The organism is Thalassospira xiamenensis M-5 = DSM 17429, from assembly GCF_000300235.2.
Classification (GTDB): Bacteria; Pseudomonadota; Alphaproteobacteria; order Rhodospirillales; family Thalassospiraceae; genus Thalassospira; species Thalassospira xiamenensis.
Map to the genome: position 1 here is coordinate 1,826,823 of NZ_CP004388.1, position 230,686 is coordinate 2,057,508.

The 230,686-nt window shown below is 53.6% G+C and carries 208 protein-coding genes, 4 tRNA genes and 1 riboswitch (2 of these 213 only partly in view); of the genes, 132 read left to right on the top strand and 80 right to left on the bottom strand.

Features of this window, described 5'->3' with window-relative positions; all coding sequences use genetic code 11:
* Together TH3_RS08620 and TH3_RS08625 are read right to left on the bottom strand one after the other, a co-directional pair.
* Positions 1-377, bottom strand: the beginning of a protein-coding gene (locus TH3_RS08620) for a sensor domain-containing phosphodiesterase (protein ID WP_233421857.1). The gene continues 1,441 nt to the left of window position 1, outside the view; 377 of the gene's 1,818 nt are visible here — the first part of the coding sequence; its start codon is at positions 375-377; its stop codon lies off the left edge, out of view.
* A 240-nt stretch (positions 378-617) separates the two neighbouring features.
* Positions 618-1,304: a GGDEF domain-containing protein gene (locus TH3_RS08625; RefSeq protein ID WP_007089990.1), complete on the bottom strand. Its 687-nt coding sequence runs from the start codon at positions 1,302-1,304 to the stop codon at positions 618-620.
* A 149-nt stretch (positions 1,305-1,453) separates the two neighbouring features.
* On the opposite strand from TH3_RS08625, the gene TH3_RS08630 reads away from it, so the two are divergent.
* The gene (locus TH3_RS08630; RefSeq protein ID WP_007089989.1) at positions 1,454-1,765 is read left to right on the top strand and encodes a DUF5818 domain-containing protein; all 312 of its coding nucleotides are present in this window, start codon (positions 1,454-1,456) and stop codon (positions 1,763-1,765) included.
* A gap of 39 nt (positions 1,766-1,804) precedes the next feature.
* Here the strand turns inward: TH3_RS08630 and TH3_RS22365 are convergent, their stop codons facing one another.
* The 3 genes from TH3_RS22365 to TH3_RS08650 form a co-directional block, all read right to left on the bottom strand.
* A complete protein-coding gene (locus TH3_RS22365) occupies positions 1,805-2,431 on the bottom strand; it encodes an SPOR domain-containing protein (protein ID WP_167710564.1) in 627 nt (208 codons plus the stop codon).
* Between the two features lie 156 nt (positions 2,432-2,587).
* Positions 2,588-4,849, bottom strand: a complete 2,262-nt coding sequence (locus TH3_RS08640; protein ID WP_007089987.1) for a Lon protease family protein — start codon at positions 4,847-4,849, stop codon at positions 2,588-2,590.
* Positions 4,850-5,186: 337 nt separating this feature from the next.
* A complete protein-coding gene (locus TH3_RS08650) occupies positions 5,187-6,629 on the bottom strand; it encodes an aminotransferase-like domain-containing protein (RefSeq protein WP_007089986.1) in 1,443 nt (480 codons plus the stop codon).
* A 139-nt stretch (positions 6,630-6,768) separates the two neighbouring features.
* Between TH3_RS08650 and TH3_RS08655 the strand changes: the two genes are divergently transcribed.
* From TH3_RS08655 to TH3_RS08700, 10 genes are all read left to right on the top strand, one after another.
* Positions 6,769-6,993 carry a DUF1127 domain-containing protein gene (locus tag TH3_RS08655; protein WP_076519542.1) on the top strand — a complete coding sequence of 75 codons (225 nt, stop codon included), beginning with the start codon at positions 6,769-6,771 and terminating at the stop codon, positions 6,991-6,993.
* Between the two features lie 115 nt (positions 6,994-7,108).
* Positions 7,109-8,077, top strand: coding sequence for a threonine dehydratase (locus tag TH3_RS08660; RefSeq protein ID WP_007089984.1), 969 nt, complete (start codon positions 7,109-7,111; stop codon positions 8,075-8,077).
* Positions 8,074-9,507: a pyridoxal phosphate-dependent decarboxylase family protein gene (locus TH3_RS08665; RefSeq protein WP_007089983.1), complete on the top strand. Its 1,434-nt coding sequence runs from the start codon at positions 8,074-8,076 to the stop codon at positions 9,505-9,507. Before TH3_RS08660 ends, TH3_RS08665 begins: the two co-directional genes overlap by 4 nt.
* Positions 9,508-9,553: 46 nt before the next feature.
* Positions 9,554-10,381 carry a PhzF family phenazine biosynthesis protein gene (locus TH3_RS08670; protein WP_007089982.1) on the top strand — a complete coding sequence of 276 codons (828 nt, stop codon included), beginning with the start codon at positions 9,554-9,556 and terminating at the stop codon, positions 10,379-10,381.
* A gap of 279 nt (positions 10,382-10,660) precedes the next feature.
* Complete coding sequence (locus TH3_RS08675; RefSeq protein ID WP_007089981.1) at positions 10,661-12,532, top strand: SLC13 family permease; 1,872 nt, start codon at positions 10,661-10,663, stop codon at positions 12,530-12,532.
* A gap of 161 nt (positions 12,533-12,693) precedes the next feature.
* Positions 12,694-13,899 carry a phosphoserine transaminase gene (locus tag TH3_RS08680; RefSeq protein ID WP_007089980.1) on the top strand — a complete coding sequence of 402 codons (1,206 nt, stop codon included), beginning with the start codon at positions 12,694-12,696 and terminating at the stop codon, positions 13,897-13,899.
* 143 nt (positions 13,900-14,042) lie between these two features.
* The gene (locus tag TH3_RS08685; protein WP_007089979.1) at positions 14,043-15,209 is read left to right on the top strand and encodes an ATP phosphoribosyltransferase regulatory subunit; all 1,167 of its coding nucleotides are present in this window, start codon (positions 14,043-14,045) and stop codon (positions 15,207-15,209) included.
* A 36-nt stretch (positions 15,210-15,245) separates the two neighbouring features.
* Positions 15,246-16,541: an adenylosuccinate synthase gene (locus TH3_RS08690; RefSeq protein ID WP_007089978.1), complete on the top strand. Its 1,296-nt coding sequence runs from the start codon at positions 15,246-15,248 to the stop codon at positions 16,539-16,541.
* Positions 16,542-16,767: 226 nt separating this feature from the next.
* A complete protein-coding gene (locus TH3_RS08695; protein ID WP_007089977.1) occupies positions 16,768-18,894 on the top strand; it encodes a protein kinase family protein in 2,127 nt (708 codons plus the stop codon).
* Positions 18,895-18,903: 9 nt separating this feature from the next.
* Positions 18,904-19,380, top strand: a complete 477-nt coding sequence (locus TH3_RS08700) for a hypothetical protein (protein ID WP_007089976.1) — start codon at positions 18,904-18,906, stop codon at positions 19,378-19,380.
* 98 nt (positions 19,381-19,478) lie between these two features.
* Here TH3_RS08700 and rpoH read toward each other — a convergent pair whose 3' ends face one another.
* Positions 19,479-20,345, bottom strand: a complete 867-nt coding sequence (gene rpoH, locus TH3_RS08705) for an RNA polymerase sigma factor RpoH (RefSeq protein WP_007089975.1) — start codon at positions 20,343-20,345, stop codon at positions 19,479-19,481.
* Positions 20,346-20,456: 111 nt separating this feature from the next.
* A complete protein-coding gene (locus tag TH3_RS08710) occupies positions 20,457-21,458 on the bottom strand; it encodes an RluA family pseudouridine synthase (RefSeq protein ID WP_007089974.1) in 1,002 nt (333 codons plus the stop codon).
* Between the two features lie 207 nt (positions 21,459-21,665).
* Here TH3_RS08710 and TH3_RS08715 point away from each other — a divergent pair, with 207 nt between their 5' ends.
* Both TH3_RS08715 and TH3_RS08720 read left to right on the top strand, forming a co-directional pair.
* On the top strand, positions 21,666-22,031 hold the full coding sequence (locus TH3_RS08715) for a hypothetical protein (RefSeq protein ID WP_007089973.1): 366 nt from the start codon (positions 21,666-21,668) through the stop codon (positions 22,029-22,031).
* Between the two features lie 26 nt (positions 22,032-22,057).
* Positions 22,058-22,510 (top strand): M67 family metallopeptidase, encoded by a 453-nt coding sequence (locus TH3_RS08720; RefSeq protein ID WP_007089972.1) that lies wholly within the window; start codon positions 22,058-22,060, stop codon positions 22,508-22,510.
* Here TH3_RS08720 and TH3_RS08725 read toward each other — a convergent pair whose 3' ends face one another.
* Together TH3_RS08725 and TH3_RS08730 are read right to left on the bottom strand one after the other, a co-directional pair.
* Positions 22,511-23,704 (bottom strand): glycosyltransferase, encoded by a 1,194-nt coding sequence (locus tag TH3_RS08725; protein WP_007089971.1) that lies wholly within the window; start codon positions 23,702-23,704, stop codon positions 22,511-22,513.
* Positions 23,701-24,201, bottom strand: coding sequence for a MarR family winged helix-turn-helix transcriptional regulator (locus tag TH3_RS08730; RefSeq protein WP_007089970.1), 501 nt, complete (start codon positions 24,199-24,201; stop codon positions 23,701-23,703). The genes TH3_RS08725 and TH3_RS08730 overlap by 4 nt, the downstream gene beginning before the upstream one ends.
* A gap of 455 nt (positions 24,202-24,656) precedes the next feature.
* Between TH3_RS08730 and TH3_RS08735 the strand changes: the two genes are divergently transcribed.
* The 15 genes from TH3_RS08735 to rfbC all read left to right on the top strand — a co-directional run bounded on the left by TH3_RS08735 (position 24,657) and on the right by rfbC (position 43,249).
* A complete protein-coding gene (locus TH3_RS08735; RefSeq protein WP_233421858.1) occupies positions 24,657-26,318 on the top strand; it encodes a type I secretion system permease/ATPase in 1,662 nt (553 codons plus the stop codon).
* On the top strand, positions 26,315-27,697 hold the full coding sequence (locus TH3_RS08740; protein ID WP_007089968.1) for an HlyD family type I secretion periplasmic adaptor subunit: 1,383 nt from the start codon (positions 26,315-26,317) through the stop codon (positions 27,695-27,697). Before TH3_RS08735 ends, TH3_RS08740 begins: the two co-directional genes overlap by 4 nt.
* Positions 27,698-28,030: 333 nt before the next feature.
* Positions 28,031-28,825: a calcium-binding protein gene (locus TH3_RS08745; protein WP_007089967.1), complete on the top strand. Its 795-nt coding sequence runs from the start codon at positions 28,031-28,033 to the stop codon at positions 28,823-28,825.
* 69 nt (positions 28,826-28,894) lie between these two features.
* On the top strand, positions 28,895-31,147 hold the full coding sequence (locus TH3_RS08750) for a glycosyltransferase (RefSeq protein ID WP_007089966.1): 2,253 nt from the start codon (positions 28,895-28,897) through the stop codon (positions 31,145-31,147).
* Positions 31,144-31,989 (top strand): class I SAM-dependent methyltransferase, encoded by an 846-nt coding sequence (locus TH3_RS08755; RefSeq protein ID WP_007089965.1) that lies wholly within the window; start codon positions 31,144-31,146, stop codon positions 31,987-31,989. Before TH3_RS08750 ends, TH3_RS08755 begins: the two co-directional genes overlap by 4 nt.
* Positions 31,986-33,248, top strand: a complete 1,263-nt coding sequence (locus tag TH3_RS08760; RefSeq protein WP_007089964.1) for a glycosyltransferase family 4 protein — start codon at positions 31,986-31,988, stop codon at positions 33,246-33,248. Before TH3_RS08755 ends, TH3_RS08760 begins: the two co-directional genes overlap by 4 nt.
* A 21-nt stretch (positions 33,249-33,269) precedes the next feature.
* A complete protein-coding gene (locus TH3_RS08765; protein ID WP_007089963.1) occupies positions 33,270-34,052 on the top strand; it encodes a hypothetical protein in 783 nt (260 codons plus the stop codon).
* An 11-nt stretch (positions 34,053-34,063) separates the two neighbouring features.
* A complete protein-coding gene (locus tag TH3_RS23060) occupies positions 34,064-34,219 on the top strand; it encodes a hypothetical protein (protein WP_156962649.1) in 156 nt (51 codons plus the stop codon).
* On the top strand, positions 34,212-36,404 hold the full coding sequence (locus tag TH3_RS08770; protein WP_007089962.1) for a glycosyltransferase family 2 protein: 2,193 nt from the start codon (positions 34,212-34,214) through the stop codon (positions 36,402-36,404). The genes TH3_RS23060 and TH3_RS08770 overlap by 8 nt, the downstream gene beginning before the upstream one ends.
* A complete protein-coding gene (locus TH3_RS08775) occupies positions 36,391-37,713 on the top strand; it encodes a glycosyltransferase family 4 protein (protein ID WP_007089961.1) in 1,323 nt (440 codons plus the stop codon). The genes TH3_RS08770 and TH3_RS08775 overlap by 14 nt, the downstream gene beginning before the upstream one ends.
* Positions 37,714-37,749: 36 nt before the next feature.
* On the top strand, positions 37,750-38,940 hold the full coding sequence (locus TH3_RS08780) for a polysaccharide pyruvyl transferase family protein (RefSeq protein ID WP_007089960.1): 1,191 nt from the start codon (positions 37,750-37,752) through the stop codon (positions 38,938-38,940).
* A gap of 101 nt (positions 38,941-39,041) precedes the next feature.
* Positions 39,042-40,040 (top strand): UDP-glucose 4-epimerase GalE, encoded by a 999-nt coding sequence (galE, locus tag TH3_RS08785; protein WP_007089959.1) that lies wholly within the window; start codon positions 39,042-39,044, stop codon positions 40,038-40,040.
* 145 nt (positions 40,041-40,185) lie between these two features.
* A complete protein-coding gene (locus TH3_RS08790) occupies positions 40,186-41,340 on the top strand; it encodes a polysaccharide pyruvyl transferase family protein (protein WP_007089958.1) in 1,155 nt (384 codons plus the stop codon).
* Positions 41,341-41,422: 82 nt separating this feature from the next.
* Positions 41,423-42,613: a hypothetical protein gene (locus TH3_RS08795; protein WP_007089957.1), complete on the top strand. Its 1,191-nt coding sequence runs from the start codon at positions 41,423-41,425 to the stop codon at positions 42,611-42,613.
* A 12-nt stretch (positions 42,614-42,625) separates the two neighbouring features.
* Entirely contained in the window at positions 42,626-43,249 is a 624-nt protein-coding gene (gene rfbC, locus TH3_RS08800) for a dTDP-4-dehydrorhamnose 3,5-epimerase (RefSeq protein WP_007089956.1), read from the top strand.
* On the opposite strand, the gene TH3_RS22370 is transcribed toward rfbC, so the two are convergent.
* From TH3_RS22370 to proV, 6 genes are all read right to left on the bottom strand, one after another.
* A complete protein-coding gene (locus tag TH3_RS22370; RefSeq protein WP_139328162.1) occupies positions 43,228-44,298 on the bottom strand; it encodes an HD-GYP domain-containing protein in 1,071 nt (356 codons plus the stop codon). The genes rfbC and TH3_RS22370 overlap by 22 nt on opposite strands.
* 158 nt (positions 44,299-44,456) lie before the next feature.
* Positions 44,457-45,476 carry a quaternary amine ABC transporter ATP-binding protein gene (locus TH3_RS08810; protein WP_007089954.1) on the bottom strand — a complete coding sequence of 340 codons (1,020 nt, stop codon included), beginning with the start codon at positions 45,474-45,476 and terminating at the stop codon, positions 44,457-44,459.
* Complete coding sequence (locus TH3_RS08815; RefSeq protein WP_007089953.1) at positions 45,473-46,339, bottom strand: ABC transporter permease; 867 nt, start codon at positions 46,337-46,339, stop codon at positions 45,473-45,475. The genes TH3_RS08810 and TH3_RS08815 overlap by 4 nt, the downstream gene beginning before the upstream one ends.
* 205 nt (positions 46,340-46,544) lie before the next feature.
* The gene (gene proX / locus TH3_RS08820; protein ID WP_007089952.1) at positions 46,545-47,561 is read right to left on the bottom strand and encodes a glycine betaine/L-proline ABC transporter substrate-binding protein ProX; all 1,017 of its coding nucleotides are present in this window, start codon (positions 47,559-47,561) and stop codon (positions 46,545-46,547) included.
* A 63-nt stretch (positions 47,562-47,624) separates the two neighbouring features.
* Positions 47,625-48,731, bottom strand: a complete 1,107-nt coding sequence (proW, locus tag TH3_RS08825) for a glycine betaine/L-proline ABC transporter permease ProW (RefSeq protein WP_007089951.1) — start codon at positions 48,729-48,731, stop codon at positions 47,625-47,627.
* Positions 48,724-49,929 (bottom strand): glycine betaine/L-proline ABC transporter ATP-binding protein ProV, encoded by a 1,206-nt coding sequence (gene proV, locus TH3_RS08830; protein WP_007089950.1) that lies wholly within the window; start codon positions 49,927-49,929, stop codon positions 48,724-48,726. The genes proW and proV overlap by 8 nt, the downstream gene beginning before the upstream one ends.
* 239 nt (positions 49,930-50,168) lie before the next feature.
* On the opposite strand from proV, the gene TH3_RS08835 reads away from it, so the two are divergent.
* A complete protein-coding gene (locus TH3_RS08835; protein WP_007089949.1) occupies positions 50,169-50,663 on the top strand; it encodes a MarR family winged helix-turn-helix transcriptional regulator in 495 nt (164 codons plus the stop codon).
* Between the two features lie 135 nt (positions 50,664-50,798).
* Here the strand turns inward: TH3_RS08835 and TH3_RS08840 are convergent, their stop codons facing one another.
* Positions 50,799-51,803 carry an ABC transporter substrate-binding protein gene (locus TH3_RS08840; RefSeq protein ID WP_233421859.1) on the bottom strand — a complete coding sequence of 335 codons (1,005 nt, stop codon included), beginning with the start codon at positions 51,801-51,803 and terminating at the stop codon, positions 50,799-50,801.
* 384 nt (positions 51,804-52,187) lie between these two features.
* Here TH3_RS08840 and TH3_RS08845 point away from each other — a divergent pair, with 384 nt between their 5' ends.
* The 17 genes from TH3_RS08845 (at position 52,188) to TH3_RS08925 (ending at position 73,236) form a co-directional block, all read left to right on the top strand.
* The gene (locus TH3_RS08845) at positions 52,188-53,021 is read left to right on the top strand and encodes a 3'-5' exonuclease (RefSeq protein ID WP_007089946.1); all 834 of its coding nucleotides are present in this window, start codon (positions 52,188-52,190) and stop codon (positions 53,019-53,021) included.
* A 159-nt stretch (positions 53,022-53,180) separates the two neighbouring features.
* Positions 53,181-54,197: a Fe(3+) ABC transporter substrate-binding protein gene (locus tag TH3_RS08850; protein WP_007089945.1), complete on the top strand. Its 1,017-nt coding sequence runs from the start codon at positions 53,181-53,183 to the stop codon at positions 54,195-54,197.
* Between the two features lie 227 nt (positions 54,198-54,424).
* The gene (locus TH3_RS08855) at positions 54,425-55,447 is read left to right on the top strand and encodes a Fe(3+) ABC transporter substrate-binding protein (protein WP_007089944.1); all 1,023 of its coding nucleotides are present in this window, start codon (positions 54,425-54,427) and stop codon (positions 55,445-55,447) included.
* A gap of 12 nt (positions 55,448-55,459) precedes the next feature.
* Positions 55,460-57,229 carry an ABC transporter permease gene (locus tag TH3_RS08860; RefSeq protein WP_007089943.1) on the top strand — a complete coding sequence of 590 codons (1,770 nt, stop codon included), beginning with the start codon at positions 55,460-55,462 and terminating at the stop codon, positions 57,227-57,229.
* A gap of 63 nt (positions 57,230-57,292) precedes the next feature.
* The gene (locus TH3_RS08865) at positions 57,293-58,597 is read left to right on the top strand and encodes a molybdopterin molybdotransferase MoeA (protein WP_007089942.1); all 1,305 of its coding nucleotides are present in this window, start codon (positions 57,293-57,295) and stop codon (positions 58,595-58,597) included.
* Between the two features lie 77 nt (positions 58,598-58,674).
* Positions 58,675-60,255 (top strand): MBL fold metallo-hydrolase, encoded by a 1,581-nt coding sequence (locus TH3_RS08870; RefSeq protein WP_007089941.1) that lies wholly within the window; start codon positions 58,675-58,677, stop codon positions 60,253-60,255.
* Positions 60,256-60,381: 126 nt separating this feature from the next.
* Entirely contained in the window at positions 60,382-61,584 is a 1,203-nt protein-coding gene (locus tag TH3_RS08875; RefSeq protein WP_007089940.1) for a glycosyltransferase family protein, read from the top strand.
* A gap of 21 nt (positions 61,585-61,605) precedes the next feature.
* Positions 61,606-62,874 (top strand): glycosyltransferase family 4 protein, encoded by a 1,269-nt coding sequence (locus tag TH3_RS08880; RefSeq protein ID WP_007089939.1) that lies wholly within the window; start codon positions 61,606-61,608, stop codon positions 62,872-62,874.
* Between the two features lie 13 nt (positions 62,875-62,887).
* The gene (locus tag TH3_RS08885; RefSeq protein ID WP_007089938.1) at positions 62,888-64,036 is read left to right on the top strand and encodes a glycosyltransferase family 4 protein; all 1,149 of its coding nucleotides are present in this window, start codon (positions 62,888-62,890) and stop codon (positions 64,034-64,036) included.
* Positions 64,033-64,638 (top strand): histidine phosphatase family protein, encoded by a 606-nt coding sequence (locus TH3_RS08890; protein ID WP_007089937.1) that lies wholly within the window; start codon positions 64,033-64,035, stop codon positions 64,636-64,638. Before TH3_RS08885 ends, TH3_RS08890 begins: the two co-directional genes overlap by 4 nt.
* Positions 64,635-65,762 carry a glycosyltransferase family protein gene (locus TH3_RS08895; protein ID WP_007089936.1) on the top strand — a complete coding sequence of 376 codons (1,128 nt, stop codon included), beginning with the start codon at positions 64,635-64,637 and terminating at the stop codon, positions 65,760-65,762. Before TH3_RS08890 ends, TH3_RS08895 begins: the two co-directional genes overlap by 4 nt.
* Complete coding sequence (locus TH3_RS08900) at positions 65,759-66,517, top strand: polysaccharide deacetylase family protein (RefSeq protein ID WP_007089935.1); 759 nt, start codon at positions 65,759-65,761, stop codon at positions 66,515-66,517. The genes TH3_RS08895 and TH3_RS08900 overlap by 4 nt, the downstream gene beginning before the upstream one ends.
* Positions 66,508-67,122, top strand: a complete 615-nt coding sequence (locus tag TH3_RS08905; RefSeq protein WP_007089934.1) for a hypothetical protein — start codon at positions 66,508-66,510, stop codon at positions 67,120-67,122. The genes TH3_RS08900 and TH3_RS08905 overlap by 10 nt, the downstream gene beginning before the upstream one ends.
* Entirely contained in the window at positions 67,119-69,047 is a 1,929-nt protein-coding gene (locus TH3_RS08910; protein ID WP_007089933.1) for an ABC transporter ATP-binding protein, read from the top strand. The genes TH3_RS08905 and TH3_RS08910 overlap by 4 nt, the downstream gene beginning before the upstream one ends.
* Entirely contained in the window at positions 69,044-70,993 is a 1,950-nt protein-coding gene (locus tag TH3_RS08915; protein ID WP_007089932.1) for an ABC transporter substrate-binding protein, read from the top strand. The genes TH3_RS08910 and TH3_RS08915 overlap by 4 nt, the downstream gene beginning before the upstream one ends.
* 78 nt (positions 70,994-71,071) lie before the next feature.
* Positions 71,072-72,070 (top strand): ABC transporter permease, encoded by a 999-nt coding sequence (locus TH3_RS08920; protein ID WP_007089931.1) that lies wholly within the window; start codon positions 71,072-71,074, stop codon positions 72,068-72,070.
* The gene (locus TH3_RS08925) at positions 72,067-73,236 is read left to right on the top strand and encodes an ABC transporter permease (RefSeq protein WP_007089930.1); all 1,170 of its coding nucleotides are present in this window, start codon (positions 72,067-72,069) and stop codon (positions 73,234-73,236) included. Before TH3_RS08920 ends, TH3_RS08925 begins: the two co-directional genes overlap by 4 nt.
* A gap of 37 nt (positions 73,237-73,273) precedes the next feature.
* Here the strand turns inward: TH3_RS08925 and TH3_RS08930 are convergent, their stop codons facing one another.
* The 5 genes from TH3_RS08930 to dusA form a co-directional block, all read right to left on the bottom strand.
* Positions 73,274-74,455 carry an MFS transporter gene (locus TH3_RS08930; protein ID WP_007089929.1) on the bottom strand — a complete coding sequence of 394 codons (1,182 nt, stop codon included), beginning with the start codon at positions 74,453-74,455 and terminating at the stop codon, positions 73,274-73,276.
* A gap of 118 nt (positions 74,456-74,573) precedes the next feature.
* Positions 74,574-75,431, bottom strand: a complete 858-nt coding sequence (locus TH3_RS08935; RefSeq protein ID WP_007089928.1) for a class I SAM-dependent methyltransferase — start codon at positions 75,429-75,431, stop codon at positions 74,574-74,576.
* A 25-nt stretch (positions 75,432-75,456) separates the two neighbouring features.
* Positions 75,457-76,653, bottom strand: a complete 1,197-nt coding sequence (locus TH3_RS08940; protein WP_007089927.1) for a 3-phenylpropionate MFS transporter — start codon at positions 76,651-76,653, stop codon at positions 75,457-75,459.
* On the bottom strand, positions 76,650-78,683 hold the full coding sequence (gene mnmC, locus TH3_RS08945) for a bifunctional tRNA (5-methylaminomethyl-2-thiouridine)(34)-methyltransferase MnmC2/FAD-dependent 5-carboxymethylaminomethyl-2-thiouridine(34) oxidoreductase MnmC1 (protein ID WP_007089926.1): 2,034 nt from the start codon (positions 78,681-78,683) through the stop codon (positions 76,650-76,652). Before mnmC ends, TH3_RS08940 begins: the two co-directional genes overlap by 4 nt.
* Positions 78,680-79,675, bottom strand: a complete 996-nt coding sequence (dusA, locus tag TH3_RS08950) for a tRNA dihydrouridine(20/20a) synthase DusA (protein ID WP_007089925.1) — start codon at positions 79,673-79,675, stop codon at positions 78,680-78,682. Before dusA ends, mnmC begins: the two co-directional genes overlap by 4 nt.
* Positions 79,676-79,819: 144 nt before the next feature.
* Here dusA and TH3_RS08955 point away from each other — a divergent pair, with 144 nt between their 5' ends.
* Entirely contained in the window at positions 79,820-80,173 is a 354-nt protein-coding gene (locus TH3_RS08955) for an ArsC/Spx/MgsR family protein (protein WP_007089924.1), read from the top strand.
* Positions 80,170-80,865 carry an HAD family hydrolase gene (locus TH3_RS08960; protein WP_233421860.1) on the top strand — a complete coding sequence of 232 codons (696 nt, stop codon included), beginning with the start codon at positions 80,170-80,172 and terminating at the stop codon, positions 80,863-80,865. The genes TH3_RS08955 and TH3_RS08960 overlap by 4 nt, the downstream gene beginning before the upstream one ends.
* A gap of 57 nt (positions 80,866-80,922) precedes the next feature.
* Here TH3_RS08960 and ggt read toward each other — a convergent pair whose 3' ends face one another.
* Positions 80,923-82,698: a gamma-glutamyltransferase gene (gene ggt / locus TH3_RS08965; protein WP_082242532.1), complete on the bottom strand. Its 1,776-nt coding sequence runs from the start codon at positions 82,696-82,698 to the stop codon at positions 80,923-80,925.
* Between the two features lie 120 nt (positions 82,699-82,818).
* Complete coding sequence (locus TH3_RS08970; RefSeq protein WP_007089921.1) at positions 82,819-83,685, bottom strand: alpha/beta hydrolase; 867 nt, start codon at positions 83,683-83,685, stop codon at positions 82,819-82,821.
* Between the two features lie 252 nt (positions 83,686-83,937).
* Here TH3_RS08970 and TH3_RS08975 point away from each other — a divergent pair, with 252 nt between their 5' ends.
* The gene (locus TH3_RS08975; RefSeq protein WP_007089920.1) at positions 83,938-84,618 is read left to right on the top strand and encodes a Crp/Fnr family transcriptional regulator; all 681 of its coding nucleotides are present in this window, start codon (positions 83,938-83,940) and stop codon (positions 84,616-84,618) included.
* Between the two features lie 273 nt (positions 84,619-84,891).
* Complete coding sequence (locus TH3_RS08980) at positions 84,892-85,269, top strand: DUF423 domain-containing protein (RefSeq protein WP_007089919.1); 378 nt, start codon at positions 84,892-84,894, stop codon at positions 85,267-85,269.
* A gap of 106 nt (positions 85,270-85,375) precedes the next feature.
* Here the strand turns inward: TH3_RS08980 and rpmG are convergent, their stop codons facing one another.
* The 3 genes from rpmG to TH3_RS08995 form a co-directional block, all read right to left on the bottom strand.
* Positions 85,376-85,543, bottom strand: a complete 168-nt coding sequence (gene rpmG, locus TH3_RS08985) for a 50S ribosomal protein L33 (protein ID WP_007089918.1) — start codon at positions 85,541-85,543, stop codon at positions 85,376-85,378.
* A 94-nt stretch (positions 85,544-85,637) separates the two neighbouring features.
* Positions 85,638-87,254, bottom strand: coding sequence for a S41 family peptidase (locus TH3_RS08990; protein ID WP_233421861.1), 1,617 nt, complete (start codon positions 87,252-87,254; stop codon positions 85,638-85,640).
* A 74-nt stretch (positions 87,255-87,328) separates the two neighbouring features.
* Entirely contained in the window at positions 87,329-87,766 is a 438-nt protein-coding gene (locus tag TH3_RS08995) for a DUF983 domain-containing protein (protein ID WP_007089916.1), read from the bottom strand.
* A gap of 137 nt (positions 87,767-87,903) precedes the next feature.
* On the opposite strand from TH3_RS08995, the gene TH3_RS09000 reads away from it, so the two are divergent.
* On the top strand, positions 87,904-88,686 hold the full coding sequence (locus tag TH3_RS09000; RefSeq protein WP_007089915.1) for an Hpt domain-containing protein: 783 nt from the start codon (positions 87,904-87,906) through the stop codon (positions 88,684-88,686).
* A 54-nt stretch (positions 88,687-88,740) separates the two neighbouring features.
* On the opposite strand, the gene rnr is transcribed toward TH3_RS09000, so the two are convergent.
* The 7 genes from rnr to TH3_RS09035 all read right to left on the bottom strand — a co-directional run bounded on the left by rnr (position 88,741) and on the right by TH3_RS09035 (position 99,377).
* Complete coding sequence (rnr, locus tag TH3_RS09005) at positions 88,741-91,170, bottom strand: ribonuclease R (protein ID WP_040059800.1); 2,430 nt, start codon at positions 91,168-91,170, stop codon at positions 88,741-88,743.
* Between the two features lie 48 nt (positions 91,171-91,218).
* Positions 91,219-93,870: a type I DNA topoisomerase gene (gene topA / locus TH3_RS09010; RefSeq protein WP_007089913.1), complete on the bottom strand. Its 2,652-nt coding sequence runs from the start codon at positions 93,868-93,870 to the stop codon at positions 91,219-91,221.
* A 166-nt stretch (positions 93,871-94,036) separates the two neighbouring features.
* Entirely contained in the window at positions 94,037-95,350 is a 1,314-nt protein-coding gene (dprA, locus tag TH3_RS09015; RefSeq protein WP_233421862.1) for a DNA-processing protein DprA, read from the bottom strand.
* Between the two features lie 19 nt (positions 95,351-95,369).
* A complete protein-coding gene (plsY, locus tag TH3_RS09020; RefSeq protein ID WP_007089911.1) occupies positions 95,370-96,017 on the bottom strand; it encodes a glycerol-3-phosphate 1-O-acyltransferase PlsY in 648 nt (215 codons plus the stop codon).
* Positions 96,018-96,019: 2 nt separating this feature from the next.
* Positions 96,020-97,357, bottom strand: coding sequence for a dihydroorotase (locus tag TH3_RS09025; RefSeq protein ID WP_007089910.1), 1,338 nt, complete (start codon positions 97,355-97,357; stop codon positions 96,020-96,022).
* Positions 97,354-98,313 (bottom strand): aspartate carbamoyltransferase catalytic subunit, encoded by a 960-nt coding sequence (locus TH3_RS09030; RefSeq protein WP_110252313.1) that lies wholly within the window; start codon positions 98,311-98,313, stop codon positions 97,354-97,356. Before TH3_RS09030 ends, TH3_RS09025 begins: the two co-directional genes overlap by 4 nt.
* Positions 98,314-98,453: 140 nt before the next feature.
* Positions 98,454-99,377, bottom strand: coding sequence for an AEC family transporter (locus TH3_RS09035; RefSeq protein ID WP_007089908.1), 924 nt, complete (start codon positions 99,375-99,377; stop codon positions 98,454-98,456).
* Between the two features lie 255 nt (positions 99,378-99,632).
* On the opposite strand from TH3_RS09035, the gene TH3_RS09040 reads away from it, so the two are divergent.
* Entirely contained in the window at positions 99,633-100,460 is an 828-nt protein-coding gene (locus TH3_RS09040; RefSeq protein ID WP_007089907.1) for a VOC family protein, read from the top strand.
* Positions 100,461-100,516: 56 nt separating this feature from the next.
* Here the strand turns inward: TH3_RS09040 and ruvX are convergent, their stop codons facing one another.
* Positions 100,517-101,047 carry a Holliday junction resolvase RuvX gene (ruvX, locus tag TH3_RS09045; RefSeq protein ID WP_007089906.1) on the bottom strand — a complete coding sequence of 177 codons (531 nt, stop codon included), beginning with the start codon at positions 101,045-101,047 and terminating at the stop codon, positions 100,517-100,519.
* A gap of 282 nt (positions 101,048-101,329) precedes the next feature.
* On the opposite strand from ruvX, the gene gatC reads away from it, so the two are divergent.
* The 3 genes from gatC to gatB are packed head-to-tail and all read left to right on the top strand — an operon-like array spanning position 101,330 to position 104,556.
* Positions 101,330-101,620, top strand: coding sequence for an Asp-tRNA(Asn)/Glu-tRNA(Gln) amidotransferase subunit GatC (gatC, locus tag TH3_RS09050; RefSeq protein ID WP_007089905.1), 291 nt, complete (start codon positions 101,330-101,332; stop codon positions 101,618-101,620).
* A complete protein-coding gene (gatA, locus tag TH3_RS09055) occupies positions 101,620-103,098 on the top strand; it encodes an Asp-tRNA(Asn)/Glu-tRNA(Gln) amidotransferase subunit GatA (protein ID WP_007089904.1) in 1,479 nt (492 codons plus the stop codon). The genes gatC and gatA overlap by 1 nt, the downstream gene beginning before the upstream one ends.
* Before the next feature lie 3 nt (positions 103,099-103,101).
* Positions 103,102-104,556, top strand: a complete 1,455-nt coding sequence (gene gatB / locus TH3_RS09060; protein WP_007089903.1) for an Asp-tRNA(Asn)/Glu-tRNA(Gln) amidotransferase subunit GatB — start codon at positions 103,102-103,104, stop codon at positions 104,554-104,556.
* Between the two features lie 176 nt (positions 104,557-104,732).
* Here the strand turns inward: gatB and TH3_RS09065 are convergent, their stop codons facing one another.
* Complete coding sequence (locus tag TH3_RS09065) at positions 104,733-105,167, bottom strand: helix-turn-helix domain-containing protein (protein WP_007089902.1); 435 nt, start codon at positions 105,165-105,167, stop codon at positions 104,733-104,735.
* Between the two features lie 653 nt (positions 105,168-105,820).
* Between TH3_RS09065 and TH3_RS09070 the strand changes: the two genes are divergently transcribed.
* Positions 105,821-107,485: a methyl-accepting chemotaxis protein gene (locus tag TH3_RS09070; protein WP_007089901.1), complete on the top strand. Its 1,665-nt coding sequence runs from the start codon at positions 105,821-105,823 to the stop codon at positions 107,483-107,485.
* 202 nt (positions 107,486-107,687) lie between these two features.
* On the opposite strand, the gene TH3_RS09075 is transcribed toward TH3_RS09070, so the two are convergent.
* Entirely contained in the window at positions 107,688-108,446 is a 759-nt protein-coding gene (locus TH3_RS09075) for an AraC family transcriptional regulator (RefSeq protein WP_007089900.1), read from the bottom strand.
* Between the two features lie 135 nt (positions 108,447-108,581).
* On the opposite strand from TH3_RS09075, the gene TH3_RS09080 reads away from it, so the two are divergent.
* The gene (locus tag TH3_RS09080) at positions 108,582-109,787 is read left to right on the top strand and encodes an MFS transporter (RefSeq protein ID WP_007089899.1); all 1,206 of its coding nucleotides are present in this window, start codon (positions 108,582-108,584) and stop codon (positions 109,785-109,787) included.
* A 66-nt stretch (positions 109,788-109,853) separates the two neighbouring features.
* Here TH3_RS09080 and TH3_RS09085 read toward each other — a convergent pair whose 3' ends face one another.
* On the bottom strand, positions 109,854-110,054 hold the full coding sequence (locus tag TH3_RS09085) for a heavy-metal-associated domain-containing protein (protein WP_007089898.1): 201 nt from the start codon (positions 110,052-110,054) through the stop codon (positions 109,854-109,856).
* A gap of 70 nt (positions 110,055-110,124) precedes the next feature.
* Positions 110,125-110,805: a type 1 glutamine amidotransferase domain-containing protein gene (locus tag TH3_RS09090; protein WP_007089897.1), complete on the bottom strand. Its 681-nt coding sequence runs from the start codon at positions 110,803-110,805 to the stop codon at positions 110,125-110,127.
* Between the two features lie 110 nt (positions 110,806-110,915).
* Here TH3_RS09090 and TH3_RS09095 point away from each other — a divergent pair, with 110 nt between their 5' ends.
* Positions 110,916-111,827, top strand: coding sequence for a LysR family transcriptional regulator (locus TH3_RS09095; protein ID WP_007089896.1), 912 nt, complete (start codon positions 110,916-110,918; stop codon positions 111,825-111,827).
* Between the two features lie 78 nt (positions 111,828-111,905).
* Entirely contained in the window at positions 111,906-112,484 is a 579-nt protein-coding gene (locus tag TH3_RS09100) for a thymidine kinase (protein ID WP_007089895.1), read from the top strand.
* A 60-nt stretch (positions 112,485-112,544) separates the two neighbouring features.
* Here the strand turns inward: TH3_RS09100 and lysE are convergent, their stop codons facing one another.
* Complete coding sequence (gene lysE, locus TH3_RS09105) at positions 112,545-113,171, bottom strand: L-lysine exporter (RefSeq protein WP_007089894.1); 627 nt, start codon at positions 113,169-113,171, stop codon at positions 112,545-112,547.
* 283 nt (positions 113,172-113,454) lie between these two features.
* Between lysE and TH3_RS09110 the strand changes: the two genes are divergently transcribed.
* The 7 genes from TH3_RS09110 to TH3_RS09140 all read left to right on the top strand — a co-directional run bounded on the left by TH3_RS09110 (position 113,455) and on the right by TH3_RS09140 (position 122,416).
* The gene (locus TH3_RS09110) at positions 113,455-114,354 is read left to right on the top strand and encodes a LysR family transcriptional regulator ArgP (protein WP_007089893.1); all 900 of its coding nucleotides are present in this window, start codon (positions 113,455-113,457) and stop codon (positions 114,352-114,354) included.
* 151 nt (positions 114,355-114,505) lie between these two features.
* Complete coding sequence (locus TH3_RS09115) at positions 114,506-115,792, top strand: paraquat-inducible protein A (protein ID WP_007089892.1); 1,287 nt, start codon at positions 114,506-114,508, stop codon at positions 115,790-115,792.
* A complete protein-coding gene (locus tag TH3_RS09120; protein WP_007089891.1) occupies positions 115,789-117,474 on the top strand; it encodes a PqiB family protein in 1,686 nt (561 codons plus the stop codon). Before TH3_RS09115 ends, TH3_RS09120 begins: the two co-directional genes overlap by 4 nt.
* 14 nt (positions 117,475-117,488) lie before the next feature.
* Positions 117,489-118,091, top strand: coding sequence for a PqiC family protein (locus TH3_RS22375; RefSeq protein ID WP_167710565.1), 603 nt, complete (start codon positions 117,489-117,491; stop codon positions 118,089-118,091).
* A gap of 203 nt (positions 118,092-118,294) precedes the next feature.
* Positions 118,295-119,983: a hypothetical protein gene (locus TH3_RS09130; RefSeq protein WP_007089889.1), complete on the top strand. Its 1,689-nt coding sequence runs from the start codon at positions 118,295-118,297 to the stop codon at positions 119,981-119,983.
* A 164-nt stretch (positions 119,984-120,147) separates the two neighbouring features.
* Entirely contained in the window at positions 120,148-121,188 is a 1,041-nt protein-coding gene (locus TH3_RS09135) for a GlxA family transcriptional regulator (protein ID WP_007089888.1), read from the top strand.
* 52 nt (positions 121,189-121,240) lie between these two features.
* Positions 121,241-122,416: an MFS transporter gene (locus TH3_RS09140; protein WP_007089887.1), complete on the top strand. Its 1,176-nt coding sequence runs from the start codon at positions 121,241-121,243 to the stop codon at positions 122,414-122,416.
* Positions 122,417-122,562: 146 nt separating this feature from the next.
* Here TH3_RS09140 and TH3_RS09145 read toward each other — a convergent pair whose 3' ends face one another.
* The gene (locus TH3_RS09145; protein ID WP_007089886.1) at positions 122,563-122,784 is read right to left on the bottom strand and encodes a hypothetical protein; all 222 of its coding nucleotides are present in this window, start codon (positions 122,782-122,784) and stop codon (positions 122,563-122,565) included.
* 287 nt (positions 122,785-123,071) lie between these two features.
* Here TH3_RS09145 and TH3_RS09150 point away from each other — a divergent pair.
* Positions 123,072-123,164 (top strand) — tRNA-Ser (locus TH3_RS09150).
* Positions 123,165-123,313: 149 nt separating this feature from the next.
* Positions 123,314-123,793 (top strand): hypothetical protein, encoded by a 480-nt coding sequence (locus TH3_RS09155; protein WP_174441858.1) that lies wholly within the window; start codon positions 123,314-123,316, stop codon positions 123,791-123,793.
* 81 nt (positions 123,794-123,874) lie between these two features.
* On the opposite strand, the gene TH3_RS09160 is transcribed toward TH3_RS09155, so the two are convergent.
* Both TH3_RS09160 and TH3_RS09165 read right to left on the bottom strand, forming a co-directional pair.
* The gene (locus TH3_RS09160; RefSeq protein ID WP_007089884.1) at positions 123,875-124,117 is read right to left on the bottom strand and encodes an Lrp/AsnC ligand binding domain-containing protein; all 243 of its coding nucleotides are present in this window, start codon (positions 124,115-124,117) and stop codon (positions 123,875-123,877) included.
* Positions 124,118-124,214: 97 nt separating this feature from the next.
* Positions 124,215-125,090 (bottom strand): MurR/RpiR family transcriptional regulator, encoded by an 876-nt coding sequence (locus TH3_RS09165; RefSeq protein WP_037987587.1) that lies wholly within the window; start codon positions 125,088-125,090, stop codon positions 124,215-124,217.
* 508 nt (positions 125,091-125,598) lie between these two features.
* Here TH3_RS09165 and TH3_RS09170 point away from each other — a divergent pair.
* The 7 genes from TH3_RS09170 (at position 125,599) to TH3_RS09200 (ending at position 133,868) form a co-directional block, all read left to right on the top strand.
* Positions 125,599-126,108 (top strand): TRAP transporter small permease subunit, encoded by a 510-nt coding sequence (locus tag TH3_RS09170; RefSeq protein ID WP_007089882.1) that lies wholly within the window; start codon positions 125,599-125,601, stop codon positions 126,106-126,108.
* A complete protein-coding gene (locus TH3_RS09175; RefSeq protein ID WP_007089881.1) occupies positions 126,105-127,430 on the top strand; it encodes a TRAP transporter large permease in 1,326 nt (441 codons plus the stop codon). Before TH3_RS09170 ends, TH3_RS09175 begins: the two co-directional genes overlap by 4 nt.
* 169 nt (positions 127,431-127,599) lie before the next feature.
* Entirely contained in the window at positions 127,600-128,652 is a 1,053-nt protein-coding gene (locus tag TH3_RS09180) for a TRAP transporter substrate-binding protein (protein WP_007089880.1), read from the top strand.
* Between the two features lie 256 nt (positions 128,653-128,908).
* Positions 128,909-130,276, top strand: coding sequence for a glutamine synthetase family protein (locus tag TH3_RS09185; protein ID WP_007089879.1), 1,368 nt, complete (start codon positions 128,909-128,911; stop codon positions 130,274-130,276).
* A 96-nt stretch (positions 130,277-130,372) separates the two neighbouring features.
* On the top strand, positions 130,373-131,764 hold the full coding sequence (locus TH3_RS09190; protein WP_007089878.1) for an aldehyde dehydrogenase family protein: 1,392 nt from the start codon (positions 130,373-130,375) through the stop codon (positions 131,762-131,764).
* A 30-nt stretch (positions 131,765-131,794) separates the two neighbouring features.
* A complete protein-coding gene (locus TH3_RS09195) occupies positions 131,795-132,964 on the top strand; it encodes an iron-containing alcohol dehydrogenase (RefSeq protein WP_007089877.1) in 1,170 nt (389 codons plus the stop codon).
* Between the two features lie 46 nt (positions 132,965-133,010).
* Complete coding sequence (locus tag TH3_RS09200; RefSeq protein ID WP_007089876.1) at positions 133,011-133,868, top strand: type 1 glutamine amidotransferase; 858 nt, start codon at positions 133,011-133,013, stop codon at positions 133,866-133,868.
* On the opposite strand, the gene TH3_RS09205 is transcribed toward TH3_RS09200, so the two are convergent.
* Positions 133,865-134,815, bottom strand: coding sequence for a carbohydrate kinase family protein (locus TH3_RS09205; protein WP_007089875.1), 951 nt, complete (start codon positions 134,813-134,815; stop codon positions 133,865-133,867). The two genes, TH3_RS09200 and TH3_RS09205, sit on opposite strands and share 4 nt — an antisense overlap.
* A 146-nt stretch (positions 134,816-134,961) precedes the next feature.
* Positions 134,962-136,557, bottom strand: coding sequence for a bifunctional metallophosphatase/5'-nucleotidase (locus TH3_RS09210; RefSeq protein WP_007089874.1), 1,596 nt, complete (start codon positions 136,555-136,557; stop codon positions 134,962-134,964).
* Positions 136,558-137,158: 601 nt separating this feature from the next.
* Here TH3_RS09210 and TH3_RS09225 point away from each other — a divergent pair.
* The 9 genes from TH3_RS09225 to deoA all read left to right on the top strand — a co-directional run bounded on the left by TH3_RS09225 (position 137,159) and on the right by deoA (position 145,108).
* Positions 137,159-138,154, top strand: coding sequence for a BMP family lipoprotein (locus TH3_RS09225; RefSeq protein WP_007089872.1), 996 nt, complete (start codon positions 137,159-137,161; stop codon positions 138,152-138,154).
* A 49-nt stretch (positions 138,155-138,203) separates the two neighbouring features.
* Complete coding sequence (locus tag TH3_RS09230) at positions 138,204-139,778, top strand: ABC transporter ATP-binding protein (RefSeq protein ID WP_007089871.1); 1,575 nt, start codon at positions 138,204-138,206, stop codon at positions 139,776-139,778.
* Positions 139,775-140,893: an ABC transporter permease gene (locus TH3_RS09235; RefSeq protein ID WP_007089870.1), complete on the top strand. Its 1,119-nt coding sequence runs from the start codon at positions 139,775-139,777 to the stop codon at positions 140,891-140,893. Before TH3_RS09230 ends, TH3_RS09235 begins: the two co-directional genes overlap by 4 nt.
* Complete coding sequence (locus TH3_RS09240; protein ID WP_007089869.1) at positions 140,893-141,864, top strand: ABC transporter permease; 972 nt, start codon at positions 140,893-140,895, stop codon at positions 141,862-141,864. Before TH3_RS09235 ends, TH3_RS09240 begins: the two co-directional genes overlap by 1 nt.
* Before the next feature lie 51 nt (positions 141,865-141,915).
* Positions 141,916-142,143: a hypothetical protein gene (locus TH3_RS23310; RefSeq protein WP_007089868.1), complete on the top strand. Its 228-nt coding sequence runs from the start codon at positions 141,916-141,918 to the stop codon at positions 142,141-142,143.
* Entirely contained in the window at positions 142,077-142,346 is a 270-nt protein-coding gene (locus tag TH3_RS23315; RefSeq protein ID WP_233421883.1) for a BMP family ABC transporter substrate-binding protein, read from the top strand. Before TH3_RS23310 ends, TH3_RS23315 begins: the two co-directional genes overlap by 67 nt.
* Positions 142,347-142,486: 140 nt before the next feature.
* Positions 142,487-142,906, top strand: coding sequence for a cytidine deaminase (gene cdd, locus TH3_RS09250; RefSeq protein WP_007089866.1), 420 nt, complete (start codon positions 142,487-142,489; stop codon positions 142,904-142,906).
* Positions 142,903-143,709 carry a purine-nucleoside phosphorylase gene (locus TH3_RS09255; protein WP_007089865.1) on the top strand — a complete coding sequence of 269 codons (807 nt, stop codon included), beginning with the start codon at positions 142,903-142,905 and terminating at the stop codon, positions 143,707-143,709. The genes cdd and TH3_RS09255 overlap by 4 nt, the downstream gene beginning before the upstream one ends.
* Before the next feature lie 58 nt (positions 143,710-143,767).
* Positions 143,768-145,108 (top strand): thymidine phosphorylase, encoded by a 1,341-nt coding sequence (deoA, locus tag TH3_RS09260; protein WP_007089864.1) that lies wholly within the window; start codon positions 143,768-143,770, stop codon positions 145,106-145,108.
* Between the two features lie 71 nt (positions 145,109-145,179).
* Here deoA and TH3_RS09265 read toward each other — a convergent pair whose 3' ends face one another.
* On the bottom strand, positions 145,180-146,811 hold the full coding sequence (locus tag TH3_RS09265; RefSeq protein ID WP_052268363.1) for a GMC family oxidoreductase: 1,632 nt from the start codon (positions 146,809-146,811) through the stop codon (positions 145,180-145,182).
* A 293-nt stretch (positions 146,812-147,104) separates the two neighbouring features.
* Here TH3_RS09265 and TH3_RS09270 point away from each other — a divergent pair, with 293 nt between their 5' ends.
* Together TH3_RS09270 and TH3_RS09275 are read left to right on the top strand one after the other, a co-directional pair.
* Positions 147,105-148,664 (top strand): SLC13 family permease, encoded by a 1,560-nt coding sequence (locus tag TH3_RS09270; RefSeq protein WP_007089862.1) that lies wholly within the window; start codon positions 147,105-147,107, stop codon positions 148,662-148,664.
* A 106-nt stretch (positions 148,665-148,770) separates the two neighbouring features.
* The gene (locus TH3_RS09275) at positions 148,771-149,535 is read left to right on the top strand and encodes a DeoR/GlpR family DNA-binding transcription regulator (protein ID WP_007089861.1); all 765 of its coding nucleotides are present in this window, start codon (positions 148,771-148,773) and stop codon (positions 149,533-149,535) included.
* 20 nt (positions 149,536-149,555) lie between these two features.
* Here the strand turns inward: TH3_RS09275 and TH3_RS09280 are convergent, their stop codons facing one another.
* The 7 genes from TH3_RS09280 to TH3_RS09310 form a co-directional block, all read right to left on the bottom strand.
* On the bottom strand, positions 149,556-150,380 hold the full coding sequence (locus TH3_RS09280) for an ABC transporter ATP-binding protein (RefSeq protein WP_076519539.1): 825 nt from the start codon (positions 150,378-150,380) through the stop codon (positions 149,556-149,558).
* Between the two features lie 192 nt (positions 150,381-150,572).
* A protein-coding gene (locus TH3_RS09285; protein WP_420855226.1) for an IS1182 family transposase occupies positions 150,573-151,941 on the bottom strand; the annotation gives its coding sequence in 2 pieces (ribosomal slippage) (positions 150,573-151,151 and positions 151,153-151,941; 1,368 coding nt in all).
* Positions 151,942-152,058: 117 nt separating this feature from the next.
* Positions 152,059-152,847 (bottom strand): amino acid ABC transporter ATP-binding protein, encoded by a 789-nt coding sequence (locus tag TH3_RS09290; RefSeq protein ID WP_037987528.1) that lies wholly within the window; start codon positions 152,845-152,847, stop codon positions 152,059-152,061.
* An 18-nt stretch (positions 152,848-152,865) separates the two neighbouring features.
* Positions 152,866-153,969 carry an amino acid ABC transporter permease gene (locus tag TH3_RS09295; protein WP_007092144.1) on the bottom strand — a complete coding sequence of 368 codons (1,104 nt, stop codon included), beginning with the start codon at positions 153,967-153,969 and terminating at the stop codon, positions 152,866-152,868.
* Position 153,970: 1 nt separating this feature from the next.
* Positions 153,971-155,167, bottom strand: a complete 1,197-nt coding sequence (locus TH3_RS09300) for an amino acid ABC transporter permease (protein WP_007092145.1) — start codon at positions 155,165-155,167, stop codon at positions 153,971-153,973.
* A 115-nt stretch (positions 155,168-155,282) separates the two neighbouring features.
* On the bottom strand, positions 155,283-156,302 hold the full coding sequence (locus TH3_RS09305) for an amino acid ABC transporter substrate-binding protein (protein WP_007092146.1): 1,020 nt from the start codon (positions 156,300-156,302) through the stop codon (positions 155,283-155,285).
* 533 nt (positions 156,303-156,835) lie between these two features.
* Positions 156,836-158,788 (bottom strand): acetoacetate--CoA ligase, encoded by a 1,953-nt coding sequence (locus tag TH3_RS09310; RefSeq protein ID WP_007092147.1) that lies wholly within the window; start codon positions 158,786-158,788, stop codon positions 156,836-156,838.
* A 426-nt stretch (positions 158,789-159,214) separates the two neighbouring features.
* Here TH3_RS09310 and moaB point away from each other — a divergent pair, with 426 nt between their 5' ends.
* The 5 genes from moaB to TH3_RS09335 all read left to right on the top strand — a co-directional run bounded on the left by moaB (position 159,215) and on the right by TH3_RS09335 (position 163,728).
* Positions 159,215-159,745: a molybdenum cofactor biosynthesis protein B gene (gene moaB, locus TH3_RS09315; RefSeq protein ID WP_007092148.1), complete on the top strand. Its 531-nt coding sequence runs from the start codon at positions 159,215-159,217 to the stop codon at positions 159,743-159,745.
* Between the two features lie 50 nt (positions 159,746-159,795).
* The gene (locus TH3_RS09320; RefSeq protein ID WP_007092149.1) at positions 159,796-160,566 is read left to right on the top strand and encodes a sulfite exporter TauE/SafE family protein; all 771 of its coding nucleotides are present in this window, start codon (positions 159,796-159,798) and stop codon (positions 160,564-160,566) included.
* 248 nt (positions 160,567-160,814) lie between these two features.
* On the top strand, positions 160,815-161,876 hold the full coding sequence (locus TH3_RS09325) for a methyl-accepting chemotaxis protein (protein WP_007092150.1): 1,062 nt from the start codon (positions 160,815-160,817) through the stop codon (positions 161,874-161,876).
* A gap of 212 nt (positions 161,877-162,088) precedes the next feature.
* Positions 162,089-162,895 carry a hypothetical protein gene (locus tag TH3_RS09330; RefSeq protein WP_007092151.1) on the top strand — a complete coding sequence of 269 codons (807 nt, stop codon included), beginning with the start codon at positions 162,089-162,091 and terminating at the stop codon, positions 162,893-162,895.
* 71 nt (positions 162,896-162,966) lie between these two features.
* Positions 162,967-163,728: an IclR family transcriptional regulator gene (locus tag TH3_RS09335; protein ID WP_007092152.1), complete on the top strand. Its 762-nt coding sequence runs from the start codon at positions 162,967-162,969 to the stop codon at positions 163,726-163,728.
* Between the two features lie 57 nt (positions 163,729-163,785).
* On the opposite strand, the gene msrA is transcribed toward TH3_RS09335, so the two are convergent.
* From msrA to thrS, 6 genes are all read right to left on the bottom strand, one after another.
* The gene (gene msrA, locus TH3_RS09340; RefSeq protein ID WP_007092153.1) at positions 163,786-164,430 is read right to left on the bottom strand and encodes a peptide-methionine (S)-S-oxide reductase MsrA; all 645 of its coding nucleotides are present in this window, start codon (positions 164,428-164,430) and stop codon (positions 163,786-163,788) included.
* A gap of 1 nt (position 164,431) precedes the next feature.
* Positions 164,432-164,764 carry a hypothetical protein gene (locus TH3_RS22845; RefSeq protein ID WP_139328151.1) on the bottom strand — a complete coding sequence of 111 codons (333 nt, stop codon included), beginning with the start codon at positions 164,762-164,764 and terminating at the stop codon, positions 164,432-164,434.
* A gap of 215 nt (positions 164,765-164,979) precedes the next feature.
* Positions 164,980-166,308, bottom strand: a complete 1,329-nt coding sequence (locus TH3_RS09350) for an SPOR domain-containing protein (protein ID WP_007092155.1) — start codon at positions 166,306-166,308, stop codon at positions 164,980-164,982.
* Positions 166,309-166,475: 167 nt separating this feature from the next.
* Positions 166,476-166,799 (bottom strand): hypothetical protein, encoded by a 324-nt coding sequence (locus TH3_RS09355; RefSeq protein WP_233421863.1) that lies wholly within the window; start codon positions 166,797-166,799, stop codon positions 166,476-166,478.
* Positions 166,800-166,976: 177 nt separating this feature from the next.
* Positions 166,977-167,438 (bottom strand): tetratricopeptide repeat protein, encoded by a 462-nt coding sequence (locus TH3_RS09360; protein ID WP_007092157.1) that lies wholly within the window; start codon positions 167,436-167,438, stop codon positions 166,977-166,979.
* A 261-nt stretch (positions 167,439-167,699) separates the two neighbouring features.
* The gene (thrS, locus tag TH3_RS09365) at positions 167,700-169,637 is read right to left on the bottom strand and encodes a threonine--tRNA ligase (protein ID WP_007092158.1); all 1,938 of its coding nucleotides are present in this window, start codon (positions 169,635-169,637) and stop codon (positions 167,700-167,702) included.
* Between the two features lie 386 nt (positions 169,638-170,023).
* Between thrS and TH3_RS09370 the strand changes: the two genes are divergently transcribed.
* Positions 170,024-171,211, top strand: a complete 1,188-nt coding sequence (locus TH3_RS09370) for an MFS transporter (RefSeq protein WP_007092159.1) — start codon at positions 170,024-170,026, stop codon at positions 171,209-171,211.
* A gap of 37 nt (positions 171,212-171,248) precedes the next feature.
* Here the strand turns inward: TH3_RS09370 and TH3_RS09375 are convergent, their stop codons facing one another.
* Positions 171,249-171,926 carry a DUF599 domain-containing protein gene (locus tag TH3_RS09375; RefSeq protein ID WP_007092160.1) on the bottom strand — a complete coding sequence of 226 codons (678 nt, stop codon included), beginning with the start codon at positions 171,924-171,926 and terminating at the stop codon, positions 171,249-171,251.
* A 216-nt stretch (positions 171,927-172,142) separates the two neighbouring features.
* On the opposite strand from TH3_RS09375, the gene TH3_RS09380 reads away from it, so the two are divergent.
* From TH3_RS09380 to TH3_RS09390, 3 genes are all read left to right on the top strand, one after another.
* Positions 172,143-172,628 (top strand): hypothetical protein, encoded by a 486-nt coding sequence (locus tag TH3_RS09380; protein WP_007092161.1) that lies wholly within the window; start codon positions 172,143-172,145, stop codon positions 172,626-172,628.
* Between the two features lie 88 nt (positions 172,629-172,716).
* Positions 172,717-173,511: a peptidoglycan DD-metalloendopeptidase family protein gene (locus TH3_RS09385; protein WP_007092162.1), complete on the top strand. Its 795-nt coding sequence runs from the start codon at positions 172,717-172,719 to the stop codon at positions 173,509-173,511.
* Positions 173,511-173,861: a DUF1491 family protein gene (locus TH3_RS09390; protein ID WP_007092163.1), complete on the top strand. Its 351-nt coding sequence runs from the start codon at positions 173,511-173,513 to the stop codon at positions 173,859-173,861. Before TH3_RS09385 ends, TH3_RS09390 begins: the two co-directional genes overlap by 1 nt.
* Before the next feature lie 79 nt (positions 173,862-173,940).
* On the opposite strand, the gene TH3_RS09395 is transcribed toward TH3_RS09390, so the two are convergent.
* Positions 173,941-174,261, bottom strand: coding sequence for a peptidylprolyl isomerase (locus tag TH3_RS09395; protein WP_007092164.1), 321 nt, complete (start codon positions 174,259-174,261; stop codon positions 173,941-173,943).
* A gap of 197 nt (positions 174,262-174,458) precedes the next feature.
* Between TH3_RS09395 and yaaA the strand changes: the two genes are divergently transcribed.
* Entirely contained in the window at positions 174,459-175,232 is a 774-nt protein-coding gene (gene yaaA, locus TH3_RS09400) for a peroxide stress protein YaaA (RefSeq protein ID WP_007092165.1), read from the top strand.
* Between the two features lie 21 nt (positions 175,233-175,253).
* The gene (locus TH3_RS09405; protein WP_007092166.1) at positions 175,254-176,318 is read left to right on the top strand and encodes a glycosyl transferase family protein; all 1,065 of its coding nucleotides are present in this window, start codon (positions 175,254-175,256) and stop codon (positions 176,316-176,318) included.
* A 71-nt stretch (positions 176,319-176,389) separates the two neighbouring features.
* Here TH3_RS09405 and TH3_RS09410 read toward each other — a convergent pair whose 3' ends face one another.
* The 8 genes from TH3_RS09410 to TH3_RS09445 all read right to left on the bottom strand — a co-directional run bounded on the left by TH3_RS09410 (position 176,390) and on the right by TH3_RS09445 (position 183,995).
* Positions 176,390-176,932 carry a DUF924 family protein gene (locus TH3_RS09410; protein ID WP_007092167.1) on the bottom strand — a complete coding sequence of 181 codons (543 nt, stop codon included), beginning with the start codon at positions 176,930-176,932 and terminating at the stop codon, positions 176,390-176,392.
* Positions 176,933-176,993: 61 nt separating this feature from the next.
* The gene (locus TH3_RS09415) at positions 176,994-177,653 is read right to left on the bottom strand and encodes an energy-coupling factor ABC transporter ATP-binding protein (protein ID WP_007092168.1); all 660 of its coding nucleotides are present in this window, start codon (positions 177,651-177,653) and stop codon (positions 176,994-176,996) included.
* Positions 177,635-178,411: a cobalt ECF transporter T component CbiQ gene (cbiQ, locus tag TH3_RS09420; RefSeq protein WP_007092169.1), complete on the bottom strand. Its 777-nt coding sequence runs from the start codon at positions 178,409-178,411 to the stop codon at positions 177,635-177,637. Before cbiQ ends, TH3_RS09415 begins: the two co-directional genes overlap by 19 nt.
* Positions 178,408-179,076, bottom strand: coding sequence for a hypothetical protein (locus TH3_RS09425; protein ID WP_007092170.1), 669 nt, complete (start codon positions 179,074-179,076; stop codon positions 178,408-178,410). The genes cbiQ and TH3_RS09425 overlap by 4 nt, the downstream gene beginning before the upstream one ends.
* 3 nt (positions 179,077-179,079) lie before the next feature.
* Positions 179,080-179,703: a cobalt transporter CbiM gene (cbiM, locus tag TH3_RS09430; protein ID WP_007092171.1), complete on the bottom strand. Its 624-nt coding sequence runs from the start codon at positions 179,701-179,703 to the stop codon at positions 179,080-179,082.
* A 207-nt stretch (positions 179,704-179,910) separates the two neighbouring features.
* On the bottom strand, positions 179,911-180,696 hold the full coding sequence (locus TH3_RS09435; protein ID WP_007092172.1) for a DUF4198 domain-containing protein: 786 nt from the start codon (positions 180,694-180,696) through the stop codon (positions 179,911-179,913).
* A 166-nt stretch (positions 180,697-180,862) separates the two neighbouring features.
* Positions 180,863-183,436, bottom strand: coding sequence for a protein translocase subunit SecD (gene secD / locus TH3_RS09440; RefSeq protein ID WP_007092173.1), 2,574 nt, complete (start codon positions 183,434-183,436; stop codon positions 180,863-180,865).
* Between the two features lie 115 nt (positions 183,437-183,551).
* Entirely contained in the window at positions 183,552-183,995 is a 444-nt protein-coding gene (locus TH3_RS09445; protein ID WP_007092174.1) for a hypothetical protein, read from the bottom strand.
* Positions 183,996-184,103: 108 nt separating this feature from the next.
* On the opposite strand from TH3_RS09445, the gene TH3_RS09450 reads away from it, so the two are divergent.
* Both TH3_RS09450 and TH3_RS09455 read left to right on the top strand, forming a co-directional pair.
* Positions 184,104-185,660, top strand: a complete 1,557-nt coding sequence (locus tag TH3_RS09450) for a right-handed parallel beta-helix repeat-containing protein (RefSeq protein ID WP_139328149.1) — start codon at positions 184,104-184,106, stop codon at positions 185,658-185,660.
* Positions 185,661-185,732: 72 nt separating this feature from the next.
* A complete protein-coding gene (locus TH3_RS09455) occupies positions 185,733-186,170 on the top strand; it encodes a MerR family transcriptional regulator (RefSeq protein WP_007092176.1) in 438 nt (145 codons plus the stop codon).
* An 83-nt stretch (positions 186,171-186,253) separates the two neighbouring features.
* Here TH3_RS09455 and TH3_RS09460 read toward each other — a convergent pair whose 3' ends face one another.
* The 6 genes from TH3_RS09460 to TH3_RS09485 all read right to left on the bottom strand — a co-directional run bounded on the left by TH3_RS09460 (position 186,254) and on the right by TH3_RS09485 (position 191,013).
* Positions 186,254-188,944 carry a bifunctional acetate--CoA ligase family protein/GNAT family N-acetyltransferase gene (locus TH3_RS09460; RefSeq protein ID WP_007092177.1) on the bottom strand — a complete coding sequence of 897 codons (2,691 nt, stop codon included), beginning with the start codon at positions 188,942-188,944 and terminating at the stop codon, positions 186,254-186,256.
* A gap of 241 nt (positions 188,945-189,185) precedes the next feature.
* Positions 189,186-189,503 carry a hypothetical protein gene (locus tag TH3_RS09465; protein WP_007092178.1) on the bottom strand — a complete coding sequence of 106 codons (318 nt, stop codon included), beginning with the start codon at positions 189,501-189,503 and terminating at the stop codon, positions 189,186-189,188.
* A gap of 82 nt (positions 189,504-189,585) precedes the next feature.
* Positions 189,586-189,661 (bottom strand) — tRNA-Asn (locus tag TH3_RS09470).
* Positions 189,662-189,830: 169 nt separating this feature from the next.
* Positions 189,831-190,754, bottom strand: a complete 924-nt coding sequence (locus tag TH3_RS09475; RefSeq protein WP_007092572.1) for an aldo/keto reductase — start codon at positions 190,752-190,754, stop codon at positions 189,831-189,833.
* A gap of 105 nt (positions 190,755-190,859) precedes the next feature.
* Positions 190,860-190,935 (bottom strand) — tRNA-Asn (locus tag TH3_RS09480).
* A 4-nt stretch (positions 190,936-190,939) separates the two neighbouring features.
* A tRNA-Cys gene (locus TH3_RS09485) sits at positions 190,940-191,013 on the bottom strand.
* 294 nt (positions 191,014-191,307) lie between these two features.
* Here TH3_RS09485 and TH3_RS09490 point away from each other — a divergent pair.
* The 10 genes from TH3_RS09490 (at position 191,308) to ribB (ending at position 202,861) form a co-directional block, all read left to right on the top strand.
* Entirely contained in the window at positions 191,308-191,961 is a 654-nt protein-coding gene (locus TH3_RS09490) for a protein-L-isoaspartate O-methyltransferase family protein (protein ID WP_007089653.1), read from the top strand.
* A gap of 103 nt (positions 191,962-192,064) precedes the next feature.
* A complete protein-coding gene (locus TH3_RS09495) occupies positions 192,065-192,388 on the top strand; it encodes a rhodanese-like domain-containing protein (RefSeq protein WP_007089652.1) in 324 nt (107 codons plus the stop codon).
* 142 nt (positions 192,389-192,530) lie between these two features.
* Complete coding sequence (locus tag TH3_RS09500) at positions 192,531-193,883, top strand: TolC family outer membrane protein (RefSeq protein WP_007089651.1); 1,353 nt, start codon at positions 192,531-192,533, stop codon at positions 193,881-193,883.
* 112 nt (positions 193,884-193,995) lie between these two features.
* A complete protein-coding gene (locus TH3_RS09505; protein WP_007089650.1) occupies positions 193,996-194,604 on the top strand; it encodes a DUF2497 domain-containing protein in 609 nt (202 codons plus the stop codon).
* 89 nt (positions 194,605-194,693) lie between these two features.
* Positions 194,694-197,360 (top strand): valine--tRNA ligase, encoded by a 2,667-nt coding sequence (locus TH3_RS09510; protein WP_007089649.1) that lies wholly within the window; start codon positions 194,694-194,696, stop codon positions 197,358-197,360.
* Between the two features lie 187 nt (positions 197,361-197,547).
* Positions 197,548-198,945, top strand: coding sequence for an aminodeoxychorismate synthase component I (gene pabB / locus TH3_RS09515; RefSeq protein WP_007089648.1), 1,398 nt, complete (start codon positions 197,548-197,550; stop codon positions 198,943-198,945).
* Positions 198,946-198,999: 54 nt separating this feature from the next.
* Positions 199,000-199,593, top strand: coding sequence for an anthranilate synthase component II (locus TH3_RS09520; protein ID WP_007089647.1), 594 nt, complete (start codon positions 199,000-199,002; stop codon positions 199,591-199,593).
* Positions 199,590-200,456, top strand: coding sequence for an aminotransferase class IV (locus tag TH3_RS09525; protein ID WP_007089646.1), 867 nt, complete (start codon positions 199,590-199,592; stop codon positions 200,454-200,456). The genes TH3_RS09520 and TH3_RS09525 overlap by 4 nt, the downstream gene beginning before the upstream one ends.
* Positions 200,457-200,513: 57 nt before the next feature.
* Positions 200,514-201,791, top strand: a complete 1,278-nt coding sequence (locus TH3_RS09530; protein ID WP_007089645.1) for an EAL domain-containing protein — start codon at positions 200,514-200,516, stop codon at positions 201,789-201,791.
* A 131-nt stretch (positions 201,792-201,922) separates the two neighbouring features.
* Positions 201,923-202,073, top strand: a riboswitch (FMN riboswitch).
* A gap of 119 nt (positions 202,074-202,192) precedes the next feature.
* Entirely contained in the window at positions 202,193-202,861 is a 669-nt protein-coding gene (ribB, locus tag TH3_RS09540) for a 3,4-dihydroxy-2-butanone-4-phosphate synthase (RefSeq protein ID WP_007089643.1), read from the top strand.
* Between the two features lie 202 nt (positions 202,862-203,063).
* Here the strand turns inward: ribB and xth are convergent, their stop codons facing one another.
* Positions 203,064-203,891 carry an exodeoxyribonuclease III gene (gene xth / locus TH3_RS09545; protein ID WP_007089642.1) on the bottom strand — a complete coding sequence of 276 codons (828 nt, stop codon included), beginning with the start codon at positions 203,889-203,891 and terminating at the stop codon, positions 203,064-203,066.
* Positions 203,892-203,967: 76 nt separating this feature from the next.
* A complete protein-coding gene (gene erpA / locus TH3_RS09550; RefSeq protein WP_007089641.1) occupies positions 203,968-204,309 on the bottom strand; it encodes an iron-sulfur cluster insertion protein ErpA in 342 nt (113 codons plus the stop codon).
* Between the two features lie 268 nt (positions 204,310-204,577).
* Here erpA and argS point away from each other — a divergent pair, with 268 nt between their 5' ends.
* The 14 genes from argS (at position 204,578) to TH3_RS09620 (ending at position 217,621) form a co-directional block, all read left to right on the top strand.
* Complete coding sequence (gene argS, locus TH3_RS09555; RefSeq protein WP_007089640.1) at positions 204,578-206,329, top strand: arginine--tRNA ligase; 1,752 nt, start codon at positions 204,578-204,580, stop codon at positions 206,327-206,329.
* A gap of 5 nt (positions 206,330-206,334) precedes the next feature.
* Positions 206,335-207,180: an SPOR domain-containing protein gene (locus TH3_RS09560; protein ID WP_007089639.1), complete on the top strand. Its 846-nt coding sequence runs from the start codon at positions 206,335-206,337 to the stop codon at positions 207,178-207,180.
* Positions 207,167-208,234 carry a beta-N-acetylhexosaminidase gene (nagZ, locus tag TH3_RS09565; RefSeq protein WP_007089638.1) on the top strand — a complete coding sequence of 356 codons (1,068 nt, stop codon included), beginning with the start codon at positions 207,167-207,169 and terminating at the stop codon, positions 208,232-208,234. Before TH3_RS09560 ends, nagZ begins: the two co-directional genes overlap by 14 nt.
* Positions 208,235-208,248: 14 nt before the next feature.
* Positions 208,249-208,932, top strand: coding sequence for a site-2 protease family protein (locus TH3_RS09570; RefSeq protein WP_007089637.1), 684 nt, complete (start codon positions 208,249-208,251; stop codon positions 208,930-208,932).
* Between the two features lie 26 nt (positions 208,933-208,958).
* The gene (locus TH3_RS09575) at positions 208,959-209,867 is read left to right on the top strand and encodes a segregation and condensation protein A (RefSeq protein WP_007089636.1); all 909 of its coding nucleotides are present in this window, start codon (positions 208,959-208,961) and stop codon (positions 209,865-209,867) included.
* Entirely contained in the window at positions 209,857-210,627 is a 771-nt protein-coding gene (gene scpB / locus TH3_RS09580; protein ID WP_007089635.1) for an SMC-Scp complex subunit ScpB, read from the top strand. The genes TH3_RS09575 and scpB overlap by 11 nt, the downstream gene beginning before the upstream one ends.
* A gap of 135 nt (positions 210,628-210,762) precedes the next feature.
* Positions 210,763-211,806 (top strand): ABC transporter ATP-binding protein, encoded by a 1,044-nt coding sequence (locus TH3_RS09585; protein WP_007089634.1) that lies wholly within the window; start codon positions 210,763-210,765, stop codon positions 211,804-211,806.
* A gap of 165 nt (positions 211,807-211,971) precedes the next feature.
* Positions 211,972-212,202 (top strand): twin-arginine translocase TatA/TatE family subunit, encoded by a 231-nt coding sequence (gene tatA / locus TH3_RS09590; RefSeq protein ID WP_007089633.1) that lies wholly within the window; start codon positions 211,972-211,974, stop codon positions 212,200-212,202.
* Between the two features lie 35 nt (positions 212,203-212,237).
* Positions 212,238-212,651 carry a Sec-independent protein translocase protein TatB gene (gene tatB, locus TH3_RS09595; RefSeq protein WP_007089632.1) on the top strand — a complete coding sequence of 138 codons (414 nt, stop codon included), beginning with the start codon at positions 212,238-212,240 and terminating at the stop codon, positions 212,649-212,651.
* Positions 212,652-212,653: 2 nt separating this feature from the next.
* A complete protein-coding gene (gene tatC, locus TH3_RS09600) occupies positions 212,654-213,652 on the top strand; it encodes a twin-arginine translocase subunit TatC (protein ID WP_338057536.1) in 999 nt (332 codons plus the stop codon).
* Between the two features lie 112 nt (positions 213,653-213,764).
* Positions 213,765-215,042, top strand: coding sequence for a serine--tRNA ligase (gene serS / locus TH3_RS09605; protein ID WP_007089630.1), 1,278 nt, complete (start codon positions 213,765-213,767; stop codon positions 215,040-215,042).
* A 9-nt stretch (positions 215,043-215,051) separates the two neighbouring features.
* Complete coding sequence (surE, locus tag TH3_RS09610; protein ID WP_007089629.1) at positions 215,052-215,819, top strand: 5'/3'-nucleotidase SurE; 768 nt, start codon at positions 215,052-215,054, stop codon at positions 215,817-215,819.
* Positions 215,816-216,469, top strand: coding sequence for a protein-L-isoaspartate(D-aspartate) O-methyltransferase (locus TH3_RS09615; protein WP_007089628.1), 654 nt, complete (start codon positions 215,816-215,818; stop codon positions 216,467-216,469). The genes surE and TH3_RS09615 overlap by 4 nt, the downstream gene beginning before the upstream one ends.
* A gap of 57 nt (positions 216,470-216,526) precedes the next feature.
* Positions 216,527-217,621 carry a peptidoglycan DD-metalloendopeptidase family protein gene (locus TH3_RS09620; RefSeq protein WP_233421865.1) on the top strand — a complete coding sequence of 365 codons (1,095 nt, stop codon included), beginning with the start codon at positions 216,527-216,529 and terminating at the stop codon, positions 217,619-217,621.
* A 59-nt stretch (positions 217,622-217,680) separates the two neighbouring features.
* Here TH3_RS09620 and TH3_RS09625 read toward each other — a convergent pair whose 3' ends face one another.
* On the bottom strand, positions 217,681-218,544 hold the full coding sequence (locus TH3_RS09625) for an ATP-binding protein (RefSeq protein ID WP_007089626.1): 864 nt from the start codon (positions 218,542-218,544) through the stop codon (positions 217,681-217,683).
* Positions 218,545-218,780: 236 nt separating this feature from the next.
* Here TH3_RS09625 and yajC point away from each other — a divergent pair, with 236 nt between their 5' ends.
* The 5 genes from yajC to TH3_RS09650 all read left to right on the top strand — a co-directional run bounded on the left by yajC (position 218,781) and on the right by TH3_RS09650 (position 223,294).
* Positions 218,781-219,158, top strand: a complete 378-nt coding sequence (gene yajC, locus TH3_RS09630) for a preprotein translocase subunit YajC (protein WP_007089625.1) — start codon at positions 218,781-218,783, stop codon at positions 219,156-219,158.
* A 135-nt stretch (positions 219,159-219,293) separates the two neighbouring features.
* Entirely contained in the window at positions 219,294-220,868 is a 1,575-nt protein-coding gene (secD, locus tag TH3_RS09635; protein ID WP_007089624.1) for a protein translocase subunit SecD, read from the top strand.
* A gap of 19 nt (positions 220,869-220,887) precedes the next feature.
* Positions 220,888-221,817 carry a protein translocase subunit SecF gene (gene secF / locus TH3_RS09640; protein ID WP_007089623.1) on the top strand — a complete coding sequence of 310 codons (930 nt, stop codon included), beginning with the start codon at positions 220,888-220,890 and terminating at the stop codon, positions 221,815-221,817.
* Positions 221,818-221,963: 146 nt separating this feature from the next.
* On the top strand, positions 221,964-222,863 hold the full coding sequence (locus tag TH3_RS09645) for a DMT family transporter (protein WP_037992529.1): 900 nt from the start codon (positions 221,964-221,966) through the stop codon (positions 222,861-222,863).
* Between the two features lie 50 nt (positions 222,864-222,913).
* Positions 222,914-223,294, top strand: coding sequence for an Mth938-like domain-containing protein (locus tag TH3_RS09650; protein ID WP_007089621.1), 381 nt, complete (start codon positions 222,914-222,916; stop codon positions 223,292-223,294).
* 6 nt (positions 223,295-223,300) lie between these two features.
* Here TH3_RS09650 and TH3_RS09655 read toward each other — a convergent pair whose 3' ends face one another.
* Positions 223,301-224,659 carry an NAD(P)-binding protein gene (locus tag TH3_RS09655; protein WP_007089620.1) on the bottom strand — a complete coding sequence of 453 codons (1,359 nt, stop codon included), beginning with the start codon at positions 224,657-224,659 and terminating at the stop codon, positions 223,301-223,303.
* A 111-nt stretch (positions 224,660-224,770) separates the two neighbouring features.
* Here TH3_RS09655 and TH3_RS09660 point away from each other — a divergent pair, with 111 nt between their 5' ends.
* From TH3_RS09660 to TH3_RS09670, 3 genes are all read left to right on the top strand, one after another.
* Positions 224,771-225,949, top strand: a complete 1,179-nt coding sequence (locus TH3_RS09660) for a mechanosensitive ion channel family protein (RefSeq protein ID WP_007089619.1) — start codon at positions 224,771-224,773, stop codon at positions 225,947-225,949.
* A gap of 6 nt (positions 225,950-225,955) precedes the next feature.
* Positions 225,956-226,801 carry a phytoene/squalene synthase family protein gene (locus TH3_RS09665; protein WP_007089618.1) on the top strand — a complete coding sequence of 282 codons (846 nt, stop codon included), beginning with the start codon at positions 225,956-225,958 and terminating at the stop codon, positions 226,799-226,801.
* 133 nt (positions 226,802-226,934) lie between these two features.
* Complete coding sequence (locus TH3_RS09670) at positions 226,935-227,501, top strand: hypothetical protein (RefSeq protein ID WP_007089617.1); 567 nt, start codon at positions 226,935-226,937, stop codon at positions 227,499-227,501.
* A 37-nt stretch (positions 227,502-227,538) separates the two neighbouring features.
* Here TH3_RS09670 and trmFO read toward each other — a convergent pair whose 3' ends face one another.
* On the bottom strand, positions 227,539-228,885 hold the full coding sequence (gene trmFO / locus TH3_RS09675; protein WP_007089616.1) for a methylenetetrahydrofolate--tRNA-(uracil(54)-C(5))-methyltransferase (FADH(2)-oxidizing) TrmFO: 1,347 nt from the start codon (positions 228,883-228,885) through the stop codon (positions 227,539-227,541).
* A gap of 186 nt (positions 228,886-229,071) precedes the next feature.
* On the opposite strand from trmFO, the gene TH3_RS09680 reads away from it, so the two are divergent.
* Positions 229,072-230,052, top strand: a complete 981-nt coding sequence (locus TH3_RS09680; protein WP_139328148.1) for a hypothetical protein — start codon at positions 229,072-229,074, stop codon at positions 230,050-230,052.
* Positions 230,053-230,074: 22 nt separating this feature from the next.
* Here TH3_RS09680 and uvrA read toward each other — a convergent pair whose 3' ends face one another.
* Positions 230,075-230,686, bottom strand: partial view of an excinuclease ABC subunit UvrA gene (gene uvrA, locus TH3_RS09685; RefSeq protein WP_007089614.1) — the end only. 2,217 nt of this gene lie beyond the right edge of the window; only the last 612 of its 2,829 coding nucleotides appear in the window; its start codon lies off the right edge, out of view; it ends in the stop codon at positions 230,075-230,077.

Sequence of the window (230,686 nt, forward strand, 5' to 3'; positions counted from 1 at the left end):
GCGCGATGGCGGGCCGCAATAAAATAACGACCGATCGGTTCGGAAATCATATAGCCGCTAAGTGACAGGGGAACCGGATTGCCAAGGGCAATTCCATCATCCTCGATCAACTGAAAATCAAGATCGAGTTCTTCAAGCCGTTTGATCCCGGAACTGGCATGAAGATAGGCCCGTAACAGCGGTCGTTCCGATTTTATGACCAGCTTATCAAGTGCCTCGCCGATCAATCGTTCCGGCAGGCAGCCCAAAAGACTTTCGGTCGCACCGGCCACAAACAGGATGTATCCGTTCTCGTCGACTTCAAGCAGCATGTCCGCCCAGCAGAACGCCATGGCAGCCAGTAGGTCCCTGTCGTTTGTTTCTGCTGAATTGCTCATATTGTCTGTCATACGAGAACCATCACAAGCCTGCCCCCCAAAAGCTTCGGATGAGTTCCGAAGTCGTTTTCCCTGTTCTTCTTAAATAGCGATCTTAAGGGGTAATATGAAGGAAAAGGACTTAATAAACAAAAAAAAGCCGGTGGATACCGGGCATTGTGATTACACAGGGCTGGTTTGTGTCACGTGACGCAGACGGGAACCGTATTTCAAACGACAATACTGACATCGCAGTCACTGTCAGGCGGCGTTGTGGCTGCTTTCGGAATGGGGGCGTTTTGCGTGTTTGTTGGCATACATTGCGTCATCTGCCTGCTGCAAAAGCTGTGTGATATCGCTTTTGCCATTATAGACGGTAAAGCCGAAGCTGGCTCGGATCGGAAGGGCTGCTCCCTGCCAAATTAGCGGGAAGCGCGATGTTGCTTTTTCAAGGTCACTTATCCGACGTTCTGCGACTTCGGGAATGCTGCCGACCAGCAGTATGGCAAATTCGTCACCACCAAAGCGGGCGACAAAATCATCAGCGCGTGTATGTGTGCGAAGGTTTTGGCCGAAATGGCGCAGGATGGCATCGCCAGCGGCATGGCCATGGTGATCATTGATCAATTTGAAGCCGTCAAGATCGGCAATGACCAGAATGCCGTTTTCCGGGTGACGGGCGGCACGTGCCATGGTTTCGCGAACACGACGCAGGAAACCGCGACGGTTATAAAGACCGGTCAATTCGTCGGTTTCGACCATTTGTTCAAGCTGTCGGATGCGGTTCTGCTGCTGGTCGAGACGGTTTTGCATGTCGCGTGCAAGGTCAACAAGTGTCGCAAATGCATCCGTGCTTTCGGCTTCAACTGTGGCACGGGTGTTAACATCCGTTCGCGGTTGAAACTCGTCAGCCAGTTTTTTCAGAAGCTCTAGATGCGAGTTGTTCATCTTTGATCTTGTTATCAATGACAATGCAAACTGAAACGCGTAAAACGTTTGACAGTATCCTTTTTAAAGTCCAGTGCGTTACAACATCATTAACGAAGAACGTAAGGTTTTGTGACGGCAGGAAACCGCACGAGCACAGGAGAACGATAATGAAAACCGGAATTGGCGCCGTGTCTGGCAAGTTTGCTGCGATCCTGGCTGCGGGAATGTTGATGTCGGCATGTTCGGCATTTCAGAAAGAAAACATGACCCTGACCGGGGAAATTACCGATAATGGCCGGGAATGCGTCACGTTTCGTGCGGATGACGGAACCCTTTATGCGCTGGCAAACAAGGCAAGCAATTTCCGTCCTGGTGACAAGGTTCGGGTGACCGGCCATGGTGCGTTGATGACGACCTGCACCGAGGCCGAAACCCTGATCGTTGACAAGATTGTATTGCTGGGCGGTGATGCCAAATAGGACGGTTTCCGGTCGCATTCACGCAACGTGAATGCGACTTTATTGATTATGCGTTGCAAAGCAATCCGTGCCGTCAGCCAAAAGCTGGCGGCATTGTTTTTCAGCGCTGGCAATATCAGCAAACCCACCAAGGCGCAGCCGATGAAACGTTCCCTTGGTTCCGAGGTCTGCGGTTGAAAGGTCGCGGGGGTGGGACTGTGCCAGATCGGGATACCGGATCATGAAACTTGCCCAATAGGTTTGGGCACTGATCGTGTCGCGAAACGCACCAAGCTGGATCGCAAATGCGCCGTCGGTTCCGGCGGGGGAGACACTTGTCGCTGTCGATGTTGATGCCTGTGACGCACCGGTTTCCGGAATTAAAGGCGATACTGTCACATGCTGTGTGTTCGCGGATGCAGATGCAGATTTTGGCTGGGCGATGAGTGCTGGCGCAGGTTTTTCCATGATTGTGCGTTTTGCGCCTGCTGCTCGCGATGGCGCGCGTTTGATACCCTGTTTTTCCATTCGATATTGCTCGGCAAGGCTGGGCCGATCTGTGTCTTCAAGTAAAACGGGGTCGGTTCGTATGGTGCCGGGCAGAAGGCTGAAAGGTTGATTGACCGGCGACGGGCTGCTGGTGTGAACGGGTAGATCGGTCGGTATGGCGTCCAGACCGGATTTCATTTCTTTGCTTGCGGGATGTGCTGTCTCGATATTTTGCGCCGTAACCTGACCCGGGCCCATGGTCAGAAAAAGACCGGCGGCAATGCATCCTGTCACGATACTGGCCAGTTTGGATCCGTATCGAACGCGAACAGGGGATGTCGCCGCCGGTATCATTTATTGTTCCGACCATGCCGGGAAGGCGTGGCGTTCGCGCAGGATGCGGTCATTCTGGCGCAGCCGTTCCATTGCCTTGCCATAAACGCTGTCGGCGGTGTACTGGCCTTCGGGATGATCGCCACATGGCTTGCCGCTGAGCAATTCGATGGCGTCATTGATGTGTTCCACCGTCCAGATGTTGAACTTGCCCTGACGAATTGCCTGAACAACTTCCTCGCGCAGAACAACATTTTCCGCATTGGCCAGCGGGATGATCACACCCTGATCGCCGGTAAAGCCCTGATCGGCACAAATGCGATAAAATCCTTCGATCTTGTGCGAAATGCCCCCGACTGGCTGTGCCTGCCCGAACTGGTTCATTGATCCTGTTACACCGATATTCTGGCGCATCGGGATGTTGGAAATTGACGAAATGATCGCGCAAAGTTCGGCCATGGATGCCGAATCACCTTCTATCCCGCCATAGTTCTGTTCGAACGTCACGTTACAGGCAAAGGATAGGGGGAATTCCTGTGCAAAGCGGGATTTAAGGAACCCTTCGATTGTCATGACCGATTTCTGCTGCAATGGGCCAGACATATCGACCATGCGTTCGATGTTCAAAACGCCGAGGCTGCCGACATAGGAGCGTGCGGATACGCGTGCGGGCAAACCAAATGCGTGATCGCCATAATCGAGAACGGTCAGCGCGTTAACCTGCCCGACAACCGCACCATAGCTGTCGATCAGGATTTCGCGACGCTGAACCCGTTCATGGGACCGGTCTTCAAGTCGGCTGTTGCGATGACGGCGTTCTTCGATGGCGCGTCTGACATCGGCCGCCCGGATGCTGCTACGTTTGTCGGTCTTGGCCAGTGCGCCGGCTTCGATGGCTACATCTTCGACCCGCTCGATCTGTGCGGTCAGTTTGTCACGTTCCCCGGCCCAGCGGGCCGCCTGACCCAGTAATTGGCGGATGGCCCCGTTATCAAGCGGGATGCCGGTACGTGACAATGCAGAATCACGCAGTAATCCGGTATAGATCGAAATGTTACGACCTGCGGCGGGCATGTCGGCATCGATGTCGGCCTTCACCCGGAAATGGTTGCGAAAATCAACATCCAGCGAGAAGAAAGTATAGTAATATTTCGGTGCGCCGACGATCACGACCTTGACGTCAAGCGGGATGGGGCGCGGTTCCGGTGCACCGGCAGTTGGCGGGCCGGATTTATGGGTTTCCTCGATCCGGATTTCGCCATCACGAAGGGCTGCTTTCAGGAACGCCCAGCTGTCTTCGTGTTCGACCAGCGATTCCGCGCGTAAAACCAGAACGCCGCCATTGGCGCGATGCAGGGCACCTGGCTTGATCAGGCTGAAATGCGGGTGCATGCCACCTGCTACCGGGCGGTACTGGATTTGGCCAAACAGGTTATCATAGCTTGGGCTTGGTTCCAGAACGACATCAGGATGCTTGTCGCGCGAATGGTCGATCAGAAGATTGACCGCATAACGGTCATCGACGGTTTCGGGCATTTTGCCATCGCCGCTGTCGATGGCGGGCTGGTCGCTGGCTTCTTCGAACGCGTCGATATTATCAAGAATGTCTTTTTCAAGCGCTTCGAACCACGCCTTCATTCCCGGTGCAGTGAATTTGTCGCGGATTTTGCGAATGCGCGGCTTCAGAACGACCTTTGCGGCCCCGCGGCGAAGCGCATCAAGCGTGTCGGAAATCTGTTCTTCAAGATCGCGGGTCGAAAGCAGCGTCTTGCGGGCTTCTTCGGCGACTTCTTCAAATGCATCTTCGGCTTCGGCGCGGCGCTCTTTGGGGATTTCGTCAAGCGAAACGGGCTCGCCTTCCTCGTTCAGGGCGACGATCATCACGCCTTTTTCGTTTTCCTGAACATCCAGACCGCGTTCGCGGGCATATTCGCGCAAGGCGTCGAATTTTTCGCGCAGTTGTGCACGCGCTTCTTCCGTCTGGGTCTGGGTTTCGGTCAGGTGGGCTGGCGCGTTGAATGCGGATGCAAATGCCTCGCGCAGGTGCGATACCAGCGTTTCCATCGCATCGGCCAGTTTGCGGCCTTCACCAGCGGGAAGGGCATAAGGGCGCGGGCGATTGGTGCGGGAAAAGTTGTTCAGATATACCCAGTCCTGCGGTGCTGGGCGTTCTTCCATCGACTTTTTTAGATATTCGAGGGTTGCGGTCATACGACCAGCGCGATCAAGGCCCAGAACAAAGATGTTGAAGCCCGGCTCGGACATTGAAAGACCGAACTTCAATGCCTCTGCTGCTCGGTAATGCGATGAAAAAGCAAAAATTTCAGGAGACTGGTCTTTGTGTGGGCTGCGAATCCGGAAGTGGGGGAAGCCACAATCATCAGCGTCGAGGCGGGAAACTGGCATTTGCTGTCTTTCTGCTGCCCAAGAAGGATGTGATCAGGCAAGGACGCCGATCACGAAATCTTATCTTGGAAGCAACGCGATAGGACGGTCAAGAGCAGCTTGTCGATTTTGCGATATGGGCGTCCCGGGAATTGATGATGCGATGGTGTAATGCCTCGTGCAGCTATTATCAAACCGCAACCAAAAGGCGTTTCAGTCATGGACAAAAAACGGTTTACATCACGACCGTATTGCCAAACTCGCTGGTTTGCAGCAGGCGTTCGACAATCTGAACGCCGTGACGCAGACGTTCGGTCGATTTTTCGGCCCCGAAACAAAGCCTTAGCCCGCGTTGTGGATGCCCGACCGAAAACTGCTGTGCCGCGGTCAGAAGCACACCGTTATTGGCCGCATTCATGACCAGTTCACCCGGATCGATATGGTCGGGCAGATCAAGCCAGATATGATAGTTGGTCGGATGAAACCGGACATTGTAGCCCTTTAGCGTGCCCAGAATGATCGAAAGCCGTCTTGCGGCTTCTTCACGGTGCCAGGCTTCATATCGTTTGAGGCTGCCATCTTCGATCAGGCGTGAAACAAGTTCCAGATTGATGGCCGATACCATCCAGCAGGTTGATCGAATGGCGCTTGCGAGTTTGGCGATCATTTCGCTTGGGGCGTGGATATAACCGACGCGAAGACCGCCGCCGATGCTTTTTGAGACCCCGTCCAGATAGATGCTGCGTTCCGGCGCAAAGCATGAGAGCGGCGGTGGCGCATCGGGATTGAGGAAGTGATAGATGCCATCCTCGATCAAAAGCAGATCATATTTGCGCAGAATTTCAGCGATTTCCATGCGTCGCTGTTGGCTCATGGTGCAGCACAGCGGATTGTGCAGGGTTGGCATCAAATAAATGGCGCGCGGGCTTTGTGTCCGGCAAAGGGTTTCAAGAACATCCGGAATGATGCCTTCGTCGTCCATGGCAACACCACGCAGACGGAATTGCAGCAGATTTGCAAGGCTGCGCAGGTTCGGATAGGTCAATTCCTCGCACAGGACCAGATCGCCTGGTCGTACGGTTGCCAGCAATGAAACCGTCATTCCGTGCTGAACGCCTGCGGTTGGCAGAACACGTTCCGGATTGTCATCCAGTCCGAGTGCACCGGCCATTGAGGCAAGGGCGCGCCGGTGGCCCGGCATGCCATATTCCGACTTGTAGGTGATCATGTCATCCAGAGGGGTACATTTGGCGACATCAATCAGGACATTGCGAATATGGTCTTCGCGCGGGGGGAGGGGGCAATTCATGCGGAAATTGACCGGCCCGATATCCTCGTCATCATCATTTGCCGTTTCGCGGGCCATTTTCCCGATATTGTTACTGAAGTGTCCCGGTGCGGGAACCGTCGCCGCCATATCCAGTTCGCTTTGCAAACTGCCCAGCACATATGTGCCGCGTCCGACTTCGCCAGCAACAAGCCCCAGTCTTTCCGCCTCGCGGTAGGACCGCGTAATCGTACCGACTGTAACGCCCAGGTGATAGGCAAGGTCGCGATGAGTGGGAAGACGGTCGCCGGGTTTGAGTGACCCGTCATCAACCGCGCTGCGGATGGCGTGTGCGATCTGTCGATAAACAGGGCCGCTGCCGCCTTCGATGTTTGGAAGCCATATTGTCATGGTGACAATGTTTAAATTGACACAATGTCAATGTCAATGACAAAACAAAATCGGTACAATTAATCGACAGGAGGAAGTGATGGTAAATTGTAACGATACAATCCGGGTTTCCGAACTCAATATCAAAGGAAACGTACAGATGAACACCAAAGGCGCTGTCAAGGCGACTGACTGGCGTTCTGCTGTTGCCGGCATCGCTGTCTTCGTCGTCGAATATCTTCGCGCCTGGCAGGAACACGCACGCGACCGCAGAATGTTGGAAAAGCTTGATGATCACCTTCTGAAGGATATCGGAATGACGCGATCCGATCTGGATCACGAATTGTCAAAGCCGTTTTGGACAGGGTTCCCCCCGCGCAACTAGATTATGTTGCGCCGAACGGAGGTTCACGCTCCCTCGTGCCTCCGTTCGAACCCTGTCTGAATTGTCCCGATGAATATCATTCGATTGTACTGATGAACTATCCGAAAGGGTGACAATGTCGCTGTTTACCGAAAAGGAGCTTCGCGAAGCTGCGTCTTATGTCCACCAATATGTGGCTCCGACGCCGACAATACGCTGGCCGTTGCTGGATCGGGCGACTGGATTGTCCCTGTATGTGAAGCATGAAAACCATACCCGCCTTGGTGCGTTCAAAATTCGTGGCGGGCTGACATTTTGTCGTTATCTGAAAAATTCCATCGGAGTATCGCGGGGCATCATAAGTGCCACGCGTGGCAATCATGGCCAAAGTCTGGCACATGCCGCCAGTCAGTCGGGCCTTTCGGCAACCATTATTGTTCCGCGCGGCAACTCGGTTGAAAAGAACGCAGCGATGCGGGCTTGGGGTGCCGAGGTCATCGAGCATGGCGACGATTTTCAGGATGCTGCGGAATATGCAGGCCAATATGCCGCTGCCGAAGATTTGGTGATGGTGCCGCCTTTTCACCCGGAACTGGTGCGCGGCGTTGCATCATACGGGCTGGAACTGTTTGATGCGGTCAGAAAGCTTGACCGGATTTACGTGCCGATTGGTATGGGGTCAGGGATTTGTTCGTTGATTACAGTGCGCGATGCTCTGGGCCTTGATACCGACATTATCGGTGTTGTCGCGACGGGGGCAGATGCCGTGCTGCAATCCTTCCGGGCGGGCAAGGTGATTACAACACCAACCGCGAATACGTTTGCAGATGGCGTTGCCTGTCGCAGTCCTGATCCGGCAGCGTTCGCAATCATCAAAGACGGCGCGTCAGATATTGTTGCGGTAAGCGATGATCAAATCCGCGATGCCATGCGCCTTTATTTCAGTTCCTGCCACACCCTTGCCGAGGGTGCGGGGGCGGTATCACTTGCCGCGGCGATTGCAGATCACGAACGCAATATCGGCAAGAAGACAGCTGTCATTCTGAGTGGTTCCAATATCGACCGGACCGACTATGCCCGTATCCTGAACGGAGATACCCAATGAGCCGCCCGTTAAATCGTGCCGGCAGCAGCCCCACTGCGACGACGGCGCGTCATCTGATGTTTGATGATCTTGAACAGCTTGACCAGATACTGGCCGCAACCAGCGATATGGCACGCGACTTTGTTCAGGGTGCTGACGACATGGATGTGACCTGCCGCGACTTTTCTGCCTTTGATCCCTCGCGCCCGATGCCGGGGCAGGGTCGCGGTACGCTTGATGCGCTGCGGGCAGCGAAGGAAGAAATTCTGCCGCTGCTCGCCGCATCAATCGGTCCCCGTTATCTTGGTTTTGTGACCGGCGGCACGACACCGGCCGCCCTTGCCGGTGATTGGTTGACAGGCGCAATCGATCAGAACGCAACCGGCCCGGAGGGCAGCGTTACGGCAGCAGTCGAAGAACAGGTGATCAACTGGATTTGCGAGATGGCCGGGCTACCCCGCAGGCGTTTTGATGGTGTACTGACAACGGGTGCGACGGTATCGAACCTTTTGGGGCTTGTTGCCGGGCGCCAATGGTGCGGTCAGCAGATCGGCGTTGATGTTGACGCCGACGGGGCGGGTGTGCTGCCAGGTTTTGAAATATTTGCCGCAAGCCCGCATGCCAGCATGATCAAGGATTTGTCGGTTACCGGGATTGGTCGCAATAGCTTTACCAAGGTTGCAACCCGACCGGGGACCGAGGAAACCGATATCACCGATCTTAAAAACCGCCTTGCGGCAAGTACGGCCAAGGCCAAGCTGGTTATCGCGTCTGCGGGCACGGTGAATGCGACTGATTTCGATGATCTGATCGCGATTGCCGATTTGTGTGCGGCTTATGGGGCGTGGCTGCATGTTGATGCGGCGTTTGGCATGTTTGCCGCCCTTGATGATCGGCGCGCCCATCTGCTAGCAGGACTTGATCGGGCAGACTCTATCACCTCAGATGGTCATAAATGGCTGAATGTTCCGTATGATTGCGGGATTTTCCTGACCCGGCATATCAGTGTGCTTGAAACCTGCTGCCGGGCGTTTGCGCCGTATTTGCAGACGGATGCGGTTGGAAATATGTATATCAATCGCGGGGTGGAAAATTCCCGCCGGTTCCGGGCTTTGCCGCTTTGGCTGGCGATGGTCGCCTATGGACGTGACGGTTTTGTCGGGATTGTTCGGGCGAACTGCGATCAGGCAGTTGATCTGGCGCAATGGGTGCGTGGTCATGACCGGCTTGAATTGCTGGCCGATCCCAAACTTAACGTGATCATGTTTACCGGCCCGGGCAGCGATGATGATAATCGTGGCTTGCTGTCGCGTATCAATGCGACTGGAAAACTGTTCATGACGCCAACGATCTATGGTGGACGGTTCGGGTTCCGTGCGGCGTTCAGCAACTGGCGCATGCGTGATCACGATTTGCAAATCGTCAAGGATGCGATTGACAGTGTACTGTAAAGGCGCTGTTTTCCAAGTATCAAAGACCATTCAGGATAAAAGACGAATGAAAACGCTTCCGATTTACCAGATTGATGCTTTTACCAACCGGATGTTTGCCGGTAATCCGGCGGCAGTCGTGCCACTTGATGGCTGGTTGCCCGAGGTGGTCATGCAAAATATTGCGATGGAAAACAATCTGTCGGAAACGGCTTTCGTGGTGAAGCTTGATCCGGCAAAGAATGACGGGGCTGATTTTCATATCCGATGGTTCACACCAACGGTCGAAGTGCCGCTTTGTGGTCACGCGACGCTGGCGAGTGCGTTTGTCATTTTCAATATGCTGGGTTTTGACGGTGATTTAATACGATTGCAAAGTGCCAGCGGCATTCTGACCGCGCGGCGCGATGGTGATGCGATTGTACTTAATTTCCCCAAGCAATCGATTGCTCCTGATGATGTTCCGGCGCATGTTCTTGCCTCCATATCCGACGCAGCCCCGCGGGGGACTTTCCGTGTTACCAGCCGGGATACCGATTTTGTCGTGGTTTATGACGATGCATCGGTGGTGCGGAACATGAAACCGGATATGTCGGCATTAGGGAAACTTGCCGAACGCGGCGTAATCGTTACCGCACCAGGTGATCAGCCGGGCATTGATATGGTATCGCGGTATTTCCTGCCCGCCCTTGGTATCGATGAAGACCCTGTAACCGGCTATATGCATTGTGTTGTTGCGCCATATTGGGCGGAACATAGCGGTAAATCCAATGTTGTCGGGTATCAGGCGTCCAAGCGTGGCGGGATCGTTGATTGTACGATTGATGGGGAACGCGTCCATCTGAAGGGCAATGCGCTTTTGTATCTTAAGGGTGAGATTTATCTGCCTGATTGACGTCGGACAGACTGTCGAAAAGCGATCGTTGCAATGGCGGGCAGGGCACAACACTGTCCGCCATTTTTATGGCAAAATACCGGGTTTTGGTGATCTGGCAGGGTTGCGCGGTCTAACCACTATCGCGCAAGGCCGCGATCCGACGTTTGATTTTTATTGACCTCTTGCGGGGGCTTTCGTCTAAGTAAGGGCAAAATACGACTTCCGGGGAATGGACGGGCGTTTTGAATAGCCTGCCACAACCCCGTATAAAAGCGCTGTTGCAGGGGAAGATAGATCGTGATCGATAGTGTTGTCGCCAGTTCTGCGACGCCATTGCAGATGTGGGTGGTTCTGGCGCTGGTCGCCGGATCGCTGGTCCTGTATGGGCTGGAGCGCATATCGCTTGAGCTGACCAGCATGGCGCTGATTGCCACTTTGCTGCTGTTCTTCAATTTCTTCCCGTTGCCCGATGCCGATGGCAACAACCTGCTTGATGCGGGCGCGCTGATGTCTGGGTTTGCCAACCCGGCCTTGCTGACTGTGCTTTCATTGTTGGTCGTCGGGCAGGGCATGGTGCTGACCGGCGGGGTCAGTTATATCGCTGGTCTGATTACCGAACATGGCGGCAAGAATGCCTCGATGGCGATTTTTGTCGGATTGTTTGTCGTGATGCTGATGTCGGCATTCCTGAACAACACCCCGGTCGTTGTTATCTTCATACCAATCATTCAGGCGCTGTCGGAGCGTATTCAGCGTTCGCCCAGTGCATTGATGATCCCGTTGTCTTACGTCGCTATTCTGGGCGGGATGACGACCCTGATCGGGTCTTCGACCAACCTTCTGGTATCAAGCTCGTTGATCGAACTTGGCATGCCTGCACTCGAGTTTTTTGAATTTACGGTGATTGGCAGTGTGCTGGCGCTGGTGGGCTTTGTCTATGTGCTGTTCGTCGCGCCCCGCCTTTTGCCCGCGCTGGCATCGATGCGCAGCAAGCTTGCCAACCCCGATAGCAGTGGCAAACAATTCATCGCCCAGATCACCGTCGGCCCGGCGTCTCAGATGATCGGTACCCGTCCTGTGGCCGGGTTCTTTAAAGACCTGCCCAATATTACGATCCAGATGATTGTTCGGCGTGAACATGCCGATCTGCCGCCGTTTGACGAAGACATGGAAATTCAGGCAGGTGACGTTCTTGTCGTTGCAGCCACGCGCAAGGCCCTGACCGAGGCGCTGCAAAAAGATCCGGGCCTTCTGCATGCGGAAGCCGCGGCCGTCCATGAAGGCGGTGAAGAAATCCCACAAAAATCGACCCAGCTTCTGGCCGAGGTCATGCTGCCGCCAGGATCGCGTCTGATCGGTTTTAACCTTGAACAGATCGGTTTCCGCTATCAGTACAAATGCCTTGTCCTTGGCATTCAGCGCCGTTCGCGCATGATCCGCACGCAGATGACCGAAATCCGCCTTGAAGCCGGTGACGTTCTTCTGGTGCAGGGGCGGTCCGAGGATGTTGAAGCCCTTCGTACCATTCGTGATGTGGTTCTGCTGGAATGGTCGACACGTACCTTGCCGCGCCCGTTCCATGCCCGTCGTGCCGCGGCCATTTTCCTTGGTGTGATTGCTGTGGCGGCGACCGGTCTGGTGCCGATCATGGTTTCGAGCTTTATCGGTGCGGCACTGATGATTGCGTCGGGTGCGCTTAACCTGCGTCAGGCATCGCGCGCGATTGATCGGAAGATCGTGCTGCTGGTGGCGGCGGCATTGGCGTTGGGTAATGCGTTGCAACTGACCGGCGGGGCGGAATTTGTGGCCGATCAGTTGCTTGCGGCAACGCGCGGGGCACCGGCACCGGTGATTTTGTCGCTGTTTTTCCTGATCGTGGCGGTGTTTACCAATGTTCTGTCGAACAATGCCTGTGCTGTTCTGTTCACGCCAATCGGGATCGGCATGGCCCAGAATCTTGGGGTTGAGCCGCATATCTTTGCCATTGCGGTGGTGATGGCGGCGAACTGTTCATTTGCATCGCCGGTGGGGTATCAGACCAACCTTCTGGTGATGGGGCCGGGGCATTACCGATTTGTCGATTTCCTGCGCGCCGGCACGCCGTTGATCATCATTCTGTGGCTGGCATTCAGTCTGTTTGCGCCGTGGTATTACGACATCCCGTTCTGATTCTTGTTTTGGATGCGAGGTTAGCTGATCTGTCATGCAAATGCGGGCAGTTATAATGCGCCAAAGGCGTTTGACTTTTGGGTGTACCGCAATAGGATCGGGCTCCGATTTTGACGCAGAATAGTGCGCCTGCACCGTTCGATTATCTCAGGAATATGCCGATGGCCCAGAATGCCAATGTAACCGCCAATTCCACTGATGCCTTTGCCAAACCAAACCAGCGCCCCGCAAGCCCGAATTTTTCGTCGGGCCCGTGCAAAAAACGTCCGGGCTGGTCGGCAGATGCGCTTGATACCCGTGTTCTTGGCCGTTCACATCGTTCCAAATTCGGCAAGGAACGCATGGAAGAGGTCATTGATCGTTCGCGTGCGATCCTGAACCTGCCTGATGATTATCTGCTTGGGGTTGTTCCGGCGTCCGATACCGGTGCGGTGGAAATGGCGCTGTGGTCACTTTTGGGGCCACGCGGCGTTGATATGCTGGCATGGGAAAGCTTCGGGTCGCTTTGGGTAACGGATGTTTTAAAACAGCTAAACCTGCCTGATGTTCGGGTCATGGAAGCCGATTATGGCAAGCTGCCCGATCTTGGTGCCGTTGATTTCGACCACGACGTTGTTTTCACATGGAATGGAACGACGGCTGGTGTGCGGGTGCCGAATGGCGACTGGATCGCATCGGACCGCAAGGGTTTGACAGTTTGCGATGCTACCTCGGCGATTTTTGCCATGGAACTGCCTTGGGACAAGCTCGACGTTGTAACCTATAGCTGGCAGAAAGTTCTGGGTGGCGAGGGTGGTCATGGCATCATTATTCTGAGCCCGCGTGCCGTTGAACGCCTTGAAAGCCATAATCCCGCATGGCCGATGCCGAAAATCTTCCGCATGACCAAGGGTGGCAAGCTGATCGATGGCATTTTCCGTGGGGAAACGATCAATACCCCGTCGATGCTGGTGGTTGAGGATGCCATTGACGCCCTGAAATGGGCCGAAGATATCGGCGGTCTTGACGGTTTGCTGAAACGCACCCGTCAGAATCGCGCCTATCTTGATGAATGGCTTGCCAAAAGTGACTGGGCGGCTGATTTGTCGGAAAAGCCGGAAACGGCGTCCAATACATCAATGTGCATCAAGATTGTCGATCCATGGGCATTGTCATTGCCATCAGAAAAACAGGCAGCATTGCCCAAACGCATTTCGCAGATTCTTGAAGCCGAAGAAATCGCGATGGACATCAATGGCTATCGCGATGCGCCTCCGGGCTTGCGGATTTGGGGTGGTGCGACTGTGGAACCAAGTGATGTCAAAGCGTTGCTGCCATGGCTTGATTGGGCATATGCGACGGTCAAAGCTGAAATTCAGGCTGGCTGATCAGCATTTCGTAAGTATTATTTGCGTCTTCGGGGGTTTTCCCGTTGCCCTGTCCGGAACAAAGCGTTAGTAACCGCTACCGGATATATAGATCAGGCACGACCTGAACCGATTTTGCGCGCCTTGTCCGGAAAGCACACATAATGACCGAACTTGCCAGGAAAGCTCTTTTGCCCGCCGGCCTTCAGGATGTTCTGCCTGGAATCGCCGCACGGGAAGCTGACATCCGTGAAAAGCTGATGAGCAGTTTCGCACATGCGGGCTACGACCGGGTCAAGACGCCGCTGGTCGAATTCGAAGAGAGCCTTCTGGAGGGTGCCGCGCCGGAACTAGCCACCCAGACTTTCCGCCTGATGGATCCAGTATCGCACCGGATGATGGGTGTTCGTTCCGACATGACCCCGCAGGTCGGTCGTATCGCGGCAACCCGCCTTGGCGATGCGCCGCGTCCGTTGCGTCTTTCCTATTCCGGTGATGTTTTGCGGATCAAGGGTACACAGTTGCGCCCGGAACGTCAGTTTGCCCAGGTCGGGGCGGAGTTGATTGGTGTGTCCAGTGCCGCAGCAGATACCGAGATCGTGTTGCTTGCGCTTGAGGCGTTGGAACATGTCGGTTTGCCGGATGTTTCCGTTGATCTGAATTTGCCGACCCTGCCGGTCCGTCTGTTTGATGCCTTTGGTGTTGCAGCCGATGATCGTGAAACGCTGATCGCGGCCCTTGAACATCGCGATGTAGCAGCGGTCAAAGCTGTTAGTGGAAATGTGACCGATGTGCTGGTGGCCCTGCTTGAAGCCGCCGGTCCGGCGCAGGCAGCATTGCCGAAGCTTAAAAAGCTTGAACTGCCGTTAGGCGGATCTGAGGAATTGCATCGTCTGATCGAAGTTGCCGAACGTATTCTGGCATCCGATCTTGATGCGGCCTTGACCATTGATCCGGTTGAAATGGCTGGTTTCCGGTATCAGACCGGTGTCAGCTTTACCCTGTTTGCCAAACATGTTCGCGGTGAATTGGGTCGTGGCGGTCGTTATCGTGCGGGTGGTTCGGGCGGCGAGGCCGCAACCGGCATGTCGCTTTTCATGGATACGATTTTGCGCGGCCTTGCCGATGTAAAGCCGGTTGAACGGGTTTATTTGCCGTTAGGCACGCCGCAGCGCGAAGCGCGCCAATTGCGCAAAGACGGCCATTATACTGTGGCGGCACTTGAAGGTGCCGCCGAAGCCAAAACAGAAGATGCGGCGCGCAAGGAAGCACGCCGCATGGGATGCAGTTTCATTTATCTTGGCGGCCAGATCGTGCCGCTGGGTGCGTAACCCAGAACCATTTCTTATCGCGCAAGGAGTTTTGCGATGACCAATGTTGCCGTGATCGGTTCCCAATGGGGGGACGAGGGGAAAGGCAAGATCGTCGACTGGCTGTCCGAACGGGCAGACGTCGTTGTGCGTTTCCAGGGCGGTCATAACGCCGGTCATACTTTGGTGATCGACGGAACGACCTATAAGCTTAGCCTTCTGCCGTCGGGCATTGTTCGCAAGAACAAGTTGTCGGTTATTGGTAATGGCGTTGTCGTTGATCCGTGGGCGCTTCTGACCGAGATTGACCGCCTTAAGGGGCAGGGCGTTGAAATCACGCCGGAAAACCTGCGCGTTGCAGAAAATGCCTGTCTTATTCTGCCGCTGCACGGCAATCTGGACAAGGCACGCGAAGCCGCGGCAACCGGCAACAACAAGATCGGTACCACCGGTCGCGGGATCGGCCCGGCATATGAAGACCGCGTTGGTCGCCGTGCGATCCGCGTTGGTGATCTGGCCGATGTCGAGCTTCTTGAAGCCAAGGTCGAAAACCTTCTGACCCATCATAATGCGCTTTTGCGCGGTCTGGGCCAGCCGGAAGTCGACGGTGCGGAACTGCTTGCGCAGCTTAAGGAAATCGCACCGAAAATCCTGCCGTTCTCGGACACAGTCTGGAAATCGCTTAACCAGTTCAAGGAAGCCGGTCAGCGTATTCTGTTCGAAGGTGCGCAAGGCACGATGCTGGACATCGACCACGGTACGTATCCGTTTGTGACCTCGTCCAATACGGTTTCGGGACAGGCTGCAGCCGGTTCTGGTATGGGCCCGTCGGGGGTCGGTTATGTTCTGGGGATTACCAAGGCATACACCACACGTGTCGGCGAAGGCCCGTTCCCGTCCGAACTGTTTGACGCGGACGGCGAACGTCTTGGTGAACGCGGTCATGAATTTGGTGTTGTTACCGGGCGTAAACGTCGTTGTGGCTGGTTTGATGCGGCTCTTGTCCGTCAGTCGGTCAAGGTTAACGGCATTACCGGTATTGCATTGACCAAGCTTGATGTTCTTGACGGTTTCAAGGAAATCAAGATCTGCACCGGCTATGACATTGATGGCAAAATCTATGACCATCTTCCCGCCAACCAGCGTCTTCAGGCCAAAGCCAAACCGGTTTATGAAATCATTGAAGGCTGGTCTGAAACCACGATGGGCGCGCGCAGCTGGGCTGATCTTCCGGCGGCGGCGATCAAATATGTCCGCCGGATCGAAGAACTGATCGAGGCACCGGTTGCGTTGCTGTCTACCAGTCCGGAACGTGATGACACCATTCTGGTTCATGACCCGTTCAGTGCATGATCCCGTGCATGAATGAAAATGCAAAAAGCCACCGGTTTTTCCGGTGGCTTTTTCCGTTTAAGACTAATGATTTGGCAGATCATACCCTTATGCCCCTCTTGGATAACGGCTTGCTCCGTTTTGCTATCGGCAGTATCGTTTCGGCAGATCAGAGGACGGGCTGAAACTGCTTTCCAGGTAGGGAAGGGCAGGGCACGGATCCTCCAACAAAGAAAAACCGGGGCTCATGGCACAAGAAGCGGAAATGCAGAAACAGGATGTTTCCGACGGCGCTGACGAACAGGCTGCCGCAGCGGATAATAAAGATACCATGCCTTCCCCTGCAGGTTTGGGCGGCGAGGACCCAACTGCGTTGGGTAGTGGTGGACGGAGTATCGAGGTTGGTAATTTCCGGGTGTTTTCAGATCTGCGGCTTCCGGAATACGATATGGGAAATTGCAAGGCCTACGCTGCGGATAACCTGCGCCGTGAAGAAGGTGGCGCCTTTGCTCTTGTAACTGATCCAGCAATACCGACGCGCTACGATCTAATGCGCTTTTTGACCGGTGTCCATATCGGCGGGCAGATTGATCTTCTTGATCACGAAATTGCGCCTTGGCCACCGTTTGACCAAAAAACCATGATGCTTTTCTATGAAAAGCCTGCAGGCGGACGTGTGCTTGTACCGGGTGAAAAACAAAAAAAGATAGATGAGCATGATTTCTCAAAGATTGTAATTGAGCCCCTGCTGAATGTGCTGCAGGCGGTAGCAGAAAAGGGGCTAACCCATCGTAATATTCGCGCGGACAATCTGTTCTTTGAAGGCCCAATGGCAGAGAAAGTCGTTGTTGGGGATTGTTGCTCTGCTCCTGGAGGGTTCAACCAGCCTTTAGTCTACGAAACTATATCGCGTATGACAGCTGATCCAGCTGGACGCGGTTTGGGGTCGGTATTGGATGACTTGTATGCGCTGGGCATGACAATTGCGGCTCTTGGTATCGGGCACACACCGCTCGAAAAGCTGCGTGAGCAGGACATTATTGATGTCAAACTGTCCAAAGGTTCTTTCCAAGCTATTGTAATGAATGAAAAACTGCCTCTGGTGTTGATTGAACCCGTGCGCGGTCTTTTGTGTGATGATCCCGAAGAGCGTTGGGGGTTTTCCGAATTGCATGCTTGGCTTGACGGCAGGCGGGCCAAGCCAGTGCAATCCAACACCGAACGTCGGGCTGCACGCTCCCAAAATATTTCGGGAAAAGATTATTATACCGCGCGGTCGTTGGCGCAGGGGATTGCAAAAAACTGGATTAATGCACTCGCCCCACTAAAAGATGGAGCCGTTGAAACTTGGTTGCGACGTGGGCTGTCAGATAACGACAGGGCCAAGCATATGGCTGAGGCAGCCCGGCAATTGCAATGGGCGGGAGCAGACAAGAGGGCTGCCGAAGATATCCTAGTCGCTAAATCCATCATTATTCTTGATCCGACCGGAGCTATTCGTTTCAAGGGGTTCTCTGCGATGGTTGACGGGTTGGGGACTATGTTGTCTTACGACGTACAGCACGGGCGCGGGCCTCAACGGTTTGCTGATGTGGTAACGCGGGATATCCCTGCTTTCTGGTTCGGGCGACAAGTCGGATATAACCCGGAAGTCCAAAAATTGCAGCAGGCATATAAGAACCTTAGATACTATGTGCAGCAGCAAAGTGCGGGGTATGGCTATGAGCGCTGCCTTTATGCGATGGTTCGTAACCAGCATTGCCTTAGCCCGATGATAGAAAAGAGTTATGTCGTTAACATAGAGCAGCTTTTACCCGCACTGGAAAAAGCTTCGGAATCGTTACCTGATGATGCATGGCCAATTGATCGGCATATTGCAGCTTTTATTGCAACCCGCCTTGATGACGATGTTGAACCCCAACTTCTGGCGTTGCAAAATCCGTCAGATGAAGTCGAATACAGTCGCGCAATCATTAGCATGCTGGCACTTGTGCAATGGCGGCATGGGCCTGATAATCTGCAAAATCTGTCGCACTGGGTGGCCCGGTTGATGGAACCCGCGGTCAAGGTGTTTCACAGCAAGGCACGTCGGGAACGTGTTGAACACGAAATTCCGAAACTGGCCAAGCGCGGCAATCTTGTCGAACTTTACAATCTGATCAATGACGAACAGGAACGCCGGAAGGATCAGACCGAATTCATCACCGCGGTCGAGGAATATTCCGAAGCAGAAAGCGAGGTTTTTGACCTTGAATCATCAGGCCCCGCACGACTTGAACTGGCAGAAAAAGTTGGCCAGCAGGCAGCAGCCTTTGCGTCGACCATGATTGCGCTACTGACGGTTTCGGCGCTATTTCTGATGCATATGTGGTAGGGGACAGGAATGGCGAGACAATCAGGCGGCCGTAAAAAGAAAAGCGCATTTTCCGGTTTGTCGGTGGTGGCTTCTGCCGTGCTTTTGTTCATGGTTGCGCTACCGACATTCATTACCCTGGCGGTTGGGCTGTTACCATCAATGGTGGCGTTCATGTTTGACCGCAGTCAGGGGCGCACCATGTCGCGCTGCATTTTTGGTCTGAATTTTTCAGGGGTTGCGCCCTATATCATGGAAATCTGGCAGCAGGGCGGGCAGACGGCCAGTGTGGCAACTCAGGAAATTTTCCAACCCGTTGCCCTGTCGATCATGTATGGCTCGGCCGGTCTTGGATGGCTTTTGTATCTGGCGATGCCACCGATTGTCGCCAATGTGCTTAATCTTTCGGCCCAGCGCCGTGTTTCTGAATTGCGTAAAAGGCAGCGTGGTTTGATCAAAACCTGGGGCGACAGCCTGATCAAGGAAATCGACCGTTCAGGCAGTTAATCCGCAACCTAATCTCAAACCATCGACCAATAAAAAAAGCGGCGGACAATTTGTCCGCCGCAGTCATGTTGGTTGGTTAACGAGGGTAAGCAAGGCACTCACATCGGCAGATCGGTGTGGATCGATTTGCGTACTTTTTCAAAGGCCCGAACTTCAATCTGACGAATGCGTTCGCGCGATATTCCGTATGCAACGCTGAGATTTTCAAGCGTTACAGGTGAATCGAGCAGGCGGCGCTGGGTCAGGATGTCACGTTCACGTGCATTCAGGTGTGACATCGCACTTTTCAGCAGATTCATGCGCTGGACAAATTCCTCGCGCTTGCCATACAGGGTTTCCTGATCTTCATCTTCGCTTTCGATCCAGTCGACCCATTCACCGTCACCATCAATACGCACTGGCGCATTCAATGAGTGATCCGGCCCAGCGAGACGACGGTTCATCATGATCACGTCATCTTCGGTGACGTTAAGTTTTGTGGCGATGAATTCGACCTGTTCCGGTCGCAGATCGCCTTCGTCAATCGCCTGCATCTGGCTTTTGAGTTTCCGAAGATTGAAGAAAAGTTTTTTCTGGGCGGCAGTGGTACCCATTTTCACCAGCGACCAGGAATGCAGGATATATTCCTGAATTGCGGCGCGGATCCACCACATCGCATAAGTCGCAAGGCGGAAACCTTTGTCCGGGTCAAAGCGCTTGACCGATTGAAGCAGGCCTACATTACCTTCGGAGATCAGTTCGTTTATCGGAAGTCCATAACCGCGATAGCTCATGGCTATCTTGGCAACCAGCCGCAAATGACTTGTAATCAGCTTTTCTGCGGCAGTTGCATCATCATTGTCACGGAATTCACATGCAAACGTCGTTTCCTGTTCAGGTGTAAGCATGGGGTAACGGCGGATGCGCTGCAAATAGACTGTCAGACCATCTTGGGAGATGATTGGAAGTGCATTTCCCTGTTTCATTGAAGCCTCCCGTTGCGCTTCGTATAAAGTGCGGTTTATCCCCTAGCACTTATTGAAAGGTATACGGGAGTATTAGGTGTCGTCAATAAAAATTAGACCAAAAAGGTTAGGTCAAACTATCCCAATGGGTAGGTCTAGGCAGGTGATGAGTTCCTGTAGGTCTTCCGGGAGGGGGGCTTTGGTGAGGACGTAATTCCCTGTTTTTGGGTGTAAAAATCCCAGTGTTCTGGCATGTAGCGCCTGTTTTTCAAAGCCCGTCAGGACCTCGTGCACATGCTTGCTGAACTTCTGGGTAAGTTTGCTTCTACCGTAAACTGGATCACATATAAGTGAGTGACCAAGATGGGTCATGTGAACGCGAATTTGATGTGTTCTGCCAGTCAAAAGCCTGCATTCAACAAGAGATGCCAACGAGTCGTCGCGTTTTGCCAAAACCTTGTAACGCGTAAGGGCCGGTTTTCCCCCATTTCGAAGTACCGCCATCTTCTTTCTATTGCGCGGGCTTCGGCCGATATTTCCCTCTATGACGCCTTCGATTTGGCGCGGGACACCCCAAACAACGGCGATATAAGCGCGTTCGATATTTTCCTTATCCTCGGAAAACAGGGTCGAAAGTGCCCGATGGGTTGCATCGTTCTTCGCGACCACCATTGCCCCACTGGTGTCTTTGTCGAGCCGGTGCACGATACCCGGGCGCTTCACGCCGCCGATCCCCGACAGGCTGTCACCACAATGGGCCAGCAAAGCATTGACCAATGTACCGCTTTCATTGCCCGCAGCAGGATGAACAACCATCCCGGCGGGTTTATTGATCACCAGCAGATCGTCGTCTTCATAAAGGATATCGAGCGCGATTTTTTCGGCGATTGGGTCGGCCGCCACTGCGGGTGGGATTTCAAGCGCAAAGCGGTCGCCACTTTTTACCTTGTATGACATCTTGGCGATCGGCGTGTCATTCAGCAGCAGATGTCCGTTCTCAATCAGGCTTTTGATGCGCGAACGGGATTGCTCGGGCCATGCGGTTGCCAGAACCTTGTCGAGCCGCGCTCCCTCGTCAGCGGGAGAGGCAATATATTCAAGATGTTCGGTGTTCAAGCCGCTTTCCATATTCATATCTGCTGCTATTCTGGCCTGCTATGACCGTCACTGTCCGTTAAAGGGCGGTTTTAATCGCTTACTGATGAAATGCAATCCCGCTTTGCAAACTTGCAATTGGCTTCTCTTGTCGCTATGGCCTTCAATATCGTCCTGTCAGGCCTGTTGTGATCTTAGCGTGACGCAAGACAGGGGCATTCTATCAACTTATCAATCGGAAATGTGATGCGCGTTATCAAGATTCTGGTCGCTTTTATGGGAGTGCTGATCGTTGCGGGCGTCGCACTTGTGGTTTATGGCCTGTCGCGTCAGGAAGATGGCAGCGTTGCATCCGATGGGCCTGAGCTATCCGCGCCGATTGCGGGGCAGTTTGAGACGCCAACAGATACAGGCCCACGATCCGCAACACAGATCGCACCGTTCGGAACGATCAATGTTGATTTGGCACCGGGGGAGACCTTGGTTGATTTTTCCCGTCAGGGAACAGAGGCAACTCTTCGTCTTGAGGGACGCCAAGGAAGCCGTCTGGTGATTGTTTCTTTGCGTGACGGCGCTATTCTTGGGCAGATTTTACTGGTGGAGCCGCAATAAGCACCGCTTGAACTGATGGTGGTTTGATGATCGACGCGGGTAAAATCATAAAACTGCGGACAGGTTTGCTGGCAGAGATTTCAGATATCGCAGCTGCGGCATGGCCGGAGGAATGCTGTGGTCTATTGATTGCCGACGCGGAAAGTCCCGAAGTTATTCTGCGTTTTGTTGCAGCACGCAATGCCGCCATCGATCGCCAAAAAACATTCGAAATTGATCCGCACGTTCTGATTGCGACGCATCGATCGGTTCGGCAACGCGGAGAGGCGATTATCGGATGCTATCATTCACATCCGAATGGCGATTGCCAGCCATCGAAAACCGATTTGTCCCGCGCCGAAGAAGCCGGTTTTCTGTGGCTGATTTTCGCCACCGGCAAAAACGGCGTTGATGAATGGAAGCTATATCGCCGGATGCCGGAACGTGCCGATGACACAGCACCGCGTTATTTCAAAACTTGTGAGATCGTCGAGCCCTGATCATTGCTTTGCCATGCGTTCGATCAGGCCAGTCTGCTTTGCAAGTGATTGTTGAAGCGCGAAGTTTTGCGTGATTGTCCGGCGCGCCAGCTGGCGTATTTCGCGAAGCCGGTCAGGATTGGCCAATGCTTCGGCCATTGTGCTGGCAAGCTGGTCTTCATTCCAGAAGCCACACATTAATCCATTCCTGCCATGACGAATGATATCGCGGCAGGGGCCCGTGTCCGATGCGATCACCGGCGTTCCGCATGCCATGGCTTCAAGTACCGACCATGACAAAACAAACGGATATGTCAGATAGACATGGGCCGAACTGATCTGAAACAGACGGATCAGCTGATCGTGGGGGATTTGCCCTAGAAAGACGATGCGAGAGGGATCCATACCGGTTTCAGCCATCATCGCATCACGCCATTTCTGGCCGTCGGCGCGCGGCGTTCCATAACTGACGCCATCCCCCCCGGCGATGACAAAGGTTACATCGGGGTTGTGCCGGGCCAGCTTGGCAGCGGCACGCATGAATTGTGGAAAGCCGCGATAGGGTTCGAGATCGCGTGCAACATAGGTCACTATCGGATCGCCATGTCGCAGCACACGACCGTCGGGCAGGCGAAGCAGTGCCTTGTCGTCCGGACGGCAACGATGGATATCGATGCCATCGTGGCAAATACCGATCTTGTTATGGAAGCTTTGCGGAAAGGCGGCTTTCTGCCATGCCGTGGGGCTGATCCCGGTGTCTATTGCTTCCAGACTTGAAAGCTGTGCAATGTTGCGCAGCCGAAGTTGTGTGCGTTTGGCCAAGGTCACCGTTTCTGTCGGGTCAAAGCCGACATCGCGACCTTCGGCGTGGTAAAAATGTTCGCAATAGCCAACCAGTGGTGTTTTGCGCAGGACATCGCGCGCAAACATCATGCTGCCCCAGCCGATATGCCCGTAAACGATGTCGGGTGGGCCTTCCTGTGCGACGAGTGAATCAAGTGTTGTCGCCGCATGCATGCCGATCTGCTGGTGATATTGTGGAAATGGGGTCGCAGGCGGTGGCGGAGTTGCCCGCTGACGCAGGACGCGAATGCCGGGAAGCTGTACGTTCATTGCTTCGCAAAGGAAGGAAACCTGCCATCCGGCATTTGCCAGATGACAGGCCAGGTGAACAAATTGTCCCGGTCCATGGCGGTGGACAAAGACAATTTTCATCGGCGACTGCGAAGCTCGTGTGTCATAACGCCACTTGTGACGGGGACACCGCCATACCGAAGGGTCTGTGTCCAGAATTCCTCCAGGCGACGCAAAGTTCGAAGTGCCGTTTCCATTTCCTGCTGGTCCTGCAGGTCATTGGTCAGTGCGTTGTGATATTCTTCGTGAAATTCATGCAGGGATTCACAAAGTTCGTGCCCCTTGCGCGTCAGTTTTATTCTGGCAGACCGTCGGTCACGGGCCATGACATGTCGTTCGACATAGCCCGATTCAGCCAGCTGTTTCAGATTATAGGATGCATTCGATCCCATATAGTGGCCGCGATCCAATAGATCACGTACCGACAGTTCATCGTCGCCGATGGTAAACAGCAACGCGACTTGTGCGGGGCTGATGTCATCTTTGCCGAGTCGAATAAGATCTACACGAAGCAGATCAGCAAAACGCCGATAAATACGCTCGACGGTATTTGCAAGTTCAAGATGAGTGACGGTCATGTTGTTTGATCCGTTATCTGGTCCCAAGCGAGAGTTGATGCCATGGCCTTTCGACCAAGGCAGGCCTTTCGTGTGGGGAAGATAACAGGACGTTGCTCTTGAACGATTTTTCCGCACGCCCAATTCTTCCCTCAGTTTGCTCGTAATTTCGAAGTAATTTCAAAGTATTTTTATTTTAAAATTACTTCGTATTCTTCTGTTTTTACATTGTCAGATCATGAACATGAGATCGACATATTTGATTTTATTGTAGATCATCATGACATCGCAACTATGTGATTAGATTGCGGAAAAACTATGACTTTTGGCTGATTGGATGAAAATCAATGCATTTTGGTCGTAAAAACACGCCAAAAACCGCAGAAAGCAAAGCTGTCAGACCATCTCTGGATGCAAAATCGGTTATCCGCGAGGCGAGATTCACTTTTGTACGCGGTCTTGGATGGGCCGGGGTCTTGAGTGGCTTTATCAATGTTCTGCAACTGACCGTGCCGCTTTTCATGCTTCAGGTGCATGATCGCGTGATTAACAGTCAAAGTACCGATACGCTTAAATTGCTGCTCGCAATTGCGATTGGTGCCATCATTCTATACGGCATTCTTGATTTCATTCGGGCCCTTATCTTTCAGGAAATGGCCAAATCATTGTTGCGTCGCCTGAACTTGCCGGCCATTTCGGCGGCAATGAGCGTGGCGCTTGAAAAAGGATCGATACAGGGCACGCAGGTTCTGCGCGATTTGTCGGATTTGCGCAATTTTATCAATGGCAATACCATCAGTGCGCCACTCGAAGCGATCTGGTCGCCGATTTTCCTTGGTGTGATGTTTGCCCTTCATCCGTTTTACGGTATTGCGGGGCTTGTGGCGGTGCTGGTCCTGATCGGGCTTAGTCTGTTGGGTGATTTGCTTGTGCGACAGATCACCAAGGAAGGCACCGATGCCAATCTGCGTAATATCGGCGATATCGGGTCAACCGTATCAAATGCCGAGGCGATTGAGGCAATGGGCATGTTACCTGCACTTGCCATGCGCTGGCGCCAATCGCAGGTCCATGCCAGTGAGTTGCTTGATATCGGGAATGTCCGAAGTAAAGGCATGTATTCTGTCACGCGCTCGGCCCGTTTCGGCATGCAGATTTGCGTGCTGGCGATGGGGGCGTATCTGGTTATTCTGGGGGAAACAACACCTGGGGCGATGATTGGCGGTACGATTATCATGGGCCGTCTTCTGTTGCCGTTTGATAATGTTACGCGCGACTGGCGGGCGTGGGTTTCTGCTCTTTCGTCATGGAAACGCATCCGGAATATCCTTGAGGAGCGTCAGTCGGAGCGCGAAATCGAACCGACACCGCGTTCCGAAGGGCCGCTTGTTGTCGATAATCTTGTATATGCGGTCCCCGGCTCGAACGTGCCGGTTCTTCGCGGGGTGAGCTTCGATCTTAACCCGGGCGAAATTCTGGGCGTGGTCGGGCCGTCGGCTGCTGGTAAATCGACCCTGTCGCGTCTGCTGGTCGGATCGGCGAAACCGACTGCTGGCGGCGTATTTCTTGACGGGCATAGCACCTATCTTTGGGAGCGCGGTTCGTTTGGCAACATGGTCGGTTATCTGCCGCAATCCGTTTCGCTTCTGAACGGCACCATCCGTGAAAACATTGGTCGCATGCGTGAAGCCAATCCGCGCAAGGTGATTGATGCGGCCCGCGCAGCCGGGGTGCATGAAATGATCGGCCGACTGCCACTTGGTTACGATACGCCGATCGGGGCGGGGCGACATACCCTGTCTGGTGGACAGCAGCAACGCATTGCACTTGCCCGTGCTCTTTATGGCTGGCCACGTCTTCTGGTGCTTGATGAACCCAACGCCAACCTTGATGCTGAAGGTGAAGCATCACTGATCCGGGCGGTCCGTCAGGCAGCAGAAGGTGGGGCAATGGTTGTTCTGATCGCACACCGGCAAAGCATCATGCAATACGCCCACAAGCTGCTTGTCATGCAGGAAGGGCGGGTCAAACAGTTTGGTGAACGCACCAATGTGATCCGGGCGATGACGCAGGATGATAACGACATCAAAAACCTGCCCCCGGTTAAGCGCAATCAGCAAAGCGGGGGGGCAGCATGAACCGAGTGATCAATGTCGACAACCGTGGCGAGGTCATGATTCCCGAAGACCCGCAACCAGCATGGTATCAGGTCCTTGACGAAGAGCGCACCGCGTCGCGTCAAAGCCTGCGAAAGCCGATCATGGCGGGAATCATCGTTATTGCCGTCGGGTTTGGCGGCTTCTTTTCCTGGGCTTTTACGGCCGAACTCGACAGTGCTGCAGTGGCATCGGGCTCTATCATTGTTGATTCCCGCAAAAAGGTTGTGAACCATTTCGAAGGCGGCATTTTGAAGAAGCTGCTGGTTGAAGAAGGTGATCGCGTCAAGGCGGGGCAAACATTGATGTTGCTGGATGGAACACGCAGTGAGTCCGAGTTGGGCCAGCTGCGCGGTGAACGATATGGGCTTATCGCCAAGCTTGCCCGACTTCGCGCGGAGCAAAGTGGCCGTGGTGAAATCGATTTTCCCGAGCAAATACTGAATGCGGAGCAGGATTATGTGGCCGATATCTTGCTGGATGAAAAGCGATTGTTCGGCAAGCGCAATGAGGTTTACGATGCCAAGCGAAATGCCCAAGCCAAGCAAATAGAACAATTTGATGCCGAGGCGCGCGCACTGGAATCCCAGATAAATGCCCGCACCCGTCAGGAAAAGCTTGTTGCCGAGCAGCTCAAGGGCATCAGGCAGCTTGCGGAAAAGGGCTTCGCGACGCGTACCCAGTTGGTCGAGATAGAAAACAACTGGTCTGACCTTGTCGGGGATATGGGCGAGTTCAAGGCCCAAAAAGCCGCCGCCGAACAGCAAAAGGCTGAGGCCGAAATCAATCTTGCCTCGATTGAAATGGAATGGCAAAGCGATATCGCGACAGAAATCCAGGAAGCGCAACTGGCACTGAATGATGTGACCCAGCGTATCCGCGCCAGCGAGGATGTTCTGAACCGGCGCGAAGTCAAGGCACCGCAGGACGGTATTGTTGCCAATATTCAGATTCGCACGCCGGGTGGCGTGATCAGTCCGGCGGAACCCATCATGGATATCATCCCGGAAAACGAGCCGCTTCTGATCGAAGCCATGATCAACCGTCAGGACATTGATTCGGTTCATGTCGGATCAAAAGCCCAAATCAAGCTTACGGCATATAGTCAGCGCCGGTTGGCACCGCTTGACGGCGAAGTCCGCTATGTTGCCGCCGACCAGACGGTCGATGAAAAACGCGATTCTTCCTATTACATCGTTCGGGCCGCAATTAACCCCGATGCATTGGCAAAACGCGATGATATCGAAATTCGACCGGGTATGCCGGCCGACATTCTGATCCTGAAATCCCCCAGAAGGGCGATCGACTATCTGATTGATCCGATCACTGAAAGCATGAGCAGGGCCTTCCGCGAGGACTGATTTTTGCTGATGCTGCGGGTGCGAAGGCCACGGGCTGAAAGGTCTGCGGCCTTTTTCTTTGAATTATTGTTCAAAAGTAAAACTAAATAAAAATCAAAAAAACAACAAATACTTATTAAATAAATCTAGAAGTATAATGTGATTATTGCCTTAATCCATAATATTGACACAATAAAAACACGAGAATATCTTCCTAAGATAAAAGAAAAGAATATAGGGTTGCTGTGTGGCCGATCTCAGGGTGGCCTCTAGCTGCCTTGAGGGAACGGCCAGCCTCTCGTGAGGGGATAACCCCCGCGATGTCAATAATGTTGGGACACGAAGGAGGATACCATGGCAACTCTCGAAGGCGGCGCCTTTGATGATGCGCTTCTAGGGTCTCGTTTCAGCGACGTGATTTTCGGACGTGGCGGTGACGATACAATCTTCGGACAAGGTGATGACGATGTTCTGTTCGGTGAAGAGGGCGATGACGTTCTGTTCGGCGGCGCAGGAAACGATGTCGCGATTGGTGGCGAAGGTGACGATATCCTGTTCGGTGGATCGGGTGACGATGTGCTGATGGGGGATTCCGGCAGCGACCTGTTGATAGGTGGCTCTGGCGAAGACGTACTGTCAGGTGGTGCCGGTGACGACACCCTGCTTGGCGGTTCGGACAATGATGTCCTTGATGGTGGCGCAGGCGATGATCTTATGGTCGGCGGTGGCGGCGATGACATCATGCTGGGCGGTGCAGGCGACGATCAGTTGCTGGGCGGTTCTGGGGACGATGTTCTCCAGGGTGGCGATGGCAATGACGTCCTGCTTGGCGGCTCCGGGGACGATGTCCTTGACGGTGGTGCCGGGGACGACCTGCTGGTCGGTGGCTCGGGTAGCGATACCTTTGTCTTCACCGGTGGCGGCGGCAACGACGTCGTGCTCGACTTCACGGTTGGTGAAGACATGCTTTCCATTAGCAGCAACATCAATGATACCGGCATTGAAAGTGCCGATGATATTGCCGCGCGTGCATCGCAGGTTGGCGCCAATACTGTTATCGACCTTGGCAATGGGGATTCCATCACCCTCAACAATGTCGATGCAGAAGACGTCCAGGACAATCCGGATAGCTTCTTCAGCGTCCAGTAATCCGAATGTTGGCGTCCGCAACTTATGTTGCGGGCGTCACCCCGTTCTTCTTGTGAAGTGAAAATCGCCATGCTTGAATTTGCCTCGTCCGATGCTGTGCGGACGACCGGTGACGCGCCGGACGTTTGCCTGCTTAACCCGGAAACATTGCTTCTGATCTGGGATATGCCGACCCGCTTGTGGGCGGTGCCCAAACTTGAAACTACCGAAGGCAAGGCAATCTCGCCGCAAGCCACACTGCGTTTGCCGCTTAATGGTGGCGGCACGCGACTTCTGCGCCTGATCCGTCGGCCCAAGGACGAACCGGTTTCGTTCCTGGCAGAAGCAGGGACTCTTGGCCGCAAAGATGAAATCACCATTGATCCGGAAGGTGATTTTGAATTTGCCAATGCGAGCATGCTGCTTGAAGACGTGACGCCATCGGGACGCTTGTCTCTTATGTCTGCGCTGCTTGGTGCGTGGGCAAGCATGTTTCGTACCCGCCGAAGCAAAAGTTACACCGCATTTCTCAATAAACTGGTTTCCGAAATTGTCGATACGCCACAGCGCGCCAAAGCGGTCGCAAAACTCTCAGATCAGCAGATACTGATCTCGGCCGGGCTGCCGGTGGCGTTTGGTGACATCGAAGCTGTTTATATCGTGTCCTCGTTCGGATTCCGCCGTCTGGCTGTTCCGCCACATGAAAGCAGCGAGGGGCCCCAAGGCAAAAAACAGACCTACATGATCGCTGATCGCGACGGCACTGAGAACGGTGCCTATCTCGTCGTGACCGGCGGACGCGCGCTGGCCATTCGCCATCTGGCGGCGACGCCAGTTTTGCCCTCGTTGTCGCGATGGTGGCTGGCGCGCGGCAAATCCGATGCCGATCTGCGTGAATATATCATTGGCGCAATGGCGCGTGGCGATACCAAGGCCAGAAAGGCCGCGCTTGAATTCCAGCTACGCTGTCCGCTTTCAAGCCAGCGGGTTACGGGTGGCGGTGGCTTGCCCAGTGGTGAGGTCGACCTTGCCGTAACTACTGCGCGTGGCACCCTGATTGGCGGCTGGTATCGTGATCCGGCTGAAATGATCGCCAGCATCGATATTCTTGACAGCAAAGGCACAGCCCATCCATTCGGCGATGGTTTTTATCGTTATGCCGGGAATGTCATGGATGACGACCGAACGGTTTCGGCCACCGGGTTTGTCGGGTTTTATCGTGACATTCAAAGCCAGGTACCGATCCTTCAACCACGCAGTTTGATGCGACTGACCTCGGGCAGTCGTCATCTGATGGTGCCAACCGCCCAGCCGATTGACCCGGCAGAGGCGCGGGCACGCATCCTGCGTGCGGTCCCACCGCAGCACCTGACTGACGAGATCATTGAAAACTGTCTGGCTCCGGTCATTGGTGATTTGCAGCAGAAATTGCTTGCTGCTGCCAAAACGGATCGAACTATCGAGTTTGGTGAGCAGCTTAAAGAGCCCGCTGTTTCGATTGTTGTGCCGCTGTATCGGGTGCTCGATTTCCTGCGTGCTCAGGTTGGTGCCTTTGCCTGTGACCCTTGGATTTCACGGTATTGCGAAGTGATTTACGTTCTGGATTCTCCGGAACAGGCAGAAGAGTGCGAACATCTGCTGCGTGGGTTGCATCTGCTTTATGACATGCCGATGCGTCTGGTGGTCATGACCCGAAATGGGGGATATGCACGGGCCTGCAATTCAGGTGCCGAACAGGCTCGGTCAGACCTGATCGCGATGCTGAATTCGGATGTCATTCCCTATCAGGTTGGCTGGCTGGAATTGATGGCCTCAAAAATGGGCGGTCCGCAGGATGTCGCCGCGGTCGGGCCAAAGCTTTTGTTCGAAGATGGTTCGTTACAGCATGCCGGAATGTATTTTGCCCGCAATGAACGCGGACAATGGCTGAACCATCATTTCTATAAAGGGCTGCCCGATCAGTTCCGTGACGCCAATGTTGAACGATCCGTTCCCGGGATCACCGGGGCCTGCATGCTGTTGCATCGTGGCACGTTCAATGATGTCGGTGGCTTTACCGAAGATTACGTGATCGGCGATTACGAGGACAGTGACCTTTGCCTCAAAATCCGCAAGGCCGATTTCGATATCAAATATGTACCTGACGCCAGCCTTTATCATTTCGAGCGAAAGTCGATCTCGACCCACACCGATTACATGCTTGGTGTGGCGACGCAATACAACGCCTGGCTTCATGCCTCGCGCTGGTCAGACATGCTCGAAGATTTCCACAAAAACGATGTTCCACAGAACCGGCCGCAAAACCGTGTTTCAGATAAAGATGATCAAGGAGAAGCGGCATGAGCCAGGTTCTGGCATTTTCCAACCATGATGAACCGGTGCTCGACGCCAAAAGCGAACAGCATCTGGACTGGCTTTGCGAGCAGATCATCGCCAATCGTTTTCTGCCGGTACCGCCCGAAGAAGCCGTTTTTGTCGGCGATGGCGACTATCGTGCCATCGGTGCCGAATTTCTGGGGCATTTTGTCCGTCGGGCGGGCCTTATGCCTGACCATGATGTGCTTGATATCGGGTGCGGCATAGGGCGGATGGCGGTGCCACTGACCCAGTATCTTGATGCGTCCAATGCGATCTACGAAGGCATTGACCCGGTTGCAAACGGGATTGAATGGTGCAAGCGCACGATTTCACCCGCTTATCCAAATTTTGGTTTCCAGACGCAGGACGTCAAAAACGCGCTGTATAATCCCGAAGGATCCATCGGCGGGCGTGGCATGCGGTTGCCTTTTCAGGATGGTGCATTCGATTTCACCGCAATGATCTCGGTGGCAACCCACTTGCCGCCTGAAGAAATCGAAACCTATTGCGCCGAGGTGTTCCGCGTGCTGCGCCCGGGCGGGAAGCTGTTTCTGACGGCCTTTATCATTCGTGATCCTCAGGAACTTTCATATCCCGGCTGCGACCCGCGTTTAACCAGTCTTGAGAGACTTGAAAACCAGCCGTGCTGGCATCTTAAGGGTGAAAACCCGATGGCGGCTGTTGGCTTTGATGATGGTTTCATCGACGGCGCGATGAGTGCCGCCGGATTTACCCTGAAATCCAAAAGTTTCGGAACCTGGCACGGTGATCAGGCCGATCATTACCAGGACTTCCTGATTGCAGAAAAACCGCGGAGGAACGCATGAACCCACGCATCATGGTTCTGGCTCATAATCATCCCGATTTGCATCCTGGCGGCACCGAGATTTTCGCCCACGATCTGTTTAATGCCTATAAGCGGGCAGGGTGCGAAGCCATTTTCATTGGCGCGACCAACGATATCCATCGTGAACGTCGCCCGGGCACCAGCTTTCAGGCGATCAATGATGCCGGTGATGAAATGCTGTTCTGGGCCGGGCATTTTGACCGGTTCAACATGTCGCAGACAGATCTGTATGCCGTCGCGCCGAATTTTACCGAGCTACTGAAAACCTGGGATCCGGATGTGGTGCATATCCATCATCTGGTTCTTTGGGGGATCGAGTTGCCGATGCTGATCCGCCGTGTTCTGCCGCATTGCCAGATAGTGATGACCTTGCATGACTACTATGCGATTTGCCCGAATGACGGGTTGATGATCCATCGAGGCACCCGTCAGCGTTATCTGGAAGCGGACCGGATTGGCAAACGTTGCGGTCTTGATGGCATTGCGCCGGAACGGTTTTCAATGCGGACGGTCAATCTGCGCAATCATCTTCGCGTTGTTGATCGCTTTCTGTCTCCAAGCGCGTTCCTGCGTGATCGCTATGTCGATTGGGGAATTGACCCGGCAAAGATAGAGGTCATGCACAACGGTCGCCCGTCCGTACCGGCCGCACCCAAACGCGATATGGGGGCCGGGATGCCAAATGTGTTTGGTTATTTCGGCAATCTGAACCCATGGAAGGGGGCGGATGTTCTGCTTGAAGCCAGTCAGAAACTGGCAGCCGATGATGTCGATTTTGAATTGCGTATTCACGGCGGGGCACCGTTCCAGACGGTTGCCTTTAATGAAAAGATTGATGGTCTTTTTGATGCAACCGGTTCGAAAGTTCACCGTATGGGGGCCTATGAACGGGCCGATATTCCCGAACTTATGGCACGTGTCGACTGGATCGTTGTGCCATCAATCTGGTGGGAAAATGCTCCGCTGGTCATTCAGGAAGCGTTCCAGCATGGCCGCCCCGTCATCACAAGCGGCATCGGCGGCATGGCTGAAATGGTCCGCGATGGTCATGACGGCATTCACGTGCGCGCCGATGATCCGGCCGATCTTGCCCGTGTGATGAAGGACTGTGCCACCAATCCGAAACTCTGGAAGAAGCTGTCGGGGCATGTGCGTCCGCCAGCCGGTATCGATGATGTCGCGCAAAAGCACCTTGTGCTGTTTCGCAAGATGATCCGTCCCGATTTCGTCGCGGCCTGACACAGATAAAAGGAGGCATTCATGGCGATTGCCCAGAAAGACCTATCAGAGACATCTGCAAAGCCCGTTGCCAATGATGCGGCAAAAAACGATGCCGAGCAGGCGATCCCGACAATCGAGGGACGCGTTGATGCGATTGACCGTCAACGGTTGTTTGGCTGGGTCTGGTGCCCGGAACGCCCGGATGCGCGCATCGAAGTTATCGTTCGTCTGAACGGGCATACCTTGTTGCGTATGAAGGCCGAAAACGAGCGTGTCGACCTGCGCCGTAATGGCATAGGCGACGGTGCCCACGCATTCGAGGTGGAGCTCCCCGAAGCCGCCTTGGCAAGTGTTGAAAATGTTAGCGTTTTCGCGATTGCGCCTGAAACCGGCGATCAGATCGAGTTGCGCATTCCGTCGCAAAGCGAACAGCAGGCGCAATCGGCCGTCAACGCGCCGCTTTCGAAAATTCTGGACCGGCTTGATCGTTTGCTGGCGGCTCAGCACATTTTGCAAAATGGTCAGCGTGAAGCCGCCAAGCGCCTTGTTGATGCATCCAAGCGCATGGATGAACTGGCGTCTGCCGATGACGGGATCGAGGCCGGTGTGAAGCTTGTTCGTACCGGGCAGGACGAACTGACCCGTCGTGTTGAGGAACTGGAAGTTTTCCTGGTTCGCTTCGACAAGTCACTTGGCGGATTTGACGAACGTCTTTCCGTATTGACCGAGCGGCATCGCAACGATCTGAAAACGCCGCTTTTGGTGCTGTCCTGCCTGATTGGTGTGACGGTCGGACTTTCCATCGGCGCAATGGTTTGGTGAGGCAGGGCGTCATGACAAAGGCCACCAATCATAGCGAATTGCTCGAAAGTAGCGGCAGCGCGGATTTTTCGGCGCCGTCATTTGTAATGACGGTGCCGTTCGGTCTGGCTGAACTGTTTTTCAATTCACAATCACAAGAAATGACAAGGAGGGCAGGGCATGACTGAACCGTCTGGAATGCCGCTGGACGGCAGGACCGTTGTGGCCGCTTTGGTCGATGACGGGCTTGCGCTTATGGCGGGTGTCGGTGCTGCGATGCCCGCGACAATCGATGTATTCCTGAACGGTCAAGCTGATGCCAAGGTTCAGGCATCAATCATCAGCTGGCGTCGTGCCGATGGCCCACCCGAGGCTGCTTTTGGTTTTGTCGCACTTCTGCCGATGCAGAATGTATCGCAACGCCGATTGAAAACGGCCCTGTTCAAGGCACCGGGACAGCCCGGAGAATATCGGATTGAAAGCCGCTCGCAGGGACTTGAATCCATTCTATCTGCCGTGGCCGAGCAATCCGGGTCGGCATTCGCGACCGTGATTGACGGCGTTATCGAAGCGCTTCTGGCTGGCAACCCGAACAAGAAGCGTCTGCGCACTGTGGCTGCCCTTGTCCGGATTGCTGCACGAAGCAACGGCTTTATCGAAGTTCTGGGTGGTCTGGAAGAAGGCGATATTTACATTCAGGGCTGGTCGAGCAATTTCCCGACCGGCCGCACCCGCGTGATCGCGATAGACGAAGGCCCGGTTCTTGCCGAACTGACCAGTGCTGAATTTCAACGCGATGATCTTGGTGAACATGCATCGGGCGTTACCGGGCTTATGGCTGGCGACACCAGGATCAATCCGAGCAAGTTGCAGCGCGTTTATTTCCGTGGTCGTGATGGCTGGTTCTCGATCGAGGTTTATCAGCAGCGCGTGCTGGTTGCCTTGCAAGACGTGCCTGCACATATCCGTTCTGTTCTGGATCGGGTAAAGGCGCCCGATAACATCCTTGCGCAAATCCGGATGGCAGCCCATCGCTTCGATGGTCGCGATACTGTTTCCGAACTGGATCGTCCGGTGCGGATCGGGATCGACTTTTCGCTGGTGATAGAAGGCAGTGGCATTCTGGTATCGGGCTGGATGCTTGACCCGGATCGCGCGGTTGAAACCGTCATGTTGCGCGTTGGCGGTGAAGCGGTTCGGATTGATGATCGCTGGACCCGGCAGTCACGGCCCGACGTTACCAATGCATTTCTGAACGATCCGATGTTTTCGGGGCTTAACCCGGCACGCAACAGCCATGGTTTTCTGGTGTTCTGTCCGCTGGAAGATACACCGTCATCCGATCAGCCGGTTTATCTGGAACTGGCCATATCCGACGCGTTCCCGGCCTATTGCCCGCTAAATCCTACCCGTGCGTCGGCGCGACAGGCCTTGTCGCGGGTTCTGCCGTCCCTTGATCCGCGTTCGGTTACGGCATCAAACAGCATCGAACGACAGTTTGGGCCGATGTTGCAGAACATGACGGCGCAAAACCCGTTTGCCATCGATACCCATGATATCGGCAATTTCGATGAAGACGCGCCAGTTGCCCTGATCGTTGGTGTTGACGACACGATTAGCGATATCGGTGTGACTATTGCCTTGCTTGGCCTTGATGAGGTCACGCGCCATCTGCCGATTGTGATTGCAGGCCCCGCCGAAAGTTTTGATCAGGTCGGCAGCGACATGATGAGGCTGGCGGCCTTTTACAAACTTAATGTCCGCATCGTTTTTGCCGAGGGCGTCGAGGATTTCTGCGATGCGCTTGAGGTTGGCGTTGCTGCAACGAATTCCGAAACAATCGCGTTGGTGTCAGCACACATCCTGCCGCATGACACAGGCTGGTTCGAGCCATTGCTGGCGGCTTATCGCAAACGCGGCAGCAAATGCGTCGTCTGTCCGACGATCCTGTTTGAAGATGATTCCGTCCGTTGGGCAGGCACCTGGATCGAGGGCGATGTTGACGGGCAGTATTTGTCGGATCGTTATGTCGGTTATCCGCGTGCCGTTCTGGCCGACGCCGAACCGACAGAAGTCAGTGCCGGAACCCCGGAATGCTGCGTCATGCCGCGCAAGGCATTCGAAGACATAAACGGTTTTACCCGTGGCTATATTGGCCCGTCGGAAAAGGGGCTCGACCTTGCGCTGAAACTGCGCATGGGCGGAACGGCGTCATGGTGGATTCCGGAAATCGAAGTCCTGGGGAGCGAACAATCGATAACAAGCGCCCCCGCCTGGGAGGAACTTTCGCATCGTCTTGACCGCTGGGCGTTTGATCGCCGCTGGTCATTGGTCGTCTCAAATTTGCGGAGCCACAATCATGCCGTCGACTGACCTGCGTGTCCTCATCATTTCTCACGGACATCCCAGCATGTCGCTGGGCGGGGCCGAAGTGGCCTCCTACAACCTGCATAAAGGCTTGAACGAACTGGACGGGGTGGAAAGCTTCTATCTGGCCCGTGTCGGTCATCCGGTGCCGCGTCACGGTGCGTCTGCACTGATGAGCTTGCGCCAGAAAGATAACGAAATCCTGTATCATGCAGAAAACTATGATCATTTTCTGCTGTCGAACGGGAATACTGACGAAATTGATCGCGATCTGTTGCGCTTTGTGCGCGATTATGAGCCGGATGTTGTGCATTTTCACCACTATCTCGGCCTCGGTTTGGAAACGATCTATGCGATCCGCGAAGCCCTGCCGGATGCGGCGATCTTCTTTACCTTCCACGAATTCCTGACGATCTGTCACAACCATGGACAGATGGTAAAAAGCGGCGGGACGAAGCTTTGCAACCGGGCAAGCCCCATCGAATGTAACGGCTGTTTCCAGAACATCTCGCCGGCATCCTTCCTGCGTCGTGAACGGTTCATCAAGGCGATGCTTAATCTGGCCGATCATTATGTGTCGCCCAGCGATTTTTTGGCGGACCGGTTTGTCGACTGGGGATTGGATCGTGACAAGATGTCGGTGATCGAAAACGGTCTGGACGTCAAGGAGGCGGCAAATACCCGGGCACTTTCCAAGGCGCAACCACGCCGGTCGCGTTTCGCGTTCTTTGGTCAACTGACCATGTTCAAGGGTGCTGATATCCTGCTTGATGCGGTGGGCCGTGTGCCTGATGACATCTGGGGGGATGATGCCCGGATGATGATCTTTGGTGGCAACCTTGAACGACAACCCATTGAATATCAGGAAAAAGTTCACGACCTGATCGAAAAGGCCGGTGAACGTGTCCGGTTCTATGGCGCTTATCAGAACAGCGAAATGCCCAAACTGATGGAGCTTGCCGACTGGACGATCATTCCGTCGATCTGGTGGGAAAATTCACCGATCGTCATTCAGGAAGCCTTCTTCCATGGGCGTCCGATGATCTGTTCCAACATCGGTGGCATGGCCGAAAAAATTACTGATGGCGTCAATGGTCTGCATTTCCGTGTCGGCAGTGCCGAAGACCTTGCCGACCGTCTTGTTGATGCCCTTACCGACAATAAAATCTGGGATCGGATGCGTGAGGGGATTCCTCGCCCGCCGACCTATATCGATTGCGCCGAGCAACATCTCGCGCAGTACCGGGAGGTTCTCGAGACCCGCCCGATGTCTGTGACTCCTGTGTCGCAGCACTCCGTCGCCAGCACGGCATAACGATAATCAGAAGTCACCTAGCCAAGGAGAAATACTATGGCGCGCGTTCTCGTAATGATTCCATCGGGCGAAGTCTACGACCATGATTGTGTCCGCTGGTACAATTATCAGGATATTCAACGTAGTATCGACCACTATCACAATATTGGCGATGCGTTCGTATACGATTCATCACTGAAATTGATGAATTATGACAAACTTGGCGTTCTGCCGATTGCAGAGCCCAAAATGGAAGATATTGATCGTCTGCGTGAAGAATACGATTACGTCTTCCTGCGTGGGTCGAACTATATCCATTCTGACATGGATTGGCGCAATACCATCGAAGTCCTCGAACGGCTGCGCTTGCCTGTTCTGGGTTTTGGTATCGGTGCGCAGGCTCCGGTCAAGGGCAAGCTGGAATTGTCCGACCAGACCAAACGCGTCTTGCGGATGATGGCCGATTCCACGACTTCAATCGGTGTGCGCGGGGCTTACACTGCCCAGGTTCTTTGGGATCTGGGTATTACCAATGTTCGCATTGTCGGGTGTCCGACGGCCTTCCGGTCCAATAATCCGGACATGCGCATCAAGCTCCCGTCGCTTGACGCTGTACGCAATGTCGGTATCACCCTGCGGCGCGAAGTTTCCCCAGCCTACGCACAGAACATTGAACGGTATCTGACTTTCCATCGCGATCTGGTCAAGGAACTGGCACATCGGTTCGATGACATCACCCTGATGGCCCAGGGCGAACCCGAAGAAAAGAAACTGGTTTTCGGGACCAATGCCCAGAAAGAAGAGGCAATGCAGGCCCTTAAAAACAACGATTGGGTCAAGAACTGGTATCTCGATCCGACGATGGAAAAGCTGTATCGCGAAAAGCTGTTCTATTCCGATGTCGTGGCCGATTACGAACATCTGGTCCGTACCAAGGATTGTGTTCTGGGCTATCGCTTGCACGGCAATCTGATGGCGTTGTCGAACGGTGTTCCATCGATCTATTTCACCTATGACAGCCGCACTGTGGAATTTGCCGAAACCTATCAGATTCCTTCCTATGACGTGTTCTCGAAAAAGGAATTCGTGCTTGAGGATTACTGGAATCAGGATCTGTTCGACAAATTCAATCGCGCCTGGTTCCAAACCTATCGCGAGATGGCAACGTTCCTGACGGAAAACAATATCGATCACAAGATGGTCGATGTGATGGCCCGAGACGCTCAGCCCGAGCGCAAGGTCGCCTGATTAAACCCGGTGCAGCCATTTCGCACCGTACTATCGGGCGGAATGGCTGTGCCACCACAAGCATGTCCGCAAACGGGCAGCGATAGCAAGGAGACACGGCAATGACTGTACTTGTAACGGGTGGCGCAGGTTATATCGGTAGCCACGCAGCGCTTGCACTTCTGGATGCCGGGCGACATGTCGTCGTCCTCGATAACCTTAGTCAGGGGCACCGCTGGGCTGTTCCGGCCGGGGCTGCCTTTGTCGAAGGTGACTGCGGCGATTATGAGCTGGTTCGCAAACTCATCACCGATCACGATGTGACGGCAATCATGCATTTTGCGGGCTCGATCATCGTGCCGGAATCGGTCGTTTATCCGCTTGATTATTACTACAACAACACGGTGAATTCGCGTGCTTTGGCACAGGCCGCTGTTGATGCCGGTATCCGGCATTTCATCTTTTCCTCGACCGCAGGTGTTTATGGTGAACCGGCCAAAACCCCGATACTTGAAGATTTCCCGTCAAAACCGATTTCGCCTTATGGCACGTCGAAAATGATGACGGAAAAGATGCTGGCCGATGCCTCGGTTGCCCATGACATGAATTATGTCGCATTGCGCTATTTCAATGTTGCCGGTGCGGATCCCAAAGGTCGGGCAGGGCAGACGTCACGCAAGGCGACCCATCTGATCAAGATTGCAAGCCAGGCGGCGACCGGTGTCCGCTCGCATCTGGAAATCTATGGCGAAGATTACGAAACCCCCGATGGCACCTGTATTCGCGATTACATCCATGTTTCCGACCTTGCCAATGCGCATGTTCTTGCATTGGAATATCTGGAAAATGGTGGCGAAAGCGACGTGATGAATTGTGGTTACGGTCGCGGTTTCTCCGTCAAGGAAGTGATTTCGGCGGTCAAGGAAGTATCAGGCGTTGATTTCCCGGTCAAACTGGCCGAACGCCGGCCGGGTGATCCCGCGGCGCTGATTGCCGGAGCAGACCGTGTTCGTGAAAAACTCGGTTGGGTGCCGAAACATGATGATCTTGAAATGATCGTGCGTCATGCCCTTGACTGGGAGGAAAGCCTGAAAAACCGTCAGGTGGTCGACGCCGCATAACACCCGAGCGCCAGAAAGGGAGGAAACGTCCATTACGAGCAAGCGGTTCAGAAGGATCAAAATGGCCCGAACCGCCATAGCAGGAGTACCAGAAATGAGCCAGATAACCCCCTCAACTGGCCAGAGGCCCCGTATCGGCGTTCTCATGCCGGCAGGCAGAGTTGTCGAAAATGTCGGAGTGGTAACGCATACTTTTGGATCCCCGGAAAAAGCCACTCGGCTATTTACCAATATCGGTGACTGCTTCGTCTATGACTCATCCCTGAGAATTCTTGATTACGCTGAACTCTATCCTATTTATGCTTCGGCCAATGGCGATATTTCAGAAGCCCAGATCGAAAAAATCAACCAGCTTGATTATCTGTTTCTGCGCGGATCGAATTACATCCATACCAACGGTCAATGGGACCCGATCATTCGAGTGCTGGAGCGAACCAAAGTTCCGGTAATTGCATTTGGTATTGGTGTGCAAACACCTGACAATTCCGAAGACTACGTCAATGAGTCGACCAAGCGTTTCCTTCAAATCGTATCTCATCGGTCGGCAACGCTGGGGGTGCGCGGGAATCTTTCGAAAAAGGCGCTGAACTCGATCGGGATCAAGAATGTCCGCGTTTTTGGGTGTCCGACGGCGTTCCGCCACTGCAAACCGAAACTCAGTCTCCCCCGCATCAAGGCCAACGAAATTAAAAGGCTTGGTTTTACCCTAAGGCGCAAAACACATGGTTTTGGGACGCTGCAACGCTATTTGATGCGCACACTTGCGGAACGATATCAGACCGAATTCCTGTGTGCGGGTGAACTGGAAGAAAAGGCCATTTTCTATGCCCGCTGCAACCAGATTGCCAACGCGGACGAAGTGATGGCAAAGGCCGTCAATCAGCTTATCAAGGAACGCTGGCTTTACGGTGAAAACGACCCGATCCTGCAACTGTATAAATCGTCACTGGCGGTTTTCGAAACGGTGGCAGATTTCGAGGAAGCAGAACGGCATCTTGATGCCGTAACCGGCTTCCGTCTGCATGGTAATCTTCTGGCGCTCGCCAACGAAGTGCCTGCGCTTTACATCACCTACGACACGCGAACTCGCGAATTTGTCAAAACGCTGGGCATTCCGCATGTCGACGGTCGCTATATCGACAAGTTTTCCTTCGAAGAAGCCTGGGATCAGGCAGATTTCGGCCATTTCGAGGAAACCTACCAGATGCGGTTTGGCGAACTTAAAACCTTCCTTGAAGAGAACGGCATGGCGCACCGCCTTGGTGCAACTCCGACCCCTTACGTGGTTGAGGCGGCGTAACCATGCTGCTCGGGCATGACCGGTTTCCTCGTTTCGGTCATGCCCGGTTTTCTTTTCATTGTGAACGGCTATGGATGGATAAGTGTTAAACAGATCGCATATCCGCTACGCGACGATATTGATTGCAACCGTGCTGTCGGGCGGCGGCATACTTGCTTTTTCATCGCCGAATTCTGCGGCGCTGGAACTTACCGTCACCGGGTCGGAAAAGGTCATTTTCGATAGCGACGTTGCCGGATGCGACGGGCATCATCTGCCCGATGCGCCGGCACGCGCCTTTCGCGACGACAGGGGGCGCATGATCATGTTCGCACCCAACTTCCAAAATCGCGCCTTTGTCGGCTATGGTTTTGACAGCCTGAAACCCGATTGCGACAGCCGGTTTATGGCGGCCGGTAAAGCACAGCCCGATCTTCTGGATGACCGCACCTGGATTCACGCGATCTATACCAGCGACGGCAAGGATGTTTACGCGCTTGGCAGTGCCAGCTTTATGCCGTATCGGCACGAAATGCCGTGCAAGGACAGGACCAAGCGCATTGATTGCTGGATCAATGGACTTGTGACCCTGAAATCGACCGACGGCGGCAAGACGTTCAGCTATCTTGGCAAACCGCCTCATCACGCACCCTTTCCGCCACCCGAACCTTATCGCGATGACCGCAAACGTGCGCCAAGCTACGTAACCGTGACCAACATCATCAATTGGCAGAATTATCTTTATGCCATTGTCTGGCGACGGGAAGAGGAATGGAAAAATTCGCGCAATTGTCTGGTCCGCGCCCCTGCCAATGACCCGTCAAGCTGGCAGGTTTGGGATGGCGAGGATTTCATCGACGCTGCCCGCCTGACTGAAAACGGATGGCATGTCAAACAGACTGATTGCGCCCGCGTTGGGCCAAGAGGCATTACCTCGATCCGGGGGCTGGTGCGACACGAAGGCACCAATAACTTTATTGCGATCTATCAGCACCGGCAACGCAACAAGGACGGTACAGATCGTCACGGAATCTTTTATTCGACGTCGGCAGATATGAAAAACTGGTCGGATCCGCAGTTCCTTCTGGATGAGGATCTGGACCCCGATGCCGGACCGGGGGATCCGTTTGCGGCATATGCCACCATGATTGATGAAGACAGTCAGGATCGGCTTTTCAGCACGGTGGATGACGAGGCCAGCCTCGTGTTCGTGCGTTTGATCCCAAAGCCTCATAACGGGAAGTGGCGGGTGCCGCGACAGTTGGTACGTTTCCCCGTTTCCATCAGGAAGTAAAAGGATAAGGCCATGGAATTTGATCGTTTTGACATTGACGGGCCGGTGCTTTTTGTCCCCAACCGTCATCGTGACCCGCGTGGAACATTTGCCGAAACCTTCCGTGAGGATGAATTTCGTGCGGCAATTGGCGATGTAACACTCGTGCAGGAAAACCAGTCCATCAGTAAACCGATCAACACCATTCGTGGTTTGCATTACCAATCCGAACCCCATGTTCAGGGTAAGCTGGTCCGGGTGACAACGGGGGAGATCATGGATATCGCCGTTGATATTCGCCCGCATTCACCGACTTTCGGGCAGCATATCAAGATCAAACTGTCGGCGGAAAACTGGTATCAGCTATGGATACCGCCGGGGTTTGCCCATGGTTTCCGTACCATGAGGCCCGACACCACCGTGATTTACAAGGTGTCGGATTATTACAGCCCTGAAAATGACCGTGGGATCGCGTGGAATGACCCTGATCTTCAGATCGATTGGGAATTATTTGGTCAGCAGCCCGTACTATCGGAAAAAGACAGAGCGCAGCCCGCATTGATCGAACTGTTTTCAGTTGATGTTGCGCGTGCGGCGGCGGCGCATCATGCTCTTGCCGGGGATATCGGGCGTTATCACGCGTCGACGGGTGATTGATATAGCGGGGCCAGCGCAATCAGGCTTTCGTCCGGGATTTTATCGTTGATTGCGTTGATGTTCTTTTCAAGCGTCCTGCCCAGGGCGTGCACGAGGACCTTTTCCACTTTGCCGTCGTTGGCCATTTGCAAAAGGATGGATAAAGATTCTGTGACGCTGAAGGGTTCTTTGTAGGATCGCCGTTCAAGCAGCGCACCCATGATATCGCAAACGGTCAGAATACGGGTCAGATCACGAATTTGGTCACCTGACAGGCCATCAGGGTAGCCAGTGCCGTTCAGGAATTCATGATGATGCAGGATGGCATCCAGAACGTCTTCGTCAATGCCGCCTTGCCGGGAAAGGAACCGGTAACCCGCCAAGGGATGGGTACGGATGACGTCAAACTCTTCGGGGGTTAATTTTCCCGGCTTATCAAGGATTGCAGCCGGGATATCGACCTTGCCGATATCATGCAGCAATCCGGCGATGGTCAGCTTTTCGATATCGCCGCGCCGCATTCCCATTGCAGTAGCAAACGAGCAGGCAAGACCGGTTACGATCAGGATGTGCTGGAAGGTTGTCTGGTGATAGGCCCGCACCGTCGATAGCCATTCATTTACACCGACATCGCCAATGGTTTTTGCAACTTCCTCGCCGGTTGCCGCAACTTCGTCAAGGTCGACGGGCCTGTTTGCTCCGAACTGGGTGAAGGTTTTTTCAAGTGTCTTTGCTGCTGCGTTTATCGCTTTGGTCGCTGTCGGGGTAAATATGCCCTCCGCCTCGCGAATGTCTTCGATAATCTTTGCCAGCCCGACATCGTTTAACGGTTTGTGCGTTGTCTTGCGCGCGCCAAGAGTGGTCGCCTGCAATTCTTCCTGCAGGTTGCCTTTGGTGATCGCGAAAATCTGTTTGCAGCGGGCAGGAGCCGTTTTGCGAAACGCTGTCAGCTTGGTGATATTATCGGCCTTCGCAAGATCGATATCCAGAACGATGGTTTGCGCATCCAGCGGAATTTTATCAGCAATGGACGAGACCCGAATGTCAAAACCAAGCAGGGATACCGGCATCAAAGCCGTGCGGTCGCTTTCGCACACGACATGCAATATGTTTTGGGTTCCGGTGGTCAACGAAGTGCCATGAGACTGAATTCCTGCCCGATATTATCGCTTGTATTCGTATGAATATAAGGATTTTATCAAGCAATTAGAAGCCTCTAATCAAAAAATTATGCGGCCAGTGCTGCAATCACCTGTTGTTTGCTTAAGATGCCGACCGTTTCTTGCCTGTCGTTAATCACGGCCATTGATCCCTCGGTCGCCAGTGCGACGGGCAGGATATCTTCAAGGCGCATGTCCCCGGCAATCCTGGGCCAACCCGCATTGACGTCGCTGCCATTTGCAACGGGCTGCATCAAGGTACGGGCACGCAGTACCCGTGATCTGTTCACATCGCGGGTGAAGGCACGTACATACGCATCAGCGGGCTGCATGATGATTTCTTCGGGTCGACCGACCTGAATGAGTTTGCCATCCTTCAGGATCGCAATCCGATCGCCCAGCTTAAGTGCCTCGTCCAGATCATGGGTAATGAACACGATGGTTTTATGAAGCTCGCCCTGAAGTTTCATCAACTCATCCTGCATGTCATTGCGGATGAGTGGATCAAGGGCTGAAAATGCCTCGTCCATCAGAAGGACTTCGGGATCGGTTGTTAAAGCACGGGCAAGGCCCACGCGCTGCTGCATGCCGCCTGAAAGCTGATCGGGGAATTTATCTTCGTATCCGGCAAGGCCGACCCGTTCGATCCAGTTGCGAGCCGCATCTTCGCGTGGTTTGCGATCATTCCCCTGAATTTCCAAACCATAGCCGACATTGTCGATCACACTGCGGTGGGGCAAAAGCCCGAAGCGCTGAAACACCATGCCAAGCCTTTTGCGCCGAAATGCATTCAATTCACTGATGCTCATGGCAAGGATATCGGTGCCGTCAAAAAGGACTTCGCCTGACGTCGGATCAATCAGGCGGTTCAGATGCCGGATCAGGGTTGATTTTCCTGACCCCGAAAGCCCCATAACCACAAATGTTTCACCCCGTTCGACAGAGAGTGATACATCATGCAGGCCGACCGTATGGCCGGTCTTGGCAAGGATTTCATCCTTATCGGCACCGTCTTGCGCCAGTTTAAGTGCTGTTTGCGGATCCGGGCCGAAGATTTTGAAAATATTGCGGATTTCAATATAACTCATGGCTTTTCCTCCGCCTTGTGACTGCGTTGGGAACGTCTGCCATAAGCCTGACCGATCCGGTCAAACACAACCGCCAGAAGCACAATCGCAATACCGGCCTCCATACCCGCACCAACATCAAGGCGCTGGATGCCCATCAATACCTGTTCACCAAGGCCGCGCGCACCGATCATGGATGCAATCACCACCATCGAGATCGACATCATTGTCGTCTGATTGATCCCGGCCATGATGTTGGGCAGGGCGAGGGGGAGTTGCACTTTCCAGAGGATTTGCTTGCGGCTGGCTCCGAATGACCGGGATGCTTCAAGAACTTCGGCATCGACCAGCCTGATGCCCAGATCGGTCAGACGGATTACCGGCGGGGCCGCGTAAATCACAGTTGCAAGGATAGCTGGTACCTTGCCCAGCCCAAACAGCATCAGGGCAGGGATCAGATACACAAAGCTTGGCATGGTCTGCATGGTGTCAAGGATCGGCAGCATTACGGCGCGTAGCCGGTTTGACATCGCCATCGCAATACCGACCGGAACGCCGATGATCACCGAAAGTGACGTTGCCACGATCATCAGGGCAAGGGTCTGCATAGCCTTGTCCCAAAGCCCCAGCGATCCGATGGCAATCATTGCGATTGCCAGTCCGGCGGCAATTTTCCAGTTGCGGCTGGCATGAAATCCGATGACCGCAACCGCGATCACCACGATCCACCAAGGCGTTCCGCGCAGGATTTGTTCAAGCCAGACCAGAATTGTCAGCAGGCTGTCGGCAAACGCTTCAAAAGCATCGCCATAATTCACCACCAGCCAGTCGACAAAGCGATTGACCCATTTGCCCAAGGGCACATTCAATTGTTCTGGAAACATCGTGCGCGTCCGGCCGGTTGTGTTCAGAAAATCAATGAACGTAGGAGCCTAGCAATATGATCCCGCCTACGCACGATTAATTGCTTGAGGGACTGACATCTCCTGACAGTTTTTTGCGTCAGGAACTGATAATAAAACAGCCCGCCCCATTCAGGCGGGCTGCTTTACACGTCAAAGACGTCAAAGCTTAAAAGCCTTAACGCGATTACATCGCAGCTTTACGTGCTTCTTCAAGCCAGCCATCGAATTTCGCCTGGTTGGCTTTGATCCAGGCATCGGCATGACGGTCGATATCCTCGGCCGATTTTTCGCCATCGCGCATGCGAAGGTTCTGGGCCGAGATGTCATTGGCTGACAGTTCCATGATCGCAAACAGTCTCGCTGCAGCCGGGTTTTCTTCGGCCCATGCCTTGTTGGCGATGATCTGCTGATTGTTCACCTGGAAGCCATAGTTCGAACCGTCCGGAAGGGCGGTATCGGCTTCCTTGTTTTCACCCGGGAGCGACGAGAACGGAACCTGCAACCATGTAACGTCCTTGCCCGGTACGAGAACGCCCGAAACCCAATAAGGGGTCCAGGTGTAATACAGGATCGGCTCGCCAGCCTTATAACGGGTGATGGTGTCGGCGATGATCGCCGAATAGGAACCCTGATTGTGGGCCACCGTGTCGCGCAGGTCATAGGCATCAAGGTGATGTTCGATCACACCTTCGCAGCCCCAACCCGGGTTGCAGCCCGCAAGATCAGCTTTTCCGTCGCCGTTATTGTCAAAAATCTTGGCGATTTCCGGATCGGACAACTGGCTGATATTGGTGATGTTGTGTTCATCAGCGGTTTTCTTGTCGATCAGATAACCCTGCAACGCGCCCGGTGAATATACACCTTCGCGATAGATTTTCTCATCGCCACCGGCTGCCTTGTAGAAATCGGCATGTAGCGGGTTCCAGTGATCGGCCATGAAAGTTGCATCGCCATTACCAATGGCAACGTGACCTGCGGCATATTCGATTTCCTGGATATCCTGGACGTCATAGCCAAGTTCTTCAAGCGCCTTGTTCACCAGAACGGTCTGGAATGTTTCTTCGGCGATCGAGCTTTTAAGCGGCTGAACTTCAACGCCTTCGCCCGGTTTCATGTTGTCGGCAAAAGCAGTGCCGCTGATCAGAAACGAGCTGGTCACAGCAATGGCTGCACCGGTGGAAAGTTTCTTCAGGATCGTCATTAGCTTCTCCTTGTTGATTGATTGGAGCAGTTTTCTGCCCTTGTTTTCAAACCGGCGTGCCGGTTATTTTTTGCCCATAAGGGAACGGATAGCTGCGGCCGGGCCGCTTTCGTACCAGTGGCGGGTGCCCTTGCTGCGGCTATCCTGACCAAGCGCCTGCGTCATGCGGTCAAGCACGATGGCCAGAAGGACAATCCCGACACCGCCAACTGTGGCAAGGCCCATGTCAAGGCGACCAATGCCGCGCAAAACCATCTGACCAAGGCCGCCAACAGCGATCATCGAGGCGATCACCACCATCGAAAGGGCAAGCATCAGGGTCTGGTTCACACCTGCCATGATTGTCGGCATGGCAAGTGGAAGCTGAACACGGAACAGAAGCTGTTTCGGGCTGGCGCCAAAGGAACGAGCCGCTTCGACCAGATCGCCGGGCACCTGACGGATACCCAGAATGGTCAGGCGGATCAGTGGCGGCAGGGCAAAGATGATGGTCACCACCACGCCCGGAACGTTGCCAATACCAAACAGCATCACGATAGGCACAAGGTAAACAAACGCAGGTGTTGTCTGCATTGCGTCAAGGACGGGGCGTGCCGTATTTGCTGCCCGTTCATTGCGCGCCAGCCAGATACCGGTCGGCAGGCCCAGGACCACGCAGAACAGAACCGATGTTATAACCAATGATAATGTCACCATGGCTTCTGACCAGGCACCGATCAGACCAACGGCAATCATCGAAATCAAAGTACCAATCGCAAGGCGACGACCGGCCAACTGCCACGCAATCAATGACAGGATCAGAATGACAATGATGGCTGGTGTTGCCTGCAACCCGGTTTCGACACCGGATAGGACCGCATCAATCGGCCAGCGGATCGCCTGAAAGACGCTGCGAAAGTTATCGACGACCCATTCCAGCCCATGATTGACCCAGATATCAAGTGGAATGACCGCATCCTGAAACGGATGGAGGATATCAAAATGATGTTCCGGGGCAGGGGCGGCATTCGCAAGCCAGTCTCCTGCCGTGTCAGAAGCGTCACCGCCGCCCCATGGATTGGATGCGCCGTTCCGGGCCGCATCGGCGGCACCTGATGTGGTTGCGTCTTTTGCTGCATCTGCCGCGCCGGTATCGGTGGCAGCACCCCACGGATTGCTGTTATCAGCCATTTGCGCCATCTCCTTCGCGGTCGAGAGTCGCCAAAAGATTGGCTCTGTTGATTACGCCAAGATATTTGCCGTTTTCATTGACGACCGGCACGCCGCACGGCGTATGTGCCACGGTTCCGATCAGGTCGGAAAGCTGGGTGTCATGGGAAACGGCTTCGATATCAGGCAGGAAAGCTGCTGAAAGTTTGTCGGCACCTGATTTGATCGCCTGATCGACGCTGTCGACGGAAATGATCCCGTGGAAATCAAGCTTGTCACCAACGATATAGCCATATTCGCGGTCTTCGTTACGCAGGCGGTTAAGGGCTGTTTTAAGGCCAACACCTTCGCGTTCGATCACAGTAACCTGGCGTTTTACGACGATATCCTTGGCCGTAAGAATTGTTGAGACATCAACACCACGGAAGAACGATTTGACATAGTCATTGGCCGGATTGTTGAGGATTTCCTCAGGCGTTCCGACCTGAACGACAATGCCGCCCTCCATGATCGCGATACGGTCACCGATGCGCATCGCTTCATCCAGATCGTGCGAGATGAAGATGATGGTGCGCTTGTGTTCACGTTGCAGGGTTAGAAGTTCGTCCTGCATTTCTGTACGGATCAGCGGATCAAGGGCGGAAAATGCTTCGTCCATCAACATAACGGATGGGTCGTTGGCAAGGGCACGGGCAAGGCCGACGCGCTGCTGCATGCCACCCGAAAGTTCATCGGGGTATGAATTGGCCTGTGCTTTCAGTCCGACCTGATCAAGCGCATTCAGGGCGCGCTCATGGCGTTCATTTTCGGCAACACCCGCCAATTCTAGGCCAAATGCTGCATTTTCGACGACGCTCATATGGGGCATCAGTGCAAAGGACTGGAATACCATGGACATGTCCCTGCGGCGTAATTCGCGCAATTCCTCGTCATTCATGGCGGCAATGTCGGTGCCGTCATAAAGAACCTGGCCCGACGTCGGCTCGATCAAACGGTTCAGCAGGCGAACAAGTGTCGATTTTCCAGATCCCGAAAGCCCCATCACAACGAAAATCTCACCCTGGCGGACGGTGAAGCTGGCGCCGCAAACCCCGACGGTTTGTCCGGTTTTGTCAAAAATTTCGGCTTTGTCGATCCCGTCATTGATCATCTGCATTGCCTGATCAGGACGGTCGCCAAAGACTTTATAAAGGTCCTTTACAACGATTTTATCGGTCATTGGCCCTTGTCATTTGTTGTTGTCGGACAACAAGCGTCGTCGATCCCGGGTTCCGGAAACCACGCGATGTCATCCATTGAAAATGTCATGTCGAGACAGGTGTGATCTTTGCGCCGGATCGCGCCTGCTCCCCCAATTTCGTCACATTCTGTGTTTTGATAGTTACAGATCAAAACATTTGATGTCAAATTATAATGGCGCTAAGTTGGCCCGATAACATGACAGGGAGAACGGCGCGTATGATCACGGATCAGCAGAAAAGAAGAGAGTTTCTCGATGTTCTGGTCGCGCTGAGGCAGATCATTCGTGCAACCGATCTGCATTCAAAACATGTGATGAAGGTTTGTGGTCTTACTGTTCCGCAGCTTGTCGTGCTTCTGGCAATCGAAGAATTGGGGGCGGTGACGGTCAAGGAAATCTCGCGGCACGTCTCGCTTAGTCAGGCAACCGTTACGACGATCCTGAACCGGCTTGAAGATCGCGGTTTTATCGAGCGGGCCCGCAACGCGGATGACAAGAGGGTGGTCAATAGTCGCCTTACCGACAAGGGGCTTGCCGTACTGAGCGATACGCCACCGCTGATGGACGGTGAATTCATGCAGCGCTATGAAATGCTTGATATGAACGAACGCAGCCGTATCCTGACCTCATTGCAGCATGTTGCCCGCCTGATGGATACCGAAGAAGTCGACCCCAGGCCGCCGACCGGACACGATCGGTTTTCCGTGGACTAGAATGGGGCAATCCGGATTGCCTCGATTGTTTCTACCCCTAACCAATTTTGAAGGCGCAGCAAAAAGGGGCAGATCGAAATCTGCCCCGTGATCAATATTTGCAAGACCGCATTGCGATCAGGTTGATACCTGTTTTTAAAGCGCGGCCTCAACCCGCTCTGCCACTTTCTCCGGCACCCAGGCTTTCCAAACGTCCGGCTTTTCTTTCAGGAAATAAAGTGCTGCATCTTCGGGCTTTTCTTCGTTTTCCTGCATATAGGCCAGCATTTCCGAAACCATGGCGTTGCTGGTTTCATAATGCGTCAGGAATTCGATCAGTTTGGGCGCTGATTTCATGAATTCCGTATTAACCCCGACCGTAACCGTGCTTTCGGGATAGGCCGTGGCTTTTTTCGGGTTTGGATCTGTTTTCAGCTTGTCGAAGATCGACTGATCATAGGCCGGTTCTTCAAGGCGATAGCTGTCATAAAGACCCATCACCCATGTCGGCCCCCAATAGTAATAAAGTGCTGGCTCGCCACGCTTGTGCGCAGAGGCGATTGCCGCAGAAAGCGCTGCACCGGTGCCCGGGCGGAAGTTGGTGAAGCTGTCATCAAGGCCATAGGCCACGAGTTTCGCCGAATTGACCTTTTCGCAAACCCAGCCCGCCGGGCAATTGTAAAAGCGGCCTTTGTCCGGTTCTTCGGCGTCTTCGAACAGTTTGGCGTATTTGGGCAGATCATCGACCGACTTCAGATCGGGCGCCATCGGCTCGATCCCGCGTTCCTTATCGCCTTCGATCACATAACGCGGCACGAACCAGCCTTCGACCGCATCATCGAAATTCACCCCGATTTGGGTAACATTTCCGGCGGCCTCTGCCTTTTTCCATGCGTCTGCCACGTTATCGCGCCAGATTTCCATGACAACGTCGATGTCGCCTTTACCCGCACCGGTCAAAAGCGGAATCACATCACCGGGCAGGGCGTCGGTCTGGCAGCCATAACCCTTTTCAATGATAAAGCGCGCGACAGCATTGTGGAAAAGTGCGCTGTCATAATTCAGCCCGGCGAACATCACCGGGCGATCAATCTCGCAACTGGCATCTTGTGCCTGTGCGCTTGTGTGCGTGGAAAATGCAAGGCCAGCGGCCATAAGCATTGCGGCTCCGGTAGGCAGGATGTTCATCATTTTTCCCTTTGATTATCTTCTACGGTCCGGAAGCGCATCAAATGCAATGTCCGACGGTTGGATGCCGTCATTTCACCAGTGGTTGTTCATTTGGTCCCCTGACTGGACTTTGCCCCTGATACAGGTAGGTCAAAGTTTAACCTCGGGCCCAAAGATGACGCAACCCTGCTTGCCGACATTTGCCGGACTTGTGATGTGCCATGATGGGTTGCAGTCTAAAACGCTCCTCCTGACAACGATGTCAGGAGATGTCAGTGTATTTACGATTGCGGGGGTGGAATTTTGACCGGAAGTTCGTGAAACTTTCCTGTGGCATGTTTATGCTGCGCCAAACGCATTTTCGCCGGGGGCACCATGACGCATGACAGTCTGTTTGTTTTTGATATCGAAACCGTTCCCGATATCGATGTTCTGCCACAATTGACCGGCGAAACCGCACCTGATCCGGCAACAGGTCGCGAGATGCTCGAAAAATATCATCTTGATATCACCGATGGTCGAAACGGTTTCCCGCGCCAGCCGTTTCACAAGGTTGTCGCAATCAGTTTCCTGCGCGCCACGATCCAGCGCGACGGAAATCTTGAAACTTACGAGATCGAAGAACTGCGTTCCGGCGGCGATCTGACCAGCGAGGAAACGGACCTTGTGAATGGATTCTTTGCCTATTGCGGTAAACTTTATCCTAGGCTTGTCAGTTTCAATGGTCGTGGGTTCGATCTGCCGGTTTTGAAATATCGCGCGATGAAGCATGGGGTGAGTGCGCGGTGGTTACACCAATCCGCCAACAAGTGGGAAAATTATACGTCGCGTTATGCGCCAAACTGGCATTGTGACCTTGCCGAAGTTCTTTCCGACTATGGTGCATCCGCAAGAACCAAAATGAACGAGGTCTGTGCCGCCCTTGATCTTCCGGGCAAGACCGGCGTTGATGGTAGCAAAGTTTCGGACATGTATGACAATGGCGAGATTGAAGGCATTCGTCGTTACTGCGAAACGGATGTTCTCAACACCTATCTTCTTTATCTTCGCTATGTTCTCCACACCGGATTAAGCGATCATGACGGTTATAATCACGCCATCAATCTGACCGTCGCATGGCTTGAGGAGCGGGCAGGGGATATCCCGGCTTATCAGGAATTCCTCGACGCCTGGCGGGCTTCAAGCGCCGGATCATTCAATCTGCTTTAAGATATCCCGGTTTCGGTAAAGTGAAACGTTTCACACCTACGGGATCGTTTTGTGTGATCTGTATTGAATTGCGAATCATTTGCGATTAGTGCTGATGTCTGGTTGCAAGTGACTTGCAAACGCATGTCGTGGTGAAAAGATTTCAAGGGAAACGTTTCGATGGATATCAGGAGAATCATCTGTGGCACGGTGTTGGGTGCTGCCGCCGTTACGGCTTCGGCCGCCTCTGCGCAGGAAGTGAATGTCTACTCCCTGCGCCAGCCTTTCCTTGTTGAGCCCCTGTTCGAGAGCTTCACCAAGGAAACCGGAGTTAAGGTCAATGTGATCTTCGCGGAAAAAGGTCTGGTTGAGCGGATCAAGCAGGAAGGTGCAAACAGCCCGGCGGATGTCCTGATGACCGTCGATATCAGCCGGATCAAGGAAGCCGTCGATGCCGGTGTCACCGACGCCGTCAATAGTGATGTTCTGGAAGCAAATATTCCGGCCCACTTGCGCGATGAAAACGATCAGTGGTTCGCGCTGACCCAGCGTGGTCGCGCTCTTTATGCATCGAAAGACCGTGTGACCGAGGGCGAAATTGCCACATACGAAGATCTTGCCGATCCGAAATGGAAGGGCCGCGTTTGTACCCGTTCTGGTACGCATGATTACAATATCGCGCTGGTTTCTTCGATGATTGCGCATCACGGCACAGAAGAAGCCAAAACATGGCTCGAAGGGTTGAAAGCAAACCTTGCACGCAAGCCACAGGGCAATGATCGTGGTCAGGTCAAGGCGATCAAGGAAGGCGAATGCGATGTCGCGATTGCCAATACCTATTACTACGGCAAGATGCTTGATGACCCGGAACAGCGCGCATGGGCGGAATCGGTAAATATTATCTTCCCCAATCAGAATGACCGCGGCATGTCGATGAACATTTCCGGCATGACCCTGATCAAAGGTGCGCCGAACAAGGAAAACGCCGTCAAGTTGATGGAATTCCTTTCGGGTGACGAGGCACAGAAAATCTATGCCGAAGTGAATTACGAATATCCGGTCAAGCCGGGTGTTGAATGGTCCGACTATGTGAAGTCGTGGGGCACGTTCAAGGCTGATGAGCTGCCGTTGTCTGAAATTGCGCGTCTGCGTACGGATGCCGTACGCATGATCGATGAAGTGGGATACAACGAATAAACGAATTTTCGTTTTTCGAATCATTCCGGAAAGGGGCGGTAACCATTACCGTCCCTTTTTTTATGTCTGTAAACCCGGCAATTCCGCGGCGCAAACCGACATGGACAAGGCGGTTATGTTCTATTGGCTCTTGCAAAACAGGGTAGCAGCCCTTTAATTTCCCCGGCAGCGAGTACAAATCATTCTTACTTGCCCCATCGCTTTGCGACCATTTCAGGAGATTCAAGATGACTTCACTGCGCAACAAGGTCTTTGGCATTATGGGCGCGGTGGTCGGATTGACGGCATTTCATGCGAATGCTGCCGAGGAGGTGAATGTATATTCGCTTCGCCAGCCTTTCCTGATTGAACCGATGTTCAAACAATTCACTCAGGAAACCGGCATCCGGGTCAATACGCTGTTTTCGCAAAGCGGTCTGGTCGAACGTATCAAACATGAGGGCCGCAACAGTCCGGCTGATCTTTTGCTGACGGTTGATATCGGGCGCATCCAGGATGCTGTTGATGCCGATATCGCAACACCGCTTCAAAGCGATGTGATCGATGCCAATATCCCCGAACAATTCCGAGATCAGGACCATCTGTGGGTTGGTCTGACCACTCGTGCACGTGTTCTTTATACGTCGCTTGATCGTGTGAAGCCCGACGCCATTTCGACATACGAAGAACTTGCCGATCCGGAATGGAAGGGGCGCATTTGTGTCCGTTCTGGAATGCATGTTTACAATATCGCACTGGTGGCCTCGATGATTGCCCATCATGGCGAGGAATACACAAAAACCTGGCTTCAGGGACTGAAAGACAATCTTGCGCGCAAACCGCAAGGGGCTGATATCGACCAGATCGAGGCCGTATCGCAGGGTGTTTGTGATCTGGCAATCGGCAATTCCTATTATTACGGCAAGATGCTTGATGATCCGAACAAAGCCGATGCCGCCAAGGATGTCCGGATTGTTTTCCCCAATCAGGGTGACCGCGGTACGCATGTGAATATTTCGGGTGTTGCGCTGATCAAGAATGCACCCAACAAGGAAAATGCGATCAAGCTGGTCGAATTCCTATCGGGGGACGAAGCGCAGCATATGTATGCTGACGTCAATTTTGAATACCCGGTCAAGCCGGGGGTGGCATGGTCGGAAATGGTCCGTTCCTGGGGAACTTTCAAATCCGACACGCTGCCGCTTAACGAAGTTGCCAACAATCGTGGCGCCGCCATTCGTCTGATCGACGAAGTCGGCTTTAACGAATAGGGCATTCTTCGCGTGAACAATTCCTGTCAGACCAAAGATGATCGCGATATCCGGCCGTCGGCCGTGACCGAAACGCTTGATCCGTTGCGCGAACGGTCACTTGGAACCTCGATGCGATGGTTGCCGCGCGGCCAATCAGGTCTTTGGTTGGCCGGGGCGTTCATTATAGCGCTTCTTGTGGCGACGCCGTTGATTGCGGTTGTCTATCTGGCACTGTTCCCTACCGAAAATATCTGGCCGCATCTGGCATCAACCATGTTGCCCCGATACCTTAAAAACACAGGCATTCTGATGCTGGGCGTCGGTGTTGGTGTAACATTGATCGGTGTGTCGGCGGCATGGGTCGTAACGATGTGCCGCCTGCCGGGCAAACGGTTCTTTGAATGGGCAATGCTGCTGCCGATGGCGGTTCCGGCCTACATCGTTGCTTATGTTTATACCGATCTGCTGGAATATGCCGGGCCGTTTCAGCGTCTGTTGCGCGAAATTTTTGGCTGGCAATCGGCGCGCGATTACTGGTTCCCCGATATCCGGACCAAGGGCGGGGCAATTCTGGTGCTCAGCCTGACGCTGTATCCTTATGTTTACATGCTGGCCCGGGCTGCCTTTTTGGCGCAATCGGTCTGTGTCCTTGAAGCTGCGCGCGTTCTTGGGCGTTCGGCGTGGAATTCGTTTGTGACCGTTGCCTTGCCATTGGCGCGGCCTGCCATCGTGGTTGGGGTGGTCATTGCGTTGATGGAAACGCTGAATGATTTCGGCACCATCGATTTCTTTGCGGTTCATACCCTGACCGCCGGTATTTTCAATGTCTGGCTTGGTATGGGAAATGCCGGTGGGGCGGCGCAGATTGCGCTGACCATGCTTGCGGTTGTGATTGTCCTGATCGTGGCCGAACGCTATTCGCGTCGTCGCCAGCGATTCCACGACACAACCAATCGTTTTCAGGAATTACCGGGCTACGAGCTTGGCCCGGTCGCCAAGTTCTTTGCACTTGCGGTTTGTGTTCTGCCGATTGTGCTGGGTTTCGTGATCCCGTCGCTGGTGCTGATCTATTATTCCGTTGGCTATTTTGACCAAAGCTGGACATCGGACTTCTTTGAATATGCGGGCAACAGCCTTCTGGTTGCGGGTCTTGCAACCTTTGTTGCGGTCGGATGTGCTGTGTTTCTGGGATATGCCCTGCGGCTTTTCCCGCAGCCGCTTTTGCGGTTCTGCATCCGCATGGCGTCGGTTGGCTATGCCGTGCCGGGGGCAGTTCTTGCAATCGGGGTTCTGATTCCATTCGCAAGGTTTGATAATGCGGTTGACGCCGTGATGCGCGAAACATTCGGGATTTCAACCGGTCTGCTTCTTAGCGGTACGGTCTTTGCCATCGTGTTTGCCTATGCCGTGCGGTTTATGGCTGTTTCTTATGGTTCGATCGAGGCCGCCCTTGGCAAGGTCCGGCCAAGTATGGATGACGCCGCCCGGACATTGGGGGAAAGCCCGTGGGGCACGTTGAAACGTATTCATTTCCCGATGGTGCGTGGCGGTATTCTTGCCGCCGCGGTTCTGGTCTTTGTTGATGCGATGAAAGAACTTCCGGCGACACTGATCCTGCGACCGTTCAATTTTGAAACGCTAGCAACGCATGTCTATCAGTTTGCCAAGGACGAAATGATCGAGCAGGCAGCCCTTGGTGCCTTGACCATCGTCATTGTCGGCGTCGTGCCGGTGGTTATGCTCAGCCGTGCAATTTCTCGGTCCCGCCCCGGGCATGGCAGTGCATCTTCGCGCCATTGACGTTCCTGTTCCGGCGGACCACTATCGCTGCTATATGATCCCGATAAATTCGACAGGCTGCCGATGACCACGTCGCAAAACAATCCTGCCAAGACCGACCTTTGCCATCAACCGGGCCTGACCCGGTTGGAAGATGCACTGCGTATTGCGTTTAACGATGTGGCTGTTCGCGCCCCGGTGATTGAGGCACCACTTTCTGATTGTTATGGCGCAATCCTGCGCAAGGATATCGTTGCCAGGGTCGATGTTCCGTCTGCAGATAATTCGGCGATGGACGGATATGCATTTTGTCATGCCGATTTGCAGGAATTTGTCGGGGCGTCGGATGCACAAATCATTGTGGGCGGCGTATCACTGGCAGGTCATCCTTTTGCCAGAGAAATCCCGCGCGGGCAGGCAATCCGCATTGCGACCGGGGCCTCCATTCCTGATGGTGCGGATTGCATCATCATTCAGGAAAATATCACGGCCAATGCCGATGAAACGCTTTTGACCATCCCGCAGGACGTGATCGCCAAGACCCGTCTGCATCAACATATCCGTCGGCGCGGTGAAGATGTTGCAACTGGTATGGTTGTCCTGCCAGCCGGTAAACGTCTGCGCCCACAGGATATCGCAGTCGCGGCCGGGCAGGGGTATCAGTCCCTGCCGGTTTCCAGGCCATTATCAGTTGCCGTTTTCTCGACCGGGGATGAACTGGCAAGGCCGGGCGATCCACTTCCAGCCGGTGGCGTCTACGATTCCAACCGGTTTGCCATGATCGGTATGCTGCGCGCTTGCGGGTGCAGGGTAACCGATCTCGGTCTTCTGGCTGATGATTTCGACGTTCTGAAAACGGCCTTGAAGGATGCGGCTCAAACCCATGATGTCATCATGACGTCGGGTGGGGTTTCGGTTGGCAAGGCCGATCTGCTTAAACCCGTCGTGGATAGCCTTGGCGAAATTCAGGCGTGGAAACTGGCAATCAAACCCGGAAAGCCCTTGATGCGAGGCCGTATCGGGGATTGTGTGGTTATTGGTTTGCCTGGCAATCCTGTTTCGGTGATGGTGTCAGGCCTGCTTTATGCCGTGCCATTGCTTTTGCATATGATGGGGGCTGCTGATCAGGTTTGTGCCCCCGTGCGATTGCCCGCAACTGCCGGATTTGATTTCAGGCGAGGTACCGGGCGTCGTGAATGGTTGCGTGCCCGTCTTGTTCAGGATGATGATGGTCAATGGGTTGCCATGCCTTATCATTCGGCAAGTTCCGGTATGTTATCCTCGATGGTGTGGGCAGAAGGCATGATTGAAATCGCCGAGGATTGCGGACAGGTTAAAAAGGGTGATCGCGTGCTTTATTTGCCCTTCGGTGGTTTGCAGGCGTTTTAAAAACTGATCCAGACCATGGATTTGCTGCCTTTTTTCGCAGATGTATAACAAAACAAAGGATTAAGGGTGGAAAGCATATGACTGTATCAGTTACTTTTTGCGGGGCTGCGGGTGGCGTTACCGGTTCGTGTTATCTGCTGCGTACCGACGGTGGCGATATCATTGTCGATTGCGGCATGTTTCAGGGCAGCAAGACGGTTCGCGAACTGAACTATGGAGCTTTCCCGTTCAAGGCTGCGGATATTCGTGGCGTGCTTCTGACCCATGCGCATATTGATCATTCCGGGTTGCTTCCCAAACTGGTGAAGGCCGGTTTTAACGGGCCGATCTACGCGACCGAACCCACCTGCGATCTTCTGACCTACATGCTGCCTGATTCCGGCTATATTCAGGAAACCGAGGTCGAACGTCTTAATCGCCGCAATGTCCGGCGTGGCCGCCCGGAAGTCACCCCGATCTATACCCGCGAAGACGCGGAAAAGACCCTCAAACGTTTGCAGCCTGTCGACTATCATGAGTGGCGCGAAGTTTTACCGGGTTTGCGGGCACGCTACTGGGATGCAGGGCATCTTTTGGGATCGGCCTCGATCGAGGTCGAAGTGGATGACGAGGCACCGGACGGCGAACCGCGCACCTTGCGGTTGCTGTTTTCAGGTGATATCGGCACGGGAGAGGCTGTGTTTAACGATGCCCCCGAAGGCCCGAAAAACATCGATTATCTGTTTGTTGAATCGACCTATGGTGATCGTAACCGTCCTGAAGTCAGTGACGCTGAACGTCGTGAAATGCTTGCCATGGAAGTTCGCGCTGCCATTCAGGCTGGCGGTAACCTTGTCATACCAAGCTTTGCTGTTGCCCGAACGCAGGAATTGCTGGTTGATCTGGCAACCCTGTTTAACCGTGGAAAGCTGCCCAAGGCGGATGTTTTCGTCGATAGCCCGCTGGCTCAGCGCGCGACCGAGGTTTTTGCCAAACATCTGTCTCATGACGATGCTCGTGGCTTGGCGCATCCCAATTTCCATATGGTGCCCGATGCCGAAGCCAGCATGCAACTGGCACGGGTTAAAAGTGGGGCGATCATTCTATCGGCAAGCGGCATGTGCGATGCCGGGCGTATTCGGTATCATCTGAAAAACAATCTGTGGCGTCCTGAATCTACGGTGTTGATGGTTGGTTTCCAGGCTGCCGGCTCGCTTGGTCGTGTGTTGCAGGGCGGGGCCAAACATGTCCGCATTCACGGTGACGAGATTGATGTCCGTGCCCGGATCAGAACGCTTGATATCTATTCCGGTCATGCCGATCAGGACATGCTTCTGCGCTGGACAAAAGAACGTATGCCGGTATCGCGGCGTATTTTCCTGACCCATGGTGAAGATGGCGCACGTGCCGGTTTGCAGCAGGCGATGATTAATGCCGGTATCGAAGAAAGCAAAATCGCCCTTCCGATGCTTGATGACACCGTTATGCTCAAACGCGGGCAGGCAAAACAGGCCGAATTCAAACCGCGCCTGCCGGCTGGCGAAATGTCCCGGGACGACTGGCATAACCGCTATGCCCATAGTGTTACAGAGCTTTCGGAAAAACTTCGCGCACTCGACAGCAACGAAAAACGCGAGGCCCTGCTCGAAAAAGTCTTGCAAGATATCGCATCGGCATGAGAGCAATAGCCCGATGGCAGGTTTTAAGTACCGTAAAATACGGAAATACTTGCCAACGGGCGATATCGTGTCACCCTATATCGGGTTGAGAAGGTATCGAAGGACACTACGAGAGCGGGCGGATATATGTCGATCGTGGGGAATACCGGCTATCGTGTTCTGATCTATAGCCACGATACATTCGGCTTGGGCCATCTGCGCCGCTGCCGAACCATTGCGCATGCGCTTGTTTCGCGTCGGGACGATGTATCTGTGCTGATCCTTTCTGGATCGCCGATCATTGGCAGTTTCGAATTTCGTTCACGAGTCGACTTTGTGCGAATTCCGGGCGTGATCAAGCTCTCGAATGGTGAATACACGTCACTTAACCTGAATATTGATGTCGATCAGACCCTGGCGATGCGTGAATCCATCATTCAGCATACCGCTGACGTGTTTAACCCTGATCTGTTCATCGTCGACAAGGAGCCGCTTGGTTTGCGCGGGGAAGTTGAATCGACACTTCAAATGCTTCGCCATCGCCGCACGCGCCTTGTCATGGGCTTGCGCGATGTGATGGATGACCCGGTTAATCTGCGCGAAGAATGGGACCGCAAAAAATGCGTTCCGGCCCTTGCCGATCTTTACGATGAAATCTGGGTCTATGGCCTCAAGGATATCTGCAATCCGCTTGAAGGTATTGATTTGCCTCCGGGTGTCGAAGAAAAAATGACCTATACCGGCTATCTGCCGCGTACAGCCACCCGCAAACCAACCCCGGAACACGGCGCGCTTGGTCTTGAGGAACCCTATTACCTTGTCACCACCGGTGGCGGTGGAGATGGGGTTAATCTGGTCGATTGGGTTATCAGTGCCTATGAAGCCGATCCTGACATTCCGGTTCCGTCGCTTGTTGTGCTGGGCCCGTTCATGGCACCAAATGATCAGCAGGCGTTCATGGAACGCGCCGAAAAGATCGATAAGCTCTCGGTCATCACCTTTGATGCCAATGTTGAAATGTTGATGGATCGGTCCGCTGGCGTGATTGCGATGGGCGGATACAATACCTTCTGCGAAATTCTGTCTTTTGACAAACCCGCAATCATTGTGCCCCGAACCGTTCCGCGGCTTGAACAATATGTTCGTGCGTCGGCTGCCGAAAAGCTTGGTCTGGTCAAGATGCTGACCGAGGACGGTGGTCGTCCCCCGATGCAAATGGCCGAGGCCCTTCGCAGTCTGATTGATCAGCCAAAGCCGTCGCATGTGACCGTGCCAAACCTGATGGGCGGTCTTGATAGTGTTGGCGATCAGGTTGAACGCTGGCTGCCGCCGCAGCTTGCTGCCGAGTAAGATTTTCCGGGATAACAACAGATGTCATGCGACAAGCTTGCAATCGTGGTGAAAGGTTATCCACGATTGTCGGAAACCTTTATTGCCCAGGAAATACTTGGTATTCAGCAGGCAGGTATTCCTTATCGCATTGTATCCCTGCGTCATCCGACCGATAAAAAACGCCATCCGATCCACGAACGGATCATGGCTGAAATCGATTACCTGCCAGAATATGTTTATCAGGAACCGATGCGCGTGTTTCGCGGCTGGTTAAAGGCGCGCAAAATGCGGGGATATCGTCGGGCCAGAAACATCTGGTGGCAGGACTATCGCCGGGATCGCACGCCGAACCGTGCCCGTCGTTTCGCCCAGGCATTGGTAATGGCGGCGGAGCTGCCGAACGATATCACACGCATCTATGCGCATTTCCTGCACACCCCGGCATCGGTTGCGCGATATGCCGCGATCATTCGCGGTCTTCCATGGTGTTGTTCGGCGCATGCCAAGGATATCTACACCAGCGAAGATTGGGACATGCGTGAAAAGCTGGCTGATATGGATTGGCTGGTGACCTGCACGAAGGCAAATGTCGATCATCTGCAAAAGCTTGCCGATGATCCGGCCAAAGTGAATTTGCTTTATCATGGATTGGATTTTTCACGGTTCCCCGAAGAACTGCCCGATCGGTCCCCCCGTGACGGGCGTGATGACAATAACCGGGTGACAATCCTGTCGGTTGGTCGGCTGGTTGGCAAAAAGGGTTATGATGACCTTTTACGCGCCCTTGCTGACTTGCCAAAAGATCTGCATTGGCGGTTTGTCCATATTGGTGGCGGGAATGGCGATAAATATAAATCGCTCGCAGAGGACCTTGGAATTGCCGATAATTGCGATTGGCAAGGGCCGCGTGACCAGAAGGAAGTGATTGCAGCCTGTCAGTCTGCTGATCTGTTCGTGCTGGCAAGCCGGGTGGAAAAGGATGGTGATCGTGACGGATTGCCCAATGTCCTGATGGAAGCCCAGCTTTGCGGGCTTGCCGCGGTTTCGACCGCAATTTCAGCAATACCGGAACTGATCACGGATGGCCTGAATGGCAAACTTGTTCCCGAACGTGATCCAAAGTTACTGTCCCTGGCAATGGCGGAACTGATAAGTAATCCGACTTTGCGCGACCAGATGGGGCGCAAGGGCAATGAAATCGTCCGACGCGATTTTTCGTTCTATACCGGGATGAAAGAACTGGCGCGTCGATTTGGCGCTGATCGGGCTTTCGATAAAAGCACATTAGGCCAACCGGCGGCGGAGTAGGGGGACGGCAAACGTGCAGATCGCCTTTTATGCACCGTTAAAGCCGATTGATCATCCGACACCATCGGGGGATCGCCTGATGGCGCGCCTTCTGTGTGACGCGCTTTCGCAAGCCGGACATAAAGTTGATATCGCATCTCGTCTGCGCAGCAGGGTTGGCGATGGCAATATCCTGCGTCAGGCGCAAATTGCCGAACTGGCGTCAAAGCTGACCGCGCGGCTGTTGCGGCAGTATCAGAACGGCAAACGCAAACGCCCCGATATCTGGTTTACCTATCATCTCTATTACAAGGCCCCGGACTGGATTGGCCCGGTGATCGCGAATGTCCTTGGCATTCCCTATGTCGTGGCCGAGGCATCCTTTGCCCCCAAACGCGCAACCGGTCCCTGGGCGCAAAGCCATATAGCCGTTGAACATGCCTTGCGATGTGCCGGTGCGGTGTTTTCACTTAATCATGCGGATATGGAATGTCTTGCGCCAATATGCGGTCAGGATCGGCTGCATTATCTGCCACCCTTTACCCATACCGAAAACTGGCATGCTGCTGATCGCGGCCAAATTGATCCGGATAAACCGGTTCAGTTGGTAACAACCGCCATGATGCGACCGGGCGACAAGCTGAAATCTTACGAATTGCTGGCAAACGCACTCGGCAGGCTCAATGCGCGGAATGTGACGAACTGGCATCTGACGGTGATCGGCGATGGTCCCGCACGCGCGGATGTCGAGACAGCCTTTGAACTCCACGCAATCAAATACGATCAACTTGATTTCGCCGGTCTTTGCGATGCCGATCATACGCGCATTCTTTTGGCGCGATCTGACATGTTTGTATGGCCGGCGATCAACGAGGCCTATGGTATGGCAATACTTGAAGCACAGGCGGCAGCATTACCTGTTCTGGCAGGCGACTGTGGCGGTGTGTCGGGCATTGTAGCGGATGGCAAAACCGGATGGCTGGTGCCGGTTGGGGATGTTGATGCCTTTGCCGACAAACTAGCCGAATGCTTGGCATCGGATCGGTACAGCATATTGCGCGATATCGGGCAGTCGGCCGCGCAAAAAGCCGAACAGATGCACACCGTCACCGCCGCCGCCCAAAAGCTTGATGCTGTCCTGAGTGGCGTGATGGGAAGTCACATGAAACGGAAACAGGGATGAGAAACTTTCGTTTTGCCCTGTTGCGACATGGAATTACTGCGTGGAACACGGAAAAACGTATCCAGGGCCAAAGCGATATATCGTTGCTTCCCGAAACCATTGATGAGTATGGCCGCCTGCAATTACCGGAAAAATGGCGCAAAGTTCCTTGGCGTGTCAGTCCGCTGATCCGGACCATTCAAACAGCCGATAGCCTTTCGATTGAGGGTGTTTCACCTGACGAACATTGGATTGAAATGAACTGGGGGGATTGGGAAGGTAAAAAACTTTCCGACTTGCGCCGCCAACTCGGCCCCAGAATGCAGGAAAATGAAGACCGTGGTTGGGACTTCCGCCCGGAAGGCGGCGAAAGTCCTCGTGAAGTTCTTTCCCGGGTCGAAGCCGCCTTGGCCGGGCATCGTGACGGTGATTTTGGCGTCGTAACCCACAAGGGTGTTATTCGTGCGGTCTATGCTGCGGCAAGTGGCTGGGACATGATGGGAAAAATCCCTGACAGGCTTGATTGGAAAAGCATTCATGTCTTTTCATGGTCTTCCGATGACGGGCTTGGCGTCGTTGATCTTAATTGCCGTCTGCTTGAACGGGGCGGAACAACCTCATGACTGACATCCTGATATATGTTCAGCATTTGCTTGGTATCGGACATGTGCGCCGTATCGCCCTGATCAATGCGGAACTGAAAAATCTCGGCATCAAGACAACCGTTGTCACCGGTGGCATCCCCGATGCCGCACTCGATTTCGGAAGCGATAATGTGATCCAGCTGCCGCCTTGCCGAACCGCCGATAGCGGTTTTTCCGGATTGGTCGACGCGGCGGGAAATCCGGTCAATGAGGCATGGAGGCAGGCGCGAAAACAGGCATTGCTTGATGCGTTCAAATCCGCGGCACCCAAGCTTTTGATGATCGAAATGTTCCCGTTTGGCCGCCGGGCCTTCCGGTTCGAATTACTGCCGCTGCTGGAACGGGCTGGGCAGGCGGGGATTCCCCGTATCTGTTCCGTTCGTGACCTTCTGGTTCGCAAATCTGACCCGTCAAAAGAAGTCTGGATGCGCGATATTGCGCGCAGTCATTTTGACCACGTGCTGGTTCACGGTGATCCGATGCTTTTTGGTTTCGGGCGTAGCTTTCCGTTTGCCAGCGATATTGCTGATATGATCGAATATACTGGTTATGTTGCGCCCAAAGCTGAGTTCGTGGGCGGCGAACGACAAGGTGTTCTTGTTTCTGCTGGCGGTGGTGCGGTCGGGGCTGCGCTGATTGAAGCTGCAATTACTGCGCGTCCGCTTTCAAGCCGGTTTGCCGATCAGCCATGGGATATTGTCACGGGGCCGCATTTCCCGACCAACACATTCCATCGCCTTGCGCAAAACCTGCCGACCGGGGTCACGTTGCATCGCTTTTTGCCTGATTTCCGCGCACGGATGGCACATGCCTGTGTTTCCGTCTCGCAGGCAGGTTATAATACCTTGATGGATGTTCTGGCGACGGGGACCGCGTCGGTAATGGTTCCATTCGCCGATGGCGGTGAAAGCGAACAAAGTGAGCGCGCTGCTATTTTAGCAGGAAAGAAAGTACTGTCGTTGCTTGATCCCGATGATTTAAGTCCACAATCCTTGGCAAATCAAATAGATCGGGCGAAAAATCCTGTTAAATTAGATATATCTCTGGACGGGGCAGGGATAACTGCGGCTAAACTCGCAGAAAGAATAAGAGGGAAGGCATGAGTAGCTGGGATCAACTTCGCGCAGAGCTGGATCTGTGGCAGTCCGAAGAATGGATTGCCACGATGTGGTGGCGCGACGATGACGCAGTTGCCGTTACATCGGCACTTGAAACGTTGCTTGCCTTCGAACAGGATTATCGCGTTCCCTTGGCCCTTGCGGTGATTCCGGCTGATCTTGAACATGATCTGGTGCTGCGTCTGGCAGAAACACTTGATACCCGTGTTTTCCAGCATGGCTGGTCCCATACCAATCATATGCCTGCTGGCCGAAAAAAGCAGGAACTCGACGATGTTCGCGATATTGGTACGGTCGTTGCCGATATCCGCCGCGGCTTTGATATCCTGTCATCCCAGTTTGGCAATCGTTTCCTGCCGGTGATGGTGCCGCCATGGAACCGCATTGCCGATGACGTCATGCGGGCTTTGCCATCGCTTGGCCTGCGCGGCATCAGCACGTTTAATGCGAGACCGGATGCATATCCCGTTTCCGGCCTTCTGATGGTCAATACCCATGTTGATGTTATTGACTGGCGCGGTACCCGTGGGTTTGCGGGCGAAGACCAATGCATTACGGCGATGATTGCGCATTTGTCGGCCCGCCGAACCGGGCTGGTTGACGCCGCCGAGCCCACAGGGCTTCTGACGCATCATCTGGTTCATGACGACGCCACAACACGATTTCTTGAAAACCTGTTTTCGTTTGAGCACGCAGCGCTCAAATGGTTGCGAATTCCCGGAGTTTTCCCATGGCAATAAGCCCTATCGAAGAAACCGGCGGTGTCGAAACAGTCGATCCGGTCAAGCCTGCCGGTGTGCGTGATCGTGATGTTCAGATCATGGGATATCCGCCGCGGCTTATGGCACCTGATATGGCGAAATCGGTTGCCGGATTGCTGATTTGCGGTGTCATTGCCCTGATTCCCGAAATGCTGCCGATTATTCAGTGGACGGCAGCCGGGCTGGCGCTTTTGTTCATTCTTTATTTTGCCCGCACATTAATGCGGTTTCAGTCAAAGATTTATGTTTCGGAATATGGTATCCGGATCAGCAACTTGCGCGGCGGAACCGCATTTGCGTGGTCGGAACTTTCCAAATTCCGTTTGCGTTATTTCTCTACCCGTCGCGATGGCAGGAAAGGCTGGTTTGAACTGACCCTCCAGGCCGGGGATGCGAAAATCGTCACAGAATCAACATTGGACGGTTTTGATGATCTGCTTGAAATTGCGCGGGATTGGGCCAAAGATAACCAGTTACTGGTCGACGATATAACAAGAACCAATCTGATGCGTATGGACGAGGCCGAAACAATGGTCCAGGCAGCCGCATCAAGTCGGGCAGGCGGCATTGGCGAGGGAAGATGACCGATATTCTGCGTATCCGCGATTTGAAAGTCGAATTCGTTTTGCCGCATATGCGGGTCAAGGCGGTCGAAAATGTCAGTTTTCGCATTGGTGCGCAGGAAACCGTCGCCCTTGTCGGAGAATCCGGTTCTGGCAAAACCACCATTTCACAGGCGATCATGGGGTTGTTGCCCAAATCGGCACAGATCACCAACGGATCAATTGTTTTTGCCGATCCGAAAAAGCCGGGAACCCGCGTTGATATCGCGATGCTGGATCGCTCGGGTGCTGAAATGCGTTCCATTCGCGGTGGCCGTATTTCCATGATTTTTCAGGAGCCGATGAGCTCCCTATCACCTCTTCATACCATCGGTGATCAGATTTGCGAGGCCGTGCGCCTCCATCGCAAGGTCGGCTCCAGCGAGGCCAAAGAGCTTGCCAGTGACATGCTGGGACTTGTCGGTTTTCCCAATCCAAAAAGATCCTTAAAGACATATCCGTTCGAGCTTTCAGGTGGTTTGCGCCAACGTGCGATGATTGCCATGGCAATGGTTTGCCGGCCGGCACTGCTGGTTGCGGACGAACCGACAACGGCACTTGATGTGACGATACAGGCCCAGACACTTCGTTTGATCAAGGATATGCAGGCCGAATTGCAAATGTCCGTACTGCTGATCACCCATGATCTTGGGGTGGTGGCCAACATGGCGGACCGCATGGTCGTGGTTTATGATGGCCGTGTTGTCGAAAGCGGTCTGACCCATGATGTGTTCGTCAATCCCGGTCACCTCTATACACAGTCGTTGCTGGCTGCGGTTCCGCATTTCGATATGGGACCTGACGAACGTTTGCGTCCCCTGCGTGAAATCAAGCCGAAGGTCGATAGTCTGCTGACTTTTTGCGGCGACAAAGACACATCTGAGCAAGGCGGGGATGTTCCACCGTCGCTGGCATTGCATCCGACAATGGCAAGCGAGCCGGTTCTGGCTGTGCGCCACCTTTACAAAAGTTTTGCGGTGCGCAAAGGCAACTGGCTAAAGACCGAGGAACAAGAAATTGCCGCTGTGGCGGATGTGTCTCTGACGGTTAATCGCGGCGAATGTGTCGGTCTGGTTGGCGAAAGTGGATGTGGCAAAACCACGCTTTCCAAACTGATCATGCGGGCGATGGCACCCGATAGCGGATCGATCCTGTTCCGGGGGGAAAGTGGTCAGATGACCGAATTGACCGGCTTGAACGAAGATCAGCTCAACCCGTATCGCAAACGTATCCAGTTCGTTTTCCAGGACCCGTTCGGGTCCCTTAATCCACGGATGACCGTGCAGGACATAATTACCGAACCGTTGATTATTCATGGTATCGGTGATGCATCCTACCGTAAGAAAATGGTGCTGGAACTGATGGAACTGGTCGGGCTTGATCCCCGGTTCCTGAACCGGTATCCGCACAGCTTTTCGGGCGGCCAGCGCCAGCGTATCGGCATTGCACGCGCGCTGACGCTTAAACCCGACCTTCTGATTTTTGATGAACCGACATCGGCACTTGATGTATCGGTTCAGGCGCAAATTTTAAACCTTCTCAAAGATTTGCAGCGTGAACTTAAACTGACATACCTGTTTATTTCGCACAATCTGGCGGTGGTTGACTATATTGCGGACCGGATTGCTGTGATGTGTGCGGGGCGTATTGTTGAATCCGCACCACGCGAACAATTGTTCAGAAATCCGGTCCATCCCTATACCCAGGCATTGCTTAACGCCGTACCCTTTGCCGATCTGGATCATCTTCTGGATTTCACCAAGATTGTCGACGGCAAGGCTTCCGACCCGCGCCGCTGGCCTGCACCCTTTACCATTGATGCCCAATCTGATCCGCGGATGGTGCAGTTTGCCGAGGATCACTTTGTTCGTGCCGCACGTGCCGATTATCAGGAGATGGCCATATGAAGCAGACTATCGTTCCTGCGTTTTCTGCGGGTTGGTTTAACAAATCGCGCATGGCGTTCGTATGTGTGGGGTTCTCGGCGGCGATGTTTGCGGGGATGATATCGGCGGTCGACCCGGCAAAGGCTGAAATTCCGTATTTCGAGGATGCCGTATCAAAGGGGGAACTTCCCCCGATGGCGGCACGTCTGCCTGAACATCCCAAGGTCATCGACTTCACTGCCGAGAATAAGGAAATCGGCAAATATGGCGGTGATCTGGTGACCATCATGGGCCGTTCGCGCGATATTCGCATGGCGGTGGTTTATGGCTATGCCCGGCTGATCGGATATGACGAAAACCTGAACCTGCAACCCGATATTCTCGAAAGCCTTGATGTCAACGATACCGGTAATGTATTCACCCTGCATCTTCGCAAAGGCCATAAATGGTCCGATGGTGAACCCTTTACCGCCGAGGATTTCCGCTATTTCTGGGAAGACGTCGTCAATAACGATGAACTGTTTCCGGTCGGTCCGCCGCGTTTCCTGTTTGTTGGCGATGAACCGGCAACATTCGAGATTCTCGACGAATATACCGTTCGTTACAGTTGGTCCAAACCCAACCCGTTTTTCGTAACGGAACTGGCAGCAACCCGGCCGCCCTTCATTTATCGGCCTGCACATTATCTGAAACAGTTTCACGCAAAATATCGCGATGCGGCCGAGCTGGATGCGATTGTCAAAGAACGGGGCTTACGCAGTTGGGCGGTGCTTCATACAGATAAGGACCGTCCTTACCGGCTTGAAAATGTCGAACGTCCATCTCTGGAACCATGGCTGATCCGAACCGAAGAACCGTCTGATCGCTTCATCTTTGAACGTAACCCGTACTATCATCGCGTTGATCCGGATGGTAATCAGCTGCCTTATATTGATCGGATGATCTTCAATATCTCGAATGCCAAACTGGTTCCGGCCAAGGTCGGCGCGGGCGAGGTTGATCTGCAAAGCCGGATTCTGTCCTTGCAGGATTACACCTTCCTTAAACAGTCCGAGCCGCAGCAAAACTTCAAGGTGAACCTTTGGGATGTCGGTTACGGTGCCTATGCGGCACTTTATCCGAACCTGACCTGTTCTGATCCGGTCTGGCGGAAATTATTGCGCGATGTGAAATTCCGCCGGGCATTGTCGCTTGCCATCAACCGAACAGAGATCAACCGGGTGATGTTCTTTGGTCTGGCGGCACCGACCAACAATACGGTCCTGCCCAAAAGCCCGCTTTTCAAACAGGAATACCGCGACAGCTATATTGAGTTCGATGTCAAGAAGGCCAATGCGCTGCTTGATGAAATGGGCCTGACCAAGCGCAATGGCGATGGCATTCGTTTGATGCCCGATGGTCGACCGCTTGAAATCATTGTCGAAACCATGGGCGAAAACCCCGAACATGACGACATGCTTGAACTGATCGGGGATAGCTGGAAACAGATCGGTGTAAAGCTGTTCGTCAAGGGATTGCAGCGCGAAGTTCTGCGCAATCGGGCCTATAGCGGCGAAACCATCATGTCGATCTTTAATGGTGTCGATAGCGGCCTTGCAACGCCGGGTACAGTTCCGGCGGAATTCGTTCCGATCCAGCAGGACAGCCTGCAATGGCCGAAATGGGGACAGTATTTCCAGACCAATGGCGAGGCGGGCGAAGCACCGGATATGCCCGCCGCCAAGGAACTCATGGACCTTTATGGTAAATGGGCCAATGGCAATGACGCAGCCCGAAAGGACGCATGGCAGCGTATTCTCGATATCAACGCGGAAAACATGTTCTCGATCGGTCTGATCGGTAATGTGCCGCAGCCGGTCGTGGTTCGCAACGATCTGCGCAACGTGCCGGAAAAGGGCATACATAGCTGGGAACCAGGTGCATTCTTTGGCATTTACCGTCCCGATACATTCTGGTGGGACCGTTGATCGCAATGATCTGAAAACGAACGCATCATTCCGGACAGGGAAACCGGAGCCGATGCGACAGGGGGAGCTTAACCGCCGATGCTGACTTTCTTGGCAAGACGGCTTTTTGTCATGATGCCCACGCTGTTTTTCATCAGCGTGCTGGTGTTTATTATCATTCAATTGCCGCCGGGCGACTTCCTGTCCACCTATCTGAATGAATTGCAGGCGCAGGGCGAGGCGGTCGATCCTGCCAAAATTGCTTTCCTCAAACAGCAATACGGTCTTGATCAACCGCTCTGGCAGCAATATTTCGATTGGGCGTGGGGTCTGTTGCACGGCGATCTTGGTTTCTCGTTCGAATATAACCTGCCGGTTACCGAGGTGGTCGGGGATCGTCTATGGTTATCGGTCGTTCTGAATTTCAGCACGGTTCTGTTCATCTATGTCGTCAGCTTCCCAATCGGGATTTATTCTGCAACCCGCCAATATAGCTGGGGCGACTACGGCTTTACCTTGCTCGGTTTCCTCGGCCTTGCCATGCCGAACTTCCTGTTTGCGCTGATCCTGCTTTATTACGCCAATGTTGTGTTTGGGACTTCCATCGGTGGTCTGATGGACCCGGAATTCATCAATCAGGGTTGGTCTTTTGCCAAGATCATGTCGGTTGCCGAACATCTTTGGGCGCCGGTGCTGGTGATCGGGACATCCGGGACCGCGTCGATGATCCGGCGCCTGCGTGCCAATCTTCTTGATGAACTCGGCAAACAATATGTTGTCACGGCCCATGCCAAGGGCCTGTCGCCAACGCGCGTTTTGTTCAAATACCCGCTGCGCATGGCATTGAATCCGTTTATCGCCGATATTGGCAATATCCTGCCTCAGGTCGTATCGGGTTCTGTTCTGGTATCTGTTGTGATGTCGCTGCCAACAACCGGGCCGATGTTGCTTGCCGCCCTGCAAAGTCAGGACATGTATCTGGCCGGGTCGTTCCTGATGTTTCTGGCATTGCTGACGGTGATCGGCATGTTTGTGTCCGATCTGCTTCTTGCATGGCTTGATCCCCGAATTCGTCTGCAAGGAGGGGTATCGCAATGAGCCGCAGCGACGACAAACGTAACGAACATTTCGTTGATACCGCGCCCTTCGATCCCTGGGATCGTGAGGAACTGACACCCGCGCAGGAAAAATACTATCTCGCATCGCAGTGGAAGCTGATCTGGTGGCGGCTTAAACGCCATCGGCTGGCGTATGTTTCGCTGATCATTCTGGCGATCATGTATGCATCCGTTTTCATTGTCGAAATCCTGGCACCCTATGCACAGGAAACCCGGAATTCCGAATACATCCATCATCAACCGCAAGCGATCCACCTGTTCCATGACGGGAAATTCGTCGGGCCGTTTACGTATGGCACCGATTTCTCGATTGACATGGAAACGCTGAAACCGATCTATACGCCAAGCGACAGCCGTGTTGAAAAAATCCGCTTCTTCTGTTCCGGCGATCCCTATGAATTCTGGGGCCTGTTCGAGGCCGATTTTCATGTCATGTGCCCGGCCGAGGACGGAACCCTGTTCTTGTTGGGGACGGATCGTCTGGGCCGCGATATGTTGTCGCGCATGATTTACGGCGCGCGTGTGTCGCTGACCATCGGCTTGGTCGGTATTGCCGTAAGCTTCATTCTGGGCATCCTGATCGGCGGGGCGGCGGGATATTACGGCGGCTGGGTCGATGCAAGCGCGCAGCGCCTGATCGAAGTCATCCGCTCGATGCCGGAAATTCCGTTATGGATGGCACTTTCAGCAGCATTGCCGGTGACCTGGAGCCCGGTTTTGATCTATTTCGGGATCACGATCATTCTGGGCCTGATCGACTGGACGGGACTTGCCCGCGCGGTACGTTCGAAACTTCTGGCACTGCGTGAAGAAGACTATGCCCTTGCCGCCCGTCTGATGGGGGCCAAGCCAAAACGCATCATTGCCCGTCATCTGCTGCCAAACTTTGCCAGTCACCTGATCGCGTCGGTAACCCTCTCGATCCCGAACATGATCCTTGGCGAAACCGCACTCAGTTTCCTTGGTCTTGGCCTCAGGGCACCTGTCACCAGTTGGGGCGTGCTGTTAAACGAGGCCCAGAACATCAACGCCGTTGCTGTCTATCCATGGCTGATGTTGCCGGTGGTGCCGGTGGTGATCGTTGTTCTGGCGTTCAACTTCCTTGGCGATGGCCTGCGCGATGCGGCCGATCCCTACAAGAATTAACTGTGCAGCCCGCCATCTACTGGCGGGCTGTTCTGTTTTAATGCACAATCGGTTTTGATCGCAGTTGCGCCATCGAGGGCACCATCGCAATCACCGAAAGTGCGAGTCCGAAACCACAAACCGCAGGCCAACTGCCCAGTCCCCATGCATAGGTCGCCCCGGCCGAGCCGAATGAACCGCCAAGGAACATACCGGTCATATAAACGGTGTTGATCCGGCCGCGGGCCTCTGGCAGCAGGCCGAAGATCACATGCTGATTGGAAATCATCGCACTTTGCACGCCGAAATCCAGAATGATCACCCCGACGATCAACCCTGCAAGAGCTGTCCAAAGCCCGAATGCCAGCCACGAAATCACGCAAATGATGACACCTGCGGCAATGACGCGCGCAGGACCATATCGGTCTGCCAACCGGCCCGAAAGGGGGGCTGCCAGAACGCCAATCGCGCCCAAAACCCCGAATAGCCCGGCGATGTCGGCACCCAGCTGATAATCGGGTTCCTGAAGATGCAGGGCCAATATGGTCCAGAAGGCCGAAAATGATCCGAACAGGGCGGCTTGCGTCAATGTCGCCCGGCGAAGGGCAGGCAGCTGTTTACACAGGAACAGCACGGATAAAAGCGCCTCTCCATAGCCGATGGAGGTCCGCGCCTTGTCCTTTGGCAACATCATGGCCATCACGATGGCGGCAAGAACGGCCACCGGGGCGGCAAGCCAGAACATCTCGCGCCAGCCAAGATGGGTCGACACAAACCCCGCCAGTGTCCGGCTCAGAAGAATACCGCACAGCAAACCCGCCATGACCGTGCCAATGGTTTTTCCGCGGTTTTCGGGAGGGGTCAGTGCTGTTGCATAGGGAATGATTTGCTGGGCCACCGTCGAACAGGCACCAAGCAATATTGAAGAAATAAACAGAATATAATCCGTTGGTGCCGATCCTTCGATTACAAGAACCAGTGCCAGCAACAGGAACAGGATAACAATCAGTTTGCGTCGGTCAAACAGATCGCCAAGCGGGACGAGTAAAAACAGACCAACTGCATATCCCAACTGCGTTGCGGTCGGGATCAGGGCCGCAGTGCCGCTTTGATTGAACTCGGCCATAATGATGCCAAGCATCGGTTGATTATAATAAATATTGGCAACTGCAAGACCGGCAGCAACCGCCATGACAAAGGCCAGTCCCCGGCCAAGACCCGGAGCATCTGTTCGCGACATCGATTTAATCCTGATTAACCGTGGTTCGGATGGAAAGACGTTTTCCCGGCAGGCTTGCGGGGCTTTTGCCCCGTCATTTCCGTCAATACGGTTTGAATGGATCCTGATCCTGTTTGAACTACTTTTTACGCAACCACAAGCTGGTTTCATGTGCCCCATCAGGCAGATGAATGCCATTGGCGATGGAGTTTGCAATAATGTTATTCAGGCGTGTACTGGCATAGGCACTCGACCACAGGATTTCAAACCCGTTACCTGCCAGCAACGCTGCAACACCCTGCTGTTCATTGTATCCGCGCCATTGCCAGATTTCCGGATAATCATCGGGCAGGGTGATGTCATGGATATGAATGATCGCCCCACTGGGCAATGCCGGTATGACCGTTGAAAACAGCAGATCAACATCCGTGCCGGGCATCAGGATATGGCTTGAATCTATCGAAAGAATATCCGCACCCGACAATGTCTTGAACACAGCCGGATCGGCCTTTTGCACGATGGTTCGTTCGACCGTAATCGGCAAGGCGGCAATATCGGCGCGTGGTACCGGATCAATTGCGTGAAAGATGGTGTCGAGTTCACCATCAAGAATGGCGCGATAGTAAAACCGTGTTGAATGGCCCGATCCAATTTCAATAATCCGTTCCGGGCGAAATTCACGCGTCAGGACATAGGCCATCATCCCGTCTAGTCGCGGGAACCAGCTTTGTTGCCAACGTGGATCGGGTGGGGTGGCATTGCCGAAACTGGCAAATGCGTCCTGATATTTGTTGGCCTTGGTCAGCCACGCCTTCATGGTCGGTGCCGCGTGATCCATCATGGCCTCGATTGCCGGATAATGCGGTCGGCCAACGGTACTGGCCGTTTCGGCGGCATAGCGATACGGAATGAAATAACCGGCTGGCGACGCCGTCAAAAGCGTCCTAAGCCCCAGTTTCAAACGGCGCCATTTCCGTGAAAGCGGAAGATTGCTCATCAGATTTCCCCCAGGCATGTCCCGGTCATTCACAAAACGTGTTGTCTTCGCCGCGCCAACGCTTGATTAGCCAAAGCGCAAAGAAGAACGCAACAATCGAAAGTCCGCTCATGGCGTAATAGGCATGCGACCCGAAATGATCATAAAGCGGACCGGACGCCCAGATCGCACTGCCAAGGAAAACACCCATGGATAATGTCGCCATCAGGCTTTGAGCCGATGTTGCCAGCTGGGTCGGTACCGCGCGTGCAATAAAGCTGACAGCCGCCAGATGGGTAATGCCAAATGTCATGGCGTGCAAGGGTTGCACCAGAACAATCAGCCAGAAATTATCGGTCATGCCCAGAACAGTCCAGCGCAGCACGCCTGACGCCGCGCCGATGGCAAACAGGATGCCTGGATGCCGCCCGCGAACATATTTCCCGGCAAAGGCAAACAGGGCGATTTCGGCAATCACCCCGATGGACCAGAACGCCCCGATCACATCATGGGGATAGCCGACATTTTCCCAATGGACAGACGCAAAGCTATAATAGGTGCCGTGCGACCCTTGCGCAAAACCGATGCAGCCGAGATAAATCAGGAAAACGGGTTTGCGCAGCAGATAAATGATCGACGAACCGGACCGCAACGGACGGTCGGTTTGTGGATCGGGCATGCGAGTGACGATGGCAAAATTTACAATCCCGGCAATAAACAGCATCCAGACAATCCAGGCCGTAGATGTGCCATCAAGAACCCATCCCGCGCCATAGGATGCCGCGATAAAGGCAAGCGATCCCCAAAGCCGAACCCGGCCGTAGTCAAGTTCCTTGGCCTTGCATTCATGAACCGTAATCGTTGTGCCCAGTGGCAATAACGGTGCAAAGCTAAAGCCGATGATCACGGATAATCCGGCCAGCCACCAGAAATTGCTCGATACCGGAAAGGCAAGAACCGTAACGACATAAATCCCCGCTAGCCACAACATCGGTGTCTTACGATTGCCGGTGCGATCTGCGCGCTGCGCAATCAATGGGTCGGCAAAAACCCGAACCCAGTTGGGCAGGGACAGCAAAATACCGATCTCGCCCGCCGATAATCCCTGACTTTTCAACCAGACCGGCCAATAGGGCAGAAACACACCCTGAATAAGGAAAAGCCCCACGAAAAACAGCGCAAGCACGGTTGCGGTTTTCATACGCGGGTCGTCAAATGACGGAAGGACGTGCTTGTTGATCATGCCGTGATTTTCCGCCGTTTAAGACCACGCACGATGAACCGTGCGGGATGGATCGCATCCATCAGGGACTTTTCGAGCGGCAGGGGCATATTGCAAATCTCGCTGGCAATTATTTCGGCGGCAAGAGGGGCTGCGATCAGCCCACGCGCGCCAAATCCGGTACAGATATACACGTCTTTGTGGTAAGGCGCATCGATATATCGCGCCGCCTTTTTCCCTTTGTCTATATCGTGATAGGCCGAAAGATAGGCATCGTAATCCGGTGCTGGACCGATCATTGGCAGGTGATCCGGGGTTGTGGTCCGCAATGCCGCCCGACCGTCAAGTTTTATCGCTTCCAGCCTATCGGCAAGCTCGGGCATGACGCGGCTCAACTGTCGGCGGTTATGGGCATGGTCAGTTTCGCGCAGGTCTGTCTGATCATCATTGCGATCAAATGTCGCACCAAAAACATGGATACCCGCACGCGCCGGGGTCAGGTAGCCTTTATGACTGAGCACGCAGCGAATTTTGTCGTCGCCATAGCATTCGCGCAATGCGCTGTCGTCAAAGTAACTGATTTGTCCGCGTACCGGGCGCAGATAGTCTGAAAGCCATGCGGTTTGATCAAGCCCCGTTGTTTCGGTCGCACCGGCAATGATCACAGCGTCAAAGGGGCCAAATTCCTGCCCCCCAACCGAATGCAGGACCTTGTCCGTACCATCTTCGGAAATTGCAGCAATCGGTGTGTTGATGTGGCACTCGATCCCGCTGGCAAGACAGGTCACCAGCGATGGTGGATTGACCCAGCCAGCACCAGGATAAAACAAGCCGCCATGGGGCAGCGGCAACCCAAAGGCGCTACTCGCAGCTTCACGGTCCAGAACATGAACCAGATCGGGGCTGTCCGGCAGGCGCTGCATCATGCCTGCCTGACGCTCTTCGTCGCGCTGGCTGGAAATCAGATCCAATACGCCGCAAAAATCGGCTTCGATCTTCCCTGCTTTGGACAGGCTCCGCACCAGTCTTTGGCTGTATCGAAAGCCCGCTTCGTAAAATCGTCCTGTTATGGCGTTATCAGCTGTGAAATAGGGTTCAAGCATCCCGATGGGATTGCCTGATGCCGCATTTGCCAGGCGTTCGGATTTTTCAAAAAGTGTAACCGTACATCTGCGATTTTGAAGCGCCCGTGCACAGGCGGCCCCGGCCATGCCGCCGCCAATGATCGCGACACGTTTGTTATCCGTCACCTTTGGCAATACAAACCAAGGGTTTTCGTCCATTCCTTTGCCGCGATCTGCGTTTTCATCGGTCCCTTTCGGGGCAAGGCGGGCCGTGATCATATCGCGCTTATAGGCATATCCCTTGCGCTTGGCGACTTCAAACCCGGCCTGTTCCAGCCCATCACGCACGATGCGTGCTGCACTGAATGTCGCAAGGGTGGCACCATCACGGCTTGATGCCGCGGCAAGGGCGGTGAACAATTCCGGTCGCCACATATCGGGATTGCGCGACGGGGCAAAACCGTCAAGGAACCAGCAATCGACCATTCCGTGATAATCGCGATAACAGTCAATCGCATCCCCGATCAGGAGTGTCAGCGTGACCGAACCATCGCCCAGATCAAACCGGTGCACACCGGGCAACATCGTTCCGGTTGGCCATTGTGTGACCAGTTGGTCTGAAATTTCGGCCAATTCCAGCCAGTTCTGATGCGCGCGCGCCATCGCATCACGCGTCAGCGGGAATTTCTCGACCGATACGAAATGAAGCCGTTTGGACCGCGCCGGGTCCTTTTGCCAGCAATCCCACGCGGCAAGGAAATTTAATCCTGTGCCAAAGCCGGTTTCACCAATCGTGAAATTCTCGCGGTTTTGCCATGCCTCGGGCAGGTTATTGCCCGCAACAAACACATATTGCGTTTCGGCCAATCCGTTTTTTGGATTGTAATAGATATCACCAAATTGCGGGGAAAAGGGGACGTTGCCTTCCCGCCATGTAATGCCGCCGGTTTGTCTCGCGGCTTCGGGCGATTGTTCATCTGCGCTCATGCAGACAATACCTCGGCATCTTCTTTGGAAACCAGTGCCAGTGCCTCTCGCACCGTATCAACACCCGCGCCCTTGCGATGGGCATTTTCGCTTAAATACCGGCGCCATTGTTTGGCTCCGCGCATCTGCTGAAACAGGCCAAGCATATGCCGCGTCACGTGGCCAAGCGTCCCGTTGTTCGATTTCAGATGTTCGTCGATATAGGGCAACATCGCCTCTGCCACCTGATGACGGCTTAAGGGCTTTGTATCATCGCCATAAAAACGCCGATCCACATCCGAAAGCACATAGGGGTTCTGATAGGCTTCCCGCCCGATCATCACGCCGTCCACCTGTTTCAGATGTTCTTCGGTTTCATCCAGTGTCTTGATGCCGCCATTGATCAGGATTTCAAGTTCCGGCAATTCCTGTTTCAACTGGTAAACCAGTTCATATTTAAGCGGCGGGACTTCGCGGTTTTCCTTGGGACTAAGCCCGTTCAGCCATGCCTTGCGGGCATGCACGATGAAAGTTCTGCACCCGGCATCCGCCACGGTTTCCACAAACCGTTTAAGCGATGGGTAATCTTCCTGATCGTCGATACCGATACGGTTTTTAACCGTCACCGACGCGTTACTGGTCGCGATCATCGCCTTGACGCAATTTGCCACGACATCGGGGGTCGCCATCAGACAGGCACCAAACGCACCATTCTGCACGCGATCCGACGGGCAGCCGCAATTCAGGTTTATCTCGTCATAGGCATAATCATTGGCAATCTCGCAGGCACGCGCCAGATCATCGGGGTTGCTGCCGCCCAGTTGCAGGGCAACGGGATGCTCTGCCGTGTTATAGCGCAAATGCCGGTCCGCCCCACCATGGATGATCGCACCCGTGGTAACCATTTCGGTATAAAGCAGCGCATGCCGACTGATCTGCCGCAAGAAATAGCGATCATGCCGATCTGTCCAATCCATCATCGGGGCGACGGAAATACGCCGATTGACAGTCATACCGAGTTGTTCCTGAACCTGAGCACGTGAATGGGGTTGCCGATTTCCGGGCGCGGTCTTTATATATGTTCCGGGATTTAGGGTCAAAACCCATTCGGCGATGCATGGCTGCATCGCACATTGCGCGACATACAGGAAGCATTCATGATTACGGTCTATGGCATCAAAAACTGCGATACAGTCAAAAAATCCCTTAAATGGTTCGACGCCAAGGGGATTGATCACAAGTTTCATGATTTCCGCATTGACGGAATTGATGCCAAAACCATTGAAGGGTGGCTTGCCGAAGTCGGCGGCAAAACCCTGATCAATAAACGCGGGCCAAGCTATCGTAATCTTTCCGATGGCGACAAGGCCGTGCTTGAAAATGACGATGCGGCGGCCGCCGTCATCCTTGCGGCCAATCCGACCGTGATCAAACGGCCGGTTGTCGATTTCGGCACAACCCGCACGGTAGCCTATGATGAAGGACGCTGGTCCGAACTGGCTGGGGCATGAGTGACAGGATGATGGACGCGATTGTGACTAAACCTGTCGTGCGTGGCGTGATCTTTGATTGTGATGGTGTTCTGGTTGATACCGAAAACCTGGCAAACAGGGTTCTGACCGATCTGCTGTGCGAATATGGCTGTGACATGACCCCGGCGCAAAGCCACCAATTCTTTATAGGTGGCACGCTGGCGGCTGTTGCACCCAAAATGGCCGAATCTTTTGGTGTGACCTTGCCTGACGACTGGATTAAGGAATGTTATGCCAGAACCTTCAAATCATTTGAAAAAGATTTGAAGCCATATCCAGACCTTGATCCTGTTCTCGACCTTCTGGATGCGAAGGGGATCCCGATGGCAATCGGTAGCAACGGCCCGCATGACAAAATGGATGTATCGCTTGGCAAGGTCGGGTTGCTGGATCGTTTTCGTGGTCGGATATGCTCCGCCCACGATGTGCAACATGCAAAACCGGCCCCCGATGTTTATTTGCTGGCTGCTGAAAAAATCGGTATCGACATCACCGAATGCGTGGTTATTGACGACAGCATCAGCGGCGTGCGCGCCGGTGTTGCATCGGGGGCCACGACAATCGGTCTGGTCGATCTGACATCGGCGGATGCTCTGAGCGGGGCAGGGGCGCATTATGTCGCAGAAAATCATCTGGCATTACGTGACTTTCTGGCTGATTGGCTTGCTTGACAAAAAAGGCGGCATCGCAATCGATGCCGCCCGTCCTCAAATCATCGAAATCTATATTTACCCGCCGATAACAATGCCTTCGCGTCGTGGATCTGCCCCGCCAATCAGACCCTGATCGGTAATCCGGATGATGTGCAAACCGGAATTAAGATCGCGGATCTGGGTTTTGAAACCGCGTTGCTGAAGGTATGGCTCAAGAGCCTCGGCCTCTGTTCCGGCCTCGATATCAAAGGTTCCGAACCGGTTGATCAGATGGGGCATGTTGATGGCCTGCTGCGGGTCCAAGCCCCAGTCAATCATCCCGACTAGCGCCTGTGCGACATACCCGATAATCCGCGATCCGCCCGGTGACCCGGCGGCGATAACCGGTTTGCCTTCCTGCATGACGATTGTCGGCGCCATGGAAGAACGCGGGCGTTTGCCCGGTTCCAGCCGATTGGCAATCGGCACACCGTTGCTGTGTGTCTTGAACGAAAAATCGGTCAGTTCATTGTTCAACATAAAGCCGCGCACCATCAGGCGCGACCCAAAGCCGTTTTCAATGGTGGTGGTCATCGACACAACGTTACCCATGGCATCGACAATTGAAAAATGGCTGGTGCTGGGGAATTCAATTGCTTCATCATCGGCAAGCCGCATGGCGTGGCTGAACGCGGGCATGCCCGGTTCCACACTTTCCAGCGCGTGGTCGCTTTCCAGAAGCTTCGATCTTTGCGCCAGATAGTCCTTGTCCAGTAATCCGGTTAAAGGCATCGGCACAAAATCGATATCAGCCATATATCGCCCGCGATCAGCAAAGGCCAAACGTGATGCATCACCAATCAATCGCCAGCTTTCCGGTGATTTGGGGCCAAAATCACCAATATCAAACGGTTCGATTAGCCCAAGTATCTGTCCGACCGTCAGGGCACCGGATGATGGCGGGCCCATTCCACATATTTCATATCCGCGATAATCGGCGCAAACCGGATCACGTTCCTTGACAGTATAATTGGCAAGGTCTTTCAGGGACAGAACACCGGGGTTCCAGCTTGCCCCCTGAATCTTGTTAACGATGTCATTGGCAATCGGCCCAAAATAGAACCCGTCAGTACTGTTTTGTGCCAACACATTAAGGGTATTGGCATATTCCGGGTTTTTCAGAAGCGCACCTTCTTCAAGCGGCGCGCCATTGCTGTCAAAGAAATAGCCCTTTGCGGTGTCATCGCGCGAGAGCTTTTCGGCATCCTCGGCGATCAGTCCGGCAAGGCGAGGGGAGACATTAAAACCGATTTCGGCGCGCTCTATGGCAGGGGCCAGCAATGTGGGCCATTCCAGTTGACCCCATTTTTCGTGGGCTACTTTCAGTAATGCTGGTGTTCCCGGTGTCCCGACGGACCGACCGCCGACAACCGCATCATAAAATTCCATTGGTTCGCCTGTTTCGGTCTGAAACAGGGTCGGTGTGGCGGCCATCGGCGCCGTTTCGCGGCCATCCATGGTTGTCAGCTTACCGCTGCGCGCATCAAAATAAACCAGAAAGGCACCGCCGCCCAGTCCCGACGACTGTGGCTCAACTAGTCCAAGCATCGTCTGAACGGCGACCATGGCATCAATGGCATTGCCGCCGCGACGAAGCACATTTGCACCGGCTTCAACCGCCAGCGGGTTGGCCGCCGTAACCATCCAGTTCGGGGCGCGAACAGCGTCGCGATGTGAAACCGGCGATGTCGCACTTTCGGGCGCAATCGTATCCGTGGCCTGTTGTGCATGGACGGGCAGTGTCAGTAATATCGCCGTTGCACTGCTCAGCAGAAAGGACCGCAGACGGAAACCTTTGATCATGTGGGGCATGTCACCAACCTTTTTGTTGTGGTTCTGATGGCCCATGCTTCCAGAAATGGTGGTGATTGAAAAGAAAACAGTTGGGGACGTTCAGAAAAACAAAAGGCAGAATGCGCTAACATCCTGCCTTTAAAACTGAATTCGTTTTTTGTAATCAATCAGGCTGCGGTCTTCTTTGAGGTACTGTCCTGTTTTTCGACCACGTTTTTTTTCAAGCCATTTGGCAATTTGGGATGATGCTTTTTCCCATTTTGCGTCAAGCATCATCGCGTGTGCGATATCATCAAGCAGAATGCAATCCGCGCCCAAACGCTTCGCGGTATGATTGACCAGCTCGCTTTGAATGATCTCATCATTACGTGCCCCGATGGCCAATATCGGCGGCAGATCTGTTTGCGATAGAAACACAGGATTGGCGCCCATCATATCCATCAGGGCGCGGTGGCTTTCCGTTTCAAGGCGACCGAAATAAATCATGCCTTCGTCCTCGGCGATGTCGGGCGACAGCATGGCACGCCCAAGCCTGTCTCGCAGCAGGGTATGCGGTCCTATGGCCTGAAGCCAGAACATCTGAAGATAAAGATCGGGCTTTGCCATCGCCATCATGGTGTTGCTGGCAAGAAGGCCCTCCGGCGGGACGGATGCCATCAGTACCGCAGCGGCGGCCTTATGTTTTTCAAGATATTTCTGGATGATGTAACCACCCATCGAATGCCCGATCAGGATCGGCTTCTGTCCCAGCGTATCGACAACGGTTTCAAGGTCTTCGACATAATCATCAATCGACGCCAGACTGCGAAGGTCGCGTCCACCGCTGCCACCATGGCCGCGCAGTGAAAATGAGATGGTTTCAAACCCCTGATCGGCAAACCAGGTCAGGAAATGCTCGTTCCAGCACCAGGCACCGGTAAACGCACCATGGACGAAAACAATTGGGTTTTTACATTTGGGCTTGTTGCCTGGGTTACGGCGAAAAATTTCCAATTCGGGACTCATGGCAGGCCTCCTGCATGCGAATTGTGTAGGGATCCATATAATCTAACATGAAAATCGACGATTCGCATCCGCAGCATTCGTTTGGATAGAGTATGGTCATACAATTGTATTGAAAATAGCCCCGAAATTGATTGCCGGTGATTGTCAGTGCCGACTGCTTTGCATATGATCCTAAGGGGATAGTCGGTATCGGTCACATTCGCGATGAACCGGTAAAACGATGAAAACGAGAGCATGGAAAAGCTGGGGTAGATGGTAGAATTATCGGTGGTCGGTATTCTTGCGGGGCTTGATCAAGCCGCACTTGCGGATGTCGAACGGCACATCAACCGAAAAACATTTTCGGCCGGTGCGCAGATCATTGAACCGGAATCGGACAGTTCGGATGTCTATCTGATCCTGTCGGGTAAGGTCAGGATCGTGAATTATTCGCTATCGGGGCGTGAAATCACGCTGGAGGAAATCGGGGCCGGCGGCTGTGTCGGCCATCTTTCGGCCATCGATGGCGAACCCCGTTCGGCTTGTGTGCTGGCCGTTACCAATACCGATGTTGCCATTGTCAGTCCGGCCAATTTCGAAAAAGTCGTCAAGAACCACCCATCTGTCGCCTGGAATGTCATTCATGAACTCGCGCGTATCGTGCGGACGTCGACCCGGCGGATTGTTGATGTCAGTACTCTTGGCGCGAACGAACGTGTCGTGGCGGAAATTCTGCGCTGCGCACAGATCGCGATTGCAGGGGACGGATCGGCAACGTTAAACCCGGTGCCGGTTCATTCCGACATTGCCGGGCGTGTCAGCACATCGCGCGAAACTGTTGCGCGCGTTATGGGCAGTCTGGCGCGCAAGGGACTGGTGACCAAAAACGATACTGGTCTTTACGTTCCCGATGTACGACGTCTGGAAGAATTCCTGAGTGAGTCGATCCATTGATTTAATCAGGTCGGTTGCGAAATGATGAAATGTCGACAGAAAGTCGAAATTGTTTCGTCAATTGTGACGGGTGTCACAGAAACCTTTGACCGTACAGGATAGAAAAACAGGGTGACGGGCATTTAAATGGTCCGGAACATCTCCCCCAAGAGAGTTTACTGGCCGTACATTTTTTTGTACGGCCATTTTTTTTGCGTTTGATCATGGCGCGCCCAGCTACTGGTCTATAAAGTATCGCCAGTTTAAGGTTTTATAAAATCAGGAAACATCTTCATGCGGTTATCTGTTGTTTTTGCGGGGCTTAATGGGGCAATTGCCGTCGCACTTGGTGCGTTTGCAACCCACAGCATGGCAGGCGAAGAAATGAGCCACGCCCGTGATCTTGTCGAAACTGCCGCACATTATCAGCTGGTTCATGCTGCGGGTGTTGCTGCCATCGCAGCCCTTGCCCATCAGGTGCCCGATGAACGGCTTTTGCGCTGGGCGGCATATGCAATGCTGGCAGGTATTTTATTCTTCTGCGGAGCGCTTTATGTCATTGCCTTTGCCGGGATAAGCGCCTTTGGCATGGTGGCCCCAATTGGCGGGCTGGCTTTCATTACCGGCTGGCTTATGTTGGCGGGGGCAGGCTGGAAAAGATTTTCAGCCTGACGGGAGTTGGGGCGTTTCACCAGGTCCACCAGACAATAAAAAAGACGCGACCCGAAGGTCACGTCTTTTTTAAATTCCGGTAACCTAATCAGCCGAGGCTGAAAGATTACTTCATTTTCGCTTCTTTGAACTCGACGTGCTTGCGCACGACCGGGTCGTACTTGCGAAACGAGAATTTCTCGGTGGTATTCCGCGGGTTCTTCTTAACGACGTAGAAGTAACCGGTGTCAGCGGTGCTTACCAACTTTACGAGGATCGAAGCGGGCTTCGCCATATCTCAGCTTCCTGTGTTCAGGTGTATCTCAGGCCGCGGAACATAAAGGTTATGCGCCGGGTGTCAAGCCATTTTGGCAAAAATAATGCCATTTTTATTGCGAGGCAAAGGTATCGGCAATCTCATTGATCGGCAACTGAGCCAAATCCTTGTAACCCGGGAGGTTTTTGATCAATTCAAGCGCGATATCAATGTCGTTTTCATCAATGCCCTGACGGGCCGGGCACACCTTTCTAAGGTCCTGTCGTGCCTGTTCGTTCTGATAATCAAGCTTGCGCCATTTTGTCATCACGGCGACCATGTCATCGCGATGGGCCAATGCAGATTTGATCTGTTCATCCGGACCAACTCCGTCGGCGGTTGTGCAGATCGACGGGAAAAGTCCGATACGATCAAATGTGTAACCGGATGGAGCCGTCATCTGTGACCATGTAAAGGTCAGGGTACCCTTGTTCGAAAGATCATTGATCGCCTGAACCGATCCCTTGCCAAAACTGGTCGACCCGATCAGGACGGCGCGATTGCGGTCCTGAAGGGCCGCGGCGACCAGTTCGGCCGATGATGCCGTTCTTCCATCAATCAGAACCACAAGCGGCGCACCGCGGGTCAGGTCCTCGGCATCGGCTTTGAAGATATGGCGCGCGGCCATCACGCGTGATCGGGTATTGGCAATCGGGCCACCGGCAATAAACAGATCGGCAACCTCCACACCCTGCTGCAAAAGCCCGCCACGATTGCCGCGAAGGTCAAGGATCACCCCACGCAAACCACCAGGATAAAGATCGGCCTTCAGGATTTCATCGCCAAGCGCCTGTGCCGTCGCGCTGTTAAAACTGGCGATCCGGGCAATCAGGATATTGTCGCGAATTTCGGCAAAAACGGTCCGGCCGATAACGCGTTCGCGCATGATTTCAACCGGTGTGACGACCGGGCTATCGGCCCCATTGATTTCGATTGAAACACGTGTGCCTTCCTCGCCATGCAAAAGGTCGCTGGCATAGGTCGCGGTCCGGTTATAAAGGTTGATCCCGTTCACCGAAATCAGTTGATCGCCGATATTAAGGCCTGCCCTGGCCGCCGGGCTGTCTTCGTGCACTTTCTTGATGACCGGATATCCATCGCCACCGATCAGTCGCACGCCAACCCCGATATAACCATCGCGTCGTGTCCGCGCCGTTTCGGCCTGGCTGGGACCCTCGTAACGGCTGTATCGATCAAGATTCTTGATTGATCCACTGACAAGGGCCGATTGTACCGAAAGCGGATCGGCATGGCGCAAGTCTGGTGAATAAACCCGGTAAATGCCAACGCCCTTAAGCGTCAGCTCCGTCCACAAAAGGGTGTCCTGTTCTTCGCTATCGGCAGCAGGCAGGGCAAGATTGCGAACGGTTTTGCCGTTATATCCAAGGATGATTTCGTCAGGCGTCATGCCGATGCGAATGTTCGGATCAATGGTCGAAAGCCCGTCAAGCGCATTGACAACGATCTGTTCACGGCCAATTGGATCAATATATCGGGTCGCGACCAGTTCGATGGTTTGTGACATCACATCGCGGGTCTGCGCATCATCATTTGAAATGATCACATCCGCATGCTGGGTCACACACCCGGCCAGCAAAAGGCAAATACCAACCATTCCGGCAAAACGCCTTATCGGGCGCAAGGCCGGACGGAAAGAAACAGTATCGAAGTCCTGTGTGGCTGATGCCAAAATGTGCTCAATCCGAAAGGAGATGGATCAACGTGAAAGTCATTCTACTGCGAATGATGTGCAGTCGACAATGACTATCCCTTGATCTTCATCGCCCACTGGGTTCCAAGCACCGCCCCCTTGATAAAGGGCAGGAAGCCAAGGCAAAGCAAAACGGTGATCGGCAGCCAGACCGACAGTTGCAGCGCCATGGATGGCTGCATGGATTGTTCCATCGTAAGCGCCCCGCCAACAACGATATGGCCGACAATGAAAATCGTGAAATAGGGCGGTGCATCATCACAGCGATATTCGCCGATCGGATGCGCACAGCAATCACATTCCTGACGCAGCTTCAGATACCCGCCAAACGCAAGTCCATGCCCGCAATTGGGGCATTTCCGGCGGAAACCGCGGCTAAGACCGGTTAGCAGGCGCGACCCGCTGCTTTGTTCGCTATATTCTGGCTGCATGGTGGCATTCGTTCCTGTTTTTTGATCCAGCCCCTTGATCGGGCCGAAAAAAAGGGGCATTGAAACGGATATCTATCATCATGAAGTTGAAGTGATCGGGCAAGTGCTTTTCTGGCATGGCTGAAAACCCTGCGAAACGCCGTTATAATACCGACTCTTTGATACTGATGTCTTCAACCCGGTACAGGAGCGCCCAGATGGGGAATGCAGACGATATCGTCGCCCGACTGAAACAGGATTTCATTGAAGACACTCTGGAACGCGCAGACCGCATCGAAACCACCATTGATCGTGTTGCCGGCGGTATGGACAAGGCTGATGTTGGCATCGCCGAACTGCGGCGCGAAGCCCACACAGTCAAAGGTCTGGCCGGATCGTTCGGTTTCCCGCTTGTCGGCGCTATTGCGCACCGCATGGAAGATTACATCGCCGAACTGACTGAAATTGATGATCTCGAAGCCGCATCGCTTGTCGATTTCACGACATGGATCCGCGAAATCATCGAAAGCGGGACCAATCCCCCGGCGGAGGAAGAAACCCGCATTCTGCGCTCATTGCCGACCCGAAGTGCAAAAAAGGGGGATGAGGATAGCGTCTCGAACACGCCAACAGCGCATGACAAAGAAGTTCTGATTGTCACTGCAACCACGGTTCAGGCGCACTTTCTGCAACGCGAATTGCGCGAAAAGGGGTTCCGGACCATCACCGCACGTAACGCAGTCGAAGCATTCGAGACCGTCGTGCAATCGCGCCCAGATGCAATCATCACTGCGGCGGTCCTTGATGGTCTAAGCGGGATCGAACTGATCCGCGCCCTTGCCGCAATGAAAACCATGAAGGACAAGGCGCTTGGCCTTCTGACCAGCTTCGAGGCATTCCACCCCGATCTGGAAGGTCTGCCATCAAATGTCGTGATCATTTCAAACCGGGGCAAGCAGACAGCCGAGCATCTGGCAAAGTTCATTGAAACGCTTGACTGATTGCAACATCCGATATCAACGAAAAAGGGCGACCATCGCGGCCGCCCTTTTTCTTTAACTTTCGCGTTTGGTCGTGTTGCGTGCGACCCGGCTTGATGCCACCAGCTTGCGCTGTTTTTTGGGTGTGGTTTTCTTCTTGCCTGCAGCCTTGGCACTAGGCTTGCTGCCCGGGTTTCCCCCACGGGGGCCACCACCAGATGCACCGCTTTTATCCTTTGGATTGGCGCGGAAACCCGGTTTGGTGCCGTGACGGTGGCTGCGATCACCGGGGCTGCCACGGCGCTTGCCGCGTCCACGCGGCCGTTCGATCAGGTCACGGTCGGTGATATCGGCATGACCCGCCAGACGCAGCGCAAGCGATCCGGTTGCTGCATCCGCCTCGGCAATGCGGACAACAACATCATCGCCCAGACGGAATGTCTTGCCGCGATTTTGCCCGACCAATGCATGTCCGATGGCATCATGCACATAATAATCATCGGGCAGGGTGGAAATCGGGACGAGACCATCGGCACCGGTTTCCTGAAGCGATACGAACAGGCCAAAATGCGTGACCCCCGAAACACGTCCGGGGAATTCCGCGCCGACCTTGTCGGCCATATAGGCCGCGACATAACGGTCAACCGCATCACGTTCGGCCATGGCCGCCCGCCGTTCGGTGCCGGAAATGTCTTCGCCGATCTGCTCGAACCGTTCGCCATCTTCGGGCGGTAATCCGCCTTCGCCAAGTTTCAGGCCCGCAATCAGCGCGCGATGCACCAGAAGGTCGGCATAACGCCGGATCGGGGATGTGAAATGGGCATATTTCTTAAGGGCCAGACCAAAGTGCCCGATATTATCCGGGCTATACATGGCCTGTGACTGACTACGCAGCACAACCGTGTTGATTAGCTCGGCTTCCGGGGTGTCCTTGGCCTGTTCAAGGATGCGGTTGAAATCGCGCGGGCGCAGGACCGCCCCCTTGTTCAGCTTGTATCCAGCCCCTTCAAGGAATTCATGAAGTGCCTCAAGCTTTTCCTCGCTTGGCGCATCGTGAATACGATACATGCAGGGCTGCTTGATCCGTTCAAGTTCCTCGGCCGCACAGACATTGGCCGCGACCATGAATTCCTCGATCAGCTTGTGGCTGTCAAAGCGTGCCCGCGGGGCAATGGCAATGATCTGGCCTTTGTCATTCAGCTCGATCTTGCGTTCCGGAAGATCAAGTTCCAGAACACCACGCCCTTTACGTGCTTCAAGAAACGCTTCATACGCGCCGTAAAGCGGCTTGATAATGGTGTCAAGCAACGGGCCAGTGGTGTCATCGGGATAGCCATCCATCGCGCGTTGAACCTGATCATAGGTCAGGCGTGCTGCTGATCGCATCATCCCGCGACAGAATTTGTGCCGCAACTTTGTACCGTGCCTGTTTAACCACATCTCGACGGCCATGCAGCCGCGATCTTCGTGTGGAACCAGCGAACACCAGCCGTTTGAGAGTTCAAACGGCAACATCGGCACGACCCGGTCCGGGAAATAGCAACTATTGCCGCGCTTTACCGCTTCACGGTCGAGCGCGTCGTGCGGGCGCACATACCAGGACACATCCGCAATCGCGACCATGATGTGCCAGCCGCCCTCGTTTTCCGGATCGGAATCGGGTTCGGCCCATACGGCATCGTCAAAGTCGCGCGCATCAGCACCGTCAATCGTCACCAGCGGGATATCGCGCAGATCTGTGCGCTTGCCCATCGGCGTTGCCTTGGACTCACGCGCCTGCAATTCGACCTCGGGCGGGAATTCAAAAGGAATACCACGCGCATGGATCGATACCAGACTGATGGATTTCGGTTCGTTGATATTGCCCAGAACCTCTGTAATCCGGCCTTTGCGCAGGCCGAAATGCTTGCCCGGCAGAATTTCGGTCAGAACCAACGAACCACCTTCAAGATCGGGATGGTCATCCAGCGGCACGGCGATCTCGCCGCTATCCTTGCGGTCTGTGGGCACAACCCGGCCTTCACGTTCATTGGGGCGAAAAATGCCCAGAACGCGTTGCGGGCCGCTGCCCAGAACCCGCATGATGCTGGCTTCATAGGTCTGCTTGCCGGTATAGCGCAGCTTGGCAAGGATCTTGTCGCCAATTCCCGGTGCGCTTGGTCCGCCACGCCGGATCGTTTTCACGTAAATGACCGGTGGTTCGTAATCTTCTTTCCAGACATTGGGACGGGCAATTACTTCGCCATCATCATCGATGCCGATGATTTCCAGTACTTCAACCGGCGGCAGGTGGTCGGGTTTGTCAAACCGTCTGCGGCCCTTGACCACGTCACCACCGATTTTCAGATCCCTCAGGATCTTTTTAAGCTCGATCTTCGCTGCACCCTTGATGTTGAAGGCGCGCGCAATTTCGCGCTTCCCCACCGGGGTGGGGCTCATATCGATGAATTCCATGATCTGTTCCCGTGTGGGGAACGGGGTTTTATTTTCTGTGTCGTTCGCCAACTTCGCGGCGTCCTTTCAATTTTATCGTCAAGAAAAGGAAGGCGGCGATTAATTCGCCGCCTCTTTCCTAGTTGTTTTCTTTGCTGCAGGTTTCTTTGCAGCGGTCTTTTTGGCAGCCGGTTTCTTGGGGGCCGCCTTTTTCGTCGTTGTTTTTTTTGCTGCGGTTTTGGTTGCCTTGGCCGGTTTCCCCGATTTGGCTTCCTTTTCCTTCAATGCCGCAATGGCCATTTCCAGCGTGACATCTTCCTTGTTGGTGTCACGCGGCAGATTGGCATTGGTTTTCTTGTGTTTGACAAACGGACCCCAACGGCCATCGGCCAGGAATATCGGTTCGCCGTCATCGGGATGTTTGCCGATTTCCTTGCCTGCTTTTTCGCGTTTATCCGCAATCAGGGCAATGGCGCGGTTTTCACCAACCATCAGAACGTCATCCTCGGCCTTAAGCGATGCAAAAATGCTGCCCGCCTGAACATAGGGGCCAAAACGGCCGACATTTGCCTTGATTTCCTCTCCGGTGTCGGGGAATACGCCCACCAGACGCGGCAATGTCAGCAATTCTTCCGCCTTGGTCAGATCGACAACCGATGGCTCCAGACCTTTTGGAAGCGATGTCCGCTTCGGTTTGACCTTTTTTGGTTTGCCGTTCTTGCCTTCGACTTCCTCTTCTTCACCCAGCTGCACATAAACACCATAAGGGCCTTTGCGCAGGGTGATCTCCTTGCCGGTTTCCTTGTCGATGCCAAGCACCTTGGGCCCGGAATCAAGTTCGGAATCGCCGCCATTTTCATTGGCAACCAGCGGACGGGTAAAGTTGCATTCCGGATAATTCGAACAGCCAAGGAACGCGCCGAATTTGCCAAGCTTAAGACTGAGCGTGCCATCAGTGCATTTCGGGCATTTATGCGGGTCCGTGCCGTCGTCGCGCGTCGGGAACAGGTAATTTTCCAGCATCACCTGAAGCGCATCAAGCACATCGGTGATCTTCAGTTCCTTGGCTTCGTCAACGTTACCCTTAAAGGCCGACCAGAACTGGTTCAGCACATCGCGCCAAGCAAGGCTTCCGTTTGAAACGTCATCAAGCTGGTTTTCCAGATCGGCCGTAAAGTTGTACTGCACGTAACGTTCAAAGAATTTCGACAGGAACGCCGTGACCAGACGACCGCGGTCCTGTGCGACAAAGCGGCGCTTGTCCAGCGTCACATAATCGCGATCCTGCAACACCGAAATGATCGACGCATAGGTCGACGGACGGCCAATACCCAGTTCTTCCATTTTCTTGACCAGGCTCGCCTCGGTATAACGGGGCGGGGGCTGTGTGAAATGCTGGTCGATACTGACTTTGCCAAGATCGGGCTTCTGGCCTTCGTTCAAAGGGGGCAGACGACGATCATTTTCGTCTTCTGCCTCGTCATCCTTGCCTTCCTGATACAGTTTCAGGAAACCGTCGAATTTGACGACGGAACCATTGGCGCGCAGAACCACGTGATTGTCATTCGATGACAGATCAACCGCGACCTGATCGAATTTGGCATCTTCCATCTGGCAGGCGACGGTGCGTTTCCAGATCAGGGTATAAAGCGCAAGCTGATCCTTATCCAGGTGACGCGCAACCTGATCAGGGCGACGGAACAGGTCCGTCGGGCGGATGGCTTCGTGGGCTTCCTGTGCGTTCTTGGCCTTGTTGGCAAAGCTGCGCGCACTTGGTGGCAGGTAATTTTCACCGTAATCCTTGGAAATCAGGCGGCGTGCTGCTGCCAGTGCCTCGCCCGACAGCACGACCGCATCGGTACGCATATAGGTGATCAGGCCAACTGTCTCGCCACCGATATCAACCCCTTCATAAAGGCGCTGTGCCAGCTGCATGGTGCGTTTCGCGCCAAAGCCCAGCTTGCGTGACGCTTCCTGTTGCAGGGTCGAGGTGGTGAAAGGCGGCTGCGGACGACGTTTGACATCTTTGCGCTCGACCTTTGAAACCGTATAGCTGCGGCTTTCGACCTTTTCCTTGGCAATCGTCGCTGCACCCTCATTGCCCAGTGCCAGCTTATCAAGCTTCTCACCGTTCAGATGAGTCAGACGCGCGGTGAAGTTGCCCTCAGGCACCTTGAAACCGGCTTCGAGTGACCAGTATTCGTCGGGGCGGAATGCTTCGATCTCAATCTCGCGCTCGCAAATCAGGCGAAGGGCGACCGACTGAACTCTACCGGCCGACCGTGATCCGGGCAATTTGCGCCACAGAACCGGCGACAGGTTAAAGCCCACCAGATAATCAAGGGCACGGCGCGCCAGATAGGCATCGACCAATTCCTGATTAAGCTCGCGCGGATTGGCAATCGCGTCGGTAACCGCTTTTTTCGTAATCTCGTGGAACACAACGCGATGAATATCGCGACCGCGCAAAAGCTTTTTCTGTTCCAGAACTTCCAGAATATGCCACGAAATCGCTTCCCCTTCGCGATCCGGGTCAGTCGCGAGATAGATGGTATCGGCATCGCGTGCAGCCGATGCGATCTCGCGGATCTGTTTTTCGGAACGGCCATCGGTTTCCCAGACCATCGCAAATTCGTTGTCGGGATCAACTGATCCATCTTTTGACGGAAGATCGCGGATGTGACCAAACGAGGCCAGCACCTTGTAATCGTCACCGAGATATTTATTGATCGTCTTGGCTTTGGCCGGGGATTCGACGATGACAAGATTCATTACGTTTTTCGTGTCCGGTTCTTGCGCCCTGGGGCGAAAATGTATGTCGTGCTGCGAATGATCCGAATGTCCGACACATATATATAGTGTGATCGTATTTCAGATCAGATTGCGCAAATTGCGGCAAATCACAACAATATTGTCGCAGCACAGATGTCTGCGACACTCATTCGGCGATACGCGATACCCTATTTCCGGGGTGACGTTCAACCCTTCCTGCAAGCTCAAGCTCAATCAGCATGGTCGAAATCACATCGGCAGGCATGCCAGAAGCCCGGATAAGCTGGTCAATCAGAAGCGGACTGGACGACAATAATTCAAGTATATGGTCTGTTTCACGGTCTCCGTTTCGGGTCGGGGCAGGGACCCCTGTTTCTTCTTGGTTATCAATGCTTTCCGGGGTGTCGACGATGATCGCGCTTTGGGCATCGCGTTCGATGGATTTGGTGATGTCGCTGAAATCATCTGATGAACTGGTTGTGGTTGTCGCACGGCCGTCGATGGCAAAATGATGAATTCCTTCACGCAGATGGTTGTTTTGTTCGGAAACACGCAAGGCATCCAAAATCACATCAACGGAGTCGCACAGGATCGCCCCGTCACGGATCAGGCTGTTGGGGCCTGCCGCACGCGGATCGGTCGGACTGCCTGGAACGGCAAAAACATCACGTCCCTGTTCTCCGGCAAAACGCGCGGTAATCAGCGATCCGGAATTGCGTCCGGCCTCGACCACGACAACGCCATGCGACAGGCCGGAAATGATTCGGTTGCGCCTTGGAAAATGCCGTGCCTGCGGATTAAGTCCCGGTGGCATTTCCGAAATCACGCAGCCATTTTCGCAAAGCTTGTGATACAGATCGGCATGTTCACGCGGATAGATCACATCCACACCCCCGCCCAGAACCGTGACGGTGCCGCCATCTGTATTTGCGATTTGCAGACAGGCATCATGAACCGCGCCATCAATCCCGCGCGCCATGCCCGATGCGACAACATATCCCGCGTCGCAAAGGGCGGCGGATAACCGCCGGGCAAAACCGCACCCATTGGCCGATGCATTGCGGGCACCGACGATCCCGATGGTTGGCCTGGTCAAAAGTTCAACACGACCCAGCGCATAAAAATAGGGTGGGGCATCCTCGATCGCGGCCAGCATCACCGGATATTCCGGATCACCGATAATCACCGGCTTGGCATCGCAGGCGCGCGCCTGTTCAATTTCGGCAATCGTGTCTTCGCGCGTTGCCAGAACAATCTGCCGTTTGCCACCTGTGCGCGCGATGATATCGGGCAGGGCATCAATGGCATTGCGTGCCGATCCGAACCGCTCGACCAGCTTGCGGAATGTGACCGGGCCAACATTGGTACTGCGCGCCAGTCGCATACGTGCGAGGCGTTCAGATTGCGGTAATCGTATCGGTTGTTGCATGTCAGAAACCATAACGCCCGGATTGTGATCATCCGGGCGTTGTTTCGTCAAGCTATTCCAACTGCACAGCTTATTCTTCGCTGGTGGCTGCGGCTTCTTTTTTCTTCTGGCCGATTTTCGGCTCTTCGCCTTTAAGAAGGCGGCGGATATTGCTGTGATGTGCAGCCCAGACAATCACCGCAAGGAAGATTGCAAGCCACCCGGCACCGGGATCATTGGCGATCAGGAAGGCGGCAATCGGGGCGGCAATCATCGCTATCAGGGCCGAAAGCGATGAAATGCGGAAAATCAGCGCCATGACAAGCCACGTCGCTGCCGCGACAAGCCCCATGATCCAGTTGACCGCAACAAGGGTCCCAAGGGTGGTGGCAACACCCTTGCCGCCCTTGAAACGCAGCCATACGGGGAACATGTGCCCGACAACCGCGGCACCACCAGCAAAAATACCGGCCTCGGCATTGACAAAATGGGTAAATAGCAGGGCTGCTGCCGCACCCTTGCCGACATCGCCGACAAGTGTCAGGAATGCCAGAAATTTGTTGCCGGTACGCAGTACGTTGGTCGCACCAATATTGCCCGATCCGATCTTGCGGATATCGCCAAGTCCGGCCATCCGCGTCAGAACCAGACCAAACGGGATCGAGCCCAGCAGATAACCGCAAACGGTCGCAATCTGCAGCGACATCAGGGTTGCCTTGTAAGTGGCATCAAGTTCCATATTCACGCGCCTTCCGCGACAGAGGGATCGGCAAAAACCTCGCGACCATCAATGATGGTGCGCAGGACACGGCCTTGGGTAAGGCGGCCGTCAAATGGCGAGTTTTTCGATTTTGACTCGAACTGATAAGGATCAATCTTCCACGGGCGATCCGAATCAAACAGCACCAGATCGGCTGCCGTCCCGATTTCAAGCGTACCGGCACCCTTGATGCGTACCAGTCTCGCAGGGGCGGTTGTCAGCTTGGTAATCACATCAAGCATCGACATGTGCCCGTTATGATAAAGCTCCAGCGTGATCGGCAGAAGTGTTTCAAAACCAACACCACCGGCGGTGGCCTGCGCAAAAGGCAGGCGTTTGGAGTCAACATCCTGCGGATTATGGTCCGACGCGATGGCATCAATCGTGCCATCGGCAAGGCCTGCCACAATCGCCTGACGGTCGTCTTCGGACCGAAGTGGGGGCGACAGCTTGGCAAAGGTCCGGTAATCCGAAACCGCATTTTCGTTAAGCGCAAAATAGAACGGGGCGGTATCGCACGTGACCTTAAGGCCGCGTTTCTTGGCCTTGCGGATCACCTCGACCGACTCTCCTGTCGAGATATGGGCAAAATGCAAACGTCCGCCTGTCATTTCAACCAGCCGCAAATCGCGCTCTATCTGCATGACTTCCGCAAGGGGTGATACACCGCTAAGACCAAGGCGCGTGGCAAGTTCGCCACTATTCATCGACGCCCCCCTGGAAAGTTCCGGTTCCTCGGGATGCTGGACAATCATGCCGTCAAAGAAGGTCGAATAGGACAATGCTTGTCGCAGCAACCGGGCACTGGCGATGGTTTTCACGCCATCGCAAAATGCCACTGCACCGGCCTGATGCAAAAGGCCCATCTCGGTGATTTCGCCACCCTCAATGCCCTTTGATACCGCGCCATAGGCAAAAACCTTGGCGAGGCCAACCTTGCGTGCCCGGCGTGCGATAAATTCGACACCGGCCACATCGTCAATTACCGGATCGGTATTGGGCAGGGCGATGATTGTGGTGATCCCGCCAGCCGCCGCCGAACGACCGGCGGTTTCGATGGTTTCCTGATGTTCGAACCCCGGATCGCGCAATTGCGCGCGCATATCGACAAGCCCGGGCGCAAGACACGCACCCGCAGCATCAACAATCTCGCAATCCTTGGGCAGGTTTTCGCGGGTGACCTGCGCACCGCAATCGATGATCTTGCTGTTTTCAATCAGGATGCCGCCCGTACTGTCGGTCTGTGCCGCCGGGTTAAGCAGACGGGCATTGATGATGGCCTTACGGCCCGTACCCTTTACGCGAATGGCGGGGGTCATGCCTGGCCTCCTGCCTGTCTGTGGTTCTGGACCAGCAATTCAAGGGCGGCCATGCGCACCGCAACCCCCATTTCAACCTGTTCGCGGATGACGGATCGTTCGACGTCGTCGGCGACTTCGCTGTCGATTTCGACCCCGCGATTCATCGGGCCGGGATGCATGATCAGCGCGTCGGGCTTGGCATTGGCAAGCTTGGCGCGATCAAGGCCATGGAAATGGAAATATTCGCGGACCGACGGGATAAAGCTTCCTTCCATGCGTTCAAGCTGAAGGCGCAGCATCATGACGATGTCGCAATCCTTAAGGCCTTCTTCCATGTCATGGAAAATCTCGACCCCCATCCGGTCGATCTTTGACGGGATCAGGGTCGGCGGCGCGACAAGGCGCACGCGCGATCCCATGGTATTAAGCAGCAGGATATTGGACCGGGCGACGCGCGAATGCGCGATATCGCCGCAGATCGCAACATTAAGCCGATGCAGGCGGCCCTTGTGGCGGCGGATGGTCAGCGCATCAAGCAACGCCTGTGTCGGGTGCTCGTGGCGGCCATCCCCGGCATTGAGAACCGCACAATTGACCTTCTCGCTCAGAAGCTTGACCGCACCGCTGTCACCGTGACGGACCACAAGTGCATCGGGGTTCATGGCATTGAGCGTCATTGCCGTATCAATCAGGGTTTCACCCTTTTTAACCGAACTGGTGCCGACCGTCATGTTGATGACCATCGCCCCCAGCCGCTTGGCGGCAAGTTCAAACGATGTCAGCGTTCTGGTCGAATTTTCATAGAACAGATTGACGACCGTGGCCCCGGCAAGAATGTTGCTGGTCTTGTCTGCTGTGCGGTTCTTTTCCGCATAATGCTGGGCACGATCAAGAATAAGGGTGATTTCCCCCGGGGTAAGACCTTCGATACCGAGGAGGTGAGGGTGCGGATAGTGATCCGCCGCTGGTCCCATGACACTCATGGCGTTGCACATATTCCTTAAATGGTATGGGCAGAATTTCGCGCGGAGCATACCCAATTGCCCCTGCCACGGAAAGTTAAAATATTGCCCCAACATCCTGACCGCATGGTCAATATTTCGCTTGGTTTACATCACACCACATGCAGCAAAACCGCAAGGATCGGAATGCTGACAATCGCAACAAGCGTGTGAACCGTAATGATGCTGGCCATCATCGGGGCGTCACCACCCATCAGGCGCGCCAGCACAAACGCACTCGCCGAACAGGGCAATCCTGCATACAGCACAACCGCCGCCAGTTCGACCTGCGGCAGGCCGAGCAAAAGGCAAAGCCCCGCTGCAATTGCCGGGCTGATGACAAGTTTGCCCAGCGTGGAAAATCCGACCGGCCCCCCGGCGCGTCGTGCCGCCGAAAGATCAAGCCCCGCACCAACCGCCAGAAGCCCGATCGGCAATGCCGCACGCCCCAGAACTTCCAGAAACGGTCCAAGCACTGGCGGCAGGCCAAATCCCGTCACATTGATCCCAATGCCAAGAACACACGCCATCAGCAACGGATTGCGCAGAACATCGCGCAAAAGCGATACCGCGCCGGGCGTGCGGTCATTATCCCCCCAATGTGCGCAGGCCAGAACCGAAAGCACATTGACCGTCGGCACGACAAGGGCAACGCAAAGGGCCGTTACCGTCAATCCGGCTTCGCCCAGAAGGGCCGCGGCAACGGCAAGTCCGATATAGGTATTGGGCCGGATGGCGCCCTGAAACAGAGATGAAAACGCCGGATTGCCGACTTTCAGAACCGGCTTGGCGATCAGGATAAGAACGGTACATATGAAAACCGTGCCCAGCATCGCAGTCGCAATTCCCGCTAGTGGCAGGCTGCCCAGATCGGCGCGCGCTGTATTGGAAAACAGCAATGCCGGGAATGTCACATAATAGGTCAGCTTTTCCGCCCCTGGCCAGAACGCATCAGGCAGGAATTTGCGTTGCCGCAGGATGAAGCCCAGCACGATCAGGGCAAAGGTCGGTATCAGGGCGGACAGGATGGCTAACATGGGGCGCTTTCGAAAATATCTTGCCGCACGATGGAGCGGTTATTAATCGGTTGTTATGTGATTTGCTGTGATGGTTTGCATTGTAACAGTCCGGCCTGACGTCGTATCGAAAAGACTGCCTGTTTCATTGCACGGACATCCTGTGATAATGGATGTAGCTCAGATAATGCGTTCAACGCACTGATTTATCAATTGAAAGAAATTCCTGCGCTGTGACCTGCCGCGGCAAACAGGAATGCAATCAGGGGAAAGCCCATGAGTCGCGCAATCGATCATCTGGTTCTATGTGTCAATGATCTCGATGCGGCCTGCGATGCTTACCGCAAGCTGGGTTTTACCGTCACCCCGCGTGCCAATCATCCGTTTGGCACTGGCAATGCCCTGATCCAGCTTGATGGCATGTATATCGAATTGCTTGCCGTGATCGAGCCGGAAAAAATCGCTGAAACCGATCTTGCCGCGCCGTTCTCCTTCCCGATTTATAACCGCGATTATCTGCGTCAGCGCGAAGGCATGTCGATGCTGGCGCTGCAATCGCGCGATGCGGAAAAAGACCGGGAGGATTTCATTGCCGCGGGTGCCGCCGTGCCCCGTGTTTTCAAGTTCGAACGCGAAGCAACCCGCCCGGATGGTTCGCTTACCGATCTGGCCTTTTCGCTGGCCTTTGCCAATCATCCGCTGTTGCGCCATGCGGTGACCTTTGTCTGCCAGCATCGACATCCGCCGCAGAATTTCTATTATCCGGAATATCAAAACCACGCCAACGGCGCCTATGCGATTGGCAAGGTATTCCTCACGCATTGGGCGGCGGACGCGGTTACGGATTTCGTCGAAGAAATCGGAACCGAGAAGATCGTCACAGCTCTGCATAGTGATGAAATGGTCACTCGGTTCGGAATTGACGACCCGGCTTTCCCTACCGATGGCTTTGCCGGTTATGAAATCATCGTCAACACGCTCGACACGATTGCCCAAGCCGCCCAGTCCATGGGGGCAATCCATAAAAAGGGCCGTCTGATCCTGCCGCCCTCGAAATTTTTCGGAACACTGGTTGTTTTTACGGCCAAAGGAAAAGCCGCCTGAACAAACGGGCGGCTGATCGAAAATTCTGAAACCAAGTGGTTTCGTTTAGCTGAAAATCAGGCTTCTTCGTCACCAAATTCATCTTCATCATCATCGTCATCAGGGTTTGCGCCCGGATCGGTATGAAGATTAAGGTTATCAAGCGCGCCTTGCAGGATATAGGCCGCAGCCGTTTTATCGACGACCTGGGCCCGGCGTTTACGCGTCATGTCGACATCTTCAATCAGGATGCGTTCAACCGCGTTGGTCGAAAGACGTTCATCCCAAAGCAGGATCGGCAGATCGATATAATTCTGCATTTCGTCGACAAAGGCATAAACCCTGTGGCATGCCTTGCCGATCATGCCGTCAAGTTCACGCGGAAAACCGATGATGATGCCGCCGACATTCTGCTTGGTGACGATTGCCGAAAGTTCGGCAATATCACGCGTGAATTTCTTGCGCGAAATCAGCGAATAGGGGGACGCGATCTGTAGCCCGACATCTGAAAGGGCCACGCCAATGGTTTTGGTGCCGAGATCCAGCCCCAAAACGCGTGCTGCCGGTGACAAAAACCGCAGCAATTCCTGTGTGTCATTGCAAATCATGGCGCCCTTATAGGTGCGTTGCCAAAAAAACGCCAGCGCATTTCAACCAGCGAAACGCAATACTGACATGCCTGAAACGTCGGTGAAAGCATGGCTTTGCCCCTGATGCCAGCCATGATCGGGCGGCATCTTTCCCAACAGTTGGAAAAGTTGCCGAAATTGGCTGTCTCCGGCCCTTGCGGCGGGGGCGGCGGGGTGCTAGTTTCCGCGCTGTAATTTCAGGTTCCGGCAGGCTGCCTGCCTGTCGGGTGTTTTGTCATTCCTTAAGAGAGACTTTCATCCATGTCGTCTTTGGATAAGGAAACAGTTCGCAGGATCGCCTTTCTGTCGCGTATCAACGTGTCCGAAGAAGGGCTTGGCGAACTGGCGGGAGATTTGACCCGTATCCTCGATTTCGTCGAGGAACTGCAAGAAGTTGATGTCGAGGGTTGTGATCCCCTGACGTCGGTTGCCGATCTGACCCTGCCGATGCGCAAGGACGAAGTCACCGATGGCAATATCCAGCAAAAAGTGCTGTCAAACGCACCGATGACCGATGCTGGCTGTTTTGTTGTGCCGAAGGTGGTTGAATAATGACTGATCTGACAAATCTGACGCTTGCCGAAGCCCGTGACGGGCTGGCAAAGGGCGATTACACGTCGGTCGAACTGACCGAAGCCCACATCAAATCGATGGAAGCGCACCGTAATCTGAACGCTTACATCACCGAAACCCCGGACAAGGCCATCGACATGGCCAAGGCTTCCGATGCCAAGCGCGCCAAGGGTGACGCGGGCAAAATGGAAGGCCTGCCGATTGCGATCAAGGATCTGTTCTGCACCGAAGGTGTCCAGACGACCGCAGCCTCGCACATTCTTGAGGGGTTCAAACCGGAATATGAATCCACCGTCACCACCAACCTGTTCAATAACGGCGCGGTGATGCTCGGCAAGGCCAACCTTGATGAATTCGCCATGGGGTCGTCCAATACCTCGTCCTATTACGGCAATGTCATCAACCCGTGGAAGGGCAAGGATGGCAAGGATCTGGTTCCGGGTGGTTCATCTGGTGGTTCGGCGGCTGCTGTTGCTGCGGGCATGGCGCTGGCGGCGACCGGTACCGATACCGGCGGCTCGATCCGTCAACCGGCATCCTATTGCGGTATTGTCGGCCTGAAGCCAACCTATGGCCGTTGCTCGCGCTGGGGCATTGTCGCCTTTGCAAGCTCGCTTGATCAGGCTGGTCCGATGACCAAAACCGTTCGCGACGCTGCGATCATGCTGGGCGCAATGGCCGGACACGATGCCAAGGACAGCACATCCGCCCCGGTTGCGGTTCCTGATTTCGAGGCCGCCCTGACGGGTGACATTCGCGACATGAAAATCGGTATTCCCAAAGAATACCGTGTCGATAACATGCCCGAAGAAATCAACAAGCTGTGGGATAACGGTATTGCGATGCTGCGTGATGCGGGTGCCGAAGTGGTCGATGTGACCCTGCCGCACACCAAATATGCGCTTGGCACCTATTATATCGTTGCTCCGGCCGAGGCATCCTCGAACCTTGCGCGTTATGACGGCCTGCGTTACGGCCAGCGCGTCATGGACGAAGGCGACAGCCTGGACGACATGTATATGAAGTCACGTGCGGCTGGTTTCGGCAAGGAAGTCCAGCGCCGCATCATGATCGGCACCTATGTGCTGTCGGCTGGCTACTATGACGCCTACTACAACAAGGCCCTTAAAGTCCGTCGTCGCATTTACGAGGATTTCGCAACCGCATTCGGCACCGTTGATGCCATTCTGGCACCGACCGCTCCGTCGGCGGCCTTTGCTATTGGTGAAAACGAAGACGATCCGGTCAAAATGTATCTGAACGATGTCTTTACCGTTCCGGCAAGTCTTGCGGGTCTTCCGGGTCTGTCCGTTCCAACGGGCCTGTCTGCCGAAGGTCTGCCGCTTGGTCTGCAGCTGATTGGTAAGCCGTTTGACGAAGAAACCGTTCTGCGTGTCGGTGGCGTGCTTGAAACTGCCGCCAACTTTACCGCGAAACCGGCCGGGCAGGAGGGCTGATCCATGACCTATATCATCGAAGGTTCAACCGGCCCTTGGGAAATCGTTGTCGGTCTGGAAGTCCACTGTCAGGTGGTTTCCAAATCCAAACTGTTTTCCGGTGCATCGACCACATTCGGTAACGATCCGAACACCAATGTCAGCCTTGTTGACGCGGCCATGCCGGGCATGTTGCCCGTGATCAACGAGGAATGTGTGCGGCAAGCCGTCAAGACCGGCCTTGGCCTCAAAGCCAGGATCAATCTTGAAAGCGTCTTTGCGCGCAAGAACTACTTCTATGCCGATCTGCCGCAGGGCTATCAGATTTCACAGTTCGACAAACCGATTGTCGGCGAGGGGATCATTATCCTCGACATGCCTGATGGCTCGACCAAATCGGTTGGCATTGAACGCCTGCATCTTGAACAGGATGCCGGTAAATCGATGCACGATCAGGACCCGAAATATTCGCATATCGATTTGAACCGTTCGGGCGTTGCCCTGATGGAAATCGTGTCCAAGCCTGATATCCGCACCCCGGAAGAAGCCGGCGCATACCTGACCAAGTTGCGCGCGATTGTGCGTTACCTTGGCACATGCGATGGCAATATGAACGAGGGTTCGATGCGTTGCGATGCCAACGTTTCGGTCCGTCGTCCGGGTGCCGAATTTGGCACGCGTTGCGAAATCAAGAACGTCAACTCCATCCGTTATGTGATGCAGGCGATCGAGATCGAAGCAAAGCGTCAGGTCGAAGTCATCGAAGCCGGTGGCGAAATCGTTCAGGAAACCCGTCTTTACGATCCGCGTCTGGGTGAAACCCGTTCGATGCGGTCCAAGGAAATGGCACATGATTACCGATATTTCCCGGACCCGGATCTGCTGCCGCTAGTATTCGATCAGGCATTCGTTTCCGAAATCGAAAAGACCCTGCCGGAACTCCCGGACGAGAAAAAAGCCCGCTTCATGCGTGAAAACGGCCTATCGGCTTATGATGCCGGTGTTCTCGTCGCAGATCAGGAAAAGGCCGCCTATTACGAAGTCGTTGCCAAGGGCCGCGACGGCAAACTTGCCGCGAACTGGGTGATCACCAACCTGTTTGGTGCGCTCAACAAGCTGGAAGTTCCCGTCACCGAAAGCCCGGTTACGGCCGAAAATCTCGGCAAACTTCTGGACCTGATCTCGGATGACACCATTTCAGGCCGCATCGCCAAGGACGTCTTTGAAATCATGATCGAAACCGGCAATGACCCGGAAAAGATCGTGGAAGAAAAAGGTCTGAAGCAGATCACCGATACCGGTGCGATTGAAACAGCAATCGACGAAGTCATTGCGGCCAACCCGGACAAGGTTAAGGAAATCCGCGACGGCAAGGACCGCATGCTGGGTTGGTTCGTTGGCCAGGTCATGAAATCCACGGGTGGCAAAGCCAACCCAGGCATGGTCAACCAGATGCTCCGCGACAAAATCCTCGGCTGATTTCAATCATCAGAAGATGTGCAAAAGCCGCCCGTTTCGATCTGAAACAGGCGGCTTTTTGTTGGGTTCTATGTGTCGCTAATCATCTTCAACGTTAATGAGCCAAATGTTGCCTGAAGATTTCATAAAACATATTTTTGTAGAATTGGGAGGCACCTGAGCTTTTTGTCGTTAAATCACAGATTTGCTGCCTGTAAGAGTAGGTTCAGGTTTCTTGGAGATGGCTCAATACCCCGATCTCTTTCTGCTTGCAGCATTTCATAGCTTAGAACAATAACGCGAGCCGCCTCCGATATGCCCCATGTCCTATTGTTTTGTGAGCGATAGGATTCAATTTCCTCGAGAATCATGCGTATTAAATCGGCGTCAATCACGCGCACTTGATCCCGCACTTCGCTTCTCAGCATGCTGCCCCTTCCTGTCAGCAGCCAGCTTGCGTCTATGCCCTTGTCAACCAGTACAGCCAAAGATGATGCTTTTGGTTCATTTTTGTCCAACTCGTAACGTTCCCACGATTTGCGTGTAAGTCCGGCAAGGTTTGCTGCTTCCGATGCACTAAGCCCTAGATGCTTTCTTGCCTCTCTTATTCGCTCACTAAGGTTGGTTATCATAACTGCTGTTCCTGTATGGAATTGGAGTGTGAAGAATCAAAAAAACATGAACCTTTGATTTATTTAGATTCTCAAAATTGATGCTTTTGGGTTTAATGGCCTAAAAAAATACCACTAAAGGTGTTTTTTCTTGATTTTGGTTCATTTTTGTACCACTGTTTCTTTGTCTTTGATGGTGTGTGCAGAGTGAACTTCAGTGCCAAACTGAAATGATCGCCTGTATCCGTGCATAAGCGATGTTTTGCCCGGGCGATATTTGGCATTCGCGATCTATCTGCGCTTGACTGTTAACTTTCCGACCGGGGTGTTGGTTAATCTCAAGCAAAGTTTGAGACGTGATTATACGCAGCTTGGCGAAGTGCTCAGGATGATCGTCGCACAGTGTTTATTTCCTGTAAGCATTCTGAAACCTTAGAAAACCTTCGTGATGACTTGAGGCAATGTCGCATATTTCATCTCAGGTTGCGTGCGGGCAGGTCATGTTCATTCAAAGCCATTGATTGCATGGGACAATTTTGCTCAGAGCGAAACAGTTTCCTCTGATTGCGGCGTGAAATGAATTCATTCTTTTGTATCAAGGCTCCCTCTAGATGTGTGGTTCTTTTTTGGGGGAGTAATACTAAAGGATAGTTATTGGGGTGTGGGGTAGTAATATGGGGCTTCTAAAGCGAATTAAAATTGCCATCAAAGTTGCTGGCGGTTTTGGCGTGATGTTGGTTTTGATGATCACGGTGTCGGCGATCTGCGTTATTGCATTGATGGATGCAGACAGTAATTTCAACGAGTATCGGCAGATTGCACTGCAATCAAACCAAGCTTCACGTGTTCAGGCCAATATGCTTGAAGCTCGCGTCTCGGTTTTGAATTTTCAGATGAGGCAGTCTCCTGAAGCACTTGAAAACGCAAATCAAAGATTGGAAACAACCAAAAAGCTTAACGCCGAATTTTTGTCTCTTGTTAAAGACCCTGACTATCTCGAAAGTGCGAAAGCTGTGGATCAGGATATTGCGGCGTATGCTGCGGCGGTTCGTGCGTTAAGCGCAACCAAGGATACTGCGGAACAACAACGTATCGCTGAATCAACCCTGAACGTTCTGGGGCCAAAGGTCGCAAGCGACATCGAAGAACTCAAACTGTCCTTCAAAGCCAAACAGGATGAGATTGGTCCTAGAGCAAAAGCAGAAAACGCTTTTGCCATTTCGCTTGCCGCAATTATTTCTGCAATTGCTGTTGTGGTCGGTTTGGCAGCAGCGTGGCTGATCGGTGTTGGTATTTCGCGTCCGATTATTACCATTACAAACGCGATGCGGGTTCTTGCCGGAGGCGACAAAACCGTCGATATCCCCGGACAGGATCACAAGGATGAAATTGGTGATATGGCCAAGGCGGTGCTCGTGTTTAAAGAAAACATGATCAAGGCAGAGGAACTGGCCGCCCAGGAAGTCGAAGCCCAGAAACAGCGTGAATCCCGCGCCAGGTTGATCGAAAAACTGACCGGTGATTTTGAAGGTGATGTATCGGTCGTTCTGAAAACGGTCTCGGATGCAGCGACCGAAATGCAGCATACTGCAACGTCAATGACGGCAACCGCGGAAGAAACCAGTCGTCAGTCAACGGTTGTTGCTGCGGCGGCCGAGCAGGCATCAAATAATGTTCAAACCGTTGCCAGCGCATCCGAAGAACTAAGTGCATCGATCTCTGAAATCAGCCATCAGGTTACCCAGTCATCCCGTGTGGCGGATAAGGCTGTTGTGGAAGCGCAAAGTACGAATGCACAGGTTCGTGGACTTGCAGAAGCGGCTCAGAAAATTGGTGATGTTGTCGGTTTGATCAGTGATATTGCGGCACAGACCAATCTTTTGGCTCTGAATGCCACAATCGAGGCTGCCCGCGCAGGTGAAGCAGGCAAAGGTTTTGCCGTTGTCGCGGCCGAGGTGAAAAACCTTGCTAATGCGACCTCCAAGGCCACCGAGGAAATTACAAATCAGATAACCGCAATCCAAAGCGAAACAGAGGGCGCTGTTGTTGCCATTGATTCCATCGGAACAACCATCACCGAAATTAGTGAAATTGCATCGGCAATAGCCAGTGCGGTTGAACAGCAAGGTGCCGCAACCGATGAAATCAATCGTAACGTCCAGGAGGCTTCTGCGGGTACCGGCGAAGTAACGGCCAATATTCACGGTGTCAACCAAGCCGCGGCATCAACCGGGGCTGCGGCCGAACAAGTTCTTTCTGCCTCCAATAATATGTCTCAGCAGGCAGATATCCTGCTTCAGAAAGTCGAAGCTTTCTTGTCGGCGGTAAAGGCTGCTTAGGCTGTCTGCTACGTTTCGCCAAGGCTCGGGCGCTGATATGGTATTATGAATGCCACCGATCTTGTTTCGGCGTTATCTTTCAATGGTTAAGCCTGATTTAGCATGCGGGCTTAACCATTTTTCTATGTGCAATTTGCTTGGTGCCCGATGAAGTGATCCTGATGTTCCATTTTTTTTGCAAGCTCAGAGGCGAAATATTTTCCTAAGTGCCCGCAGTCCGGTAATCGCGCGGTGATGCGCCAAGGATGCGTTTGAACATATTGCTGAACGCGGCGGGATTGTCATAGCCAAGGTCCATCGCAATCGTTGTAACGGCTTCACCTGCGGCCAGTCTTGGCAGGGCGGCAAGGATGCAGGCCTGTTGACGCCATTCGACAAAGCTTGATCCGGTTTCCTTGCGAAACTGCCGGGTAAAGCTTCGGCGGCTCATGCCCAGATGATGGCACCAGTCATCGATGGTTTCATGCGGTGTCGGAGATGCCAGAAAGGCACGGCATTTTTCCCGTAATGCGACCTGTTCCGGTAGCGGAAGCGACAGTGGCAGGACCGGCAACCGTTTGATTTCATGTTCAATCAGCGCCATCAATACACCGTCACGACCCGCCATGTCATATTCCGCCGGGACGGCAACCGCTTCGATCAGTAAATGACGCATCAGCGATGAAATGCCGACCACCTTGCACTGGTTGTCCGCCGCACCAAGCCGGTCCGGGCGCAGATAAAGCGACCGCATTTTGACATCGCCAAACAGGCGGACCTCGTGGATCACCCCGGCGGGGATCAGCATGCCGCGCTGGGGCGGCATCATCCATGCGCCTTGTGGGGTTGATGCCATCAAAACCCCGGTCATGCCATATAGCAACTGATCGCGATCATGGCGATGGGCGGCAATCACATGACCATCGGGATAATCCGTACCCAATGCGATAACCGGTCTTGGAACTTCGCGAAATGATGACATTGATGCCTGTCTGTGATGATTGGCCCAGTCTGGTAATAAATTGACCCTAACGCGGTGGTGGGCCGTTTTGCAATTTTTATAATGACGATCAACGCACCAAGGCGTGCGTTTAATGTCATTTCAACGAGGTCCCCGATGAACGAAGCCGTTCTCAACCGACCGCAAGTCTCCCGAACCGTTTTGCCGGTTCTGGGTGCGGCCAGTTTCTGCCATTTGCTGAACGATATGATCCAGTCGCTATTTGTCGCGGCTTATCCGGTGTTCAAGGGCGGCTTTGACCTATCCTTTGCGCAGCTCGGTCTATTGACCCTGACCTATCAGGTGACGGCATCACTGTTGCAGCCCTTTATCGGCCATTTCACCGACCGTCGGCCGCAACCTTATTCCCTGCCGTTTGGTATGGGGATGTCGATGGCGGGGCTTCTGGTGCTGTCCTCGGCAACCAGTTTTGCGATGCTGCTTGTGGGCAGTGCGATGCTCGGCGTGGGATCATCGATCTTTCACCCGGAATCCTCGCGTCTGGCGCGTCTGGCATCGGGCGGGGCGCATGGATTTGCGCAGTCGCTGTTTCAGGTGGGCGGCAATGTCGGTTCAGCCATCGGGCCGTTGCTGGTGGTCGCAGTGGTTTTGCCGCACGGACAGGGCGGTCTGGCATGGTTTGCCTTTGCCGCATTGGCTGGGGTCGTCATCCTGACCCTTCTTGGGCGCTGGTATAAACGCAACGGCCATGCCGTGCGCCGCCCGCGTGTTGTTCATCTGGCGGCAAATCTTCCGGCCCGACGCCAGGTGATTGGCGGCCTTCTGGTTCTGTTCTGTCTGATGCTGTCGAAATGGTTCTATCTCGCCAGCTTCACCAGCTATTACGTGTTTTACCTCATGGAAAAATTCCCGCTCTCCGAAGGCGATGCCCAGATTTATCTGTTCATTTTCCTGGCCTCGGTTGCGGCGGGAACCCTGATCGGCGGATCGGTCGGCGACCGGATTGGCCGCAAAAAGGTGATCTGGGGATCGATCCTTGGGGCGCTACCCTTTGCAATGATCCTGCCCTATGTCGGGTTGGGGGCAACCGTGATGCTCTCGATTGCCATCGGTCTGATCCTGTCATCGGCATTTTCGGCGATTGTTGTCTATGCGCAGGAACTTGTGCCGGGACGTATTGGCATGATTTCCGGTCTGTTCTTTGGCCTGGCCTTTGGGCTTGGCGGGATTGGTGCGGCCATTCTTGGCGTGATGGCTGATCATTTCGGGCTGGGGCTGGTCTATCAGGTTTGCGCATGGTTACCGGCCATTGGTTTCCTTGCGATTTTCCTGCCTGATATCGAACATGTCGACAAAGCCTGAATGCGGGAAACCGAAACGCAAAAGACCGCCCATCGGGGCGGCCTTCCGCGTGGATATCTTGATCGATCAGGCCAGTTCGCGGGCCGGATAACCGGCATCGTCAATGGCGGCGATCAGGGCTGCGACATCGGGATTGCCGGTCACGGTTACTTCGCCCTTTGCAAGGTCGATATCGGCTTTTTCAACCCCCGAAACGCCCTCGACAGCTTTGGTAACAGTGGCAGCGCAATGGCCGCAGCTCATTTCATCGACTTTCAGTTTCAGCATTCCGGTTGCTCCGTCAGGTTGGATTCGATAATCCGACTATGGGGCTTCCAGTTGCTGGAAGGTCAAGCGATTATTTACCAAGCAGTTTGATAACCTCATCTGCGGCCGCATCGCTGGATGCAGGGTTCTGGCCAGTTACCAGTTTGCCATCGACAACCGCATGGGACGCCCACATGTCAGCGCGTTCATAAAGGCCGCCCTGTTTGGTGAATTCGTCCTCAATCAGAAGCGGGACGACCTTTTCAAGGCCGACGGCCTTTTCTTCGTCATTGGTGAAGCCGGTGACTTTTTTGCCCGCCACCAGCGGCTTGCCGTCTTTGGTTTTGGCATTCACGAATGCTGCCGGGCCGTGGCAGACAGCGGCCACCGGTTTGTCCTGTGCGACGAATGCCTCGATCAATGCGATGGATTTGGCATCAATTGCCAGATCCCAAAGCGGCCCGTGACCGCCGGGATAAAACAGTGCGTCATAATCATCGGCTTTCAGGCCATCAAGTTTCACGGTGTTGGCGAATGCTTTCTGGGCGTCGGCATCACCTTCAAACCGTTTGGTCGCCTCGGTCAGGGCATCGGGAACCTGGCTGTTGGGATCAAGCGGCGGCTGACCACCCTTGGGGGATGCCAGCGTGATATCGGCACCGGCATCGCGGAACCGGAAATAGGGGGCGGCAAGTTCTTCCAGCCAGATACCGGTTTTATGGCCGGTATCGCCCATTTTGTCGTGGGACGTCACAATCATCAGAATACGCATCGTTTTGGTCCTTGATATGTGAATAGGATTTGCACCAAGGATAGAATGCTGATCTAATTTGCGGAAGATCGAAGAATTGGACAGATTGTCAAATTAAATGAGCATATAAAATGTCGGCACTGGATGAAGTTCGGGCAATGATGATTTTCGCCCGTGTGGTCGAGGATGGCGGGTTTTCTGCCGCAGCGCGCAAGATGGGGCTGAGCCGTGCTGCGGTGTCTCATCAGATCAGGCAGCTTGAAGCCAAACTTGGCGTGCCGCTGCTTCGGCGCAGCACCCGCAATTTCAGCCTGACCGATGCCGGAACGCGTTATTACGACAGTTGCCGGACGATTGCGCTGGAGGCTGAGGCCGCCCGCAAGCGGGTCGAAGTCATGCGTGACGAGCCGGTCGGCAAGATATCGATTACTTCATCGGTGCATCTGGGCACACTTCGGATCGTGCCGATCCTTGACCGGTTTCGCCAGACCTATCCGGGGGTGGCGATTGATGTTCATCTGTCTGACGAGGTTGTCGATCTGATCGGGCGGGGGATTGATATTGGCATCCGGTCCGGGCCGCTTAAAAGCTCGGAGCTTAAAAGCTTCAAGCTCTATCAGACCCACCGGATCATTGCGGCGTCGTCGGGGTATGTTGCACGGGTGGGCTTGCCCGAAACCCCCGAACAGCTCGCCGATCATGACTGGGTGATGTATAGCCGGGTTCCCGAAACCCTGCGCCTGATCTGCGATGATCAGGAAAAATCCATTCGGGTATCGGGTAGTGTCCGGGTTGATAATGCAACCGCCCGTCTGCAATTCCTGCGTGGCGGGCACGGGCTTGCGGTTGTGCCGTTTTGCGATATTGCCGATGAAATTGAGCGCGGCGATGTCGTGCATGTTCTGCCGAACTGCAAATTGCCCGATCTTGAAGTTTTTGCCGTCTTTCCGGCCGGTGTGACGCGCAGTGCCAAAATCCAGTCGCTGCTTGATTTCATGCGCCGCGAACTGCGCGATATCGATATGGGTCGCAATGGCGGATAACCGTTTTTGGCTGCCGTTGTCATATTGATCAATCCCGATTGATCGGCTATTCCCCAATAACGATTTTCGGGGGAAACCATGGCCAAGCTGTTCTTTTATTATTCGTCGATGAATGCGGGCAAATCGACGACGCTTTTGCAATCGAGCTTCAACTATCAGGAACGCGGCATGCAGACGCTTCTGCTGACCGTGGCGTTTGATGATCGTTTCGGTGTCGGCAAGATCGCATCGCGCATTGGCCTTGAAGCCCCGGCCGTCTTGTTTGACGGCAATACCGATCTTTGCGCCCTGATTGGGGAAAAGCTTGATGAAGGCCGGATTGATTGCGTGCTGGTGGACGAGGCGCAGTTTCTGACCAAGGATCAGGTCTGGCAGCTTTCCGATGTCGCCGACAAGCTTGGCGTGCCGGTGCTGTGTTATGGCATCCGTACCGATTTTCAGGGGCAGCTTTTCGAAGGCTCGAAATGGCTTCTGGCCTGGGCGGACAAGCTAAGCGAACTTAAGACAATCTGTCATTGCGGACGCAAGGCCGGGATGGTTCTGCGCGTTGATGAAAACGGCAATACGGTGCGCGAGGGGGCCCAGGTCGAAATCGGTGGCAATGATCGCTATGTCTCGGTCTGCCGACAGCATTTCAAGGAAGCGATGGGCAAATAAGCCGCCCGAATCCCTATTTTTCACAAAAAATGTTTAATCACATCGATTATTCATTTTTACTCAGGAATAAATCAGGGACGTGATTTCCGGTGCGATCAGCGTGTAAGCCACCAGCCACATCACCGCACAGGTGACCCCATCAATGATTTTCCACGTGATCGGCCGCGCCACATAGGGGGCCAGCCACGCCGCGCCCAGCGCGATGGCAAAGAACCAGACGAAGCTTGCGCTCATCGCGCCAAGCGCAAAGGTCAGCCGTTCGTCGGCGGGGAATTGCCCGCCAATCCCGCCCAGCATGACAACGGTATCAAGATATACATGCGGGTTCAGGAGGGTCACGGCAAGCGCCGTCGACAGAACTGCCTTCCAGCCCGCCTGCCTGACATCGCTTTCTGACAGGGTTTCGGTTTCAAACAGACGCCTGAGCGCTGCAAACCCGTACCAGATCAGGAAGGCCGCACCGCCCCACGTCGCGATTTTGGTCAGGATCGGGTAGTTGGCAACCAACGTTCCCAGACCGGCAACACCGGCTGCGATCAGGATGGTATCACATAGCGCGCAGACAAATGCCACCATCACCGGATGGTTGCGACGCAACCCTTGCCCGAGAACAAAGGCATTCTGCGCGCCAATGGCAATGATCAGTCCGCCGCCAAGGCCAAATCCGGTCGCAAAGGTCAGAAGCATTTTTCATCCCGCAAAATCGCTGTTGATGGGGCAGGGATAGCAGTTTTAAGAAATAAGAAAATCGAATTATCATGATATAGTATTAGTAAATTTTATGGCAGGAGTGCGCGAGGCAGCGTATGGCCTGCCCTGGTATCGTTTGGCTCGCAAGCTTGTTTAAGCAGCATGGAAGCATCGTCGTGACGACAGGTGATATACCCTGATGGGGGCGATACATCTTTGGTGGTAGGCGATACATCGATGAAGGGGATGCGTGGCTGGTGGATGAGGCGGGGATAATAAAATGATCGATTACAAGCTGTTGCAGGCCAGTGCCGAGGTGATCCGGCATGGCAGTTTCGAAAAGGCGGCGCGTGATCTTGGTCTGACGCAGTCGGCGATATCGCAGCGGGTCAAGTTGCTGGAAGACCGGCTGGGGCAGCCATTGATCATCCGGTCTAAACCGATTGCCGCGACCGATGCCGGAAAGCGGCTTTTGCAGCATTATCAGCGGGTCAGTCTGCTTGAGCAGGAATTATATGAGGAATTACCAAAGCTGCATTCGGCCAACCGGTTTGGCCAGATCGCGATTGCGGTGAATGCCGACAGTCTGGCGACATGGTTTGTCAATGTGCCCAAGAAGCTGTTTGATGAGCTTGACCTGCTGGTGCATCTGACGGTTGAGGACGAGGCACTTAATCACGAGGCACTTCAGGCCGGAACGGTGTTGGGCGCGGTCAGTTTGCGGCCCGATCCGATACAGGGATGCCGGGTGCGGCCATTGGGCTCGATGCGCTATATCATGGTGGTATCGCCGGAATTCCGTGACCGGTATTTTGCCGATGGGGTCACGGCGGATGCGTTGCGATCCTGCCCGGCGGTAAATTTTTCGCGCCATGACGAATTGCAAAACCAGTTCTTAAACAGGTATTTCGGATTGGTGCCGGGGGAATTTCCGGCCCATACGGTGCCAAGTTCACAAGGTTTCGTTACCGTGGCCGAGCAGGGTATCGCCTATGCCGTGGTTGAGGAGCATCAGGCGGCGGAAGGTTTACAGAGCGGACGGTTGGTGCAGCCATGCCCGCATGTAATCGAACGGCCGCTTTATTGGCATCACTGGAATATGCAAAGCGGATTGCTGTCGCAGGTGAACGAGATTGTTCTGGGCGAAGCGCGCCATTATTTGCCCAAAATCGGGAACTAAACGGTTGGGATCGCGTTTGTTTTCGGGTTTGGCGATATGGCATGCCCACCCATCGGCTTTGCCAATCGGATTTGACAGGGGATGAATTCTGCCGCTTACTCATATGACTTCCAGATTGTGCGCTAATGCCTTATGGAAACAGGAAGATTGAATGCCGCATCGCCTTGTTGCCTGTGAACATTGCGATTACCTGCATGTCGAAGACGACATTCCACCGGGCTTTGTGGCACGTTGCATCCGGTGCGGGTCGCCCTTGTATCAGGCGCAGAAGGGTACGGTTGAACGGCCTCTGGCCTTTGCCATTACGGCACTTGTCCTGTTTCTGATTGCCAATTCATTCCCGATCCTGACCTTTGCCATGGAAGGACGCACCGAGAGCAATACGCTGCTGAGCGGGGTTGTGACCTTCTGGCAGGAGGGATTCCCGTTTCTGGCCTTTATGGTCGCGTTGACGTCGATTGCTGCCCCGCTGATGCTGATCGGGGCTTATATCTATGTGCTGGCACCGCTTTATTTCGGGTTCGTGGTGCCGGGCTTGCGGGCAGTCTGGCGTGTTTTGGCTGTTATTCGGCCCTGGTCGATGCTTGATGTGTTTCTGATCGGACTTCTGGTCGCGCTGACGAAGCTGACGGATTTTGCCGATGTCATTGCGGGGCCAGCCTTTTATGCAGTTTGTTTTCTGATCCCGACGACATTGCTGATGAGCACGACGCTGGATCCAAGGACGATCTGGCGGCGACTGGCGCCGGAAAATTTGCGTTATGCGACGTTAGAGGATCTGGAAGAATTGCGTGCCGGTACCGGGCAGGAAAAGGCAACAGGCTGGATGACCTGCGAGATCTGTGCGTTTGTCGTAACGGACAGTGCCGCACGGGAAACCGGGGGCAAATGCCCGCGTTGCGGTACGCATCTGCATCATCGCAAGTCGGGCAGCCTGTCGCGGGCCTGGGCGCTGCTGGTGACGGCGGTCGTTTTGTATATCCCGGCCAACATTTTTCCGATCATGACGATCACCTATCTGGGGCGGGCGGAATCCGATACGATCCTTTCCGGGGTGGTGGTGCTGTTGCAATCTGGTCAATGGCCGATTGCGATTGTTGTCTTCACCGCCAGCGTCGTGGTGCCGATCATGAAGATTATCCTGCTTGGCTGGGTTTATGCCGCAACGGGTCTGGGGCTTGCCGGGCCGCTTCGCGAACGGACATTGATCTATCGCGTGACCGAACTGATCGGGCGCTGGTCGATGATCGACGTGTTTATGGTGTCGATACTGGCAGCACTTGTGAAATTGGGTAACATAGCAACCGTTGCACCGGGCTTTGGTGCTGTGGCCTTCTGTGCCGTGGTCATTCTGACCATGCTGTCGGCAATGGCATTTGATCCGCGGCTGATCTGGGATCGGGCGGGAATGCAAAAGGAACAGGGGATGTCATCATGACGGACGACACCAGCCGGAATGCCGGTCAGGGGCAGCCAGGCAGGCCCGATGTGAAAAAGGCATTTCAGAACCTGCCGGTCATCTGGATCGTGCCGATTGTCGCGTTGATCATCGGCGGTTGGCTTTTGTGGCGCGATGCGGCAGCCAAAGGACCAGAAGTTACCGTGACGTTCGAAACGGCCGAGGGACTGACCGCGGGCAAAACCGCCGTGCGGTATCGTGATGTTGATGTCGGACAGGTTACCGAAATCAATCTGAGCGAGGATTTCGGGCATGTGGTTCTGACGATGCGGATGAATTCGGATTTTGAACCCTATCTGACCGATAAAACCAAATTCTGGGTGGTACGCCCGCGCGTTTCCGCACAGGGGATTTCAGGCCTTCAGACCATCGTTTCAGGGGCTTATATCGAAGCGGTTCCAGACAGGTCTGGCCAAGAGGCCCGCGAGTTTACCGGATCGGAAGAACCGGAATATGTGCCTGATGGATCGGACGGAACACGGTTTATCCTGATGGCGGAGGAACTTGGTTCAGTCGCGTCGGGAACGCCGGTTCTTCTGCGCGGGGTAGAGGTTGGCGAGGTCCTTGATACCAATCTGGATTCCGCGGCCGAAAAGGTGTCGATCCCGATCTATGTCCGCAAGCCGTTTGATGGATTGGTCAAGCGCGATACGCGTTTCTGGAATTCCAGCGGCATCAGTCTTGATCTGAATGCGGAAGGCGTATCGGTGCGTGCCCAATCTGTTCGATCAGTTTTGGCCGGTGGCATCAATTTCTATACGCCTGACGAAAGCCTGAATTCGGAAACAGCAAAACCCGATACGGTGTTCCGGTTAAATGACAGCCGTAAACAGGCGGAAATTCTGGCGTATGGCATCACGCAGAAATACATGCTGTATTTCGATTCCTCTGTACGCGGGCTTTCGCCCGGCGCGCCGGTTGAATTCAATGGCATTCGCGTCGGCACGGTCAACAGCGTCAATCTGGAATATGTCGTTCCCAATCAATCGTTCCGGGTGCCTGTTGAAGTGACGCTGGAGCCCGAACGGGTGCAAATGGTCGGCAATCAGGACACCGCCGATGTCGATTATGCGAAGATCATGGATGTTCTGGTCGAACGTGGTTTGCGGGCACGTCTGAAAACCGGGAGCTTTATAACCGGCCAGCTGTTTGTTGATCTGGGCATGTATCCGGTGACACCACCCCGCTATCTGGGCGATGCGCAGGGGAAAATTCCAGAATTGCCGACATTGCCGCAAAAGATCGACGAGATCAGCAATTCCCTGTCCTCGTTGCTTGAAAAGGTTGAAACATTCCCTATTGAGGAAATCGGCATTCGACTGCTGGGGACTGTCGAGGGGATGGAGAACATTGTTACATCGCCTGCGATCATTGAGAGCATGGATAGCCTGAAACAGGCGGCTGCCGGGGTGAACCAGCTTGTGACGAACCTTGATACCAGCGTGTTGCCAGCCACTCAGAATGCGCTGGAATCCGCGCAGGTTGCACTTGGCGGTGTACGTGACGTGACATCGCCGAATTCGCCGATCCGCTATAATTTTGAGGAAACTCTGAAAGAGCTTTCGGCGGCAGCCCGGTCGTTGCGGGATCTGGCCGATTTCCTTGAGCAAAATCCGAATGCTCTGATCCTGGGCAAACCGGGCCGCCGGGAGGAAGAATGATGCGGGAAATGCAAATGAAACCGAAAACAACGGCGACAATTCGCAAGCGGCTGATCGCGGGGGTGTTCTTGGCATCGCTTGGCTTCCTGTTCGCGTGCAGCACACCGGTTCAGGAACGTTATTATCTGTTATCCCCCGACGATGTTGCAGCCCCGTCGGGGGCCACCCGAACGGCGGTGATGGGGGTGGGACCGATAACCATCCCAAGCCATCTTGATCGCAGCCAGATTGTGACGCGCAGTAGTGACAACCGGCTGGTGATCAACCAGTTTGATCGCTGGGCCGAGCCGCTGGATGAAAACATTCAGCGGGTGTTGATCGAAAACCTTGACCATCGGTTGAGCCCGCAGCGGATCGAGACATTCCCGTGGAACTCGCGCGACGGGGTTGTCTGGCAGATCGTGGTCGATCTGGGACAGTTCGAACGTCAGCTGGACGGTTCGGTGCAGATCGTAGCGCGCTGGAAAATTGTCAATTTCAATTCGGGTGCAACCGCCGTATCCGAACGGTTTACCGATTCCGTGGTTCCCAAGGATACAACAACCGAGGCAACTGTCGCTGCCATGAGCGACCTTTTGGGGCGGCTTAGTGATTCTATTGCCCGGTCTTACAGGTAACCCAAAATATGTCGGGTCGGAAGAGGGCTCCCGATCTTTGATTTGGTCGGTTTTTTGTTGGGGAACCGGAATTCAATCTATTGTTTTTAGCCCAATATTCACCTTATAAAGAGACATAAACACAATAACTGGGACATGCGCCTGACTATGAAATGGCATGCAAATGTCGCTCCAAACAGGACGTTAGGGAGCCAGTGCGCGGTATGTCGGATAAGACATTTGAAGTACGTGTCCAGCGTGGGGACCGCTGGATCATTCATTCGACCTTTGATGTCGAAAGAGAGGCACTCAGCGAGGCTGAGAAGCTTTTAAAAACAAAAGTCTCTGCTGTCAGGGTCGTTCGAGATTGGGAACGTGCCGACGGTCGTCATGTCGAAAAAGTGATTCTGGAGAAGGCTGGCTCCAGCGATGGCGATGATCAGGATGTGCGTATTTCGCACATTGACGATGCTCCTTTGTGTGATTCCGATAATGATCTTATACAGTTTGAAAGCCGGGCCACCATCAATCGGCTGCTACGCAAATATTTCGATCATGAAATTCTGACACCATCCGAGGTAATGTATAATTACCAGAACCTGCGAAAGCTGATGTTCCACGATACATTGATGCCGACAGCGGTTGACAAGGTAGCGGGCATTCATGCCAGGGCGACAGGTGGTGATTACATGGCTGCCATGGACAAGCTTCATGAAGCGATTGATCAGCTTGCCGCCCGTGCCCGTGAAGTTGAAAAAGTCGATCTTCCGGCATTTGAAGATGTTACCATTTCTCAAGTTCGTGATGAGATCGGTAACTTGCGTCTTGCCGAAGATACTGACTTCCTAACGATGGTTGCGCTTACGCGCGCGTTGTCAGCCAACCGCAGCTGGGTCGGAAAGCTGGATTTGGTATTGCAGCTAAAGGGTGACGAGAAAGACGACGCAGCGCGCCAAATCCTGGACGATGTCGTTACGGATATCCTGGGTTCTCCTGTCGCCCTTAAGGAATTGCTAGGGAGTTCGAGCAGCTTTGGTGAGGCTATCATTCTGCACATTGACTTGGCGATGGGGCGAGCTCGCGGTAATCCCGGAGCCGCAGATGATATCCTTGAGCTGCTTAATCCGCTGTTTGGGGCCGGTCTGTTGGCAGGTGCGCAGAATGCAATGTTTGATTACATTGTTCGTGAATTGCGCAGTCCCAATACCCTGACAAACCGGGAAAATGCCCCCGATCCCATGGTGGGTATTCTTGACAGATTGATCAGTGAAAAAGGGGTTTCTTATGACGGGCCAATGGTCGCCGCGCTGGCCGAGCGTGGTGCACGTATACGCAATATCGGCGGTCCGCGGGCTTTGATTGAGGGAGTGGCTGAAATCACCGAACGTTTGCGAGCCAATTGGCGCAAAATGTCTTGGCTTTTGGCCGTTGCCAATTCCGGAATCGTCGAGAGCTATGGTGATGAGTTATTCAAACTGCTTTTGGGTACGGTTAAAGACATGCAGGGTTTGCGGGCTTTCTGCGATAGTGATGCGAAGCCACGCGCCAAAATGGTAACTGTTAGCGCAATGAACCAGGCACTTCTGGCCTCAGAACTGCCGAACAAACAAAAACAGCGGATCGGAAGAATGCTGGACGAGGGACTGGCCGATTATCTGGTGCGTGAAAAGGTGATCGAGCGGATCGACAATCCGTCGCTTCATCTGCGCAAGCGCGCCTATATGCTGGTGCAATTCTGTTCGAGTGGCGTGCTGATTGAGGGAAAGTCGGCATCGATGGCGCGAAAAAGGGTCGTCGGATATTTGAAGCAGCCCAATTTCACCGACAAGCTGGTTGATGACATCAAGGACATGACGGCCAAGGAAGGCACGATTCGTGACTTCTATGCCCTGCTGCAGCGAAGCGGCTTTTAGGGTGGCTGAACCCGGGGTTGGTGGGGAGACGCAGTAAAAACTGCGAAGAGACACACCCCGCGAAGATTGTTGCAGCATATGCTGTGGCAAGATTCGTGGGGTGTTTGTCATTGTTGCCATTCGTTTCGTGAGGCATGCTGCATTCCTGATTAAAGGGGATCGCCATGCCAGAGCGCATTACCAACACCACAAGCATCAGAATGATTGCCTGTTTTGCCTTTGACGATGTCATGAGTCTTGATGTTGTCGGGCCCTTACAGGTTTTTGCATCCGCCAATGCCGAACTGGAGCGGCAGGGGCGTGAACGCGGCTATGAGGTGCTGGTGATTGCCGATGCGGCAGGGCCTGTGCCGACATCGGGCGGTTTCAGGCTGTATGCCGATCTGGATTGGCGGGAGTTGGAGCTGCAAGCGACCGATACGGTGCTGATTGCGGGGGGCGATGGTGTCAATCGGGTGCGCGAGCGGCGGGATATACTGGATTGGCTGGTGCAGGTCGAAATGTGCGTGCCAAGGCTTGGTTCGGTTTGTTCCGGAGCGTTGATCCTTGCCGAGGCAGGATTGCTGGACGGGCGTCTGGCAACCACGCATTGGTCGCGATGTGATGAGATGCGCAAATGTTTCCCCAAGGTCGATGTGATCGAAGATCGTTTGTACAGTTATGATGCGCAGGGCCTGGATGGTGATCCACATATCTTTACCTCAGCCGGGGTGACGGCGGGTATTGATCTGGCGCTAGCACTGGTGGAGGCGGATCACGGGCGGGTAATTGCCCTTGCCGTAGCACGACGTCTGGTGATGTTCTTAAAACGGCCGGGCGGGCAGGCACAGTTTTCTGCCTATCTGACACCCGCCATCGGAACCACGGCACAGCTTGTCGGATTGCTGGAATGGATACCGGCCAATCTGGATGGTGATCTGTCGCTGGAAGTTCTGGCAAATCGTGCGGGAATGTCGGCACGGACATTTTCACGGGTATTCACCCGTGATCTGGGCATGACACCGGCACGTTATGTTGAACGGGTGCGGGTCGAAGCCGCGCGCGCCCTTTTGCAGGATGATGGCATGACGGTGACGCGTGTGGCGCGGCTTTGCGGTTTTGGCCATCCGGAAACCCTGCGCCGGGCCTTTCAACGCCATTTATCTGTCAGTCCGCAGGAATATGCTGATCGTTTCGGACGAAGGCCGGTGACCGTTCCGGTTTAGGTGAACGGCGAAGATATTTTCTTAATCATCTGTTTTTATTGGAGTTGGCAACATGCTGTTACTGACCAATGGATCAGTGCGTCTGCTATTTATTGCCCAGGCGCTTTACTGGTCCTGTTCGCTTATCGGGATAACCCTGACATCACTGATTGGAATTGATCTGGCACCGATGGCGGAACTGGCGACCCTGCCATTGGCCTTGCTGGTTGTGGGCAATCTGGTTTGTGTGCATCCGCTGTCGATGATCATGCAGCATTATGGCAGGCGCACGGGATTGTTTCTGGGAGCGGCGAGCGGCGTGGTTGGCGGTGCTGTCGTGGCGGGTGGTGTGTATCAGACGGAATTTTTGCTGGTGTGTCTGGGCACGTTTTTGATTGGCGGATATCAGGCATCGGCAATGTATTACCGTTATGCCGCCCTTGAGGCGGTCCGCGATGATCAGAAAGGTCGTGCGGCGGCACTTGTGGTTGGTGGCGGTGTTCTGGCTGCGCTGATCGCGCCGGAAATTGCCAGCTATACGCGTAACATGGTCGCGATTCCATTTGCCGGATCGTATCTGGCATTGGCCGGGTTGGCGACCATCGCAGCCCTGATCATGTTGATGTTGCGTGATGGCGGGGTTCCTGCAAAAACGCGCACAGGTGGTGCGGTCATGCTGGAACTGTTGCGCCGTCCAAGGTTGCGCGGGGCGATTGCCATCAGTGCCGCGGGGCATGGCATCATGATCCTTGTGATGACGGCAACACCGCTTGCCATGAAGTTTTGCGGGTTTGATGTCGATACGGCGGCGAATGTCATTCGCTGGCACATTATCGGCATGTTTTTACCGGCCTTTGCCGCCGGCCCGATGATTGACCGGTTTGGCGCGCGTTTGATGGCGATGGTCGGCGCGCTGGCGCTGGTGTTCAGTGTGGCCTTTGCCGTGTCGGGGATCAGTTTTTCGGCGTTTCTCATCAGTTCGTTTTTGCTTGGGATCGGTTGGAACCTGATGCTTCTGGCGGGGACGACTCTTTTGGGCGAGGGGCATGACGCATCGGAACGCGGCCATGCGCAAAGCCTGATGGAGCTTGGCAACAGCATTACCGGAACCGTGGCATCGCTGGTGGCAGGTGCGCTGATTGCAGGGGCAGGGTGGAACATCATCAATTTCGGTGTTTTGCCGGTGCTTCTGGTTGCCATTTTCCTGATGTGGGCGGGGGGGCGCAAACCGGTGACGCAAGGCGCATGACGTAATTAAAGAAACCGCCGGTCAAACGACCGGCGGTTCGAGTTGCAGGGCGAACGGGGAGTGTCGCCCCGGCGCGATCTCGTATCGCGTGGTGTCACGGGCGGGAATGACCGCGCCGCTGTATCCGGGCAATAAAAAACCGGCCCTCAGGCCGGTTGTGCATTCATTGTCGGGCTGTGGGCCGCGACGAATTCCTTGATCTTTTGCAGGACAAATTCACGAGATGAGTTTTCACGGGTGCGAAACAGCACTTCGCGATCGTGAATGACAAGACCGAGATAGACCGGGCTTGTGTGGCCTTCCTTGCTGAGTTTCAGGGCGCGAAGGGTATGACCGTTGTCATCCGTGCTCTGATAGATGGTGCGCATGATGCTTTAACCTGCTTTCTGTCTCTGACGGGTTCAAACCGGAAAAAGAAGCTTACAGTGCCCTTATGACAGCCAAGTTTTTCGCTGCGATGACAGCAATATGATGGTTTGAAGACTCTTTTGATCCTCAACCGCAAAAGGCAATGGCAAAGCCCTTCAAAAAGCTGGTGGTTTCATTCGCCCGATTTGATAAAAGAAAACGACCAGATCGCCTGTTTCCGGCATTGACATGGGATGATGCGATGTTTAAGAAAGGCGTCGTTCCGCACGGAACAGCAAAGAGATAAGGGCAAGTGGCCGAGTGGCTGAAGGCGCTCCCCTGCTAAGGGAGTATGGGGTCAAAAGCCCCATCGAGGGTTCGAATCCCTCCTTGTCCGCCATTGATCAAAGCACCCCAAAAGGGTGCTTTTTTCTTTTAGGCCGGGAATAAAACAATCATTTCAAACGTTATCGTATCAGGCGGGCTCGCTAATGGCGTTCTCGAACATCATCTATGATGGATCAGCTTTAATAATCCGACGAGGTTGCGATGATGTATTTCGATCAGTTCAAGTCCATCGCCAAACCATTGTTACTTGCGGGTTCGACCTTGCTGGCAGTGATGGTTCTGACGGCAACGGCGGCTGCGAGCAAACCGGCTGCTGCGCCAGTTTACGAAATCGCGCAATCGGGTGGTTTTAGCCAAGAAGAACGGCGTATCATTTATGACGTGCTTGATGCGGTTGACCGCAATATTGGCGATGACGAAAATCGAGGCAAAGGTGGCAAGAGCAAGGACAACGGCAACGGCAAAGACAAAGACGGATTGCCACCAGGCATTGCCATGAAGCTTGAGCGCGGCGGCACCTTACCCCCGGGGATTGCCAAGCGCGATCTTCCGGCGGATTTTCAGTCGCGTCTGCCATATCGTTCGGATGCCATTCGCCAGATTGTCGGCAATGATGTGGTCCTGATTGAAAAGGGGACCGATATCATCCTTGATGTGATCCGCGATGTGGTGCGCAACTAGCATCAGATGCGGTACCGACAAAAAACGCGGCGAAAATCTCACCGCGTTTTTTGTTAGTATATCTTTTATCTTTGCAGAAAATCAGGTGAAAGCGTTGAAGGTAATGATTGTCTGGGTGTCCTTGATATGGGGCAGCAGATGGATTTTTTCGTTTACATAGCGCCCGATATCCTGCCCGTCCTCGATATAAACCTTGACCAGCAGTTCGAACGGGCCGGAGATCGAATAGACTTCCGAGACCCCTTCGATTTCCTCGACCAGTGCTGTGGCAACGTCATAGGCTTTGCCCAGATCGCATTTCACGAAAATGAAAAAGGGATGCATCGGTGCGGCTCCGGTATTTGGGGATAAAAATTATGCCCCAAGCTATCGCGGTGCGGCGGTGGTTTCAATCATTACTGCGGCGAATATACGCTACGTATTACGATTGCGGCGGGCGGCGCAGCATTTCAAGATGTTTGATGCGCGCACGCACCTGTTCCGGGTTATGCTGCCCGACCCCTTCAAGCAGGGTTTCAAGCATCACCATACTGGCCGCCGAGCTATCCCATGTCGTGCCGGTTTCGATGCGCACCGGAAAGACATGCCGGGCGAATTGCGCAATTGGACTGAGCCACTGATCGGTAAATAGGATGATTTTGGCGTCCTGTTTTGCGGCGGCCTCGGCAAAGGCAATGACATCGGCCTGATAACGCCGGACGTCAAAGACCAGAAGCACATCGCGTTTGCCGATATCCAGAAGGTCTTCGGCCCATTTGGCACTTTGGCCCGAAACGCGCCTAACGTGGCTTCGCATGGTGCGCAGATGTTCATAGGCATATACCGCAAGGGCGGAGGTGAACCGCCCGCCAAGGATATAGACCGATCCCTTGCAGTCGCCGATCAGTTCGATGGCACTTTGCAGTTCGGCCGGATTGATATTGGCAAGGCTTGTGCGGATGTTGCTGATGGTGGCCTCAGTCATTTCATGAAGCAATTCCCCCATCGGATGACCGGAATGATTGCGCGAGCGGGGCAGGCTGCTTCGCGTTAAAGGCGATTGCAGGCGGGCTTCGAGTTCGCCGCGCAGACGCGCCTGCATGTCGGGATAGCTGTCAAAGCCGATCTTGCTGGCAAAACGCAGCACCGTTGGGGCAGAAACACCACACCGTTCGGCGAAGGTCGCCACCGTTTCAAGGCCGGCCATCGGATAGTTACCAAGCAGAGCCTGAGCGAGCTTGCGTTCCGATGCGGTCAGTGTATCGGCTTTTTGCGTGATCTGTTCGGCGACCGTTGGCTTTGTAGCCTGCTGCTTCACATTCAAAGGCGAGATTTCCCCGGTTATGCCATCCGCATGGAATGGCCAAACACCCGCAAAGTGCGCTTATGCATTGTTCGGGCGCGGTTTACCTTGTCTGACATACAAATACAATGATTGTAATGAATTTTACAATATTTGATATTCTTGTCATCAAAATTGAAATCATGTAACGTTCGTTACAGAGGGGATAAAACCCGCGCCGCAAAAAGCGGTGCAACAATTCAACGGCTTGGCAAAAGTCGGTCGCCCGGGAGGCGGTTCATCACACGGTACGGCCTTGCAAAAGGTAGTGCAGACAAGGGGATGCAATATGGGTTGTCAGGGCTGCGGATACTTCCATCCAGATTTGGTGTCGATGTTCGACCTGTCGGGTTTTTCCGGGCGGTAAGGCATTTCGGATCACCGTTCGTGTCCGCCGGATGCGAACGGTGAGGATCGTATTTGCAGATGACAGGCCAGCCGCTGTTGCGACCCATAGAACAGGGAGATGTTGGGGTGGCGTTAGATGCCTGAATTTATCAAGACCTACGTCAGATGGGTCGATTGCGTTAACCGGATCATCGGCCGGTTTGCGATGTATCTGATCTTTGCGATGCTTGCGGTGCTTTTATATTCGGCTGCGACCAAGCTTATGGAATTTCCGGCCCTTTGGACGCTGGAAACCGCGCAGTTCCTGATGGTCTCATATTTCCTACTGGGTGGGGGATATTCCATGCAGCTGGACTCGCACGTTCGGATGGATTTGCTGTATGGCGCATTGTCGCCGCGCAAACAGGCCGGGCTTGATGCGATCACCATCCTGTTTCTGATCTTTTATCTGGCGTTTCTGCTGTATGGCGGCGTTTCATCGACCGCCTATGCGTTCGAGTATGGTGAAACCAGTTATTCCGCGTGGTCGCCGCCGATGTCGCCGATCAAGGCGATCATGACCTTTGGCGTGTTCATGATGTTGCTGCAGGCGATTGCGACCTTTTTTAAGGATGTGGCAGCCGCCTGCGGGGAGAGCCTTTCATGAGTTATGAGATGATCGCTCTTCTGATGTTTTCCACGATGATGCTGATGCTTCTGACTGGGAAACGGGTTTTTGGTGCCATTGGTTTTGTTGCCGTTGTCTTCGCGCTTGGCATGTGGGGGGATGGCGGTTCTGAAATGGCGTTCAGTGCCGCGATGAAGCTGATGAAGTGGTATCCGCTTCTCACGCTGCCGTTGTTTGTTTATATGGGTTACATGCTTTCCGAATCCGGTCTGGCAGACGATCTTTACCGGATGTTCCATGTCTGGATGGGGCCGGTCCGCGGTGGCCTTGCCATCGGGACGATTGTTTTGATGGTGGCGGTCTCGGCCATGAACGGGCTGAGCGTTGCGGGCATGGCGATCGGAGCGAGTATCGCGCTGCCGGAACTTTTGCGACGCGGCTATGACAAGATTATGGTGACCGGGGTTATTCAGGCGGGCAGTTCGCTTGGCATCCTTGTGCCGCCAAGTGTGGTTCTGGTGCTGTATGGCATGATCGCGCGTCAGCCTGTCGGGCAGCTTTGGCTGGCGGGGGTATTTCCCGGGTTGCTGATGGCCGCGATGTTCATCGTTTATATCGCCATTCGCTGCTGGCTGCAGCCCGATATGGGCCCGGCACTGAGCAAGGAAGAGCGCGCGGAAATCACCTGGGGTGACAAGATCGGATTGCTGAAGGCGGGGATTGTTCCGCTGTTCATCTTTTTCTCGATGACCGGTCTGTTCCTGATGGGGATTACGTCGCTTGTGGAAAGTTCGGCGGTGGGGGCACTTGCCGCGACCATTGCCGCCTTTGCCAAGCGTCGCCTGACCCGTGGGGTCATGGAAGAAACCCTTCGCAAGACACTTTCGATCAGCTGCATGTTTATGTGGATCATTCTGGCGGCACTGGCATTTGGTGCGGTGTTTGACGGGCTGGGTGCGGTCAAGGCGATTGAAAGTTTCTTTGTCGATCAGCTTGGACTTGGTCCGTGGCAGATCCTGATCATGATGCAGATTTCCTTCATCCTGATGGGCATGTTCCTTGATGACACGGCGATGCTGGTGATCGTGGCGCCGCTTTATGTGCCGCTGGTCGGCGCACTTGGTTTCGATCTGGTCTGGTATGGCGTGCTTTATACCATCACCTGCCAGATCGCCTATATGACGCCGCCGTTCGGCTACAACCTGTTCCTGATGCGTGCCATGGCCCCGCCAGAGGTGACGTTAAAGGACATCTATAAATCCATCACACCGTTTGTGATCATCATGGCGATGGCGCTTGGCATTGTGATGGTGTTCCCGCAGATCGCGCTGTGGCTGCCGGAATGGCATTACGCCCGGTAACAATACGAATCCGATACCGGCGGGGTCGCAGAAGGCCCCGCCGTTCAAAACAAAATCAATTCAGGGGAGGTTTGAATTTCCAACAACAGGAGGCGCTGCCAGACCCGTTAGGCGGGCAGGGCAGTTAATGAATGCGTTAACGAACTTCATCGATCAGGGAGATGATACAATGACGACGAGACGCGACTTTATGAAAAAAGCCGGTGTTGCAACCGCAGCAGCGGGTACGACCGCCTTTGCCGCACCTTATGTCAAGGCGCAGAATGCCAAGATCACCTGGCGTTTGCAGACCTATGCCGGTCCGGCACTGGGCGAGCATGTTATCAAGCCAGCGATTGATGCCTTTAACAAGGTCGCCAACGGTGAAATGGAAATCGAACTTTATTACGCCGATCAGCTGGTTCCGACCGGCGAGCTGTTCCGTGCCATGCAGCGCGGTACCATTGATGCGGTTCAGTCCGATGATGACTCGATTGCGGCCCCGGTCGATATTTCGGTCTTTGGCGGCTATTTCCCGTTTGCGACCCGTTACAGCCTTGACGTTCCGGTCTTGTTTGAAGAATACGGCCTGAATGAAATCTGGGACGAGGCATATGGCGAAGTTGAAGGTGTCAAATGGCTTTCGGCCGGTTCATGGGACCCGTGCCATTTTGCAACCGTTGATCCGATCAACAGTCTGGAAGACCTTAAAGGCAAACGCGTCTTTACCTTCCCGACGGCGGGTAAATTCCTGTCGCGCTTTGGCGTTGTACCGGTCACCCTGCCGTGGGAAGATATCGAGGTTGCCGTTCAGACCGGCGAGCTTGACGGGATTGCATGGTCGGGCATCACCGAGGATTACACGGTCGGTTGGGCCGATGTGACCAACTACTTCCTGACCAACAACATTTCCGGTGCATGGTGTGGTTCTTTCTTTGCCAACGAAGAACGTTGGAACGAACTTCCGGAACATCTGAAAGTTCTGTTCAAGCTGTGCATGGACAGCTCGCACTATTATCGCCAGCATTGGTACTGGGGTGGTGAAGCCAAGCTTCGGACCCAGGGTACGAAGCTGAAGCTGACTTCGATCCCCGATGCGGAATGGGCGACGGTTGAAGCCGAAGCACATAAATTCTGGGACGAGATTGCACAGACCAGCCCGCGTTGCGCCAGAGTTGTGGACATCTTCAAACAGTATGCTGCCGTGATGGAAAAAGCGGGCAAGCCGTATCGTTACAGCTAAGCCACTCGGGAATGGTCACATTTGACCGGGCAGGGGGCGCAGGCGCATCATTTGTGTCTGTGTTCCTTGCATTCCCTAGGGTTTAGTTGATGTTCCAATTTGTAACAAATAATACAAATAAGCAAAATTTATGTTTATTTGTTGTATAGTGTAATTTATATTACGCAACAAGACGTCACAAGACGCGATGACCAAAAACGGGCAGGAACCGGTCAGTCCGATACAAAAACAAAGCCCAAATCACAGGAGGCCGCCGATGCAGGCGAAGGATGTCAAAACCGCCGATGACGCACGAAAACTGATTAAGGAACGAGACATCAAATTCGTCAAAATCGGTATTTTCGACGTCGACGGAATCATGCGCGGCAAATACATGCATCGCGAAAAATTCCTGTCGGCACTCGATTCCGGTTTTGCCTTTTGTGATGTGGTTCTGGGTTGGGATTCAAATGACCAGCTCTATGACAAATCCGAGTTTACAGGATGGCACACGGCATATCCGGATGCACCGGTGCGCGTGATCCCCGAAAGCTGCCGCGAATTGCCGATGGAAGACGATACCGTTCTGTTCCTTGGCGAGTTCGAGGGACGGGCGGAAACCGTGTGCCCGCGTGGCACATTGCGCCGTGTCCTCGATAAAGCCGATAAGATGGGATATGACGTTTCGGCCGCCTGCGAGTTCGAGTTTTTCCTTTTCGAGGAAGACCCGCATTCCGTGCGCGAGAAAAACTATCGCAATCTGAAGAACATCACACCGGGCTTTTACGGTTATTCAATGCTGCGCAATTCCGTGCATTCGGAATTCTATCATGACCTGCTTGAACTGGGTGAAAGCATGGATTTCCCGATTGAGGGACTTCATACCGAAACCGGTCCGGGTGTGCTGGAAGCCGCCCTGACCCATGATGAGGCGATGAAAGCCGCCGATAAGGCTGCACTTTTCAAGACTTTTACCAAGGTTTTGGCCCAGCGCGCGGGATGGATGGCGACATTCATGGCGAAATGGTCCCCCGATTGGCCGGGACAGTCGGGGCATATGCATGTTTCGCTTAAGGGCAAAGATGGCCGGGCGGCGTTTTATGATGCGAACAAGCCCCATAACATGTCCGATGAAATGCGTTGGTTCCTTGGCGGCCAGCAAAAATTGATGCCGGAACTGTTGTCTATGGTCGCATGTACGGTAAACAGTTATTCCCGTCTGGTTCCGGGTTTTTGGGCACCAACCACGGCGACATGGGGTGTTGAAAATCGTACCACAGCCCTTCGCGTTATTCCGGGAAGTGCCAAGTCACAACGTGTCGAATATCGGATTGCGGCGGCGGATATCAATCCTTATATCGCGCTTTCAGCGGCCATCGGTTCCGGGCTTTGGGGCATTGAAAACAAGATCGAGCCGGGTGACATGGTTGTGGGCAATGCCTATGCCCAGGAATTCCCCGACGATACGACACTGCCAGCAACGCTTTATGAAGCAGCCGGACGCCTGCGCAAATCCGAGGCGGCAAAATCATTGTTTGGCGAAGAATTCGTAACCCATTACGCCCAGTCGCGTGAATGGGAAGAACGCGAGTTCCGCAAGGCGATTACGGATTGGGAATTACAGCGTTACTTCGAAATTATTTGATCTGGCACGCGGGGCGGCGCATCGTCGCGCCCGCGTCAGATTGACCACCGTTACACAGCTTACGCGCCCTAACTCATTCTCCAATTGTGAGGCATTATGTCTGAGAGTTTACGCACCATCTCGCCGGTTGATGGATCTGTTTATGTCGAACGCCCGCTTGCCGGTGCGACCGAGATCAACAAGGCCCTTGATGTTGCCCGTGCGGCCCAAGCCGAATGGCGCCGCGTGCCCGTTGCCACCCGTCAGCAAATCTTGCGCAAGGCAGTTGCCGCCTTTGTCGCCAAGAAAGACGAAATTGCCGCCGAGATCAGCTGGCAGATGGGCCGCCCGATTTCACAGGCCGGTGGTGAAGTTGCCGGTTTCAAGGAACGTGCCGATTACATGATCGACATCGCGCCCGAGGCGCTTGGCGATTACAATCCGGGCGAAAAGGCCGGTTTTAACCGCTTTATCCGCCGCGAGGCATTGGGCGTTGTTGCGATTATCGCTCCGTGGAATTTTCCGTATCTGACAGCGGTTAACGGTGTTGTTCCGGCCCTTATGGCCGGCAATGCGGTGGTGTTGAAACATTCGCACCAGACCCCGCTTTGTGCCGAACGTTTCGCCGAGGCATTTGAAGCCGCCGGTTTGCCCAAGGGCCTGTTCCAGTATTTGCATCTTAGCCATGCGGATGCCGAAAAGCTGATGGGCGATATCCGGGTTGATTTCGTTAATTTCACCGGTTCGGTTCCGGGCGGTCATGCCGTGCAAAAGGCCGTGGGCAGCAAGTTTATTGCCACCGGTATGGAGCTTGGCGGCAAAGACCCGGCCTATATCCGGGCGGATGTTAATCTGGACCATGCCGTGGAAAACATCATTGACGGGGCGTTCTTTAACACCGGTCAGTCGTGTTGCGGGATTGAACGCATTTATGCCCATGAAAGCGTGTTTGACGCGTTTGCCGAAAAAACCGCCGATTTGGTATCGCAATACCGCCTTGGCAGCCCGATTGATACCAATACCAATCTTGGTCCGATGGTGCGGACATCATCGGCCGCCTTTGTGCGCGGACAGGTTGCGGATGCGATCCGTGACGGTGCCAAGGCATTGGTTGATCCGGCGAAATTTGCCGCCAATAAAGAAGGCACGCCATATCTGGCACCACAGGTTTTGATCAATGTCGATCATTCTATGCGCGTGATGACCGAGGAAAGCTTTGGCCCGGTTGTCGGCATCATGAAGGTGAAATCCGACGAGGAAGCCATCGCGTTGATGAATGACAGCGAATTCGGTTTGACGGCGTCAATCTGGACCGCAGATGAAGACGTCGCGCTTTCGATTGGTGACCGTCTTCAGACCGGGACGGTTTTCATGAACCGTGCAGATTACCTTGATCCGGCATTGGCTTGGACGGGTGTCAAGAATTCGGGACGTGGTTGCACGCTTTCGAAACTGGGATACGAATCTTTGACCCGGCCGAAAAGCTTTCACCTGCGGACCACGATTTAACGGCGCGTTTAACGCGCAAAGGATACAGAGATGACGAAAAAGATTGTTGGAAACTGGAACTTCCCGACGTCGGTGCGTTTTGGCCCGGGCCGTATTGCAGAATTGGCAGATGCCTGTAAGGCAACCGGCATGAAAAAGCCGCTGCTGATTACCGACGAAGGTCTTAAAGACCTGCCGATGGTGCGTGATGCCATTGCCGCCAACGAAGCCGCCGGTTTGCCGACCGGGCTGTTTGCCGGTGTTAAAGGCAACCCGACGGGTAAAAACGTCGAAGATGGTTTGGCGGTTTACCGTGCAGGCGGTCATGACGGTGTGATTGCCTTTGGCGGTGGGTCGGGACTTGACGCGGCCAAGGCGGTTGCCCTGATGGCCGGTCAGACCCGCCCGATGTGGGATTTCGAGGATGTCGGTGATTGGTGGACCCGTGCCGATCCGGAGGGTATTGCGCCCATCGTTGCCGTGCCGACGACGTCGGGCACCGGTTCCGAAGTTGGCCGTGCCAGTGTCATCACCAAAGAAGACACGCATGAAAAGAAAATCATCTTCCATCCGAAGATGTTGCCAGCAATCGTGATTTCCGACCCGGAACTGACCGTGGGCCTGCCAGCCCATGTGACGGCGGCAACCGGTGTTGACGCATTTGTGCATTGTTTCGAAGCCCATTGCGCGCCGGGTTATCACCCGATGGCCGAAGGTGTGGCGCTTGAAGGGATGCGGTTGATCGCCGATGCATTGCCGCGGGCCTATGACGATGGCAAAGATATCGAAGCCCGTGCCGACATGCTGGCGGCGGCATCAATGGGGGCAACTGCGTTCCAAAAAGGCTTGGGCGGTGTTCACGCGCTTGCCCATCCGATCGGGGCGATTTTTGATACCCATCACGGCCTGACCAACGCCATCCTTTTGCCCTATGTCATGCGGGCCAATCGTCGTGCGATTGAAGGCAATTGCGAAATCATCTGTCGTCTTTTGAACCTTGCCGCGCCGAGTTTTGACACTTTGTTTGAATGGGTTTTGGGGTTCCGAACCCGTCTTGGCATCGTCAATACGCTGGCGGAAATTGGTGTGGATGTGAACCGTGCCGATGAAGTTGCAACCAAGGCAAAGGCCGATCCGTCGGATGGGGGCAACCCGATTGATCTTTCGGTGGAGGAATATGCGGCAATCTTCCGCCGTGCCTGTGCGGGTGATCTTGGTTGATCCGAACCAACGATAATTAAAATAATAACGGGATCAAGGTGTTAGTATGGAAAACGTCAGAAAAATCCTGATTGTTGATGGTAATCGTCACGATGTGAACGCGCTTAACCGTTCATTGGGCGGGTCGCCATCGGGCGAAGGATATGAAGCGGCCCTGCGACGCCTTGATCCCGATCTTGATATTACCATTGTTCGGCCTGCGGATGACGGGCCGGATTGTTTGCCCAAGGGTGTCAAACTGACCGATTTTGATGGCATTGCCTGGACTGGATCAGCCCTTAATGCCTATATCGATGAAGATGCGGTTTTGAACCAGTTGCCGTTGGCCAAGGCGACGGTTGAAACCGGTTTGCCGGTATTTGGCAGTTGTTGGGGCATGCAGATTGTTGCCCGTGCCTTTGGCGGCGAGGTTCGTGCCGCGCCCAAAGGGCGTGAAATTGGTGTGGGCCGGATGATCCGCCTGAACCGGGCAGGGGTTTCCCATCCGATGTATCGCGGAAAATCGGCGTGTTTTTCCGCACTGACTGTTCATATGGACGAAGTTTGCGTGGCCCCCAAGGGGGCTGTGATCCTTGCCGGGAACGATCACAGCCATATTCAGGCATTTGCGATGGAAAATGACGGGATGAAATTCTGGGGCGTGCAATATCACCCGGAATATACCTTGGCCGAATTGGCCGCTATTTTCCGCCGGTATGGGCAGCGTCTTATTGATGCGGGGCTTTTTGCCGATCAGGACGCGCTTGAAACCATGTCGGCCAATTGGGTGACATTGCATCAGGACCCGGATCGCCGTGATCTGGCCTGGCAATACGGCATTGACGATGACGCATTGCGTTATGAACGCCGCCTGATTGAACTTGCCAATTGGTTGAAATATTCAGTCGGCACGAAAACGGTTTAAATCGTTTCCTTGGCGGCGGTTAAGGCCCGTTTCCGAACTGATTTCAGATCAAGGTTCCACACGGTCGTGCCCTGTGTTTCAGCCGTCAGGCTTGCCATGGCAAGGCCGGTGGCGATGGCATCATCAAATGCGGCACCCGGTTTTCTAAACGTTGACAGGAAGCCGGCATAAAACGCATCACCCGCACCGTTGACGTCAACAACCTTGGTTGGCAGGGGCCGCCAGAACGCCATTTCAGTGTCATCTGCGGATACAACGCCCATTGCGCCCAGCGTGATGACCATATGTTTGATACCATGTTGACGCAGGGCCATTACGGCCTTTGGTGCGTCGGAAATCTCGTTGATTTCAATGCCGGTCAAGACTTTGGTTTCGGCACGATTGGCAATCAGCAAATCAATCCTGCCCAGAACCGGTTTGAGGCGTGCAGCCTTGGACGGGGATACGGTGGCGGCACAGAATTTTGATGTTTGTTTTTGATCGGCCAGCCAGTCCAGCGTTTCCATCGGCAGATTGACATCGACCATCCACCAGGGCCAGCAGCGCAGATTGCCAAGTTGACCGGCCAGAAAATCGGGGGTCAGCCGGTCATAGACTTCGGCATCCATCAGGCCCAGCGCCAGTTCACCGGTTTCGTCAAGGATGGCGGTGTAACCCGCCGTATGGCCGCCCGGAATTTTGCGAATTTGGCGGGTATCAATACCCAGTTCGGACAGGGATTGAACGATTTGATCCCCATCGCCGTCATCGCCAACCGCAGAAAGGATCGCGACATTGCAGCCCAGAAGGCGCAAATGAACCGCGATATTGCGACTGACACCGCCCGGTTTGTGATGCAGGGTCCGCACAGGGTTTGACGCCGCAGGCACGAATGTTTCCGTGCATTGCAGGGTGCGGTCGAAATGGGCGGCACCGAGGCAAAGAATATTGGCCGATGGTTTGATCAAGGCGATGCTCTGTTTCTTATCTGTTGATTTTTGAGGACTGGCGCCAAGTCATAAGCCGCGGGGCCAATTGATGGCAAGCAAAACAAAAAAGGCGGCACAGTGATTAACGCTGTACCGCCCTTTGCTTAGCCGTCTGGAATGACGGGTTATTTCATCATGATGCGATCATGGGTCATTGGGCTTAGCGGTGAATTCATGCCGATATAATCGGCAACCGCCTGCTCAAGGTTCGGACCGAAATCATAGACATCGGTGGCCTTGTCACGGAACAGGGCATATCCATCGCCGCCATTGCGCATGAAGTCGTTCGATACCACGCCATAGGTTTTGCGGGCATCAATCGGCGCAAAACTGCCATTTTCATTGACCATTACGTTTGAAACGCGCGATCCGACCGGGGCATTCAGATCCAGATCGAATTTCAGGCCGGAAACCTGTGGGAACTGGCCTTTGCCCTCTGCCACCATCGACACACCATGTTCAAGCGATGCGACGACATCAGCACCCGAAAGCTTGAAGGTCGCCAAGGCATTTTGGAAGGGCAGTACCGTCAGGACTTCGCCCATGGTGACCGTACCTTCATCGATGCTGGCGCGGATACCGCCGCCGTTCTGGATGGCGATTTGGTAGCCTTCGCCAGCTTTCCACAGCATGGCATCGGCAATAAGCGACCCCATGGAACATTCCATCGCGCGGCAGGTTTCGCGCGATCCATCGGCCGGGGCGGTAAAGCTTCCGACTTCAAGGGTGCGAATTTTGTCAACTGCGCCACTGACCTTGGCGATTTTTGCCAGGACGTCTTCGGCCGGTTTGATGCTGGCATCAAGGGTGATCGGTTCCCCCGACCATGCCTTCGCGACACCATCATCGTCAAAGGTGACTTCTAGCGCGCCGAGATAGCGGCTATAGGCATAGGCCTGAACCACCAGAACCGGTTTGCCATCCGGGGCGGTTTCGACCACTGGATAGGGATAGTTGGCTTTTTCATTGGTGTTGGAAAACAGCTGATTGTCATGGCCGCCAACGATGACGTCGATGCCGGAAACGGTTTTGGCCAGTTCAAAATCTTTGTATGACCCGGAATGGCTCATGACGATGATCTTGTTGATGCCTTTAAGACGTAAGCGCGCCACCGAATAGCGCAGCGCCATTTCGGAATCCGTGACCGCAACATGATCGCCCGGGCTTGAAATGTCGGGGGTTTCTTCGGTGGTGATGCCGATCAGACCGATTTTTTCGCCGCCGACTTCAATGATGCTGTCGGGTTTGATGAAACCTTCAAGACCCGACCCGCCAAGCGGTTTGACATTGGCCGACAGGACCGGAATTTTGCTGGCCTTGATAAAGGCAGCAAGGACTTCGGGGCCATCATCAAATTCATGGTTCCCGATGGTCATGGCGTCATAACCGGCCATTGCCATCAGTTCGGCGGTCAGTTCGCCCTTGTAGGTCGAATAATAAAGCGACCCCTGAAACTGATCGCCGCCATCAAGAACCAAAATATTGCCGCCCATGGCGCGATTGTCGCGAATGGCGGTTGCCAGGCGGGCATAGCCGCCAAAACATTTGCCTGCGGCATCGTCTTCGGGCTCACAGGTATTGTTGTATTTGGTAACCGATTCAACGCGGTCGTGAACGTCATTGGTATGCAGGATGCGCAGATCATAATCCGCAAGTGCCGAACCGGCACTAAATGTCAGCATGGTACAGGCCGAAAGCAGCCCGGCAATCTTCCGTTTCATTTTGATCTCCCAAAAAGGTCACATCGTCGGGGTCCCACGACCCGGCGTGGCACGAAAAGTCAAATGCCTGAACACCTGTGATCCTAACATCAAAATTCTGATCGGGGTACGCCGTGTTGATGACCGGTGGGTTAAATTATCGCGACGCTGTGCCCGGATTTAAAAGCCGGAATGCGGGGCAATGCAGAATCGGAATCCACAGGTTTTCGGCGGGCATTGGCGCGATTACATAAAATACGTGAACCGGAAACATGAATTTCTTTTGGAAATAGTATTGGTTGATGATGAAATCCCGGCACCACCCCTGTGGCTAAAAACTAAGGGAAACCCCGCAGATAGACCCCAAATTGGCACGCCGGAGTAGAATGATTTTTGACCAAATGGACAGGATATGTGTGCGTCGCATAGGGTCTGCTATTTACAGAGCACTACATTTTGTAGTTACCATAGACATTCTGCAGCAGAGGTGCACGGATAGCGCCCCGATAGAAGGGACGACATGTGATGCTGCTGCATGGACAGTTTTTTCGATGAGGGAGTTCCGCCGGTTAAGGGCGCTGGCGGGATATAAAAGAGAATCAAGCAATAGAAGGGCATCGGAATGAAAAAGCTTCTGACCACCATGGTCGCGGCTGCTGCTTGCTATGCAGGGGTAGCTACCGCCGCCGAAATCAAGCCGGCCGTCGTTTATGACATGGGCGGGCGTTTTGACCGTTCGTTTAACCAGGGCGCATATAACGGTGCCGAGAAATACAAGGCCGACAAAGGGACCGAGTATCGCGATTTCGAAATCCAGAATGATTCGCAGCGCGAACAGGCGATGCGCAATTTTGCCCGCCGCGGCATGAGCCCGATTGTGGCGATTGGTTTCTCGCAGGCATCTGCCCTTGAAAAAGTTGCCAAGGAATTCCCGGAAACCAAGTTCACCATTATCGACATGGTTGTTGATTTGCCGAACGTTCAGTCCGTGGTCTTTAAAGAACACGAAGGATCGTTCCTGGTTGGTATTCTGGCCGCCATGGCGTCTGAAACCGGCAAGGTTGGTTTCATCGGTGGCATGGACATTCCGCTGATCCGTAAATTTGCCTGTGGTTACGTACAGGGCGTTAAATACGCCAATCCGAATGCGGAAATCTTTCAGAATATGACCGGCACCACGGGTGCGGCCTGGAACGATCCGGTAAAAGGCGGCGAACTTGCCAAATCGCAGTTCGATCGTGGTGCGGATGTTGTTTATCACGCGGCGGGCGGTACCGGCGTTGGCGTTCTTCAGGCAGCGGCTGATGCTGGCAAGTTGGGCATTGGTGTTGACTCTAACCAGAATGCCCTGCATCCGGGATCGGTTCTGACTTCGATGCTTAAACGTGTTGACGTTGCTGTCTATGAAGCATTCGAAGATGCGGCTAATGACACCTGGAAACCGGGTGTTAGTGTTCTTGGTCTGGCCGAAGGCGGTGTTGACTGGGCACGCGACGAGAACAACGACAAACTCATCACCGATGACATGAAAGCCGCTGTTGCAAAGGCAACCGAAGAAATTACTTCGGGGTCGCTTGCAGTGCATGACTATATGAGCGACAGCGCCTGCCCAATGTAAGGCAGCAAAGAAAAACCGGGGATTTGTAGTGTCGGATACGATACATCAAATGCACGGCGCCGGGGAAACCGGTGCCGTGCAACCCGCTATTGAACTGCGTGGCATAGACAAGCGGTTCGGAGCGGTACACGCCAATAAATCAATCGATCTTAGGGTTGAAAAAGGCACGATTCACGGCATCGTTGGCGAAAACGGTGCAGGGAAATCGACCTTGATGAGCATTCTGTACGGATTTTATCAGGCCGATGGCGGCACGATCCATGTTGATGGCAAGCTTTGTGTCATCAAGGGATCTGAAGATGCCATTGCGGTTGGCATCGGCATGGTCCATCAGCATTTCATGCTGGTTGAGCCCTTTACGGTTCTTGAAAACGTTATTCTGGGTGTCGAGGGGGGGGCGATCCTGCGCGAGGGCGTTGACAAAGCCCGCGAGGAGCTTAAGCGTCTGGAGCGTGAATATGCGCTTGACGTTAATCCCGATGCCATTGTGGGTGATCTGTCTGTTGGCTTGCAGCAGCGCGTTGAAATTTTGAAGGCCCTTTATCGGGGGGCCGAAATTCTAATTCTGGACGAGCCGACCGGGGTTCTGACCCCGCAGGAAGCCGATCATCTGTTCCGCATTCTGGAAACCCTGAAACAGCAGGGCAAAACGGTTGTTCTGATCACGCATAAACTGCGCGAAATCATGGCGGCAACGGACAATGTTTCCGTGATGCGCCAGGGTGAAATGGTGGCCCATCGCAAAACGGCCGAAACCAGCCCCGAAGAACTTTCCGAACTGATGGTCGGCCGCAAGGTGCTTTTGCGCCTTGAAAAGGGTGAGGCCGCACCGGCGGCAACGGTTCTTGAGGTTGATAATCTGTGTGTTGAAACATCGCAGGGGGTGCGCAAGGTCAAGAATGCCAGCTTTACGGTGCGTGCTGGCGAGATCGTCGGCATTGCCGGGGTTTCCGGCAACGGGCAAAGCGAACTTCTTGAAGCGCTTGGCGGGATACGTACGGTAACCGAAGGCCTGGTCCTTTTAAACGGGCAGGATGTGACGCCCGGTCGTGGTGTGGATGCCGCCGAACTGCGTAAGCGCGGTGTCGCCCATGTGCCTGAGGATCGCCATCGCATGGCAATGGTGACGTCATTTTCGGCCAAGGAGGCCGCTATCCTCGGTTACGAGGATGACGCGACCTATCAGAATGGGCTTTTCCTGAACTGGCATGCAATTTCCGATGCTACCGAACATATGATGTCGGAATTCGACGTAAGGCCAAATGATCCTGATCTGAAAGCGGCCAATTTTTCCGGTGGCAACCAGCAGAAGCTGGTTCTGGCGCGTGAAATCATGCGCGATCCAGAGCTTCTTCTGGTCGGACAGCCGACGCGCGGTGTCGATATCGGTGCCATCGAATTCATTCACAAACGTATTGTTGCGATGCGTGATGCTGGCAAGGCCGTTTTGCTGGTATCCGTCGAACTGGACGAAATCATGTCTCTTGCCGACCGCATACTGGTGATGTGTGATGGTGCCATCATCGGTGAAGTTTCTGCTGCTGATGCCAATGAACGGGTGCTTGGCCTGATGATGGCCGGAGTTGATCCCCATGAAGCCAAAGCTGCGGAGGGGCAGGCATGAGTGACAGTGTTCAACTGCCGCGCTGGATTGATGTCGGCGCGTTGCCGCTGCTTAATCTTTTGCTGGCACTCGTTGTTTCGGGGCTTGTTGTTCTGGCGATTGGTGAAAGCCCGACGCAAGTCGTTGAAATCCTGCTTTATGGCGCGTTTGGCTATGAAGAGGCGTGGGGCTATACGCTTTATTACACCACCAACTTCATCTTTACCGGTCTGGCCTTTGCCGTGGCATTCCATTGCGGTCTGTTCAATATCGGTGCCGAGGGGCAGGCCTATGTCGGTGGCCTTGGTGTTATTCTGGCGGCCCTTTACCTTGATTTCCTGCCATTCCCGATCATGCTGATCGTTGCCATTCTGGCCGCAGCAGTTTTCGGTGCGGCGTGGGCTTATATCCCGGCCTATTTACAGGCACGTCGCGGGTCGCATGTCGTGATTACCACGATCATGTTCAATTTCATTGCGTCGTCGCTGATGGTTTATCTGCTGGTCAATGTTCTGCGCCCGCAGGGATCAATGACCCCGGAAAGCGAACAGATTGCCGAACATCTGCGTTTACCGTTCATTCATGATATCGCGGCCACCTTTGGTATCGAAATGGCCAGCAGTCCGCTGAACCTTTCGTTTGTGTATGCGCTTGTTTGCAGTGTTCTGGTCTGGCTGTTCATCTGGCATACCAGATGGGGGTATGCGATCCGCACGGTTGGTGCCAATGCGGTTGCCGCGACCTATGCCGGGATCGAGCCAGGACGTTACATCATCATGGCGATGATGATTTCAGGCGCGCTTTCGGCCTTCATGGCGCTTAACGAAGTGATGGGGGTCCAGCACCGGTTGCTGATTGATTTCACGGCCGGGTACGGCTTTGTCGGGATCGCGGTTGCCCTGATGGGGCGCAATCACCCGTTTGGTATTTTTCTGGCGGCATTGCTGTTTGGGATGCTGTATCAGGGCGGGGCGGAGCTCAGCTTTGAAATCCCGACGATTTCGAACGATATGGTCGTGGTTATTCAGGGGCTTGTTATCCTGTTTACCGGTGCGATGGAGCATATGTTCCGTCCGCGCGTGACCCGGATTTATACAGCGTGGCATTTGCGCCGCCGTGCGCAGGAGGCCGCATAATGGATAATTTTGAACTGGTTATCCTGCTTCTGGATGCGACGCTTCGGACATCGACCCCGCTTATTCTTGCCGCACTGGCCGGGATGTTTTCAGAACGGTCCGGCACGATCAACCTTGCACTTGAAGGCATGATGCTGGGCGGGGCGTTTTCGGCGGCGGCTGTTGCCTACTATGTCGGAAATCCCTGGGCCGGGTTGCTGGCGGCAATCGCAACGACGATCTGCCTTTCGCTTCTGCATGGTTTTGCCTGCATCACGCATAAGGGCAATCAGGTCGTATCGGGCATGGCGATCAATATCCTGATGTCGGGCCTGACGGCACTTGTCGGGATTGCCCTGTTTGCGCAGGGCGGTAAGACTCCGTCGCTTGACCATGCTTCCCGGTTCCAGCCGATTACCTTGCCCGGCGCGGATGCCGTTGCCGATGTCCCGGTTCTGGGATCGATTTATTCAGAATTGCTGAGCGGTCATAACATTCTTGTCTATGTCGCATTTCTGGCAGTACCAGCCGCGTGGTGGGTGATGTATCGCACCCGTTTCGGTTTGCGTCTGCGTGCGGTTGGCGAAAATCCGGGGGCGGTTGACACCGCCGGTATTGGCGTGGTCGCCATGCGGTATCGTGCGGTGATTTGCAGTGGCGTTCTTGTCGGTATGTCGGGTGCGTATCTGTCGACCGCGCAGGGGGCGTCGTTCCTGCAGGATATGACGGCGGGCAAGGGTTATATTGCGCTGGCGGCGATGGTATTTGGTAAATGGCGGCCTTTCCCGGCACTGTTTGCGTGCCTGCTGTTTGGTTTCCTTGATGCCGCGGCAACCCGCATGCAGGGTGTTATCCTGCCGGGGATTGGCGAGGTGCCGGTGCAACTGGTGCAGGCATTGCCCTATGTTTTGACGGTAGTCCTGCTGGCGGGCTTTATTGGCCGCGCCACGCCGCCAAAATCGCTTGGTCGTCCGTATGTGAAGGAACGCTGATCGCGTCGCGGTCAGCTTCCCTATCCGGTATATCTGGCAAACGAGGCTGTGATGAATTCCAAACAGGTCTTTTTCATCATTGCCGTTCTGGCTGTTTCGCTGCCTGCCACGGTTTGTGCCGTGCAGGCCGCCGAAATTACGCCGACAGTTGTTTATTCGACCGGTCAGCGTGGAACGACCACGATCGTGGGGCCGAACTGGCAGCCACACAGATCGGTCTTGGAGCGGATGTTGTTTTGCAGCTGGTCGGTGGCACGGGAATTGGCATTTTGCAGATAACAGCGGATGCCGGAAAGCTTGGGATTGTATCGGATGCAAACCAGAACGGACTGCATTCGGAATTGGTTCTGACATCGATGGTTAAGCATGTCGATGTCGCCGTTTTCGAGGTATTCGCGGCGGCGCGAGATGGGGACTGGAAACCGGGTATTCTAAGTCTTGGCCTTGCCGAAGACGGGGTTGACTGGACGTTAGACGATTAACAGGGACCTGATCATGCCTGCGATGAAGGATGCGGCCGATGCGGCGCGCAACGACATCATCAACGCCAGGTTACGGTTCACGACTATATGCAGAATGGAACCTGCCCGCGATAAGCGGCAGGAAAAACAGGATAAGACATATGACATCGCAAACTGTAATCAACGCCCCCCGCGATTTGATTGATGCGGCACTTGCCGCGCGTGACAGGGCATATGCGCCCTATTCGAAATTCCACGTCGGCGCAGCCCTTCGGACGGAGCGCGGGCAGATCATTGCCGGATGCAATGTTGAAAACGCGGCCTATCCCGAAGGTGTTTGTGCCGAGGCCGGGGCGATTTCGGCGATGGTTCTGTCGGGTGAAACCAAGTTTGACGAAATCGTCGTTGTGGGGCTGGGGGATGTTGCCTGTACGCCATGTGGCGGGTGTCGCCAGAAAATCCGGGAATTCACTGGATCGGATGCGACGATCTATATCATCAATGATGCAGGCAAAACGCTTTTGACCCTGACACGTGAAGAACTTATTCCCCATTCCTTCGGGCCGGAGAATTTGAAATGAGCAACGTCAAAGCCGCATTGGAAATCATTGCCGCCAAGGCACCGGGCTTTAAGGCCGAGGTCGCACTTGTTCTTGGCAGTGGGCTGGGGGGCGTTGTTGACGCCGTCAGTGATGCAATCAAAATTTCCTATACCGACCTGCCGGGCTTTCCCAAGCCGACGGTAGTGGGCCATGGCGGACAACTGGTTCTGGGCCGTATCGGGGGCGTTTCCGTTGCCGTCATGCAGGGCCGGGCGCATTATTATGAACATGGCCGTTCGGATTTGATGAGCGAGCCGCTTGAGACATTGCGAGAATTGGGTGCAGACCGGCTTATCCTGACCAATGCGGCGGGCTCTCTAATCTCCGAGGCATCACCGGGGAACCTGATGCTGATTACGGATCATATCAGCCTGTTCGGGCCCAATCCGTTAATCGGATATCATGGTGATGACCGGTTTGTCGGTATGGATGTGCCGTATGATCCGGAAATCGGATCGGGGTTGAAAAATACTGCGGCCGAGCTTGGTATTGACCTGTTTGAAGGCACTTATTGCTGGTGCACCGGGCCGAGCTTTGAAACGCCGGCCGAAATTCGTGCACTTAAGGTTTTGGGGGCAGATGCGGTCGGGATGTCGACTGTGCCGGAAAACATTCTTGCCCGGCGTCTGGGATTCCGGGTGGCGGCAGTCTCAAACATCACCAATCTGGCCGCGGGCATGAGCCCGACCGCTCTTAGTCATGAACAGACACTTGAAATGGCGAAAGAAGGATCTGCCAATTTGATCAAGATCCTGCTGCGTTATTTTTCAAGTGATGCATGAAGATTTTTTGATCGGGTTTGGAAACGTAATTCAATAATAAGCGCGCAGGAGAAAGCATATGCTGCCGCAGGAAATCATTCGCCGTAAACGTGAAGACGAAGTACTGACAGACGCCGAAATCGCCTTTTTCGTAAAGGGCATTGCCGATGAAAGCATCAGCGAGGGGCAGGTTGCCGCCCTTGCCATGGCCGTTTTCTTTAACGGCATGACCATGGATGAACGTGCGGCCCTTACGCGCAATATGCGTGATTCCGGGACCGTTCTTGATTGGAAGGCGCTTGGCCTTGAGGGCCCGGTCGTTGACAAGCATTCCACCGGTGGGGTTGGCGACAAGGTCAGTCTGATGCTGGGGCCGATTGTTGGTGCGTGCGGCGCATTTGTTCCGATGATTTCGGGACGGGGCCTTGGTCATACGGGTGGGACGCTGGACAAATTTGATTCCATTCCGGGTTATCGCACCGCGCCGACCCTGGATGAATTTGCCAAGGTCACACGTGAAGTCGGTTGTGCCATCATCGGACAGACCGCCGATCTTGCCCCTGCGGACAAGCGTTTTTATGGCATCCGCGATGTTACCGCGACGGTCGAAAGCATTCCGTTGATCACCGCATCAATCCTGTCGAAAAAGCTGGCAGCGGGTCTGGATGCGCTGGTTATGGATGTCAAATTCGGATCGGGCGCCTTCATGAATGAATATGATCGCGCGCGCGAACTGGCCGAAAGCATCACCGAAGTCGCAACCCGCAATGGCGTGCCGACGACAGCGCTTCTGACCGATATGGAGCAGGTTCTGGGCGATACGGTTGGCAATGCACTTGAAATGCACGAAGCGGTTGATTTCCTGACTGGCAAGCATCAGGAACAGCGGGTTTATGATGTTACGATGGCGCTGGCAGCGGAAATGCTGTTATTGACCGGTGTTGCAACCGATGTTGCCGATGGTTTGCAGAAAGCAAGCGACGCCCTGACATCGGGCAGGGCTGCCGAGGTGTTTGGTAAAATGGTGTCGGCCCTTGGCGGCCCGGCTGATTTTATCGAAAACACGTCGGCCCATCTTGAAGCAGCACCAATGATCAAGCCCGTCAGCGCGGCAAAGACCGGGCGCGTTGTATCGATGGATGCGCGCAAGGTCGGTCTGGCGCTGGTTGCGTTGAAAGGTGGCCGGACGCGTGCCGATCAGAAGATCGACTTTGCTGTCGGCTTTACCGATTTCATCAAGGTCGGACAGGCGGTTTCAGCCGAAATGCCGCTTTGTAACGCTCATGTCCGTGATCAGGCACAGCTTGACGAAGCGACTACCCTTTTGCGCGAGGCAATCGTCATTGGCGATGGCGAGGTCGCCAGAACCGGTTCGGCAGCAGCAGTTCGCGAACGGATTGTTGCCCGTACCAAAGGGTGATTAATCGGGCGCGCAAAAATGCAGAAGGCCGGGCAGGATGATTGCCCGGCCTCTTTGTTCGGTCTGTGTGGCTAGTTTCGTGTGCTTTCCATGATCATGGTAGCTGCCTTTTCCGCGATCATGATGGTCGGTGAATTGGTATTGCCCGATGTAATGGTGGGCATGATTGAGGCATCGGCAATCCGAAGCCCGTCAAGCCCGCGCAGGCGCAATTGCGGGTCAACTACCGATGCCGGGTCCGCACCCATGCGACATGTGCCAACAGGGTGGAAAATTGTCGTGCCGATATTGCCCGCGGCTTTGACCAGATCATCCTCGGTCTCGTATGACGGGCCGGGTTTGAATTCTTCGGGCCGGTACGGGGCAAGGGCGGGCTGATTGGCAATTTTGCGGGTCAAACGGATTGAATCAACCGCGACCTTTTTATCGGCATCCGCACTGAGGTAATTTGGTGCGATGGCCGGTTGGTCGCGAAAATCGGGTGATTTCAGGTGGATGCTGCCGCGACTTTGCGGGCGCAGATTGCAGACACTTGCCGTAAAGGCCGGAAAGGGATGGACAGGATCACCGAACTTTTCAAGCGATAGTGGCTGCACATGATATTGCAGGTTTGCCGTTTCAAATGATGCGTCCGATTTGGTGAAGATGCCAAGCTGGCTTGGGGCCATCGACATCGGCCCTGATTGATTAAACAGGTATTCCAGAGCGATCCCGGCCTTTCCGACAAGGCTGCTGGCCTGTTCGTTCAAGGTCCGAATGCCAGAGACCTTGAAGGCGCAGCGCAATTGAAGGTGATCCTGAAGGTTTTCACCGACCTGTGCGCTTTCATGGATAGTCTGGATGCCATGTTTTTGCAAAACATCGCCGCGACCAATACCCGACAATTCCAGAATATGGGGCGATCCGACGGCACCGGCCGACAGAACGATTTCACGACGTGCCGTGACGGTTTCAATCTGGCCACTGCGGTCATATTCAACGCCCGTGACGCGACCGTTTTCAATGATCAGGCGACGAACTTGCGCGTGCGTGCGCAGTTCGAGGTTTTTGCGCGACAGGGCAGGCTTCAGAAATGCCTTCGAGGTATTCCAGCGAATGCCGCGTTTCTGGTTGACGGCGAAATAGCCCGACCCCTCGTTATTGCCGCGGTTGAAGTCGGCGACCTTGGGGATGCCTGCCTGTTCGGCGGCATCCTGAAAGGCATCAAGGATTTCCCAGCGCACGCGCGCCTGTTCAACCCGCCATTCGCCGCCTGACCCGTGCATATCATCTGAGCCGAGATAGTAATCTTCGGATTTTCTGAAATGCGGCAAGACGTCATCCCAGCCCCAACCGTTACATCCCGATTGCCGCCAGTGATCATAATCGGCAGCCTGACCACGCATATAGATCATGCCGTTGATCGACGAACATCCGCCCAGAACCTTGCCGCGCGGATATCCCAGTGATCGGCCATTCAGGCCGTTCTCGGCCTCGGTTTTGAAGCACCAGTCGACATTCGAATTGCCAATGCAATAAAGGTAACCCACGGGAATATGAATCCATGGATTGGTATCCTTGCCGCCGGCCTCTAGCAGAAGAATGCTGGCATCGCCCATTTCCGAGAGGCGATTGGCCAATGTGCATCCGGCAGAACCGGCGCCAATGATAATGTAATCGAAGCTATCCAATGATCGAACTCCGTTGCGTGACGCGGGGATCATTCCGGACAGGGTAAGGTCGTGTGATCATGTTTTCTATCCTCCCAGTGGTATCGTTGTTTCGGCAGCACAATTGGCTGCATTTGATTTTGGCTGTAACGCTATCATTGATTGCCGGGATCGGAAATATAATCGATGGCGGGATGCGTTCCGCGATACGGAAAACTCCGAAAGTAATTGAAAATTGGAATAATTATATAAAAATCAAACTGTTGCGAAGAGATTGTGATGTCGTAAGTTGATGGCATATCACAGCGTTTCACAGCACATATGCTGCCTTATGGCCGGAGCATCCGATGATCCGATTTCCTCTGATTGACAGGCTTCCGATCTCGTCGACGGGTGCCAACCCGGCATCGCCCCGCCGACCCGGAGCATTACGGCGGCAGGCCGGGCTTTGGGGCGGGATGATCCTGTTTGTTGCCATGGTGCTGATGGAGCCACCAAGTGGCATGAGTTCGATTGCCTGGTACTCGGCATCCCTTGCCGCCTTGATGGCCGTTTGGTGGTTGTCGGAAGCGATCCCGATAGCGGCAACAGCACTGGTGCCGGTCGCCCTGGCGCCGGTATTTGGTTTGGCATCGGTTGCACAGGTAACGCCGCACTATGCCAATCCCCTGATATTCATGTTTTTGGGGGGATTCATCATTGCGATCGCCATGGAGCGCTGGAACCTGCATCGACGCATTGCGCTGATGATCCTGAAAACGGTAGGGTTTAGGCCGCGTGCTCTTGTCGGGGGCTTCATAACCGCCACGGCATTCCTTTCGATGTGGGTCAGTAATACCGCAACCGCGACGATGATGTTGCCGATTGCGCTTTCGATTGTGAATTTGCTTCGAGACAATGAAACGGAACCGTCCAGAGGCATTGAGGACGACGATGAAAGTGTGACGGAAAAGCTTGCTCCGCTGACGCGCAATTTTGCGCTGGCCCTTCTATTCGGGATTGCCTTTGGTGCAAGCATCGGCGGGATCGGGACCCTGATCGGGACGCCGCCGAATGCGTTGCTTGCCGGTTATCTTGCCAGTAACTTTGATGTCAGCATAGGGTTCGGGCAATGGATGATGCTGGGGGTTCCGTTTGCTGCGGTCCTTTTGCTATTCTGCTGGTGGATACTGACATCTGTTGTCTATCCGCAGGCGGATGATCTTCCGGAAAATGCACGACATGCTTTGGCGCGTGATATTGCCGCACTGGGACCGATGTCACGCGGGGAGAAGTCGGTTGCCATCGTCTTTGTGGCGACGGCCTGCCTGTGGCTTTTCCGACCGCTGATCGAGGTGGCTTTGCCCGATGTCCCGATCAGCGATGCATCGATTGCGATGTTTGCTGCGATTGCCTTGTTTGCGATCCCGGTCAAGGCACGTGAAAATCTTTATGTGCTGGATTGGAAGGCGACATTGCGGTTGCCTTGGGGCGTTTTGCTTTTGGTGGGCGGCGGACTGGCGTTAGGGGCGTTGATCAATGACAGCGGCCTTGCGGCCTGGATTGCCGGAAATGCCGGTGCTTTACCAGACCTGCCGGTGTTCGTGCAGATCGGTCTGATTGCCTTGATGGTGATCCTGATCAGCCATCTGACATCCAATACGGCGACGGCTGCAACCTTTTTGCCTCTGGTGGCAACTTATGCGTTGGGCGAGGGCATCGACCCGCTATTGCTTGCCGTGCCGGTGGCGATTGCCGCAAGCTGTGCCTTCATGTTGCCGGTGGCAACGCCCCCGAATGCTATTGTTTTTGCCAGCGGCTATCTGAAAATTGGCGATATGGTTCGCGCCGGTGCGGTTGTGAACCTTGCCGGGCTTGCTCTGCTGGTGGTGTTTTCCATGATTCTGGTGCCCATTCTGTTTAAATAACAACTTCTTTGTGCGCAGGGCTTGCATTGCCGTTCATTAGAAAGCATTTTGATCGGTAACGAAAATTAACAATCAAAGACGAAAATTCAGGGCGGAAGGAAACAATATGGGCAAGCTTGATCGGCGGCGTCGCGAAATTCTTGAACTGGTCGCGGCGAACAGTTTCATGACGATTGACACATTGGCCGATCATTTTTCCGTTACCCCCCAGACCATTCGACGTGATATCAACGAGATGGCCGAAGAAGGGCTTGTTGCGCGTTATCATGGCGGGGCGGCCAGCCTTTCGACCACGGAAAACACGGCATATACTGATCGGCAGGTTCTTAACCTTGGCAGCAAGCGCGAGATTGCCAAGCTGGTAGCGCAGCATATCCCCGAAGGGGCGTCGATATTCATCAATATCGGCACCACGAATGAAGAGGTTGCGCGCGCGTTATCGTCACACAAGAGCCTGAAAATCATCACCAATAACCTGCATGTCGCCCAGATTTGTGCCGCCAATCCGGGCTTTGAGGTGATTATTGCCGGTGGCGTTGTTCGTCAGCGTGACTTTGGCGTGATTGGTGAGGCGACCATCGATTTTATCAACCAGTTCAAGGTCGATTACGCGATTGTCGGGATTTCCGGCGTTGACGAAGATGGTAGTCTGATGGATTTCGACTATCGCGAAGTCCGGGTGGCGCGTGCGATCATTTCCAATGCCCGCCAGACGTTCCTGTGTACCGATGCATCGAAATTCGGGCGGCGCGCGATGGTGCGGTTGGGGCATCTTTCGGAAATTGACGCCCTGTTTACCGACCGTCATCCCGGCCCGGTTTGGGCCGATGTCATCCGTGAAGCGGATTTGTCGGTTTATACCGTGAATTGACCGGCAACAACGATTTGCGATCAGGCAACCATATGGTCGCCGCGCTTGCCCATCCGCATGGTGATCGGACCTTGGGACGAACCATTGAGCATCTGGGTCAGATGTTCGTTATGGGCGTCATCAATATCGTTTGTCCGACCCGACCAGTACACTTTTCCCGCGTGCATCATCACAAGGTTAGCGTAACGCGTGCGGGCGATCTGCATGTCATTGGTGATGGTAATGACGGTGGTACCGCGCTGGGTCGCGATCTTGCTGATCATCAGTTCGATATGGTTCGACAGAACCGGATCAAGACCCGCGGTCGGATTATCAAGCAGCAGAATTTCCGGATCGGTTGAAATGGCACGCGCAATGCCAACGCGCTTTTGCATGCCGCCGGAAAGATCACCCGGGGAAAGAAAGGCACTGTCTTCGGACAGTCCGACATGACCAAGCAGATTGATTGCGTGGTCTTTTGCGGCCTTGCGCGTCAGTGTTCCGCGCTCGATCTGGCGAAAACAGATATTTTCCCAAACCTTCATGCTGTCAAACAGGGCGTTTTGCTGAAACAGCATGCCAATCCGTTCGGCCCAATGTTTTCGCGCAGGCGAACTGACCTGGCTGACATCGTCACCGCCCAGCATGATCTTACCGCTGTCGGCTCCGTGAAGACCGACGATACATTTCAAAAGCACGCTTTTACCAGCCGCCGATGGGCCTATGATCGCCATGGTTTCACCCTTGCCGAGCGACAGGCTGACATCATCAAGCGCGGTATTCGGACCGAACTTTTTGGTCAGTGACTGAACCGTGATGAAGCCCGATGTTGACGCAGCGGTAGCAGGTGTGGAAGGCGTGGTCATGAAGATGTTTATCCATTGCTGTTTGCCCGCCGATCTTCGGCATTTGACGGGCAGGGGGCAAGCCCGAAATTTGCAAAAAAGAAAACGGCCCCGTTTCGGGGGCCGTTTCAGACCGCTGACAAACCCCGTCATATTTTGGCGGGGTTTTGCTTTTAGAGGTGTTTGAAAGCTGGCTTGAGTGTGCCGAGGGGATTATCCCTCGGCGATTTGCCCCTTGGGGCCCAAAGCCAGGGCTATTTTCTTGATATTTTGGGCGGCGGCGGCCAGCAGACATTGGCATTTGACATTGATCAGTCCCCGGAACCTTGCATATCGATTACCGTGAAGCTGTTTGGCATCTGCAAAGGAGCGTTCGACCGTCTCTTTTCGGCGCTTGTAAACCCGCTTGCCCCACTCTGTCAGACGATAGGCGTCAGCCCGGTCTCTGGCGTCTTGCCAGACATGGCGCGTGACAGTTTTTCGGTGGTGGGCATTGGCGGTACAGGAAGCCAGCACAGGACAGGTGCGGCATTTTTCCGGGTCGCTGTGATAATGGCGGTATCCATTTCGGTCGGTTGTCGCATAAGACAGAAGCTGACCTTCGGGGCAGCGATAAGCATCACGTTCAGGGTCATAAACGTATTTGCGTTTGGGGATGTAGCCTTCCCGAAGGTTCGGGCGGCGATAGCCCGTCACGCCAAGGATGTCACGATCTTCAAGGCCTTTGGCAATCGCGGCGGTCGCATAGCCCGCATCCAGTCCGACGGCGATAACATCAAGGTCAAAACGCTGCCCTTTGTCGGTCAAGACGGTCGAGATAGGGAATACTGTCATGCAGATTGGCCGGGGTGGCGTAACTGTCGGTAATGATCCCAAGCTTGCCATCGACTGTGCGGTGATCGAGATAGAAAAAGCCCTTGGGCTTGCCGTCGCGCACCATATATCCGCTGTCGGGATCGGTTCGGCTGATCTTGGTTTCTTTCTCAACCGGCTGGCGTTCTTTGGCTTTGAGCGGCTTTTTCGCATGAGCCGTCCGGTCTTCCTCAATCGCCAGATCCAGATCATCCCAATAGGCCGCGCGCGATTTGGCAACCACTTCGCGGTCCCATTTGTTCTTGTTGGCATCGGCCTTCAAATGCGTGCTGTCGGTATAGAGAACCTTACCATCCACCAGCCCGTGCCTGATCGCCTGCTCGACGATCTCGTCAAAAATATCCTGCGCAACACTGGCATCATGATATCGACGCCGCCGGTTCTGCGACAGGGTCGAGGCATCAAAGACCTTGTCGGTCAGCTTGAGTTGCAAAAACCAGCGATAGGCGACATTGACCTCAATCTCGCGCACAAGCTGGCGCTCCGAGCGCACGCCAAACAGATAGCCAATGAACAGCGCCTTAAACATCATCACCGGATCAAGGGCGGGACGGCCATTGTTCGCGCAGTACAAATCGGCCACGCGCGCATGGATAAAACTGAAATCGATCACGGCATCGATCTTACGAAGCAAATGATCGCTGGGGACCAAACTGTCGAGTGTCACCATCTCAAGTTCGGTTTGATGTGGGCTGGGTTTCTTAAGCATTCCCCATTGAATCAAAAATCCCCGCCAATGGCGAGGACTTTGTCAGCAGTCTGAAACGGCCCCGTTTCGGGGGCCGTTTCCGGTACGCAATCTGTGGAAGTCCACCGGGCGTTTTGCCTAGTGCGACAGGATCTGGCTGAGAAACAGCTTGGTCCGTTCGCTTTTGGGGTTCGCAAAGAATTCCTGCGGACCTGCCATTTCAACGATTTCACCGGCATCCATGAATACGACGCGGTCGGCGACTTCTTTGGCGAAGCCCATTTCGTGGGTCACGCAAAGCATGGTCATGCCTTCCTTGGCGAGTTCGACCATAACGTCGAGCACTTCCTTGACCATTTCCGGGTCAAGGGCCGAAGTCGGTTCATCGAACAGCATGATTTTCGGCTGCATGCAGAGCGAGCGGGCGATTGCCACACGCTGTTGCTGACCGCCGGAAAGCTGGCCGGGGAATTTGTGCGCCTGCTCTGCAATCCTGACACGTTCCAGATAGTGCATTGCTAGATCAATGGCTTCTTTCTTGGGCATTTTGCGAACCCAGATCGGGGCCAGCGTCAGGTTTTCCAGCACGGTCATGTGTGGGAAAAGGTTGAAGTGCTGGAACACCATGCAGACTTCGCGGCGCACGGCTTCGATGTTTTTGACATCGTCGCCAAGTAGAATGCCATCAACGGTGATTTCGCCGCTCTGATAGGTCTCAAGACGGTTGAGTGTACGGATCAGGGTCGATTTACCCGAACCGGACGGCCCGCAGATAACGATGCGCTCGCCCTTGCGGACATGCAGGTCGATATCCTTGAGAACATGGAAATTGCCATACCATTTGTTGGCCTTGCTGACGGTAATCACTTCCTCGTTCGACGGAGGAGGGACAACGCCATTGGTGGTTTGTGCTTCTGTAGCTGTCATTGTTTTTTTCCTCTCTCCTTACCGTTGCTCGCCCTTGCGGAGCTCTTTTTCAAGATAGGCCGAATATTTGGCCATGGAGAAACAGATCAGGAAGAAAATTGCCGAGGCGAAGGCATAACCCTCGACGTAGTATTTCGTCCATGCCGGGTCGCTGCGCAGTGCCAGCTTGACGGTGCCAAGGAAGTCGAACAGACCGATGATGACCACCAGTGTCGTATCCTTGAGCATCGAAATGAAGCTGTTCACGGTCGGTGGGATTACCAGACGCAAAGCCTGCGGCAGGATGATCAGGCGCATGGACTGCCAATAGGACAGGCCAAGGCTGTCGCCGGCTTCGAACTGGCCCCGCGGCACAGCTTGGAGACCGCCACGGAACACCTCGGCAAGATAGGCCGCGGTGAACAGAATGATACCGATCTGCGCGCGCAGCAGTTTGTCGATGGTCACACCGTCCGGAAGAAACAGCGGGAACATGACAGATGCCATGAACAGAACCGTAATCAGCGGCACACCACGGATCACTTCAATATAGACAACCGAGATCGTCTTGATCGCAGGCATATTCGACTGACGTCCCAGTGCAAGAAGCAAGCCCAGCGGGAAGGCAAAGATGATGCCGATCGCCGACAGGATCAGAGTCAGCGGAAGTCCGCCCCAATAGCTGTTCTGCACATAAGTCAGGCCAAGTGCACCGCCCCACATCAGGATTGCAATGATCGGAACCCCGATCACCCACATCGGGATGATTGCCTTGCGGAAGGAAGGATATTTAACCCCGCCAAGGCTGAAGCAAATGATGCCCATCAGGACAATCATAGCAAGAAGCGGGCGCCATTGTTCGTCGTACGGATAGGTTCCAAACAGAATGAGACGCAAGTTGGCGTTCACAAAGCCCCAGCATGCGCCGGTGACTTCGGCACAACCTTCGATGGAGGGCGTCAGCGTTGCATTGATGATCCCCCAGTTCACGAGTGGCGGAATAAGCCACACAAGGAATGCGATGGAGCCTAGTGTCAGGAGGGTGTTGAACCAACCGTCAAACAGGTTCTTTTTTGACCATGTAACTGCACGGGCAGAAAAAGTGCCTGTAGGAAGCGGAGGTAATTTTGCCTTATCTGCCATCTTACCTCTCCACCAGTGCCATTTTCTTGTTGAACCAGTTCATAAAGAGCGAGGTCAACAAGGACAGACCAAGATAGATCGACATGAAGATCGAGATTGCCTCGATCGCCTGACCGGTCTGGTTCATGGTCGTGTTTGATACCGACACCAGATCGGGATAACCGACCGCGACAGCAAGCGAGCTGTTTTTGGTCAGGTTCAGATACTGGTTGGTCAGTGGCGGAATGGCGACGCGCATGGATTGCGGCAGAATCACCTTGCGAAGGGCAACCGAACGCTTGATACCAAGACTATCGGCAGCTTCCCACTGGCCGTGAGGGACGGCCTGAATACCGGACCGAACAACTTCGGCAACATAGGTTGACGTGTAAACCGTCAGGCCAATTAGCACGGCAAGGAACTCGGGTGAAACATTTGTGCCACCACGGATGTTGAAGCCTTTGAGTTCCGGTATGTCCATATCGGTCGGCGCACCGCCGATCAGATAGGCAATAAAGACCAGGCCGACAAAAATACCCGTTCCGACAAGAAATACCGGGAATGGCTGACCGGTTTCATCCTGACGTTTTTTAGCCCATTTTTTGATCAAGAATATTGCAACGAAAGCGATGATCGCGGCAATTCCCATCAGGGTATAGGCATTATCGGCAACCGGAACCGGCATATACATGCCACGTGACGTCAGCAGGACGCCGGGCAGGGGTTCGAATGCGTCGCGCGGATGCGGGAACGCGTTCGGAATGACGGCATACCAGAAGAAAAGTTGCAACAGGACCGGGATATTCCGGAAAATTTCCACGTAAACAGTCGCCAGTTTCCGAACGATCCAGTTCGACGACAGGCGCGCAATCCCGAAAATGGTACCGATAATGGTACACAGGATAATCCCGAGTAAAGACACCTTTACGGTGTTCAGAAGGCCAACCAACAGTGCGGTTGCATAGCTGCTTTGTGCACTGTACTGGACCATGCTTTCACTGATTTCGAACGAAGCTTCGAGATCAAGGAAGCCATAACCGGTTGAGATGTTTTGTCGTTCCAGGTTTACCAGCGTATTGGAAACCAGATACCAGCCCGCCAATATGACAAGTCCGATCGCAATGATTTGATACAGTATTGCGCGAACATTCTCGTCATTCAGGTAATCGACGACGGTCTTGGAACGAACACCCCCCGGGGCATTTTGAGTCTTACTCATCTGACCCTCAGGTGTAGATTGTATCCAATGTGAGTGGCCTTAACGAAAAGCTCCGCCCATGCGTTCAGGCAGTGGGGCGGAGCTTCGTTAGGCGATTTTTAGCCGACGCTAGGTATTAGCGAACCGGCCAAGCATATTGCAGGCCACCGTCGGTCCAGAGAGCGTTCAGGCCGCGCTCGACACCCAGTTTCGCGGTAACGTTTTTCTCATAGCTTTCGCCATAGTTACCAACCTGCTTGATGATGCGGTATGCCCACTCTTCGTCAAGACCAAGAGCTTCGCCCATGCCCGGGGAAACGCCCAAAAGACGCTGGATGCCGGGGTTGGTGCTGCTCTTCATTTCGTCAACATTTGCCATCGTGACGCCGTATTCTTCGGCCTCGATCATGGCGGCAAGAGCCCAGCGACCGATATCAGCCCACTGTTCGTCACCCTGTGCGACAGCCGGTCCAAGCGGTTCTTTGGAAATGATTTCCGGAAGAATCATATAGTCGTCCGGGTTCGGCGCCATGGTGGTACGGATCGAGGCAAGGCCCGATGCGTCAGTGGTGTAAACGTCGCAACGGCCAGAGAAGAAGGCAGCAGTTGCTTCGTTGATGTTTTCGATAACGACCGGTTCAAAGCTCATGCCTTTGGCACGGAAGTAATCAGCCAGGTTGAGTTCGGTGGTGGTGCCCGGCTCGACGCAAACGGTTGCGCCGTCAAGTTCCGTCGCGCTGGATACGCCCAAGGCTTTCGGAATCAGGAAGCCCTGGCCATCATAGTAGTTGATACCAAGGAAGGTCAGGCCAAGCTTGACGTCGCGCGTCAGGGTCGCCGTGGTGTTACGCGAAAGGATATCGATTTCGCCAGACTGCAGAGCGGTGAAACGCTGCGCAGCGGTCAATGGGGTGTACTGAACCTTGTTAGCGTCGCCCAGAAGTGCAGCAGCAATGCCACGGCAAACGTCAACGTCAATACCTTCCCATTTGCCTTCGGCGTTGGCAGCGGAGAAACCCGGAAGACCGGTGTTCACGCCGCACTGAACGAAACCTTTAGCCTTGATGCCGTCAAGCACAGCGCCCGCGTGGGCATTGTTTGCGGCGATGGCTGCAACAGACATTGCGCCAGCGGCCAGGATCGTTTTGATTTTCATTAGATGAGCTCCCTCATTAGCAAAGCATTCTTTATGGCTTTGGTAACTTTTATGCCACCCTGGATATGCCAGAGCAGCATATCCTACTGTCCTGTTTTTATCGGACCACCAAATTAAGAAATTTTCGGCTGGTATGTGTCAAGCCTGAAAAATTTTACGCTGGGGGCTTGTTCTTCAAATTTACGCCATTTCCTCGCTTTGGTGATGTACTGAAAAACGTTGTTTTGACGACTACAGAGCCTTTTTGCTGTTAAAAAACGCCATATTTCAAAAGGTTAAAAACCTGTTCGAATGGTCAGGTTCTGAAAAGCAACAAATCTCAAAATTTTTTTGTTGTCAGCAATGAAATGAGTATTTTTTGACCAAATGTAACTGTTGCTCAAAAAATAAACTCTGTTGCGGCGCGGAATCGACTTGCGATGTGCGCTGAAATCAAATCGGCACGCTTTATGGTTCTGATTAATCTTTTGCAAAAACGAAAGCCCCGTCGATCACGCGACGGGGCTTTGATGTTCTGAGCCGGACGTCTCGGCCTAGCTGCGCAGTTCCGGTAAATTGGAAAAAAGTTCAAGTGCTGTTGGGTTTGCGAGTGCTTCCTGATTCTTCACCGGGCGCCCATGCACAACATCCCGGACGGCCAGTTCGGTGATTTTTCCTGACTTTGTGCGGGGAATATCGGCCACGGCAATGATCTTTGCCGGGACGTGACGGGGCGTACAATTGTTCCTGATCTGTTTGCGTATACGGTCGATCAGAAGTTCGTCCAGCTGATATTTTTCGCGCAGCACAACGAAAAGGATGACCCGAACATCGTTATCCCATTCCTGACCGATAACGATGGATTCTTGAATTTCGGGGAGCTTTTCGACCTGACGATAAATCTCGGCGGTGCCGATCCGGACACCGCCCGGGTTAAGCGTCGCGTCTGATCGGCCGTAGATGACCATACCGCCGTCATCGTCAAGCTCTACATAGTCGCCGTGGCACCAGATGTTATCGAAACGGTTGAAATAGGCTTCTTTATAGCGTGCGCCATCGGGGTCATTCCAGAAACCGATCGGCATGGAGGGGAAGGGGGCGGTGCAGACCAGTTCGCCCTTTTGATTGCGGATTGATTTGCCGTCATCGTCAAAAACATCAACGGCAAGACCCAGTGCGCGGGTCTGAATGATGCCGCGCTTCACCGGTAAGACCGGACAAGCAAGAACAAAGCAGCCCAGAATGTCGGTCCCGCCAGAGATGGAGGCCAAATGGATATCGGATTTTATATCGCGATAGACATAATCGAAACTTTCGGGGGCCAGAGGCGATCCGGTGGATGTCATGGCACGCACCGTCGATAGATCATGGGTTTCCCGTGGTTTAAGTTCGGCCTTTGCCAATGCATCGATATATTTGGCCGATGTCCCGAACAGGGTCATGCCCTCGGCATCGGCATAGTCAAACAATATATTTCCGCTGGGGTAGAACGGCGATCCATCGTAAAGCAGCAGTGTCGCCCCAGCCGCAAGGCCGCCCATCAACCAGTTCCACATCATCCAGCCACACGTGGTGAAGTAGAATACCCGATCGCCGGGCACCACATCGCAATGCAGGACATGTTCGGAAACCTGTTTAAGAAGCGTTCCGCCAGCGCCATGCACAATGCATTTCGGTTTGCCTGTCGTGCCGGACGAAAACATCACATAAAGCGGGTGATTGAATTCGACCTGTTCAAATACGATCTTTTCCGGACTGAAGGGGGCTAGGAAATTATCGTAGGAAACGCCATTGCGAATGCCGGTCGTGTTGGTGCCATCAAAGGCATATTTGACGATGACAACTTTCTGGATCGTCGTGATCCTGTCGACAACATCGCGGACTTTTTCGCGAATGTCGTGGCTTTTGCCATTATAGTGATAGCCGTCAACCGTAATCATCAATTTGGGTTCGATCTGGCCGAACCTGTCAACGACGCCCTGAACCCCGAAGTCGGGGGAGGCCGATGACCAAGTGGCACCGATTGCGGCTGTACCCAGCATTGCGATCACGGTTTCGACCATGTTGGGCATGTATCCGCATACGCGATCACCCTTTTTGATGCCTTCGGCGCGAAGTGCCTGCGAGAATTTCGATACCGCGATATTCAGGTCGCACCATGAGATACGGGTTTTGACCTTGTCTTCCCCCCAGAAAACGAGCGCGTCGGTGTCGTCATCACGGACCAGCAGGTTTTCTGAAAAATTCAGTCGGGCATTCGGGAAGAACTTTGCACCGGGCATTTTGTAGCCGTCAACAAGTACTGAGTCACCCCAGCTTTCTGCCTTCAGACCGACATAGTCGATAATTGCGGGCCAGAAATCTTCCTTGCTGGCAACCGACCAGTCATAGAGCGCGTGGAAGCTGTCCAGTTTCAGGCTGTGCTTTTCGTTCACCCAGTTGCGGAACCGGGTGACATTGGCGTTTTCAACGCGCGCTGGACTGGGCTGCCAAAGCAAATCGCTCATGATGGATCCTTTGTTTCCTGCCTGTTTTCTTGCAATTACCGACCATTTTTAAGGCTCAAATCGGTATCTCCCTACCACTTTTTTACGGTGAATTATGTTGCACGGCAAGAAAAGTCATGGGGCAGAGTGGGCGAAGTGTGAACTATCTTGCTGAAAGTCAAGTTTAAGAGTTTCAGGTTTTCTTCTTAGTGTTATGAAAATTAACATTAATTTTATTGGGTTTGTTGCCAGTTTTTTGAATGGAGGGTGATCGGGCCCGGGAAATTCAAGCGTTTTTCGGTAATTAAATAACCAAAATTTGCGATCTTTTGTTCGATTGTGATGTGCTGAGGGTGTGTTGTGCGGTGCGGTATTTCGAAACGGCTTGCGCTTGTCTGCATGCTGACTACTCTGTCGGAAATGAAGCCACCATCCGGAGTTGATAGCATGTCCAGAATCGATGAAAATCGCCCGTTTGTATCTGTAAATATTGCTGTTCTGACGGTGAGCGATACCAGAACGCTGGGGAATGATACCTCTGGCCAGATTCTTGCTGATCGGATCGAAGCCAAAGGTCACAAGGTCGCGGCGCGGACTATCGTAAAGGATGATTTCGACACGATTGTCTCGCAGCTCCGGCAGTGGTGCGATGATCCGAAGGTTGACGTGATCATCAGTACGGGCGGGACTGGTGTGACCGGGCGCGATGTTACGACAGAGGCCCATCAGAAGGTTTATGACAAGGAGATCCCCGGGTTTGGCGAGCTGTTTCGCTGGCTGTCATATGCCAAGATTGGCACATCGACTGTTCAATCGCGTGCAACCGCTGGCGTATCTTGTGGAACTTACATGTTTGCCCTGCCTGGGTCGAATGGTGCGTGCAAGGATGCCTGGGATGATATCCTGTTCTATCAACTCGACATTCGTCACCGTCCATGCAACTTCGTCGAACTGATGCCGCGTTTGACCGAAAAGTAATCTGCCGCTCAGGTTTTAGACGAGACGATCACCTTCCGTAGGACGATTTTATGGAAATTATCACCGATCCCTTCTTTTACCTTGTCGCAATTCCGGCAGTTTTGATTGCTGGTGTGTCAAAAAGCGGGTTTGGGGGTGGGCTTGGTGTTATGGCAGTGCCACTGATGGCATTGGCGTTGTCTCCGCAGGCCGCGGCGGCAATTATGTTGCCTATATTGTGTCTGATGGATATTGCCAATGTCTGGGCATACCGGAAGAAGTGGGATCGTCGCAATATGATGATCCTGATACCTGCCGCACTTCTTGGTATCCTGATCGGTACATTATCGTTCAGCTATCTGAATGAATATGCCGTGAAGCTGATTATTGCCCTCATTGCCATCGGCTTTACACTTGATCACTGGTTTCGTGGAAAGAGGCGTGGTGATAAAGTCAAGCCTGCCAATTGGGGCATGGGATCGTTTTGGGGGACCATTGCCGGTTTTACGAGCTTTGTCGCGCATGCTGGTGGTCCGCCGGTTTCTGTGTTCCTGTTGCCGCAGCGAATGGACAAAACGGTTTTCGTCGGTACGACCGTCATGTTCTTCATCGTTGTCAATTATGTGAAGCTGATTCCGTACTGGTATCTGGGGCAATTCGGTGGTGCCAATTTCGGAACCGCGCTTGTTCTGGTTCCGGTGGCGCTTTTCGGGACGTGGCTGGGGCTTTGGGCGCATGACAAGGTCAATGAAAAGCTGTTTTATCGGGTGTGCTACACCTTGCTGTTTATTACCGGTTTAAAACTGCTGTCTGATACCGTTATCCACTTTGCCAAGATTTGAATGACGTTCTGGTGTGATTGATGCGGTAATTTTGTGTTCATCAGGTTGAATTTTAGGGCGGGAAATTTCCTGCCCTTTTTCTTTTGGCGTGATTTAATCGGGAAAATTATCTCAAACGCACTATGTAAGCATTTTTTTCATTAACCAATCGGGTATGAATTGCATATAAATTGCACGCTTAAGAATGATGCATAAAAAAAAGCATCAACACGGGGTGAAACCAAATTTTGCAAGGGGAGCTTGCGGGAATGCCCGAACGAATTTTGCAGGTGGCAACAGAGATGTCGCAACTTGCCAATGAGAAGATCACAGAAATAAAAGGTGTAACCCGGGCTACGCGGACATTGGCGCTGAATGCGTTGATCGAAGCAGCACGTGCGGGGGAAGTAGGCCGCGGGTTTGGCGTCGTTGCCAACGAGGTTAAGGAAATCTCGCAGCGCGTAACCGTCATTACCGAAGAACTCGAACATATGTTTGAAAGTCTGGCGCTTGATCTTGAGCGAACGGCGCAAACGGCGCGTGGAGACCGCTTTGCCGACCTGTCACGATATGTTGTCGAGCTTATGGACCGAAACCTGTTTGAGCGGTCTTGTGATGTTCGATGGTGGGCCACAGACGCCGCGGTTGTTGATGTTTGCGAGAACCCGGACAACGGTGAAATCGCCAGCCAGACATCGCAGCGCCTTGGCGTGATCCTTGATTCCTATACCGTCTATCTTGACCTTTGGATTGCGGATTGTAGCGGCCGGATCATTGCCACCGGGCGTCCGGATAAATACCGTCTTGTCGGTACAGATATCGGTCACATGCCGTGGTTCCGCGAAGCTATGCGATGCCGGGATGGCGGGGCGTATGCGGTTGCGGATATCGCGCACAATGAGCTGCTAAATAACGCGGCTACGGCGACCTATGCGACGGCTGTTCGACGGGGCGGTAAGGCAAAAGGCGACGTTATCGGTGTTATGGGGGTTTTCTTTGATTGGGAAAACCAGGCACCGATGGTGGTAAAGGCATTGAACTTCAGCGACGAAGAGCGTGCACGCACGCGTGTAATGCTGATTGACTCGCAAAATCGCATCATCGCGGCGTCCGATAATCAGGGCGTCTTGAGCGAGCAGATCCGGTTGGAGGTCAAGGACCCCAATCGTGGTTCCTATCTGTTGGCGGATGGGTCACTGGTCGCTTATGCGCTAACGCCCGGTTATGAGACATATAAGGGGCTTGGTTGGCGCGGGGTGATTGTTCAACAGCCCCGAAATGCCATCAAAGCAGCTGATAAGCCGGGGGCAAAGCTTTCAATGGCGTCATAGGGGCGGTCGGCAGCAAAGCCAGACCAAGTAAAGCATAGCAACCAGAAAAGCGGGCACCGTCGGGGCTCGCTTTTTTGCTTATGCGCCTAGTGTTCGTGAAACATCTTAAAATTGGTTCCTGCTTGCGCAGGCTGGAAAAAGGAGATAGCGGTAAAATATAATATTACGACAATTCATCGATGAATTGTTAAAATAAGCCGCGGGAGGTTACCTTGACGTTGCTGTTTGCCAAGCTTGCAGTATCAATTTCTGTTGTGCTGGGGTTATCCATCCTTGCGGAGCGTACAGGCCCGCGTGCCGCCGGGGTGCTTTCCGGATACCCGCTTGGAACGGCGATCCTGCTTTATTTTATCGGGCTGGAGCAGGGCGTTGTGTTTGCGACAGAAAGCGCCGTCTATGCCCTGCCGGGGCTGATCGCAACACTTGCCTTTCTATATGCCTATTACCTGACGTCACGGTTGTTGTCAGACCGCCGGATGATATTGCAGATACCGGCAAGTTCCGTCGCGGCCTTTGGCGCATTCATGTTCGTTTCATGGATTTGCCAGCAGATCCAGTTTACCCGGATTTCAGGTGCCGTTACCCTGTTGGCTGCCATGATCGTCGCTCTGATACTGTTTCGGGGGATCGAGAATGTTCGCATATTGAACCGGGTGCGATTGACCCGACGCATCGTGCTGTTTAGAGCTGTTCTTGCCGCACTGATTGTTCTTGGCATCAGCGGTATTGCGGCATGGATCGGACCGAAATGGGCCGGGCTTTTTTCTGGGTTCCCGGTGACGCTTTATCCGATGATGCTGATCCTGCATGCATCTTATGGCATTGGTCCATTGCACACGGTAATCCGTAACTTCCCAAGAGGTATGGGATCGCTTTGGATTTATATTCTTGCGGTGACGTTCACGTATCCGGTTTGGGGTATTAATGTTGGTACATTGCTTAGCTTCGCGGCAGCGACAGTTTATTTGATCGCTTATTCCACTTTGGTCTGGATGCGCGAAAAGTCCGTGCGTGTCTGAAGCCGATCCCATAATATTACAATATATCAGTTCCCAAGGCTCCAAAGCCTGCGACCGGAAGGATGATCTGCATGCAGCAGGTTCAGTCATTGGTAAGGGCAATCAGCATTCTGAACACGCTTGCGGATAGCGAGTACGGGATGACCTTGACCGAAATCGCCCATCAGGTGCATTTGCCGCCCTCTACCGTGCACCGGTTATTGACGACGATGCAGCATGAACGCTATGTCACATTCGATGGTGAACGAACGCTGTGGTCGATTGGCGTGCAGGCGTTCAGTGTGGGTAATGCCTTTACGAAAAACCGTAATCTTAGCCAGATCGCGCGCCCCTATATGCGCGCCTTGATGGAAGACAGTGGCGAAACGGTCAATCTGGCTGTGGCTGATGGCGGCGAAGTTATTTTCCTGTCGCAGGTGGAATGTCGCAAGATGATGCGGGCATTGGTAACGCCAGGCCGCCGGGCGTTGATGCATTGCTCGGGTGTGGGGAAGGCGCTGCTTGCATTTCTGCCTGATGAAGAGGTGAATGCGGTAATCACGCAGCATGGTCTGCCAAAAATCACCGAACGTACACTGATCAGTGCCGATACGCTGAAAAGTGATCTGAACCGGTCAAGGCAGCGTGGATACGCACTTGACGATGAAGAACATGCCATTGGCTTGCGCTGTGTAGCAGGCGTTGTACGTGATGAGACAGGACTGCCGATTGCGGCACTATCCCTGTCGGGCCCCGCTGCCCGCATACCGAACGAACGGATTGAACAGTTCGGATTGAAAGTCCGGCGGGTTTGTGCAGATCTTAGCCGTGAATATGGCGGCAAACCGGTGTAAGATGATCAGCCCGCATTGATGTTCATGCAGGCTGATCTTTAAACCTTGTATTGCGTTTTACATTCCCGGGCACGAAATGCCGGTTCCGCCAAGGCCGCAGTAACCATCCGGGTTCTTGTGCAGATACTGCTGATGGAAGTCTTCTGCATAGAAGAATGGCGGGGCGTCTTTGATTTCGGTTGTGATGGCATTCCGCCCGGCGGATTTGAGCGCATCAAGATATTGTTTTCTTGACGTCTCAGCGGCTTCTTTCTGTGTGTTGTTCAGGGTATAGATTACCGACCGGTACTGTGTGCCGATGTCATTGCCTTGGCGCATGCCCTGGGTCGGATCATGGTTTTCCCAGAACAGACGCAGCAGCGTCTGATATGAAATCACAGCCGGGTCATAGACCACCTGAACAACTTCCGCATGGCCGGTCATACCGCTGCAGACCTCCCGATAGGTCGGGTTTTCGGTGTAACCACCTGCATAACCTGCGGCTGTGGTATAGACGCCGTCCTGTTTCCAGAAAAGACGCTCCGCCCCCCAGAAACAACCCATGCCAAATACAACCGTTTCAAGGTTGTCTGGGAACGGACCTGTCATCGGGTTGCCTGTAACCACATGGCGATCTGCGACTTGCAATTTCTCGGCGCGACCGGGCAGGGCGGTTTCGGCAGACGGGATAGAGACTTTTTCTGGGGCGATCGAAGAGAACATGTCAGAACCTGCCTTGAGTTAATGGACTGAGTTGCAATTTAACCCAGATTGATGCTTTGGCAATTGCCTTCACGGTAAATTGTCTTCGAACATTCTTTTGGTAAGGGCCGTGCGGGACGCGATAATAAGAATCCTGCATGTCATTATCGCTGGAAGCCGCTGATTTGCGACGCGCAAGACATTTGAAATCATCCTTGCTGATTGGTGGCGGTGTAATCAACCTGTTCATCGGGTTCGTATTCCTGCCTCTGCCGCCCCCATTTTTCGGGATGGTTTTTATTGCGATTGGCATCCCGATGCTGGCGGCCGGGTCAAAACGCACAAGGCGTTTCATCCAGTATTTGCGTTGGCGATATTACCGGCACAACACCAGAATCGAGGCGGTTCTGAAGCGCCTGCCGGGGTTTCTTCGCAGGCATGGCCATAAGACAAGGCCGGAAGCGCTTCATCGACACCGGTCATTCGGTCACTGGGCAGGTAAAGCATCCGGGGCGAGTATGCCACCCGACGATAAATCAAAACCCTGAAGCTTTTTCCGAAGATGTGATTTCAGGGTTTTATGTGACGGATCAGACAGTCAATTCCGGCGCGTTTCAGGCCGCCACACGCTGATTGTGCTTCGGACTGGCTGGAGTACTTTCCGGTCATCAGACGGAAAAACAGACCTTGACCTTCAATCGCAATGCTTTGGACCTCGTGGCTTGCGCCACGAAGGATGCCGTTACCCATGGTTTCAAATTTCAACCAACGGGATTCAGCCATTTCACGCGAACGATAGGCCGCCAATTGCACCGCGTAATAAGAAGAACTGCTTGTTTGAACCGGTTGAGACGCTTCTGGCTTGGGTTCCGGTTCACGGATCGAAGGTGCAGGGGCCTCAGCAATCTTTGCTGGCTCGGTTGGAATTTCCGCAGTGCTCTCTTCAGCTTGGGCTTTGTTTGACGCATCCACCATTGGAACTTCGATCAAGGTGCTTTGTGATGCAGATGTTTCATCTTCCAGTTCCAGCGTGCCGCTTTCAATGGGACGCGTTGTTGAAGTCAGAGCTTTGTTTGACGCCCTTGGCGTAACCGCATCGCCTTTGATCGTAGGTGGTGTCGTTGCCGCGGTTAGTTGCTCTGTTTGGGGGACAACAGACGGTGCAGCAATTTTCCTTGCTGGTCGGTCAACAGAGGTCAGGCGTGCTGTATTGCTGCTAACATCCATTTCCATTGCGGGACGCGCAGCCGTTGAATCCTCGGGCGGAATGTCGAGCGCGACAGTGTTTTTGTAAAAGTCGCGATTTCTTTGCACCGTCGGCGGATCGGGAAGTTCCGGGCCGGGCGCAACGATTGCCGAAGCAACCACCGCATCAATTTCGCGCGAGCGGGCAAGATCCGGATTGCTGATATCCATCGCCTTAATGCGCTTTTGTGCAAGGCTTGTGATCGTACCGCTTAGCATAATGCCGTTACCGCAATTGATCGAGATTGAGGCATTCGGATCGGCTGCGGTCAACCAGAGATAAAGGCGCCGCGCCTTTGCATGTTCGTTGGCAAGATCAAGTGCCATGGCATGACGCAGGTCATCGGCCGGATTGCCCTGCAGCGATATCGGTTCTGCTGCATTGTCATTCAGGGCTTGGTTCGAAACTGTCCCGGCAGATGCATTATCAAAGAAAAGACCGCAGGCAGCACTATCGATGCCAGATGCTATTGCCGTTTGCGATTGGCTGTCCGTATCGCTGATTTTGATTTGTTTGGACCCAGTTTTGTTGCCAAACAGCGACATCATATCGTCAGAAGAGCATCCGGAGAGCAGGGGGACGAACAGTGCAATCGTCAGGCAGCCGTATTTCCAGCGCGACGATATGACGGATTTGGCGCTTTTATTGATCAATTGGCACCTGATTTCCCTTTGAGCCCCCGAAGGTCCATTGCATGGACTTCACCAATTTTGCAACCGGGCGGCACACTGTCAAGCAGTCAGAGAAAACAGATGATCGATTTATCTCAGCGTTTCGCGGGATATCGTCGTTTCGATACGATTAGCGGTGTTATGCACTATCAGCGGTTCATCAATGGGATGACAATCCCGGCAAGAAGCACCAGAACGGTAATCGCCAGAACGATGTTGACGATCCCCTTGCTAAACTGGTTGGCTACTTCGTGGCTGACGCCGGAATCCTTTGCGCGTGATTTTGCCGCGCCGCCATTTCCTGCGCCACTTTCCTGACGGGTCAGGATTTTCACAACCTGTTTTTTGTCGCGTTTTGTGGCGTCGTCATATTTGTTTTCGACAACGCGAACTTCGGAATTGTTATTGTTGGTCAATGCGTTTTTCGCAGAATTGATCGCGCTTTGATAATCCGAAAGCGTTTCCAGGTCCATTTGCTGTCCTGTGCTGCGCACGACAACAACAGTATAACTTTTCCGCAGCACAGCGTCAGGCATGACCAAGTCCAGTTCCATGTATTACCCACAAGAGGGGTAATACATGGCGACAAACGTGTGTGTTGCAAAGCTATCCTAACGAATAGTTTCGGAAGGTTTTTTTGCGGTGCAAATCTATTGCGGAATTTTTGCTGACAGCTCTTTGTATTCGTCGCAATCCATACCGCAGACTTTCTCCAGTCGCGCAAGGTTTTCACGCGCCATGTCGGGCTTTCCGGTCTGAAGGAACAGTTCGCCCTGATATTCCAAAGCACCCTTGTGTTCCGGATCAATCATCAATGCGCGTTCGTAGTTTTGGGACGCACTTTCAAGATCGCCTGATTTCCGCTGACTATAAGCAAGATAGTTAAGGATATCGGCATTTTTCGGATCATCTTCGAGCATGCCTTCAAGGCTTGCGATAGCCGTGTCGTATTTGCCAGCATCAATCATTTCGACGACTTCGGACAGATCGGGTGTGTCGCTGCCCCAACTGCTGCCGCTGCCCATCGCCAAAGCTGCGGAGGATACAGTACCCAATGCAAGCGTCATTGCCAGCGATGCAATAAAATAACGGGTTTTACCTTTGGAATTCATTGTCGCTACCTTTTCCTTAAAAAACATATGCACCAGATACGTTGGGGGCTTGGGATCAGTTTCGGATTTAGCACAACTTTGCGTTAAGTGCAGTCACGAGTTGGTGAAAGAAATATATTCCAAAGCTCTGAATTAGGTGGCGATTGCCAAACGAGTGTTAAAACCTTTGGTTTTGCTGTGCCGTTCTGAAATACGCAAAATGCGAAGGCCCGCAATAAAACATGCGGGCCTTTGTGGTTTTGCCTTGAAGTGGGCAGGCGATCAGAAATCGGCTTCGATTACGCGATCACGGATTTCGGTCGCCATGTTTTCGGCCAGCTCATCAATCCCCATGGTTCTCTGATGCTGAAAACCGAGGCGACGGACCGAAGCTGTTTTTTCCTCTGCTTCGCGTTTGCCAAGAGCAAGGATCAGCGGGATTTTCGCGTGGCTGTGTTCGCGAACCTTGTAGCTGATCTTCTCATTTCGAAGATCAAGCTCAACATTCAAACCTTTGGCCCGAAGTGCTTTTTTGACGTCCTCTGCGTAGCTATCGGCTTCGTTGGTGATCGAGCAGATCACGGCATGAACAGGTGACAGCCAAAGCGGCAGGCGGCCGGCATAGTTTTCGATCAGAATGCCAATGAAGCGTTCGAGCGAGCCAAGGATCGCGCGATGCAGCATGACCGGACGATGCTTTTCACCATCTTCGCCCATATAGGACGCGTCAAGGCGTTCAGGTAGTACGAAGTCGGCCTGAAGCGTGCCACACTGCCAGTCACGACCAATCGCATCACGCAGAACAAACTCAAGCTTCGGCCCATAGAACGCGCCTTCGCCCGGGTTAATTTCAAGCGTCAGACCAGCTTCTTCGGCGGCTTCGCGAAGGGCGGCTTCTGCCTTGTCCCAGATTTCATCAGAACCGGCACGGACTTCCGGACGGTCCGAGAATTTGACGAGGATGTCGGTAAAGCCGAAATCCTTGTAAACCGATTTCAGAAGGTCACAGAAAATCTTGGTTTCCGAGACAATCTGGTCTTCTGTGCAGAAGATATGCGCGTCATCCTGAATGAACTGACGCACACGCATGATGCCATGCAGGCCGCCGGACGGTTCATTACGGTGGCAGCAGCCAAATTCAGCCATACGCAGCGGAAGATCACGATAGGATTTGCTGCCCATACGGAAAATCTGCACGTGGCACGGGCAGTTCATCGGCTTGAGAGCCAGAACCTTTTCCGGGTCGTCTTCATCCGGGGTTGTGGTGAACATGTTCTCGCGGAACTTTTCCCAGTGGCCGGATTTTTCCCAAAGGATACGGTCAACAAGCTGCGGTGTGCGCACTTCCTGATAACCTTCGGCATCAAGACGTTCACGGATATATGTTTCTACCTTGCGATACAGCTTCAGGCCCTTGTCGTGCCAGAAAACCGAACCCTGTGCTTCTTCCTGCATGTGGAAGAGGTCCATTTCGCGGCCAAGGCGGCGATGATCACGCTTTTCGGCTTCCTCAAGCATGTGCAGGTAGGCATCGAGGTCTTCCTGCGTTTCCCAGCAGGTACCATAGATACGTTGCAGCATCTCGTTATCCGAGTTGCCACGCCAATAGGCACCGGCAACCTTCATCAGTTTGAAGGCTTTGCCGATCTTGCCGGTCGACGGGGCATGCGGGCCACGGCACAGGTCAATGAAATTGCCCTGGCGATAGCAGGTGATGGTTTCGGTTTCCGGAAGATCGCGGATGATCTCGGCTTTATAGTTTTCGCCCTTGTCGAGGAAGAATTTGATCGCTTCGTTACGATCCCATACTTCGCGTTCGATTTTCTCGTTCCGCTCGACGATCTTGTGCATCTGCTTTTCGATCTTGATCAGATCGTCCGGCGTAAAGGGCGTCTTGCGGGCAAAGTCATAGTAGAAACCGTTTTCGATGGACGGGCCGATCGTGACCTGCGTGTCCGGATAGAGTTCCTGAACCGCTTCGGCCATGACATGGGCGCAGTCATGCCGGATCAGCGGCAGAACTTCCTTGTGCCCCTTGGTCACGATTTCGATGGCGGCATCAGTATCGATTTCGCGCGACAGGTCGCGCAATTCGCCGTTAACGATGATGGCAAAGGATTTCTTTGCCAGCGAGGGACTGATGCTTTTGGCAACATCGAAACCCGATACAGGACCGTCAAATTCGCGTACGGCGCCGTCCGGAAGGGTCAGGGCAATCATGTCTGGCTCAACTCTGCTTTATCTGCGGGCATAAATGTCATGTGCGCATTTTTCAAACCCGCATATTTACGCGGGCTTTAGGCACAAGAAAAGGAATTTCAGGATGAGGTCAAGTTCGCTCTTTGAAAAAAGCGACCGGGGAAACAACACAAAAAGCCGCGTTGCCCGAAAGACATGCGGTGATTGTGCATTCCATCAATTTATCGTCGGCCATGCCGTGCATTGATGCTATCCCGTTAATTGAAAAGCCAATATAGCATCAAAAGAGAGCAGGGCAAGCCGTAACCCGGTTAATATTTTACAGCAGTTCCTTGTTCTTGTAGTTTGCAAAAACACCAGATTGAAACGGCGCCACCACGCCAGAGCCTGATGAAAGTACGCCCCGTATGTCCAGTCCCGAAGTGCGCCGAAATGTTCTGTTTTTAAGTTTATGTGTTGCCCTGTCGGCGAGCGCGATGTCACTGCTGTTTACGGTTGCAGCCGTAATCGGTTATTCGCTGGCGCCAGATAAATCACTTTCTACGTTACCGGTTGCATTCACCATGATTGCAATGATGGCGACGACCGCTCCGTCGGCATTGATGATGAGCAGGTTCGGTCGCCGTGTCGGGTTCTGGATCGGATCTGGTATCGGCATGGTCGGTGCCGTGGCAGGCATGGGGACGGTCTATTGGGGGAATTTCTGGTTGCTGTGTGTAGCTTGCGCCTGCATCGGGTCTGCCAATGCCATCGCCATGCAATATCGTTTCGCCGCAGCCGAGGCTGCGCCGCCGGAATTCCGTTCTCGTGCGATTTCACTGACCATGCTGGGCGGGCTTGCTGCTGCCTTCGTCGGACCAAACCTGGCAAGTTTTGCACGCAACTGGTTTGATACGGTGCCATTTCTCGGAACTTTCCTGGCACTGATCGGGATTCAATTTCTGCTGGTTCTGGCGATCAGCCAGTTGCGCCTTCCTGATATGCGCGGCACCAAGCATGATGAACCGGCGCGTCCGCTCAGAGTGGTGATAGGGCAACCTGCCGTGATCGTTGCAATGATTGCCGGGGCACTTGGCTATGCGGTCATGAGCTTTGTCATGACAGCAACACCACTTGCGATCCTTGATTGCAATTACGAGTTCGGCGATGCCGCCTTCATCATTCAGTGGCATGTGGTGGGTATGTATGCGCCAGGTTTCTTTACCGGCAACCTGATCCGCCGGTTTGGTGCCCTTGGCATCATTCAGGTGGGGGCGGTGCTGAATCTGATCTGTCTCGCATTCGGTTTGGCCGGGGAGGATTTGATCGACAATTTCTGGCCGTCTCTTGTGCTGCTTGGGGTTGGATGGAATTTTATGTTCGTTGGCGCGACCACCTTCCTGACCGAAAACTATCGTCCGGCGGAGCAGGCCCGCGTACAGGCGATCAATGAATTTGTGGTGTTTGGTACTGTTGCCATTGCATCATTGTCAGCTGGCTCGATATATGCTGGGGCGGGATGGTCAACCTTGCTGTATTCGGCGGCCTTGCCGGTTGGGTTGGTGATGTTGGTGCTTGCCGGATACGCGTTGCGCCGCCGTCATCAACCGGCTTGAAAACTGCAAAAGGCCACTTGATGCGGCCTTTTTCGTGTCAGTGATGCCCGGCAAGAATATCAAGTGCGTGGGACCGAAATTCCCGATTGTATAAAACCAGCGTAACCCATGCGGCGCCGATGATGAACGCGACCGGATGATAGAACCACGCAAGTGCTGACAGCGCGAAGAAATAGGCGCGAATGCCGCGATTGAAATTGTGCGCTGACATCATGCTCATGCGTGATGCCCGGGCAGCTGCCCTGGCTGCATCCGGTGCGCTTGGGTCCGGGGCAGCACCGATCAGGATCGAACAATAGTTCGACAGACGGAATGCCCATGTGAACTTGAAGAACGCATAGATAAAGATCAGAATCAGCAGCACGACCTTGCATTCCCAGACTGCTGCCGTTGTTTCGACGGCAAAGGGCAGGGCGGATACCGTTTGGATTGCTTTTTCGGTGTAGCCAAGAAGTGCGATCAAACCAATCAGGACCAGAATGGTAGTCGATGAAAAGAAACTGATGCCGGTGATCAGGTTGCCCGCGATGGAGGTGTCAACCATGCGCAGATTACGTTGAAGCATCTGTTCCATCCAGCGATGCCGATTGCGCGCCATATGTGCCGAAATCGAATTACGCCGTCGCGAACTCGCATCGGCAAAGATGGTATAGCCCACCCACCAGAGAAATGCCCAACTAACAGCGGCAATGTCGAGTAACGTAAATTCGGGCATAATGTGATCCGTCTTTAAATTCGTTTCGACCGTAAAACACGGCGGCCTGTAACTTCATCCTACTGAGGATACATGTTTCTTCGCAATTGGGTTTAATGTTTCCTGTATTCATTCCGATCTGTGATCCATGCATGTCTGATCCCTATTGACCCGGTGCGGGTTGTGTTTTTCACCGATACAGAGTATGAGCGGCGCAAATTTTCACTGGAGAGCGACATGAGCGACCTCGAAAACGATCTTGGCGAAGACATCGACTTCGAAGAATTCGAAGCGCACACCGAACAGCTTCTGGCCGAAGGCCGTAACAAGGACGATCTGTTCGAATTTATCGGTTTCCTGAACATCAATGAAGTCGGCACGCACATGATCGCGGCCGAGATGGTTCTGGACGAAGATGCCATCGACCAGATGAGCAAGACGCTTCGCAAGCTTGATGTTGATCTGGGCCCGCTTGGTGAATTGACCGGTGGTCTTAAAGGCGGCGAAGACGTCAAACGTGCGCTTGCGGCTCTGTTCCTTGAATTGGTAGAGCTGTGCGAACTTGATGAAGACGATGAAGATGCCGGGGATCTTTCCGAAGAAGCGCTGGTGCTTTTGAATTTCGTTAAACGCTTTAATCCGCAGATGCGTCGCCTGACGGTGGCACTGACCGATACCGATGATGACGATGTCGCGTGCGAGTACGAAGTCACCAACTGGTAAGTCTTGGGACTTGCCCTTATGACAAAATATCATGTAGGCAAAGGCAGGGTGTTTTCATCCTGCCTTTTTCTTTGCCGGAGCCACCATTGTGACCACAGCCATTCTTGATGACGCGTCTGCACGTCTTCAGTCTTATCTTGATCGTTACGCAAAGGGGCAGGAACCGGTGGCGGATGCACCGCGACTTCGCCAATGGATCATTGATCATCAGGTTGATTTCGCGTCGGTCTTGGATTGCGATCTGAAAAGCTGTGCTAAAATCGTTTATGACTTTTCAAGCAATGACGATGTGGTGATTGGTGGTACCAGCGATCCGGCGCGCCAGACCGAAATCATGTGGCAGCAGATGGCGGATGCCAACGCGCCGGTAGGTGTCGGTCGTTATCGCGAAGACCGGATATGTTATCAATCCGATCAATTCAAAAATGATGGCGAGGCGCGCAGCCAGCATCTTGGCATTGATCTTTTCGCCCCGGCGGGTACGCCCGTTTATGTGCCACTTGATGGCGTCGTCCACAGCTTTGCCGATAACAATCTGCATCTTGATTATGGGCCGACCATCATCCTTGAACACAATCCGGAACCGGATGTGACTTTCTATACATTGTATGGTCACCTCAGCCGTGAATCGCTTGAGGGTCTTTATATCGGACAGCCCGTGGAAAAAGACCATCTGTTGTGTGCTTTTGGCGATTTCCCGATTAATGGCGACTGGATTCCGCATCTTCATTTTCAGATTATTTTCGATATGCTGGGTAAAAAGGGAGATTATTTTGGGGCGGCAAAGCCATCGGAATGGGAAATCTGGGAAAGCATCTGTCCAAATGCCAATCTGATCCTTCAAATGCCTGAAAATGTGACGGCAAAGCGGGGGGACCAGTAATGCAGCCACGGCTTAAGGCTGGCATCTGGGTTCGCGGGCAGATTGCGATCTGCCAATCAAAGCTGATTACGGCGATGGTGGTGCACATGGGCAATGAAGATGCCGGTGCGGTGCTGCTGAAGCTCAATCGTTTTGCGGCCGGATGCTATGTCTTTTCGCGGGTGACGACACTTGATGGCGATATGGGCTGGATGCAGGTGGCCGGTGGCGCGGATGGTGGACGCGAGACCGAGTTCGCCTGCGACGAATACTGGCGCAAACAGGTGAAATTTGATCGCGATGTCTGGGTGCTGGAGATCGAGGATCACAAGGGCGAATACGAGCTTGATGCGCCACTGGTCGATTTTTGATGGATGAGATTTCCGAAGTGCTAAATCAAGAAGGGCTCGCAAGATGTTGCGAGCCCTTTGGTGTTTTGGCGAGGGCCAATCAGGCGGTGCGCTGCAGCAGGTGGTAACCGAAATCGGTTTCCACCACGTCGGACGTGGTGCCGACTTCCATGTTGAAAGCAGCGGCATCGAATTCCGGAACCATCATGCCACGTCCAAAGAAGCCAAGGTCGCCGCCCTGTTGACCGGAAGGACAGTCAGAGTTTGCTTTGGCGACTTCACCGAAGTCAGCACCATTGGCGATCTGGTCTTTGAGCGCGTTGATTTCGGTAAGCGCTTCTTCTTTGGTGCGGGTTGCACTGGAGCGTGCCGAACCAGCATACATCAGAAGAATGTGCGACGCGCGAACTTGTTCACTCATAACTCGTCCTTTCTTCCACAGGTGGGTTGCACCCTGCGGATTTTCTGCAAGATTAGAAATCTATGGGGAATGCAAAGGGTCCAAACCGATGCACAAGCGTATATACGCGTGTACATGGGCTTGGGCCCTAGACTTTCTCCATGCCTTGTGGCTTGTTACGACAAAATGATCAGAGATGAAAGAGAAGAGGCGTTTTAATGCTTGCTGTCGTTTCTCCGGCAAAGAAACTTGATTTCGAAACGGATGCACCTGAAATGGCCGTTTCAGAACCGCAATTTCTCGACGATACTGAAGAACTTATTGAAGTTGCGCGTAAAAAAAGCCGCAGCGATTTGATGAAGCTGATGGGGATCAGTGAAAATCTTGCTGATCTGAATTATCAGCGCTTTGCGCATTTTTCACGGCCTTTTGATCGCACAAACGCCAAGCCGGCAATTTACGCGTTCCGTGGTGATACCTATGTCGGTCTTGATGCCGACACGATGGATCAAAAAGATATCGCCTGGGCCGAAAACCATTTCCGGATGCTTTCGGGCCTTTATGGTCTTTTGAAACCGCGTGATTTGATGCAGCCCTATCGTCTTGAAATGGGAACCCGACTTTCGAACCCACGTGGCAAGGATCTTTATGCATTCTGGGGTGATAAGATTGCCAGACAGATCAATACTATTATCGCTGATCACAAGAACCGCAGCCTGATCAATCTGGCATCGCATGAATACTTCAAGTCGGTGAAAGAAGATGTGCTTGACGGTCCGGTGATCACGCCGGTCTTCAAGGAAGTCAAAGCCGGTGTTGGCAAGGTCATTGGTTTCTCGGCCAAACGTGCACGTGGCATGATGGCGCGTTACATGATCGACAATCGTCTGGAAAAGCCCGAGGACCTTAAATCGTTCGATATGGACGGTTATCGCTATCAAAAAGATCAGTCGAATGATAACGAGTGGATATTTACACGCGAACATAACTGATAACAGAAGTGGTGCGATCGTATGACCGACGACCATCTTGAGCAGCTTGAAGATGACAACCATCTGCCGGAAGCTCATCCGTTTTCCGGATATCTGCGGACTTTCTTCCGTGGACCGGGGCGTTCACGCAGCCTGACGCGCGAAGAGGCATTTGAAGCCTTTTCAATGATCCTGCGTGACGAGGTGGAACCGATCCAACTGGGCGCGTTTCTTTTGATGCTGCGTTATCGTGCCGAAACGCCCGAAGAACTGGCAGGCATGATCGAAGCCGTTCGCAAGGCCGCGCGGCTTGAGCTGGACGATGAAAGCCTGATTCCGGAAAAATGTCATCCGATGCTGGATTGGCCATCCTATGCGGCAGGGCGTTCGCGCGGTTTGCCGTGGTTCGTGCTGTCGGCGATGTTGCTGTCGCGGAATGGTATTCCGGTTCTGATGCATGGCTATAATTCGCACCTGACCAACGGTGTGAGCACCGAGGTTGCGGTCAAGACGCTAAAATTGCCCTTGGCGATGTCGGCCGACGAAGCACGTTCCGATATTGCGTCGAAGGGCTTTGCCTATTTGCCGCTGCGCCACATCCATCCGAAATTGCAGGAGCTGATTGGTCTGCGGCCTTTATTGGGGTTGCGCAGTCCGGTCAATACCCTGCTGCGTCTGCTTAATCCGTTGCAGGCGCGTGCGGCGTTTCTTGGCGTATTCCATCCGGCGTTTCTTGATGTTCACCGGGAAACGGGAAAGCTTCTGGAATTACCGCGTATTGGCGTCATCAAGGGCGGCGGCGGTGAGGCGGAACGCACACCGTTCAAGCATGTCGATCTTCGTATGCTTGACAATGGCGAGCTTAGCGACGTTCGCTGGCCGGCACTTCTGGCGCGGACTGAAAAGGACGATGAAGACAACAGCCCGGTGACCTTGCAGCATTTTATGGCCGTATGGCGCGGCGAGGTCGAAGACAGTGCCGCGATTGCGCGCATCAAAGGCAGTGCGGCAATGGGGGCGTTCCTTGCAGGCAAGGCCGACTACATGGACGAAGCCGAAGCACTGGTTGATGGCTGGTGGGAAAAACGTGACCGCAAGATCGGTTAAAAATCGCAGTTATGAGTGACTGCGAAATCAAATCACGGGATGGTGAGACGAGCCATCCCCTTTTGTTATTTTCAGAATGAAGAGTTTGGTTCTTTCAGGAACGCAATTTCATCTGGCGTTGATGTCCGCCCCAGAATGTCATTACGGTGCGGATAGCGACCGAAACGATCAATGATCCGTTTGTGTTTGATTTCGTAGCCATGATTGTTTTCAAGGCCCGGCTGGTTAAACAAATCCAGTGCGATTTCGTGAATGGCTTCTGATTCCGAATGCATGTAGGGCATATACAGGAAGGATTTTTCGGCGGGCTTGGTCAGTTTGGTATCAAAGCCATGTGCAATGGCTTCCTGTGCCAGAGCGAGTGCCATAGGGTCGGAGGCAAAGGATTCCGGTTTGTCGCGATAGATGTTGCGAGAAAATTGATCCAGAATAATGATTTCAGCCAGTCGGCCATGTGCGGTTTTGCGCCAGCCATACAATTCCCCGGCTGCCGCGGCGGCATGAAAATCAGCAAATCGTTCTGCGATATAACGGTCAATTGCAGTGTCTTTTTCAAACCATTGTTTAGGCTCAAGTTCCTTGAACCAGAACACAAGAATGGATTCAGGTTTCATGGGGCGTTTCCCGTTCTTTTAAGATTGCTGAAGCATAGGCGAGCTCGCAAATGCCAGCAAGTCAGGCTTTGGATATAACGCCATCCTGAAGGCGAACGGAACGTGTTGCGACATGATCAAGAAATAGATGATCATGGGAAATGATCACCATCGCCTGCGGTAAAGAGCGCAAAATTGCGATCAGACGTTGCTCGACATCGGCATCAAGCCCGTTGGTTGGCTCGTCAAGCAGAAGGATTTCGGGCGACATCGCCAGAACTGTTGCAAGTGCAACCAGTCGCTTTTCACCACCGGAAAGCTGATAAGTGATCCGGGTTTCAAATCCGCCCAGTCCGAGATCAGCTAGCGTTTGCATAGCTATTTTTCGCGCATCATAGCGCGATTGACCAAGGTTAAGCGGGCCAAACATCACGTCTTCAAGAACGGTCGGGCAGAAAAGCTGATCATCGGAATCTTGAAACAGCAACCCAACCCGGCCGCGAACGGCGCGAAATTCTGATTCTGTTTCGCATCTTGACCCAAGAATGGCTATCTCGCCATTCTCTGCTGTGACTAAACCCATCAGACAATGCAACAGGCTGCTTTTTCCAGCGCCATTCGCCCCCATCAGGGCCAATCTTTCACCGGTCCGCAGGTACAGGTCCACACCATTCAAGACCTTGCGCCCGGTGGGGAAGGTGAAATGCAGGTTTTTGACTGTGATCAGATCAGCGGCGGACATGCGACCTCCAACCCGATCAGGGCAGCGGTGAAAAGGATGAGGGCACTGGCAAACAGATAATCCTGAGGACTGAACCGGGGCAGGGAGCCGAAATGCATATGACCGTGATAGGCACGACATTTCATCGCCCAAAGAATGCGTTCTGAACGATCATGGCTGCGCACCAACAGCATCCCAAGTAAATATCCAAAACTGCGCCAGCTATGACGATTGTTACGCGCGACAAAGGCGCGTGCCCGCATGGCAACATGCAGGCGCAGATATTCCCGCCGCAAAAGATCGATATAGCGAATGGTAAACATGAAAAGCGTCACCAGCTTTGCCGGAACGTATATCCCCTGCAAACCCCGCCCCAGAAGGATTGCATCCATTCCGCCCATCAGTGCAATCAGAACAAGTATCGCAGCATTTGCCTTAAGCGCGATCAGCACGGCCTGGAACAGTCCCTGATAGCTGGCGTCAAAACTCCAAAGGGTGAATATCACATCACCGGGCACGGTAAAGGGCAACATGATCAGCATCACAAGGATGAAGCCATCCATGGTCAAAACCATTTTAAGTGTTCTGGACCAGTTGGGTTTGGCAAAACCGGTAATGATCGCAGCGACCAGAACCAGCATTGCCAATGGTTGCCAGCTTGAAAAACTGACGGCTGTTACGATCAGTGCGAGAGCTGCCAGCAAACGACAGCGTGGATCAATCCGTGACAGAACTGAATTGGATCGTGACGGTACAAGGACATTTGTCGCCCCGATCATGGTTTTTCATTCTGCTGATCGGGCCGTGATTTTCCGGCCCTGAACCATGCAAAGGCCCCGAATATTCCGACGATGACACCAATCCCACCCAGAAGATCGGAGAATCGGACTTTGTCCTCATAGGCAACCAGCTGTTCGCGCAAGGGCCGAACATGACGGGATACAGCCGCATCAATCAGGTTGTCCAACTCGTCCCGCGAAAGGGTGACCGTTGTGTTGGAACTATCCGTGGCAATGATTGTCGATGGGGGATGTGTTTTTTCGTTTTGAGACGAGGATGCTGTGTCAATCTGGCTGACCTGAACATCGATACCTTCATTTCCTGAGGGCAATTGACTGGAAAGCTCATCACCATTGATTTCGAAGCTGGCGATATGGCCATCACCGGAATTGGCTTCGATGACATAATCCTGTTTGTGGCTGACGCGAAGTTTGAATTCACCCTGATCATCGGTCTTTCCGGCAAAAATAACGCGACCTGTATCATCGAGAAGCTGGATTTTCGCATCATGTGGCCGGGCACCGCCCCCGAAATAGGCATAGCCGTCGATGACGTCGCCGTTTCCCATCGCAAAAACATGCAGGCTGTGTGCCTGGGCATTGACGGATATGAACAGCGTGCCGATCAGAACAGAAAATACGCATAAAACGGGAAATCGCGGCATCGATCAGGCCGCATTTCGAAGCGAGCCGACGGGGGCCAACATGACCGGACGGACTTTTTTGACAAGATGCACGGCTGCTGCGGTCAGGATACCTTCAACCACCATGACCGGTATGTGGCTCATGACCACAAGCTTTGCGGTTGGAACAAATTCCTGCCCGCTGGCTGCAAGTGACAGGCCAACCATTATGCTTGAAAGGGCAATGGCACCGGACCCGGCGACAAAACCTGCCAGCAAGATCGATTTACCTTCGGCACGTGTCAGAAACGGTGAAACCAGCCACCACATCAAAACCGCAGGCAGGGCGATGTTGATTGTATTTACACCCAGAACGGTGATGCCGCCGAAACCAAAGAAAACCGCCTGCAATAACAGTCCGATGAATATTGCCGGGAAAACAGCCCAGCCCAGCATCAACCCTGCCAAGCCATTGACGATAAGATGTGCGCTGCTTGGCCCGACAGGAACATGGATCAGGGAAGCAACAAAGAAAACCGCACTCATCATCGCCACACGGGGCATCGCATCAATATCGATTTTACGAAGTCCGTAACCGATACCTGCAACCGCAAAAACGGCGCCGGCTACAACGACTTCACTCGATAGGGCTCCATCGACGATGTGCATGGTCAAATCCCTGTTAAGTGCATTTGCAATCCTGACGTCTACAGGACTGGCCTGCAAACGGATCAATTTACGTGTGCATTTTGTTCTGGTGGGGCAGGCAGGTCATAAATCCTACCTGAAAATCGTAGCGATTTCGCAGTCGCGAAGTCAAGCGGGTTTCATATTTTTTACAAATAAGTATGACAGGCCTGGCGTGTTGCTCGAAAGTCAGTCCATTGGGTCGGTTTTAACCCAGATAACACCGCCGCGTTCGACTGGGACCTGATCATCCGATCCTGGGGCCGTCATCGTGCCATCTTCGACCAAGGCGGCAAACGCCCACCAACCATCATGGGGCATGGCATAGTTGAAAACACCATTGCCATCGGCTTTGATGACCTGCGTTGAAAAACTTTCGTTTGGTAGTGTGATGCTGCCGTCATTGGCATATTCAACCTCGACCTCGGCAAACGGTACCGGTTCGCCGTTATGACGGACAATCCCGCTGAATACATTACCTGTCCAGATGCCATAGGGGCGGGTCAGGGGCTCTATCTCGACCGGGAAGCCAACCATCTGGTCCCATTCTTCACCGGCACCAAACGCATCAATGATCGTTTTGGTGTACTGGATGATGTATTTACCCTCGGACGGTTCGAAATAGGGAATCGGTTCGACATAAAGCGCGTATCCGCCGGGACGATCAATATGGACAGTGGCGTCGAAGGCTGCTTTGCCATCGACCGTCTTTGCCACCAGACTGTCGCCAAGATCGGTTTTATTGCCGTTGGTCTGAATGCCAAACCGAACCGGCCGTGCCATTTCCATTGCCGGGCCATTGGTCATTGGATGGGTAAAGGTCAGGTCGACCTCGATATCGCGACCGGTTTCCTGAGTGACCACGTTGGTTGACGGGATCATCTTCTGGAAGTGGGCCTGTGCAGCATGCTGGGCACCGATCAGCAACCCAAATGAAAAGCCCGCGGTCACGATAAACCGGAAAGGAATCGACATCTTTCTGTCCTGTGAAACTGGAATGATGCCGTACCCTATGGCGACCGATTTGCCGGGTCAATCCATTGAAACAAGATGTTTCATAAAATATTTTAAAACGTATGATTCTCTGGGATTTATCGAAACCGGCGATGAAAGCCGGTTTCGATATGGTCATATGGTCTTGTTAACTGGATGCCTTTATCAGGGGATTGTCATCAATGTCGGTTTCTGATGCCAGTCGCGCATGCTTCTGGCGTTGTTTCTGTCGCCATGTGTCGAGGAACAGCAGGATTGGTGCCGCGATATAGATCGACGATGTCGTGGCAATCACAACGCCGAACACCATCGGAACGGCAAAACTTTCAACGGCAGACCCGCCCCAGATCGCCATTGGCACCATCGCAAAAAGGGTTGTCAGAGATGTGAAAAGGCACCGGGCAAGTGACTGGTTGATCGACATGTCGATGATTTCACGCATCGGCATTTTTCGATAAAGCCGCAGGTTTTCACGCATCCGGTCATAAACCACCACCTTATCATTGACCGAATAGCCGATCAGGGTGAGCAGGGCTGCAATGGCCGTCAGATTGAAGTCGAGCCCCATAATCGCGAAAAAGCCGATGGTCTTGGTCACATCAAGGATCAATGTCACAATCGCGCCAACGGCAAATGGCCATTCAAACCGCCACCAGATATAGCACAGCATCGCGAGGCTTGCGAAGATGACAGCGCTGACACCAGATTGGGCCAATTCACCGCTGACTTTGGGACCAACGACTTCTGTGCGTTCAAAATCTGCTGCCGGATCAATTGATTGCACGGCTTTCTTAACTGTCTCGACGGCTGCTGTCTGTGTCTGTTCGCCGCCTGGCTGACGTTCAACCCGGATCAGGATATGGCCATCCTTGCCGATATCCTGAAGGCTGACATCGCCAAGCCCCAATGTCGAAAGTTCCTGTCGCAAGGCTCCAAGGTCAAGCGGGCTGTTACCGTTATTCGCACTGCCACTGGCAACTTCAACCTGAATGCCGCCCTTGAAATCAACCCCGTAATCAAGACCGGGTTTGAAGAACAATCCGATTGAAATAGCAGACAGCAAAAGCGACATTCCGATGCCGAGAAAACGTGCCCGCATGAAAGAAATGCTGGTTTTTTCGGGCATGAAACGCCAAAGCGGTTCAATGACGAGCTTTTTCATACGGGTGCGCCAGACGATTTCGGTCATGATGACCCGAACCACGGCAACCGCGGTAAACATCGAAATCACGATGCCAAGACCCATGGTGATGGCAAAGCCACGCACCGGGCCGGACCCGAACTCAAACAAAAGGGCGGTTGCGATAAGGGTTGTTATGTTGGAATCAACAATCGTGGCATAAGCACGCTTGAACCCGGAATCGAGCGCCATGAACGCCGAAAGGCCCCTTTTGGTTTCTTCCCTGATACGTTCGTTGATCAGAACGTTGGCATCAACTGCAAGCCCGATCCCCAAAACAATCCCGGCAATCCCGGGCAGGGTCAACGTTGCCCCCATAAGACCAAGCGCACCAAATGTCAGTATGACGTTAAGCCCCAATGCCAGATTGGCGATAAGCCCCCAGCGGCCATAAAGCAAAAACATCAGTCCGGTTACCAGAGCCAAACCGATCAAGCCGGTATAAAGGCCCATTTCGATGGCATCTGCACCAAGGTCGGGGCCGACGGTCCGTTCTTCGATCACGGTCATTGGTGCGGGCAGAGACCCGGCACGAAGAAGTGCAGAAAGTGTTACCGTTTCACCAACCGTAAAGCTGCCGCTGATCTGGCCCGAACCACCGGTTATCGCTTCCCGGATGACTGGTGCGCTAAGGACTTCGTTGTCCAGAACAATGGCAAAGGGTTTTCCAACATTGGCGCGTGTGATATCGGCGAACTTTGCCGCACCGGCCGTATCAAACCGGAAATTGACAACTGGTTGATGGCTTTGCGGATCAAATCCGGCATGGGAATCTGTCAGATGATCGCCCGAAAGGGCTGGAGTACGATGCAAGTGATAGCTTTGCCCGTCCTTGTCCTGCAAAGTTAGTACACTGCTGTCGCGTTTATCGGTCCTGCTGCGATCCGCGAGCATATAGAAGCCAAGCTTTGCGGTGCTGCCCAGAAGTTTTCGGACCTGTGACGGGTCCTGAACGCCGGGCAACTGAACCAGAACACGATCACTGCCAATCCGTTGGATCGTTGGTTCCGATACGCCGATCTGGTCGATGCGGCTTCGAATGATCTCAAGGCTTTGCTGGGCGCTGGCGTCGACCCGGTTGCGAATGCCCTGTTCGCTAAGTGCGATATGGATGCTGTTATCGGATGGCGCGGTAATGACAAATTCTGCCGTTGATCCGTGTCGTGGTGTTTCAACCTGCACATTAGCAAGGTCTTCCAGAGCATCAAGGGCACCATCGTGGTCCTTGGTATCAGACAGGCTTACAATCACCTGATCATTACTGATCTGAATGCTGTTGGTGTCGACATTGGCCTTGCGAAGGGCGTTTGTGACATCATCGCGCGTTATTTCAAGGCGTTCGGCGATCATTGCCGCAGTATCGATTTCAAGCACAAGGTGCGATCCGCCTCGCAGATCAAGGCCAAGGGCAACCTGGCGTGTTGGTAAAAATGAGGGCCAGTCTGCAAGCTGAGCCGGGGTGAAAAGGTTTGGCAGGGCTGTCAGGAAACCTGTCAGAAGGACAAGGCTATAGACAACCACGCGCCATCTTGATGTACGCATGAAAAATAAACTCCGCACAGCAGTCAGACCGGGCCAACCTGATACCCGGTTATGCTGTCATCTGATATTTCTGGAAACACGGCGCATATCGTGCCGCGATTATGAGTAGGAGAAATCAGACCCGAAAGGGCGGAGCGCGCGGGGAAAATGGAAGAATTTCAGCGCCATGAGTGGGGATTGCACTTGCCACAAAGATGCATTTTGCCCGTTGGGCGGCTGTATGCTGTGTGACCGACGGTACAACAACGGCATCATCGGGGAAGGTTGGCTTATGGCTTGGTAAATCGTCCGGGGTTTGGCGGGGACTGGCAATGGCACGATCCAGTGCCACCGGAAGGACTGCCTGCGACGGGCCGCTATCATGATTGACGCTATTAAACGGATAGGGGAAAGTCGACCCGTCGGAAATTGGCGTGTCAGTAACGGATGTGCCGCCACCAAACAGGATAAGCGCGCAAGCAATCAGGCAAAATGCAGCATGGCGCAACAAACCCGGCAGGGATTGACTACGATCACGATGATCTATTGCCTTTGCGGCTTGGCTCGGTGGTTGGTTCATATTGGTCCGGCAGCGGTGAAACAGCGACAGATATGGCGTGACGTCTGATAAAACACAAGCCCGGCAATAAAATCTAATCGGGCATCGAGGTAACAAGGGGAACATGAAATGCTCAGGATGGTTTATGTCACGCCGGATGGCGGGCGTCATTGGGTCGATTCTACCTGGCGCGAAACCTCAACACTTCATAATGCGGTGGCCAATTGTGCACCTGGTGATTTGATCCGTTTGATGCCGGGAAACTATTTCCTGCCTGAACCGGTTGATATCCCGATAAGCGGCCTTGAAGATCAGCCGATCATCATTCGCGGTGAATATGGTGCCATTCTTGACGGTCGCCGTCCGCCTGATCCCGAAGTTTCGGCAATCGATCCCGGATGCGCCAAATACGCGGCGTTTCGCATCATCGGAAAGCGCCATATTCGTCTTGATAATATCCGTATCGAACGAGCATGGCCGAGTGCCGTCTATATCCGCGACAGCAATGATCTGATATTCAAAAACCTTCAAATCCGGGGCGGAACATATGCCTTTTATGCGACGGGCGAGCACACATCACGCATCATCATCGAAAATTGCGACTGGATTCAGGATGATGTGATCTGGCGGTACCTTGACTGGGCGATGATCCATGACGGCGAAATCACTCCGGGCAAGGAAGCACCATATCGATACCTGAACGGTGCATTTTTTGGGGCGGATGACATTGCGGGCGATATCGTAATCCGTGGAAACGATGTGCGCCACTGCTATAACGCCGTTCGAATGGATGTATCCGCAACCAATCTGCAAAAGCCGATCGGCAGTTTTAACCGCAATGTCCGCATCATTGATAACCGATTCAGTTTCGTCCGCGACAATCCGATTGAACCCGAAGCAACTGCTGTGGGCTGGTGGGTGGCCTATAACCAGTTTTACAACTGCCACAAACTTTTTTCGCAGGATAATCTGGCTGGCGGGTACTGGTATTATTTCGGCAATCGCGGCTGGTTTGATAGCCGCCCGGGGCCGGAGGGTGATGAAAACAACGGTGGTGCCGTTTTCAAATTCGGCAAGTCAAGCCATGCGCAGCCAATCATGCCTGTTGAATGCTTCCACAACAGCTTCTTCCTGCGTCAGAAATACGTCAAAAAGGGCGCAACCAGGATGTGGCAAAACCGGCGTAATGCCATTGGGTATGCCAATCCGGCGACTTTGCCCATCAACCTGATGCCGCTTGATCAGACATTGTTTGGTCATACTGACGAACTTGATCTTGGCAGGGATGAAGATCGCGGTGTGCGGTTTTCCGGTGATGTGTGCAATCACGCGACTTATCCCGCAATATTTGATGCCTGGCCCGGTGTGCTGAGCAATCCACGGCCGGCAGCAGGGCCGATATTCAAGGCGGGTATTTGTGGTGACCTGGAACTGGTGCCCGAATATGCCGAGGGTTTCCGTGATCCGCTCGAAGTCCCAATGCCCGATGGCACCGTCTGGAAATCCGATCCCCAAAGCTGGCCCGGGGCATTGACCGGCAAAAGCTATTCAACGGTCCGGACTATGTGCCGGTTGATTTGGCATTTATTCGTACCAAGACGAACGAAAGTAACTCGAATGCAGGGGACTAGGGGGATTGGCGACGTTGTCGTAATCTTGGGAATGGCCTGCAGCGAAGTGACGTAAGCGTAAATATATTGACTTGTAAGTACCAATGTTGCGATGTTGCACCATTGCATTCATTCAATAAGAAAAACCATGAACGATAAGCTGTACAGCATTACCGAGCTTGCCGAAGAGTTCGACATCACGCCGCGCGCTATCCGATTTTATGAAACCAAATGCCTGCTATCACCCCAGCGGGCAGGTGCGACGCGTGTATATAACTATCGTGATCGCGCGCGCCTTATGCTGGTGCTGCGTGGCAAACGTCTTGGTTTTTCGCTTGAAGACATCAAGGAATATATTGATCTTTATGACGCTGAACGGTCGGGTGCAGATCAACTGGCGCATCTGATGCTGGTCGGGCGTCGTCGCATTTCCGAACTGGAACAACAGCTTGAAGACGTTCAGACAACCTTGGGCGAACTTCGCAAAATCGAAAGCGAGGCCGCCGACGCTTTGCGCGAAAAGGGGATTGACCCAGAAAAGGCATTGGCACACATCAAATCCAAACTGACGCCTGAAACCGCGTAATTTTTGGATGTCGTCTGATGGCAAAATAAAAACCCGGCCAATTCAATGTGACCGGGCTTTTTTCATGATTTATCAACCCGATATCAGGCGACGTCGCGTTGCAAGGGCAGGGTGACTTCAAACACTTCCTCATCGGCAAGATATTTGCGCGAGAAGCCCAGTTTTTCGCAAAGCGTCAGCATACGGCGGTTATCTGGTAGAACCTGTCCGATAAAGGTTTCTGTCCCTTTCTGGCGGCAGAATTCGATCATCTTTTCCATTAATATGCGGCCAAGCCCGCGCCCTTTGATGTCTGAACGAACCATGATCGCATATTCGGCATGCTCGTTGTTCGGATCTATTACGACCTGAACAATGCCATGGATATCGCCTGCTTCTGGCCCCTCTGGCACGATGGCAAGGAATGCCATATCCCTATCGTAATCAAGTTGTGTCTGGCGGGCCATTTCCGAATGCGGCAATTCACGGACCGAGCCAAAGAACCGGAAATGAATGTCTTCCGGTGTCAGTTTCGACATGAATTCATAGTGCTTTGGCTCGTCTTCTGGCTTGATCGGACGCAGAAGATATTTTGTCCCGTCTTCAAGGATCAGTTCCTGTTTCAGGTGGCGCGGATAGGGGTGAATTGCCAGACGTTGATCATCGCCAACCACTTTTGGTGTCACCTTGATCCGTGCGTCCAGTGCTATCACCCCGGTCTGATCAATCAGAAGCGGGTTCATGTCGAGTTCAAGCACCTCGCCAAGATGCACAACCAACTGTGACAGCCGCACCAGCGTGACGTAAAGCTGTTCGAGGTTGACCGGCGGCACATCGCGATAACCGCGCAGCAGATTATAGATACGCGTTCCTTCCACAAGCTCGCGCGCCAGCTTCATATTCAGCGGTGGTAGCGCCATGGCCCGGTCGCGGACTACTTCAACTTCGACCCCGCCATGACCAAACAGGATCACCGGGCCAAAAATTGGATCGGTGGTCATGCCAACGATCAATTCACGCGCACCAGCACGTTTGATCATTTCCTGAACGGTAAAGCCTCGTACCCGCGCATTTGGGAATTTCTGTTTGACGGTCCGCAGCATCTTGTTGCCGGCAGCTCGGAGCTCTTCGTCACTGTCGATATTCAGAACCACACCGCCAACGTCGGACTTGTGGCTGATATCATCCGAGAGAATCTTGAGCGCGACCGGATAACCGATGGCATCCGCCGTTTCGATGGCGTCATCAACCGATTCTGCGGCTACGGTTTTGACCGTATTGATGCCATAGCATTCCAGAACTGCTTTTGCCTCTGGCTCGGTCAACATATCCCGCCCCGAATGAATGGCTGTGTGGATGATCTGGCGCGCCTTGTCGGTTTCCGGCGTGAAGTCCTGCGGAACTGATGGCGGCGTTTCCATCAGGACTTCCTGCAATTTGCGGTAATTCACCATATGCTGGAAGGCGGCAACGGCATTTTCCGGGGTGCGATATGTCGGGATCCCAGCGGCATAAAACAGATTGCGCGCCTTGGCGACGGTTGCCTCGCCAACCCAGTTGGTCAGGATGTTTTTGCGGCTGTTCTTGATCGCATCAATCACGCCTTGGGCAACTTCCACCGGATCGGTGATGGCTGTTGGGGCATGCATGACCAGAAGGCTGTCGATATTGGGATCTTTCAGGACCGCATCAATCGACTTTGCATATCGTTCGCCCGGGGCATCGCCGATAATGTCGATCGGGTTTGCATGTGACCAGGTCGATGGCAAGACACCGTTAAGCGCCTCGATCGTGCTATCTTCAAGCTTGGCAAGATGGCCTTGGCGTTCAATCAGGGCATCAACGGCCAAAACGCCAATACCGCCCCCATTTGTGATAATGCCAAGTTTGTCGCCCCGGAACGGGCGCATACGTGACAAGGTTTCTGCGGCGGAGAACATTTCCGAAACTGTATAAACGCGCAGAACGCCCGCACGTTTGATGGCGGCATCAAACACGTCATCGGCTCCGGCCAGCGCGCCGGTATGCGATGCGGCTGCGGCTGCACCCTCGGCAAAGCGGCCCGATTTGATGCAAAGGATCGGCTTATTGCGCGATGCGGCGCGTGCTGCGGAAATGAAACCGCGGCGTTCCTGAATGGATTCGATATAAAGCATGATCGCACGCGTATTCGGATCCGACCCCAGATAATCGATCACGTCGCCGAAATCGACATCGTCGCATTCGCCTAACGATATAAAGTGCGAAAAACCGATGCCGCGTGCCGCCGCCCAGTCGAGAACAGCGGTGCAAAGCGCGCCCGACTGCGACACAAAAGCGATTTTGCCACTGCCGATGCTTTGATGACTGAAACTGGCATTGAGTCCGATACCCGGCACCATCAGGCCAAGACAGTTTGGGCCCAGCAGGCGCATTTTGTGGCTTGCGGCAATTTCAAGCATCGCCTGTTTCACGCTGCGGCTATCGTCATATTGTTCGGCACCAAGACCCGCGGTCAGCACGATGGCTGCCATGCAGCCTTTGGCGGCAAGGCATTCCATGGTTGGCACAACGGCTTTGGGGGGGACGCAAATAACGGCAAGTTCGGGAACAACCGGCAGGTTTTCAACATCAGGGTAGGCCAGAACACCACCAATTGACTGGCTGTGCGGATTAACCGGCATGATCGGTCCGTCAAAACCGCCTGCCAGCAGATTGCGCATGATCACCTGTCCAACGGAATGGGACCGATTGGATGCGCCGATGACTGCGACCGATTTTGGTTTGAAAAGATGGTCCAGATTGATCGTGCTCATGACCGAATTCCCGCTTTTTCCATGGGGCACGCGATGACGCGGCCGGTGGCAATTGAATGGCCATCATATTTGTTCCGGCCACCTGTCAAAATCCGCTTTCGCAGATGCGAGATCATATTTCGTCAAAGAGTATATTGTTTTGCTGTGGATCAATAAAGCATTGTGGACATAACGGTTTCGCACAACCGTCATATGCCATCCAAACATCTGCTGATCGGCAAGTTTATTTAATCGGCTTTAATTAATGCAGATGCCCATTATGACTTTCGTCATCGAAACGCTCGGACTGTTCAATCCATTCCTCGACTTCGCTGGCACTTTGCATGGCCAGCGCTATTTCCAGATCATTTTGAACATGGGCAAGGCTGTCAAACATCGGGCACCAGCCAAATGCCTGGATACGTTCATCGGTCGTAGAGGAAATTGTAAACAGATCACCATCTATCCGGTGCACAAGGCCATGAATGACATCGTCTTCGCAGACAATCATCCAGCCCTCAGTCGCACCGGAAAGCGTGCCAAGTTTCACTTGTTTCAATTCGATTTTGGCTGTTTTCATGGTCGATAGGTCCGGTTTTGGGGCGGATAAAGCAATATCAAAAGAAAAAGGGACCGAACAAATTGTTCGGTCCCTTTTTAATTGGCTCCGGCAGCAGGACTCGAACCTGCGACCCAATGATTAACAGTCATTTGCTCTACCAACTGAGCTATGCCGGATCACGGTTGGCACTCCGTTCGAAGCGCGTGGCAGGGGTATAATAAAACAGCTTTGATCCCGCAAGACCTTTTTGAGAAAAAATGATCCGAAATCCATCTTTTTTCACGGTATCGTATCGCCCGTCGCCTTCCGGTTAATTGAACGCCTGTTTCCTGTGCCTGTAAATGCTTAGGGGACCGGATGCCCCTGTGCCGCGACCAGAATTTCAAACCAGTCCTGCCGATCAAATTGAACGCCGCAGGATGTTGTTGCATCAGTAATGCGGTGTGTCTTCATGGTGCCAAGGACCGGCACCGGCTGACAGGGCAGGCGCAACAGCCATGCAATTGCAACTTCGGCGATGCCGGGCAGGTTATATTTGTCACGCATTCGTTCTAGAACGGGGCGCAAGCGGTCGGCTGTCACATCATTTTGCGCGTTGAACAGTCGTGCGCCACCAAGTGGTGACCAGATCATCGGATGGATCCGCTTTTGCTGCATCTGATCAAACGTGCCATCAAAGATCGTGGCAAGTTCCAGAACCGAACATTCCACCTGATTGGTGGCGAGCGGTGTATCTAGTCGGCTTTGTAACAGATTGAATTGTGACGGCGTAAAGTTTGAAACACCGAAATGACGAACCTTACCGGACTGGCGGAGTTCGTTGAATGCATCCGCAACCTCGTCGGCGATCATCAGTGGATCGGGACGGTGGATCAAAAGCATGTCGATACTGTCGGTTGTCAGGTTACGAAGCGAATTTTCAACCGATGCCAGAATATGCGCCTTGCTGGTGTTGTAATGATTGATCCGGTTGTCAGGCCGCGCATCCTTGACCAGTGCGACATCGCACTTGGTCACGATTTCCATTCTCTTGCGCAGTTCTGGTGCTTTTGCCAGCGCCTCGCCAAAATAGGTTTCGCATCCGTAGCCTCCATAAATGTCGGCATGATCAAATGTGGTAATCCCAGCATCAAGGCAGGCGTGGATCAATGCCAGAATATCACCGACATTTTTGATGTCCGTGCTGTCGCGCAATCGCCATGCGCCCCACGCCAATTGCGAGAAACTCAAATCCTTGGCCATGTGACGGCGTGAAACAGGGGATGACATATATTGATCCTAATCGAAGTTCAGGGCGGATGATGCGCTATTGGTAGCAATTTGCAGGGCAGGGCACAAAAGCACAAACCCCCGGAACAGAGTTCCAGGGGTTTGTGGCTCCGGCAGCAGGACTCGAACCTGCGACCCAATGATTAACAGTCATTTGCTCTACCAACTGAGCTATGCCGGATTAGTGGAGGCGCGAGCCGGAATCGAACCGGCGTGCAAGGATTTGCAGTCCTCTGCGTAACCACTCCGCCATCGCGCCTTCGCGTTGGCTGGCCGGTGTATAGCCCTATCGAATACAGGCCGTCAAGCACCCAATTTTAGATTTTTAAACAGAAAACAATCTGAAGATCGCCAACAAACAATTTGTGCGCGGATAAATCCATTCTGGATATGTTTTCAATATGTTTTCGCGAATAATTGCCGCTCTGCCGTTGATCCGTTGTTGTCAGTTGCCCATGTGCTGACTATAAACAGGGCAACATCTGTGACGTGGTTTTGGGGACAAAGACCGGTTGCAGGCTTTTTCTCGCGAGAATTTTCAGGTCAGATAAACATGGATTACCAAATCGCGCGCCATAACATGGTGGAAAATCAGGTTCGGACCAACAAGGTTACCGATCCCTTGGTCATCGCTGCGATGGAGGAGGTTCCACGCGAGCTGTTCCTGCCGGAAGGCAAGCGTGGCATTGCCTATGTCGATGAAGATATTCCTGTCGGAAATGGCCGATATGCGATGGAGCCGATGGTAATCGCACGCATGATGCAGTCTGCCGAGATTGCACGTAGCGACGTCGCGCTGGTGATTGGCGCAGGCTATGGCTATACGGGAGCAGTTCTTTCGCGCGTTGCCGAAACCGTGGTTGCGGTTGAAAGCGATAAGGAAATGGCATCCATCGCTGAAAAGACATTCCAGGCGCACAGCTATGACAATGTCATCGTGGTGGAAGGCAATCTTGCCGAGGGTTACGCCAAGCAGTCGCCGTATAATGTGATCGTCTTTGACGGTGCGGTTGCCGAAGTTCCTGCCAACATTCTTGATCAGCTTTCCGAGGGGGGGCGTTTGCTGGTTGTCGTTCGGGCACCTGGCAAGGTTGGTGTTGCGCGTCTTTACGAACGTGAAAACGGGGTCGTTGGGCATCGTGATCTGTTCGATGCCAACATTCCCTATCTTCCCGGGTTCGAACCGGCAGAAAGTTTCGTGTTCTGATATGATTTTGTTTTGCCCGGGGAAAACTCCGGGCAAAATTTTATGTAAACCGGTTCAGCAACCCGATCAGGAAAATAGAGCAGGTAAGCAGGTAAGCAGGTAAATGGTGCGCGATCTTCGATGCAGCGAACTGGCATCAAGTCTTGAAGGAAACAATCCCCTCGTACTTGTTGATGTGCGCGAAGATTGGGAATTGGAGATTTGCGCAATCGCGGGCGCGATCCATATACCTTTGGGCGAATTGGCGGACCGGGCAGGGGAACTTGCCCCCGAAAAACCGGTCGCACTTCTTTGCCATCATGGCGTTCGCAGTCGCCATGCCGCAATGCTGCTTGAGGATCGCGGATTTAAAGATGTTTTTAATGTTGCTGGCGGTATAGATGTCTGGGCGTTGGAAATCGACCCGGATATGACACGTTACGATTGATAATTTGATGGCGAAAAGGTCGGCATTTTTATTTTTTCTCAAACAAATGCCTCTTTTGTTGGAAAATATTCGTTCCGTCGTTACCATATGCGAAACTGCGCCGGGGTCGGGACTTGGTGTAGGATCTTACAAGGGTAGATAAATGTTAAAACGGTTCTTGCTGACCTGCAGTATTCTGGCCACTGGTGGCATCGTTGCCAATGGGGCCTCTGCAGAGAGCCTTGAAGAAGCTTTGATCAAGGCATATCAAAGCAACCCGACGCTGGAATCCGGTCGTGCGTCGCTTCGTGCCACGGATGAACAGGTTTCGCAGGCGCTGTCAAACTGGCGCCCGAACGTTTCGCTTTCGGGCGAAGCTGGCTTCCGGGACTTGGATACCGATCAAAATGGTACCGAAACGGACAATAGCCTGACGCCTTATACTGTCGGTGCAGAAGTTGTTCAGCCTCTCTATCGTGGTGGTCGTACCGTTGCTGAAACTGATCGGGCGGAAGCGCGTATCCGTGCGGCACGTGCGGCCCTGCGTTCTTCAGAACAGGATGTGCTGCTGCAGGTTGCAACGGCCTATTTCAACGTTTTGCGTGATACGGCAGTTGTCGAACTTAATCAGAATAACGTCCGCGTGCTTGAACGTCAGCTTGAAGCAACGCGTGACCGCTTCTCGGTTGGTGAAGTGACACGTACCGACGTCTCACAGGCCGAAGCCCGTCTTGCCGGTTCCAAGGCAGACCTGATCTCAGCCCAGGGTAACCTTGCCAATACCCGTGCCCAGTACGAGCGTCTGGTGGGTAACAAGCCTGATAATCTTGAAATTCCGAATCCGCTGTCGGGGCTTCCGACCAGTGTTACGGATGTTCTGGCGATTGCCCAGGAACAGCATCCTGATGTGGTTCAGGCCCAGTATACCGAAGATGCGGCAAAGTCTGACATCCGGCTGAGCGAAGGGTCGCTTTATCCGGAAGTCAATCTGAGTGCCGGTGTGCAGCGCGCTTACGAAGCCTCGCAGGAGGATCTGACCTCGGACAGTGCAGAAATACTCGCACAGGTCACCGTTCCGCTTTATCAGAAAGGTGCGGTTTATTCATCTGTTCGTGCGGCCAAGCAAACAGCCGGTCAGGCCCGGGTTCAGGTTGATGAGGCCCGTCGCGCCGTGATTGAAAATGCAACCAGTTCCTGGGAAACCCTCGTGACGGCACGTGCGAGCATCGAATCCCAGCAGGCGCAGGTATCATCTGCCGAGGTCGCTCTTGATGGAGTGCAGCGCGAAGCTTCTGTTGGTTCGCGTACCGTCCTTGACGTTCTAGATCAGGAACAGGAACTGCTTCAGGCACGTGTGAACCTTGTTGGTTCGCGCCGTGACGCAGCGGTTGCCGAATTCCAGGTCAAGGCGGCGATGGGAGCCTTGAATGCGCAGGTTCTCGGCCTTCCGGTCGAAATTTATGACACTGAATCCAACTATAACAAAGTCAAGGATCAGTGGTGGGGAACGGATTGACCTGATTGCTGACAGGGCCTTTGGGCCCTGTCAGACCTTGGGGAAGGGTCGGTTCGGTAATGAAATCTAGTGCGGAAGATAAAAAATGAGTGACGGGCAACAAGAACCTTCAATGGAGGACATCCTCCAGTCCATCCGCAAGATTCTTGCTGATGAAGGGGATGATGACAAGAAACAGGCCGCTCCTGAACCAGAACCGATGCCGGAACCAGAACCCGAACCGGAAATTGAAGAAGAGATCGACGAGCTCGAACTTGATGAAGAGCCCGAAGAACTTGAATTCGATGAAGAACCGGAAGAGCTTGAGCTTGACGAGCCCGAAGAAGAGCTCGAACTCGACGATATGCTCGATTTCGATGAAACCCCGGAAGAAGACGAATTCGAAGAACCTGAACCCGATCTGATGGATGACTTCGACGAACCGGAACCCGAACCGGCAATGCCGACGGTCTACGAGGACGACGAAGATGACGAGCCGCTGATTTCCCGTGCTACCGAAAACACGGCAACCGGAACCATCTCGGATTTGGCGCAAGCCGTTGCAAAGAAACGTGCCGTCGCCCTTGGCCTTAATGCTGGTCATATCACGCTTGAAGACCTTGTGCGCGATATGCTGCGTCCGTTGCTTAAGGAATGGCTTGACGAAAACCTTCCCTATATGATCGAACGCCTTGTGAAAAAGGAAATCGAGCGGATTGTGAACCGCGCCGAAGACCTGTAGGCGAGCCGAAATATGATTTACAGCGGCGCGCCAACGGTGCGCCGCTTTTTCTTTGTACAGTGATAAAACCCGCAGCGGATCAAAAGACCATGTTGGAGAAGACATATAGCCCGGCCGACGTTGAAGGCAGACTTTACGATAAATGGGAAAAATCGGGGGCGTTTGCCGCCGATCCGGCATCAGGTGCAAATCCCTATGTCATCATGATGCCGCCGCCCAACGTAACCGGCAGCCTCCATATGGGGCATGCACTGACCTTTACGCTTCAGGATATTCTGGTGCGCTATAACCGGATGTCGGGCAAGGATACGCTGTGGCAGCCCGGTACCGACCATGCCGGTATCGCGACACAGATGGTCGTTGAACGCCAGCTTGGCGAACAAAACGTGACGCGTCATGACCTTGGCCGCGAAAAGTTCATCGAAAAAGTCTGGGAATGGAAAGAAAAATCCGGCGGCACTATCACCAATCAGCTTCGCCGTCTGGGCGCATCACCAGATTGGCCACGTGAACGCTTTACCATGGACGATGGTCTGTCGGCTGCTGTTCGCAAGGTATTCGTTACCCTGCACAAACAGGGACTTATTTACCGTGACAAGCGTCTGGTCAACTGGGACCCGAAACTTCTGACCGCGATTTCCGATCTTGAAGTCGTTCAGAAAGAAGTCAAAGGCCATTACTGGCACTTCAAATACCCGATCGAGGGCAAGGAAGGCGAGTTCATCACCGTTGCGACCACGCGTCCGGAAACCATGTTGGGCGATACCGGTGTTGCGGTTCATCCTGATGATGAACGTTACAAGGATCTGATTGGTCAGTATTGCATTCTGCCAATCGTGGGACGCCGAATCAAAATCGTTGCTGATGAATATGCCGATCCTGAAAAGGGATCGGGTGCCGTTAAAATCACGCCAGCGCATGATTTCAACGACTTTGAAGTCGGCAAACGCAATGATCTCGAAAAAATCAACATCATGGATGATCATGCGCGCATCAATGATGACGCGCCGGAAGAATATCGTGGTCTGGATCGGTTCAAGGCACGCGAACTGATCGTTGGCAAAATGGAAGAACTCGGTCTGCTTGAAAAGATCGAAGACACCGTTCACATGGTGCCTTACGGCGACCGTTCAAACGTCGTGATCGAGCCGTACCTGACCGATCAGTGGTTTGTGAATGCCGAAGTTCTGGCCAAACCGGCGACCGAGGCAGTTGAAGACGGTCGTATCAAATTTGTGCCCAAGAACTGGGAAAACACCTATTTTGAATGGATGCGCAATATCCAGCCATGGTGCATATCGCGTCAGCTTTGGTGGGGACATCGCATTCCGGCATGGTTTGGTCCGGACGGTGAAATCTTTGTCGAGGAAACCGAAGAAAAAGCCTTGGCGGCGGCCAAGGCGCATTTCGGCAAGGATGTTGAACTTACCCAGGAAACCGACGTTCTTGATACGTGGTTCTCATCGGCATTATGGCCATTCTCGACCCTTGGCTGGCCGGATAAAACCCCGGAACTGAACAAATACTATCCGGGTGATGTGCTGGTTACCGGTTTTGACATCATCTTCTTCTGGGTTGCCCGCATGATCATGATGGGCATGCATTTCATGGATGGTAAAGTTCCGTTCAAGGATGTCTATATCCATGCGCTGGTCCGTGATGAACATGGTCAGAAGATGTCGAAATCCAAGGGCAACGTGATTGATCCGCTGGAACTGATTGACGAATATGGCTGTGACGCGCTGCGTCTGACCCTGACGGCACTGGCTGCTCAGGGCCGCGATATCAAGCTTGCAGCGTCCCGCGTTGAAGGGTATCGGAACTTCGCGACCAAGCTTTGGAATGCGGCACGTTTCGCTGAAATGAACGAATGCAAACCGGTCGACGGGTTCAATCCTGCCAATGTCAGTTCGACACTGGCACGCTGGATTGTCGGTAAGACCGCCGAGGCGGCAAAAACCGTTTCATCGGGCATCGAAAGCTATCGTTTCAATGATGCCGCGAACGGTGCTTATCAGTTTGTCTGGGGCACTTTCTGCGACTGGTATCTGGAACTGGCAAAACCGGTCCTTATGGGCCAGGACGAAGACGCCAAAGCCGAAATCCGGGCTGTGACTGCATGGGTTGTGGATCAGATTCTTTTGATCCTGCACCCGATCATGCCCTATATCACCGAAGAACTTTGGGAAAAGTCGGCTGATAATCGTGCGACGCTTCTGATGTCGCAGGCTTATCCGAAATTCGACGATGCACTGATTGACCGTGCCGCCGAAGATGAAATCGATCTTGCCATCCGCCTGATCGGTAATATTCGTGGTGTTCGTTCCGAAATGAACGTACCGCCTGCGGCTGAGGTTCCGATCTATCTGGTCGATGCATCCGATGCAATGAAGGCAGCCGTGTCCGCGCAGGAAGCCCAGGTTAAACGTCTGGCACGTGTGGCTGTGGTTGAATTCAAAGGGCAGGGCGATGTTGAAGCCATCGCCAAAGGGGCCATTCAGACCGTCGTTGACGGTGTAACCGTCTTCGTTTCGGTTGCCGATTTCATCAATGTCGTGGCCGAAAAGTCGCGCCTTGAGAAGGAAATCGACGGCAAAACCAAATATATCAAGGGTCAGGAAGGCAAATTGTCGAACGAAAGTTTCGTCAGCCGTGCGCCTGAACATATTGTCGCGACCGAAAAAGCCAAGCTTGAAGAAGCGCGCGATACCCTTGCCAAACTTCAGGAAGCTCACGCCCGCATCGCGGCGATGTAATTCCGGTTGTTGTGATCACGTCAAAGGGCCAGTCCATCGGATTGGCCCTTTTGCGTTTCATTCACTCTGATCTTTGACGAATTTTGAAATTCATCCTCGCCAGAGTTATAGAATCGCATAAATTGGCGACCAACCGTTATCTCGCTATCTGACGCAACTTTATCCCGATGATGGGCCGAACCGTAAAATGCTGATTGAAGAATGCCCTTATATCGAACCGCTTGATGCCTACGGTGCCTTTGCCGGGTTCGCAGACAGTCATTTTCTTGATTCCGGTGACCGGGACCGCTTTGCTTATGTTGTTGCATCGCCGTTGCATAAACTGACTGCCAAGAACGGGCAGGTGAAGCTTGACGGTTTTCCCGTTCCCGGTGATCCGTTCGGGGTTCTTGCCGATCTGATGGCACGCTATCGCGTGGAAGCCGGTCCGGATTTACCCCCGTTTCAGGGCGGGGCTGTCGGTTATTTCGGTTATGAGCTTGCCCAACAGCTCGAAACGCTCCCCCAAGCTCCGCAGGACTGGCTCAACATGCCCGACATAGCGGTTGGCATCTATGACCTTGTCATCGCATTCGATCAGCTTGATCGCCGCATGTGGCTTATTTCGACGGGGATTCCCGAAACATCGCCGACTGCACGGAAAAAACGTGCGGCTGATCGCATCGGGATTATTCGTAAGTACCTTCGGTTTGCACGGCCAATGCTTGAAACGCCCGAAATTCCTCATACGCCAGATATCATGCCGTGGCAGTCGAATTTTGATCGTGTCGGCTACGAAGGTGCCGTGCAGACCGTCGTTGATTACATCCATGCCGGGGATATTTTTCAGGCTAACCTGTCGCAAAGTTTCCGGGCCGAATATGCTTATGATGTCATTCCCAAACGGTTTGACCTTTATCGCCGCCTCAGCCTTGCCAGTCCGGCACCATTCGGGGCTTTCCTGAATTTTGGCGATGTGGCAGTCCTGTCCAATTCGCCCGAGCGGTTTCTGAAGGTCGCGGATGGGCAGGTGGAAACCAGACCGATCAAGGGCACACGCAGGCGCGGGGCCATGCCTGTCGAGGATGCCGAACTCGCACAGGAATTGATGTTATCTGCGAAAGATCGCGCAGAAAATATTATGATTGTTGATCTTCTGCGTAACGATTTATCGAAAGTATGCAAGCCGCATAGCGTAAAGACGCCGCAGATTTGTACGCTTGAGAGTTATGCAAATGTCCATCATTTGGTTTCGACTGTGACCGGGGAATTGCAGGATGGCAAGTCTGCTGTCGATTTGCTAGCAGCCTGTTTCCCGGGCGGTTCGATTACAGGCGCACCAAAAATCCGCGCAATGGAAATCATTACCGAACTTGAAGGATCGACGCGTGGTGCGTATTGCGGAGCAATCGGCTTTATCGGCTTTAATGGCAGCATGGATACCAATATTGCGATCCGAAGCATTTGTGTAAATGGCGGTCGCATGGCGTTCAATGTAGGTGGTGGAATCGTCGCCGATAGCATTCCCGCTGCTGAATATGATGAGACGCTGGTCAAGGCCGCCAAGATATTCGAAGCATTGGGGATCCGGCCCTATGCGGTGTAAGATGGTTGACCTTATGCATTATCATCAACGCACTCATGGACGGATCGGGTTGAAATGATCCTGCTGATCGACAATTACGATTCCTTTGTTTTCAATCTGGCGCGCTATTTCGTGGAGCTTGGACAGAAGGTTGATGTCGTGCGCAATGATCGGATCGATGTTGATGAAGTACGTCGGTTGAATCCCGATGCCATCGTCTTTTCCCCCGGACCATGCGGCCCGGATGAAGCGGGAAACAGTATCGACCTGATTACCAAATTATCCGGCGATTACCCGATGCTGGGGGTCTGCCTGGGGCATCAGTCGATTGCACGGGCATTTGGTGGCGTCGTAAAACGCGCAAATCGGCCGGTACATGGCATGACATCGGCAATTGATCACAATGGTTCGGCACTGTTTAACGGTATCAAATCTCCGCTGACGGTAACGCGCTATCACTCGCTGGTTGTTGATCTTCCGCTGGATGGCACTTTGGTTCAGACCGCGACGGGACCGGACGGCGAAATCATGGCTTTTGCCCATCGGGATCTGCCGATCTTTGGTGTCCAATTCCATCCCGAAGCCGTCTTGACCGAGCAGGGACATGATTTGTTGTCTAACTTCCTTGCCATTGCCGGTGCGACCGTTCCGCGAAAGGCTGCGTCGTGACGAAAGTCTGGCTTAATGGCAATATCATTGGTCAGACGGATGCGCATATTGCCGTCACGGATCGCGGATTGCTGTTGGGAGATGGTTTTTTTGAAACCATGCGGGCCCATAAGGGCAGGGTTGCATGGCTTGAGCGGCATCTTGATCGTTTGACCAGCCATGCCGAATTAATCGGCCTTGATCCGATATTGCTGCCTAATGCCCAAACAGTTGCCGAAGCTATCGCATCGCTTTGTATGGAACTTGGTGGGAATGATGCGGTTATTCGCCTGACCGTTACGCGTGGTAGCGGCCCGCGCGGTTTATTGCCACCCCAAGATTGCCATCCCACGGTTCTTATAACGGCGTCATCCTTTATCAAACCGGCAAAGGATGAGGGATTGATCCTTGCGACGTCAAAACGGGTTCGGCGCAATCCGTGGTCGATTGCAGGCAAGGTCAAAAGCCTTAACTATCTCGACAATATAGCAGCGCGACAGGAAGTCGCCGCTTGTGGCGCGGACGAGGCACTCGTTCTTTCTGTTGATGGTTCTGTCGCGGAAACAACAATCGCCAACCTGTTCGGGATTCGTGACAATACGTTTTATACAGCACCTGCCAATTGCGGAATTCTTGCCGGGTTGGCACGGAAATTCGTCATTGATTGGTGTCGAGATCACGCGGTTGCCGTCCACGAGGCGTCTATCGATCCGAAAGACCTGTTGTCAATGGATTTGGTTTTCGTCTGTAACGCATTGCAGGGAATAAGGTTTGTTCGCTCGATTGATGGCGTTGCTTTTGACTTTGATCAGGCGAAACACGATCACGCTATGCAATTGGTGGGTGATTTTGAAAAATCACTATGCCTTGGTATAGATGTTTAACTAAAATTAACTTCAATCGGGCATTTTCGTTTCCCACGCCTTTTGACGGGAATGCACATGACCGCGTCTTCAACAAAATCGGAACTGACCTTAGCAAGGTTCGTTGAAAACCTGCGCAAACACGGGGCCAATGGCAAGCGGTCGATTGTTGCAATTTTGAATATCCCCGTATCCTTGCGCCTTGAACCGCAGGATTATCAGGATATTTCGCGTGATGCATTTCATCATCTGCCTGAAAAGACCCAAGAATATCGTCTTGAAAACGGTATGGTCGCTTTTATTCGTCCATCCAAATCGTTTGGTGAAACCGATACGTTTTTGACCAGTGTGACCGAAACGCTCAAGGACGTTATCCATCGACAGGGTTTGGGCGACATCCCACAAAGGCTTTGGAACGAATTTTCCTGGCCAGAAGACCGCAAGGCAATGTTTGGTTTGTTGGGGCTTCCTGAAGAAAACCATTTTCCAAACGAAAGCCTGCAACGCTTTGATATGGCCGAAATGCTGCGTTCTGCCATCACTGATGAAGCGGTTTTCGATTCCTGTCGCCGTCAGGCTATTCTGGAATTTCACGACAGCCGTCGCGAAATCCTTGGCCATGAACTTTATTGTTCGCTGGATTATCTGCGTCAGCACCATCTTGCCAGTTTCCTTCTGGAAGGCCCGGGCGAGGTTGAAATCCTGTCGCGCGTGCTTGATGAGAAGGTGATGGATGTCACCAAAAGTCTGGCCCCTCAAATGCTGCCGGATACCTTGCATCTGAATATGATGGTGCAATCGGTATTCAGTGATCGCTTTGCCGAGTTTCTGGGCTCGGAAGACAGTCGTTTTGCTGAAAACTTGGCGATTGAAATCTCGCTTGAAAATGCGATTTCAGATTGGTGGGAGTTCGAAGATGCCTGCAATCTGCTGCATTCTGCTGGCGTGCGTGTGGGGCTTGATCGTATCACCTTACCATCGCTTGAATTCCTGTCGCCTCAAAAGATCAATGTCGATTTCGTCAAGGTGATCTGGGATCAGAACATTATCGGCTCCAAACGGGCTGACGCGACAGACAGGCTTCGCGAATTTGCTTCTGTTTTTGCCGACCGCAACCTGATTCTGACCCGGTGTGACAGTCGCACGGCACTGCGCATGGGCCGAAGCCTTGGTGTGGATGCGTTTCAGGGAAGCTACATCGACGCGCTTTTGGGGAAATACCTGCATAAGGAATGTAAATCGCGTAATACCACTTCGGATCGTAAATGTGCTGTATGTCAGTGGGCACCGCGCGAATTACGCAAAAATGGTTGCGAATTTCATTTCAGGGCTGGAAAAATTCTGGCCGAGATTTGACCTTGTCGCCCTACTACCCGGCAACACAGTGTTTCCACTGACACCCTGTATGGGGGTTTGACAACAATCTTTCCATTTTCTAAAGTGAAGAGGTCTGATCAAGGTGGTCAGGCATGTCGTTGAAACACGGCGCTTATTCTCAGGGCAGGGTGAAATTCCTGACCGGCGGTAATCCTGATTTCAGAGAAGCCCGCGAGCGCCTGCCAAAGCAATTTGGCAGGGTCAGCAGATCCGGTGAGATTCCGGAGCCGACGGTAACAGTCCGGATGGGAGAGGATAAAGCGTGGCGGATAACGGGGGAACCTGTTGTCGTCAGCCTATGACTGGCGTGCGGCTTTGCCGTGCGTGCAGACCTTTCTTTTGATGCCTTGATTCGTAAGCTCCTTAAACGGAGAACCGTTATGAATCAGAGTGTTCATCAGGAACCGGAACTTTCGATCTTTGGCGATCCGATCGCACGTATGGAACGTGCACTTTCGGATTTGCGCAATGGCAAGGGGGTTCTGGTCGTCGATGATGAAGATCGCGAAAATGAAGGCGATCTTATTTTTTCCGCAGAAAATCTGACCAATGAACAGATGGCGATGCTGATCCGCGATTGCAGCGGCATTGTCTGCCTGTGTCTGACCGATGAAATGGCAACTGCACTTGATCTACCGCCGATGGTTGCCAACAACACGTCGAGCATGGGAACCGGTTTTACCGTTTCCATCGAGGCAAAGGTTGGCGTGACCACCGGTGTTTCCGCTGCTGATCGCGTGACTACGGTCAAAACCGCAATTGCCGATGGAGCAAAGCCGGATGACCTTGCCCGTCCGGGGCACGTCTTCCCGCTACGTGCGCGTGCAGGGGGTGTTCTGGAACGTCGCGGTCATACCGAAGGAACGGTTGATCTGATGCGTCTGGCGGGCTTTAAACCGGCAGGTGTTCTTTGCGAAGTCACCAATCCGGACGGCACAATGGCGCGTTTACCGGAACTGATTGCCTACGCACAGCAGCACGACATTGTTGTGATCAGCATCGAAGATATCGTTGCCTATCGCGGCGTTTTACAGCTTGCCGCGGAATAGATATGTCAGACAGGGACCGTCTGGGGGTGAGAGTTTAATCTGACTTTGCGCTTCTTGGGCCCTTGGCGAGCGAGTAGCACGACAAATTTGCGCACTTGGCAAGGCTTGCTTCATGCTTTGCCCAAGCTGAAAGGCAGCAGAGTTTTTCTGCTGCCTTTTGCGTTCGATGACTTTGTCTTGCCGGGCCGCGAACGATCCTTGATCAGTCGTCGATCATGCACCAGACCGGGGTGTGATCCGATGCCTTTTCCTTGGCGCGCGGGTCGCGATCAATATCCGATGCGCTGAGCCGGTCGGCTGCGGCCGGAGTCAACAGCAGGTGATCGATGCGAAGCCCGTTATCCTTGTTCCACGCCCCCGCACGGTAATCCCACCAGCTATATTGGTGGCCCTGCGGATTGAAGGTCCGGAATGCGTCGGTGTAGCCCATATTCATCATGGTTCGCAGTTTTTTGCGTTCCACGGTCGAACATAGAACGGTTTCGTGCAGCTTGATCGGGTCGTAAACATCCGAGTCATCCGGCGCGATGTTGTAGTCACCGCCCATAACGGCGGCGTCGCCACTTTCACGGATTTTCTCAAAACGCTTGATCAGGCGATCCAGGAAGTTCAGCTTATATTCGAATTTCTCCGATCCGACCTCGCTTCCCATCGGGACGTAGATCGATGCCACACGAATCGGACGATTTCCCGATATAGTGGCTTCGATATAGCGTGCCTGTTCGTCGTTGTCATTGCCCGGCAGGCCGCGTTCGACATCTTCAATCGGGAATTTTGACAGGATCGCCACCCCATTATAGGTCTTCTGGCCGTGCAGGGCGATGTTATAGCCAAGATCCTCGATTTCCATAGCCGGGAAGCTGTCATCGACAGTTTTGGTTTCCTGAAGCAGTACAACATCGGGCTTTGCGTCGCCAAGCCATTCAAGGATATTGGGCAGGCGAGCCTTGATCGAGTTGACGTTCCATGTGGCGATTTTCATGCGGGCCTCGATGTTCAGGATGAATTTTGCGGCTTTATGCACAGACATAACAGCATTATGTCCAAACAAAAACGAGGTCCGTGAAACACGAACCCCGCTTTATAAATCGTTTTTCCGACGCGGATCAAACCGAGAAACTGGATCCGCAACCGCACGATGATGTTGCGTTTGGATTATTCACACGAAACGCTGCACCAACCAGTTCGCGGACAAAATCGATTTCCGCACCGCCGAGAAGATCAAGCGATACGTCATCAATCACCATTTTCGCGCCGTGATTTTCGAAAATGTGGTCTTCATCGGTCTTGTCGGAATCAAGCGAGAATTCATACTGAAAACCGCTACACCCGCCACCGGAAACCTGAAGACGCAACATCAGGCCTGACTTTCCATCGCTGGCAATCAGTTCCTGAATACGTTTTGCGGCACTTTCGGTCATCTGGACCTGCCGGGCAGTTTCCGTCATTCGACACTCCTTGATGTGCTATCCCGAAATATTCCAGTTACCGGATATTCACGGGCAACCCAACGGGTATATTGACGATCATGGTGGCAACTTTAACACAGCCTGATCGCGTTCCTTAAGGGTCTATTTAGTGTGCATGGCAGAAATGTCAAAACCTGAGAGCAGGGCCACTAAGCGGTTGCTTGCGTTTTGATGCGAAATGTCCCAAAACAGCCACATCAAAATGGTTGTGATAAACCATGAACGAAATTTGCAAAGACCAAAAGTGATGAATGTTTTCAGCCTGTTGAAAAGCGACATCGAGAACCAGATTCTCGCCCTTGAAAAAGACGGCGTTTTGCCCGCTGGCAGCGATACCGCACGTATCACGGTCGAACCGCCGCGCGATGCCGCTCATGGCGATGCCGCGACCAATGCCGCGATGCTGCTTTCCAAGGCTGCGGGGATGAAGCCACGTGATCTGGCAGAAAAGCTTGCCGAAAAACTCGGCACGCTTGATCATATCGAACAGGTCGAGATCGCCGGGCCCGGCTTCATCAATCTACGAATGGCCGATGATTTCTGGCTGTCACAGATCACCGAAGTGCTTGAAAACGGCAAGACCTATGGCAACAGCAATCTTGGTGCAAACACCAAGATGAATGTCGAATATGTCTCGGCCAATCCGACCGGCCCGATGCATGTCGGCCATTGCCGCGGGGCGGTTGTTGGCGATGTTCTGGCAAATCTGCTGGCCAAGGCCGGTTATGACGTGACCAAGGAATATTACATCAACGATGCCGGTGCGCAGGTCGATGTTCTGGCGCGATCCCTGCATCTGCGTTACCGCGAAGCGCTTGGCGAAACCATTGATGAAATTCCGGCTGGTCTTTATCCGGGCGATTATCTGGTGGCACCGGGCAAAAAGCTTGCGGCACGTGATGGCGATAAATGGGTCAAGGCACCCGAAGAAGACTGGCTGGAAGAGTTCCGAGGTTTTGCGATTGTCGAGATGATGGCATTGATCAAGGAAGATCTGCGTCTTCTGGGCGTTGATCACGACGTCTTTACGTCTGAAGCCGGACTTGTTGCCGCAGGCAAGGTGCAGGCCGCGTTCGAGCATCTGGAGAAAAAGGGCGACATTTATGTCGGCGTTCTGGAACCGCCAAAAGGCAAAACGCCCGATGATTGGGAACCGCGCCCGCAGACGCTGTTCCGGGCGACTGAATTTGGTGATGATGTTGACCGCCCTCTGAAAAAGTCGGATGGCAGTTGGACCTATTTTGCGTCCGACATTGCCTATCACTTTGACAAATACGAACGTGGTTTCAACCACATGATCGATATTTTCGGTGCTGATCATGGCGGTTACGTCAAACGTATGAAAGCCGCGACCAAGGCGATTACGGGCGGCGAGGGCGACCTTGATGTCAAGCTGTGCCAATTGGTCAGCCTATTTGACAATGGTGAGCCGGTTAAAATGTCCAAACGTGCCGGAACGTTCGTGACCCTGCGTGATGTGGTTGAACGCGTTGGTAAGGATGTCGTGCGGTTCATCATGTTGACGCGCAAGAACGACGCGACGCTTGATTTTGACTTTGCCAAAGTGACCGAACAGTCCAAAGACAACCCGGTATTTTACGTTCAATACGCCCATGCCCGCGTTAATTCGGTATTCCGTCAGGCGCGCGAAGCGTTCCCTAATCAGGATTTCTCGGATGCGGCACTGGTCGGGGCCGATCTATCGGCTTTGGTGTCGGAAGATGAAAAGATGCTGGTGCGTCGGATGGCTGAATGGCCGCGTATTGTTGAACAGGCCGCCGTTGCACATGAACCGCATCGTATCGCATTCTTCCTGAGCGAAATTGCTGCCGAATTCCACGCCTTGTGGAACAAAGGACGTGACAATACCACATTGCGTTTCATCGTTGCCGATGATCTGGCGGTGACGCAGGCGCGCCTTGCCATGATCCGTGCTACCGCATTGGTTATTGCGTCCGGTCTTGATGTGCTGGGCGTTGACCCGGTCGAGGAGATGTAATCACGATGAACGAAGAACAGGGTTTCGGCCTTAGAGCGGAGCAGCGTTATCAAGGGGCTGGCAAAAAAGCCCCAGGCGGCGGCTTGGCGAAAGGGGTGGGAACCATCGTTCTTGGTCTTGTGATTATTGGTGGTGGTCTGGGCGGGGCCGGTTACTGGTTATATAATCAGGGGCAGCCAGCACAGGAAGAAGGCAAATTGCCAATCCTTTTGCCAGATCCACTGCCGATCAAGTTGCGACCGGATGATCCCGGCGGAATGGAAGTTCCCCACCGGGATACAACGATTTATGAACAGCTTGATAGTAACCAGCCCGAGGATCAGGTGGTTCTTCAGGAACTGCCTGATATGCCAAAGGTGCCCGATGTCATACCATCCCCCGATAATACGGGAGAACCAGCGGTGATCGAACAGACACCGGAGGCCGAGATTGTCGCAAATGCAGCGCAGATCGGTTCGGGCAAAGATGTAAATGCGTCTGCGAAAACTCCAGCTGAAACAGCAATTGTCGCACCAAGCGATGCAGAAAAAGCAATCGCTGTTGCCAAGGCCAAGGAACAGGCCACAGCACCGGCTGCCACCAGCGCCAGCGGCATATCGGAGAAAGACTTCCGCATTCAGTTGGCGTCAGTTCGCGATACGTCGGGGGCCGAAGCGGAATGGAAAAGATTGTCTTATAAAAACAAGGACTTGCTTGGCAGTCTTCAGATGTATCTGAAACGTGCAGACCTTGGTGACAAGGGTGTGTTCTATCGTTTGCAAGCCGGTCCTTTGCCGGACGCTGCTGCGGCTGAAACGCTTTGTCGCAACTTGAAACAACGCAATGTGGGGTGTCTGATTGTCCGGCCTTGAGGTAAGAAAACCGCGTGCCTGTATTCTTGGTGTTGAAGGTACAGAACTAAGCAATTGGGAGAAGGGCTTCTTTCGTGAAGCTGATCCCTATGGCTTTATCCTGTTTGCCCGTAATGTCACGGATCTGAAGCAGGTCAAGGCGTTGAACAATCAACTGCGCGAAGTTGTCGGCAATATCAATGTGCCGATTTTTGTCGATCAGGAAGGTGGGCGCGTCATGCGCCTCAAGCCGCCGCACTGGCGCAAAATCCCTGCGGCTGGTGTGTTTGGTCAATTGTTTGAAACAGCACCTGAAAATGCCCGCGAAGCCGCATATATTAGTGCGCGCCTGATGGCGGCGGATTTGCGTGATGCCGGGTTTAACATCACCTGTGCGCCGGTGCTTGATATCCGCTTCCCTGGTATGAGCGACGTGGTTGGCGACCGTTCCTATGGTTCGACGGTGGAGCAGATTGTGCCGTTGGCAAGTGCGGTTGCCGCCGGGTTGCTGGACGGCGGGATCGCACCGGTCATCAAACATATTCCAGGTCACGGGCGTGCATCGGTCGACAGTCACAAGGATTTGCCGATCGTGACCGCGTCACGCGAAGAACTGAGCCGCCTTGATTTCGAACCGTTTCGTCAGATGAAGGATGTGGTTGCGGCGATGTCGGCCCATTTGCTGTTTACCGCGATTGATGATCAGCGTCCGGGCACCGTATCGGCCAAGGTCATTTCCGAAATTGTCCGCGGTGATATCGGGTTTGAAAATCTTCTGATCAGTGATGATCTGTCGATGGAAGCCCTTGGTGGTTCGATTGCCAGCCGGACCCATGAATGCCTTGCCGCAGGTTGTGATATCGCGCTTCATTGCAATGGCAAACGCACGGAAATGGAAGAAGTCGTATCCATGGCCCCGAAACTTGCCGGTGAGGCGCTGACACGTTCGCAATTGCTGAGCAATCAGATCGCAGGTTTTAATACTACACAGCCGCCCTCGGCGCAGATTGCCGATTGGCAGGCCCGACTGGCTGAATTGCTATCACCGGTCTGGTCGGCTGGCGAGCAGGCGTAAGGGAAGCTGAATAGGTGAACGACATTATCGAGATTATCATTTCCGCGTCTACGTGGGTGTTGCCGGTATTGCTGGCGGTGACTTTGCACGAAGCCGCGCACGGCTTTGCAGCCAAGCTGTTCGGGGATGATACAGCGCAACGCGCCGGGCGGCTTAGCCTGAACCCGATCCGCCATATTGATCCGGTGGGGACTATTTTGATTCCCGGTTTGCTGTTGCTGACTGGTGCGCCGTTCCTGTTTGGTTATGCCAAGCCGGTCCCGGTCGCGTTCCATCGTTTGCATCCGCAACGTCTTGGTGTAATCGGGGTGGCGGTTGCCGGGCCCGCAACCAACGTCGCATTGGCAATAGCATCAATTCTATTACTGGTCGGGTTACCGTCATTTTCGCCGGCGGTCAATGACTGGCTGGCAACGACGTTACAGCAGTCGATCTGGCTGAACTGCATTCTGGCTGTGTTCAACATGCTCCCAATCCCGCCATTGGATGGAGGGCGGGTTCTGACGGCGATATCGCCAATGCCAATTGCACGGGTCTTGGCGCGCATGGAAAAAACCGGCATGATCCTTCTGATTGCGCTGATCTTCCTGTTGCCCTACGTCACGGGGCTTCTTGGCGTTAATCTGCCGATATTCCACTGGCTGGTGATTGAGCCTGCATCTGCACTTGTTGATTTTCTGGCCGGTATTTTCGCCTGATATGAGGCGGACGGTCCGGGGGGATTATGGCCAAACAGTTCGAACTCGATATTCCGGACGAGGTATTTGACAAGGCACCCGTTGATGATGGGCCAAGTCTTGCTGAACGCCTTATGCTGGATCTGGACGGGTTTGAAGGGCCGCTTGACCTTTTGCTGGAGCTGGCACGCGACCAGAAAGTCGACATCATCAGGATTTCGATCCTGGAGCTTGCCGAGCAGTATCTGACTTTCATTAATACCGCGCGTGAATTGCGACTGGAACTGGCGGCCGATTATCTGGTGATGGCGGCGTGGCTGGCTTATCTGAAATCTCGGTTGTTGCTGCCAAAGCAGGAGTCCGACGAGGAAGAGCTCAGTGCAGAGGAAATGGCAGAGCTTCTGGCCTTCCAGCTGAAGCGGCTGGAAGCGATGAAAGCGGCCGGTGAGAAACTGCTGGAGCGGCCCAACCTCGGGCGTGATTTCTTTGGCCGGGGTGATCCCGAGGAAGTCCGGGTCACGACGGCGTCGGTTTATGATGCGTCGCTTTATGACCTGTTGAAAGCCTATGCACAGATCATGCTGACATCTGAATCCAAGACATTGGAGATTGAGGCATTCGATCTTTATGCGATGGACGATGCAATCCGGCGGTTGCGCGATCTGTTCGGGCGTCGGGTTGTTCCGACATGGACAAAGCTTCTGGAATTCATGCCACATGGTCTTGGCACGCCTTTGAAGGCACGGTCGGCACTGGCTGCGCATTTTGTTGCCAGCCTTGAAATGTGCCGCGATGGTGAATTGGAAATCTCGCAAGAGCAGGTGTTTGGCCCGATCATGCTGAGGTCACCGCAAAAAAGACGCGATCCTGAATTGGACATCACATCCGGGGATTACAGCGATATGGACAAGCTAAGAGCCAAATCCGGGGCAGGGATGGATAATAATGGTGACTGAGACAGTAACCGACCCGCAGTTTGAAATCGATGGTATCGAACACGGTCCTCAAGTCGACTTTCAGCATCTTCGAATTGTTGAGGCTGTGCTGTTTGCGTCTGCGGAACCGGTCAGTGAACGGGTTCTTGCCGCGCGTTTGCCCGAAGGTTCAGATGTTTCCCTTTTGCTTAAAGAACTGCAGGCAAACTATTCAGAGCGTGGGATAAATCTGAATCGTGTCGGTGAAAAATGGGCGTTTCGCACTGCGGCTGATTTGGCAGGTGATCTTCATATCGAGGTCGAAAAAGCAAAGAAAATGACGCGTGCAACGCTCGAAACGCTGGCGATCATTGCCTATCACGAGCCGGTTACACGTTCCGAAATTGAAGAAATTCGTGGTGTGGCCCTGTCCAAGGGGACGCTTGATATTCTGCTGGAAGCGAAATGGATCCGTCCGAAGGGGCGCAAACGTGTGCCGGGCCGTCCGGTTCTTTGGGCGACGACGGATGATTTTCTGGATCATTTCGGGCTTGAAGATCGTGACGATCTGCCGGGACTTGCCGATTTGAAGGCCGCTGGATTGCTTGATAGCCGTCCTGGCATGGGCCGATACGGTGCCAGTTCCGACGAGGAAGCATTGCCCGATCTGGTTGATGATGGCGAAGTTACCGATGCTGTTGTCGAAGAAGCTCTTACGACCCGCAATCTGGCCGATCTTGATGAAACCATCTACAGCGATAATCCCAATCTGGAAGAAGAATACGACGCGGAGAACCGTTAAATCGGGCCCATTCACATCTTTTATCGTGCTTCTTTGATCCAGCTTCTTGCATGCGCTGTTGGGTAGGATTAAATCTGGGAAAGATTTTGCAACTTAATTGCAGGGTTTCCCGGCAAAAGAATAAAGAGAGATCTGATGCCCGACGGCTTGAGAATGTCCAATGTCAGCCATGATTTCGGCAGTACCAAGGTTCTCAAAGACATAAGCTTTGACGTTGCGCCCGGCGAACTGGTTTGCCTTTTGGGGCCCTCGGGATGTGGCAAGACTACTGCATTGCGTATTGCCGCAGGGCTTGAAAAGCTTCAGCAAGGCAGCGTTTCCATTAATGATCAGCTTGTAGCGCGGCCCGGGGAATATCTTGAACCCGAAAAACGCGGTGTCGGTATGGTGTTTCAGGATTACGCCCTGTTTCCGCATCTGAGCGTTGCCAAGAATATCGGGTTCGGTCTGCGTTCATCAAATGAGATTGAACGCAAGGAAGCGGTCGAACGTGCGCTTCGGCAGGTCGGTATGGCAGATTATTACAATGCCTATCCCCACGAATTATCCGGCGGGCAGCAACAGCGGATTGCACTTGCCCGAGCTCTGGCGCCAACACCGCGCGTGATGCTGCTGGACGAGCCGTTTTCGGGGCTTGATGTCGCACGCCGGGCCGAACTTCGTGATACCACGCTGCATGTTTTGAAAAATGCCGGGATCGCAACCATCATGGTGACCCATGATCCGGAAGAAGCGATGTATATGGCGGATCGGATTATCATCATGAATGAAGGGCAGGTGATGCAGGATGGTACCCCCGAAGACCTTTATTTCAATCCGCAAAATCGTTTTGTTGCATCTTTCTTTGGCGAGGTTAACCGTTTCCCCGGAACAGTGCAGGGCGGGATTGTGACGACGCCGCTTGGTGATGTGGCGCAGGGTGGTCTTGATGACGGAACACCGGTTGAAGTTCTGGTGCGCCCGGAAGGATTGCAGATTGCCGATGCCATGAATGGACATGATATTCTGGCGCGGGTCGATGCTGTGCGGTCACTTGGTGAAATCAGTCTGATGCATTTATCGCTTCATGCGGGCGGGCATGTCCATGCGCGCGTGCCACGCAGACTTTCGTCAGTAAATCAGGGGTCGGTCGCTATTACGCTTGATCCTGACATGACCTTTGTGTTTCCTATGAATTAGGCCAATTTCAACGCGAAACAGGTCCGATGAGACTAAGAAACAAACATACAGGTTCGTAGCGGTGCACGGTATATTCACAATCGTTGCATTGCACAGTGGGGGGCTTTCTGCCATTATCCGGGCATTCTCGCCGGATGGCAGATTGGATCTTTGGAGATAGAAGTTATGGGTATTGGCGTTTGGCAAATCGTTCTGATTCTGGCGATTGTCCTGATCATCTTTGGTGCCGGCAAACTGCCGAAAGTCATGGGTGACATGGGTAAAGGGATCAAGAGCTTCAAAGCAGGCATAAACGAAAAAGACGAAGACAGTGCTGCTTCGGCCAAAACCATCGAAAACAACACGTCTGCTTCGGTTTCTGCTGAAAGCAAAGACAAGGATTCCGTGAAATCCTGATCGTCTGTCGGGTTTCCTTCAGATAGGCGTGTTCCATGTTTGATATCGGCTGGACCGAAATGGCACTTGTGGCCGTCGTCGCGTTGTTCGTCGTCGGCCCCAAGGACTTGCCCCATGTGCTTTACAAGCTTGCCGGGTACTGGAAAAAAGTGCGCGGTATGGCGCGCGAATTTCAGGGCGGTATCGATAATCTGATTCGTGAAGCCGAACTTGATGATCTGCGCAAGCAGGTCACCGATGCACGTTCGAGCACATCAGACTTCATCGAAAACAAGATTGCCGAGCCGAAAACCAAGCCAAAACAGGCAAAACCGGCAGATAAAACTGCCGAAAGCGAAACCGACAACAAATTGGAAACCAAAACCACAGCATCGAAGACCGATGCCGCGGCATCGGCAAAACCTGCTGCTGCGGATAAGAAGACTGATCATCCGGAGAGTCAGGCGTGAACATGCAGTCGGATGACAAGCAGATGCCGATCATGGAGCATCTGATCGAGCTTCGGAATCGTCTGACATGGGCGGTTCTGGCACTCTTTATCACTTTCGGTATTTGTTATTATTTCGTCGAAGATATTTACGGGTTCCTCGTAAAGCCCCTTGCTGACGTAATGGGGCCGGACCGGCGAATGATCTATACCGCGCTGACCGAGGTGTTCTTCACCTATGTAAAGGTCTCGTTCTTTGCTGCCTGTTTTGTTTCAGCACCGGTCTTTCTTGGCCAGTTATGGGCCTTTGTCGCGCCGGGACTATACAAGAATGAACGTTCGGCATTCATGCCGTTCCTGTTTGCGACGCCGATCCTGTTCCTTGCGGGCGGGGCACTGGTTTACTACCTGATCATGCCGCTGGCGTGGAAATTCTTCCTTAGTTTCGAAAGTGCAGGCGGGGCATCGGGACTTGCCATTCAGCTTGAAGCCAAGGTCGGCGAATATCTTGCGCTGGTGATGAAGCTTATTTTTGCGTTTGGCCTGTGTTTCCAACTGCCGGTATTGCTGACACTAATGGCGCGCGCTGGTATCGTAACCGCATCTTCGCTTGCCAAGCGGCGCAAATATGCGGTTGTGATCGCCTTTGTGTTTGCCGCAGTGCTGACGCCGCCGGATCTGATTTCGCAGGTTGGCCTGGCAATCCCCATCATCATTCTTTATGAAATTTCGATCCTGATGGCGCGGATGTCGGAACGTAAACGTGCCAAGCGCGAAGCGGAAGAAGATGCCGAGCTTGACGGTGACGATGAGGATACCGATCACAATAAAGACGACGTCGATACCCAGAGTTCGGCTGCGGCAGCTGCTGATTACGGGGACGATGATGGCAAAGCAGATGACAAGACCGATTTCAAAGCGCTTGCAGGTTCTGCGCCAAAATCTGATACGCCTTCGTCATCCCGATCTTTGGGATCCGCGAAAGGCGACGATGACGAGGATGATTTCAACAGCGCGCGCTGATTGAATTGTCCGGTTCTCGAATGACCGATCTGACGGGGTGGACCAAGCGTCCACCCCATCGTATAAAAGCCCGAATAATTGCCCGCATAGCTGAATAACAAGGTGCCGTTTCATGCACGACATTAAATGGATTCGTGACAACCCCGAGGCCTTTGACGCGGCGATGACCGCGCGCAAGGTCGAAATGACCGCCCAGCGTCTGATCGATATCGATGCAGACCGTCGTCGTCTGATGACTGAACATCAGGAAATGCTGGCGCGCCGCAAATCCATTTCCGGTGAAATTGGCAAATTGCGCCAGAGTGGCGGCGATGCTGACGAACTGATGGCCGAGATGGGTAAGCTCAAAGATCGGATCAAGGATGCCGAAGACGGGCAGGCCGGTTTAAACGAGCAGCTTGATCTTTTGCTGTCGTCGCTTCCGAACGTTATCGATCAGGAAGTTCCGGCAGGCGAAAGCGAAGAAGACAATGTTGAAGTTCGCAAATGGGGAATTCCCGGCGAATTTGACTTCAAGCCGCTTGAACATTTCGAGATCGGCGACAAGCTTGGCATGATGGATTTCGAAACTGCGGCTAAACTTTCGGGTTCGCGTTTTGTTATTTTGCGTGGTGGCCTGGCAAAGCTTGAACGGGCATTGGGTCAGTTCATGCTGGACCTGCATGTAAACGAGCATGGTTATGAAGAAACCATCACGCCGATGCTGGTACGCGATGATGCGATGTTTGGCACCGGTCAGTTACCGAAGTTTGCCGAAGATTCGTTCAGAACCACCAATGACATGTGGCTGATCCCGACGTCGGAAGTGACGCTTACCAATCAGGTCGCGGGCGAGATTATCGACGAAGCCGCATTGCCGCTGCGCTATACCGCATTGACCCAGTGTTTCCGCTCGGAAGCCGGTTCGGCCGGGCGTGATACGCGCGGCATGATCCGCCAGCATCAGTTTTCAAAGGTTGAAATGGTGTCGGTTGTGGCCGCCGAAAAATCGAACGAGGAACTTGATCGAAAAACCCGCTGTGCGGAGACCGTTCTTGAACGTCTCGGTCTTCCCTACCGGACGGTGGTTCTGTGTTCAGGCGATATCGGTTTTGCCGCGCGCAAAACATTTGATATTGAAGTCTGGCTTCCTGGGCAGGGGAAATATCGTGAAATTTCATCCTGTTCTAACACCGGAGATTTCCAGGCACGGCGCATGAATGCGCGGTATCGTGCCGCTGGCGACAAGAAAACCAGTTTTGTTCATACCCTGAATGGGTCGGGGCTTGCTGTTGGACGTTGCCTGATTGCGGTGATGGAAAACTATCAGCAGGCAGATGGTTCAATTCGTGTACCGGATGAATTGAGGCCCTATATGGGCGGTGTCGAGGTGATTTCACCGCGCGGATAGGGGGGCGATATGGTCGATCTGAAAAATGCCCGCATCCTGATCAGCAACGATGACGGGATTGATGCGCCGGGGATTCGGCTTTTGGAAAAGCTTGCCTGTTCGCTTTCCGATGATGTCTGGGTTGTCGCACCGACGACCGAGCAAAGCGGGGCCGGGCATTCGCTTACCCTGCGCCATCCGTTGCGGATACGCAAACGTGACGAGCGACATTTTTCTGTCGACGGAACGCCAACCGATTGCGTTCTGCTGGCCCTTCAGCAAATCATGCGTGACAGTCCGCCCGATATTGTTCTTTCGGGGATCAACCGGGGTGGCAACCTTGGCGAGGATGTAACCTATTCCGGTACGGTTGCTGCCGCGATGGAAGCAACGTTGCTGAATGTGCCTGCAATTGCCTTTTCCCAGTTTTTTTCCGGCAATCTGATCGACTGGTCGGTTGCGGAAAAGCATCTTTTACCGGTTGCGGAAACCCTTATTCACACGACTTGGCCACGTGGCGTTCTGATTAACGTCAATTTTCCGGAAGCCGAACGTGACGGCGGAGCCCGTATCGAGGTTTCCAGACAGGGACAGCGCAAGATTGGCGATCATATTGCCGAACGCCTTGATCCGCGCGGAGAGCCTTATTATTGGATTGGTGCAATCAAGTCGGAATTGCCCAAAGATGAAAATGCGGACTTACGGGTCATTGAGAGGGGCGATATTTCGGTAACTCCGATCAGTCTCGATTTCACGCATTACGAGACGCACGCAAAACTGACGAAGGCATTTCCGTGAACGAGCCTGTCATTGCCCGAGAAGCTGAAATCGAACATCTGCTTGCGATCCTGCGCAATGACGGGATCCATGACGAGGACGTTTTACGTGCGCTGGCCAGCATCCCGCGCGAAATTTTCGTCGCCGACCCGTTTGTCAGCCGGGCATGGGAAAATGTCGCCCTTCCGATCAGCAAGGGCCAGACGATTTCACAGCCCTATATCGTCGCCCTGATGACACAGGCGCTTGAGCTGAATGACCGGATGAAGGTGCTTGAGGTCGGTACCGGATCGGGCTATCAGGCCGCCATCCTCGCCAAGCTGGCACGCCGGGTTTACACGCTTGAACGGCACAAGCCGCTTCTGCGTGAGGCGGAAGACAAATTCCGCGAATTGGGGTTGCATACGATTTCGACCCTGCATGGTGATGGCGGGCTTGGCTGGAAGGCGCAGGCACCGTTTGATCGTATTATCGTGACTGCGGCAGCACAAGATGTGCCGCCTGTGCTGGTCGATCAGTTGGCGATTGGCGGGATCATGGTCGTGCCGGTGGGCGAGGTATCCCACACGCAACTGCTTTTGCGGGTTTTGCGTACCCCCACCGGGATTGATGTAACAGAACTGATGCCGGTCCGTTTCGTTCCGATGTTGCCGGGCACCGAAGAATTCTGAGCCGATTGCTGCATCTGATTACGGATTGTTAACGGCTGATCGCAGACAATGTTTTCCATGATGGAAAATAGTGTCAAACAGGCAGTTCGAAGAATACGGACGCTGGCGCTTGTCTGTGGGGCAACCGCAGCGCTTGGCGGCTGTTTGCTTAATTCCGTCCCTGTGCCAGTAGTTTACGGCGAAGGTGCGACTTACAGCCCCTATAGCATGCCCAAGCTTAAAAATGGTGAGCGGGTTATTACGGTTGAACCGGGTGATACTGTTTCGGGGCTTGCCAACCGGTATCGCACCGATTTTGGCCGTTTTACCGAGCGAAACAAATTGGCGAAGCCTTATGTGATCTATCCGGGGCAGCGACTTGTGCTGCCGCCTTGGGATCCGTCTTATGACAGCAACAGCCAGCCTGCAGTTGCAAGCCGGTCGTCATCGACGACACCAAGTTCAACAAGCTCCGCGCCGCGTAAGACCGTCACCATCGGCGGCAAGCGGGAAGTTGTCAGTGTGCCGCTTGGTACATCTGAAACGGCGGCAGCACCCGAACGCTCGTCAACGGTTCAAACCGCGCGTATTAGTCCGAATAACGGCGGCAGCATCCCGACGCCTGGCCTGAAGCCACAGGATTTCGCTGCGCGCGCCGAACAGCGTTACGCATCTGCCAATAGCTGGAATAACGATACCCGCCAGATGCCCGAAGCAACACCGGTTGCGGGGCAAGGCAGTGCAGTTCGTAAGAATGTCGTTATTGCCGAACCCGACAATCGCAAGGGCTTTGTCTGGCCGGTTCGCGGTGACATTGTTCTTAAATACGGTGCCAGCACGGGTGGTCTTTACAATGACGGAATCAACATCAAGGCTGCGCGTGGTACGCCGATCCTTGCTGCGGATAATGGCGTTGTGACCTATGTCGGGAATGAGTTGCGCGGCTTTGGCAATCTGATCCTGATCAAGCATGCCGATGATTACGTGACAGCCTATGCCCATACGGAAAATCCGATGGTTGCACGCGGCGACGTTGTCGAGCGCGGTCAGAAGATTTCAAGTGTCGGCAGCACGGGTGCCGTTAACCAGCCGCAGCTTCATTTTGAAATCCGTCGTGGACGAAAATCCACCGACCCGATGAAATACCTGCCACAGATGATGGTATCGCGATAAACAAAACGCCCGGACCTTGAGGTTTCGGACGTTTTGTTTATACGCTGCTGTCTGGGCAGTCAGCCAAGCTTTTTTCCCATTTCGCCGGCTAATTCCTGAATGAATTGCCATGCAACGCGGCCTGAACGACTGCCACGTGTGACCGTCCATTCCTTGGCTCGGGCACGCAGGTCTTCAATCGGAACATCAAGCTCGAATTCCTTGGCGTACCCTTCGATGATTTCAAAATAGACATCCTGTGAAATGTTGTGGAAGCCAAGCCACAGGCCGAAGCGGTCGGATAGGGATACCTTTTCCTCGACTGCCTCGGACGGATTGATCGCGGTTGATCGTTCATTTTCGATCATATCGCGCGCCATCAAATGGCGACGGTTCGATGTCGCATAGAAAATCACATTGTTGGGGCGGCCTTCGATGCCGCCTTCAAGCACAGCCTTAAGCGACTTGTAGGATTCATCCTGCAAATCGAATGAGAGGTCATCACAGAACAGAACCGTCTTGCGACCGCTTTCTTCGAGAATATGCAGAAGATGGGGCAGGGTCGGGATGTCTTCGCGATGGATTTCGACCAATGCCAATGCGCCAGCCTTTTCCGTGTTGATTTTGGCGTGCATCGCCTTGACGATCGAACTTTTGCCGGTGCCACGTGCGCCCCAAAGCAACGCATTGTTGGCCGGAAGTCCATTGGCGAACCGTTTGGTATTGTTATAAAGAATCGTCTTTTGCTGTTCGATTCCCTGCAAAAGATCGATATCAATCCGGTTCACATTGCGCACCGGTTGCAGATAACCGCTTTCGGCCTGCCAGACAAAGGCATCAGCCGCGGCAAGGTCATTGGTTTTATGCGCAGGTGGGGCCATGCGTTCCAGCGCGTCGGCAATGCGCTCAAGGGTGGGCAGCAATTGATTGAAATCGTTGGTCATTAAAGCCTCTTGGATGTTTCTTTTTATCGTGGTGGCGACGAATATGCCCAAAACGCTATCACAAGGCGATCTGGCAATAACAGTGCCATATGATTTAGCGCGCTTTTGGTGACGTGAACAGAACCACAGAATACGGGATTTAACCGATAAAAATCCTGTTCTTCCTTGCGTTGACGGGACACACCGTTATATTCCGGCAGTTGATTTGTTTTGTTGTATGGGATTAGGAGTTCCTAATGTTGATTTCGCCGGCTTTCGCGCAGGGCGCAGGTGGCGCAGGTGGTGCAGATATGCTTACCAGCTTCCTGCCGCTGATCCTGATTTTTGTTGTTTTTTATTTCCTGCTTATCCGTCCGCAGCAGAAAAAACAGAAAGAGCATAAAGCGATGCTCGCTGCTGTTCGTCGCGGTGACAAAATCGTTACCGCCGGTGGTCTGATCGGTACCGTTGCCAAGGTTATTGGTGACGATGAACTTTCGGTCGAGATTGCTGAAGGGGTCAAAGTCAAGGTTGCACGCGGCATGGTTTCGACAGTTCTGTCGAAAACCGAGCCAGCCAAAGGCGACGACAAAGACGAAGACGAAAAAGAAGCTGAAGAGACCAAAAAAGACTGATCTCTTTGATGACTTGCAAGGCGGGGCAAAATGCTCCGCCTTCTTGTTTACAGCCGGTGGCCTGCGGGGTGTAACTCTCCCGATGTTCGATAGAACCAGACCAAGGTTTTCCAGACAAATCTGGTTAAAGGACACATGCTTTATTTTACGAAATGGAAAGCAGCACTGGTTCTGCTGGTGTGCGCTTTGGGCGTTATATACGCTGCACCGAATTTCCTGCCCAAGGGCACGTTGGCAACTGAAGCCAGCTATCTTCCGGGTAAACAGATCAGCCTTGGTCTTGATCTGCGCGGCGGATCGCACATGCTGCTTGAGGTGGACATTAACAGCGTGATCCGCGAGCGTTATGAAGCGCTTGGAGATACGATCCGTTCGACACTGCGCGAGGAACGCATTCGTTACCGTCCGCGCGATGCCGGATTGGACGGCGCGGAAGTCACCATCGTCAATGCCGACGAGGTCGAAAAAGCCCGCGATCTGATCCGTGATGTCGAACCTAATACCGTCATGAGTGGTGACGGCAACAACATTATCGTTTCCTACACCGAACAGGCCCGCAAAGAACTTGTTGATCGCGCGATCAGCCAGTCACTTGAAGTGGTGCGCCGTCGTGTTGACGAACTGGGAACGACCGAACCGTCGATCCAGCGCCAGGGTGAAGACCGTATTGTTGTTCAGGTACCTGGACTTGATGATCCGTCGCGTTTACGCGCGATTCTTGGCCGTACCGCGAAAATGAACTTCCACCTCGTGAACGAGGAAAAAACGGCTTCCCAAGCGCGTGCCACCGGCATGCCGCCGGGAACCATTATCCTGCCATCGGCTGATGCCGGTGACCGTGCGGCCGGTATCAACGAATATCTGATTGACCGTCGCGTGGTTGTTTCGGGTGATAACCTTATCGATTCACAACCCACCTTTAACGATGGTCGCCCCGTTGTTTCATTCCGCTTTGACGCGGCAGGTGGTGCGCGGTTTGGCGACATGACGTCGAAAAATGCCGGTCGTCGTCTGGCGATCGTTCTGGATGGCGAAGTGATTTCAGCCCCGCGGATCAATGAACCGATCCTTGGTGGTAACGGTATCATTACCGGCCAGTTCAGTGTTCAGGAGGCCAACGATCTTTCGTTGCTGTTGCGTGCCGGTGCATTGCCCGCACCGATGCAGATCCTTGAAGAACGTTCAGTCGGCCCGGGGCTAGGACAGGATTCTGTCGAGGCCGGTGAAATTGCAGCCGTCCTTGGTCTTGTCTTCGTTATTGCCTTTATGGTGATCAGCTACGGGCGGTTCGGGATTTATGCCGATATCGCACTTCTGATGAACCTTATCCTCGTGCTGGCAGTGATGTCGGTATTGCAGGCAACTCTGACACTGCCGGGTATCGCCGGTATCGTTTTGACGGTCGGTATGGCGGTTGACGCCAACGTACTGATTTTCGAACGTATCCGTGAAGAACGTAATAATGGCCGTACGATCATCAACGCAATTGATGCCGGTTATCGCAGTGCGATGTCGACCATCCTTGACGCCAACCTAACCACGCTGATTGCGGCTCTTGTGCTATTCAGCTTTGGTTCCGGGCCGATCAAGGGTTTTGCCGTCACGCTTGCCATCGGCATTATCACGTCGATGTTCTCGGCAATCTGGGTGACCCGACTGTTGATTTCGGTGTGGGTTAAACGCCGTCGTCCGACGGAACTGGTACTTTGAGGAAGGGAGCAGGAAAATTATGAAACCATTGCATCTTGTTCCGGATGACGTGAACGTCCCGTTCCTCAAATTCCGGAAAATCTTTTATATTGTCTCGCTGGTCATGGTGCTGGCATCTGTTGGCTTATTTGTAACCAAGGGGCTGAATTTCGGCATCGATTTCCGGGGCGGTATTCTCCTTGAAATCAAAACCGACGGTCCGGCCGATATTGGCGCGCTGCGTGATAATCTTGGTTCTCTTGGACTGGGGGATGTATCAATTCAGGAATTCGGCGAACCCGATGATGTCCTGATCCAGTTGCAGCGCCAGGACGGTGATGAAAAAGCCCAGATGGCAGCGCTTGCTACTGTGACCGAGGCACTTGGTGACAATGTTACCATTCGCCGTAGCGAACTGGTCGGCCCGAAGGTTGGTGACGAGCTGAAGGAAGCTGGAGTCTATTCGGTTGCCATCTCGCTTTTGCTGATCATGGTCTATATCTGGTTCCGGTTCGAATGGCAGTTTGCCGTGGCATCGGTTGTGGCACTTCTGCATGATGTTCTGATTACCATCGGTTTCTTTGTGATCACCGGTGTTCAGTTCGATCTGGCGACGCTTGCAGCGGTTCTGACCGTTGCCGGTTATTCGATCAACGATACGGTGGTTGTATTTGACCGTATTCGCGAATATCTGCGCAAATTCCGCAAGATGGAAATACCCGATCTTCTTGATCTGTCGATCAATTCGACCCTGTCACGTACGACCATGACATCATTTACCACCTTGCTGGCGCTGATTGCGTTGTTCGTATTTGGTGGTGAAGCGATCCGTGGTTTCACGATGGCGCTGATTTTCGGCATTGTCATAGGGACTTATTCGTCAATCTGTGTGGCGTCTCCGTTGCTGATGGTTCTGCGGCTTAACCGCAAGATTCCCGAAGGCGAAGAGACCCAGAAGGCCGGTGCCTGATTCCTCAGCCGCACGACATGGATTTACAGAAAGGCCGGGTTTGTGCGAAAACAACCCGGCCTTTTCCTTTAGTGCGCAGTGGCGTATGACCTTTGCGAGCTGATTTAAACCATTTTCAAAACTGGTTCTTGCCTGTGGCGCTTAATATGGACGCAAGAGATGGTCATCGGGCAAATTTGCTCGGTAGTCTGTGGATGATGGCGGCAATGGCAGCATTCGCCGTTGAAGACGCATTTGTGAAGGCCGTTTCGGCGACGCATCCAGTGGGACAGGTTTTGATCCTGTTTGGTGTCGGAGGGGCGGTTTTATTTGCCGCGATTGCCAAAGCCCAGAATAAACGACTGCTTGACCCGGCGGTTCTGTCGCGTCCTATGTGTGTAAGGATCGTGTTCGAGGTTATCGGGCGACTGTTTTATGTGCTTGCGCTTGCTTTAACACCTTTGTCTTCGACCACGGCCATTTTACAGGCAACGCCGCTTATTGTGGTTCTTGGCGCGGCGCTCATTTTTGGTGAAAAAGTGGGATGGCGCAGATGGTTGGCAATTTTTGTTGGTCTGATCGGTGTTCTGATCATTCTTCGTCCGAGCGCGGATGGCTTTTCAGTCCTGTCGTTGCTGGCGGTGATCGGAACAATCGGTTTTGCCGGTCGTGATCTAGCCAGCCGGGCAGCCCCGATATCGTTGGGGACGTCTATTCTGGGATTCTATGGTTTTATTGCCATTATTATTGCCGGTATCCTGTTTTCGGTTTGGGAAGGCAAAGCATTTACGCTACCCGACGGCCAAAGCCTTTTCTATTTTTCCGGTGCGGTCCTGATGGGGATTTCTGCTTATGCCGCCCTGATGAAAGCGATGCGCAGCGGTGATGTTTCGTCGGTTACACCGTTCAGGTATACTCGGTTGTTGTTCGGTATTGCCTTGGGCGTGTTCCTGTTTGGTGAGGAACTCGACATGCCCATGTTGATCGGGTGTAGTATCGTTGTTGTTTCCGGGTTGTTTATTTTGTGGCGCGGGAAAAAAGCAAAGGCACCTGCAGCTGCGCTTTGAGGCAGACAACGCCGGAAGAACTTTTCAAGGTTGCGTCAAGAGGGAATGATATGTCTTTGGAAGTAAGTCCGCTGATCGCAGAAGGCCGAAAGATCGTTACCAGCTATGGGGATGGCCTGTTTCGTTTTGGCGAAGAAGTTGTCACTGGTTCGGTTTTACTGTTTCCCAAGAATGTCTATTCCTGGCCGTATGAGAATATTGATCAGGTTGATGTCGATGCCTTTGGTCGGGTGATTGAAGCATCCGACGAGATTGATATCCTGCTGCTGGGAATGGGAAGTGGCATGAAACCATTGCCTGCTGAATGGCGCATTGCACTTCGCAAACATGGCATTGTCGTCGAGCCGATGGATACCGGTGCTGCGTGTCGCACCTATAATGTTCTGGTATCGGAAGCCCGTCGGGTTGCCGCAGCCCTGATTTCGGTTTGACCCGTGTTATAAGTCGCGCAGTTTCAGATATTCATGCAACTGCGCACGGACCTTCATCACACTTGCGATAACCGCTGCCGGTCCGGGCGGATAATCCGGCGGAAAGGCATCCCCGCATAAAAACAGGTTCCGCCAAGGTGGCGTAATCCGGTGGCGAAGTGCTGCAACCCCCGGACTGAGTTCCGGAAAAGGGGCTTCACAGTCAACATAACTGAAAGCCGGATGCTCATCGCCGGTTTCAATTTTTGTCCTTTCCGACAGATCAAGATTTAAATGCTGATCGCAAAGCTCTGTGACGCGCTGCCAGATCGTTGCGGCCAACTGAACTGCTGTGCCGTCGCTTGGCAGAATCAGACTGCTGTTCATGCTGACCTGTATGTGACGACGGTTGCAATAAATCGCACGTACCAGATCATCATCGGCCAGGACACAGCATGGTTCGGCAAAGTTTTTGCTGGCCTGAAACACAAAAGTTCGTCGATGCGCCGGGGCTGGCGGAATGCCGATATCAGGTACCGCATCGCAAAGTGGCCTTGGATGAAGTGCAAGCACCACGGCATCTTGCGGGCGCACCTCGATCTGATCATCGCCGAAAAACAGGTCGGTGGCGAAATCCGTCGTACTGTCGATATCACCAAGTTCCATACCGCTTATGATGTCGCCGCCAGCTGCGATAAAATGATCGCGCATAGTGGGCAGCGCGATATCGTTTAGGATGATTGGGTCAATCGCCGCGAAGGCGTGGCTTGCATTATGGCGGCGTATTTCACGCAATGTCGGCATTAAAACGCGCCCCAGCAAAGCGGCCGAGCAATTGTGGGCTGGCATTGAAAACAGTACCTCGGCCAGTGTCGCAAGTGCACCCTGATGATAGGTTGCTGTCGGTGTTTCCATATCTTCACCCAAATCAGCTGCGACCCGCATTCGTTGACTGACACGCCGGTCTTCACTGGCGTAACGGGAGAACCATAAATTCCATGCCGTAAACTGCCGTGCGAAAATCGTCGGGCGACGTGCAATCAAAGCCGCGGCAATACCGTGATCAAGATCAATGATGGCGGGGCTTCGTCCGGGGTGTTTAAGGCCGATAACCGCATGGGCCGGTCGGATCAGTTTTCGCGGAATTTCCGGCCATTGCGAGAAAAAATGCCGAACAAGATCCGCGGGATCATAGAAAATTTCGGGTTCGGCAACTTTGTGGTTTTTGGGGGAAGTTTTCATGCCGCGTGTCCAGCGGCTGGCGAAAGGTTCGCCGGAATCGTACAACGTTACGGATACACCATCCTGCGCCATTTGAGTTGCAAGTGCTGAGCCAGCAAGTCCGGCGCCAATGACATGAAGTCTTGGTGCAGCAAAGGATGCCATATGCCTGTCCTGTTTTAGTTGTTATACAGGGGCCGCAAGAAACAATCCGTAGCGGTAACCGTTAAGTCATTGTTTGATTTAAAACCTTAACAGCAGATTACATGTGAAGTCATGGACGAAATTACATCCGAAATTGATAGCCTGAATAGCGAAGTCATTGATCACATGACCAATTGGGTCGAGATGCTGGGCGGCGGAGAAATCGGCAAATATGTCGTCGCAGGGGCGGTGCTGCTGTTTGTGTTCGTCCTGAAACGTGTTCTGGCACTTGGTGTCATTGGTAGCCTGCGCAAGCTGGCGCATCAGCACAAACATAGTACAGCCGCCCATGTTCTGGACGCCTTCGAGGCACCGATTCAGCTTCTGGTGATTCTGGGGGGCGTGTATTTTGCGATCGAGATTCTTGATCTTCCGGAAAACTTTGACGCCGTTCTGTTTGAGCTGATCGGCATTTTTGCGACCTTCTCGGTCTTTTGGGCGCTATTCAGGTCGATTGAACCGCTGGCAATGTCATTTAACAATCTGGCATGGCGTTTTGGGGGCGGTCTTGGTGATGATTTGCGACAGTTCTTTATTCGGGCGGTCAAGACGCTGATTGTTGTGATCGGCGTTGTCGTTCTGTTGGAAAACTGGGGCCTTGATGTTTCTGCATTTCTGGGCGGTCTTGGTCTTGCCGGTATGGCCGTGGCATTGGCCGCAAAGGATTCAGTCGCCAATGTTTTCGGCGGCCTGACCATTCTGGCAGATAACCTTTACAAGCGGGGCGACTGGATCGAAACACCGCAGTTTGAAGGAACGGTCGAGGTCGTCGGCCTTCGCGCGACCAAGGTGCGCACGTTTGCCAAGGCCTTGGTGACGATGCCCAATGCGCAAATCGTCGATTCCCCGGTAATCAACTGGTCCCGCATGACCCATCGCCGCATCAAGATGGTGATTGGGGTCGAATATCGCACCACAGCCGATCAGATTGAAAAGATCGTCAATGATATCCGATCCTTCCTGAAAAACGATGATGATGTCGCGCAAACCGATGTGGCGCAGATGGTGCATTTGTCTGATTTCGGGGCAAGTTCGATCAACATCGATCTGTATTACTTTACGACCACTACCGATTGGGTGGCATGGCGCGATATCCGCAACCGGCATATCATTGCATTCAAACGTATTGTCGAGGATAACGATGCGGCGTTTGCCTTCCCGTCGCAGTCGCTTTATGTCGAAACCCTGCCGGAAAAAATGACTGATAACACCAATGATGATCGCGCTGAAACATCGCGCAAGATCGGATAACGTGCGATGACTGACACGCCAAAACTTTCCTATTGTGCCGATTACGTGCGTCGAAATGACAAGGACCGGTTTTTATGTTCGCTTTTCGCAAGTCCGGACAAACGTGAAAGCCTTTTCACGCTTTATGCCTTTAATCAGGAAGTATCGAAAACGCGCGAAATGGTTAGCGACACCATGCTGGGCCATATCCGGTTGCAATGGTGGCGTGACACCCTTGCCGAGATTGAGCAGGGTAAAATCCGCAAGCATGAAGTTGTTGAACCTCTCTCGGTCGTGATCCAGTCCGGGCGGCTTGATGCGCGTGATCTGGAAACCCTGATAGCTGCGCGTGAATTTGACCTTGCCGATAAGGCGCCGGCAAATCAGGCTGAACTCGATCACTATATCGATCAGACGTCCGGGCATCTGGCGGTGATGGCGACCGAACTGCTTGGTGTGGATGATGCTGATGCCAGACACGCTGCCCGACTGGCCGGGAATGCTTATGGTTTGGTGGGAATTCTGCGCGCGATGGTTTTCCATGGCCGGGCAAAACGGCTTTACCTGCCTCATGATCGGATGGAACATTATGGGGTCGGGCAGGGCGACATTTTTGAATTCCGCAAAACAGACACAGTCAAAGCACTGACGCGCGAGATCGCCGAACTGGCGCAAAACCGGATCAGGGAAGCCAGAAAGTATCGTAAATATCTGCCGTCAAATGCATTGGCCGCGGCATTGCCTGTGGTTCTGGCTGATGGATATTTACGCAAGCTTGAAAAGGCCGGTTTTGATCCATTCAGTGCCGAGTTTGGTCTTGCCCGCCCGGCCAGTTTCCGGCTGACGGTAAAGGCATTTTTAAATCGATATTGAGCACCAAGCTAGATATTGGCGAAATCTCATCTAAATAGATGTAATGGATACAATATTTTCGTAAAGTCTTGTGGTAGCGTTATTTGACGCTGGGGGCCTGATGGCAAACGAAATGAACATAACGAGGTCCAACATGATGAATTTGCATGCGCCGATCAAAGCTATGGGGCTGTTTGGCATGCTTTTGATCATGTGGCTTGTTGTGCCAGCGCCTTGTCATGCGGGAAATATCGGCCCGTTTGTTGGCGAGTATCACGGGACATCGATCTATAACGCCGAGGAAGAACTTAAAGCGCGCGATCTTGACGTGAAGATCACGGAAACCGGTCGTGGCTTTAACATTGATTGGTCAACGGTAATTCACAAGGCTGATGGTCGCGAAAAAAACGTATCGCTGAGTATCGAGTTCTATACCACGGATCGGCCCGACATTTATGGAAGTGCGATGCGCACAGGCCTGTTTGGCAAACGTGTTCCCAATGACCCGTTGCAGGGTGAACCTTTTGTCTGGGCGCGTATCGTCGGAAAAACCCTGACCGTTCATGCGCTTTACATCACGGATGACGGTGGTTACGAAATGCAGGTCTATGAACGCAGCCTGGATGCAGATGGCAATATGGATCTCGTGTTCAAACGGTTCCGAAATGGCGAACCTATCCGCGATGTCACCGGAAAGCTCAAACGCCAGAGCAAATATTGAAATTTAAAAGGCCACATCGGATGATGCGGCCTTTGTTTCATGCAGCGTTGATGTCTGAAAGCCATCCGTCAAACAAGGGAATAGCGCGGTCGCTATAAAGCTTCTTGCGGTCGCGGCCTTTTACCCGTTTGGTCAGTTCAAGTTCCGGGAAAAGCCCGAAATTGACATTCATCGGCTGGAAGGTGCTTTCGTCAGCACCGCCAGTGATGTGGTTTAAAAGGGCTCCCATGGCAGTTGCAAGCGGCGGTGTCGGGATTGTTTTGCCTTGCTTTTCAGCCGCAGCAAAACGCCCAACCATCAGGCCTACAGCGGCACTTTCCACATATCCCTCACAGCCGGTGATCTGCCCGGCAAATCGGATATCGGTCCGGGCTTTCAGACGAAGCGTGGCATCCAGAAGACGTGGGGAATTCAGGAAGGTGTTGCGATGAATACCGCCTAGACGGGCGAATTCGGCATTTTCAAGCCCCGGGATCATGCGGAAGACGTCAGCCTGCGCACCGTATTTCAGTTTCGTCTGGAAACCGACCATGTTGTATAGCGTGCCCAAAGCATTATCCTGGCGCAGTTGCACGATGGCGCGTGGCTTACGGGTCGGATCATGCGGATTGGTCAGACCAACCGGCTTCATCGGGCCGTGACGAAGGGTTTCGCGGCCACGTTCAGCCATGACTTCAATCGGCAGGCAACCATCGAAATAGGGAGTATCTTTTTCCCATTCCTTGAATTCGGTTTTATCACCTTCGATCAGGGCGTCGATGAAGGCGTTGTATTGCTCTTCATTCATCGGGCAATTGATATAGTCCTTACCATCGCCCTTGTCGTAACGCGACTGGAACCATGCCTTGTCAAAGTCGATGCTTTCCTTATAGACGATCGGGGCAATCGCATCGAAGAAGGCAAGGCTTTCCTCGCCGGTGGCCTTGCGAATGTCTTCGGCCAGTGCGCTTGAGGTCAGCGGGCCGGTTGCGATGATTGTGCTTTCCCATTCGACCGGTGGCAGGCCATCAATTTCGCCACGCTCCATGGTGACCAGAGGATGGTTCATCAGCGCATCGGTTACCGCCTGCGAGAAACCTTCGCGATCAACCGCAAGAGCGGCACCGGCAGGAACCTTGTGCGCGTCCGCACAGCGAATGATCAGCGACCCGGCACGGCGCATTTCATCATGGATCAGGCCAACCGCGTTATATTCCTTGTCGTCAGACCGAAACGAGTTGGAACAGACCAGTTCGGCACATTTGTCCGTGTGATGTGCGTCGGTCGGTCGGGTAGGGCGCATTTCGTGCAGGATAACCGGAATGTCGGCCTCTGCCAGTTGCCATGCGGCTTCGCTACCGGCAAGACCGGCGCCGATAATATGAACAGGTTTGACCGTGCTCACGGTTGCGAACTCCTCAGCAAAAACAGAATTAAACTTTCTGGCACACACATAGCGGTGCAGGAGGCCTGATTTCAAGTGAATTGCGCCATTTCGCTGCTGCATATCACTTATGTGACCATAAATTATTCACAAACCACCTGTTGCTGCGTCGCTGATACCAGACACATCCATCACAAGGACGGCATCATGAGCTATCCGCATCGACCCTATGGTTACGATCCGGCCCATTGCCCTGTGATGGGGCTTGTTCCAATCCGGCGATCCAGACAGAGCACGACGATTGATTGTTTGCCTGATGGAAATGGCGGTGATGGTGCGACAGACGGAGATGATAATACATCAGCGCGCAAAAATGCCGCCTCTACCATCGGACGGATTGCCTTTCCATTTGGTGATATCGGCGCCAACAAGTTTGGCAGCAGTGATGTTGAAAACATGATTGATTATGTTGTCGCCACCCGTCAGGGATGGCGCGCATCGCTTGTCATGCGGTCGTTTTTGCGCTGGTGGCGCAAGGATGAAGGGCTCGATGCCGATGCCCAAATGCGCAAAACGTCAGATGCAATCGTCATGTTGCTGGCGCTCAATCAAGGGCGGGACGGATTTGTGCATGGTTATCTATCTGATCTGGCGGGCGGACGCGATCAGCTTGATAACACACAGCGGGCTTTTTTCCGTTCGCTTCGGGTGGCAGCAATTGCGCTGGCGCTTTCGCCGATATTGCTGGTCGTGTCGGTGATGCTGTTTTTACACGTAGACCAGATCGTCAGCGCCGGGCACGGCAAACTGTTCGGCTTCAGTTATGATTTGTTGTTCTTTGTCGGCAGTTTCGGTGCGATCGGGGCACTGGTAAGCATGATGATGCGGTTGGGTAAGGATGTCGACTGGGCGGAAATGGAACCGGCGTCGGTTTTTTTTAATTTTCTGTTTCGACCCTGCCTTGGTTTTTGCTTCGCCCTGATAGTATTACTGGCACTGCGCGCCGGTATTTTGCCGATCCCGCTGGATCAGTTACACAATATTTCCGACATGGATCAGATCGGAACGATTTCTGGTGCCGGGCAACAGATTTCCATCGTGCTGGTGCTGGCATTCCTGTCAGGCTTTAGCGAGCGGCTAAGTTCTGCTCTTGTCAAACGGGTCGAAGATCGGGTCGAAGCGGGCTAGGTGCCCGCTTCGCTTTAAGACATTACTTCAGGCCGAGATGGCGTTTAAGGTATTTACCGGTATAGCTTTCCTCGTTGGCCATGATGGCCTCTGGTGTGCCGCAACCAACCAGCTTGCCGCCGCCATCACCACCCTCGGGACCGATATCAATGATCCAGTCGGCAGTTTTTATGACATCAAGGTTATGTTCGATCACAACCACCGTGTTGCCCTGATCGACAATGGTGTGCAACACTTCTAGGAGCTTGCGGATATCATGGAAATGAAGCCCGGTGGTTGGTTCATCAAGGATGTATAGCGTGCGGCCAGTGGCCCGCTTTGACAGTTCCTTGGCAAGCTTCACGCGCTGCGCTTCACCACCCGAAAGGGTCGTTGCCTGCTGACCGAGATGGATGTAGCTCAACCCGACCTGTTTTAAGGTTTCCATCTTGTCGCGAATGGACGGAACGGCCTTGAAGAAATCGGCCCCTTCTTCGACTGTCATATCAAGAATGTCAGATATCGATTTGCCTTTAAATGATATTTCCAGCGTTTCGCGGTTGTATCGCTTCCCCTTACATTGATCACAGGTAACGTAAACATCAGGCAGGAAATGCATTTCGATCTTGATCACGCCATCGCCCTGACAAGCTTC

What these genes read in the sequence shown, in the direction of transcription:
- TH3_RS09370 (WP_007092159.1), top strand. Translation starts at nt 170,024, where the DNA reads ATGTCCAGTCCCGAAGTGCGCCGAAATGTTCTGTTTTTAAGTTTATGT.
- tatA (WP_007089633.1), top strand. Translation starts at nt 211,972, where the DNA reads ATGGGTATTGGCGTTTGGCAAATCGTTCTGATTCTGGCGATTGTCCTG.
- TH3_RS08925 (WP_007089930.1), top strand. Translation starts at nt 72,067, where the DNA reads ATGAGCCGCAGCGACGACAAACGTAACGAACATTTCGTTGATACCGCG.
- TH3_RS22370 (WP_139328162.1), bottom strand. Translation starts at nt 44,298, where the DNA reads ATGCCGGTATCCCTGCTTGGTTTTGACATTCGGGTCTCGTCCATTGCT.
- TH3_RS08750 (WP_007089966.1), top strand. Translation starts at nt 28,895, where the DNA reads ATGCTTGAATTTGCCTCGTCCGATGCTGTGCGGACGACCGGTGACGCG.
- TH3_RS09325 (WP_007092150.1), top strand. Translation starts at nt 160,815, where the DNA reads ATGCCCGAACGAATTTTGCAGGTGGCAACAGAGATGTCGCAACTTGCC.
- TH3_RS09100 (WP_007089895.1), top strand. Translation starts at nt 111,906, where the DNA reads ATGGCCAAGCTGTTCTTTTATTATTCGTCGATGAATGCGGGCAAATCG.
- TH3_RS08980 (WP_007089919.1), top strand. Translation starts at nt 84,892, where the DNA reads ATGCGGTTATCTGTTGTTTTTGCGGGGCTTAATGGGGCAATTGCCGTC.
- TH3_RS09495 (WP_007089652.1), top strand. Translation starts at nt 192,065, where the DNA reads ATGGTGCGCGATCTTCGATGCAGCGAACTGGCATCAAGTCTTGAAGGA.
- TH3_RS09235 (WP_007089870.1), top strand. Translation starts at nt 139,775, where the DNA reads ATGAGTGACAGTGTTCAACTGCCGCGCTGGATTGATGTCGGCGCGTTG.
- TH3_RS08870 (WP_007089941.1), top strand. Translation starts at nt 58,675, where the DNA reads ATGACTGTATCAGTTACTTTTTGCGGGGCTGCGGGTGGCGTTACCGGT.
- TH3_RS08725 (WP_007089971.1), bottom strand. Translation starts at nt 23,704, where the DNA reads ATGAAAATTGTCTTTGTCCACCGCCATGGACCGGGACAATTTGTTCAC.
- TH3_RS09185 (WP_007089879.1), top strand. Translation starts at nt 128,909, where the DNA reads ATGCAGGCGAAGGATGTCAAAACCGCCGATGACGCACGAAAACTGATT.
- TH3_RS09280 (WP_076519539.1), bottom strand. Translation starts at nt 150,380, where the DNA reads ATGACCACGCCTTCCACACCTGCTACCGCTGCGTCAACATCGGGCTTC.
- TH3_RS09295 (WP_007092144.1), bottom strand. Translation starts at nt 153,969, where the DNA reads ATGGCAGATAAGGCAAAATTACCTCCGCTTCCTACAGGCACTTTTTCT.
- TH3_RS09450 (WP_139328149.1), top strand. Translation starts at nt 184,104, where the DNA reads ATGCTCAGGATGGTTTATGTCACGCCGGATGGCGGGCGTCATTGGGTC.
- TH3_RS09145 (WP_007089886.1), bottom strand. Translation starts at nt 122,784, where the DNA reads ATGCGCACCATCTATCAGAGCACGGATGACAACGGTCATACCCTTCGC.
- cbiM (WP_007092171.1), bottom strand. Translation starts at nt 179,703, where the DNA reads ATGCACATCGTCGATGGAGCCCTATCGAGTGAAGTCGTTGTAGCCGGC.
- ggt (WP_082242532.1), bottom strand. Translation starts at nt 82,698, where the DNA reads ATGCCCCACATGATCAAAGGTTTCCGTCTGCGGTCCTTTCTGCTGAGC.
- TH3_RS09265 (WP_052268363.1), bottom strand. Translation starts at nt 146,811, where the DNA reads ATGATCCCCGCGTCACGCAACGGAGTTCGATCATTGGATAGCTTCGAT.
- galE (WP_007089959.1), top strand. Translation starts at nt 39,042, where the DNA reads ATGACTGTACTTGTAACGGGTGGCGCAGGTTATATCGGTAGCCACGCA.
- tatC (WP_338057536.1), top strand. Translation starts at nt 212,654, where the DNA reads ATGCAGTCGGATGACAAGCAGATGCCGATCATGGAGCATCTGATCGAG.
- erpA (WP_007089641.1), bottom strand. Translation starts at nt 204,309, where the DNA reads ATGACGGAAACTGCCCGGCAGGTCCAGATGACCGAAAGTGCCGCAAAA.
- TH3_RS09355 (WP_233421863.1), bottom strand. Translation starts at nt 166,799, where the DNA reads ATGGACCTGGAAACGCTTTCGGATTATCAAAGCGCGATCAATTCTGCG.
- TH3_RS08845 (WP_007089946.1), top strand. Translation starts at nt 52,188, where the DNA reads ATGACGCATGACAGTCTGTTTGTTTTTGATATCGAAACCGTTCCCGAT.
- TH3_RS09160 (WP_007089884.1), bottom strand. Translation starts at nt 124,117, where the DNA reads ATGCATCCCTTTTTCATTTTCGTGAAATGCGATCTGGGCAAAGCCTAT.
- TH3_RS09030 (WP_110252313.1), bottom strand. Translation starts at nt 98,313, where the DNA reads ATGGGACCAGCGGCGGATCACTATCCGCACCCTCACCTCCTCGGTATC.
- TH3_RS09520 (WP_007089647.1), top strand. Translation starts at nt 199,000, where the DNA reads ATGATCCTGCTGATCGACAATTACGATTCCTTTGTTTTCAATCTGGCG.
- TH3_RS23310 (WP_007089868.1), top strand. Translation starts at nt 141,916, where the DNA reads ATGAATTCCAAACAGGTCTTTTTCATCATTGCCGTTCTGGCTGTTTCG.
- TH3_RS09460 (WP_007092177.1), bottom strand. Translation starts at nt 188,944, where the DNA reads ATGAGCACGATCAATCTGGACCATCTTTTCAAACCAAAATCGGTCGCA.
- TH3_RS09415 (WP_007092168.1), bottom strand. Translation starts at nt 177,653, where the DNA reads ATGTCCGCCGCTGATCTGATCACAGTCAAAAACCTGCATTTCACCTTC.
- TH3_RS09395 (WP_007092164.1), bottom strand. Translation starts at nt 174,261, where the DNA reads ATGAGTGAACAAGTTCGCGCGTCGCACATTCTTCTGATGTATGCTGGT.
- thrS (WP_007092158.1), bottom strand. Translation starts at nt 169,637, where the DNA reads ATGATTGCCCTGACCCTTCCGGACGGCGCCGTACGCGAATTTGACGGT.
- TH3_RS09410 (WP_007092167.1), bottom strand. Translation starts at nt 176,932, where the DNA reads ATGAAACCTGAATCCATTCTTGTGTTCTGGTTCAAGGAACTTGAGCCT.
- TH3_RS08905 (WP_007089934.1), top strand. Translation starts at nt 66,508, where the DNA reads ATGGCAATAAGCCCTATCGAAGAAACCGGCGGTGTCGAAACAGTCGAT.
- proV (WP_007089950.1), bottom strand. Translation starts at nt 49,929, where the DNA reads ATGACCGATAAAATCGTTGTAAAGGACCTTTATAAAGTCTTTGGCGAC.
- TH3_RS09175 (WP_007089881.1), top strand. Translation starts at nt 126,105, where the DNA reads ATGAGTTATGAGATGATCGCTCTTCTGATGTTTTCCACGATGATGCTG.
- serS (WP_007089630.1), top strand. Translation starts at nt 213,765, where the DNA reads ATGCACGACATTAAATGGATTCGTGACAACCCCGAGGCCTTTGACGCG.
- TH3_RS09510 (WP_007089649.1), top strand. Translation starts at nt 194,694, where the DNA reads ATGTTGGAGAAGACATATAGCCCGGCCGACGTTGAAGGCAGACTTTAC.
- TH3_RS09110 (WP_007089893.1), top strand. Translation starts at nt 113,455, where the DNA reads ATGATCGATTACAAGCTGTTGCAGGCCAGTGCCGAGGTGATCCGGCAT.
- TH3_RS08755 (WP_007089965.1), top strand. Translation starts at nt 31,144, where the DNA reads ATGAGCCAGGTTCTGGCATTTTCCAACCATGATGAACCGGTGCTCGAC.
- TH3_RS08915 (WP_007089932.1), top strand. Translation starts at nt 69,044, where the DNA reads ATGAAGCAGACTATCGTTCCTGCGTTTTCTGCGGGTTGGTTTAACAAA.
- TH3_RS08900 (WP_007089935.1), top strand. Translation starts at nt 65,759, where the DNA reads ATGAGTAGCTGGGATCAACTTCGCGCAGAGCTGGATCTGTGGCAGTCC.
- TH3_RS09645 (WP_037992529.1), top strand. Translation starts at nt 221,964, where the DNA reads ATGGACGCAAGAGATGGTCATCGGGCAAATTTGCTCGGTAGTCTGTGG.
- TH3_RS08920 (WP_007089931.1), top strand. Translation starts at nt 71,072, where the DNA reads ATGCTGACTTTCTTGGCAAGACGGCTTTTTGTCATGATGCCCACGCTG.
- TH3_RS08835 (WP_007089949.1), top strand. Translation starts at nt 50,169, where the DNA reads ATGATCACGGATCAGCAGAAAAGAAGAGAGTTTCTCGATGTTCTGGTC.
- TH3_RS08770 (WP_007089962.1), top strand. Translation starts at nt 34,212, where the DNA reads ATGACTGAACCGTCTGGAATGCCGCTGGACGGCAGGACCGTTGTGGCC.
- gatB (WP_007089903.1), top strand. Translation starts at nt 103,102, where the DNA reads ATGACCTATATCATCGAAGGTTCAACCGGCCCTTGGGAAATCGTTGTC.
- TH3_RS09445 (WP_007092174.1), bottom strand. Translation starts at nt 183,995, where the DNA reads ATGAACCAACCACCGAGCCAAGCCGCAAAGGCAATAGATCATCGTGAT.
- scpB (WP_007089635.1), top strand. Translation starts at nt 209,857, where the DNA reads ATGGTGACTGAGACAGTAACCGACCCGCAGTTTGAAATCGATGGTATC.
- pabB (WP_007089648.1), top strand. Translation starts at nt 197,548, where the DNA reads ATGCTGATTGAAGAATGCCCTTATATCGAACCGCTTGATGCCTACGGT.
- TH3_RS08760 (WP_007089964.1), top strand. Translation starts at nt 31,986, where the DNA reads ATGAACCCACGCATCATGGTTCTGGCTCATAATCATCCCGATTTGCAT.
- TH3_RS09290 (WP_037987528.1), bottom strand. Translation starts at nt 152,847, where the DNA reads ATGACAGCTACAGAAGCACAAACCACCAATGGCGTTGTCCCTCCTCCG.
- TH3_RS09455 (WP_007092176.1), top strand. Translation starts at nt 185,733, where the DNA reads ATGAACGATAAGCTGTACAGCATTACCGAGCTTGCCGAAGAGTTCGAC.
- TH3_RS08655 (WP_076519542.1), top strand. Translation starts at nt 6,769, where the DNA reads ATGAACACCAAAGGCGCTGTCAAGGCGACTGACTGGCGTTCTGCTGTT.
- TH3_RS08930 (WP_007089929.1), bottom strand. Translation starts at nt 74,455, where the DNA reads ATGTCGCGAACAGATGCTCCGGGTCTTGGCCGGGGACTGGCCTTTGTC.
- TH3_RS09240 (WP_007089869.1), top strand. Translation starts at nt 140,893, where the DNA reads ATGGATAATTTTGAACTGGTTATCCTGCTTCTGGATGCGACGCTTCGG.
- TH3_RS09155 (WP_174441858.1), top strand. Translation starts at nt 123,314, where the DNA reads ATGATGTATTTCGATCAGTTCAAGTCCATCGCCAAACCATTGTTACTT.
- TH3_RS09585 (WP_007089634.1), top strand. Translation starts at nt 210,763, where the DNA reads ATGCCCGACGGCTTGAGAATGTCCAATGTCAGCCATGATTTCGGCAGT.
- TH3_RS08880 (WP_007089939.1), top strand. Translation starts at nt 61,606, where the DNA reads ATGTCATGCGACAAGCTTGCAATCGTGGTGAAAGGTTATCCACGATTG.
- yajC (WP_007089625.1), top strand. Translation starts at nt 218,781, where the DNA reads ATGTTGATTTCGCCGGCTTTCGCGCAGGGCGCAGGTGGCGCAGGTGGT.
- TH3_RS09625 (WP_007089626.1), bottom strand. Translation starts at nt 218,544, where the DNA reads ATGACCAACGATTTCAATCAATTGCTGCCCACCCTTGAGCGCATTGCC.
- TH3_RS08720 (WP_007089972.1), top strand. Translation starts at nt 22,058, where the DNA reads ATGATCGACGCGGGTAAAATCATAAAACTGCGGACAGGTTTGCTGGCA.
- TH3_RS09120 (WP_007089891.1), top strand. Translation starts at nt 115,789, where the DNA reads ATGACGGACGACACCAGCCGGAATGCCGGTCAGGGGCAGCCAGGCAGG.
- TH3_RS09575 (WP_007089636.1), top strand. Translation starts at nt 208,959, where the DNA reads ATGGCCAAACAGTTCGAACTCGATATTCCGGACGAGGTATTTGACAAG.
- TH3_RS08960 (WP_233421860.1), top strand. Translation starts at nt 80,170, where the DNA reads ATGAGTGACAGGATGATGGACGCGATTGTGACTAAACCTGTCGTGCGT.
- TH3_RS08680 (WP_007089980.1), top strand. Translation starts at nt 12,694, where the DNA reads ATGGCCCAGAATGCCAATGTAACCGCCAATTCCACTGATGCCTTTGCC.
- ribB (WP_007089643.1), top strand. Translation starts at nt 202,193, where the DNA reads ATGAATCAGAGTGTTCATCAGGAACCGGAACTTTCGATCTTTGGCGAT.
- TH3_RS23060 (WP_156962649.1), top strand. Translation starts at nt 34,064, where the DNA reads ATGACAAAGGCCACCAATCATAGCGAATTGCTCGAAAGTAGCGGCAGC.
- TH3_RS09335 (WP_007092152.1), top strand. Translation starts at nt 162,967, where the DNA reads ATGCAGCAGGTTCAGTCATTGGTAAGGGCAATCAGCATTCTGAACACG.
- TH3_RS09530 (WP_007089645.1), top strand. Translation starts at nt 200,514, where the DNA reads ATGACCGCGTCTTCAACAAAATCGGAACTGACCTTAGCAAGGTTCGTT.
- TH3_RS09065 (WP_007089902.1), bottom strand. Translation starts at nt 105,167, where the DNA reads ATGATAACCAACCTTAGTGAGCGAATAAGAGAGGCAAGAAAGCATCTA.
- TH3_RS08850 (WP_007089945.1), top strand. Translation starts at nt 53,181, where the DNA reads ATGGATATCAGGAGAATCATCTGTGGCACGGTGTTGGGTGCTGCCGCC.
- TH3_RS08765 (WP_007089963.1), top strand. Translation starts at nt 33,270, where the DNA reads ATGGCGATTGCCCAGAAAGACCTATCAGAGACATCTGCAAAGCCCGTT.
- TH3_RS09115 (WP_007089892.1), top strand. Translation starts at nt 114,506, where the DNA reads ATGCCGCATCGCCTTGTTGCCTGTGAACATTGCGATTACCTGCATGTC.
- TH3_RS08630 (WP_007089989.1), top strand. Translation starts at nt 1,454, where the DNA reads ATGAAAACCGGAATTGGCGCCGTGTCTGGCAAGTTTGCTGCGATCCTG.
- TH3_RS08740 (WP_007089968.1), top strand. Translation starts at nt 26,315, where the DNA reads ATGAACCGAGTGATCAATGTCGACAACCGTGGCGAGGTCATGATTCCC.
- TH3_RS08650 (WP_007089986.1), bottom strand. Translation starts at nt 6,629, where the DNA reads ATGACAATATGGCTTCCAAACATCGAAGGCGGCAGCGGCCCTGTTTAT.
- topA (WP_007089913.1), bottom strand. Translation starts at nt 93,870, where the DNA reads ATGAATCTTGTCATCGTCGAATCCCCGGCCAAAGCCAAGACGATCAAT.
- TH3_RS09320 (WP_007092149.1), top strand. Translation starts at nt 159,796, where the DNA reads ATGGAAATTATCACCGATCCCTTCTTTTACCTTGTCGCAATTCCGGCA.
- TH3_RS08840 (WP_233421859.1), bottom strand. Translation starts at nt 51,803, where the DNA reads ATGCTTATGGCCGCTGGCCTTGCATTTTCCACGCACACAAGCGCACAG.
- TH3_RS08790 (WP_007089958.1), top strand. Translation starts at nt 40,186, where the DNA reads ATGCCGGCAGGCAGAGTTGTCGAAAATGTCGGAGTGGTAACGCATACT.
- msrA (WP_007092153.1), bottom strand. Translation starts at nt 164,430, where the DNA reads ATGTTCTCTTCGATCGCCCCAGAAAAAGTCTCTATCCCGTCTGCCGAA.
- cbiQ (WP_007092169.1), bottom strand. Translation starts at nt 178,411, where the DNA reads ATGATCGGGGCGACAAATGTCCTTGTACCGTCACGATCCAATTCAGTT.
- TH3_RS09405 (WP_007092166.1), top strand. Translation starts at nt 175,254, where the DNA reads ATGACCGACGACCATCTTGAGCAGCTTGAAGATGACAACCATCTGCCG.
- TH3_RS09095 (WP_007089896.1), top strand. Translation starts at nt 110,916, where the DNA reads ATGTCGGCACTGGATGAAGTTCGGGCAATGATGATTTTCGCCCGTGTG.
- TH3_RS09660 (WP_007089619.1), top strand. Translation starts at nt 224,771, where the DNA reads ATGGACGAAATTACATCCGAAATTGATAGCCTGAATAGCGAAGTCATT.
- TH3_RS09070 (WP_007089901.1), top strand. Translation starts at nt 105,821, where the DNA reads ATGGGGCTTCTAAAGCGAATTAAAATTGCCATCAAAGTTGCTGGCGGT.
- TH3_RS08700 (WP_007089976.1), top strand. Translation starts at nt 18,904, where the DNA reads ATGGCGAGACAATCAGGCGGCCGTAAAAAGAAAAGCGCATTTTCCGGT.
- lysE (WP_007089894.1), bottom strand. Translation starts at nt 113,171, where the DNA reads ATGCTTCTGACCTTTGCGACCGGATTTGGCCTTGGCGGCGGACTGATC.
- TH3_RS08975 (WP_007089920.1), top strand. Translation starts at nt 83,938, where the DNA reads ATGGTAGAATTATCGGTGGTCGGTATTCTTGCGGGGCTTGATCAAGCC.
- TH3_RS09375 (WP_007092160.1), bottom strand. Translation starts at nt 171,926, where the DNA reads ATGCCCGAATTTACGTTACTCGACATTGCCGCTGTTAGTTGGGCATTT.
- TH3_RS08970 (WP_007089921.1), bottom strand. Translation starts at nt 83,685, where the DNA reads ATGAGTCCCGAATTGGAAATTTTTCGCCGTAACCCAGGCAACAAGCCC.
- TH3_RS09270 (WP_007089862.1), top strand. Translation starts at nt 147,105, where the DNA reads ATGATCCGATTTCCTCTGATTGACAGGCTTCCGATCTCGTCGACGGGT.
- secD (WP_007089624.1), top strand. Translation starts at nt 219,294, where the DNA reads ATGCTTTATTTTACGAAATGGAAAGCAGCACTGGTTCTGCTGGTGTGC.
- TH3_RS09075 (WP_007089900.1), bottom strand. Translation starts at nt 108,446, where the DNA reads ATGTCATCATTTCGCGAAGTTCCAAGACCGGTTATCGCATTGGGTACG.
- TH3_RS09085 (WP_007089898.1), bottom strand. Translation starts at nt 110,054, where the DNA reads ATGCTGAAACTGAAAGTCGATGAAATGAGCTGCGGCCATTGCGCTGCC.
- ruvX (WP_007089906.1), bottom strand. Translation starts at nt 101,047, where the DNA reads ATGATTTGCAATGACACACAGGAATTGCTGCGGTTTTTGTCACCGGCA.
- TH3_RS09090 (WP_007089897.1), bottom strand. Translation starts at nt 110,805, where the DNA reads ATGCGTATTCTGATGATTGTGACGTCCCACGACAAAATGGGCGATACC.
- TH3_RS08890 (WP_007089937.1), top strand. Translation starts at nt 64,033, where the DNA reads ATGAGAAACTTTCGTTTTGCCCTGTTGCGACATGGAATTACTGCGTGG.
- TH3_RS09380 (WP_007092161.1), top strand. Translation starts at nt 172,143, where the DNA reads ATGAGCGACCTCGAAAACGATCTTGGCGAAGACATCGACTTCGAAGAA.
- TH3_RS09560 (WP_007089639.1), top strand. Translation starts at nt 206,335, where the DNA reads ATGAACGAAGAACAGGGTTTCGGCCTTAGAGCGGAGCAGCGTTATCAA.
- TH3_RS08670 (WP_007089982.1), top strand. Translation starts at nt 9,554, where the DNA reads ATGAAAACGCTTCCGATTTACCAGATTGATGCTTTTACCAACCGGATG.
- TH3_RS09035 (WP_007089908.1), bottom strand. Translation starts at nt 99,377, where the DNA reads ATGTTAGCCATCCTGTCCGCCCTGATACCGACCTTTGCCCTGATCGTG.
- TH3_RS08955 (WP_007089924.1), top strand. Translation starts at nt 79,820, where the DNA reads ATGATTACGGTCTATGGCATCAAAAACTGCGATACAGTCAAAAAATCC.
- TH3_RS09140 (WP_007089887.1), top strand. Translation starts at nt 121,241, where the DNA reads ATGCTGTTACTGACCAATGGATCAGTGCGTCTGCTATTTATTGCCCAG.
- TH3_RS08665 (WP_007089983.1), top strand. Translation starts at nt 8,074, where the DNA reads ATGAGCCGCCCGTTAAATCGTGCCGGCAGCAGCCCCACTGCGACGACG.
- xth (WP_007089642.1), bottom strand. Translation starts at nt 203,891, where the DNA reads ATGTCTGTGCATAAAGCCGCAAAATTCATCCTGAACATCGAGGCCCGC.
- TH3_RS09435 (WP_007092172.1), bottom strand. Translation starts at nt 180,696, where the DNA reads ATGTCGATTCCTTTCCGGTTTATCGTGACCGCGGGCTTTTCATTTGGG.
- TH3_RS09465 (WP_007092178.1), bottom strand. Translation starts at nt 189,503, where the DNA reads ATGAAAACAGCCAAAATCGAATTGAAACAAGTGAAACTTGGCACGCTT.
- TH3_RS08775 (WP_007089961.1), top strand. Translation starts at nt 36,391, where the DNA reads ATGCCGTCGACTGACCTGCGTGTCCTCATCATTTCTCACGGACATCCC.
- TH3_RS22375 (WP_167710565.1), top strand. Translation starts at nt 117,489, where the DNA reads ATGAAACCGAAAACAACGGCGACAATTCGCAAGCGGCTGATCGCGGGG.
- TH3_RS09305 (WP_007092146.1), bottom strand. Translation starts at nt 156,302, where the DNA reads ATGAAAATCAAAACGATCCTGGCCGCTGGCGCAATGTCTGTTGCAGCC.
- yaaA (WP_007092165.1), top strand. Translation starts at nt 174,459, where the DNA reads ATGCTTGCTGTCGTTTCTCCGGCAAAGAAACTTGATTTCGAAACGGAT.
- TH3_RS09300 (WP_007092145.1), bottom strand. Translation starts at nt 155,167, where the DNA reads ATGAGTAAGACTCAAAATGCCCCGGGGGGTGTTCGTTCCAAGACCGTC.
- TH3_RS09080 (WP_007089899.1), top strand. Translation starts at nt 108,582, where the DNA reads ATGAACGAAGCCGTTCTCAACCGACCGCAAGTCTCCCGAACCGTTTTG.
- gatA (WP_007089904.1), top strand. Translation starts at nt 101,620, where the DNA reads ATGACTGATCTGACAAATCTGACGCTTGCCGAAGCCCGTGACGGGCTG.
- moaB (WP_007092148.1), top strand. Translation starts at nt 159,215, where the DNA reads ATGTCCAGAATCGATGAAAATCGCCCGTTTGTATCTGTAAATATTGCT.
- TH3_RS09500 (WP_007089651.1), top strand. Translation starts at nt 192,531, where the DNA reads ATGTTAAAACGGTTCTTGCTGACCTGCAGTATTCTGGCCACTGGTGGC.
- TH3_RS08685 (WP_007089979.1), top strand. Translation starts at nt 14,043, where the DNA reads ATGACCGAACTTGCCAGGAAAGCTCTTTTGCCCGCCGGCCTTCAGGAT.
- TH3_RS08695 (WP_007089977.1), top strand. Translation starts at nt 16,768, where the DNA reads ATGGCACAAGAAGCGGAAATGCAGAAACAGGATGTTTCCGACGGCGCT.
- argS (WP_007089640.1), top strand. Translation starts at nt 204,578, where the DNA reads ATGAATGTTTTCAGCCTGTTGAAAAGCGACATCGAGAACCAGATTCTC.
- TH3_RS09425 (WP_007092170.1), bottom strand. Translation starts at nt 179,076, where the DNA reads ATGCCGCGATTTCCCGTTTTATGCGTATTTTCTGTTCTGATCGGCACG.
- cdd (WP_007089866.1), top strand. Translation starts at nt 142,487, where the DNA reads ATGACATCGCAAACTGTAATCAACGCCCCCCGCGATTTGATTGATGCG.
- TH3_RS09655 (WP_007089620.1), bottom strand. Translation starts at nt 224,659, where the DNA reads ATGGCATCCTTTGCTGCACCAAGACTTCATGTCATTGGCGCCGGACTT.
- secF (WP_007089623.1), top strand. Translation starts at nt 220,888, where the DNA reads ATGAAACCATTGCATCTTGTTCCGGATGACGTGAACGTCCCGTTCCTC.
- TH3_RS08715 (WP_007089973.1), top strand. Translation starts at nt 21,666, where the DNA reads ATGCGCGTTATCAAGATTCTGGTCGCTTTTATGGGAGTGCTGATCGTT.
- TH3_RS09255 (WP_007089865.1), top strand. Translation starts at nt 142,903, where the DNA reads ATGAGCAACGTCAAAGCCGCATTGGAAATCATTGCCGCCAAGGCACCG.
- plsY (WP_007089911.1), bottom strand. Translation starts at nt 96,017, where the DNA reads ATGGAACTTGATGCCACTTACAAGGCAACCCTGATGTCGCTGCAGATT.
- TH3_RS08690 (WP_007089978.1), top strand. Translation starts at nt 15,246, where the DNA reads ATGACCAATGTTGCCGTGATCGGTTCCCAATGGGGGGACGAGGGGAAA.
- tatB (WP_007089632.1), top strand. Translation starts at nt 212,238, where the DNA reads ATGTTTGATATCGGCTGGACCGAAATGGCACTTGTGGCCGTCGTCGCG.
- TH3_RS08995 (WP_007089916.1), bottom strand. Translation starts at nt 87,766, where the DNA reads ATGCCCCTTTTTTTCGGCCCGATCAAGGGGCTGGATCAAAAAACAGGA.
- TH3_RS09170 (WP_007089882.1), top strand. Translation starts at nt 125,599, where the DNA reads ATGCCTGAATTTATCAAGACCTACGTCAGATGGGTCGATTGCGTTAAC.
- TH3_RS09620 (WP_233421865.1), top strand. Translation starts at nt 216,527, where the DNA reads ATGATGGAAAATAGTGTCAAACAGGCAGTTCGAAGAATACGGACGCTG.
- TH3_RS09025 (WP_007089910.1), bottom strand. Translation starts at nt 97,357, where the DNA reads ATGACCCCCGCCATTCGCGTAAAGGGTACGGGCCGTAAGGCCATCATC.
- TH3_RS08910 (WP_007089933.1), top strand. Translation starts at nt 67,119, where the DNA reads ATGACCGATATTCTGCGTATCCGCGATTTGAAAGTCGAATTCGTTTTG.
- surE (WP_007089629.1), top strand. Translation starts at nt 215,052, where the DNA reads ATGGTCGATCTGAAAAATGCCCGCATCCTGATCAGCAACGATGACGGG.
- TH3_RS09200 (WP_007089876.1), top strand. Translation starts at nt 133,011, where the DNA reads ATGGAAAACGTCAGAAAAATCCTGATTGTTGATGGTAATCGTCACGAT.
- TH3_RS09210 (WP_007089874.1), bottom strand. Translation starts at nt 136,557, where the DNA reads ATGAAACGGAAGATTGCCGGGCTGCTTTCGGCCTGTACCATGCTGACA.
- TH3_RS08745 (WP_007089967.1), top strand. Translation starts at nt 28,031, where the DNA reads ATGGCAACTCTCGAAGGCGGCGCCTTTGATGATGCGCTTCTAGGGTCT.
- rfbC (WP_007089956.1), top strand. Translation starts at nt 42,626, where the DNA reads ATGGAATTTGATCGTTTTGACATTGACGGGCCGGTGCTTTTTGTCCCC.
- TH3_RS09275 (WP_007089861.1), top strand. Translation starts at nt 148,771, where the DNA reads ATGGGCAAGCTTGATCGGCGGCGTCGCGAAATTCTTGAACTGGTCGCG.
- TH3_RS08875 (WP_007089940.1), top strand. Translation starts at nt 60,382, where the DNA reads ATGTCGATCGTGGGGAATACCGGCTATCGTGTTCTGATCTATAGCCAC.
- TH3_RS09130 (WP_007089889.1), top strand. Translation starts at nt 118,295, where the DNA reads ATGTCGGATAAGACATTTGAAGTACGTGTCCAGCGTGGGGACCGCTGG.
- deoA (WP_007089864.1), top strand. Translation starts at nt 143,768, where the DNA reads ATGCTGCCGCAGGAAATCATTCGCCGTAAACGTGAAGACGAAGTACTG.
- TH3_RS09650 (WP_007089621.1), top strand. Translation starts at nt 222,914, where the DNA reads ATGTCTTTGGAAGTAAGTCCGCTGATCGCAGAAGGCCGAAAGATCGTT.
- TH3_RS08810 (WP_007089954.1), bottom strand. Translation starts at nt 45,476, where the DNA reads ATGAGTTATATTGAAATCCGCAATATTTTCAAAATCTTCGGCCCGGAT.
- TH3_RS09225 (WP_007089872.1), top strand. Translation starts at nt 137,159, where the DNA reads ATGAAAAAGCTTCTGACCACCATGGTCGCGGCTGCTGCTTGCTATGCA.
- TH3_RS09670 (WP_007089617.1), top strand. Translation starts at nt 226,935, where the DNA reads ATGATGAATTTGCATGCGCCGATCAAAGCTATGGGGCTGTTTGGCATG.
- TH3_RS09490 (WP_007089653.1), top strand. Translation starts at nt 191,308, where the DNA reads ATGGATTACCAAATCGCGCGCCATAACATGGTGGAAAATCAGGTTCGG.
- secD (WP_007092173.1), bottom strand. Translation starts at nt 183,436, where the DNA reads ATGCGTACATCAAGATGGCGCGTGGTTGTCTATAGCCTTGTCCTTCTG.
- mnmC (WP_007089926.1), bottom strand. Translation starts at nt 78,683, where the DNA reads ATGAGCGCAGATGAACAATCGCCCGAAGCCGCGAGACAAACCGGCGGC.
- TH3_RS08710 (WP_007089974.1), bottom strand. Translation starts at nt 21,458, where the DNA reads ATGAATATGGAAAGCGGCTTGAACACCGAACATCTTGAATATATTGCC.
- TH3_RS08935 (WP_007089928.1), bottom strand. Translation starts at nt 75,431, where the DNA reads ATGAGCAATCTTCCGCTTTCACGGAAATGGCGCCGTTTGAAACTGGGG.
- rpoH (WP_007089975.1), bottom strand. Translation starts at nt 20,345, where the DNA reads ATGAAACAGGGAAATGCACTTCCAATCATCTCCCAAGATGGTCTGACA.
- proX (WP_007089952.1), bottom strand. Translation starts at nt 47,561, where the DNA reads ATGACGATCCTGAAGAAACTTTCCACCGGTGCAGCCATTGCTGTGACC.
- TH3_RS08940 (WP_007089927.1), bottom strand. Translation starts at nt 76,653, where the DNA reads ATGATCAACAAGCACGTCCTTCCGTCATTTGACGACCCGCGTATGAAA.
- TH3_RS08855 (WP_007089944.1), top strand. Translation starts at nt 54,425, where the DNA reads ATGACTTCACTGCGCAACAAGGTCTTTGGCATTATGGGCGCGGTGGTC.
- TH3_RS08815 (WP_007089953.1), bottom strand. Translation starts at nt 46,339, where the DNA reads ATGTTTCCAGAACAATTGAATGTGCCCTTGGGCAAATGGGTCAATCGC.
- TH3_RS09390 (WP_007092163.1), top strand. Translation starts at nt 173,511, where the DNA reads ATGCAGCCACGGCTTAAGGCTGGCATCTGGGTTCGCGGGCAGATTGCG.
- TH3_RS08730 (WP_007089970.1), bottom strand. Translation starts at nt 24,201, where the DNA reads ATGACCGTCACTCATCTTGAACTTGCAAATACCGTCGAGCGTATTTAT.
- TH3_RS08895 (WP_007089936.1), top strand. Translation starts at nt 64,635, where the DNA reads ATGACTGACATCCTGATATATGTTCAGCATTTGCTTGGTATCGGACAT.
- TH3_RS09360 (WP_007092157.1), bottom strand. Translation starts at nt 167,438, where the DNA reads ATGAATTCCAAAGGTAAAACCCGTTATTTTATTGCATCGCTGGCAATG.
- TH3_RS08660 (WP_007089984.1), top strand. Translation starts at nt 7,109, where the DNA reads ATGTCGCTGTTTACCGAAAAGGAGCTTCGCGAAGCTGCGTCTTATGTC.
- TH3_RS09505 (WP_007089650.1), top strand. Translation starts at nt 193,996, where the DNA reads ATGGAGGACATCCTCCAGTCCATCCGCAAGATTCTTGCTGATGAAGGG.
- TH3_RS08625 (WP_007089990.1), bottom strand. Translation starts at nt 1,304, where the DNA reads ATGAACAACTCGCATCTAGAGCTTCTGAAAAAACTGGCTGACGAGTTT.
- TH3_RS09040 (WP_007089907.1), top strand. Translation starts at nt 99,633, where the DNA reads ATGAGTCGCGCAATCGATCATCTGGTTCTATGTGTCAATGATCTCGAT.
- rpmG (WP_007089918.1), bottom strand. Translation starts at nt 85,543, where the DNA reads ATGGCGAAGCCCGCTTCGATCCTCGTAAAGTTGGTAAGCACCGCTGAC.
- TH3_RS09000 (WP_007089915.1), top strand. Translation starts at nt 87,904, where the DNA reads ATGGGGAATGCAGACGATATCGTCGCCCGACTGAAACAGGATTTCATT.
- TH3_RS08780 (WP_007089960.1), top strand. Translation starts at nt 37,750, where the DNA reads ATGGCGCGCGTTCTCGTAATGATTCCATCGGGCGAAGTCTACGACCAT.
- TH3_RS09230 (WP_007089871.1), top strand. Translation starts at nt 138,204, where the DNA reads ATGCACGGCGCCGGGGAAACCGGTGCCGTGCAACCCGCTATTGAACTG.
- TH3_RS09180 (WP_007089880.1), top strand. Translation starts at nt 127,600, where the DNA reads ATGACGACGAGACGCGACTTTATGAAAAAAGCCGGTGTTGCAACCGCA.
- TH3_RS09195 (WP_007089877.1), top strand. Translation starts at nt 131,795, where the DNA reads ATGACGAAAAAGATTGTTGGAAACTGGAACTTCCCGACGTCGGTGCGT.
- TH3_RS08865 (WP_007089942.1), top strand. Translation starts at nt 57,293, where the DNA reads ATGACCACGTCGCAAAACAATCCTGCCAAGACCGACCTTTGCCATCAA.
- TH3_RS22845 (WP_139328151.1), bottom strand. Translation starts at nt 164,764, where the DNA reads ATGAAACGCCTTGTGCGTTTTGACCCGGCCGCCAGCATCGGGATGCCA.
- gatC (WP_007089905.1), top strand. Translation starts at nt 101,330, where the DNA reads ATGTCGTCTTTGGATAAGGAAACAGTTCGCAGGATCGCCTTTCTGTCG.
- TH3_RS09665 (WP_007089618.1), top strand. Translation starts at nt 225,956, where the DNA reads ATGACTGACACGCCAAAACTTTCCTATTGTGCCGATTACGTGCGTCGA.
- TH3_RS22365 (WP_167710564.1), bottom strand. Translation starts at nt 2,431, where the DNA reads ATGAAATCCGGTCTGGACGCCATACCGACCGATCTACCCGTTCACACC.
- TH3_RS09475 (WP_007092572.1), bottom strand. Translation starts at nt 190,754, where the DNA reads ATGTCATCCCCTGTTTCACGCCGTCACATGGCCAAGGATTTGAGTTTC.
- TH3_RS09310 (WP_007092147.1), bottom strand. Translation starts at nt 158,788, where the DNA reads ATGAGCGATTTGCTTTGGCAGCCCAGTCCAGCGCGCGTTGAAAACGCC.
- TH3_RS09190 (WP_007089878.1), top strand. Translation starts at nt 130,373, where the DNA reads ATGTCTGAGAGTTTACGCACCATCTCGCCGGTTGATGGATCTGTTTAT.
- dusA (WP_007089925.1), bottom strand. Translation starts at nt 79,675, where the DNA reads ATGACTGTCAATCGGCGTATTTCCGTCGCCCCGATGATGGATTGGACA.
- TH3_RS09680 (WP_139328148.1), top strand. Translation starts at nt 229,072, where the DNA reads ATGAGCTATCCGCATCGACCCTATGGTTACGATCCGGCCCATTGCCCT.
- proW (WP_007089951.1), bottom strand. Translation starts at nt 48,731, where the DNA reads ATGGCTGATAACAGCAATCCGTGGGGTGCTGCCACCGATACCGGCGCG.
- TH3_RS09135 (WP_007089888.1), top strand. Translation starts at nt 120,148, where the DNA reads ATGCCAGAGCGCATTACCAACACCACAAGCATCAGAATGATTGCCTGT.